Raw genomic sequence first — 225009 nt, 5'->3', positions numbered from 1 at the left:
GATGCGGCCCCCGCACGCCCGCCGTACGTTCGCCGTGTTCGAGTCCGATGAACGGGGGCCCATCATGGAGATCCGGAAGCACATCGCCGTCGCCGCACTCGCCGCGGGCGCGATCGGCGTGCTCGGCGGTTGCGCGGCACAGGGAACGGCGTTCGACGACACGGCGCGGGCGGCATCGGCCGAGCAGCGCGCCGCCGCCGCAGACGTCCGCGACGCGGCATCCGCCCAGGGCGATCGACTGGCCGCCTACGCCGACGCGTCCGCCGTCGCGAGCGATGGCACCGGTGCGAGCGCCGCCCAGGGCGAGCGGCTCTCGGCGTTCGCGGCCGCGCTCGGCGGGTCGACGAGCTCATCGCACCAGCAGGGAGAACGGCTCGCACGCCTCGCCGAGGCGATGGCGGCGAGCGGCACGACGGACGGGCGCTGACCGCTCGAACCACGGCCCCAGGCCGCGCCCGCCGACGGCGGGCGGTCGCGGAACGTCCGCGACCGCCCGTTCGGCGGCAGGTCGGGGCCGTCGGCCGGGCGCGCGGTGCCGGCGTGATCCGTCCGACACGATGGAGTCGCGTGACCTTCGGTCCGCCGAGGGGCGCGGCGGCCACGCCAAGATACGAGCATGGCCACTCCGCGCTCGCGACCCGACCGCACGCTCATCGTCATCCTCGCCGTGCTCGCGGTACTCGTGATCGTCGCGCTCGTGGCGGTGTTCACGCAGGGCGAGCCCGAGCCGCTCGACGAGGGCACACCCGAGGGGGTCGTGCAGCAGTACTCGGCGGCCGTCATCGACGGAGACGAGGCGGCGGCGATGGAGTACCTCGTGCCCGAACTCGCCGAGGACTGCGTCCGTCTCACCCTCGGGGATCCCGCGGGCATGCGGGTCAGCCTCATCGACACGACCGAGCGCGACGACACGGCGGACGTCGAGGTGCTCATCGTCACCACCTACGGGGACGGGCCGTTCGGTTCGTCCGAGTACGAGGAACGCGGGGTGTTCGACCTCGTGCTCGTCGACGGCGAGTGGCGCATCGAGACCGCACCCTGGCCGCTCGCGATCTGCGATCCGACGGCGGTGACGAAGTGAGCGGCGCGTCGTCGGACGCGCGACCGGGCGGTTCGGCGCAGGGCACGGTGCGCCGGCTCATCGTCTTCATCCTGCTGTTCGTGCTCGTCACGGTCACCGCGAGCGGCGTCAGCGGGCTCCTCGAGCGTGCGATCGACGTCGAGCGGACGCTCGCGACCGCGGGCACCGACGACCTGGCGCTCCAGCTCGCGTTCGCGCTCATCGGCGGTCCACTCGCGGCACTGCTCTGGTGGGCGGCGTGGCGGCGCCTCGGGGAGCGGGCCGAGCGCGGCTCCGTTGCGTGGGGGCTGTACCTGGCCGCCATGCTCACGGTGGCGCTGGTCGTCGCGACGGCCTCGCTCGCCGGCAGCCTCGCGGCGCTCATCGACGGATGGTGGCAGCCCGGCGGATTCGCCGGCGCCGTGGTGTGGGCGCTCGTCTGGCTCTGGCATCGGTGGATGCTGCGCAGTCCGTCGAAGGGACCCACTCGCCTGGCGACGGTGCCGCTGGTGATCGGTGCCGCGTACGGGCTCATCCTCGCGGCCGGGGGAGCGATCACGGCGCTGTCCGCGGTGTTCGACGCCGCGATCCGCGGGGCCGCGGATTCGGTCCTGGCCGGCCGGGCCTCGTGGGGCCGGGCCGCGCTCGAGGCGCTCGTGTGGGCGGCCCTCGGCGCCGCCGTGTGGTGGTGGCACTGGATGCGCGACGACGTGCGGCGGATCCCGACCGGGTTCTCGGCGGTCGTGCTGGTGGTCGTGGGCGTCCTCGGCGGCGGTGCGGCGATGCTCGGCGGCATCGGCACGGCGCTCTTCGTCGGGCTCCGTCTCGTGTTCGACCCGAGCGAGCCGCCGAGTGCGATCCTCGTGCCGCTCGGCACGGCGGTCGCCGCCGCCGGAGTCGGCGCGGTCGTGTGGCTCGTGCACGCCCGCCTTGCGGCCGTGCACTCCGACGGAACGCGCCGCGCGGCGGTGCTCGTGATGTCCGGGCTCGGGCTCGTCGCCGCGGCGTCGGGCATCGGAGTGGTCGTGAACGCGCTGCTCGCCGAACTCGCCACTCCGATCGCGTCGTCGGGCAACCGTGCGCTGCTCCTCGGCGGCATCGCCGCGATCGTGGTCGGCGGGCCGACCTGGTGGCTGAACTGGCGGCCGCTGCGCCGACCGGAGCCCGCCGATGCCGCCGACGTCGGCCGCCGCGTCTACCTGATCGCCGTCTTCGGCGCCAGCGCGGTCGTCGCGGTCATCACGCTCCTCGTGATCGGCTACCGCGTCTTCGAGTTCGTGCTCGACCCGCCGAGCGTCGCCGCGCTCGTCGACCGGGTCCGCGCGCCGCTCGGCCTCCTCGTCGCGACGGCGCTGGTGTCGGCCTACCACTTCGCCGTCTGGCGCCGCGACCGCGCCTCGATCGCGGAATCCGGGGTGGTGCCGGAGCGCCGCATCGGGCGCGTCGTGCTCGTCGCCGCCGGCGAGACGCGCGAGCTCGAGCACGCGATCGCGAAGGCGACCGGCGCGGGCGTGGTCGTGTGGCAGCCCGCGGTCGAGCCTGTGGCCGGGGTGCCGATCGAGCCCGCGGTCGAGCCCGCGGCCGAGGCGCCGATGCCGTCAGCGGATGCCGCGGCCGTCGTCGCCGCACTCGACGGCGTCGTGGCGCCTCGGGTGCTCGTACTCGTCGGCCCGGGCGACCGCGTCGAGGCGGTTCCCCTCGTGGACTGAGACCGGGGCCCGGGCCGCGACCTCCGTCGGCTCGACCCGCCGGCTCACGCCCAGCGGCGAACCGCCCAGCGCTCGAGCAGCCCGACGAGCGCGTCGCTCAGCTTGCCGAGCACCGCGAGCAGGATGATCGCGAGGAAGATCCGGTCGATGCGGCCCGTGTTCCCCGAGTCGCTGAGCAGGAAGCCGAGGCCCATCGACGACGCGATGAGCTCGGCGGCCACGAGGAAGAGCCACGCCTGCGCGAGCGCGAGCCGGAGCGCCGCGATGACCGACGGCACGACGGCGGGCAGCTGCACGGTCGCGAAGAGCGTCGGGCCCCGCAGTCCGAAGGCGCGACCGGCCTCGAGGAGGCGCCGGTCGACGTGTCGGAGGGACGCGGCGACGATCGTGTACACGGGGAAGAACGCCCCGATGGCGATGAGGATGACCTTGGAGTCCTCGCCGATGCCGAACCAGAGGATCAGCAGCGGCACCCACGCGAGCGACGGCACCGCGCGCACCGCGCCGAGCGTCGGCGAGAGGAGCACGTCGCCGAGACGGGAGAGGCCCACGACCGCACCCGCGAGCAGCCCGAACAGGGCACCGAACGCGAAGCCGATGAACACGCGCTGCGTCGAGATCGCGACGTAGAGCCCGAGCAGCCCGCGCTCGGCGAGGTCGACCGCGGCGAGCCACACCATCTCGGGGCTCGGCAGCTGCGAGACCGGCACCGCGCCCGAGGTCGAGACGAGCTGCCAGGCGGCGAGCAGGGCGAGGGGGATGAGTGCGCCCCCGACGATGCGGACCCAGCGGCGCGAGGTCAGCGGTCGCCGGTCGCGACCCGTGGCGGGCCGTGCTGCGACGGATGCCGCGGCGCTCGCGCGCCCCCGACGTGCGATCGTGCTGCTCGCGGCATCCGTCGTCATGGTCTGCTCCCTGGGTGCGTGGCGGTTACTTCGCGAACCGCTCGGGGTCCGCCTGCGTGACGTACGAGTCGTCGATGAGGGTCTCGAGTGCGTCGTCGACCTGGTCCTGCGAGGCGACGTCGCCGAGCTCGACGAACACCGGCCCGATCTTCTCGAGGAGTGCGACCTGCGCGTCGCCGGGGACCGGGTCGACGTCGAGGTTCGAGCGCTCGAGGATCACCTTCGAGGCGATGGACTCGTCGAGCCCGGCGACCTCGGCGAGGATCGCGGCGGTCTCCTCGGGGTTCTCGGCCGCCCAGGCGCGAGCGCGCTCGTACGCGTCGATGACGAGCTGCGCGAGCGCGGGCTTCTCCTCGAGGAACGACTCGGTCGCGTTCAGGAAGCCGTAGCTGTTGAAGTCGACGTTGCGGTAGATGAGCGTCGCGCCCGACTCCTCGGCGCCGGCCATGATCGGGTCGAGGCCCGCCCAGGCGTCGACGGCGCCGTTCTGCAGTGCGGCCCATCCGTCGGCGTGCTGCAGGTTCTCGACCGTGATGTCGTCGGGCGTCAGGCCCTCGGCCTCGAGCGTCTGCAGCAGGAAGAAGTAGGGGTCGGTGCCCTTGGTCGCCGCGACGGTCTTGCCCTTCAGGTCGGCGACCTCGTCGATCTCGCTGCCGGGGCCGGCGACGATCGCCGACCACTCGGGCTGCGAGTAGATGTCGATCGTCTTGATGGGCGAGCCGTTGGCACGCGCGAGGAGCGCCGCCGAACCGGCGGTCGAGCCGACGTCGATCGCGCCCGCGCGGAGCGCCTCGTTGGCCTTGTTCGACCCGGCCGACTGGACCCAGGTGACCTCGAGGCCCTCGTCCTCGAGCCAGCCCTGGTCCTTGATGATGAGGCTCAGCGGGTTGTAGGTGGCGAAGTCGACGTTGAGCGCCTGACCCTCGAGCGAGTCGCCCTCGGCGACGGCCTCGGCGGGCTGGTTCTCGCCGGCGACGCAGCCGGAGAGCAGCAGTGCGGTCGCGGCGGCGCCCGCGACGAGCGCGGTGCGGAAGACGGTGGTGCGGGACACGGGTGGCTCCTTCTCGGTGGGTGGTGCGACGTCGACGGCGTGCTGTGGTCGGGCCGTCGAGGCCGGTCAGTACGGGTAGTGCGGGATGGTCGTGGTGGCCTGGATGCCGCGTGCGGCACCGTGCCGGTCGATGCCGAGGCCGTCGAGCAGGCGGCCGCGCAGTTCGGCGAGCTCGGCCGACCCGCGGTCGCGCGGGCGGTGGCCGGGCACGACGACGGTCTGGCGGATGTCGGCTCCCGGCTCGTCGCCGTCGGTGCCGAGCAGCACGATCCGGTCGGCCAGCTGCAGCGCCTCGTCGACGTCGTGCGTGACGAGCAGGACGGTCGTCGGTTCGGCCGCGTGGACGTCGAGCAGGAGATCCTGCATCTTCAGGCGAGTGAGCGCGTCGAGCGCGCCGAACGGCTCGTCGAGCAGCAGCACCTCGGGGTTGCGGGCGAGCGCTCGCGCGAGCGACGCGCGCTGCGCCATGCCGCCGGAGACCTCGTGCGGGCGGTGCCCGGCGAACTCGGCGAGTCCGACGAGCTCGAGCAGGCGTGCCACCTGCCCCCGCCCGTCGCGGCGGGCGGTGCCGCGCGGCAGGCCGAGCGCGACGTTCTTCTCGATGCTGCGCCACGGGAGCAGTCGCGGTTCCTGGAAGCCGACCGCGCAGCGCACGTCGTACGGGCGGACGGGCGCCTCGTCGATCGCGACCTCGCCGGAGGTCGGGTGGTCGAGGCCGGCGACGATCCGCAGCAGGGTCGACTTGCCGCAGCCGCTCGGCCCGAGGATCGCGACGATCTCACCGGCGGTCACGTCGAGGTCGACGCCGCGCAACACGGCGCGCGTGCCGCCGTCGGGCGCGGTGAACGCGCGGCCGACGCCGCGCAGCGCGACCGGTGCCGCGGGCGCGGCGGTCGCGTCACCGGCTGCGGCGGCGCCGGCGGGTGCGGCGGGTGCGGTCGTCATGTCGTGCTCCGGATCGTGGCGGGCGGATGCTCGACGCTAACCGGAACGCGCTCTCCGCCGCGGTGCCGGCGAAGCACGGCGTAACACCCGCACGACACGTGGCGTCACACGCAGTGCGCCCGGCACCGGGTCGGGGCTCGGATCGTTCAGAGCGGCTTGACCATGTGCAGCGAGGCGATGCCGTAGCCGAGCCCGCGATACAGCGCGATCGCGCCGTCGTTGGAGCCGAAGACGTTCAGCATGAGTCGCGACGCCCCGTGCTCCCGCGCGATCTCCTCACCGGCCAGCATGGCCGCACGGGCGACGCCCCGCCGTCGGAACGCGGGGTGCACCTCGAGATCCCAGATCCACCAGAGGTCGCCGTGCTCGTCCCACGGCCCGAGCCACAGCCACCCGGCGTCCTCCGCTCCGATCCGGATCGCGTGCAGGAGTTGGCCCTCGACGAGGCGCCCGTCGGGGAAGAAACGCTCCTCCGAGGCGCGGCGGCCCGCCGCCGCCTGCTCCGGCGTGTCGCCGGCGTCGAGTCGCGCCTGTTCGTAGAGCCCCATCGCGAGGGGCAGCCATGCGGCGACCTCGGTGTCGGTCATCCGGACGAGTCGCACCGCGGAGTCGTTCATACGGGGGATTCTGCCGCGCCCACCGGCTGCGCGGCGCGCGGCGCAGGGCGGGGTTGCGAGAATGTTCCCCATGGCGAGAACCGTTCGGGGCGCGAACCTCCTGATCACCGGTGCAGCGGGCGGCATGGGACGCATGTACGCGGAGCGGGCCGTCGTCGAGGGTGCGGCATCCGTCGTCCTCTGGGACCGCGCCGCGTCGGCCCTCGCGCGCACCGCCGACGAGCTCGGTCGGCAGGCGCAGGGACGCACGCGGGTGCGCTCCTACGTGGTCGACGTCGCCGAGCCGGGCGCGATCGCGAAGGCGGCGCACAAGGTCCGTCGGGAGCTCGGAACCCCGGACATCCTCGTGAACAACGCCGGTATCGTGCGCGGCAACGCCTACTTCTGGGAGACCGACAGCGGCGAGGACCTGCGGCCGACGATGCTCGTCAACGCGCTCGCGCCGATGTACGTCACGCGCGAGTTCCTGCCCGCGATGATCGCGCGCGGCCGACCCGCCCGGATCGTCAACATCGGCAGCGCGGCGGGCACGCTCGCGAACCCGCGCATGGCCGTCTACGCCGCATCCAAGGCGGCGCTGAACGGCTGGAGCGACTCCGTGCGCCTCGAGCTCGAGCAGGCCGGTCACCGACACGTGACCGTCACCACCGTCACGCCCTCGTACATCTCGACGGGCATGTTCCGCGGCGCGCGCGGCCCGGTCCTCGCGCCGGTCCTCGATCCCGAGTTCGTCGTCGACCGCGTCTGGCGCGCGATGCTCGCCGGACGGCCGCTCGTCGAACTGCCCGCCAGCGTGCGGCTGTCGCGTGCGTTGCGCGGCCTGCTCCCGACGCGCGTGTTCGACCGCGTGATCGGAGACGGGTTCGGCATCTACCGCTCGATGGAGCGGTTCACCGGCCGGGGCTGATCCGGGTCAGTCGTCGCCGCCCTTGTCGCGGCCCTTCCCCTTGCCGGGCTTGTCGTCGGCGTTGCCGGGGCCGCTGTTGTCGGCGTCGTCCTTCCCGTCGCCGTCATCGCCGCCGCCGCCATTCGCCGCCTCGGTCGGGGTGGGGCTCGGGCTCGGCGTGGCGGCGGCGATCGCCGCCTCGAGGTCGGCGCGGACGAGCGCGATGGCCTCCGTGATGCTCGCCGCACGGTCGGCCTCGAGGCTGCCGGCAGCTGCGGCCGCATCGACCTCCGCCTGAAGGCGGTCGAGTCGCGTGAGGGCGTCGCCGAAGTCGCCGGCCGCCGACGACTCGGCGACCGAGACGACCTGGGCGCGGAACCCCATCGCGTCGGTGGCAGGGTCCTCCGCGGCCGCGCAGCCGACCAGACCGGCCGCGATGGCGAGGGTGACGGATGCCGCGGCCATCGCGCGGCGCAGACGCACGGTCATGGCGACACCGCCTCCTCCAGCTGGTCGAGGTGCGTCCCGAGGTCGCCCCCCACGCTCGGCATCGGCGCCTCCGACGGTGCGGGCTCGGCCGGGGCACCGGCATTCGCGAACGCGCCGACCGCGACGGGAACGATCACGATGGCCCCGATGAGCACCAGGGCCGCCGAGAGCGTGATGACGACGCGCCGCGGCAACCGCCGGCCGTCCGTGCGGTGGTCGGCCTCGGCGCCGGCGGAGGGGGCGGCCGGGGCGACGCCGGTCAGGATGCGGGTCGCGGCCGTCGCGTCGTCGACGGATGCCGGCGAGGCCGCGGGTGCCGTGGGTGCCGCGGTCTCCGCGGCGACGACGGCGGTGGCGGGGAGGATCCGCGTGTCGCCCTCGTCGGTCGCTGGGGAGGTGAAGAGGGCGGTCCCCGCGGCGGTCTCGCCGCTGCCGTCGGTCGCGAGGGACTCCGTCGCGAGCGCCACGTCGAGCGCCGTCGGACGCTCCGCGGGATCGCGGGCGGTCATGGCCGCCAGGAGGTCGCGCCAGTCGGCCGGGAGTTCCGACGGGATGTCGGGATCACGCACGAGCCGCGCGCTCGCCGACTCCAGGGCCGGTCCCGGGTACGGCTGGACGCCGGTGACGGCCTCGAGCAGGAGCAGGCCGAGGGCGTACACGTCGGCGCTGCTGCCCACCGCCTCGCCGCGCACCTGCTCTGGGCTGAGGTAGCCGGGCGTGCCGATGATCCGGCCGGTCGCGGTCAGCCGCGACTCGTCGAGCAACCTCGCGATGCCGAAGTCGGCGAGCTTCGCGTTCCATCGGCGCGTCGGCAGGTGCGCCGGCGCGAGGAGCACGTTGGCCGGCTTCACGTCTCGGTGCACGATGCCGCGCGAGTGGATGACGTGGAGGCCCTCGGCGAGGTCGGCGAGCACGCGCGCGGCGTCGCGGAGGGGGATCGGACCGCGTTCGAGCACGCGACGGAGGTCTTCGCCGTCCACGAGCTCCATGACGAGGAACTCGCGGCGGCTCGCCGGGTCCTTCGCGGCGTCGTAGAGCGTGACGAGGGCGGGGTGGGTGAGGCTCGCGAGGAGCGCCGTCTCGGAGCGGCGCCGGTCGGCGTCGTCGATGCCCTCGGTCGAGGCCGTGAAGACCTTGACGGCCACCCGGCGGCCGAGCGCCAGGTCGTCGGCCCGGTACACCGCGGCCATGCCGCCGCGCCCGATGAGGCCGTCGACGCGGTACCGGTCGGCGAGGATCGAGCCGAGGACCGGGTCGGTCGCCGAGTTCGCGACCTGTTCCGTGGGGGAGTCCATCCCACGAAGGGTAATCCCTCGCGCTGGACGTCCGATCGGGGTTGCGGACGGGCGGCCAGACGGTGCAGCCGCACCGGTGGCCGGCGACGCGGCCGGGTCAGCCGAAGATCATCGGCAGGTCATCGTCGTCGCCCGCCTCGTCGAGCGCCAGCTCCACGAGCACGGGCACGTGGTCGCTCGGTGCGTCGCCCTTGCGCTCGTTGCGATGGATCGAGGCATCCGACACCCGGTCGGCGAACGCCGCCGACCCGAGCACGAAGTCGATGCGGAGGCCCTCGTTGCGCGGGAAGCGGAGCTGCTTGTAGTCCCAGTAGGTGTAGCCCGTGGGCACGATGGGGCGGACGACGTCGGTCATCCCCGCCTCCTCGAGAGCACGGAACGCGGCGCGCTCGGGCGCCGAGACGTGCGTCGTGACGCCCTCGATGACGGTCGGGTCGCCGTTGTCCTCGTCGAGCGGGGCGATGTTGAAGTCGCCCATGAGCGCGAACGGGCGGTCGGGGTGCGTGGTCGTCTCGGCGCGGGCGAGGTCGGCGAGCGCCGCGAGCCAGTCGAGCTTGTACGTGTAGTGCGGGTCGCCGAGCGAGCGGCCGTTCGGCACGTACAGGCTCCACAGTCGGATGCCCTCGACCGTTGCGCCGATCGCGCGCGCCTCCTTCGGCAGGTCGGGACCCTCGTGGCCCTTCAGGAAGCCGGGCATGCCGGGGAACTCGATCTCGACGTCGGCGATGGGGAGGCGGCTCGCGATCGCGACGCCGTTCCACTGGTTCAGCCCGTGCAGCGCGAGGTCGTAGCCCGCCTGCTCGAACGCCTCGTGCGGGAACTGCTCGGGCTTGCACTTGATCTCCTGCATCGCGAGCACGTCGACGTCTTCGCGCACCATCCAGTCGACGACGCGGCCGTAGCGGGTGCGGATCGAGTTGACGTTCCAGGTGGCGATGCGCATGGATTCCAGCCTAGGGTCGCCCGCCGACGGCGCCGTACGCGCTGGTCAGCGTCGGCGCGGCTCGCGCTCGCCGATGCGGGGCACCACCGTCCAGAACGCGAGCAGGAGCAGCAGGGCCACTCCGCCGGCGACGTAGCCGGCCTCGCGGTTCATGGTGACGTCGAAGATGAGCATGGCGACGCCCGCGGCCACGAGCGAGACGACGACGAGGAGGATGAGCAGCAGCGTGTTCGCGATGCGCACGACGCGATCCTTCTGCTTCTTGCCGCTCAGCTGCCGGTGCAGGATCACGGGCGCGAGGCCGAGCATGGTCGCGGTCGTCGCGAGCACGACGAGCACGAGGTAGAGCGTGACCTCCTGCGCCTCGAGCTCGGCGAACTTCGGCTGGAACGCGACCGCGAGCAGGAATCCGGTGATGAGCTGCGTTCCGGTCATGACGACCCGCAGCTCCTGCAGGATGTCGTTGAACTTCCGGTCCTGCCGCTCCGCCTCGGTCTCATGCCGTTCCTCGGCCGCTCGCGAGCGTGCCGATCCCGAGTGGTCCAACGAGTCTGAGGTCATGGCCGGATGCTACGCCGGTTGCACGCCCGAGGCCGTGACGGCCGCGCCGAGTGCGAACGCGCCGACCATGAGCACCATGCCGACGATCGGGATCCAGAATGCGATGCGCTTGAGGACGAGCACGACGACCGAGGCGATGAGCGCGAGCGCGGCGACGACGATCGGCAGGATCATCGCGAGCAGCATCCCGGTGCCGATGCGGTCGTAGTCGCACGTCGACGAGGCCCCGCACGAGTCGCCGGCGAACGCGAGGAAGAACGAGAAGAACAGCAGCACGAACGCCAGGCCCGCCATGAGCACGAGCAGCACGATGGTGAGCACCAGGTCCCACACGATGACGGGCCGCTTCGCGGGTGCGGCGACGACCTCGGACATCCGACCCTCCCCCGGCGCGCCCCCGCACGCCCTGACCGAAGTCTGACAGCGGCCCGGGCCTGCTGCCAAGATGTGAGGAGGGCCGAGCGGGAGGGTGGGCACGTGAGGTACAGCATCGAGGGTGTCGGCGGTCTCCCCGAGATCGGCGTGGGGGCCGACCTGGCCGCGCTCATCGTCGGGGCGATAGACGAACCGCTCGCCGACGGCGACATCCTCGTCGTCACGTCGAAGATCGTGTCGAAGGCCGAGGGCCGGATCGTGCGGGCCGACGACCGCGAGCAGGCGATCACCGACGAGACCGTGCGCGTCGTCGCGACGCGCCGGACCGGCGAGTTCACGACCCGCATCGTCGAGAACCGGCTCGGCATCATCGGCGCCGCGGCCGGGGTCGACGCGTCGAACGCTCCGGAGGGGACGGTCCTGCTCCTTCCCGTCGATCCCGACGCCTCCGCGCGGGCGCTGGCCACCGGCATCCGTTCGCTCACCGGATCGCGCGTCGGCGTGCTGCTCTCGGACACGCTGGGCCGCCCGTGGCGGGAGGGCCAGACCGACATCGCGATCGGCGCGGCCGGCGTGCACGTCTTCGACGACCTGCGGGGCCGGGCGGATGCCTCGGGCAAGCCCCTCGCCGTGACGATGCCGTGCGTGGCCGATGAGCTCGCCGGCGCGGCGGAGCTCGTGAAGGGCAAGTCCGCCGGGGTGCCGGTGGCGGTCGTCCGCGGGCTCGGTCGCCTCGTCGGCGACCTCGACCTGCCGGGTGCGCGCACGATCGTGCGGCCCGCCGATCGAGACCTCTTCCGCCAGGGCGCCGAGGAGGCGTACGACGACGGCTACCGCGCGGGCTTCGACGAGGCGCAGGCCGAGGGGCCGCTGCGCACGGAGTGACGGGAACGCCCCGGGTGGGCGTCGAAGGCGATTTCTGGATCCAAGATGCAGACTTCGCCGTGATCTTTCCGATACATTCGGGATCCATGACGGCAGGCGAGCGCGACGGCGCGGACGAGTCCATCGAGGTCGGGGCGCCGAGCGATCCGGAGGGCGCGCTCGCGCGACTCGCGGGGCGCCACGCCACCGGGTACCGGTCGGTGGGCGTCATGGCGTACGACATCATCCGCGAGGCGATTCTCGACGGAACGCTCCCGCCCGGCCACAAGCTGCGGCAGGAAACGCTGGCCGAGCTGATCGGCGTGTCGCGGCTCCCGGTGCGCTCGGCCCTGATCCAGCTCGAATCCGACGGCCTCGTGGAGTTCCACGATCGGCGCGGTGCCGTCGTCAAGTCGCTCTCGGTCGAACAGGCGCGCGAGGTCTACCAGCTGCGCATCCTGCTCGAGACCGAGGCGCTCCGGCAGTCGATGGCCGACATGACCGACCAGCGCCTGGCCCGCCTCCGCGAACTCGGCCGGACCGCGGACGCGAAGCAGGAGGGCGGCGACTTCGTCGATGCGCGGACCGCGTTCTACGCGGAGCTCTACGACGCCGCCCGCCGGCCGATCCAGTGGGAGCTCATCGAGCAGCTGCGCCTGAAGGTCGGCCGCTACATGCTCGGGTGGCGCCTCGTCGGCGACGACACGCACCACCACTCGCACGACGAACTGACGGATGCCGTGGCGGCGGGCGAGGTCGAACCCGCCGTGCAGTTGCTGCAGCATCACCTCGAGGGCGTGCGCGACGGCGTGCTCGAGATGCTCGAGGCGGAGACGCTCGCGCAGGCGGCCCCGGCCCGTCGTCGACGTTCGCGAGGCTGAGCCTCGCAGGTCGAGGTCTCGACGGATGTGATAGTTGCATTCTGGATCCAGTATCCGAAATAATGGGCTCGCGGGAGGTGGACCCGCCGTTCGGGCCGACCGGCCCCGAATGACACCACTGCGACGACGCGTCAGGATGGAGGGGTGTCAATGCACATCGGCTACGCCGCGATGCTCGAGCAGTTCCCTCCATCCGACGCGGTCGCGTATGCGGAACTGGCCGAGCGGCACGGGTTCTCCGGGACCATGGCGACCGACCACTTCCAGCCGTGGCTGCCGCAGCAGGGCCAGGCGGCGCACGTCTGGAGCGTGCTCGGGGCCATCGGCGCGCGCACCCGCGGCGACTTCGGCCCGGGGGTCACGACCCCGACCTTCCGCACGCACCCCGCGGTGGTCGCGCAGGCCAGTGCGACGCTCGCCTCGATGTACCCGGGCCGCCACTGGCTGGGCATCGGCTCCGGCGAGGCGCTCAACGAGCACGTCGTCGGCGAGTACTGGCCCGAGGCGCACGAGCGCATCGCGCGCATGTTCGAGGCCGTCGAGGTCGTCCGCAAGCTCTTCGCCGCCTCGATCGCCGGCCGCGAGGTGCGCCACCACGGACCGCACTTCCGCATGGAGACCACGCGGCTGTGGACCATGCCGCCCGTCGCACCCCAGGTGCTCGTCGCGACCAACGGCCCGGTCACCGCGCGTCGCGCCGGCAAGGTCGCCGATGGGTTGATCACCACCGGCGGGCCGTACGAGCGGCTCGCGGCGCTCGTGGCGCGCTTCGCCGAGGGTGCCCGCGAGTCGGGTCGCGACGCGAGCGCGATGCCGCGAGTGCTGCAGCTCCACGTGTCGTGGGCGGAGACCGACGCCGAGGCGATGCGGAACGCCCTGACCGAGTGGCCGATCGGCGGCATGCGGTTCTCGCGCAGCGACATCCGCTCGCCGTTCGAGTTCGAGCAGCTGGCGCGCACGGTGCGACCGGAGGACTTCGAGGGCCGGATGCTCGTGTCGTCCGACCCCGACGTCCACCGAGCGCACCTCCAGCGCCACCTCGATCTGGGCTTCGATCGGATCTACCTCCACAACGTCGGCCGCAACCAGCAGGCCTTCCTCGAGCGGTTCGGCCGCGACGTGCTGCCGGGGCTGCGCGCATGAGCCCGGCGGCTCGGGCGTTCGCCGTGCGCGTGCTCGACGGGATCGGCGAGATCCGCCCCGGCGACGACCTCGTCGAGGTCATCGCGACGGCGGCCGGCGACACGCTCGTCGACGGCGACATCCTCGTCGTGACCTCGAAGATCGCGTCGAAGGCCGAGGGCAGGATCGTGCGCGCGGCCGACCGCGAGCAGGCGATCACCGACGAGACGGTGCGCGTCGTCGCGACCCGAGCCCACGAGGGCGGCCTCACGCGGATCGTGGAGAACCGGCTCGGGATCGTGGCGGCGGCCGCCGGCGTCGACGCGAGCAACACCGACGACGGCACCGTGCTGCTCCTGCCGGTGGACCCCGACGCGTCCGCCCGCCGGATCGCCGAAGGCCTGCGGGAGCGCACCGGCCGCCGGGTCGGCGTCATCCTCAGCGACACCCTCGGCCGCCCGTGGCGGGAGGGGCAGACCGACGTCGCGATCGGCGCCGCCGGAGTGCGCGTGCTCGACGACCTGCGAGGCACCACGGATGCCACGGGCACGCCGCTCTCGGTCACCATGCCCTGCGTCGCCGACGAACTCGCCGCCGCGGGCGACCTGGTCAAGGGCAAGGCGAGCGGATGCCCCGTGGCCGTCGTCTCGGGCCTCGGACACCTCGTCGGATCGCTCGACCAGCCCGGAGCCAGGGCGATCGTCCGGCCCGCCGAGCGCGACCTGTTCCGGCTCGGCGCCGACGAGGCGATGGCGCAGGGCATGACGGCGGGCCGCACCGCCGGGTACTCGGCCGGTCGTTCGATCGGGTTCGCCGAGGGCTTCGCCGCCGCGCTCGCGGCCGCCGAGCGGGAACGTGTGCCCCGATGAGCGCGCGACCCGACCTGCCCGGCTGGATCGTCGTCGTCCCCGTGAAGTCGCTCACTGGCGCGAAGACCAGGCTCGCGCCCGAACTCGGGCCCGCGGAGCGGGCCGCGCTCGCGCGGGCGTTCGCGCTCGACACGATCGACGCCGCGCGAGCTGCACGTGCCGTGCGGCGCGTGCTCGTCGTGTCCGACGAGCCGGTCGTCGAGCGAGGGCTTCGGGGCGCAGCCGGGGTCGACGTCGTGCCCGAGTTCGGTCCGCGCGGCCTCGCCGCCGCCATCGCGCACGGCATCGCGGTCGCCCGCGCCGACCCGGGTCGTGCGGTCGCGGTGCTGCTCGGCGACCTGCCGGCCATGCGGCCCGACGACCTCGACGCCGCGCTCGATGCCGCCGCGCGGCATCCGCTCGCCTTCGTCGCCGATGCGGAGGGCACCGGCACGACGCTCGCGACCGCGCTCGACGAGGTGCCGTTCGCCGCGCACTTCGGGCCGGACTCGGCCGCGCGTCACCGCGCAACGGGCTTCGCCGACCTCGTCGCCCTCGACCCTCCGGCGATCGCACCGGGGCTCCGCCGCGACGTCGACACCGCGGGCGAGCTGCGCGAGGCGATCGCGCTCGGCGTGCACGCCCGGACCGCCGAGGTGGTTCGCGGTCTCGGCGACCGGCTCGACCTCGCCGACGGCGTCGCACCGCGGCATCCGCTCGACCCATCGACCGCGCCCACGGGCGCCGCAACCGCGCCGCACGGCGCAGACAGGAAGGCAGCATCGTGACCCTGACCCTCGGATACAAGGCCAGCGCCGAGCAGTTCGACCCGCGCGAACTCGTCGAGATCGCCGTCGCGGCCGAGGCGCACGGCATGGAGTCGGTGTGGACGAGCGACCACTTCCAGCCGTGGCGCCACACCGGCGGGCACGCGCCGTTCTCGCTCACCTGGATGGCCGCGGTCGGCGAGCGCACCTCGACCGTGAAGATCGGCACGAGCGTGATGACGCCGACGTTCCGGTACAACCCCGCCGTGCTCGCCCAGGCGTTCGCATCGCTCGGCGTCATGTACCCGGACCGGGTCATCGCGGGGTTCGGCACGGGCGAGGCGCTGAACGAGATCGCGACCGGATTCCAGGGTGCGGGCGAGCAGGAGTGGCCCGAGTTCCGCGAGCGCTACGCGCGGCTGCGCGAGTCGGTGCGGCTCATGCGCGCGCTGTGGAACGGGGAGCGTGTGAACTTCGAGGGCGAGTACTACTCGACCCACGACGCGTCGATCTACGACCGACCGGATGGCGGCGTGCCGATCTACATCGCCGCCGGCGGGCCGCAGGTCGCGAAGTACGCCGGCCGGGCGGGCGACGGGTTCATCTGCACCTCGGGCAAGGGCGCCGGGCTGTACGTCGACCAGTTGATGCCGGCCGTGAAGGAGGGCCTCGAGGCCCGGAACGACGGTCTCGCGTTCGAGGGGTACGACCGCATGATCGAGATCAAGCTGTCGTACGAGGAGGACGAGGACGACGCACTCGACAACTGCCGGTTCTGGTCGCCGCTGTCGCTGTCGAAGCAGCAGAAGCACGACATCACCGACCCGGTCGAGATGGAGCAGGCCGCCGACGCGCTGCCCATCGAGGAGATCGCGGGGCGCTGGATCGTCGGCACCGACCCCGACGAGGTCGTCGCCGAGATCGGGCGGTACGTGGACTGGGGCTTCAACCACCTCGTGTTCCACGCGCCGGGCCACGACCAGCTGCGCTTCCTCGAGCTCTTCGAGCGCGACCTCGCCCCGCGGCTGCGCGCCCTCGGGTAGCCGGTGGCGCCGGTGGTCGAGCAGGACGCGAGGCGCCCGTATCGAGACCCGTGACGTGTCAGGTCTCGATACGCCGCTGCGCGGCGACTCGACCACCGGATACCTCAGCCGGTCGGCTCGAGCACGAGGCCCGTGCCGCCGCCGCGGCGCTCGGGTTCGGCCGCGGCCGTCATGAGCCCGTCGGCATCCACCTCGATCGTCGCGGCCGCACCGATCTCGCCGGTCGGGTTGATCACGTGACCGTAGGGCGCGAGGTCGTCGGCGTACTCCGCGATGAAGTCGGCCTCGGCCAGGACCGCGGCGGTGTTGCGCTGCGTCGCGCGCGGCGCGGCGACCGCCTCGGGCATCGACATGCCGAGGTCGATGCGGTTCAGCAGAATCTGCACGACCGTCGTGATGATGGTCGACCCGCCGGGCGAGCCGACCACGTACCGCACGTCGCCGTCGTCGAGGACGATCGTCGGCGACATCGACGAGCGCGGACGCTTGCCGGGCTCGACGATGTTCGGGTCGTCCGGGTTGGGCACGAAGCTGAAGTCGGTCAGCTCGTTGTTCAGGAGGAACCCGCGGCCCGGCACGGTCATGCCCGATCCGCCCGTCTGCTCGATCGTGAGCGTGTAGGCGACGGCGTTGCCCCAGCGGTCGACGACCGAGAGGTGCGTCGTCGAGACGCCGTGGTCGACGGATGCCGCGGCCGCCGCGACCTCGCACCCGGTCGCGCTGAGGTCGCCGGGGGCGACGGGCTTGACCGACGCCTGCTCCGGGTCGATCTCGCACGCTCGCGAGTCGGCGAAGCCCTGGCTGAGCAGCGTCTCGGTCGGGACGTCGACGAACGCCGGGTCGCCGACGTACGCGTTGCGATCGGCGAACGCGTGCGCGGTCGACTCGAGGTAGAGGTGCAGCGCCTGCCCCGGGTCATCCGCCCCCGGCTCGAAGTTCTCGAGGATGTTCAGCGACTCGCCCACGGTGGTGCCGCCCGACGACGACGGCGCCATGCCGTACACGTCGAGGCCGCGGTACTCGACGTGGGTCGGGTCCTGCAGCAGCGTCTCGTAGTCGGCGAGGTCGTCGGCGGTCATGAAGCCCGGGTAGGCGGGCAGCGCGGCGCCGTCGGTCGTGATCGGGTCCTGCACGAGGTCGGCGATCTCGTCGGCGATGGCGCCCTCGTAGAACGCGTCCGTGCCGCGCAGGGCGATCTCGCGGAGCGTCTTCGCGAGGTCGGGGTTGCGGAACGTCGAGCCGACCACGGGCAGTTCGCCGTCGGGCAGGAAGAGCTCGGCGGTGGCTGGGAACTGCGCGAAGCGCGCCTGGTTCGCCTCGGTCTGCGCACGGAACGTCTCGTCGACCTCGAACCCGCGCGTCGCGAGCAGGATCGACGGCTTCAGCATCTCCTTCAGCGATTCGGTGCCGAATTCGTCGAGCGCGGCCTCCCACGTCGCGAGCGTGCCGGGCACGCCGACCGACAGGCCGGACGACACGGCGGTCGAGAACGAGTAGGGCGTCCCGGTCGCGGGGTCGATGAACGCGTCGCTCTCCATCCCCGCGGGCGCCGTCTCGCGCCCGTCGATCGTCGTCACCTCACCCGTCGCGGCGTCGAAGTACACGAAGTACCCGCCGCCGCCGATGCCGGCGCTGTACGGTTCCGTGACGCCGAGCGCGGCGGCGGTCGCGACCGCGGCGTCGGCTGCGTTGCCGCCCTTCCGCAGCACCTCGAGCCCGATGCGGCTGGCCTCGGCGTCGACGGATGACACGGCGCCGCCGTATCCCGTCGAGGTCGCCGGCGACGGTGGCGCCGGCCTGCCGGCTGCAACGCCCGCGCCGGGTGGCGCGGCGGACGGCAGGGCGACCGCCGGAGCGGCGGCGACGAGCCCTCCGGCCGCGAGTGCCGCGGCGGTGAGGACGCCCGCGCGCCGGAGCGCGGAGCGGGAGCGGACTTCGGTGTCGACCATGGGATACCCCCCGAACTGGTTACAAGCGAATGCTGCCCACCGTAGACCCGGACGGCGACACCGGGCAATGGGGTTGCGTGCGCGGCATCCTGTCAGTTCGCTCCGCAGCGGGCCTCGGCCGAGGAGACGGGCGTAGCCTGAGGGCATGAGCCCACGCCGCACCGGGCCGTCGCGTTCCAGAGCCCGCACCGTCGTCCCCGCCGTCGGGGTACCGGTCGCGATCGCGGTCGCGGTGCTGGTGCCGATGCAGGCGAACGCCACGGTCGACCTGCCCGACCTCACGGCGGAGGAGCTCGTCGCGTTCGCGAAGGCGAGCGAGGTCGACGCGCTGTCGGGCACGATCGAGCAGCGCTCCGAACTCGGCCTGCCCGACCTCGGCGCGCTCATGGGCGGTGGCCCGGGCTCGGGCTCCCGCGGCGCCGAGGGCGGTGGGGACTCCGCGGCATCCGACACCCTCTCTGACCTCCTGACGCTCGCGACGGGCAGCTTCGACGCGAACGTGTACCTCGACGGCGAGCACGCCAGGCTCCAGGTGCTCGACCGGATGGCCGAGCGCAACCTCTACCTCGGCCCCGGCGAGGCGTGGTTCGTCGATTCCGAGTCGCAGACCGCCACGCGCCTCAGCGTGGCCGACGACGCCGACGTCGAAGCGCTCGAGGCCGAGCTCGAGCGTCTCGCCGACGAGGCGAAGGCCGAGGCCGACGCGGAACGTCCCGACGGCGAGCAGCTGCCGACCCCCCAGCAGCTGCTCGACCGCGCGCTCGATCGGCTCGACGAGACCACGGCGGTCTCCGTCGGGACCGACGGGCGCGTCGCCGGCCGCGACGCGTACGAGCTCGTGCTCGAGCCGCGAACCGATGAGACGCTCGTCGGCGAGATCCGCGTCGCGGTCGACGGTGAGAACGGGGCGGCGTTGGCGGCATCCGTCACCGCGCGAGGTGCGGATACGCCGGCGTTCGAGGTCGGTTTCACCGACGTCTCGTTCGCCGCGCCGGATGCGTCGGTGTTCGCGTTCGAGCCGAGTGCGTCGTACGCGGTCGAGGAGGAGGAGCTCCCCCTGCCGACCGTCGAGGAGCTCCGGCAGTGGGTCGCCGAGGCGCAGGCGGGCGAACATGCGGAACCGGGTGCCGCCGCCGAGGTGCCGCCTCCGGTCGTGCACGGCGAGGGCTGGGCGACAGTGGTGGAACTCGATGCCGCGACGGCTGCCGAGATCATGGCCGAGCGCCGTGCTCAGGCCGGCTCCGACGGGGGCGATGGGGTCGCGCCCGCCACCGAGCCGCCGTTCACCGAGGGCGAGGCGCTCGACCTGCTCGACACGCTCACGACCCCCGTCGACGGCGGACGCGCGCTGCAGACCTCGCTGCTGTCGGTGCTGTTCACCGACGACGGTCGCGTGCTCGCTGGCTCGGTCCCGGTCGACACGCTCGTCGGCTACGCCGAGTCGGGTCGCTGACGGGCCGCCGGTGAGCGACCTCGCGATCCAGACGAACGGGCTCACCAAGCGCTTCCGCGCGCAGACGGCGGTCGACGGCATCGACCTCGCCGTGCCGCGCGGCTCGGTGTTCGGATTCCTCGGGCCGAACGGCTCGGGCAAGACCACGACGATCCGCATGCTGCTCGGGCTCGTCGGCGCGACCTCCGGCACCGCCAGCGTGCTCGGCACCGAGATGCCGACCGGGCTCGACGCCGTGCTGCCGCGCGTCGGCGCGCTCGTCGAGGGGCCGGCGTTCGCGCCCTTCCTCTCGGGCGCCGCGAACCTCGCGCGCTTCGATGCCGCCGACCGGCATGCGCCGCCGTCGACCCGGGCCGCACGCGTGGCCGCTGCGCTCGACCGGGTCGGCCTCTCGCACGCGGCGCGCAAGAAGGCCGGCGCCTACTCGCTCGGCATGAAGCAGCGACTCGGACTCGCGAACGCCCTGCTCATGCCGCGCGACCTGCTCGTGCTCGACGAGCCGACGAACGGGCTCGATCCGCAGGGCACGCGCGAGGTCCGGTCGCTGATCCGCTCGTTCGCGGCCGACGGCACGACGGTGTTCGTCTCGAGCCACCTGCTCGCCGAGGTGGAGCAGCTGTGCACGCACGTCGGCGTGATGAGCGCCGGGCGGCTCGTGGCGCAGGGCACGCTCGACGAGTTCCGGCGCACGGGCGCCTCGCGGGTCGAGGTCGTCACGCCCGATCCCGGGGAGGCACGGGCCGTCCTGGCCGGGTTGGGCCTGGCGACGGATGCCGCGGCGGCGGTCTCGTCGGAGCCCGGCGGGTCGCACGCGGGCGACAAGCCCGAGCCATCCGTCGCCGCCCCCGACCCCGACGCCGTCGTGACCGCCGAGCTCGGCGAGCACCCGCCCGACGCCGAGGCGATCGTCGCGGCGCTCGTCCGCGACGGCGTGCGCGTGCGCGGATTCGCGGTGCGGCGCACGAGCCTCGAACAACGCTTCGTCGAGCTCACCGGGGAGGGGTTCGATGTCGTCGCCTGAAGCCGCGACGGCCACGACCGTCGTCGGCGCCGCGGCGGCCGGCGGGGACCCGACGCGCCGGGGCGGCGGCCTCCCGTCCCTCCTCGCCTCCGAGACCGCGACGCTCTTCCGTCGCTGGCGGACCTGGGCGATGCTCGCGGCGCTCGCGCTCATCCCGATCCTCATCGCCGTCGCGATCCGCATCGCTGCTCCCTCGGGGCCGGGGCGCGGACCGGCCTTCCTCGACCAGGTCGCCGGCAACGGACTGTTCGTCGGCGTGACCGCGCTCGTCGTCGCGACGCCGTTGTTCCTGCCGCTCACCGTCGCGGTCGTCTCGGGTGACACGATCGCGGGCGAGGCGAGCCTCGGCACGCTGCGCTACCTGCTCATCGCGCCCGCCGGGCGCCTGCGGCTGCTCGCCGTGAAGTACGCGGTCGCGGCGGTCTTCTGCGTCGTCGCCGCGTTGACGGTCGTCGTCGTCGGCACGCTCGTCGGCTGGGCGCTCTTCCCGATCGGCCCCGTCACGCTGCTCTCCGGCGGCGAGATCCCGGTCGGCGAGGGGCTCGCGCGGCTGCTCGCGATCGGCGCGTACGTCGCCGTCTCGATGCTCGGGCTCTCGGCGATCGGCCTCTTCGCCTCGACGCTCACGGTCGTGCCGGTCGGGGCGATGGCCGCGACCGCGATCCTGGCGGTGGTCGCGCAGATCGTCGGTGCGATCCCGCAGCTCGAATGGGCGCACCCGTTCCTGTTCTCGGACCGCTGGTTCGACTTCGCCGACCTGCTGCGATCGCCCCCGTCGTGGGCGTCGTTCGCCGACAACGCGCTGCTGCAGGCCGCGTGGATCGCCGTATTCGGCGGCCTCGCCGCGTGGCGCTTCGCGACCCGCGACATCCTGTCGTAACGGGGTCGGCCCCCGCGCACGCGGATGGCGCCGCCTCGCCTACCCGTAGATGCGCTCGGCGTACGACGGGCCGTAGTACTCGTCGAGCTCGGCGACATCCGCCTCGGGCCGTTCGAGGCTCTTGGCGATGAGCGCACGCCGGCGGACGGCGTCCGGCGCCCAGGTCTCGGGCTTCCACGCCTGCGAGCGCAGGAACGCCTTCGAGCAGTGGAAGAACACCTCGTCGATGTCGACGACGAGCGCGAGCGCCGGGCGGTGCCCCTTCACGACCAGGTCGTCGAAGAACAGTGCGTCGCGCACGATCGTCGCGCGACCGTTGATGCGGAGCGTGTCGCCGCGTCCCGGAACGACGAAGATGAGGCCGACATGCGGGTTCCGCAGCACGTTGTGGAAGCCGTCGGCCCGTCGGTTGCCCGGTCGCTCGGGGATCGCGATGGTCGCGTCGTCGAGCACGTGCACGAACCCCGCGGGGTCGCCCTTGGGCGAGACGTCGAGGTCGCCGTGCTCGTCGCTCGTCGCGACGAAGGCGAGGGATGCCGCGGCCAGCCACTCGCGATCGATCTCGCCGAGCCGATGCCGCGTCTTCTCCGCCGCGGCCCGGGTCGGCTCGCCGATGATCGCCTCGAGCTCGTCGGCCGTGGTCACGGCGATGCCGCGGGCGCTCATGCCCGGGCCTCCGGCGATGCCGCGGGCGCTCATGCCCGGGCCTCCGGCGCGGCGGCCCGGCGCTCGCCGATGCTCGGCGGGAGCTTGCAGAGGTCGTAGAAGTAGCGGGTGGGCGCCGACTCGTCGGTGAGGTCGACGATCACGTTCGTGCCGGAGTGGGGGAGTTCGTCGCCCGCGAGCGTCCACACGGTGAAGTGCCAGATGCCGCGAACGGCGTCGTTGAGGAGGCGTCGGCCGTCGACGACGAGCACGGCGTCGTCGCCCTCGGCGCCCGGCAACGTGCCGGCGCGGAACGGTTCGACGGTCTCGGCGCGGAGCGCCGCCTCGTCGACGTCGCCGACCGAGACGCGTGCGACCTGCTGTCCGCGGTCGGCGAGGACGCCCGCGAGGTCGTCGGCGAAGCGCGCGGCGGGCGCGCCGGACTCCCCCTCGACGGCGACGAGCCGGCGGGCGCGCCACGAGTTGTGCAGGAACTCCTCTGCGACGGACTCGAGCAGGGCTCGGCGGTCCTCGGTCACCTGTGCCATGACGGCCACGCTACGCCGGTGGCCGCTCCGCGGCATCCGCTCGACGTGTGCGGCGGGTCGTGCGGGTCGTGCGGGTCGTGCTGCGGTCGCCGGAGGTTCGCAGGAGAACCGACGATCTGCAGGAGGCCGAGCGCGGATCGGTCCTGTACATCGCCGGAACTCCTGTGAACCGGGGTTGCCGGCTGCGGCCACGGGCGTGCGGCGTCGCCTACTCCGCCGCGGGCACGGGAAGCACGGCATCCGCGGGGGTGAACGCGAGCAGCGGCCGACCCGTCGACGGATGACGCAGCACGCTCGCCTCGACGCCCCAGACGGCGCGGATGAGCGGCGGGGTGAGCACGTCGGCCGGATCGCCGGCCGCGACGACGACGCCGTTGGCGAGGACGACGACGTGGTCGGCGTACGACGCGGCGAGCGAGAGGTCGTGGAGCGCGGCGAGCACGCTGAGGCCGTCGTCGGCGAGGCGGCGGAGCAACCCGAGCGTCGCGAGCTGGGCGCGGATGTCGAGGTGGTTCGTCGGCTCGTCGAGGAGCAGCAGCTCGGGCTGCTGCGCGAGCGCGCGGGCGAGGTTCACGCGCTGGCGCTCGCCGCCGGACAGCTCGTCGTAGCGACGGCCGGCGAACGCCGTCGCGTCGGCCGCGTCGAGCGCGCGGGCGACGATCTCGCGGTCGCGGGTCGAGTCGCCGCCCCACGCCGACTGGTGGGGGATTCGTCCGAGGCCGACGACGTGATCGACGCCGAGGCCGTCGGGTGCCTGCGCGTCCTGCTCGACGAGCGCGATGCGCCGGGCGCGTTCGCGTCGCCGCAGCGACACCAGGTCGTCGCCGTCGAGCGTGAGCGCGGCGACCTCTGGGCGCTCCACGCCGGCGAGGAGGTGCAGGAGGGTGGACTTGCCTGCGCCGTTCGGGCCGAGGAGCGCCCCGACGGCGCCGCGCGGCACCGTGATGTCGACGCCGTCGACGACGAGCTGCGAGCCGCGAGCGAACGAGACGCGCGAGCCCTCGAGGCCGGTGCCGGGCCCGCCGCTCACGACGTCCTCCGAGCGCGCAGCAGCAGCGCCGCGAAGACCGGCCCGCCGACGAGCGCGGTCAGGATGCCGACCGGCAGCTCGCGCGGGTCGAACAGCGTGCGGGCACCGGTGTCGACCCAGACCAGGAAGACCGCCCCCGCGAGCGCTGACAGCGGCAGCAGCGCGCGGTGCCGCGAGCCGACCACGAGCCGCACCGCGTGCGGCAGGATCAGCCCGACGAACCCGATCGCCCCGCTGACCGCGACGAGCGCGCCGGTGAGCAGCGCGGTCGCGACGAGCAGCAGCGCGCGCGTGCGCGGCACGTGCACCCCGAGGGCGGATGCCGCGGTGTCGCCGAACGCGAACGCGTCGAGCGTGCGCCCGGTCGCGAGCAGGGGCAGGCCGACGATCGCGATCGCGGCGCCCGCGAGGGCCGCGGCCGGCCAGCCCGCGCCGGCGAGCGAGCCGAGCAGCCAGTTGAGGATCTCGCGGTAGCTGTCGGTCGTGGCGCTCCAGAAGATGACGAGGCTCGTCACGGCGCCGAACACGGCAGACACCGCGAGGCCGGCCAGCACGGTGGTGGTCGGGCTGAGTCCACCGGCCGCGCGCGCCAGCCCGAGCGTCGCGGCGAGTGCCGCGAGGGCGCCCGCGAATGCCGCGACCGGCAGGGCGACGGCCATCCCCAGCACGAGCACGATCACCGCGCCGACCGACGCGCCCGACGAGAGGCCGAGCAGGTACGGGTCGGCGAGCGGGTTGCGCGTGAGCGCCTGCATGACGACGCCGCAGATGGCGAGCCCGGCGCCGACCGCGGCCGCCGTGAGCACGCGCGGCATGCGCAGCTCCCAGACGATGGCGTCGCGGAGCGGCGACAGCGTCGGTTCGCCGAGTCCGAGGTGCGCGGCGATCGACGCGAGCACGTCGCCGGGGGCGAGCCCGGCCGGCCCGATCGTCACGGCGAGCACGACGGATGCCGCGAGCAGCGCGACGAGTGCGCCGCCGACGCCGACCGCGGTCGCCGTGCCCGCGCGCCGCGCGCTCCGGTCCGGGGCACGGCGGGCAGGCTCGACGGGCCGCCCCGCGGCATCCGTCGCCCTGCCCGCCTGCATCGTCATCAGCGCGCCCCGAGCTGCTCCACGATCGAGGCGACCGCATCGACATTGCGGACGCCGGCCTCGGTCGACGGGAAGTCGACGACGACGTAGCGACCCTGCTGCACCGCGGGCATCGCGGCCGTCGCGGGGTTCGCCTCGAGGCGCTCGATCTTCGCCTCGGCGGTGTTCCAGGCGGCGTCGACGAGCACGATCACGTCGGGGTTCGCGTCGACGACCGCCTCCCACGAGAGCGAGGTCCAGGTGTCGTGCACGTCGGCCGCGACGTTCGTCAGGCCGGCGGCCTCCATGATCATCTGGGGTGCGCCGATGCCGGCGCCGACGAACGGCTGATCGTCGCCCGAGGAGTACCACAGGGCGGAGAGCCCGTCGTCGTTCGGCTCGATCGCGTCGAGCTCGGCCCGTTGCTCCGCGACGAGGTCGGCCGCGGCATCCGTCGCGCCGAAGATCTCGCCCGCCTCCTCGAAGCCGGCGAACACGGCGTCGAAGGTGAGCGGGTCGGGCATGTAGCCCTCGGCCTTGCAGGCGGCGGGCGCGACGTAGGTGTGCACGCCGAGCTGTTCGAGCGTCGCGCGGTCGCCCGCGCCCTCGGCGCTGAGGTTCGACTCCCACCCGGCGAAGACGAGGTCGGGCTCGGCGGCGAGGGTCGCCTCCTGCGAGGGCACCTTGTCGGAGAGGCTCTCGATGCCGGCCGCGGCGTCGGCGAACTCGTCGGGCACGGGGCCGTCGGTGAACGCGGCGCCGACGATGCGGTCCTCGAGGCCGAGCGCGAGCATCAGCTCGAGCGTCGACGACTTGATCGTGACGACGCGCTGGGGCGCGGTGTCGAAGGTGACCTCGGTACCGCAGTTGTCGACCGTGACGGGGAAGCCGGACGCGGCGGCACCCTGGTCGTCGCTCGCGTCGGCGCCACCGGCATTCGCGGTCGACGCGCAGGCGGCGAGCAGGGCGACGGATGCCGCGGCGGCGAGGGGCGCGACGACGCGCGCGGCACGGGAGCGGGGGTTCGTGAACCTGGACATGGGGCCTCCGGGACGGTGTGCGTGCGTGATCCGACGAACGTCGGCGACTCGCGGCCCAATCCCGGGCCGGCCCGACCGGTCAATCCGAACCGGCGGTCACTCGTCATCATTCCACGCGGTGGAAATGGATTCAATACTGGATTCTGGATCCAAAATGGTGCATGATCCAAATCACGGGTGCAGGAATCCACCCGAACCACGCGTCGCAGCGTTCAACGGAAGGACGTCGCATCCATGCAGACGACACCGGTCGAGTTCTACAGCGAGGGAGACCGCCTCGCGGGACTCTGGCGCACCCCCGATGAGCCGGGCCCGTACCGGGCCATCGTCCAGGGCCCCGGATGGCTCGGTCTCAAGGACGCCAAGCTCTACGTCCGCTATCACGAGGCCCTCGTCGCCGCCGGCTTCGCCGTGCTCGTCTTCGACTACCGCGGTTTCGGCGACTCGGGCGGCGACCGCGGCATCCTCTCCCCCGCCCGGCAGCTGCAGGACCTCGTCAACGCGGTCAGCTACCTGACCACGCGCGACGACGTCGACGCCGACGCCATCGGCGTCTTCGGCACGGGCGGCACGGGCGGCGGCAACGCGGTGCTCCTCGCCGACGCCGACCCGCGCGTCAAGGCGGCCGTGAGCCAGGTGCCCGTCGCCGACGGCACCGACTGGCTGCACCGCATGCGGCAGGAGCACGAGTGGCTCGCGTTCCTCGCCGGACTCGAGGCCGACCGCCGGCAGCGCGTCACGACCGGCGAGGGCCGGCTCGTGCACCCGCGCGAGGAGATCATGGTCCCGACGCCCGAGCGGCGCGCGACGACGATCAAGGCCGATGTCGACGACCGCATCCCGAGTGCCATCCCGCTCTCGTGCGCCGAGGAGATCCTCGGCTACCGGCCGATCGACGCCGCGGCCCGGCTCACCACGCCCCTCCTCGTCATCGGCGTCGAGGGCGACGCGACCACGCCGACCGACCACGCGGAGCGGCTGTACGCCGCGGCCCGCGGCCCCAAGCAGCTCCTCATGCAGCGGCACACCACCCACTACGCCGCGTACGACCGCTACTGGGAGCAGACCACCCCGCTGATCGTCGACTGGCTCGACCGCTACGTGCGTCCGAGCCACGTCGACGTCCGCACCACCCGCTCGCCCGGCCAGGGCGAGTCGATCGACCGCATGGAGGCACCGCAGTGACCATCGACCTGAGAATCGCCGGCGGCGTCGTCGTGACGCCGTCCGGCCCCACCACCGCGGACCTGCTGGTCGACGACGGCCGGATCGCCGGCCTCGTCGCGCCCGGCGTCGCGGTCGACGCCACCCGCACGATCGACGCGACCGGGCGGCTCGTGCTGCCCGGCATGGTCGACGTCCACGTGCACACCCGCGAGCCCGGCTACGAGCACAAGGACGACATCCTCACGACCACGCGGCAGGCCGCCGCCGGCGGCGTGACGACCATCTTCGGCATGCCGAACCTCAACCCGCCGACCGTCGACGTCGAGACGCTCACCGACGTGTTCGAGCGGTACGCGTCGACCTCGATCGTCGACTGGAACCACAACCCGGCGCCGACGAAGTTCGACGACATCGTGCCCATGGCCGAGATGGGCATCAACGCCTACAAGATCTACATGGTCGTCGACACCGGTCGCACCTACCCGCACCCGGCAGGCACCGGCATCCACGACCACGGCCACCTGCTGCAGATCATGGACCGCATCGCCGGCACCGGCAAGCGGTTCATCGTGCACCCGCACGACCAGGCGCTCATGGACTACATCGAGGGCGAGGTCCTGGCGCGAGGCGAGAACACGCCGCAGGGCTACGCGTCGGCGTACGCCGCCCGCGAGGGCGTCATCTGGGACACCGCGATCGACGTGATCCTGCGCCTCGCCGAGGCATCCGGATGTCCCGTGCACATCGCCCACATCCAGACGCGCCGCTCGATCGAGGCGGTCCGCCGCGCGAAGGCCGCCGGCATCGACGTCACGTGCGAGGTCAACCACTGGGCGCCGTTCCTCTCGACGTGGAAGGACGTCGAGACCCTCGGCCCGTACGCGCTGTCGTACTGGGTGCCCGACGACAACCGCACCGCGATCTGGGAGGGCATGCGCGACGGCACGATCGACATCGCGAGCTCCGACCACGCGCCGCACACGCGCGAGGAGAAGGAGATCGGCTGGACCGAGATGTGGAGCGCCCACACCGGCACGCCGGGCATCCAGTACTACTACGAGCTCATGCTCGACGCCGTGAACCGCGGCGAGCTCGCGCTCGGACGCGCGGTCGACATGGTCGCGCGCATCCCGGCCGAGAAGTTCGGCCTCGCCGGCGTGAAGGGCGCGATCGAGGTCGGCGCCGACGCCGACATCGTGATCGCCGACATGCAGCACGAGTGGACGATCACGAACGACGACGTGTTGTCGAAGATCGGCTGGACGCCGTACGACGGCCGCACCATCAGCACCCGGATCGAGCGCACCCTCGTGCGCGGCCGGGACGTCTACGCCGACGGCGCCGTCGTCGGCGAACCCGGATACGGGAAGCTCGCGGCCGCGCCGGCCGACATCCCGGCCGAGACGGCCGGAACGGAAGGGAACTGACATGGCGATGAAATTCGGACTGCTGCTGCCGCACTTCGGCGAGGAGGCGAGCCGCGAGAAGCTGCTCGAGGGCTCGCAGCTCGCGGAGAAGATGGGCTTCGACTCGGTGTGGGTGCGCGACCACCTCGTGTTCGAGCCGCACGGCGAGATGGAGAAGCCCAACCGCACGTTCTACGACGCGCTCACGACGCTCACCGCGATCGGGGCGGTCACCGAGAAGCTCGAGCTCGGCACCGGCTCGCTCATCCCGTTCCGGCACCCGCTCGTGACCGCGCTCATGGCCGGCACGATCACGCAGCTCGTCGGGCCGCGGCTCATCCTGGGCTTCGGCGCCGGCACGTTCGACCACGAGTTCGAGGCGATCGGCTGGGGCGACCTCGACCGCGTCGAGGCGGTGCGCTCCAACGCCGAGATCCTGAAGCGCGTCTTCACCGAGAACGACGTGACCTACGACGACGGCATCTTCTCGTTCGAGAACGTCACCATCGAGCCGAAGCCCGTCGGCGGGCGCGTGCCGTTCTGGTACTGCGGCGCCACGCCGCGCTCGGCGCGCCTCGCCGCCGAGTACGCCGACGGTTGGATGCCCGGTCGCATCTCGCTCGCGACCATGGAGAAGCGCATCGCCAACATGCGCGAGCTGACGGATGCCTCGGGCCGCCCGATGCCGACCGTGTCGGTGATCCCGCCGACCTCCATCGAGGAGACCCGCGAGGAGGCGTTGAAGCACGTGAACATCCCGGGCCTGCTCGCGTGGGCGAACAAGGCCAAGTTCGCGGTCAAGCCGCCCTCGGGTACGTTCGAGACCGTCGAGGACCTCGAGGGCCAGCTCATCGTCGGCGACCCCGATGAAGCGGTCGAGGAGCTCAGGAAGTTCGAGGCGATCGGCACCGAGCACCTGGTGTTCGACTTCCGGTTCAAGTTCGACCGCTTCTTCGAGCAGATCGAGCTGCTCGGCACCGAGGTGCTGCCGAAGATGCGCGAACGTGCCGCCGAGCCGGCGCTGACCTGATCGAGGGTGCCCCGTGGACATGGGAGAGGGGACTGCGATGACGACCACCATCGAGCCGGCCGAGGGGGCCGACGGCGAGGCATCCGTCGCCCCGCTGATCTCGGTGCGCGACCTGGGCGTCAGCTACGACGTCGCCCGGACCGGGAAGAAGCTCGTCGCGATCGAGGGCGTCGACCTCGACGTCCGCGAGGGCGAGTTCGTGACCGTGCTCGGCCCGTCGGGCTGCGGCAAGACGACCTTCATGAACGTGATCGCGGGGCTCGTGAAGCCCAGTGCGGGGCGGGTGCTCGTGGCCGGGGAACCGGTCACGGGCCCCGGCCCCGACCGGGCGGTCGTGTTCCAGGACTACGCGCTGCTGCCGTGGCGCACGGTCTTCGACAACGTGAGGTTCGGGCTCGAGATGCAGAAGAGCCTGAAGGGCAGCGGATGGCGCGACCGCGTGCAGGAGGCCATCGAACTCGTCGGGCTCAGCGGCTTCGAGCAGTCGTACCCGCGCGAACTCTCGGGCGGCATGCAGCAGCGAGTCGGCCTCGCCCGCGCGATCGTCGCGGAGCCGCGGATCCTGCTGATGGACGAGCCGCTCGGCGCGGTCGACGCGCTCACGCGCGAGGTCATGCGCGCCGAGATCGAGAAGCTGATCGCCGCGACCGGCAAGACGGTGCTGTTCATCACGCACTCGATCGAGGAGGCGATCCTGCTCGGCGACCGGATCGTGGTGTTCAAGAGCCATCCGGGCGCGATCAAGGAGGTCATCGACACCGGCCTCGCGCGTCCGCGGTCGGAGCGCAGCATCCAGAGCGACCCGCGCTTCCTCGAACTCCGCGACCACCTGTGGGACGCGCTGCAGGGTGAGGCGACCGCGGCGGCGGTGTCGAAGTGAGCACGTTCCTCGCTTCGGGGCCGAATCTCGGCCGCGGTGGCATCGGGGCGTGGCTCGCGGGTCTGAGCACGCGCGGCAAGGCGCTCGTGCTCGCCGCCGAGGTCGTCGTGATGCTCGTGCTCTGGCAGCTCGTCGTCGGCGTGCTGGGTTGGATCAACCCGGTCTTCTTCCCGCCGCCGTCGGCCATCTGGCAGGGCTTCCTCGAGCTGTGGTCGAGCGGGGTGCTTGCGACGAACGCGCTCGTGTCGCTGAAGGCGTGGCTCACGGGCTTCGCGATCGCGGTCGCGATCGGGATCCCGCTGGGCCTGCTGATGGGCACGTCGCTCCCGGTCGACCGGGTCGTCGGGCCGATCGCGTGGACGATCTACGCGACGCCGACGATCGCCTACCAGCCGCTCGCGAAGGCGTGGTTCGGGTTCGGCATCGGCCCCGTGATCTTCCTCGTCGCGATCAGCGCGGTCTTCCCGATCCTGCTGAACGTCGCGGCGGGCATGCGCACGACCAACCCGTCGGTCGTGCGCGCCGGCGCGGTGTTCGGCGCGAGCCGGTTCCAGCTGTATCGGTCGGTGTACCTGCCGTCGACCGTGCCGTTCCTCTTCGCCGGGCTCCGGCAGGCGGTCGTGCTCGCCACGATCGGCATGGTCGTCGCCGAGCTCACGGGTTCGGCGCAGGGCATGGGCGCGGTCATCATCCGCGCCGCCAACACGTACCAGACCGACCAGGCGTTCGCGGCGATCGCGCTCGTGGTGGTGTGGAGCGTCGGCATGACGCAGGTGGTGACCCTCGTGGAGCGATGGGTCGCGCCGTGGACGAGGAAGGGCAGCCGATGAGCGTCACCTCAGCGACCGGGACGAACCGGATCGTCCGTCCGCGTCGGGTCATCCGCTCGGGCGAGGGCCGGTGGGCGTGGCTGCTCGTCGGCGTCGTCGCCGCCATCCTGCTCGTCTGGGAGGCCGCGGTGAGCTGGCTCCAGCTCGTGCCCGCCGCCTTCCTGCCGCCGCCGACGGAGATCATCGCGGCGTTCGTGCGGCTGCTCGGCGAACCGGAGTTCTGGGAGGCGTTCGTGTACAGCATGGGGAACCTGCTGATCGGCCTCGCGCTCGCGATCGTCGTCGGCGTGGTCGTCGGCCTCGCGGTCGGCTGGTCGCCCGTGCTGCGCTTCACCGTGGCGCCGTTCCTCTGGCTGCTGTACTCGACGCCGAAGGTCGCGCTCGCGCCGCTGTTCATCCTCGTGCTCGGGCTCGGGAACGAGTCGAAGATCGCGCTGGTGTTCCTGCTCGCGGTGTTCCCGATCATCCTGAACACGATGGAGGGGGCCGTCACGGTGAGCCCGTCGCTCGTGAGCGCCGGCCGCGTGTTCGGCGTGAACGGCGTCTCCCTCGGCTGGAAGGTGATCTTCCCCGCGACGCTGCCGTACAGCCTGTCGGGCATCCAGCGCGGCGCGGCGCTCGGGTTCACGGGCGAGGTGCTCGGCGAGTTCCTCGGCGGCACGGGCGGCCTCGGCCACCTGCTCGAGTTCGCCGCGTACCAGTTCATGATGGCCGAGGCGATCGCCATGGTCATCGTGATGGTGATCATCGCGAACCTGACGCTGTGGCTGATCTCGACGCTCAGGCGTCGGCTCGCACCCTGGTACGACGATCGCAAGATCGTCGGGGCGTCGTAGGGACTCGCGCATGCAGAAGCAGATCGTGGAACCCGTGGGCGTCTACCCGCCGACGGCGGACTTCAGCCAGGCCATCAGGGTCTCGGGCGGCGACCTCGTGTTCGTGAGCGGCATCATCGGCATGCGAGCGGATGGCACGATGCCGGCCGACACCCGCGAGCAGGTCGAGCTCGCCTTCGCGAACCTCGCCGCCGTGCTGGATGCCGCGGGCGCGACTCCCGCCGACGTCGTGAAGGTCAACGTGTTCGTGCGCGACGATTTCCGGCTCGTGCGCGACGACGTGCGCGAGATCCGCGCGCGCTACTTCACGCACGACTTCCCCGTCTCGACGCTCGTGCAGGTCGCCGGCTTCGCCGGCCCCGAGTACCGCTTCGAGATCGAGGCGATCGCTGCCGTGCCGACCCGCGCGGATGCCGCGGCTCCCGCCTCCCCGCCCGAACCCGCCGCTCCGCGGAGCGGCTGAGACGTCCGCTCGCCTGCCCCCAGACCGCCGGCCCCCGTCTCATGCGCGATGACGGGGGCCGGCTCTCTGCGCCGGAGCCTCGGGTCGCGGCCAGGTCTGCGTCAGATGGGGTGCCCTCACTGAGACCGGAATCGGGCGGGTCGTACGGGACTGCGCTCGCGCAGAGCCCTTCGCGGCGAAGAACCTCGGCCGCCCACTCATCGACCGGTTCTCGGGCGGCGGGCACATCTCCGTGCATGGGAATCCGGCGGAGGCCGCGTTCACGGCGCACATCACCCCGATTCTCATCCGCTGGCCGACCGTCTTCTGGGCGCCGCCGCACGTGGCCCGGATGTGGTCGTCGTCAGGATTGGCGGGTGCAGCGTCGTCCGCACCCGCCAATCCTGACGACAACCGCGTGGCGGGCTCGCCTCTGAGGGATCGGCGGTGCGCTGCCTCGAGTACCAACAGCACCGACCTGCCGAAGTCGAACGCGGCCGGTCTGACGCGGAGGCGCAGAGCGATTGCGTCTGCGGGTGGTCATTCGGCGATCAGCGTCTCCGCGGGCGGCATCGCCGACCCGCGCGCGAAGATTCGACCGGCGAGGGTGGCAACCCAGGGCCGGAAGCGGGTGTTCTGGAACGCGCTCACCTGCCAGCCGTTCGGTCCGCGATGGAGATGCGTTGTCGCGGTTGACAGTCGCTTCCGTGCGGGCATCTCTGCACCGCGTTGCCAACGCATCACGATTCCGGCGCGCTGCACGACGACAGCCGTGTCGGCGGTGACGAGCTTGACCAGTCGATCTACTGTGACGAGTCGCGAGCCGCGCATGATGCCTTCGAACAGGGGACGGTGACCGTCGGCGATGGCTTGTCTTCCCATCATCACGGTGCCGTCGTATGCGACGTAGGTGGCGTCATCGGCGTGTACGGCGGCATATGCGGCCCAGTCTCCGGAGGCCCACGCGGCTTCGAGGGAATCAAGAACGGCGGTGATCTGCTCGGTCGGACCTGCGTGGGTGGCGGGCATCATGGCGCTCCTGATTTACTTAGATTGCTCGAAACATATTAGTTCGATCAATCTAAGTAAAGTGGAAGTTGATGTCAACCCGAGACGGATCAGGCGTCGCCGGCAACGACCTCGGCGGCAGGCTGAGCACGGCGATCGTGCTCTTCCATCAGGCTGTCGCCGACACCGTCGGCCTCTCCGCGGCCGACCTCAAGACACTCGACCTCATCAGGCGCGACGGGCCGTTCAGTGCCACCGACCTCGCAGAACGGACCGGACTGACCGGCGCCGCGGTCACCGCACTCATCGGCCGCCTCTCCGCCGACGGTCACATCTCCCGGGAAGTCGACCCGGCCGATCGCCGTCGCGCGATCGTGCGAGCCTCCGAACCGGCGCACCCGACCCTTGACGCCGCCTACCGCAGTCTCGGCGCGGCGCTCGGACACCTCATCAGCGAATACACGCCAGCCGAGCAGGCCGCCATCGCCGCCTACCTCGACCGCATGGTGGCAGCGCTCGAGAGCGAAACTCGGTCGCTGCGCGACGGCAACACGTAATCCGGAATGCTCGCGGGCCGCGCCCGCCCACCCGATCGCCGCCGAACGCGTCCGGCATCGAACGGACCTGCAATCCCGGCGCGAGCCATTGCCTCGAGCGGAGGTGGAAAGGTGAACCGCGCATACCTTTCCACCCGACCTGAGAGATCACATCAGAGCCCGATCCGGGGCGCGACCTGTGACCGCCGCCGGGCATGCGACGGGCCCCCGCCGTCATGCGCTGCGGCGAGGGCCCGTCGTGGTGCCGACCCAGGGCACCGGTGGAACGGGTCAGGGGTAGGGGAGCTCCTCCGGGCCGGCGTTGTCGAGGCCGAGGAGTTCCTGCGCCTTCTCGAGGTAGACCAGCTGCGACTCGTCGAACTCGATCGGCTCGAGGCTCTGCGTCTCGACCGTGGTGTCCCAGGCCTCGGTGTCGAAGTAGAGGTTCTGGCACGCCAGGTGGCCGTCGAGCACCCACGGGCTGTCGGAGCCGCGGAGCGCCTCGACGTCGAAGTCGTTCGCCTCGTAGATGTCGAGCACCTCGCTGACGTTGTCGGGGAACTCGCCCGGCGCCGGAGCCGTCATGAAGTCGACGGCCTTCAGCGTCGCCCGCAGGAATCGCACGAGCGTGTTCGGGTTCTCCTGCACGTAGCCGCTGCCCGCGACCATGACGTCGTTCGCCCAGTTGCGGAGCGCCTCCACCGGGAACTTCGCGCCGGCCTCCTCGAGCGCGGGGCGGTCGTCGCCGTAGAACGGCTGCAGCGTGATGCGGTCGTTCACGAAGAACTCCGTCCACGACTCCGAGCCCGGGCCGGGATAGACGACCTCGACGTTCACGCCCTCGAGGTCCCAGCCCTCCTCGGCGAGTACGCGGGCCCGCTGGAACTCGGCCGGGTCGCCGGGCGTGCCGGCGAGGACGATCGAAGTTCCCTCGAGGTCCTCGACCGAGTCGATGTCGGGTTGCACCGCGAAGTCGAAGTTCTGCCGGCAGTAGTGGCCCGAGACGAGGTCGACCTCCACGCCGCCCCGGATCGCCTCGATGACGGTGCCGGTCGATTCGACGCCGATGTCGGCGCTGCCGGAAGCCACGGCCGCGGTGACGTTGTCGGCCGTGATGACCTCGACCGTGAGGCCCTCCTCCTCGTAGTAGCCGAGGTCGGTCGCGAGCACGTACATCGAGTACATGGTGACGTCGGGGAAGGGGATGGCCACCGTGAGGTCAGTGTCCTCCGCCTCGCCGGGTTCGCCGTCGGCGAGCTCGGCGGGGTCGCTGTCGTTTCCTGCTGCGGGGTCGCTCGCGGCGCAGCCGGTGAGCAGTGCGAACACTGCCAGGCCGGCGGCCACGGCGAGGCCGGAGCGAGGGATGGATCTGCGCATGACTCTCCATTCTTGGCGGGTTGACTCGCGGTCGGCGTCCCGCGGAGAGCGGAGCCTCTCGCGAATTGGTGGATACCGTATCCAAAATGAGCACAGCTGTCCACGGTTTCCTGACGAACGTCTTCGGGGGACGATGGGTTCCATCTCGGTCTGGACGAACTGGTGCATTTTTGGATACGGTATCCAAAGCGGCAGCGATGCCGCGACGATCGGAAACGAGGCGAACCGTGCGCGCAGCCCTCCTCCAGGCCCATGGCCTCGACGGACTCGACGTCGCGCACGTCGACGTTCCCGAGCCGGGCGCGGGCGAGGTGCTGATCCGCGTCGAGACCGTGGGCGTGAACCAGCTCGATCTCAACGTCATCGCCGGGCACGGCCCGGGCGCCGCCGCCAAGCTCCCCCGCATCCTCGGCATCGACCCCGCCGGCGTGATCGTCGCCGTCGGCGACGGCGTCGACGCGCGTCGCGTCGGCGAGCACGTCGTCATCAAGCCGAACATCCCCTGCGGTCGCTGCGCCGCCTGCGCCGAGGGTCGCGAGTCGACCTGCCCCGCGCAGCGGGTGGTGGGCGTGCACCGCGACGGCGGCGCGGCCGAGTTCGTCGTCGTCCCCGCCGTGGTCGCCTTCGACCGCGAGGGGCTGCCGGCCGAGGTCGCCACGGCGACCGTGCACAGCCTCCCCATCGTCGTCAACGCGTTCGACGCCGCCGGCGTCCGCGCCGGTGATCGCCTCCTGGTCACCGGCGCGGGCGGCGTGCTGGGCCGCGCGGCCCTCGAGTACGCCGTGCACCACGGCGCCGACGTGACCGCGGCCACGCGGCATCCGCTCGACGACGCACCCGACGGGGTGCGGGTGCTCGTCACCGGACCAGCCGCCGACCTCGCCGGCGCGCTCGCGCCCGACGACCGCTTCGACGCCGTCGTCGACGTGAGCGGCAGCGCCGCGCTGCTCGGGCAGGCGATCGCCGCGCTCGGGTGGGGCGGACGCGCGGCGTTCTGCGCGGCATCCGTCGACACCCGGCTCTCGATCGACGCACGCGAGTTCTACCTCGCTCGCAAGCGGCTCGTCGGCGTCGCGAGCGCCGACCTCGACCAGGTGCGCCGTGCACTCGACCTCGTGCGAGCGGGCGCAGTGAGCCCGCGCATCGGCGCGCGCTACCCGCTCGGCGACGTGCGGCGCGCGTACCGCGAGTTCCCCACCACGACCTCCGGCAAGGTGATCATCGATGTCAGCTGACCTCATCGACCGGCCCCGCCTGCGCGCCTCGCTGCAGCGCATCGCCGAACGGACCCGCGCCGACGCGGCATCCGCCCGCATGCGCCCCTGGGTCGCCGCGCGCCTCGAGGGCGACGTCGCATCGATCTCGGAGTTCGAGCAGTACGGCACCCGCTACGCGTTCCGGTCCGACGAGTCCGCCGAGCGCGGCGGCCACGACTCCGCGCCGAGCCCGATGCGGTACCTGCTCAGCTCGCTCGCGTTCTGCATGCTCGGTTGGGCGGCGAAGACCTGGGCGGCGGCGGATGTCGCGGTGCGCTCGCTCGAGGCCGAGGTCCGCACGTGTCTCGACCTGCGCGGCGAGCACCTCGTCGAGGGTGCGCCGGCGCATCCGCTCTGGTTCGTGGTCGAGCTCCGCATCGACGACGACGCGGCGCCCGAGCAGGCCGTGGCGCTGCTTCGCGAGGCTGCGCGGCGATGCCCGACGACCTCGCTCGTGTCGAAGGCCGTGCCGCTGCACCTCGTCCTCGTGCAGCGCGGATGGACCGTCCTCGACACCCGCCCCGACGACCTCAGGAACGAGCACCGAGAGGAGCAGACCCGATGAATGCCGACGAGGGCATGCACGACCCGGCCGGCGCCAGCGCGGCCGATCCGGCCCGGCCGGCGGGCCCGCTCGCGGGCATCCGCGTGATCGAGCTCGGCCAGTACATCTCCGGCCCGTACGCGGCGAAGCTGCTCGCCGACCTCGGCGCCGACGTGGTCAAGGTCGAGTCGCCCGACGGCGACCCGATGCGGCGCTGGGAGGGCCACGGTGCGATGAGCCCGCAGTTCGCGGCGTACAACCGCGGCAAGCGCGCGGTGACGCTCGACCTGAAGAGCGACAACGGGCTCGCCGCACTGCGTGCACTTGCCAGCGACGCCGACGTGCTCATCGAGAACTTCCGCCCCGGCGTGGCCGAACGGCTCGGCTTCGGCCCCGACGCGCTGCACGAGCTGAACCCGCGGCTCGTCACCTGCTCGATCACCGGGTTCGGCACCGACGGCCCGTACTCGGCCCGGCCCGCCTACGACACCGTCATCTCGGCGGTCGGCGCGATGTACAGCCAGGTCGTGCCGGCCGACACGCTCCGGCCGCTCGGCCCGGCGTTCTCCGACCTGCTCTCGGGCCTCTCCGCCTCGCAGGCGATCCTCGCGGCGCTGCACGCGCGCAGCGCGCGCCCTGGCGGCCGGGGCGAGCACGTCGAGGTCTCGATGGTCGGCTCGCTCATCGACTTCCTCACCGAGGCCGCGGCCACCTACCTCGAGACCGGGCAGGTCGCCGGGCCCGACTCGCGCCCGCGGCGCGCGCAGGCGTACGCGTGCGTCGGCTCCGACGGGAAGGCGTTCGTCATCCACATGTCGGTGCCCGAGAAGTTCTGGACGGGCCTGCTCGACGTGCTCGAGCGACCCGACCTCGCGGACGACCCGCGCTTCGCGACCCGTGAGGCCCGCGTCCGCAACTACGACGAGCTCGACGCCGAGCTGAAGGCGATCACCGAGCGGATGCCGCGGCAGCACTGGCTCGACCGGCTCGTCGCGCACGACATCCCGCACGGTCCGCTGAACACCGTCGCCGACCTGTTCGACGACCCGCAGGTCGGCTCGATGGGGCTCGTCGAAGAGATCGAGGGGCCGGATGGCGCGCCGCTGCGCGTGCCCGCTCCGAGCACCGTGTTCCACGCCAGCGGGCGACCGGCGCTGCGGGCGGCGCCGCGGCTCGGGGAGGGCAACGCCGACGTGCTCGGCCGCGCCGCGGCATCCGTCATCGAAGCAGAAGGGACTCGCGCATGACCCGCCCCGACGACCTCGTCGCGATCGACGTGCACACGCATCCGCAGACCGAGGAGTTCCTCGCCGCCATGGGCGCGCGCCACCAGCAGATGGCGAAGCACTTCGGCCGCGAGCGCCCCGTCGTCTCGTTCGCCGAGCAGGCCGACCAGTACCGCGACCGGCGCATGATGGCCGTCATCGTGAACTCGGACTCCGAGACGACGTCGGGCATCAAGGGCGCGCCGAACGACCTGCTCGGCAAGGCGCAGGCCGACCACCCCGACGTGTTCCTCGCGTTCGCGGGCATCGACCCGTGGAAGGGCGAGGCCGCGATCGCCGAGATCCGGCGCATGCACGACGAGTACGGCATCAGGGGCGTCGGCGAGCTCAACCCGTCGCGGCAGAAGTTCCTCGCCAACGACTCGCGGTTCTTCCCGATCTGGGAGACCTGCGCCGAGCTCGGGCTCGTCGTGATGTTCCACTCGGGCTTCCCCGGTGCGGGCGCCGGCACGCCGGGCGGCGGCGGGTACCGGCTCGAGAACGCCCGGCCCGTGCCCTACATCGATGACGTCGCCGCGGAGTTCCCCGAGCTGAAGATCATCAGCGCGCACCCCGCCTGGCCCTGGCACCTCGAGAACCTCGCAATGGTGTGGCACAAGTCCAACGTCTACCTCGACCTGTCGGGGTGGGCGCCGAAGTACCTGCCGCCCGAGGTCGTGCGCTACGCCGACTCGCTCATCACCGACCGCGTGCTCTTCGGGTCGGACTGGCCCGTGATGACCGCCGACCGGTGGATGCACGAGTTCGCCGAGCTGCCGTTCAAGGAGGAGTCCCGACGGAAGATCCTGCTGGAGAACGCCCGCGGACTGTTCGGGATCTGAACCGCCCGAGAACTCGATCCGACCCCGACGACGTAGGAAGGGAACCCGATGGCCGAGCTCGTGCTCGCAGCGGTCACGCCGCACAACCCGCTGCTCTGGCGGACCTTGGCGGCCGACCCCGTGCCCGACGACCTGACACCGATCGCGGCGAACTTCGCCCGCATCAGGGAGGCGGTCGCGTCGCACGAGGTCGACGTGCTCGTCGTGATCGGCACCGACCACCTCCGGCAGTTCTTCTACGACAATTCGCCCGCCTTCGCGATCGGCAAGGCCGACGCGTACCACGGCACCTGGGAGAACGAGGTGCGCACGTTCGGCATGGAGTACGCCGAGGTGATCGGCCACCGCGAGCTCGCCGACGTCATCGTCGGTCGCAGCGTGCAACCCGATGCGATCGACTTCTCGGTGAGCCTCGAGTGGCGCCTCGACCACGCGTTCGTGATCCCGCTCCAGTACGTGCGGCCCGAGCTCGACCTCCCGGTCGTGCCGATCCACGCGAACGCGTCGATGCCGCCAGTGCCGTCGGTGCGCCGGTTCGTCGCGCTGGGGGAGCACCTGCGCCGCTCGATCGAGGCCTGGGAGTCGGACGCGCGCGTCGCGATCCTCACCTCCGGGCACATGGCGAACGACGTGGGCGGCCCGCGCACGTTCGCGGGTTCGCCGGACCCCGAGTTCGACGCCCTGGCCGCCGGATGGATGCGCGACGGCGATCTCGACGGCGCGATCCGGGTCTGCAGTGACGTCGACCGCCTGACGGCGGCGGGCAGCATGACCTCGCAGTTCCTGAACGCGGTCGCGGCGCTCGCGGCGATGGGCGGCCGCGCCGCCGACTTCGTCGACGTGCCCGAGTCGCGCTTCTCCACGAGTCCGTTCTTCCTCTGGAGCACCCGCTGATGAGTGCGTACATGGTCGACAAGTTCATCCGGGCGGTCGAGCTCGGCGACGCCACGGTCGCGGAGTACGTCGCCGATCCGCCCGCGTTCGTCAAGCGGTGGCTCGCGGGCGGCGGCTCGGCTGCCGGTGCGACCGACGACCGCGTGCTCACCGAGGTCGAGCGCGCCGCGTTCGCCGCACGCGACTTCGGCGCGCTGTACGCGCTCGGCGCGCACCCGTACCTGCTGTGGCACTTCACCGAGGCCGTGTACGAGCACGAGTACACGGAAGGCTTCGGATGGCGCGAGCTCGTCGAGCGGTACCGCGCCGCCGTCGCCCCGCAGGGGCTCGTCGACTACATCCCCTGAGGTGCTCCCGCCGTAATCCCCGCGTAAGCGGACGGTAAGCGCACCGTCAGCGCTGCCCCGTCGCCGCGCGCGCGGCTCCGGCCTTGACTGCTGGAGGGCCGTCGTACGGCGGTCCGAACGGAAGGGGAACCTCATGCACACCACCCGAATCCGCACCGTCGCCGGAACGGTCGTCGCTGCCGCGCTCGCCGTCGGCGGGGTGCTCGTCGCAGCGCCGGCTGCGAACGCCGCCGACGTCACCGGGCCGGCGTTCTGGGCCGACGGCGAGCTGTACCGCACGGTCGGCACGCCGACCGACTTCTCTGGGACGGGTGCGCCCGCGTCGTCGTTCCAGCCGCTCTACGCCTTCCCGGCCGACACCCAGGCGAACGTCACGCCGTCGGCACCCGGCGACCCCGGGTTCCGCGGCGGACGCTGGGCGATCACGGAGGTGCTCCTGCCGAACGGCTACGGTGCCGCGCTCGCCTCGGGCGACCTCGATGACGACGGCGTACTCGACTCCGCCGACGAGCTATGGGCGGCGGCCGACGCGGGCGACCTCGTCGTCGGCGAGATCACGCGCTACTTCGAGTGCCCGGTGATCCCCGTGCCGCGCGGAGGCCGCTGAGTCAGGTGCGTCGTGCAGGCGCGGACGCGGGGCCGGCCGCGGCATCCGCCGCGAGATCGAGCGCCGCGCCCGCGAGCGCGGCCGACGTGTCGAGGTCGTGCATCCAGAGCGGGGCGGATGCCGCGGCGAACCCGTCGCCGACGAGACCCGGCACGGTCGCGGCATCCGTCTCGTCGACGAGCCAGGCGTCGAGCACGCCGCCCGTCGCTCGGGTGCCGTAGTGCCGGGCGACGGCCGCGGCATCCGTTCGCACCCCGATCGCGGAGAGGCACGCATCGGCCATGCCGCGGACGACGCGCCCGCCGATGATCGGGGAGACGCCGACGACGGGCGCCGTGGTCGCGGCGAGCGCGGCGCGGATGCCGGGGACCGCGAGGATCGTGCCGATCGAGACCACGGGGTTCGAGGGCGCGAGGAGCACGACGTCGGCATCGGCGATCGCGGCATCGACACCGGGTGCGGGCCGGGCGTCGGCGAGGTTCCGCTGCTCGAAGCCGAGCGCCGGGATCGACGCGCGGTAGCGGGTCCACCACTCCTGGAAGTGCAGCTCGTCGCGGCCCGCGGCGTCGGGGTGCGCCGGGTCGACGCGCACGTGCGTGTCGACCTCGGAGTCGGTCGCGGGGACGAGGTGCACGCCGAGACGCCAGCGCCGCTGGAGCCGCTCGGCGACCTGCGACGGCGTGAGGCCGTCGCGGAGCCACGACGTGCGCGCGAGGTGCGTGCCGAGGTCGAGGTCGCCGAGCGTGAACCACGGCCAGCCGACGCCCCACTCGCGGAGCTCGGCCGCGACGCGCTCGGACTCGCCCGCGCGACCCCAGCCGCGTTCGGTGTCGTTCACTCCCGCGAGGGCATACAGCAGCGAGTCGAAGTCGGGCATGAGCCGTACGCCCGAGAGCCAGAGGTCGTCGCCGGTGTTCACGACGACGGTGATCTCGGCCGACGTCGGTGCTGTGCCGTCGGCGGCGGGTTCCGCGCCCGGTGCGCCCGGCCAACGCCGCGCTGCCTCCTCGCGCACGCCACGCGCGAACCGCGCGCCACCGACCCCGCCTGCGAGCACCGTGATCTTCACCGTTCCACGCTAGCGCCGCGGCGTGTCTCGCCCGGCCGCGCACCGAGCGCCTCAGGTGTCGCGCACGAGCACGAGCGAGCCCGACGCGCGACCGGCGCGCAGGTCGTCGGCCGCGGCATCCGCTCGTTCGAAGGCGTACGCCGTTGCCGTCGGCGCGATGCCGAGACGGAGCGCGAGCCGGAGGAACTCGTCGCCGTCGGCCCGCGTGTTCGCCGTGACGGTCCGCAGGTCGCGTTCGAGGAAGAGGTGGTCGGCGTACGACATCGCGGGGACGTCGGTCATGTGGATGCCCGCGAGCACCACCGTGCCCCCGCGGGTCATCGCCTCGAGCGCGACCGGTACGAGCTCGCCCGCCGGAGCGAACACGATCGCCGCGTCGAGCGGTTCGGGCGGCGCATCGCGCTCGTCGCCGACGAAGTCGAGGCCGAGCTCCCGGGCGAGGTGCCGGTTCGCCTCGCCGCGCGTCATCGCGACGACGCTCGCGCCGGCCGCCATCGCGAGCCGCGCGGTCAGGTGCGCGCTCGACCCGAAGCCGTACAGGCCGAGCCGGCCGCCGGGGGGCAGGTTCGCGCGGCGGAGCGCGCGGTACCCGATGATGCCCGCGCAGAGCAGCGGGGCGACGGTGACCGGGTCGGCGTCCGGCGGCAGCGCGTAGGCGAACGCCTCGGGCACGCTCGCGAAGCGCGCGTACCCGCCGTCGGCGTCCCAGCCGGTGAACCGCGCGTCGGGGCAGAGGTTCTCGCGCCCCGACCGGCACCAGCGGCACGCGCCGCACGTCGAGCGCAGCCAGGCGATGCCGACGAGGTCGCCGACGTTCGTGCGGCGCACCGCCGAACCCGTCGCGACGACTCGACCGACGACCTGGTGGCCCGGCACGACCGGGATCCGATGCGGCGCGAGCTCGCCGTCGATGACGTGCAGGTCGGTGCGGCACACCCCGCACGCGGCGACCTCGACGACGAGCTCGTCGGCGGCGGGCTCGGGCTCGGGCAGCGTCGTCGCGGTCAGGCGGCCGTCGCCGCGGGTGGTCCAGGCTTCCATGCGGCCAGCATGACACCCGACGAACCGGTGTCGCGGGGACCAACGGCCTCGCGGGGTCACGCTCGCGCGCGCATGCTGGAGACATGTTCCGTGACCGCGCCGATGCGGCGGGCGCCCTGCTCGAGCGGCTCGAGGCGTACCGCGACGAGGACGTCGTCGTGCTCGGGCTCCCGCGCGGCGGCGTGCCGATCGCGGCGGTCGTGGCCGAGGGCCTGGGCGCCCCGCTGGACGTGATCGTCGTGCGCAAGCTCGGCATCCCCGGGCAGTCCGAGGTCGCGATGGGCGCCATCGGCGAGGGGGGCGTGCGCGTCGTCGACGACGCCATCGTGCGGCGCGCGCACGTCTCGGAGCGTCGGTTCGCCGACGTCGAGCGGCAGGAGCAGCAGACCCTCGACCGGCGGGTCGCGCAGCTGCGCGGCGGCCGCGCGCCCGAGCCGCTCACCGGCCGCACTGCGCTCGTGGTCGACGACGGCCTCGCGACGGGTGCGACCGCCGAGGCCGCGTGCGAGGTGGCCCGGGCCCGCGGGGCCCGACTCGTGGTGCTCGCGGTGCCGGTGGCGCCGAAGGATGCCGCGTCCCGAGTGCCGTCGGCCGACGCCGTCGTGGCGGCCGAGGTGCCGGACTGGTTCATGGCGGTCGGCCAGGCGTATGCCGACTTCCGCCAGACGACCGACGAGGAGGTGCTCGCCCTGCTCGAGGCGGCACGGGCGAGGAGGTCGGGTCTCGCGTAGCGTGGCCGCATGCCCGACTACGGCCGCCCCATCGAGTTCGGAACGTTCATCACGCCGTCGGCGCTCGACCCCGAGCACACCGTCGAGCTCGCGCTCGCGAGCGAACGCGCGGGCCTCGAACTCGTCACGTTCCAGGACCATCCGTACCAGCCGCGGTTCCTCGACACGTGGACGCTCATGAGCTGGGTCGGTGCGCGCACGAGCCGCATCCGCATCTCGGCGAACGTGCACAACCTGCTGCTGCGTCCGCCGGCCGTCCTCGCGCGCGCCGCGGCCTCCCTCGACCTGCTCACGGGTGGCCGCATCGCGCTCGGCATCGGCGCCGGCGGGTTCGCGCCCGCCGCGGTTGCGATGGGCGCCCCGAGTCGCACGCCCGCCGAGCAGGTGGGTGCGCTCGGCGAGGCGATCACCGTCATCCGCGAGCTGCAGGACACGGACGCCTCGGGAGGCGTGTTCCTGCACCACGAGCACTATCCGATCCGCGGCGCGAAGCGCGGGCCGGCGCCCGTGCAACGGCCGATGCCGATCTGGCTCGGCGTGCTGAAGCCCCGGGGCCTGCGGTTGATCGGGAGCGCCGCCGACGGCTGGCTCCCCTCGTTCGGTCGACTCGAGCACGGCACGGACTCGCTCGACGCCGGGCACGCGATCATCGACGCCGCCGCCGTGGCCGCCGGGCGCGACCCACGCGGCATCCGTCGCCTGCTCAACGTCGGGCCGCGCGACGCCGACCCGGAGGTCCTCGCCGACCTGGCCACCCGGCACGGTGTCGACACGTTCATCGTCGTCGGCGACGACGAGGCGCTGATCGAGGAGCTGGGGGCGCGGATCGCGCCGGCGACGCGAGCACTCGTGGCCGAGCGGCGGGCCGCGGCACCTCCGGTGGTCGAGTAGCAGCCGAAGGCCGCGTATCGAGACCGGAACCCCCGAACCCCTTCCCCTCGCGGCCTTCGCGCGCGACGATGGACGCACGGAACCGCACCGGCGCGGGAGGCCCCATGAACTCGGCATCGCCCCAGACCCACCGGACCATCGCCCTCGTGGGCGCTTCGGGTTCGGGCAAGACCACACTCGCGGAGGCGCTCCTGCATCGCGCCGGCGCGATCCCGCGAGCGGGATCCGTCGAGCAGGGCAACACCGTCTGCGACCACGAGCCCGAGGAGATCGCCCGGCACACGAGCCTCGGGCTCTCGCTGGCCCATCTCGACTGGACCGGGCCCGACGGAACGCCGTATACGGTGACGCTGGCCGACACCCCGGGCCATCCGGACTTCGTCGGCGCCGTCGACGCGGCACTGTCGGTGGCGGATGTCGCGCTCATCACGGTGAGCGCGGTGGACGGCGTCGTCGCCGGGACCCGCTCGGCATGGGATGCGGCCGCCGCCGCGGGCGTGCCGCGCGTCGTGGTGGTCACGCAGGAGGACAAGGCGCGGGCCGACTTCCGACGAGTCCTCGCCGAGCTGCGCGCCGAGTTCGGCGAGCACCTGTGGGCGCTCGAACTGCCGATCGGCGAGGAAGCGGCGTTCCGTGCGATCGCGGACGTGCTGAGCGAGGAGGCGCACGTCTACGACGGCGACGGCACGCACCACGATGAGCCGCTCCCGCCGGAGGCGGAGGCCGAGGAGCACGCGATGCACGTCGAGGTGACGGAGGACATCGTGTCGCACGACGACGCGCAGCTCGAGGCGTACCTCGACGGCGACGAGCCGTCGGCCGAGGAACTCGAGCGGACGTTCGCACGCGAGGTCGCCGCGGGGGAGGCCGTGCCGGTGCTGGTGTGCTCGGGGGTGAACGCCACGGGCGTCGACCGGGTCGCGGACCTCGTCTGCGAACTCACGCCCGCCGCGACCGAACGCGACGGGCGCATCCTCGTCGGCGAGGGGTCCGGGGGCTCGGAGCTGAAGGTCGCGCCGAACGAGGCCGGCGACACGCTCGTGCACGTCTTCCGAACGGTCGCCGACCCGTTCGTCGGCCAGGTGTCGATGCTCAAGGTGCTGTCGGGCACGCTGCGGACCGGTGACAAGCTGCGGAACGCGACGACCGGCGCGGACGAGCGGATCCACGGGCTGTTCCGGTTGCGCGGTGCCGAGCACGTGACCGCGGGGACGCTCGCCGCCGGCGATGTCGGCGCGGTTGCGAAGCTCACCGGGTCGCCGTCCGGGTCGCTGCTGTGGTCGCGACCGACCGGCACCGCCCGACCCGCGCCGACCCCGCCGCGCCCACCCGTGTACGCGGTCGCGCTCGAACCGGCGTCGCAGTCGGATGACGAGAAGCTGCCCGTCGCCCTCGCGCGACTCACTGCCGAGGACCCGACGCTCGTGGTCGACCGGGCGGGGGAGCACACGGTGCTCCGCGGGCTCGGCGACACGCACGTCGCGGTCGCGGTCGAGCGCCTCGCGCGCATCTTCGGCGTGAAGGTCGCGACGAGCCCCGCGCCGGTCGCCTACCGCGAGACGATCGCGGGCTCGGCGTCGGTCGAGGGCAAGCTCAAGAAGCAGTCGGGCGGGCACGGCCAGTTCGCGGTCGTGCAGCTCACGGTCTCGCCGCTCCCGCCCGGGAGCGACTTCGAGTTCGTCGACTCGGTCACCGGCGGTGCGGTGCCGCGCCAGTACATCACGGCGGTCGAGAAGGGCGCCCGGGATGCGCTCGCCTCGGGCGGGCCGCAGGGCCACCCCGTCGTCGACGTGCGCGTGGAGCTCACCGACGGCAAGACGCACTCGGTCGACTCGTCGGACATGGCGTTCCGCACGGCCGCCTCGATCGGCGTGAAGGCGGCGCTCGCCGAGGCCGGCACGGTGCTGCTCGAGCCCGTGTCGAGCGTGACCGTCACGGTGCCGAACGACCTTCAGGGCGCGGTGCTCACCGACCTGTCGGGGCGTCGAGGTCGCGTCAGCGCCACCGAGGCGGCGCCCGACGGCCGGGCGCGGGTCGTCGCACACGTGCCCGAGTCGGAGCTCACGCGGTACGTGCTCGACCTGCGTTCGATCACCGCCGGGCAGGCGGAGCTCACGATCACGCCCGATCACTACGCGAAGGCGCCGAGCGCGGCGCGGGCGTGAGTTCGGGCGCGTTGGAGTGCGCTTTCTGCGGTGGAGCGCGCTTCCGAACCGCGCTCCACCGCAGAGATCGCACTCCGATGGCGGGCACGCGCCGCGGCGCCCCGGTCAGTAGCCGCCGGCGGCGAGGTGCCGGGCCGCACGCGCGAGCACGTCGGCGACGGATGCCGGGTCCTCGCGCACCGCGCCCACGGTGACCCGCACGAAGTCGCCCTGGGGGCCGCGGGATGCGCCGGCGACCGACGACCCGTTCGCCGCCGCGAGGAACGGCGTCCCGCCCGCCACCCGGATCCCGGCCGCGGCGAGCTGCACGAGCGTCGACCGCTCCGACACCACCGGCATCCAGAGGTTGATCCCGTCCGCGTGCATCACCGGCACGCCCCGCTCGCGCAGCGCGTCCCCGAGCGCACGCTGGCGCGTGTAGTACGCGCGGCGCGCCTCGGCGACGGCGTCGATGGCCGCGCCATCCGTCAGCAGGTCGAGCAGGATCGACTGCAGCATGCGCGACGTCCAGCCCGGGCCGAGCATGCGTCGCGCCATGATCCGGCCGACGAGGTCGCGCGGTCCGCCGACGGCGGCGATGCGCAGGTCGGGGCCGTGCGACTTCGAGAAGCTCCGCACGTGCACGACGCGGTCGGGCAGGTGCGTGCCGAGCGTGACGTCGCCCTCGGTCGAGATGAGGCCCGAGTGGTCGTCCTCGACGACGACGAGGTCGAGCCCGTGCTCGTCGACGGCCGAGCGGATGGCGCCAGCCAGCGCCGCAGCGCGTGACGGCGTCATGGACGCCCCCGTCGGGTTCTGGGCCCGAGGCTGCAGCAGGATGGCGCTGGGTCGGCGCCGGAGCGCCGCGGCGAGCGCGTCGGGCGACATCCCCTGTTCGTCGATCGCGACCGGTACGGCCTCGGCGCCGAGCAGGTCGAGGAGGTCGAGGAACGGCGGGAAGCCGGGGTGCTCGACGATCACGCGGTCGCCGAACTTCACCACCTGCTCCAGCGTGCGCGAGATCGCATCGAGTGCGCCGTCGACGACGACGATCGACTCGGCCTCGCTCGGCCACGAGTCGCGCAGCACCGCGGCGAGCGCAGGCAGCACCGGCTCGGCCTGGTAGCTGCCGACATCGGCCCGCGCCGACACGCGCGAGAGCGCGGGCCCGAGCGGCGGCAGCAGCAGCGGATCGGGCGTTCCTCGCGAGAGGTCCAGCCGGACCGGGTCGTCGGGCGCCGCCATCCCCCGCATCCGCACGGCGGGGCCGGCCGCGGCATCCCGTCGCACGAAGCTGCCGGCGCGACCGCGCGACTCGATGAGCCCGGCACGGGCCAGCGCCTGCCAGGCCTGGCTGATGGTCGCGGGGCTCACGCCGAGCGTCGCCGCGAGCTCGCGCACCGTGGGCAGGCGCACGCCCGCCTCGAGATCGCCGCTGTTCACCAGTCGCGCCAGGTCGGCCGCGATGCCCCGCGGAGTCGTGTCGGCGAACGGCGCCAACGCGGTCAGCTCGGAGACATCCACTCGAATACCTGATCGCACCATTGCCTCCTCACGAAGCAAGGGACAGGATGTTTAACCACCACGTCACAGAGTGAAACACAAGGGAAATGTTCAAGCCGAAGAATAACAGAACGGGTCGGAGGCCCGATCTGGCAAGCCCCGCCGGCCCCCAGCCGGCGTCGATTCTCGGCACCACTGCTCGGCGTCCCCGCGCGCACGGCAGGCACTAGCGAACCAGCACCGGCTCGCGCACCGCGCCTGTCCTGTCGCCGGCAACGACGCCGACCGACACAGGAGGCACCATGACGATCGTTCGAGCGGCCATCACCCAGACCAAGTGGACGGGTGACAAGGAGTCGATGCTCGACAAGCACGAGCAGTTCGCGCGCGACGCCAAGGAGCAGGGCGCCCAGGTGATCTGCTTCCAGGAGCTGTTCTACGGCCCGTACTTCGGTATCACGGAGGACGTCAAGTACTACGACTTCGCCGAACCGGCCGACGGCCCAATCGTGCAGCGCTTCGCGGCGCTCGCGAAGGAACTCGAGATGGTCATGGTCCTGCCGATCTACGAGGAGGAGCAGCCCGGCGTCTACTACAACACCGCGGTCGTCGTCGACGCCGACGGCACGATCCTCGGCTCGTACCGCAAGCACCACATCCCGAACCTCGACAAGTTCTGGGAGAAGTTCTACTTCCGCCCCGGCAACCTCGGGTATCCGGTGTTCAACACCGCGGTCGGCCCGATCGGCGTGTACATCTGCTACGACCGGCACTTCCCCGAGGGATGGCGCGAGCTCGGCCTGAACGGCGCCCAGATCGTGTTCAACCCCAACGCGACCAAGCCCGGCCTCTCCAACCGGCTCTGGGAGATCGAGCAGCCCGCCGCGGCGGCGGCGAACGGCTACTTCATCGGCGCCGCGAACCGCGTGGGCCTCGAGGACAACGAATACGGCGACCTCGCCGTGAACTTCTACGGCAAGAGCCAGTTCGTCGACCCGCAGGGCAACATCGTCGGCGACTACGGCTCGGAGACCGACGAAGAGGTCGTCGTCCGCGACCTCGACATGGACATGATCCGCAATGTCCGCAACGCGTGGCAGTTCTACCGCGACCGCCGGCCCGACTCGTACACGTCCATCCCCAAGCCGTAACCCGACCGGTGGTCGAGTAGCGCGAAGCGCGTATCGAGACCGAGGGAGATCTCGATACGGGCCTTCGGTCCTACTCGATCAGCGAAGGAAGGAGTTCCCACATGGCCACCACCCTCATCTCCGGCGGCACCGTCGTCAGCGCCACCGGCCGCGCCGCGGCCGACGTGCTCGTCGACGGCGAGAAGATCGTCGCCGTCCTGCAGCCCGGCAGCGAACTGCTGGGCACGGATGTCGCGGCATCCGTCGACCGCGTCGTCGACGCCACCGGCAAGTACGTCATCCCCGGCGGCATCGACGCCCACACCCACATGCAGTTGCCGTTCGGCGGCACCGAGGCGTCCGACACCTTCGAGTCGGGAACGATCGCGGCCGCGCACGGCGGCACGACCTCGATCATCGACTTCGCCGTGCAGACCTACGGGCAGCGCATCGAAGACGGATTGGCCGCCTGGCACGAGAAGGCCGGCGGCAACTGCGCGATCGACTACGGCTTCCACCAGATCGTCGGCGACGTCAACGAGGCCTCCCTCGAGGCCATGAAGAAGCTGCCCGACGAGGGCATCACGAGCTTCAAGATGTTCATGGCCTACCCGGGCGTCTTCTACTCCGACGACGCGCAGATCCTGAAGGCCATGCAGGTCTCGCGCGACACCGGCATGCTCACGATGATGCACGCCGAGAACGGGCCGGCGATCGACGTGCTCGCGCAGCAGCTCGTCGACCAGGGGAAGACCGACCCGTACTACCACGGCATCGCCCGGGCCTGGGAGATGGAGGAGGAGGCGACGCACCGCGCGATCATGCTCGCGAAGCTCACGGGCGCGGCGCTCTACGTCGTGCACGTGTCGGCGAAGCAGGCGGTCGAGCAGCTCGCGTGGGCGCGCGACAAGGGCCAGAACGTCTACGGCGAGACCTGTCCGCAGTACCTGTACCTGTCGCTCGAGGACCAGCTCGGCGCGAAGAGCGACGAGTGGGGCGCGTTCGAGGGCGCGAAGTGGGTGTGCTCGACGCCGCTCCGCAGTCGCGCCGAGGGCCACCAGGACTCGATGTGGCAGGCGCTCCGCACGAACGACCTGCAGATGGTCTCGACCGACCACTGCCCGTTCTGCATGAAGGACCAGAAGGAGCTCGGCCTCGGCGACTTCCGGAAGATCCCGAACGGCATCGGCTCGATCGAGCACCGCATGGACCTCATGTACCAGGGCGTCGTGACCGGCGAGATCACGCTCGAGCGGTGGGTCGAGCTCACGTCGACCACGCCGGCGCGCATGTTCGGGCTGTACGGCACCAAGGGCGTCATCCAGCCCGGCGCCGACGCCGACCTCGTCGTCTACGACCCGAACGGGCACACCTCGATCGGCCTCGACAAGGTGCACCACATGAACATGGACTACTCGGCGTGGGAGGGCTACGAGATCGACGGCAAGGTCGACACGGTCATGAGTCGCGGCAAAGTCGTCGTCGAGGGCGACGCCTACGTCGGCGCCAAGGGCGACGGTCGCTACCTCAAGCGCGGCCTGAGCCAGTACCTGATCTGACCTGGTCTCGATACGCGCTTCGCGCTACTCGACCACCGAAAGGAAGAGCATGGAATTCGGAGCGGTCCTCCAGACCAACCCCCCGGCGTCGCGGACCATCCAGCTCGCGAAGCTCGCCGAGGTGCACGGCTTCAGCCACGTGTGGACGTTCGACTCGCACATCCTGTGGCAGGAGCCCTACGTCATCTACAGCCAGATCCTCGCGCAGACCCAGCGCATCAAGGTCGGCCCGTTCGTGACGAATCCCGCGACGCGCGACTGGACGGTCACGGCCTCCGTCTTCGCGACGCTCAACGAGATGTTCGGCAACCGCACGGTGTGCGGCATCGGCCGCGGCGACTCGGCGGTGCGCGTCACGAACGGCAAGCCGACGACCATGACCGAGCTCCGCGAGTCGATCCACGTGATCCGCGAGCTCGGCAACTCGCGCTCGGTCGAGTACCACGGCTCCGAGATCCGGTTCCCCTGGAGCCGGGGATCGGAGCTCGAGGTCTGGGTCGCCGCCTACGGCCCCATGGCGCTCCGCGTCGCGGGCGAGGTGGGCGACGGGTTCATCCTGCAGCTCGCCGACCTCGACATCGCCGAGTGGATGATCACGACCGTCCGGAACGCCGCCGAGAAGGTCGGCCGCGACCCGGCCTCGGTGAAGTTCTGCGTCGCCGCGCCCATGTACATCGGCGACGACCGGGCGCACATGCGCGACCAGTGCCGCTGGTTCGGCGGGATGGTGGGCAACCACGTCGCCGACATCGTCGCGAAGTACGGCGAGCACGGCACGGTGCCCGACGCGCTCACCGACTACATCCGCGGTCGTGAGGGCTACGACTACAACGAGCACGGGCGCGCGGGGAACACCCACACGGAGTTCGTGCCCGACGAGATCGTCGAGCGGTTCTGCGTGCTCGGCTCGGCCGACGAGCACATCGAGAAGCTGAAGGCGCTCGCCGAGCTCGGCGTCGACCAGTTCGCGGGCTACCTCCAGCACGACAACAAGGAGGAGACGCTGCGGGTCTACGGCGAGACGGTGATCCCGGCGCTCACCGAGCACCTCACGGCGAAGCGATGACGGGTTCCGCTGATCGAGTAGCGTCCGCCGCAGGCGGACGCGTATCGAGATCCCCACGTGGGGGTCTCGGTACGCGCGACGCTTCGCGCCGGGCCACTCGACCGACGGGGAATCGGTGGCGCGCCGTGGTCTGGGGCGTGGTCGGCGTCCTCGCGCTCGCCGCACTCTGGGAGCTGTACAAGCTCGTCGGCCCCGCCGACGGCTGGCTGGTCGGCGCGCAGGAGGGCGTCACCGGCAGCGGCATCCGCCTGCTCCCGCGCACGAGCGACCAGGCGATGCCGCACACCTGGGACATGGTCGCGCGGGTCATCGAACCCGTGACCCGCGCACAGGGCGCCCTGCCGCTCGGCGTCGTCGTGCTGCTCGCCGCGCTCACGAGCCTGGGGGTCGCGGCACTCGGATGGCTCGTGGGCGTCGTCGTCGGGTTCGCGCTCGCGCTCCTCATGCTCGGCTTCCGGATCGCCGAGCGCGCCGTGCTCCCGTTCGTGATCCTCAGCCAGACGGTGCCGCTCATCGCGCTCGCCCCGCTCATCCGCAACTGGGGCTCGCGCCTGGAGTTCGGCACGTTCTCGTGGGAGAGCTGGATGTCGGTCGTGATCATCGCGAGCTACCTCGCGTTCTTCCCGGTCGCCGTCGGCGCCCTGCGGGGCGTGCAATCGCCGGATGCCGCGCACCTCGACCTCATGCGGAGCTACGCGGCCGGATGGTGGACGACGCTGTTCCGCCTGCGGCTGCCCGCGAGCGTGCCCTTCCTCATCCCCGCACTGCGCCTCGCCGCCGCGAACGCCGTCGTCGGCACCGTGGTGGCCGAGATCTCGGTGGGCTTCACGGGCGGCATCGGCCGACTCATCCTCGAGACCGCGGTCGCCGCCTCGAGCGATCCCTCGAAGCCCTGGGCGCCGATCCTCGGCGCAGTGCTGCTCGGCCTCGTCGCCGCCGGCTTCGTGGCCCTCCTCGCCGCCTTCCTCAGCCCGTTCCGCCGACAGGAGACCGTCGCATGAGCAGCCCCTCCCCGAGCCTGTCCGCCCCCGAGCCGACGCCCGCGGCCGAGTCGACCCGCGCGGCGACCGCCGTCGCCGACACGACCACCGAGGCCGTCGTCGCCCGCGGCGTCGAGCGCGTCTTCGCCGGGGCGAAGGGCGCGGAGGTCACCGCACTCACGGGCATCCAGCTCACGGTGCACGCCGGCGAGTTCGTCTCGCTCATCGGCCCGTCGGGCTGCGGCAAGTCGACGCTGCTCCGCCTCATCGCCGACCTCGACGAGCCCACCGCGGGCGAGATCCGGGTCTTCGGCAAGACCGCGAAGCAGGCCCGCATCGACCAGTCGTACGGCATCGCCTTCCAGCAGGCCGGACTCCTGCCCTGGCGCACGGTCGCCGCGAACATCGAGCTGCCGCTGCAACTGCACGGGGCGGATGCCGCGACGCGCCGCGCACGCGTCGCCGAGCTGCTCGACCTCGTCGGCCTCGCCGACTTCGCGAAGCACTACCCCGACCAGCTCTCGGGCGGCATGCAGCAGCGTGTCGCGATCGCCCGGTCCCTGGCCGAGCAACCGCGACTGCTGCTCATGGACGAGCCGTTCGGCGCGCTCGACGAGATGACGCGTGAGCGCATGCAGACGGAACTCCTCCGCATCCGCGCCGAGACCGGCGCCGCGGTCGTGTTCGTGACGCACTCCATCCCCGAGGCCGTCTACCTCTCCGACCGGGTCGTCGTGATGTCGCCGCGGCCCGGCCGGATCACCGACGAGATCGACGTGCGCCTCGGCGACGCCGCCGACCGCGGCGAGGACCTCCGCGAGGACGCCGCGTTCTTCGCCGGCGTGACCGCGGTGCGCGAGGCGCTCCACGGGTCGGAGGCCGCGCCCGCCGCAGGCGCGGCGAGGGGGGTGGACGTGCGATGACGAGCGCAGCGCCCGAGCGCGTCGAAACCCCGCCGACGCCCGCGGCGGACCCCTCGATCGCGATGCCCGGGCTCGCGGCATCCGCTGCCCCGCGCCGCCGTCGCGCGGCCGGCGACGGCCCGCTCGCCCGCTTCGCCAAGCTCGTCCTGCCGCCGCTCGCGCTGTTCGTCGTGCTCCTGCTGCTCGCCGAGATCGTCGTGGTCGCCGCCGGCATCCCGCCGTTCGTGCTCGCGAGTCCCTCCGCGATCTTCGACCAGCTCGTGCAGTACGCCCCGCAGGTGCTCGCCGCAACCCTCGCGACCGGGCTGAACGCGCTCATCGGCCTCGTGATCGGCGCGGTCATCGGCGTGCTGCTCGCGGTCGCGGCATCCGTGGCCCGACCCGTCGACGGCATGCTGGCGCCCGTGGTCGCCGCGGTCGCCGTCGTGCCCATCGTCGCCCTCGCGCCCGTGTTCTACACGATGTTCGGCTCGACGTCCGAGGTCGCGCGGATCCTCATCGCCTCGATCGCCGCGTTCGTACCGATCTTCCTCAACACGCTCCGCGGCCTCCGGCAGGTGCGGCCCGTGCACCGCGACCTGATGCGCTCGTACGCCGCGACGCCGTCGCAGCTGACGCGGCTCGTCACGATCCCGTCGGCGCTGCCCCACTTCTTCACGGGCCTGCGCATCGCCTCGTCGCTCGCCGTGATCTCGGCGCTCGTCGCCGAGTACTTCGGCGGCCCGCGCCAGGGGCTCGGCTCGGCCATCACGACCGCCGCCGCGTCGAGCGCGTACGCGCGCGCGTGGGCGTTCGTGATCGGCGCGATCCTGCTCGGGCTCGCCTTCTTCGTCCTCACCAGCCTGATCGAGAGGATCGCCTCCCGCCACCAATGACCCGCCCCCGGCCCGAACCCGGGACCCGTCCAGACCCGCCGGCCGACGCCGTCCGGCCCCAGCCACCGGCACCGCCGGTCGGATCCCGCACCACGAGCACCACCACCACGAGAGGAATGCACATGAAGCGCAACCGGATCCTCGCGGGCGCGGCGGCAGCAGCCGCGACCGCGCTCGTGCTCGCCGGCTGCTCCGCAGGGGGCAGCGACTCCGGCGACGACGGCGGCGACACCGCCGACGGAGAGCTCACGCCGGTGACCCTGCAGCTGCAGTGGCTCACGCAGGCCCAGTTCGGCGGCTACTACCTGGCCGAGGCGAACGGGTACTGGGAGGAGCTCGGCCTCGACGTCGAGATCATCCCGGGCGCGGTCGACATCGTCCCGCAGGACGTGCTGGCCGCCGGCGACGTCGACTTCGCGATCGCGTGGGTGCCGAAGGCGCTCGCGTCGATCGAGGCCGGAGCGAACATCACGAACATCGCGCAGATCTTCGAACGCAGCGGCACGCTGCAGGTCGCGTGGGCCGACAGCGGCATCGAGGGGCCGGAGGACCTCTCGGACAAGCAGATCGGCAGCTGGGGCTTCGGCAACGAGTGGGAGCTCTTCGCCGGCCTCACCGAGGTCGACGCGTCGGGCTACACGATCGTGCAGCAGAACTTCGACATGAACGCGCTGCTCAACAAGGAGATCGACGCCGCCCAGGCGATGACCTACAACGAGTACGCGCAGCTGCTCGAGGCCGTGAACCCCGAGACGGGCGAGCTCTACCAGCCGGAGGACTTCTCGGTCATCGACTGGAACGAGGTCGGCACGGCCATGCTCCAGGACGCGATCTGGGCGAACTCCGACCGCCTCGCGGACGACCCCGAGTACGCCGAGACCGCGGTCAAGCTCATCCAGGGCGCCATCCTCGGCTGGATCGACCAGCGCGACGACCCGCAGGCGGCGGCCGACGCGGTCACCGCCGCCGGGTCGACGCTCGGCACGAGCCACCAGCTCTGGATGGCGAACGAGATCAACAAGCTGATCTGGCCGTCGACGAACGGGATCGGCCACATCAACGAGGACCAGTGGGACGCCACCGTCGAGATGGCCCTCATGACCAAGAACCAGGACGGCGCGCAGGTCATCACGACCGACCCGCCGGAGGGTTCGTACACCAACGAGTACGTCGACGAGGCCATCGCGAACCTCGAGGCCGACGGCGTCGACGTGCTGGGCGAGTCGTACGAGCCCATCGAGGTCACCCTCACCGAGGGCGGCAACTAGTGACACCCCCGGTGGTCGAGTAGGCGCGCAGCGCCGTATCGAGACCCGCGTCTCGGTACGGGCCTGACGGTCCTACTCGACCACCGGAATCAAGAAAGGCGACGACGCTGATGACCGAGAACCTCACCGCCGACCTCGACGCGCTCGCGCGCGAGCTCGACGCCGAACACGTCTTCCACTCCTGGTCGGCGCAGGGCAGCCCGCCGCAGCTCGTCGTCGCGAGCGGACGCGGCACGAAGGTCTGGGACCACTCCGGGCGCGAGTACCTCGACTTCTCCAGCCAGCTCGTCAACGTCAACATCGGCCACCAGCACCCCGCGGTCGTCTCCGCGATCCGCGAGCAGGCCGAGCTCCTGGCCACGATCGGCCCGCCGACCGTCAACCTCGCTCGCGGCGAGGCCGCGAAGCGCATCACCGACCGCGCGCCCGACGGCATGAACAAGGTGTTCTTCACCAACGGCGGCGCCGACGCGAACGAGAACGCGATCCGGATGGCCCGGCTCCACACCGGTCGAGACAAGGTGCTGTCGACGTACCGGTCGTACCACGGCAACACGGGCGCCGCGATCGTGTCGACGGGGGACTGGCGTCGCATCCCGAACGAGTTCGCGCGCGGACACGTCCACTTCTTCGGGCCCTTCCTCTACCGCTCCGAGTTCTGGGCGACGACGCCCGAGGAGGAGTCGGAGCGGGCCCTGCGGCACCTGCGCCGCGTGATCGAGGCCGAGGGCCCGGCGTCCATCGCCGCGGTGCTGCTCGAGACCGTGCCCGGCACCGCCGGCGTCCTCGTGCCGCCGCCCGGCTACCTCGCCGGCGTCCGCGAGCTCTGCGATCGGCACGGCATCCTGCTGATCCTCGACGAGGTCATGTGCGGCTTCGGCCGCACCGGTCGCTGGTTCGCGTTCGACGGCTACGACGTGAAGCCCGACCTCATCAGCTTCGCGAAGGGCGTGAACTCGGGCTACGTGCCCGTGGGCGGCGTCGTCATCTCCGACGAGATCGCCGCCGACTTCGACGAGCAGGTCTTCCCCGGTGGGCTCACCTACTCGGGTCACCCGCTCGCGATGGCCTCGATCGTCGGCGCGCTCGACGCCATGGAGTCCGAGGGCATCGTCGACCACGCGCGCCGTGTCGGCGCCGAGGCGATCGCGCCCGCGCTCACCGAGCTGGCCGAGAAGCACGCCGTGATCGGCGAGGTGCGCGGCGAGGGCGTGTTCTGGGCGCTCGACCTCGTCGCCGACGCCGAGACGCGCGAGCCGCTGCCCGCGGCCGAGGTCGGCCGCATCAAGGGCGCGCTCATCGAGCGCGGCCTGCTCCCGTTCACGGCGGAGAACCGCATCCACGTCGTGCCCCCGTGCGTCGTCACGGCCGAGGAGGTCGAGCAGGCCACCGCGATCTACGACGAGGTGCTCGGCACCGTCGCCGTGTGAGACGGATGCCGCGGCGTCCGTCCGGGGCGACGCGGCATCCACCACCCTACGAACCACCCGGACACCTCGATTCGGAAGGAACGAGACCATGACCGACACCCAGACCGCCCCCAGCGCCGAGGGCACCGCGACCGCCGAGATGGTGGAGCACTGGATCGACGGCGCGCCCGCGTCGGGCGTCTCCGAGCGCAGCGGGCCCGTCTACAACCCTGCGCACGGCGTCGAGCAGCGCCGCGTGCGCTTCGCCTCGACCGAGGACGTGGATGTCGCGGTCGAGGCCGCCGCCCGCGCGTTCCCAGCATGGCGCGACGCCTCGATCGCGAAGCGGCAGCAGATCATGTTCCGCTTCCGCGAACTGCTCGCGTCGCGGACCGACGAGCTCGCCGCGATCCTCACGAGCGAGCACGGCAAGGTGACCGCCGACGCGCTCGGCGAGATCGCCCGCGGCCTCGAGGTCGTCGAGCTCGCGTGCGCGATGCCCGGGTACACGAAGGGCGAGTACTCCGAGAACGTCTCGACCGGCATCGACGTCTACTCGCTGCGCCAGCCGCTCGGCGTCGTGGGCATCATCAGCCCGTTCAACTTCCCGGCGATGGTGCCGCTGTGGTTCTTCCCGCTCGCGATCGCGACGGGCAACACGGTCGTCTTGAAGCCGTCGGAGAAGGACCCGTCGGCCTCGGTGTGGCTCGCGCGCCTCTTCCAGGAGGCGGGGCTGCCCGACGGCGTCTTCAACGTCGTGCACGGCGACAAGGTCGCGGTCGACGCGCTGCTCGAGCACCCGACCGTCCGCTCGATCTCCTTCGTCGGCTCGACGCCGATCGCGCGGTACATCTACGCGACGGCGACGGCGAACGGCAAGCGCGTGCAGGCGCTCGGCGGCGCGAAGAACCACATGCTGGTGCTGCCCGACGCCGACCTCGACCTCGCGGCCGACGCCGCCGTGAACGCCGGCTTCGGCTCGGCCGGCGAGCGCTGCATGGCGATCTCCGCCGTCGTCGCGGTCGACTCGATCGCCGACGAGCTGGTCGCGAAGATCAGCGAGCGGATGTCGCGGCTCGTCACCGGCGACGGCACCCGCGGGTGCGACATGGGACCGCTCATCACGCGCGAGCACCGCGACAAGGTCGCCGGGTACCTCGACGTGGCCGGTGAGGACGGGGCATCCGTCGTCGTCGACGGTCGCGACCCCGACGTGAACGGCGAACCCGACGGCTTCTGGATGGGGCCGACGCTCATCGACCACGTGCCGACGTCGTCGGCCGTGTACCGTGACGAGATCTTCGGCCCGGTGCTCTCGGTCGTGCGCGTCGACGGTTACGAGGACGGCGTCGAGCTGATCAACTCCTCGCGGTACGGCAACGGCACGGCGATCTTCACGAACGACGGCGGCGCCGCGCGGCGCTTCCAGCGCGAGGTGACGGTCGGGATGATCGGCATCAACGTGCCGATCCCCGTGCCCGTCGCGTACCACTCGTTCGGCGGCTGGAAGGAGTCGCTCTTCGGCGACGCGAAGGCCTACGGCCCGCGCGGCTTCGACTTCTTCACGCAGGAGAAGGCGATCACCAGCCGATGGCTCGATCCGAGTCACGGCGGGCTGAACCTGGGCTTCCCGCAGCACGACTGAGCGCGGGGGCCGCCCTCCGGGAGCGGCGTTCTATTCGAGTCCCGTTTCTGCGGTGGAGACCCGTTGGCCCGGGTACTCCACCGCAGAAACCGCACTCGATTGCGCGGGTACGCGCGCGCCGCTCAGCGGCGGCCGAAGCGGGCGATACGGGCCTGCGCATCGGGCGTCGCGAAGGCGGCGCCGATCGTGGATGCCTCGTCGTCGAGCGACGCCTGGAACGACCGGCCCCGGCCCGCGTGCACGAGCCGCTTCGCCTCGCCGAACGCGTGCGTCGCGCCGGTGAGCCATCCGTTCGCGATCTCGCGGGCCCGCGCGTCCAGTGCATCAGGGGCGACGACCTCGGCGACGAGGCCCCAGTCGAGGGCCTCTGCGGCCGACAGCGTGCGCGAGGTCAGCGTCAGCTCGAGCGCGCGACGCGTGCCGACGGCCTCCGGGAGCAGCGTGCTGACGCCGCAGTCCGGCGTGAGGCCGACGTCGCTGTAGCGACTCGCGAACGTCGCGCGCTCCGACGCCACGATCACGTCGGCCACGAGCATGAACCCGAGGCCGCCGCCGGCGACCGGGCCCTGCACGGCGGCGACGATCGGCTTCGTGCTCTCGCGGAGGACCCGGTGACCCTCGTGGATCCGGTCGGCGAGCTCGCGGATGAGCGCGGCGGGACCGCCCGCGGCGGACGGCTCGCTCGTCGCGGCGAGCCCCGACATGGCGACCACGTCGCCGCCGGCGCAGAACGCCCGCCCGGCCGCATCGAAAAGCACGGCGCCGATGTCGTCGCGCTCGGCGATCTCGTGCGCCAGGTGCTGCCACCGGGCGATGGCCTCGGGATCGACCGCGTTCAGTCGAGCCGGTCGGTTCAGCGTCAGGTGTGCGAGGCCGTCGCGCACGTCGAACAGGATCACGTCGTCGGGCATGCTCGGATGCTACCCCGGCGCCGGACGCGACCGGCGCGCGATCCGGGCGCCGCCTCCGGACCCGGTCAGTCGGTCGACGAGGCGGATGCCTCCGCCGGGGCGCCGGCGCCGCGCGACGGATGGTGGTACGACTGCTCGAGCCGTGCGGCCCGGTCGACGAGGACTTCGAGCACCGTCCGCACGGCGAGCCGCTCCGAGACATCCGGTCGCACCAGGGCGAAGATCTGGCGGACCGACGCGACGCCGCGGAGCGGCTTCAGCACGATCCCCTCGGGTACGGCGCCGGAGGTGTACCGCGGCACGAAGGCGATGCCGAGACCGGCCGCGATGAACGCCTCGACGATGCGCATGTCGCTGAAGCGCTGGCTCACCTCGACGCGTCGTCCCCCGGCCTGCTCGATCGCGTGCAGGATCCGCTCGAACGGGAAGCCCGGCGGGACGCCGAGCCAGGTCTCCTCGACGAGATCGGCCGGCGTGACGTGCGCGCGGCCGGCGAGCCGATGGTCGGCCGGCAGGCCGATGTCGAGCGGCTCGGTGAGGAGCGGGAGCGCGCGGAGGCCGCGGCCGCCCCACGGCAGCTCGCCGGGCATCGTGTGGGCGAGCACGATGTCGTACTCGTTGGTCAGGTCGGGGAACTCGGCGAGCTCGGGGTCGAGATCGGTCGCCCGCACGACGAGACCCGCGACCGACCTGAGGTCGGCGAGCACCTGGGGCAGGAGCGTCGCGCCGACCGTGGGGAAGGTGAGCAGGGTGACCTCGCCGCTCGGGTGATTGCGGAACTGGTCCCAGAGCGCGGAGGCGCGCTCGAGCGCGACCGCAACCTCGGTCGCGCTCCGGGCGAGCGCGTGTCCGGCGCTCGTCAGCACGACTCCCCGACCGCTGCGCTCGGTGAGGGGCATGCCGGCCTCGCGCTCGAGCACCTTGAGCTGCTGGGAGACCGCGGAGGGCGTGCGGCCGGTCGCCTCGGCGACGGCGGTCACGCTGCCGCGTTCGGCGAGTTCGCGAAGCAGGTCGAGGCGGCGTACGTCCATGTAGTGATGCTACATCATCAGTGTAGTTCTGTGAGATTGTGCTGAACGGTTCGAAGGTGCACAATAGTTCATGTCGGACACGTGCAAGGGCGCACCGAGTCGCCCGACATTCCAACGAACTCTCGAAAGGAACCGCCGTGTTCACCGTCTTCGCCATGCTCGCCGCCGCTTCGATCGCCGGCATCGTCAGCTCCTTCGTCGTCACCGCGCGCGACGGATACCGTCGCCAGCCGCGCGAGACCTTCGCGCGCACCGTCTAGGTCGCGCGTCGCGGAGCCGTCGCTGCTCCGAGCAGGGCCGCCGTGCGGGGGAGGGACACCCCGCAGGGCGGCCCTTCGCATGCCCCGCGACCGAGGGAGTGCGCCGGCGGCGCCGAGCCGTACGCCATCCGCGCCTCGTTCGCCGACCCCTCGACATCGCCTCGGCCCCGGCGATACCGTGACCGCACCGCCGGCACCCGGGCAGCGGCCCGCTGCGCCCCGGTGGCGAACCCGAGGAGCGAGCGGATGGCGACCACCCCGACACCGCCGGAAGCCGGCGAACCGACCCGGCCCGCCGACCCGGCCCTGCTCAGGACGTTCCTGCTCGGCCTCGCGGAGGGCCTGACCGCCTCGGACGAGACCACCGACCGCACCCGCGCCGAGGTGATCGCCATCGCGCACGCCTACGGCGAGGAGGACGTCGACGTCATCGTGCTGCCGACCATGGCGTTCGTGCAGACCGGGCGGGGCGAGACGGGTCGGATCTCGCTCACGTCGGTGCGGGCGACGTTCCGCTTCGACCAGATCGCGGCGATGGCCGCGCTCGTGCGCTCGGCACGGGAGGCCGAGATCGCGGCCGAGGACGGCATCCGCCGCCTGAACGAGATCGGGGCGATGCCGCCGTCGCGGCACTGGTTCATGCGGACGCTCGGCCATGCCCTCCTCGTCGCCGGCCTCGCGCTCCTCCTCGCCCCGAGCTGGCAGGCGGCCCTCGTCGGCTTCGGGCTCGGCGCGATCGTCGGCGTCGCGAAGCTCACCCGATCCCGGACCCTCGGGCAGATCCTGCCGGTCGCCGCGGCATTCGTCTGCGGACTGATCGTCTTCCTGCTCGCGCCGGTCGTCGCGATCGGCGACCCGCTCCGTGTGCTCATCGCCCCGCTCGCGACCTTCCTCCCGGGAGCGATGCTCACGACGGGGGTCCGAGAGCTGGCCGCCGGGCAGATGGTCGCCGGCACGTCGCGGCTCGGCGCCGGAATCGTCCAGCTGTCGCTGCTCGCCCTCGGGATCCTGGCGGCGGGCACCGTCGCCGGGATCGGCGCGGACGAGTACGTCCCGCGCGAGGTGCAGCAGACGCTGCCGTGGTGGGTCGCGGGGGTCGGGCTCGTGCTCTACGGGTTCGGCGTGTACCTCCACTTCGCGTCGCCCGGCAGGACCTACGGGTGGGTGCTCCTGGCGCTCGTCGTGGCGTACGCCGCCCAGCAGCTCGGCGCCCTCCTGCTGGGACCGTCGATCAGCGGGTTCGTCGGGGCGATCGCGGTCACGCCGCTCGTGCTCTGGATCGAGGACCTCGGCCGAGGCGCCGTGCCGTCGCAGCTCACGTTCATGCCCGCCTTCTGGGTGCTCGTGCCCGGCGCCGCCAGCCTCGTCGGCGTGACCGAGGGTGCCGTCGAGGAGTCCGCGGGCGTCGACGACGTCTCGGCGGCCTTCGTCGCGGTGATGTCGATCGCGCTCGGCGTGTTCATCGGATCCGCCCTCTACCGGTTCCTCCGGCGGAGTGCCACCGAGCTCGCCGACTTCCACGTCGACCTGCCCGCGGTGCTCGGCGCGCCGGAGGGCTCCGTGATCTCGCGCCTCGCGGACGTGTCGCCGACGACCCGTCGCCGGCGCGAGGCGGCGCGCCGGCGCGGCGCGGAGGACACCGGCGAGCCGGACGACTGACGGCGGGATCGGCGCGCGCATCGCACCCGATCGCGCGTCGCGGCCGCCGACGGCCGACGCCGCGTCGTACCGTGAGCCCAGGGTCGCGCGCGATGCGAGGGGGACGGATGCCGGACATCGACGATCGCGCCGTCCTGCGCCGGTTCCTGCTGGGCCTCGCCGAGGGCATGAACGCCGCGGGCGAGGCGGTCGACCGCATCGGCGAGACGATGGACGCCGTCGCCCGCGCCTACGGGCGCGACGACACCGACTTCATCGTGCTGCCGACCGTGATCCTCGTGCAGGTCGGGGGCGCGGAGGAGAGCCGGGTCGCGATCCGCTCGGTGCGTGCCAACTTCCGCTTCGACCAGATCGCGGCCCTGTACCGACTCGTCGAGGAGGCCCGTCGGGGCTCGATCGCGCCGGCCGACGGCATCCGTCGCCTGAACGAGATCGGCGCCATGCACCCGAGGCACGGATGGCTCGTCCGCACGCTCGGGCACGCGATCCTGACGACGGGGCTCGCCCTCCTGCTCGCACCCACCCTCGAGGGCGCCATCGTCGCCTTCGGGCTCGGAGCGCTCATCGGGCTCGCCAAGCTCGTCAGGTCGCCGACCCTGCAACTCGTGTTCCCCGTGTTCGCGGCGTTCGCGTGCGCCCTCGTCGTGTTCCTCCTCGCGCCGCACGTCGAGATCGGCGATCCCGTCCGGCTGCTCATCGCGCCGCTGGCCACCTTCCTCCCGGGCGGGGCGCTCACCACCGGCACCATGGAACTCGCTGCGGGGCAGATGATCGCGGGCGCCACCCGACTGGTGTTCGGCATGGTCCAACTTGCCCTGCTCTCCTTCGGGATCCTCGCCGCGGGCACCGTGGTCGGAGTCTCCGACGCGACCTACGAGCCGCTCGACCCGTCATCGCCGCCGGCCTGGTGGGTCGCGCCGCTCGGGGTGCTGCTCTTCGCGATCGGCAACTACGTGCACTTCTCCGCTCCACCGTCGACGTTCGGCTGGGTGCTCCTCGCTATCGCCGTCGCCTACGGCGGGCAGGTCGCCGGCGCGGCACTCGTCGGGGCCACCGTGAGCGGGTTCATCGGCGCGGTCGCGATGACCCCGGTGGTGCTGTGGATCGCGAGCCTGCGGCGGGGCGCCCCCTCGCAGCTGACGTTCCTCCCGGCCTTCTGGATCCTGGTGCCGGGCGCGGCGGGGCTCGCCGGCCTCACCGAGGCGGTCGGCACCGCAGCCGGGCTCGAGGACTTCGCGACGGCCCTCACCGCGGTCATGTCCATCGCGCTCGGCGTCCTCATCGGAACGGCGTTCTACCGGGTCGTCCATCACGGGGCCGAGGAGCTCGCGCAGTTCCACGTCGACATGCCCGCCGCCCTGCAGGAGGAGGACGCACCCCTCTGGGCTCGCCTGGTGCCGGGCACGCCGCGCTCGTTCTGGGGCGGCCGGCGGCGTCGCGGCGCGGCATCCGTCGAGGGTGCAGGGGGCGAACCCGGAACATCCGCACGTTCCTCTCAGGCGGTGGAGACTTAGAGTATTCGGGTGACTTCCCGGAATCCCCAGTCCGCCGAGGCCCGCCGACAGCTCATCGAGCACATCTCGAACGAGGCGGTGTTCCACGGCGACTTCACGCTGACGAGCGGCAAGAAGGCGTCGTACTACGTCGACCTCCGCAAGGTGAGCCTCGACCATCGCGTCGCGCCGCTCATCGGCCAGGTCATGCTCGACCTCATCGCCGACGTCCCGGACGTCGTCGCCGTCGGCGGCATGACGATGGGCGCCGACCCCATCGCGACCGCGGTGCTGCACCAGGGCGCCGCGCGCGGGCTCGCCTACGACGCCTTCGTCGTGCGCAAGGAGCCGAAGGACCACGGCCGCGGCAAGCAGGTCGAGGGGCCGGATGTCACGGGCAAGCGCGTCATCGTGCTCGAGGACACCTCGACGACGGGCGGATCGCCGCTGAAGGCGATCGAGGCGCTCCGGGCGGTCGGTGCCGAGATCGCGGCGGTCGCAGTGGTCGTCGACCGCGACACCGGCGCGCGCGAGGTCATCGAAGCCGCGGGGGTCCCCTACCTCGCGGCCATCGGCTTGAAGGATCTGGGATTGTCATGAACGAACGCGACGGGCGCTACGACGCGAACGGATTCGACGACGACACCGACTGGCTCATGAGCCAGCTCGGCAGCGGCCGTCGACCCGATCTCGAGGGCCGTCAGGCCCCGCAGCCGCCCGTCGCCCCCGCGGCCGAGGCGCCGCGCGCGGAGCCGGCGCCGCCGACGCGGCCCCGCCGTCGCAGCGAGGAGTCGCTCGACTGGTTCTCGGTCGCGGAACCCGCCGCGTCCGATGACGCGGCGACGCGGGCGCTCCCCGTGGTGGGAGAGCCGATCGAACCGACCGCGTCGGGGAGGGTGGACGCGCCGCCCGTCTGGAACGAGCCGGCCTCGAACCCGCCGGCGTGGAACCAGCCCGCGTGGAACCCTCCGGCGTGGACCGACCCGGTCGCGGAGCGGCCGCACATCGTCGAACCGCCGGTCGACGACCGGTTGACGTCGGTCGAGCCGCCGGTCGGCGGCATCGTTCCGCCCGCGTTCGCGCGGCAGCCCGAGCCGCCGCAGGCTCCGCCCGGGCCGGTCACCCCGCCCGCGAACTTCGCGCTGACCTGGGGTGAGGCGCCGGAGCGTCAGTCGCTCGACACCGAGGAGGGGCTGCGGGCCGCCTTCCGGCAACTCGCGGACCCGTCGAACACTCCGCCCCGCAGCCACGAACCCGAGGTCCGGCCGGCGCCGGAAGCGGCGCAGGCCGAGGTCGGATCGCCGTTCGAGGGATTCACTCCGCCGGCGGTCGCCCGCCGATCGTTCACCCCGGTGACGCCGACGCCGGGCTCGCACGACGACTTCGCGGACGAGCTGTGGTCGGCGCTGCACGAGGACGAGCCGCCGGCCGGGGCCGAGCAGGGTCCCGACGGGTACGACCGGGGTGCGTACGGCGCCCGGCCGGCGTTCGACGAACCCGATGCGTTCGATGACCGCGGCGCGTACGCCGAGCAGCGCGCGTACGCCGAGCAGGGCGCATACGACCGTTCGGCCGCGCACGACGAGTCGCGCTACGACCAGTCGGGCTACGACCGGACCGGCTACGACCAGTCGGCCTACGACCAGCCGGGCTACGACCAGTCGGGTTACGACCGGTCGGGTTACGACCAGTCGGGTCACGAGCGGCCGGTGCACGATCAGGGTTGGGTGGATGGCGCCGGCCACGGCGACCTCGTCGGTCCGCCTGTGGGGACGGGCCTGGGCGACCACGGGCCCGACGGCGACGTCCGAGACTTCTCCGCGCGCGGCGGCTCGTACGACGGCGACGACGCCCGACGCGGCGACGGCGGGGGATACGGCGACGGACTCGATGCGCAGGGCTATGACTGGGAGGGCTACGACCAGGACGGCTACGACCGCGACGGGTACGACCGGCAGGGGTACACGCGGCCCGAAGGCTTCGGCCCCGACGCCTACGCCGACACCGGCGACTACAGCGCCGACCGGTTCGGCACGCACGACGAGGCGGCGGCGCACGGCGACGGCTACGACCTGCGCGAGCTGTGGCGTGAGAACGACGACGACGGGCAGGCGAACGGCGCCTGGTCCGACGAGTCGAACGACTGGCGGGCGGAGGTCGGGCAGTCGACGGCCGATGCGTCGGACGACGTCCGCTGGTACGCCGACGATCTCGCAGACCGGCGTCGCACCCCCGAATCCGACCGCCCGACCGGCGAGGAGCGGCCGGAGCCCGACCCGTGGAGCGCCGACGACTCGCCGCGGGCGCGGGAGTTCGCTCAGGCGGGCTACCTCTGGAACCTCACCCCGGATCCCGAGGGCCGCGACCCGAAGGTCCCCGTCGAGGAGACGGGCGAGGAGCCGACGCCCGGTCCGCGCCGCGGAGCCGGAACCCCCGCAGTGGCCGACGCGCAGGACGACGACCCGTTCGGCCTCGGCGCCGCCGGCGATCGGGTCGACGACCGGGGGGAGTACGACGAACCCCCCGCGTTCGACGACCGCCCGGCCGATGTCGACCCCCCCGCATTCGATGACCCCTGGGCCACCGACCGCGTGGACGAGCGCACGACCGCGCGCCCCGAGCGCGGCCGCCCCGAGTCGGACGGTGCCGGCGACGACGGTCTCGCCGCGCTGTTCGGCGGTGCCGGGTTCGGCGCGACCGGCCCGATGTCGGTGGTCGACGCCGCCGAGCAGTTCCCGCCGGGCCGCCCGCCGGTGCGCGGGGCCGGCCAGGGGTACGAGTCTCCCGCAGCCGACCCGTTCGGCACCGCCGGTCCCGGCGGGTGGGACGACGCGCACGGTGCCGCCCGGGCGACGGCGTCGCGACCCGGCGGCGACGATCGGGGCGGAACCCGCACGACGTCGGTCACGCGAACCGACGACGATGGGAACGGCCGATCGCCGGTCACGATCCTGACGTGGGTGGCCGGGGGCCTCGCGCTCGTGGTGCTCATCGTCGCCGTCGTGGCCTTCGGCACACGGTTCCTCGCTCCGAGCGACGCCGGCACGGCCGCACCCGTCGCGACGGAGGAGCCCGTCGAGGCCCCGACCGCGCCCCAACCCGCGGGCGTGCATTCGTGGCAGGCGCTGTTCGGCACCGAGTGCCTCGAACCGTTCGAGTCCGCCTGGGCCGACGAGTTCACGGTGGTCGACTGCGCGAGCCCGCACACGGCGCAGCTCGCGTACCGCGGCACGTTCGCGGGCGACGAGGCCGCCGAGTTCCCGGGCGAGGAGGCGCTCGCCGCGCAGTCGCAGGAGCTCTGCGCCGCCGAGGGCGTCATCGATCCGGCCGCGGCCGGAGGCGTCGGCGAACTGCAGATGCTGACGGCGTTCCCGGTGACCGCCGAACAGTGGGCGGCAGGGCAGCGCAGCTACTACTGCTTCGTCGAGCATGTGAGCGGCGAGCCGCTGACGGCGAGCCTCGCCGGTCCCGGACCCGCCGCCCCGTGAGCCGCCTCGTCGTCCTCGGGTCGGTGAACGTCGACGCGACGAGCTACGTCGACGAGTTCCCCGCACCCGGAGAGACGATCCACTCGCACGACTATCGGGTCTCGCTCGGCGGCAAGGGCTCGAACCAGGCGATCGCCGCCCATCTGAGCGGGGCCGACGTGACGTTCGTCGCGCGGCTCGGCGACGACCCCGCGGCCGAGGTCGCGCGCGCCGCGTTCGCTCGCTTCGCGCTTCCGGCCGACGGGATCGCGACCGTCTCGGGCACCCCGACCGGCGTCGCGCAGATCACCGTGGCCGCGACGGGCGAGAACACCATCGTCGTCACGGCCGGCGCGAACGCCTCGGTCGGGCCGGAGGTCGTCGCCGCGGAAGCCCAGCGCATCGAGGCCGCCGACGTCGTGCTCACGCAGGGCGAACTCCCCGTGGCCACCATCGACGCGCTCGCCCGCGCGTGCAACGCGGCCGCCACGCGATTCGTGCTGAACCTCGCGCCCCCGGTCGGCGTGTCCGCGCACGCGATGGCGGTCGCGGACCCGCTCGTGGTCAACGTCCACGAGGCGCGTGCGGTCGCCATCGGCGCCTCGCTGACCGACGACGCCGAGGTCGACGCATGGCGGGACGCCGCGGCATCCGTCGTGCTCGGCGGCCTCGCCCGCTCGGTGGTCGTGACGCTCGGCGCGCGCGGTGCGGTCGCCGCGGACGCCGCCGGCGCATGGGCCGTCCCGGCGCCCGAGGTCGACCCGGTCGACACGACGGGCGCGGGGGATGCCGCGACCGGCACCCTGGCCGCGATGCTCGCCGAGGGTCGCACCCTCTCCGACGCGGTTCGCGCCGCGGTGGCCGCGGGCGCGATCGCGGTGGGCTCGCGCGGCACCGTGGACTCGTACGCCGGGCGTGCCGAGGTGCTCGCGCTCGCCGACCGGATGGACCACCGATGACCGTTCCCGTGATCGTCGACTGCGACCCCGGGCACGACGACGTCTTCGCCCTCTGGTTCGCCGCGGGCCATCCGTCGCTCGAGCTGCTCGCCGTGACCACGGTCGGCGGCAACGTCCCGCTCGAGCACACCAGCCGGAACGCGCGCGTCGCCCTCGCGGTCGCCGGCGTCGTCGACGTCCCGGTCGCGGCCGGCGCTCGCGGCCCGCTCGCCCGCGAACTCTCGACGGCCGAGTGGATCCACGGTGAGAACGGCCTCGGCGGCCCCGAGCTGCCCGATCCCGACGTCGGACCAGTGCCCGTGCCGCTCGACCCCCGCAGCGCGACCGAGCTCATCGCCGACACGCTCGTCGCGGCATCCGAACCGGTCGCGATCATCGCGACCGGACCCATCACGAACGTCGCCGTCCTCCTCCGCGACCGCCCCGACCTCGCGCCGCTGGTCAGGGAGGTCGTCTGGATGGGCGGCTCGACCGAGCGCGGCAACGCGACGCCGTATGCCGAGTTCAACGCCTGGGTCGACCCGGAGGCGCTCGACCTCGTGCTGCAGAGCGGCATCCGCTTCACCATGGTCGGACTGAACGTCACGCATCGCGCCCTCGTGACCGGTCGCGTGCGCCGGCGCCTCGCCGCGATCGGCACCCGCACCGCGGCCTTCGGCGACGAACTGCTCGAGTTCTTCTGCAGGACCAACGACGAGGTGTTCGGCATGCCCGACGGGCCGCTGCACGACCCGGTCGCGGTCGCCGTGCTCGCCGACCCCGGCTCGGTCGAGGTCGTGCGCACGCGGCTCGACGTCGAACTGACCGGGTCGGAGACCGTCGGGGCGACGAGCGTCGACCTCGACGGCATGCTCGCCCGCGAGCCGAACGCGTTCGTCGCGGTCGGGCTCGACGTCGAGCGGTTCTGGGCGGATGTCGAGGCCGCCGTGGCACGGTTGGCCTGAGGGGGCGCGGATGGACTGGACGTTCTGGGTCGCCGGCATCGTGATCGTCGGTCTCGTGATCGTGACGCAGGTCTTCTTCCACGAGAGCCGGTGGTCGCGCCGGCCGCGCGAGGAGGAGCCGATCGACGCCGATCCGACCGGCGAGGACGCCCCCGACGGCGCCTCGGGTGCTCCGTCGGGCGAGGAGGGCGAGGACGATCGCTCCCGCTGACCGTGACCCGGCGGACTACGCTCGACGGGTGAACTCCCGCGACGACGCGACCCGATCCGCCCGAGCGCAGCTCGCCGCGCTCGCCGCGGACGAGGGGCTGCGCGACCTGTGGCGCGCGGCGCGTCCGCCGGTCGATCCCGAGGCCGCCCGTGCCGCTGCCGTGCTCATCCTGTTCGGCGTCCTCGACGGCCTGCCGAGCGATCACGAGGCTCAGGCCGGGGCCGTCTCGCGAGACCTCGACGTGCTGCTGCTCGCGCGCGCCGACACGCTGCGCTCGCACGCCGGCCAGGTCGCGTTCCCGGGCGGTCGCGTCGAACCCGGCGACGCCGACCTCGTCTCGGCCGCACTCCGCGAGGCGCGGGAGGAGACCGGGCTCGACCCCGCGGGCGTCGACGTGCTCGGCGAGCTCGACCCCATTCCGCTCGCGTACTCCCGCCACCTCGTGACGCCGGTGCTCGGCTGGTGGTCGCAGCCGTCGCCGGTGCGCGCGGTCGACGTGGCCGAATCGTCGGCCGTGTTCCGGACCCCGGTGGCCGACCTCCTCGACCCCGCGAATCGGCGGACGACCGTGCTGCGCCGCGACGGCGACGAGTGGCGCGGACCGGGGTTCCTCGTCACGTCGGGCGGAGCCGACCGCCTGGTCTGGGGGTTCACGGCGATGGTGCTCGACGCGATGTTCGAGGCGCTCGCCTGGACCGAGCCGTGGGATCGGACGCGCGAGATCGACGTCGACTGAGCGGCGGCGGGCCGACGGCGGCCGGACTCCGGCCGCTCCGTCGCCGTGGGCTTACAGGTCGCTCTCGACGGGCTCGCGCTCGACGAGCTCGAACACGCCGTCGAGGATCTCGTCGGGCCGGAACGGGTACTTCTCGATCTCGCGCTGGTCGCTGATCCCCGTGAGCACGAGCACCGTGTGCAGGCCGGCCTCGATGCCGGCCACGATGTCGGTGTCCATGCGGTCGCCGATCATCGCGGTGTGCTCCGAGTGCGCGCCGATCGTGTTCAGCGCCGACCGGAACATCATCGGGTTCGGCTTGCCGACGACGTACGGCTCCTTGCCGGTCGCCTTCGTGATGAGGGCGGCGATCGCCCCGGTCGCGGGCAACGGCCCGTCGGCGCTCGGCCCCGTGGCATCCGGGTTGGTCACGATGAACCGGGCGCCCGCGCCGATCAGCCGGATCGCCTTCGTGATCGCGTCGAACGAGTAGTTGCGCGTCTCGCCGACCACCACGAAGTCGGGATCGGTCTCGGTCATGATGAAGCCGGCCTCGTGCAGCGCGGTCAGGATGCCGGCCTCGCCGATCACGAACGCCGACCCGCCGGGCACCTGCTGCCTGAGGAAGTCGGCGGTCGCGAGCGCCGAGGTCCAGATGCGCTCCTCGGGCACGTTCAGGCCCGACGAGCGGAGCCTCGCCGACAGGTCGCGGGCCGTGAAGATCGAGTTGTTGGTGAGCACGAGGTAGGGCGTGCCCGCATCCTCCCACTGCTGCAGCAGGTCGGCCGCCCCGGGCAGGGCGTGGTTCTCGTGCACGAGCACGCCGTCCATGTCGGTGAGCCAGGCCTCGACCTCTTCGCGCTTCGCCATGGGCCAAGCCTAGGCGGCGCGCATCACAGCGCGATGAACAGCGGATGCCGCGCGCGCGACGCGGACGGCAGCGCATGATGCTCCCACTGCCCCGGCGGCTGCCGCCGCCCGGGTCACGGGTGCAGCAGTTCCTCCCAGTTCTCCGGGACGTTGCCGTTCGGACCCGGGCACGACTGGTCCTCCGGGCGCCAGCGCGGGGGAGCGAGCGGCACGTGCTTCGCGCCGTGCTCCGCGGCGTAGTCCCAGAACCACTCCTCGCCGGGTTCGAACGAGGCCGCGATCGTGTGCCCGGACTCCTCGGCGTGACGGCGCGCGTGCTGTCCGGGTGAGGCGTCGCAGCATCCGATGTGCCCGCACTCGACGCAGCGGCGCAGGTGCCACCACCACCCGCCGAGGTCGAGGCACTCGGCGCAGCCGGTGCCGGATGGCGGCGGGGCGGGCGTCGGTTCCGGGGAGCCGGTCACCCCCGGCTCGGTCGCGTCGGACTCAGGGCTCACGCGTACACCTCCATCGCTGCGAGCGCCCGATGCACCGAGGCGACCGCACTCGAACCTTCGCCGACCGCTGCGGCGACACGTTTCATCGAACCGCGTCGCACGTCGCCCGCGGCGAAGACACGCGGCACCGAGGTCTCGAAGGGCAGCGGCATCCGCCCGGCCGAGCGCCAGGCATCGCCGAGCGCGAGCACGTCGGCGCCCGTGTGGACGAACCCGTCTCCGTCGCGCTCGAGGTCGGCGAGCCAGTCGGTCGCGGGCACCGCCCCGATGAAGCAGAACAGCGCCCGGCACTCGACGGTCTCGTCGACGGCGCCCGAGAGCGTCACACCCGAGAGGGTGTCGTCGCCGTGCAGGACCGAGACCTGCGTTCCGGTGTGCACCTCGATCCGCGGGTCCTCGCGGATCCGGTCGACGAGGTAGCTCGACATGCGCTCGGCGAGGTCGCCCGAACGCACCACGAGCCGCACGCGGCATCCGCCCTGCGCCAGCGCGAGGGCCGCCTGCCCGGCCGAGTTCGCGCCGCCGACGACCACGACATCCGAGCCGGACGCCTGCCGCACCTCGAGCGCGGTCGCGGCGTGGTGGATGCCGGCGCCCTCGAAGTCGTCCCACCGTGCGATCGGCAACCCGCGGTAGGCGACGCCGGTCGTCACCACCACGGCCCGAGCCCGGACGATCGCGCCGTCGGCGAGCAGCAGCCGGTGCACTCCGCCGTCGGCATCGAGCTTCACGACCGGGCACGGCGAGGCGATGCGCACGCCGAACTTGAACGCCTGGAGCGAGGCCTGCGAGGTGAGTGCGTCGCCGCTCACGCCGAAGGGGAAGCCGAGGTAGTTCTCGATGCGCGACGTGGTCGCCGACTGGCCGCCCGGCGCGACCGCATCGAGCAGCACGGTCCGCAGGCCCTCGGAGGCGCCGTAGATCGCCGCGGCGAGGCCTGCGGGCCCCGCGCCGACGACGGCGAGGTCGAACTCGGTGTCGTCCTCGGACGTGTACGCCAGTCCGAGCATCTCCGCGATCCGTCCGGGCGTGGCGTTGCGGATGATCTCGCCCTGCACGATGGCGACCGGCAGGTCGTCGCGCGTGTAGCCGTGCGACCAGATGTCGTGGTCGAGGTCCGGGTCGTCGACGTCGATCCAGGTGTGCACGAGCTCGAGTCGGTCGGCGTAGCGTCGCAGCGCCTGCGACTCCGGCGACTGCGACCCGACGAGCTTCAGGGTCCACGCGGCGGGGCCGTGCCTTAGCATCTCGCGGCGCGCCCAGAGCGTCCGCAGCATGAGGTCGCAGAGCTCGTCGTCCTCGGCCATCATCCGCTGCAGCGCGTCGTGGTCGATCCGGAGCACCCGCCCCGGCGCGGTGACGCGAGCGGTGAGGAACGCGCGCTGGCCGTTGAGCAGGCCGAGTTCGCCGACGAACGTGCGCGGGCCGAGGCGGGCCAACTGCGTCTCCTCGGTCCACCACAGCGCCTCGCGCACCACCTCGACCTCGCCGGTCTCGACGAGGATGAGGTCGTACGAGCGATCGCCCGCCTTGAACAGGACGTCGCCCTCGGCGACGTCCTGCGGCACGCCGTAGCGTCGGAGTCGCGCCCACTGCGCGTCACTGAGTTCCGGGGTGATCTTCTCGACGGCACCGCCCATCACCCCATCCTCGCGGACGTGACGCGGTTCCGGGAGGGGGTTCAGCGTCTGCTCAGGCCGTGATCCAGATTCCGGCTGCGGCGGCGCGCGGGATCGCGTGGTCGGCCCCGTCGAGCGCGACGCCGACGCCGGCGGGAGCCGCGGCATCCGTCACCCGCAGTTCGCTGCCCGGACCGACCCCGGCCGTCTCGAGTTCGCGCAGCACCGCGGGGTCGCGGTCGCTGATGCGGATGACGCGGCCGACGTGCCCCGTCGGCGCCTCGTCGAGCCGCACCGCCGGTTCGCTCACGAGGGTGCCGTCGGCACGCGGGATCGCGTCGCCGTGCGGGTCGCGCTCGGGTCGGCCGAGTCGGTCGTCGATCGCCTCGAGCAGCCGGTCGGAGAGCGCATGCTCGAGCACCTCGGCCTCGTCGTGCACCTCGTCCCACGCGTAGCCCATCTCGCGGACGAGCCAGGTCTCGATGAGCCGGTGGCGCCGCACGACCGCGAGGGCGCGGGCCCGGCCGTCGTCGGTGAGGCGGATGGCGCCGTAGGGCACGTGCTGCACGAGTCCCTGTGCGGCCATCTTCTTGACCATCTCGGTGACCGACGAGGGAGCGACGCCGAGTGCGGTCGCGAGCCCGGACGGCGTGATCGCTTCGGGCTGCCACTCGGTGTGGCCGTAGATCGTCTTGAGGTAGTCCTCGACGGCGGGGCTGCTGGTCGTCGGCATCGGGCCCACCCTACCCGCGTCCCTTCCGGCGGATATACGATCCGGCACGCGGGGGATCCCCGGCGCTCCGCGGGGCGGCGGATCGTATATCCGTCAGGAGGGGCGGCCCGGGCGGCCCGGGCGCGCCCGGGCGGGCGGGCGGGCGAGTGGCCGAGCGGATGGCACGGGGCTTGACCCGGCCCCCGTCCGGGGGTAGCGTCGCTCGGGCACGGAAAGCGCTATCCCAATCGGGATGGCTCAATCCCACGACGGGCCCTACGCCCAGCAAAGGATTCGACGATGAATCTCGGACCCCATCCGTTCCGCGCAGCCCTGGCGGTCGCCGCCGCCGGATGCCTGATCGCCGGCGCCGCGCAGACCGCGAACGCGGCCCCGCCCGACGCCGGCCCGCCGGCCGGCGCACCCCAGCTCGAGGCGCTCGACCGCGGCCTCGTGGCCGTCGCGACCGACGAGGGCGTGTTCCTCTCCTGGCGCCTGCTCGGCTCCGAGGCCACCGGTGCCACCGACACCGGCATGGCCGGGCCCGACTTCGCCGTCTACCGCGACGGCGAGCGGATCGCGACCGTCGCCGACAGCACCAACCTCCTCGACGACGGCGGGTCGGCCACGGCCGAGTACGCCGTCGCGCCGATCGTGAACGGTGTCGAACTCGAGGCCGGCCCCGCGACATCCGCCTGGGCCGACGGCCACTACGACCTGCCGCTCCAGAAGCCCGCCGACGGCGTGACGCCGGTGGGCGAGGCGTTCACCTACTCGGCGAACGACGCCACGGTCGCCGACGTCGACGGCGACGGCGCGTACGAGTTCCAGGTCAAGTGGGACCCGTCGAACTCGAAGGACGTCTCGCAGAAGGGCTACACCGGCACCGTCTACCTCGACACCTACGAGCTCGACGGCACGCTGCTGAACCGCATCGACCTCGGTGTGAACATCCGCGCCGGCGCGCACTACACGCAGTTCATGACCTACGACTTCGACGGCGACGGCCGGGCCGAGACGATGCTGAAGACCGCGCCGGGCACCAAGTCGATCACCTATGCGGCCGACGGGTCGGTGGCCGACGAGTCGTTCATCACGATGCCCGAGGCGGATGTCGCGGCCGGCTACTCGCACGACGACGACTACCGGATGAGCGCGGCCGACTACCGCGAGCACCTCATCGAGATGTTCGAGGGCTGGAGCGAGCACCCCGAGGTGGTCGCGGGCAACTGGCCCGCGACCCTCGAGGAGGCGTTCGGCATCCCGGTCGCGCACGAGTACCCGCTGAGTCGGCAGAGCACCGAGGAGCTCGTCGACCACTTCATCGACGTGTACGCGCCGAGCCGCAGCAGCCGGAACGACCTCACGACCTTCGAGGGCTTCATCGTCGACGGCCCCGAGTACCTCACGGTCTTCGACGGCGAGACCGGGGCCGAACTCCAGACCATCGCCTACAAGCCGGGGCGCGGCGACGACGGCCTCATGTGGGGCGACTACGCGATGAGCCGCATCGAGCCGGGCAACCGCGTCGACCGCTTCCTCGCGGGCGTCGCCTACCTCGACGGCGAGCACCGGTCGGCCGTGTTCGCCCGCGGCTACTACACGCGCACCACGATGGTCGCCTACGACTGGGACGGCGAGGCGCTCAGCGAGCGGTTCTTCGTCGACTCGGGCCACGCGCCCATGTCGAACCCGTTCAACGACTCGCCGCACGGCGTGGACGGCACCGACCCCGAGTACGGCGGCATCACCACGCAGGGCTTCCACTCGCTGAGTGCGGCCGACGTCGACGGCGACGGGAAGCACGAGATCGTCTACGGCGCTGCGACCATCGACGATGACGGCAGCGTGCTCTACAGCTCGTACGACGTGCTGCCCGAGGGCAGCGCCGCGCCCGGCACGCTCGCGCGCCTCGGCCACGGCGATGCGATGCACGTGACCGACATCGACCCGAACCGGCCGGGGCTCGAGATCTGGACCGTGCACGAGGGCGGCGCGTGGGCGCCGTACGGCTCGGTCATGCGCGACGCCGCCACCGGCGAGATCCTGTTCGGCGCCTACTCGGGTCGCGACACGGGTCGCGGCATGATCGGCGACGTGCGGGCGGATGTCGCGGGCACCGAGGTGTGGGCGAGCATGCCCGGCGGCACCGACGCGAGCGGGCTGCTCTCGACCGAGGGCGACATCCTGTCGGCGGCGACGCCCGGCACGAACATGTCGATCCGGTGGGCGGCCGACCTCACGACGCAGATCGTGAACGGCAGCGGGAACGCCACCCCGACGATCGACGACTGGACGCGCGGCACGCTGCTCAACGCCGAGGGCACGCGCACGAACAACGGCACGAAGGGCAACCCGTCGCTCGTCGCCGACGTGCTCGGCGACTGGCGCGAGGAGCTCCTCGTCCGCACGGTCGACTCGAGCGCGCTGCGGATCTTCACGAGCACCGAGGTCACCGAGCACAAGCTCACGACGCTCATGCACGACGCGCAGTACCGCGCCGAGGTGGCCCGCCAGAACACCACGTACAACCAGCCGTCGTACACGTCGTACCGCCTCGCGAGCGACATGGACTTCGCGAACGCGCCGGTGCTCACGGCCCCCTCGACGCCGGTCGGCCCGAAGTTCAAGGACCGGCCCGGCACCGACCACGACGAGGTGCAGATCCCGCACGACCCGGCGTTCGCCTACTACGTCGACGGCGAGCTCACCGAGAAGGGCAAGTTCGACGCGGAGGGCGAGGTCACGGTCGTGGCCGTGCCGAAGCCCTGGGTGTCGATCGCGGACGGCGCCGACGCCGAGTGGACGGTCGCCTTCGACGACTGACCCCGCGACGCGGTGACGGATGCCGCGTGCCGCGCGCCGCGGCATCCGTCACCGCCCCTCGACCCCGCCCCGGGGGCGCGATCCGTGCCGCGCCCCCGGGGCGGTCGCCCGTTTCGGGCCTCGGGCGCCGGCGGCGGATCGGGCTCAGGCGCCCGTGAAGACCAGCCAGAGCAGCACGCCGTTCAGCGTGATGAGGAACGCGGATGCCGCGATGCCGGCGATCGTCGTCGCCCAGCGGTTGCGCCAGCGCCCGAGCACCGACGACCTTGCCGTGAGTGCGACGAGCGGCACGAGCGCGAACGGGATGCCGAACGAGAGCACGACCTGACTGAGCACGAGCGAGAGCGTCGGGTCGAAGCCGAGCCAGAGGATGGCGAGCGCGGGTACGAGCGTGATGAGCCGACGCAGCAGCAGCGGGATGCGCACGTGGAGCAGGCCCTGCATGATCTCGGCGCCCGCGTACGCGCCGACGGAGGTCGAGGCGAGGCCGGAGGCGAGCAGCCCGACCGCGAAGAGCGTTGCGATGACCGGGCCGAGCGACGCGTCGAGCGCCGCGTACGCGCCCTCGAGGCTGTCGGTGCCCTCCACGCCGGCGAGGTTCACGGCCGCGAGCAGCAGGATGCAGAGATTCACCGTGCCCGCGATGGCCATCGCGATCGTCACGTCCCAGCGGGTCGCGCGCACCAGCCGGTCGACCGGCAGCACCGTCGCGGTGCCGGGTTCGCCCCCGCGCACGCGGTCGAGGTCGCCGGTTCCCTCGCGCACGACGAGGCGCGCAGCGAGCCGGCGGAGCGGCCTGCCCGTGGCCGCCGCGTTCGCGGCGGCGCCCGTGGTCGTCGGGCCGGCACCCTGCCGCATGACGAACCGGTCGCGGCTGAGTGCCGAGTGCGCGTAGATGGCGTGGGGCATGATCGTCGCGCCGAGGATCGACGCCGCGAGCAGCACCGAGTTCGCGTCCTCGAAGCGCGGCACGAGGCCTGCTGCGAGGCCGGCCGGGTCGGGCGGCGCGATGAACACGCCCACCGAGAACCCGAGCGCGATGATGACGAGCAGCCCCATGATCACGAACTCGAACGTGCGCGGGCCGCGACGCGACTGCAGCATGAGCAGGACGATCGACACGGTGCCGGTGATCAGCCCGCCCCAGACGAGCGGGACCCCGAAGAGCAGGTTCAGCGCGACGGCGCCGCCGATCACCTCGGCGAGGTCGGTGGCCATGGCGACGAGCTCGGCCTGGAGCCAGTACGCGCGGCGCCCCCAGCGGTTGCGCATGCGCCGGCCGAGGACCTCGGGCAGGCTCTCGCCGGTGACGATGCCGAGCTTGGCCGACAGGTACTGGATGAGCCACGCCATGACATTGCCGAGCACGACGACCCAGACGAGCAGGTAGCCGTACTGCGCACCCGCCGTCATGTTGCTCGCGACGTTGCCGGGGTCGAGGTAGGCGACGCCCGCGACGAGCGCGGGCCCGATCAGCCAGGCCAGGCGCGCGACGGACGCGGGCTTGGTGGCGACGGGCCGGGCGGAGGTGGACGTCGCGCCGTCCGTCCGGCCCGCGAGGGGCGAGTCGACGTCGCTGTCGATGGGCGTTTTCGGCATGCCGAAATCATAGCCGGATTTCGGCTCACCGAAAGGAGCGCGGTCGGCGACGCGACCCCGGGGCGGTGCGCACACCGCGGCCGGTCCCCACCAGCGGCGCGGGGGACTAGCGTTGCAGGGTGGTCGACGAGCGAACGGATGCCGCGGGCGGCGCGATCCCCGGCGAGGGCGACGGCGAGGGCGAGGGCGACGCCCACGCCGAGCCGCAGCTGCCGCTGCACGGCGTCGGCCCCTGGCCGGGCGGGCGCGACGCGTGGCCGGACGACCCGCGCTACGACCCCGACCTCCTCGAGCACGGCGATCGCCGGAACGTCGTCGACCGCTACCGCTACTGGCGGCTCGAGGCGATCGTGGCCGACCTCGACACCCGGCGGCATCCGTTCCACGTCGCGATCGAGAACTGGCAGCACGACCTCAACATCGGCTCGATCGTGCGCACCGCGAACGCCTTCGCGGCCGAGACCGTGCACATCATCGGTCGCCGCCGGTGGAACCGCCGCGGGGCCATGGTCACCGACCGATACCAGCACCTGATGCACTATCCGGATGTCGCGGACTTCACCGAGTGGGCGGCGGGCGAGGGGTTGCCGATCGTCGCGGTCGACAACGTCGACGGCTCGGAGCCGGTCGACCTCGTCGACCTGCCCGAGCGGTGCGTGCTGCTCTTCGGGCAGGAGGGGCCGGGACTCAGTCCCGAGGCGCTCGACGCCGCCGACCGCGTCGTCGAGATCACGCAGTACGGGTCGACCCGTTCGATCAACGCGAGTGCGGCGGCCGCGATCGTCATGCACGAGTGGGTGCGGCGGCACGCGCGGCACTGACGCGCACGCCGGGGGCGGGCGCGGTTGGCCACGCGGACAAGAGCGCCCTACGATCGGAGCATGGCCACCCGACTGGACCCCGCCGAGCGCCGCGAGCAGATCATCGCCGCGACCCTGCGCCTCGTCGCCCGCGACGGGTTCGCGCGCGTCACGCTCCGCGACGTCGCCGCCGAGGTGGGCGTCGTCCACGGCCTGATCCGACACTACTTCGCCACCCGTGAGCAGCTCGTCGCGGCCGCGTTCGACGCCGCGGTGCTCGCGGAGGCCGCGGAGGACGAGGAACTCGCGACGCGGCTCGAGCCCATCCCCGCACTCGCCGACTGGCTCTCGACCACGCCGCGCGACCACTACTTCGTCTGGATCGACGCGTGGAGCGAGGCGCCCCGCAACCCGGAGCTGCACGCGTCGCTCACGCGCCACCACCGCGACTCCGACGCACGCCTCGCCGGCATCATCCGCCGCATCGTCGCAGCGGGCGACGGCACGAGCGCCGACCCCGACGCCGACGCACGCACGCTCACCGCCCTCATCGACGGCGTCGCCGTGCAGCACCACGCCCTCGGACTCATCGACGAGGAGGAGGCCGACCGGATCGCCTTCCGCACGGCCGAGGCGCGACTCGGGCTCGAACCCGGCGTGCTCGTGCGATCGCGCGCGACGCCCGAGGCCAGCCGCTGGGCCGTCACGCACTGACGAGGGCGGTCGAGCGCAGGGCTGGCCGTGCGCGCGGCGCACGCGCATCGACGGTGCGGGTGCCGGGCGTGCGTGTCGCCGCGGCACGGCACGGGAACGGGATGACACTGGTCCCGTGCCGATCATCGACAACGCCGTGTACCGCGACGGCCGCCGTGTCGCGACGCCGGCGTCGCTCGAGGAGACCTTCGAGACCCGCGAGCGCCACGGCGGCGGATTCGCCTGGATCGGCCTCTACCGGCCGACCGACGCCGAGCTCGACGCCGTGGCCGCCGAGTTCGGGCTGCACCACCTGGCCGTCGAGGACGCCCGGAAAGGGCACCAGCGCCCGAAGCTCGAGCGCTACGGGCAGACGCTCTTCGCCGTGCTCAAGCCCGCCCGATACCTCGACGACGCCGAGCAGGTCGAGTTCGGCGAGCTCCACGTCTTCGTCGGACCCGGCTTCGCGATCACCATCCGGCACGCGGAGTCCCCGGACCTGGCGCGCGTGCGGAGCCGCCTCGAGGGCACGCCCGAACTCCTCGCTCGTGGCCCGGAGGCCGTGCTCTACGCGGTGATCGACGAGGTCGTCGACGAGTACGCACCGGTCGTCTCCGGCCTCGAGAACGACATCGACGAGATCGAGCAGCAGCTCTTCGACGGCGACCCCGCCGTCACGCGCCGCATCTACGACCTCGCCTCCGAGGTCATGGACTTCCAGCGCGCGACGAAGCCCATCGTCGGGATCCTCGAAGCACTCGAGCGAGGTTTCGAGAAGTACGGCGTCGACCTCGAGCTGCAGCGCTACCTGCGCGACGCCGACGACCACGTGCTCCGGATCGTCGACCGCGGCGAATCCTTCCGCCAGCTCCTCCAGAACGCGCTCGCGGTGCACTCGACGCTCGTCACCCAACGCCAGAACGACGAGATGCAGCGGCTGACCGAGACGAGCCTCCGGCAGAGCGAGGAGGTGAAGAAGATCTCGAGCTGGGCGGCGATCATCTTCGCCCCGACGCTCATCGCGTCGATCTACGGGATGAACTTCCGGTATATGCCCGAACTGCGCGAACCCCTCGGCTACCCGCTGACGCTGCTCGCCATGGTCGCGTTCGCGGTGGCGCTCTACGTGATCTTCAAGCGCCGCAACTGGATGTAGGCGTAGCGTGGCTGCATGACCGAGATCACCGACGATCTGCCCGCCCGCCTCCTGCACGAGGAGCACGCCGGATGGCGCGCCATCCTCGACGGCCACGGCGGCGAGCACTACGCCCGCGCGATGACCCGCGACGCCGTCATGATCGTCGAGGGCGCCGTGCTCGGCCGCGACGACGTGATCGCCGCGTTCCGCAGCACCCCGCCGTGGGAGGCGTACGAGATCCACGAGCCGGCGATCGTGCGACTCGGCGACCGGGCCGGGATCCTCGCCTACCGCGCGGTCGCCCGTCGCGGCGACGACGTCGCCGACCTCAGGATGTCGACGACCTACCTGTATCACGACGGCGCCTGGCACGTGGCCGCGCACCAGCAGACCCCGGCGTAGCGGCGAGCTCAGCCGATCAGGCTCGGCTGGAGGTCGCGCAGGGTGCGGAAGTGCGTCATCCGCGTCACACCGATCGCCGCGACGGCGAGTGCGCCGACCAACCAGCAGGCGAGCACGAGCGAGTCGGTTCCGGCCCTCCCGATATCGCCGCCGTACATGACCTGCCGCATCGCATCGACGACGTAGCCCATGGGCAGCACGTGGTGCAGGGCGGCGAGCGGCGCCGGCAGCGTCTGCCAGGGGAACGTGCCGCCCGCGGTCACGAGCTGGAGCACCATGAGCACCAGCCCGAGGAACTGCCCGACCGACCCGAGCCAGACGTTCAGAACGAGGATGATCGCGGCGTACGTCGCCGACGCGAGGAGCATGACGCCGAGCGTGCCGAGCGGATCGTGCATCGGGAACCCGAGCGTGAACGCGAGCACGAGGTACAGCGCCGCCATCTGCACGGCGCCGAGGAGGCCCGGCGTGAGCCAGCCGGCGAGCGTGATCCGGAACGGCGAGTGCAAGGCCGTCACCGCCCTGCGCGAGATCGGCTTGACGATGAGGAACAGCGCGTAGATCCCGATCCAGCCCGCGAGCGCGGCGAAGAACGGCGCGAGGCCGGCGCCGTAGTTCTCGGCGTGGGTCACCTCGTCGGTGTCGAGCGCGATCGGGTCGGCGATGGTCGCCGCCTGTGCGTCGCGCGTGGCCGCATCGGGGTCGGGGATCTCGGCCGCGCCGTCGGCGAGCCCGTCGTGCAGCGCGCCGGCTCCGTCGTCGAGCTGGGCGAGGCCGTCCGCGAGGGTACCGATGCCGTCGGCGAGCGCCGTCGAGCCCGAGGCCAGTTGCGCGGTGCCGTCGGCGAGCCGATCCGCACCGGATGCCGCGTCCGCGGCGCCGGAGGCGAGCTGGGCGCTGCCGTCGGCGACCTGCCGACTGCCCTCGGCGAGCCGGTCGATGTCGCCGACGACGGCCTGCACCCGGTCGTTCCCGGCCTCGATGCGCTCGCCGAGCGGGTCGAGGCGGGCGAGCGCGGCGTCGATGGTCGCCTGGTCGACGCCGCGCGCGGCGAGCTCGTCCGCGATCGCCTGCCGCGCCGCGGGGACGCCCGACGCGGCATCGCCGACGGCGGCACCGACGCGATCGGCGGATGCCGCGAGCTCGGCGTTGCCCGCGGCGACCTGCGCCGCACCATCCGCGAGTTCCGCCGATCCGGCGGCCAGTTGCGCGGTGCCGTCGGCCAGCGCCGCCGACCCGTCGGCTGCCTGGGCGGCGCCGTCGGCGAGCTGCGCGGCGCCGTCGCCGAGGCGCTGCGATCCGGCGAGGGCGGCGTCCGCGCCATCCGTCAGCCGCGCGGCGCCGTCGGCGGCGTCGACGATGCCGCCGCGGATCTCGGAGATCGAGTCGAGCAGGAGCGAGGCGGCCTCGCGGCCGACCTGTTCGGCGACGCTCGCGCGGATCCGCTCCACGGCCTGCGCGCCGATCGTGCTCGCGAGCGCGCTGTTGGCGTCGTTGGTCGCCAGCACGATCTCGGCACGATGCGGCTCGTCGGTGCCGAGCGAGGCGAGCGCGTCCGAGAAGTCGGCGGGCAGCGTGATCGCGAAGTCGTACGTGGAGTCGTCGAGACCCCGCGCCGCCTGCGCGGCGTCGACGCGATGCCAGTCGAAGGCGCCGTCGGCGATGAGCTCGTCGGCGACGTCGTCGCCCACGTTGCGCGCCGGTCCGGCGGCCGTCGCAGGGGTCCCCTCGTCCTCGACGACGAGCGCGACGGGCACGTCGGGGAAGTTCGCGTACGGGTCCTGGTTCGCCCAGAGGTAGAGGCCGCCGTACAGCACCGGCACCGCGACCAGCGCGAGGAGCGCGAGCACCGACGTCCGCGTCGAGGTGAGCCGCCGCAGCTCGGCGGCGATCATGTTCGGCACCTTCATGCCGTGCCACCCCCGGCGACGACGACGCGATCAGCGAGAGGTTCGACGAGCTCTGCGGCGGCGATGGATGCCGCAGAAGCCTCGCCCGCGATCACGAGCACGGCGAACCCGCGGTCCGCGAACCGGCGGGCGAGCTCCCACCACTCGCCGGGGTCGCCGCCGTGGCGGTCGGGCGCGACGAGCACGATCCCCTCAACGCCCTCGCGGAGGATCGCGAGCTCGGCGAGCAGTCGGAGCCGGTCACGTGGTGCGACGTTCGCGATGGGCGTGCGACCGAGCCGCTCGAGCCCGAGGTCGTCGAGCCATCGCGCGACCGAGACGGGGTTCGAGGGAACCCCGGCGAACATGAGCTCCTCGGCGGCGACGCCCGCGACGGTCACGTCCGGCGCGGGATCGGAGACACCGGGAGCATCGACGAGGGCGATGCGGCGGCGGATGGCTGCGGCATCCACCCTGCCGTCGATCGTGACGGTGCCCGCGTCGGGCCGCATGCGACCCGACGCGAGGAGCCCGAGCACGGTGGGCCGCTGCTCGGTCTCGGCGTGCGCGAGGGTCGCGCGGCCGGATTCGAAGCCGATGGTGGTGGCGGGCAGGGCCCGGCCGTGGCGTCCCTTGGCGACGCCGTGGAGGTCGATCCTCATGAGTCCTCGGTGTGCGGATGCGTGGTGGCGAGTTCGGGGGTGGCGGCGACGAGTGCGCCCGCCTCGCGCCAGGAGAGGCCGGCCGTGCCGAGCACGGCGAGCATGACGAGTCGCCGGCCCTCGGCGTCGGGCAGGTCGTGGCGCGAGGCCTCGGCGAGCACGGCGATGGCCGACTCCTCGACGAGGCGGGCGAGCACGTCGGGGCGGATGTCCTCGCGGACCGTGCCGTCGGCGACGCCGCGGCGGATGAAGGCGGCGAGCTGTTCGCGCACCGGAGCGAGGGCGTCGGCGGCTCGCTCGACGTAGGGCGCGCGGAGGGCGACCCCGGCGAGCAGCCGCACGTGTTCGACCGCGTCCCACAGTCGGGCGCCCAGCAGCGCGATCGCGACGCGCGCGTCGTCGGCGTCGGTGGCGGATGCTGCGGCGACGAGCCGTTCGGCGCCGCGCTCGATCAGCGCGGCGATGAGTTCGTCGCGATTGGCGAAGTGACCGTAGAGCGCGCGACGGCTGAGGCCGGCGGCGGCGGCGATCGCCTCGAGGGAGGCGTCGGGCGAGGCGGACAGCACGGCCACGGCGGCGACGAGGAGGGATTCGCGGTTCTCCGCCGCGTCCCGACGTGGGGTACGGCGGCCCGCGTCGGTGACGGACGGCATGCGATCAGCATACGCCTAAGCTGCACATCGGTGTGCAAGTTATCGCCGATGCGAAGCGAATGCCCAGACTCCGGCGATCGGCAGGACTACTGCAGGGCCGAGGTGAGCCGCGCGATGCCGTCGAGGAACGTGCGCGACGCCGGCTCCCGGTTCCACTCCTCCAGCGTGAGCTCGCGCCCGAGGTCGCGGTACCGCTGCTCGACCTCGCGCATGCCGGCGACGAAGGACGCGCCGCGCACGAGCATGGTCACCTCGAAGTTCAGGGCGAACGAGCGGATGTCCATGTTGCTCGAGCCGATGACGGCGACGTCGTCGTCGATCGACACGTGCTTGGCGTGCAGGATGTACGGCCCCGGGTAGAGGAAGATCCGCACCCCCGCCGTGAGCAGTGCGCGGTAGTAGGAACGTTGCGCGTGCCATACCCCGCCCTGGTCGCCGATCTCCGACACGAAGAGCTGGACCTCGAGCCCGCGCAGCTTCGCCGACGTGATCGCGTAGACCATCGCCTCGTCCGGGACGAAGTACGGGCTCGTGATGATCACGCGCTCCTGCGCCGCGTTCACGAGCGTGAGGAACTGCCGCAGGTTGTTCTCGCTCTCGAACGCCGGACCGCTCGGCACGACCTGGCAGTCGAGCGCCTCGGCCGAGGTGTCGATCGGCAGGTCGATCGCACGGACGTTGTCCTCCTCGCCCAGCACTTCACCGGTCTCGGCGAACCAGTCGGAGCGGAACACCGCATTGAGTTCGGCGACGACCGGGCCGGTGACCCTGGTGACGAGCTCCTGCCACATGAGGCCCCGCTTGCGGTTCTTCTCCGAGTCGTAGTCGCGTGAGATGAGGTTCTGCGAGCCCATGTGACCGATCGCGCCGTCGACGACGACGATCTTGCGGTGGTTGCGGAGATCGGGACGCTGCCACTCGCCCTTCAACGGGCGGACGGGAAGCAGGTAGTGCCACTCGACCCCGATGCGATCGAGCTCCTCGACGGTGGCCTTGTGCAACGGCACCTTCGACGAGGCGATGTGGTCCATCAGCAGCCGCACCCGGACGCCGCGGCGCACCGCGTCCTCCATCGCGGCGAAGAAACCGCGGGTCGTGTCGTCGAGCGCGACGATGAAGAACTCGACGTGGACGAACCGCGTCGCGGCCGCGACATCCGCCGCCATCGCGTCGATCGAGCCCTGGTAGTCGTCGATCAGGGTCGCGCGGTTCCCCGACGTCGCCGGCAGGCCCGTGAGCCTCGTGTTCTGCGCCACTGCCCGGTCGAACCACGTCGGCCACGACGCATGGTCGGCCACGAGATCGACTCCGGCGGTGCGCTCGGCGATCATCCGGTCGGCCTCGTCCTGTCGTGCCATCCGCTGCTTGGGCAGCCGGATGTTGCCGATCAGCAGGTAGAGCAGGATCCCGACGAACGGGATGAGGAAGATGGCGAGCAACCACGCCATCGCGGCGGTCGGTTTGCGGTCGCGCGGGATGATGATGAGCGCCGTGATACGGATCGCCAGGTCGACGAGGATCACGAGGGCGCCGACGACCGCCGCCCACTCGCCGCCGCTCACTGCGTCGCCTCGACAGCACCCATACGATCGCCCCCAGTCCGCGAGTCCTGAAGGCGATCGTATTGGTGCGAGGGCCTCTCGCGTCAGTCCGATTCCTGTCCGACGCGGGCCCCGCCCGACGTCAGTCGGTGCCGAGGTCGAACGCGGCGGCCTCGTTCGCGGCATCCGTCGCGGCGTCGAGGTCGGTCTCGGCCTCGCCTGCCAGGATCTCGGCCGCGCGGCCCGACGCGATCTCGCCCACGAGTTGCGCGGTCGCGCCGCCCACGATGCCGAGCGACGCGTACTGCTCGAGGCGCGCACGCGAGTCGGCGATGTCGAGGTTGCGCATCGTCAGCTGGCCGATGCGGTCCTCGGGGCCGAACGCCTGGTCGCCCACGCGCTCCATCGAGAGCTTGTCGGGGTGGTAGCTGAGCGCGGGACCCTCGGTGTTCAGGATCGTGTAGTCGTCGCCGCGACGCAGGCGCAGCGTCACCTCGCCGGTCACCGCGGACGCGACCCACTTCACGATCGACTCGCGGAGCATGAGGGACTGCGGGTCGAGCCAGCGGCCCTCGTACATCAGGCGCCCGAGGCGGCGACCTTCGTTGTGGTAGTTCGCCACGGTGTCCTCGTTGTGCACCGCGTTGAGCAGCCGCTCGTACGTGACGTGCAGCAGCGCCATCCCCGGCGCCTCGTAGATGCCGCGCGACTTCGCCTCGATGATGCGGTTCTCGATCTGGTCGCTCATGCCGAGGCCGTGGCGCCCGCCGATGCGGTTGGCCTCGAGCACCAGCTCGACCGGGTCGTCGAACTCGACGCCGTTGAGGGCGACCGGACGACCCTGGTCGTACCGGACGGTGACGTCCTCCGCCGCGATCGCGACCGACTCGTCCCAGAAGCGGACGCCCATGATGGGCTCCACGATGGTGACGCCGGCGTCGAGGTCCTCGAGCTTCTTCGCCTCGTGCGTCGCGCCCCAGATGTTCGCGTCGGTCGAGTACGCCTTCTCGACGCTCGCACGGTAGGGCAGGTCGCGCGCCTGCATCCACTCGCTCATCTCGGTACGACCGCCGAGCTCGGTGACGAAGGCGCTGTCGAGCCACGGCTTGTAGATGCGGAGGCGCGGGTTGGCCATGAGCCCGTAGCGGTAGAACCGCTCGATGTCGTTGCCCTTGTAGGTCGAGCCGTCGCCCCAGATGTCGACGCCGTCCTCCATCATCGCGCGCACGAGCATGGTGCCCGTGACCGCGCGGCCGAGCGGCGTGGTGTTGAAGTACGTCTTCCCGCCCGAGCGGATGTGGAACGCGCCGCACTGCAGCGCGACGAGGCCCTCCTCGACGAGCGCCGTCTTCACGTCGACCAGCCGGCTGATCTCGGCACCGTACTCGAGCGCGCGACCCGGTACGGCATCGACGTCGGGCTCGTCGGGCTGGCCGAGATCGGCGGTGTACGTGCAGGGCACTGCGCCCTTCTCGCGCATCCAGGCGACCGCGACGGAGGTGTCGAGACCCCCGGAGAAGGCGATGCCGACGCGCTCGCCGACGGGAAGGCTCGAGAGGACTTTCGACATGCCGACCAGCCTACTTGCGCGCGTGCGCGCGAGACGACGCGCGGACGGACGCCCGACTGATCGGTCGGACGGGATTTCCGGGAGAGGCTATCCCCCGGTCGGGGGTCGTGGATAGGCTCGCCGCATCCGGCCACGCGGCACCACCGTCGTCGCGTCGCGTCGCAACCACTGGACCGGCCGTACCGCCCGACGACTCGTCCGGCGGGACCCTCCACGCACATGAAAACGGAGACACGATGAGGAACCACAAGGTGATCGGCGCGGCATCCGCCGTCGCCCTGGCCGTGGGCCTGGTCGGGACGGCAGCCGCCGTTCCCGCCGCCGCGGTCGGCCCGGAGAGCACCTACCTCGTGCTCGCGCCGCAGGGCGCGAACACGAAGGCTGCGGCCAAGCGCGTCGCGGCGGCCGGCGGCACAGTCGTCGCCAGCTACGACCAGATCGGCGTGCTCGTGGCGTCGTCGACGAACACGGCGTTCGAGACCGCGGTCACGGGCTCGGGCGTCCAGTCGGTCGCGTCGACCGACGGGCTCGGAACGGAGCTGATCGACGACGAGACGGTCGCCGAGCTCGACGAGTCCGCCGTCGAGGCGCCCGGCGACCCCACCGGCGAGCCGCTGTGGGGCCTGCAGTGGGACATGGAGCAGATCGACGTGCCTGAGGCGCACGCGGTCACCACGGGTGACTCGTCGGTCGTCGTCGGCGTCCTCGACTCGGGCATCTCGTCGAGCCACCCCGACCTGGCGTCGCAGATCGCGTTCGACCAGAGCGCCTCGTGCATCGGCGGCGTCGTCGACACCGACGAGGCGGCGTGGAACCCGACGACCTCCGACCACGGCACGCACGTCGCCGGCACGATCGCCGCGGCGATCAACGGCGTCGGCATCGCGGGCGTCGCGCCCGGCGTGAAGGTCGCCTCGGTGAAGGTCGTGAACGACGACGGCTACATCTTCCCCGAGGCCGCGATCTGCGGCTACCTCTGGGCGGCCGACCACGGCATGCCGGTCACGAACAACAGCTATTACATCGACCCGTGGGAGTTCAACTGCGTGAACGACCCGCGCCAGCGTCCCGTCTGGCAGGCTGTGCAGCGCGCACTGAGCTACTCGCAGTCGAAGGGCACGCTCACCGTGGCGTCGGCCGGCAACAGCAACGTCGACCTGCAGCACAAGTTCGTCGACTCGTCGAGCCCGAACGACGGCAGCTACCCCGTCGAGGACCGCACCATCACGGGCGCGTGCCGCGACCTGCCCGCTGAGGCTCCCGGCGTGGTGACCGTCTCGGCCGTCGGCCCGACCGAGCAGAAGAGCTACTACTCGTCCTACGGCCAGGGCGTGGTCGACGTCACCGCTCCCGGCGGCGACACCCGCTTCCGCACCGGAGGCGCCTCCTCCACCATCGCCGACGCCGTGCTCTCCACCACCTGGAGCCCCGTCGCCGGCAACGGCTGGGGATACAAGCAGGGCACGTCGATGGCCGGCCCGCACGCGGCCGGCGTCGCGGCGCTCGCCATCTCGGCGCACCCCGACATGAAGGTCGGCCAGCTCGCCTCGTTCCTCGAGCGCACGGCGACCGCGCTGGAGTGCCCGGAGGGCGTCTACGAGCCGCGCCCCGGCTACCCGGCGACCTGCACGGGCGGCGAGCGCAACGGCTTCTACGGAGCCGGCAACGTCAACGCGTTCAACGTCGTCCAGTGACGCGCTGAGCGATCGATCGTGAGGGGTCGGGCCTCCGGGCCCGGCCCCTCACGCGTGTCCCGGGCGGACCGGATGACACGGCGTAGGCTCGGATCCATGGCCGACGTCGACCGGGCCGCTGCACCGTCGCCGCGCGACGGCTACACGGCCGAACAGGTCCGCGCCGCGGAGCGCCCGCTGCTCGCGGCGGGCGAGCCGCTCATGCAGCGCGCAGCGCTGGCGCTCACGGACGAGGTCGGGCGTCTCGTCGCGTCCGCTGGGGGGTCGTTTCACGACAGCACGACGGCTGCAAGCCCGTCGGCGCGTCGCGAAACGACCCCCACGGGCGGCGGTGGGGCGACGGATGCCGCGCTGCGGCCGCTCGTGGTCGTCCTCGTGGGGTCCGGCGACAACGGGGGCGACGCGCTCTTCGCGGGCGCCCATCTCGCCGCGCGCGGCGCCGATGTGCGGATCGTCGCGGTGGGCTCGCGCCTCCACGAGGGCGGTGCGGCAGCGGCTCACGCCGCCGGAGCGACCGATCTCGACCCGGGCGACGCCGAGACGTTCGACCGCGTCGTCGCCTCCGCCGACGTCCTGATCGACGGGATCCTCGGCATCGGGGCGGCCGCGAGCCCCGCGCTGCGGGGGACGGCGCGCGAGGTCGTGGCGCGCGTGCGCGCGGTGCTCGGGCCCGAGTGGGTCGCTCGTGCGGGGCACGGCACGCGGCATCCGCTCGTCGTCGCCGTCGACCTGCCGAGCGGGATCTCGCCGGACGACGGACGTGTGCCCGACCCCACCGTGCTCCCCGCCGACGTGACCGTGACGATGGGCGCGGTGAAGGGCGGGCTCCTGTTCGGCCCCGCGGTCGAGTTCGTCGGACGCATCGTGCTCGTCGACCTCGGGCTCGGCGCGGCGCTCGCCGGGGTGCAGCCGGTCGTGACGAGCGGATGGCGGCACGAGCTGCCCTGACGCCCGCGGCGCCCTCCCGGGCCGCCGGAACCCCATGCGTTACGGTTGAGTGTGACTCAGGAACAGACCACACCGGAGGCCGAGGCGGTGCTCGCCGACGAACCCGAGGTCAAGCGGGCGCTGAGCGAAGCCGACCGTGCGTCGGTCGCCGGGGTCGTCGCCGACCACCCCTCATCGCCCCTCGCCTGGGCCGAACTCGCCGACCTCGCCGACTCCGAGGGGCGTGCGCTCGACGCGTTCGCGTACGCCGTCGTCGCCGTCGACCTCGCGCGCGGTTCGCTCGAGGCATCCGGATGGCGCGCCGGCGAGCCCGTGCCCTGGTCGGAGGAGCCGAACCGCGCCTACCTGCGCGCGCTCGACGCCGAACGTCGTGCCGCGGCGCGGCTCGGGCTCGCCGAGCGCGCAGCGCGCGCGGCATCCGATCTCGAGGCCGCCGACGCGGAAGCGCCCGCCCGCATCGCCTCGGAGTTCACGCCCACGCAGGTCATCAGCGTCATCACGGATCCCCTGCCGCCCCTGCCGTCGCCCGAGGCGACGGACGGCGACCCGTCCGACGAATCCGCCGCGCCGGGTGCGGCACGAGAGGACTGACATGCCCGCGGTCGTGCTGATCGGAGCGCAGTGGGGCGATGAGGGCAAGGGCAAGGCGACCGACCTGCTCTCCTCGCGCCTCGACTACGTCGTCAAGTTCAACGGCGGCAACAACGCGGGGCACACCGTCGTCGTCGGCGACGAGAAGTACGCCCTGCACCTGCTGCCGTCGGGCATCCTGACGCCCGGCGTCACCCCGGTCATCGCCAACGGCGTCGTCGTCGACATCGAGGTGCTCTTCGAGGAGATCGAGGGGCTCGAGTCGCGAGGTGTCGACACCTCGCAGCTGAAGATCTCGGCGAACGCGCATGTCATCACGCAGTACCACCGCACGCTCGACAAGGTCACCGAGCGCTTCCTCGGCAAGCGCCAGATCGGGACGACCGGCCGCGGCATCGGCCCGAGCTATGCCGACAAGATCAACCGCGTCGGCATCCGCATGCAGGACCTCTTCGACGAGAACATCCTTCGGCAGAAGGTCGAGGGCGCCCTCGACCAGAAGAACCACCTGCTGCTGAAGGTCTACAACCGTCGCGCGATCGGCGTCGACGAGGTCGTCGACGAGCTGCTCGGCTACGTCGATCGGCTCCGCCCCATGGTCACCGACACGTCGCTCCTGCTGCACCGGGCGCTCGAGGCGGGCGAGACCGTGCTCTTCGAGGGCGGCCAGGCGACGATGCTCGACGTCGACCACGGAACCTACCCGTTCGTCACGTCGTCGAACGCGACGTCGGGCGGCGCCGTCACCGGGTCGGGCGTCGCGCCGAACCGCATCGACCGCGTCATCGGCATCGTGAAGGCCTACACGACGCGCGTCGGCTCGGGGCCGTTCCCGACCGAGCTCTTCGACGAGTGGGGCGAGTTCCTCGCCGACAAGGGGCACGAGTTCGGCACCACCACGGGCCGTCGTCGCCGAACCGGATGGTACGACGCGCCGATCGCCCGCTACACCGCGCGCATCAACGGCGTCACCGACTTCGTGCTCACCAAGCTCGACGTGCTCACCGGCATCGACCGCATCCCGGTCGCGGTGGCCTACGACGTCGACGGCGTGATCATGGAGGAAGTCCCGGTCTCGCAGTCCGACTTCCACCACGCCAAGCCCGTCTACGAGGAGTTCCCGGGCTGGACCGAGGACATCTCGGGTGCACGCTCCTTCGAGGACCTGCCGCCGAACGCGCAGAGCTACGTCCGCGAGCTCGAGGCGATGTCGGGCGCGCGCTTCTCGGCGATCGGCGTCGGCCCGGGCCGCGACGAGATCGTCCAGCTGCACGACCTGCTCGACTGACGGCGGCGCGCCCGCAGCGCGACGGCGACGGCACGACGAGGGGCGGATGCCACGTGGCATCCGCCCCTCGTGCGCGTCGCTCGCGCGTCGCGAGACGGGCGACCGCGGGCATCGGCTCGAGTTCGCAGGATGAGCGGGCCCAGAGGTCGTGTGGGGTGGGGATGGCGCGTCTCATCCTGCGAACTTCGGCGCGGGAGACGCCTGGGCGGGCGAACCACGGCCGGCGTGCCAGACTGGGCCGGTGCCCGCCGCTCGCCCGCTCGTCCACACCCTCGAGGGCCGCCATGTCGTCCTCGCCCCCCTCGCCGAGCAGGACTTCGGGGCCCTCCGCGAGGCCATCGGGCGACCCGAGGTGTTCGCGGGCGGATTCGCCGGTGGCCCTTCCGGCCTGCCGGCCGACGACGCGGCGTTCGAGGCGTTCGCGCGCGCCTCGTACACGCCGGCGTCCGATGCGATCCCGTTCGCGGTGCGGCTGCGCGGCGGCCCCGACGACGGCGCACTCGTCGGCGCGACGAAGCTCGGCGACCTCGACCTGCCGAACGAGTCGGCCCACATCGGCTGGACGGGGTTCGACCCGCGCGTGTGGGGCACGGCCGTGAACCCCGAGGTCAAGCTCCTCATGCTCGGCCTCGCATTCGACCACGGCTTCGGCCGGGTCAAGCTGCAGGCGGATGCCCTCAACGCGCGCTCGCGCGCGGCGATCGTGAAACTCGGGGCGAGCTTCGAGGGCATCAACCGCCGCGCGATGCGGCGCCCTGACGGTTCGTGGCGCGACACCGCGGTGTACGCGATCCTCGTGGACGAGTGGCCCGCGGTACGGGCCGGGCTCGAGTCGAGGCTCGCGGCGTGGGGCGACCGGCCGGTGACGCTCGCGGGGCCGCCGCGGGAGCGGTAGCCGGCCGACACGAAGATCCGTTGCGCAGGTGCTGCCTGCTCCTCCCGAGCACGCGAGGACCCGTGACGAACACCGCATCCCTCCGAGGGATCCGTCGCGTGCATCGGGGAGAACGGTGGTCCCGTTCTCCTTTTCTCCCGAACCGCGAGGCGCGATCGTCGTGCGTCGCCGCCGCGCTCAGCCGAGATCGCGTTCCGGCAGGTGCAACCGCGCGAGGAACGCGTCGGTGCCCCGCGGCATCCGTCGCCGGTCGGCCCGCGAGACGAGCACCGTCACGAGCACCGCGATCGGCACCGTCCAGGCGGCCGGCTGTTCGACGAGGGGGCGGATGGCGGGCGCCGCCGCCGCGAGGAGGGCGCCGCCGAGGATCGCCGCCCCCGAGAGCGTCGCTCCGGTGGCCATGCCGGCGATGGCCCCGCGAGCGGTGAGGCCGCGCCACCAGATCCCGAGGATCAGCACGGGGCAGAGCGTCGACGCCGTGAACGCGAACACCAGGCCGACGCTGCCCGCGAGCCCGGCGGGCTCGGTCGCGAAGGCGACGACGAGCGGCACGGCCGTCGAGGCGAACGCCGCGATGCGGAAACCGCGCACGCTGCCGCCGAGGAGGTCCTGCGAGATGACGCCGGCGACCGAGACCACGAGGCCCGACGACGTCGACAGGAACGCGGCGAACGCGCCGCCGATGACGAGCGCCGTGAGCAGGTCGCCCCAGACGCCGGGCAGCAGGCGGTCGGGCAGCACCAGGACGAGCGCGTCGGCGTCGCCCGGCGTCGCGAGGTCGGGAGCGAAGGCCCGGCCGAGCAGGCCGAACAGGGTCGGGAACGCGTAGAACACCGACAGCAGCACGAGCACGATGACGGTCGTGCGGCGCGCCGCCGGCCCGTCGGGGTTCGTGTAGAAGCGCACGAGCACGTGCGGCAGGCCGAGCGTGCCGAGGAGCAGCGCGACCATGAGCGAGACCGTCCGGTAGATGTCGAGCGACCCGGGGCCGTCGGCGGCCGGGAACGCCTCGGCGGGCGGCAGCGCGGGCTCGACGGCGCCGGTCACGAGGAGGAGCGCGACGACGGGCACGGCGATCGCCGCGAGCTTCAGCCAGAACTGGAACGCCTGCACGAACGTGATCGAGCGCATGCCGCCCGACGCGACGACGATCGCGACGAGCGCGGCGACCGCGACCGACCCGACCCAGCTCGGCAGGCCCGTCGTGATCCGCACCGTGAGCGCGGCGCCCTGCAGCTGCGGCACGATGTAGAGCCATCCGATCACCACGACGAGCACGCTCGTGACTCGTCGGACCGCGAGCGACTCGAGCCGCGCCTCGGTGAAGTCGGGGATCGTGTACGCGCCCGACCGGCGGAGCGGCGCCGCGACGAAGAGCAGCAGCATGAGGTACCCCGCCGTGTACCCGATCGGGAACCACATGCCGCCCGACCCGGTGAGCAGGATCAGCCCGGCGATGCCGAGGAAGGATGCCGCCGAGAGGTACTCGCCGCCGATCGCCGACGCGTTCCACCAGGGGCGCACGGTGCGGCTCGCGACGTAGAAGTCGCTCGTGGTGCGCGAGATCCGCAGGCCGTAGAAGCCGATCAGCACCGACGCGAGCGCGACCGCGACGATCGCGGTGTAGCCCACGGCGGGATTCACGCGTCCTCCACGAGCGACCGGTAGCGGGCCTCGTTGCGGGTCGCGGCGCGCACGTACAGCGCGGCGACGCTGATCGCGAGCGGGTACACGCCGAAGCCGAGGAGCAGCCACGACACCGGCACGCCCGCGACGAACGCGCCGTCGAGCGCCGGCGCGAACGCGATCACGCCGACGAACACGAGAGTCGCGAGCACGAACCCGGCGGCGCAGATCAGCGCGAGGCGGAGCTGCGACCGGATGAGCGAGCGAACGTAGACCGACTGGATGTCGGTGGGTCCGGTGTCGGTGCCCGGTCCGCGCGTGCGCGCGGCGGGTCGGCGGTCGGATGCCGCGGGGCCGGCCGTGCCGCGAGCGGTGACGCGCACGCGGGGCGGGGTCGAGACGGCGGTGTCGTCGTGGGGTGGTCTCGGTACGGGCGCTTCGCGTCCTACTCGACCACCGGAGTCGGCTTCGCGTCCTACTCGACCACCGGGGTCGGCTTCGCGTCCGACTCGACCACCGGGGTCGGCTTCGCGTCCGAGTCGACCACCGGGGTCGGGGGCGCCGGGGGGCTCGGTGCTCACGGTCGCGCCCGCGGCGTCGCCGCCTCGAGTCGTTCGCGGAGCCCGGGCAGGAGCCGCCGACTGACGGGCAGCTCGGCCTGCCCGACCACGATGGTGGGCCGGTCGCCGCCGAGCCGGACCCGCGTCACGTGCGGCAGCGCGACCAGGTACGACCGGTGCACGCGCACGAAGCCGGCGTCCGCCCACTGCCGCTCGAGATCGGACATCGGCACGCGCACCAGGTAGCTCGCCTCGTCGGTGTGCAGCCGGGCGTAGTCGCCCTGCGCCTGCACGTACCGGACGTCGTCACGGCGGATCATGCGCGTCGTGCCACCCAGTGTGACGGCGATCATCTCGGGGCGCGCGGGCGCGGCATCCGTCGCCTGGCCCTGGCCCATCGACTCGACGACGCGCGTGACCGAGCGGTGCAGGCGGTCGGTGCGGACGGGCTTCAGCAGGTAGTCGACCGCCGCGAGGTCGAATGCCTCGAGCGCGCCCTCCTCGTCGGCCGTGACGAACACGAACGCCGGCCGGTGCTCGAAGCGCTGCAGGGCCCGGGCGAGGTCGAAGCCCGACAGGCCCGGCATGTGGATGTCGAGGAACGCCGCGTCGACCGGCTCGCGCGTCAGGATCCGGATGGCCTCGGCGCCCGAGGTCGCGCGGTGGATGACGCCGATCCGCGGGTCCTGTCCGAGCAGGAACGCGAGCTCGTCCACGGCGGGCTGCTCGTCGTCGGCGATGAGGACCGAGATCACGGCACCAGTCTCCCATCCGGTTCGGCGGGGCGGCCGGGCCGGGCGTCGACGGATGCCGCGGAACGGCCGGGCTGGGACTTCGGCACGCTCATGCGGACCAGCGTGCCCGCACCGACGTTCGTCTCCACGACGAGCCCGTGCTCGTCGCCGTACACCTGCCGGAGGCGCGCGTCGACGTTCCGGAGGCCCACGTGCTCGCCCGGCGTACCGCCCGCGAGCACCTCCGCCGCGACCTCGGGGTCGATGCCGACCCCGTCGTCCTCCACCGTGATCTCGGCGAACGCGCCGCGGTCCTCGGCGGTGATCGTGATGCGTCCGCCGCCCTCCTTCGCCTCGAGGCCGTGGCGCACGGCGTTCTCGACGAGCGGCTGGATCGACAGGAACGGGATGACGGTCGAGAGCACCTCGGGCGCGACCTGCAGCGTCACCCGCAGGCGATCGCCGAACCGCGCCCGCTCGAGCTTCAGGTACGAGTCGATCGAGCGGAGCTCCTCGGCGACGGTCGTGAAGTCGCCGTGGCGGCGGAAGGAGTATCGAGTGAAGTCGGCGAACTCGAGCACGAGTTCGCGGGCCTTCGCCGGGTCGGTGTTGATGAACGACGCGATCGCGTTCAGCGAGTTGTAGATGAAGTGCGGGCTGATCTGGGCGCGGAGCGCGCGCACCTCGAGCTCGGCGAGCGCCGCCCGCGACGCGTCGAGCTCGCCGAGCTCGACCTGCGCCGCGACCCACTCGGCGACCTCGCCCGTCGCGCGCACGAGCCCGGCACGCACCCGCCCCGCGAACGCGACGACCGCGCCGACCGCGACGCCGTCCGCGAGGATCGGCGCGGCCGCGGCATCCGTCTCACCCGACGGCGTCGGCACGCGCCGCTCGACCTGCGGCCGTCCGCTTCCGACCGCCTCGTCGGCGAGCCGCTCCGCGGCGGCGATGAGCGTCTCGTCGCCGTCGACCGCGACGGGTCCGGCCGTCATCACGAGCGCGAGCGTGTCCGCGCCGAGGAGGGCCCGCAGGTGGCGCGCCGCGCGCGCGGCATCCGCCTCGGTCATGTCGCCCCGCAGGTGCTTGGCCGCGCGCGACGCGAGGTGCAGCGTCTCGTAGGTCGCCCGTTCGGCGTCGGTGCCGAGGTCCTTCGACTGCACCGCGAGGCGGCGGAGCAGCACCACGACGCCCACCGCGAGCGCGCCCGCCACGACGCCGGCAGCGGCGGCGAGCAGCATCGACTCGGGCATGCACGTCACTGTAGCCGTCGTTCGTCGTCGCCCCGCGCCGTTCGTCGCACGGTCGGCGCCGCTCACCGACGACGAGCGGTCGAGGCCCCCGGCGGGTGATCGTCGCGGTCACCATGGACGCATTGCGACCGCAGCGGAGCGGGCCGAGCCCGTGCCGCATCCCCTCGAAGGAGAGACGCCATGGGCAACGACGCCCTGAGTGCGGAAGTCGACCTGAGTCACGTCGACTACCCCGCCGTGCAGCAATCCCCGGAGTTCCAGGAGCTCCGCAAGACCCACCGCAGTTTCGTCTTCCCCGTCCTCACGGCGTGCCTCGTCTGGTACTTCGCCTACGTGCTGCTGGCCGTGTACGCGGTCGACTTCATGTCGACCCGCGTGTTCGGCAGCGTGAACGTGGCGATGGTGCTCGGCCTCGCGCAGGTGGTCACCACCTTCGCCGTGACCATGTGGTACGTCCACTACGCCAACAAGCAGCTCGACCCGCGGTCGGAGAAGATCCGCACCGAGATCGAGTCCGGCGACTTCGAGGCCCGGGAGGTCGCGCGCTGATGTTCCACCTCGAAGCGGCGACCAGCTCGCCCGGCAACCCCTGGCTCAACATCGGCATCTTCGGTGCGTTCGTCGCGGTGACCATGGTCATCGTGTTCCGGGCCAGCCGGAACAACAAGACCGCGGCCGACTACTACGCGGCGGGCCGCTCGTTCACGGGAGGCCAGAACGGCTCGGCGATCGCGGGCGACTACCTGTCGGCGGCGTCGTTCCTCGGCATCGTCGGCGCGATCGCGCTGAACGGCTACGACGGGTTCCTGTACTCCATCGGCTTCCTCGTCGCCTGGCTCGTGGCGCTCCTGCTCGTCGCCGAACTGCTCCGCAACACGGGCAAGTTCACGATGGCCGACGTGCTGTCGTTCCGCCTCAAGCAGCGCCCGGTGCGCATCGCGGCGGCGACGACGACCCTCGTGGTGTGCTTCTTCTACCTGCTCGCGCAGATGGCTGGAGCCGGTGGCCTCGTGTCGCTGCTGCTCGGCGTCGGCGACCAGGTCGGACAGGCCGTCGTCATCACCGTCGTCGGCGCGCTCATGATCCTCTACGTGCTCGTCGGCGGCATGAAGGGCACCACCTGGGTGCAGATCATCAAGGCCGTGCTGCTCATCGCCGGTGCCGGCGTGATGACGATCTGGGTGCTCGCGCTCAACGGCTTCGACTTCTCGGCGCTGCTCGACAAGGCGGTCGCGGTTGCGGAGAACCCGGCGATCCTCGACCCGGGCCTGAAGTACGGCGTCTCGGAGATCAGCAAGATCGACTTCGTCTCGCTGGGCCTGGCGCTCGTGCTCGGCACCGCGGCCCTGCCGCACGTGCTCATGCGCTTCTACACGGTCCCGACCGCCAAGGAGGCCCGCAAGTCGGTCGTGTGGGCGATCTGGCTGATCGGCATCTTCTACGTGTTCACGCTCGTGCTCGGCTACGGCGCGGCGGCATTGGTCGGCCCCGCCGTCATCGCCGCCGCACCGGGCGGACCGAACTCGGCGGCGCCGCTGCTGGCGTTCGCGCTCGGGGGCCCCGTGCTCCTCGGCCTGATCTCGGCCATCGCGTTCGCGACGATCCTCGCGGTCGTCGCCGGCCTCACGATCACCGCGGCCGCCTCGTTCGCGCACGACATCTACGCCTCGGTCGTGAAGAAGGGCAAGCCCGAGCCGGGCGCCGAGGTCAAGGTCGCCCGCCGCACGGTCGTCATCATCGGCGTCGTCGCGATCATCGGCGGCATCGGCGCGAACGGGCAGAACGTCGCGTTCCTGGTGGCGCTCGCGTTCGCGGTCGCCGCCTCGGCGAACCTGCCGACGATCGTCTACTCGCTGTTCTGGAAGGGCTTCACCACCAAGGGCGCCCTCTGGAGCATGTACGGCGGCCTGATCTCGGCGATCGTGCTCATCGTGTTCTCGCCGGTCGTCTCGGGCTCCGAGACCTCGATGCTGAAGACCGACGCGATCGACTTCGCGATCTTCCCGCTGTCGAACCCGGGCATCGTCTCGATCCCGCTGGCCTTCCTCCTCGGATGGATCGTGAGCAAGCTCGACAAGACGGTCGAGAGCCCCGAGAAGCAGGCCGAGATGGAGGTCCGCTCGCTCACCGGCCTCGGCGCCGAGAAGGCGGTGAGCCACTAGGAGAGACTCCGGCGGCCGCTCCGGGATGGGGTAGCGGGCGGCCGCCGGACACGACTGCGACGGGGTGGGACCGCCTGCCCACGACCTCGTCGCCGGCACGACGGGGGCGGATGCCTCGGGCCTCGGGCCCGGCATCCGCCCCCGTTGCGCTGCGCCCGGGACACCCGACGGCGCCGCGTCCTACATGTTGATCATGTGCCCCACGAGGCCGTGGAACGCCTCCTGCAGGCCCTCGGAGAGCGTCGGGTGCGTGTGCACGTTGCGGGCGAGTTCGAGCGCGCCGAGGTCCCACTTCTGCGCGAGGGTGAGCTCCGGTAGCAGCTCCGAGGCGTCCGGGCCGATGATGTGGCCGCCGAGCAGCTCGTAGTGGGCCTTGTCGGCGACGAGCTTGACGAACCCGACCGGGTCGCCGAGGCCGTTCGCCTTGCCGTTCGCGGTGAACGGGAACTTCGCCACGATGACGTCGTGGCCCTCGTCGCGGGCCTGCTGCTCGGTGAGGCCGAACGACGCGACCTGCGGCGAGCAGAAGGTGGCTCGAGGCATCATCCGGTAGTCGCCCAGTTCCATCGTCTCGGCGTCGGCGATGGTCTCGGCCGCGACGACGCCCTGCGCCTCGGCGACGTGCGCGAGCATGAGCTTCGCGGTGGCGTCGCCGATCGCGTAGATGTGCGGCACGTTGGTGCGCATGCGCTCGTCGATCGCGATGGCGCCGCGCTCGGTGAGCTGCACGCCGGTCGCGTCGAGGCCGAAGCCCTCGACGTTCGGCGCGAAGCCGACGGCCATGAGCACCTTGTCGACGACGAGCGAGCCGGGCTGGCCGTCGGAGCCCGTGTAGGTCACGGTGACCTGCGAGCCCTGGTCGGTGACCGTCTCGACCTTCGTCGAGGTGAGGATCGGCACGCCGAGGTTGCGGTACTGGCGCGTGATCTCCTTCGAGACCTCGGCGTCCTCGTTGGGCAGGGCGCGGTCGAGGAACTCGATCACGGTGACCTCGACGCCGTAGTTGCGCATCACGTACGCGAACTCCATGCCGATGGCGCCCGCGCCGACGATCGCGATCGAGCGCGGCAGCTCGCGCGTCAGGATCTGCGACTCGTACGTGACGACGTTCTCGGAGAGCTCGACGCCCGGCAGCAGGCGCACCTTCGAGCCGGTCGCGATGATGGCGTTGTCGAAGGTCAGGCTCTCGACCGTGCCGTCGGCCTTCGCGACGTCGATGCCGTTCGGGCCGGTGAACGAGCCGCGGCCGTCGAACTCGGTGATGCCGTTCTTCTTCATCAGGAAGTGGACGCCCTTGACGTGCTTCTCCGAGACCTGGCGGCTGCGATCGTACGCGGCGCCGAAGTCGAAGTGCACGTCGCCGGAGATCCCGAAGGTCTGGCCCTGGGCCTGGAAGATGTGCGCGAGCTCGGCGTTGCGCAGCAGCGCCTTCGAGGGGATGCAGCCGACGTTGAGGCACACGCCGCCCCAGTACCTCTCTTCGATCACGGCGACCTTGCGGCCGAGCTGGGCGGCGCGGATGGCGGCCACGTAGCCGCCGGGACCCGCACCGAGGACGATGACGTCGAAGTGGGTGGTCATGGCGCCCAGCCTAGGCTGGGCGCCCCGGGATCGGCACGGGTGGCGTCCGCCTGCCAACGTTCGGCGGGTTCCGGACATCGCGTTCCGGAGCCCTCGTCGCGGCGCCGGCGGCGACGTACCGTGATCCGGTGACCACTGGTTCCACCACCACGACCGCCGCCACGACGATGACCTCGGGCGGTGCGCCGCGACGCCGCGGCATCCGCACCTGGGTGCAGTTCCTCGCGGCCGGCCTCGTCTGGGGCGCGAGCTTCCTGTTCATGGCGGTCGCGCTCACGGGCATCTCGTTCACGCAGGTCGCCTGGACCCGCGCCGTGCTCGGCGGACTCACGCTGGGCCTCGTGGTCCTCGTCGCGCGCCCGCGCGTCGGCGGAGGCCCGGTGCTGCCGCGGCAGCCCGTCGTCTGGCTCCACTTCCTCGTCATCGGCGTGCTCGGCTGCGCCATCCCGTTCCTGCTCTTCTCGTGGGCGCAGCAGTCGGTGACCTCGAGCCTCGCGTCGATCCTCAACGCGACGACGCCGATCATGACCGCGCTCGCCGCGACCCTCGCGTTCCGAGTCGAGCGGCTCGACGCGTCGCGCTGGCTCGGAGTGCTCGTCGGCATCGCCGGGGTCGTCGTGATCATCGCGCCGTGGGTGACCGAGCTCGGCGGCAGCCTCGCGGGCCAGCTCGCGTGCCTCGGTGCGACCGCGTGCTACGGGATCATGTTCGGCTACACCCGCCGGTTCCTGAGCGGCCGGCCGATCGCGCAGACGACCTTCGCGTTCCTCCAGGTCGGCATGGGCGCCGTGGTCATGCTGCTCCTCACCCCGATCCTCGCCGTCGGACCGGTCGCGCTCGACCTGCCGATCGTCGCGAGTCTCGCCGTGCTGGGCATCTTCGGCACCGGCCTCGCGTACGTCTGGAACATCGGCGTGATCCGCGACTGGGGGCCGACGAACGCCTCGACGGTCACCTATGTCACGCCCGTGGTGGGTGTCGCGCTCGGCGTGCTCGTGCTCGGCGAGCCGTTGTCGTGGAACGAGCCGCTCGGCGCGCTCGTCGTCATGCTCGGGATCCTGCTGGCGCAGGGCAGGGTCCGGATGCCGCTCGCGCGCCGTTCGGCGACGGCCGCCTGACGCGCGCTCGGGGGCCGGACCGGGCCGGCCCTGTGCAGTCGCCACGCGATGTGGTGAGGTGAGCAGGTGACGACCGTCGATGCGACCTCCTCCGCAGCCGGACTCGCCGCCGCGTTCCGAGCGGGTGCGACCACGCCCGATGACGTCGCCGAGGACGCGCTGGCCCGCATCGCACGACTCGAGCCGGTCGTGAACGCGTTCGCCGATCACGATCCCGATGCGGTGCGAGCGGATGCCGCGGCGAGCGCCGAGCGCTTCCGCCGCGGTGCCCCGCTCGGCGTGCTCGACGGTGTGCCGGTCACGGTGAAGGAGAACATGCTGCGCGCGGGCGTACCCGCCCGGTCGGGCTCCGCGGCATCCGCCCCGGTCGTGCCCGACGCCGACTCGCCGATCGTGGCGAGGCTGCGCGAGGCGGGCGCCGTCGTCCTCGGTTCGACGACGATGCCCGACTGGGGGATGCTCTCGTCGGGGGTCTCGAGCCTGCACGGCATCACCAGGAGCCCGCTCGACCCGGCGCTCACCGTGGGCGGGTCGAGCGCGGGCGCCGGCGCGGCCGCCGCTGCGGGCCTCGGGCCGATCCACATGGGCACCGACATCGGCGGCTCGATCCGCTTCCCCGCGGCGTGGCTCGGTCTCGTCGGCCTGAAGCCGAGCGCCGGGCGCGTGCCGATCGATCCGCCGTACCTCGGCCGGGCGGGCGGCCCGATCGGTCGTCGCGTGGCCGATCTCGCCGCGGCCATGGCGGTCGTGACCGGGCCCGACGTGCGCGACCACACATCGTTGCCGTACGAGCAGCTCGACTGGGCCGATCCGGGGCTCGACGTCCGCGGGCTCAGGATCGCGGTGCACACCGACGCGGGCGCCGGCCTGCCCGTCGATCCCGAGGTCGCCGCCGCCGTGCGCGCGGCCGCCGACCGGTTCGCCGCGGCCGGCGCCGAGGTCGTCGAACTCGGGCCGTTCGTGGACGACGGGCTGCTCGGCCAGGCCGACCGGTTCTGGCGCGTGCGGTTCCGGCGCCTCTACGACGATCTCGCGCCGGAGGCGCGGGCGCGCGTGCTGCCCTACATCGCGCGATGGGTCGCGCCCGGCGCCGACGTCTCGGGCATCGCCGCGCTCGCCGCGTACGACGACCTCGGTGAGCTCCGGCATCGCACGGTCCTCGCGACGGCGCCGTTCGACTCCGTGCTCTCGCCGGTCGCGCCGATGGCCGCGTTCCCGGCCGAGCGGCCGATGCCGTGGGGCGAGGAGGATCTCGGGATGGCGCACATCGCGTTCACGCTCCCGTTCAACCTGTCGGGCCAGCCGGCCGTGAGCATCAACGCCGGTACGACCGCCGACGGTCGAGCGATCGCACTCCAGATCGCGGGCCCGCGCTTCGCGGATCTCCGGGTCCTCGCGTTGTCCGCGTGGTGGGAGCGCGAGCGACCGGCGGATGCCGCGGTACCGGAGGTGCCCGGTCGGTCTTGACATCCGCTCGCGAAGATGGTTGGTTACTTACTGAAGTAACTAACCAATGAACCGAAGCGAGGCTCCGTGGACGAATCCCGGCCGATCTTCCTGCAGGTCGCGGAGCAGATCGAGAACGACATCGTCGACGGCCACGTCGCCGAGGATGCCGCGATCCCGTCGATCAACGAGCTCGCCGCGTTCCACCGCATCAACCCCGCCACCGCGCTGAAGGGCGTGAATCGACTCGTCGAGCAGGGGCTCGTGGCCAAGCGCCGCGGGGTCGGCATGTTCGTCGTCCCGGGCGCACGCGAACGACTGATCGAGCGTCGCCGCTCCGAGTTCGCGGCCGAGTACCTCCGACCGCTCATCGTCGAGGCCGCGAAGCTCGGCATCGGCGTCGACGAACTCGCGGCCATGGTCCGCGAGGAAAGGATCCTGACATGACCACCACCGTCGTCCGTGCGCGCGGACTCACCAAGCGCTACGGGTCGTTCACCGCGATCGACGGCATCGACCTCTCGCTCGAGGAGGGCCGCATCTACGGCCTGCTCGGTCGCAACGGCGCCGGCAAGACGACCGTGATGCAACTGCTCACCGGGCAGATCTTCGCGAACGGCGGCGAGCTCGAGGTCTTCGGCCGTCAGCCGGCCGAGCACGCCGACGTCCTGCGTCGGATGTGCTTCATCGCGGAGGCGCAGCGCTACCCCGAGGACTTCACACCCGCGCACGTCTTCCGTTCCGCACCGTGGTTCTTCGAGCACTGGGATGCGGAGTTCGCCGAGCGGCTCATCGCGGACTTCCGGCTGCCGCTGAAGCGCCGCATCAAGAAGCTCTCGCGAGGCCAGCTCAGCGCGGTCGGCGTCATCGTCGGCCTCGCGTCGCGCGCGCCGCTGACGTTCTTCGACGAGCCGTACCTCGGCCTCGACGCCGTCGCCCGGCACATCTTCTACGATCGGCTGCTCGAGGACTACGCGGCCCACCCGCGCACGGTGGTGCTCTCGACGCACCTGATCGACGAGGTCGCGAACCTGCTCGAGCACGTCATCCTCATCGACCAGGGACGCATCCTGCTCGATCGCGACGCCGACGAGGTGCGCGGCAGCGCGACGACGGTGGCCGGCGCCCGGACCGCCGTGGAGCAGTTCGTCGCCGACCGACCGGTGATCGGCCGCGAGGGCATCGGCGGCCTGGCATCCGTCACGATCGACGGCCGCCTCGACCACGACGAACGCGTCCGTGCTGCCGAACTCGGCCTCGAGCTCGCGCCCGTCTCGCTCCAGCAGCTCATCGTCCACCTGACCGGCGCCGAACTCGTCGGATCGACCGAACCCGAGGGGAAGGCCGCCGCATGACCGCCGTCACCACCGCATCCGTGCCCGTCACCGGGTCGCAGGGCCGCGTCCGGCCGAACGAGATCCTGCGCATCGTCCGGCTGCACACCGTCAATCCGTCGATCTTCTTCGTCGTCCCGGCGATGATCCTGGGCGGTGCGTGGGCCGTGACCATGGTGATCGCGCTCATCCTCGTCGGCGCCGGCGTACCGCAGGAGGAACTGGCCTTCCAATACAGCTGGGCCGTGCTCTCGCCGCAGTGGTACCTGATCGTGGTCGGCGTCCAGGCCGTCTCGTACACCTTCCCGTTCGCCCTCGGCTTCGGTGCGACCCGGCGCGACTACTGGATCGGCACCGGCATCATGTTCGTGCTCGCCTCGTTCCTGTTCGCCGTCGTGATCGCGACGCTGATGCTCGTCGAGCGGGCGACCGGCGGGTGGGGCGTCGGCGCCGGCATGTTCGACGCGCTCTGGTACTTCGGGGCGGATTGGATCACGGCCTTCTACACCACCTTCGCCCTGCAACTGCTCGTGCTCTTCATCGGCGCCGGAGTGACGACGGTCTTCATGCGCTGGCGCATGAAGGGGATGATGATCCTGCTCTTCGGCGGCGTCGCAGTGATCCTCGCCCTCATCGCGCTGCTCACGTTCACCGAGTCATGGGAGTCGCTCGGTGCGTGGCTCTCGTCGATCGGGGTGATCGGGGTGTTCACGGTGGTGCTCGCGACGGCGCTGGCCTGGGCCGTGGCCGGGTTCCTCGTGATCCGACGGGCGACGCCGCGATAGGGCCGGGCGTCGCGGCAGGCGTCGCGACGCGTCCGGGTGGGGCGCGGCATCCGTTCGGGGGAGCGGATGCCGCGCCCTCGTCGTGTCTCTCCGGCATGTTCGCCACGGTGGTTGCGGAATACCCCATGGGGGTATAACGTTCCTTCTTGGAGACAGGTACCCCGGTGGGGTACCCTCGAACACGATCCCGATCCAGAACGAGGAGAACACCATGACCGAGCGCGAGTACCAGGTGACGGGCATGACGTGCGGGCACTGCGAGATGTCGGTGCGCGAAGAGGTCGAGCAGTTGGTCGGCGTGACCGGCATCACGGTCTCGGCGGCGTCCGGCAGCCTGACCCTCTCGGCTCCGACCGACCTCGACGACGCCGGCGTGATCGCCGCCGTCGAGGAGGCCGGCTACTCCGCCGTGCGCGTCTGACCCGGCGGTCGCACGTGAACACGGCAGCCCGAGTGGGGCTGTTCACGGCGGGCGCGGCGGCGGTCTTCACCGTCGCGCTCGTCGCGGCCCCCCTCGTCATCCCGGCCGACGCCTCGGCCGCATGGACCTCGAACGAGGACGATCACATGAACTCCACCGAATCCGGCCACGGCGGCCACGCCGCGGCATCCGGTTCCTCCGACGACGTGCGCGGCGTCACCGTCTCGCACTCCGGCTACACCCTGACCGACCTGACCGCGCCGGCGACCGCCGGCGACGACGGCTCGATCGACTTCCGCCTGACGGATGCCGCGGGGCGGCCCGTCACCGACTACGAGATCTCGCACGAGAAGGCGCTCCACCTCATCGTGGTGCGCACCGACGGAGCGCAGTTCCGCCACGTGCACCCCCGGGCCGACGGCGAGGGCGGATGGAGCGTCCCGTTCGCCTTCGACACTGCCGGCACCTACCGGGTGTTCGCCGACTTCGTGCCGAGCGGGCACGGCGAGACGGTGACGCTCACGAGCACGGTCGACGTCCGAGGCGAGTTCGCCCCCGAGGCGCGCGCCGCCGACATCACGACGTCCACCGTCGACGACCTCACCGTCGAACTCGACGGCGCACTGGTCGCCGGCGGCGAGAGCGACCTCACCTTCACGGTCACGCGCGACGGCGAGCCCGTCACGACGCTCGAGCCGTACCTCGGCGCGTACGGGCACCTCGTGGCCCTGCGCCAGGGCGATCTCGCCTACCTGCACGTGCATCCGATGGGTGAGCCGGGCGACGGCGTCACCGAGCCCGGTCCCGAGATCTCGTTCATGGCGACCGCACCCACGGCCGGCCGCTACCTGCTCTACCTCGATCTGCAGCTCGACGGGGTCGTCCGTTCGGTCCCGTTCGTGCTCACCGCCACGGCCGGGTCGACGGATGCCGCGGGCGACGGCTCGCACGGCGACGAGGGCGACGCGCACGGGGAGGGTCACTGATGACGGATGTCACCACCTCGCCCGAGCGCGTCGTCGAGCTCGAGATCGGCGGCATGACCTGCGCCTCGTGCGCGATGCGCATCGAGAAGAAGCTCAACAAGCTCGAGGGCGTCAACGCCACCGTGAACTACGCGACCGAGAAGGCGCGCGTCGCCGCGCCCGCGGGCGTCGACCAGGCCGAGCTCATCGCGGCGGTCGAGGCGGCCGGGTACCGCGCGACGGTGCCCGCCCCGCCGGCGCCCGCCGGCGCATCGGGTGCCGGCGACGGCGGCACGCCCGCCGAGTCGCGGGCCGACGTCGAGCTGCGCTCCGTGCGCACCCGGCTGATCGCGTCGCTCGTGCTCTCGGTGCCGGTGATCCTCATGTCGATGATCCCGGCCCTGCAGTTCACCTACTGGCAGTGGGCGTCGCTGGCGCTCGCCGCGCCCGTGGTGACGTGGGCGGCCTGGCCGTTCCACCGCGCCGCCCTCGTGAACCTCCGGCACGGCGCCGCGACCATGGACACGCTCGTCTCCCTCGGCGTGACGTCGGCGTTCCTGTGGTCGCTCTTCGCCCTGTTCCTCGGCACGGCCGGCGAGCCCGGCATGGTGCACGCCTTCGAGCTGACCGTCGCCCCGAGCGACGGCGCGGCGAACCTCTACCTCGAGGTCGCGGCGGGCGTGACGATGTTCATCCTCCTCGGCCGGTACCTCGAGAAGCGTTCCAAGCGCGCCGCCGGTGCGGCGCTCCGAGCCCTGTTCGAGCTCGGCGCGAAGGACGTCGCGGTGCTCCGGGACGGCGTCGAGACCCGCATCCCGGTGGAGCAGCTCGCCGTGGGTGACGAGTTCGTCGTGCGCCCGGGCGAGAAGATCGCGACCGACGGCGTCGTCGTCGAGGGCCGCAGCGCCGTCGACGCCTCGCTCGTCACGGGAGAGTCGGTGCCCGTCGAGGTCGAGACCGGCGACCCGGTCGTCGGCGCGACCGTCAACGCGGGCGGCCGACTGGTCGTCCGTGCCACGCGCGTCGGCGCCGACACCCAGCTCGCGCAGATGGCGCGGCTCGTCGAGGACGCCCAGACCGGCAAGGCCGAGGTGCAGCGCCTCGCCGACCGGGTCGCCGGCGTGTTCGTCCCGATCGTGATCCTCATCGCGGTCGGCACGCTCGGCGCGTGGATCGGGGGCGGGTTCCCGGTCGCGGCGGCCTTCACGGCCGCCGTCGCGGTCCTCATCATCGCCTGCCCGTGCGCGCTCGGGCTCGCGACGCCCACGGCGCTGCTCGTCGGCACCGGTCGGGGCGCGCAGCTCGGCGTGCTCATCACGGGCCCGGAGGTCCTCGAGTCCACCCGTCGCGTCGACACGATCGTGCTCGACAAGACCGGCACCGTGACCAGCGGTCGGATGTCGCTCGCCGGGGTCCACACCGCCGAGGGCGTCGACGAGGCCGAGCTGCTCCGCCTCGCGGGTGCACTCGAGCACGCCTCGGAGCACCCGATCGCCACGGCGATCGCCGACGGCGCGGCCGCGCGCGTCGGCACCCTCCCGTCGCCGGAATCGTTCGACAACCGGCCCGGGCTCGGGGTGCACGGCGTGGTCGACGGCCACCTCGTGCTCGTCGGTCGCCCGGCGATGCTCGCCGAGTGGTCGATCGAACCCGACGCGCGAGTCGCGGCATCCGTCGCCGCCGCCGAGGCCGACGGCCGCACCGCGGTCGTCGTCGCGTGGGACGGCGTCGTGCGCGGCGCCCTCAGCGTCGCCGACGCGATCAAGCCGACGAGCGCCGACGCGGTCGAACGCCTGCGAGGACTCGGCCTCGAGCCGATCCTGCTCACCGGTGACAACGAGACCGTCGCACGGCAGGTCGCCGCCGAGGTCGGCATCGACCGCGTCATCGCGGAGGTGCTTCCGGCGGACAAGGTGGCCGTGGTCTCCCGGCTGCAGGGCGAGGGGCGGACGGTCGCGATGGTCGGCGACGGCGTCAACGACGCCGCGGCGCTCGCGCAGGCCGACCTGGGCATCGCGATGGGCACCGGCAGCGATGTCGCCATCGAGGCGGCCGACCTGACGCTCGTGCGCGGCGACCTGCTCGCCGCGGTCGACGCCATCCGGCTCTCGCGGCGGACGCTCCGCGTCATCAGGGGCAACCTGTTCTGGGCGTTCGCGTACAACGTCGCGGCGATCCCGCTCGCGGCGCTCGGCCTGCTGAACCCGATGCTCGCCGGGGCCGCCATGGCGTTCTCGAGCGTGTTCGTCGTCGCCAACAGTCTGCGTCTGCGCGCGTTCCGTTCGGCGGTCGCGACCGCCTAGGGTCGAAGCATGACCGGTGAGACCCCCGACCGCGCCGCCGACCCCACCCCGCCCGCGGGCGGCGGCGCGGTCGACGAACGCGACGCCGCGATCACGACCCTCCTCGGCATCCGCTCGAGCATCGACAACATCGACGCGGCGCTCATCCACCTGCTCGCCGAACGGTTCAAGTTCACGCAGCAGGTCGGCCGATTGAAGGCCGAGCACGGCCTGCCGCCGAGCGATCCCGATCGCGAGAAGCGCCAGATCGAGCGGCTCCGCTCGCTCGCGGAGGACGCGCACCTCGACCCCGCCTTCGCCGAGAAGTGGTTCAACTTCGTGGTGGCCGAGGTGATCCGCCACCACGAGGAGATCGCCGACGGCTCCGGGTCGGACCGCACGTGAACTGGTACCCGACGCCGGTGCCGCCGCAGGCGGGGCGCCAGGTGCTCGTCACGGGTGCGAACGCCGGGCTCGGGTTCTTCACGTCCGCTCGCCTCGCGCGCGCGGGCGCGCACGTCACGCTGTCGGGCCGCAACCCCGAGCGGCTCGCCGCGGCCGTCGCCGCGATCCGCACACGGATGCCGCGCGCCTCCGTCGACACGCTCGTGATCGACACCGCCTCGCTCGAGTCGGTGCGCGCCGGCGCCGACCGACTGCTCGACCGCGCGCCGCTCGACGCGGTCTTGCTGAACGCCGGCATGGTGCACACCCCGAGCGAGCGGCGCGAGTCCGTCGACGGGCACGAGCTCGTGCTCGCCACCAACGTGCTCGGGCACTTCGCCCTGCTCGCCGACATCGTGCCGCACCTCGCGCGGGGCGCTCGGGTCGTCTCGGTCGGCTCGCTCTCGACGAGGCTGTCGACGTTCCGGGTCGACGACCTCCAGCTCACCCGGTCGTACGACTCGTGGCGCGCCTACGCGCAGTCGAAGATCGCCGCCACGTCGCTGGCGTTCGAGCTCGACCGGCGGCTGCGCCGTGCGGCGACGGAGGCCGCGGAGGCCGTGGGCGCGGCATCCGTCACACCTCGCGTGCACAGCGTCGTCGCCCACCCGGGCTACGCGATCTCGGGCCGCACGCCGCGCGTGCCCGGCGTGAACCAGCCGCCCACCGCCGACCGGTTCGCCGACGCGCTGCAGGCCGCATGGGCGCAGGGCAAGCACCGGGGCGCGGAGGTGATCGTCCACGCCGTGACCGCCGACGACGTCGAGGGCGGCCAGTTCTGGGGCCCGCAGTGGATGGTCAAGGGCGCGCCGCGACTGGCGACGCCCACGCGCACGAGCCGCGACGCGCGCATCGGAGCGCGGGTGTGGGCGTTCGCCGAGGAGGCCGTCGGCCGCGGCGTCGACGTCGGGGGCCGAACGTGATCCGGGGGATGGTCTCGCGCTGGTGGTCGCAGCCCGGCGTCCGGATGCGGATCGCTCGCGTGGTCGTCGTCATCGGCGTCGTGCTCGGCGTCTTCGGGGTGTTCAGCGCGCGCTACGGCTTCCTGTTCGCCGGGATCATCGTCGTCGGGCTCGGCGCGGGGCTCGGGCCGGCGCGCATCCGCAAGCGACGCGAGTAGGCCCGCGCGACCCCGAACGCGTAGCGTGTCGGCATGATCAGCCGCGACCTCGCCCTGCAGCTGCGCGACGCCGGCCTGGCGTGGCATCCGGACTCGGGCGACCGGTTCCAGCTCGACCTGCCGAGCGACGTCGAGGCCGAGGTGGAGGCCGACACCTTCACGGTGAGCGAGATGACGATCGAGACCCGCCGCTACCCCACGGGCACGATCCTCGCGTTCAACGGCACGACCGAGTGGGCACTCGACTCCGTCGCGCTCGCCGACGCGGTCTGGCTGCCGCGCGAGGACCAGCTGCGCGAGCTGCTTCGCGCGACGTTCCGCTCCCTTCGGCGGCTACCGGACGCGTACGAGGTGACGATCGAGGTCGCGGGCGAGGCGCTCGCGTTCGAGCACCCCGACGCCGCCGAGGCCTACGGGATGGCGCTGCTCGCCCTCGTCGACCGCACGCGGTGATCGGGCCGCCCGCTCGGGTCCGTCGTCTGCGCGGCGTCGGGAGCAGTGCGAATAGGCTCGGGCCGTGGGTCGAACGGATGCCGCGGGGGCGGTCGCACGGGCGCATGAGGCGCTGGACCGGGCCGTGCGCGTCCTGGCCGAGGCATCCGCCCGTACGGAGACGCTCGCCGAGTTCGACCCCGGCCGCAGGGTTCTGGGGATCCCGCGGGCGCCGCGCATGCGCGTCATCGCGCCGGTCTGGCGGCTCGGCGTGCTGCTCCTCGACGCCGACGGACGGCTGTACTCGACCGGGCGCGTGGTGCGGGCGGAGCGCGCCGTACGGAGGAGCGTGCTCGCCGAATCGGTGGCCGAGCATCGTGCGTACCGGGCGGCCGCCGTGAAGGGCGGCATCGCCGAGGGTGAGACGGTCGTGTTCGACGCGGTGCCGCTCGCACTCGACCCCGAGGAACTCGCCGCCGGCGGCGGGCCGCTCGTGCTGACGGACGGCGCGGTCGTCGGCGTGCGATGGAACCCGTCGTTCCCGGATGGCGCGGTGCCGATCGAGTCCTACCTCGCCGAGCGCGTCGACCTGCTCGTGCACCCGCCACAGGGCGCGTGAGCCGGACTGCCGCACCGCCTCCGGGTTCAGCCGGCTTGCGCCGCCGAGGAGCGTCTCGAGCGCCGCACGGCCGCTGCGACGGTCAGCCGCGCGCGTCCCGAGGAGTCGACTCGCCGTCCCCGTCCGTGCGGCTCGGCCGCTGCTCCTGCTCGGCGATCGACTCGATCACCGAGTCCTGCAGTCCGCGCTGCCCGGTGTGCAGTTCCTGGTAGGTCTCACCCGCACTCATCAGCGGGCCGAACGCCGCCCGCGCACGCTGCCCGCGCGGCGCGCGGATGGCGCGGACGGTCATCCCGATCACGAGGGCGGCGACGAACGCCGCCGCGAGCACTCCGATGACGGTCTCCACGACCGGCCTCAGAAGCCGAACGCCGTGACGGCCGGAAGGCCGCCGTCGCGCCAGCCCTCCAGCGCGACGCGCTCGTGGTGCACGAGCCGCTCGGGCAACTCGTCGAGCGCGAACCACTCGAGCGCGCTCGCCCTGTCGGGCTCCTGCAGCGACGGGATGCCGCGCCAGGTCCGCGCCACGAAGAAGACGTCGAGCCGCTGATCGATCGGCAGCCCGGTGGGCGCCGTACGGTGCATCGCCGTGATCGGCTCGAGATCGGCCTCGTCGACCTCGACCCCGATCTCCTCCGACGTCTCGCGCGCGGCACCGGCCATGACCGTCTCGCCCGGGTCGACGTGACCGGCCGCCGACGCGGCCCACCACCCGTCGTAGTAGCCGGTGCCGGCTCGCATCTGCAGGAGCACGCGGCCGCGGTCGACGAGGAACACGTACGCCGCGGGGATCAGCGCGAACGTGCCGTGCTCGGCGGCGTAGGCCGCCGGATACGTCTGCCGCGGCTCGTCTGACATCGGGCCGTCGATCCGCCCGATCAGTACCCGACGACCGGGCCGAACGCGTCGGCGAGGGGCGCACGGTTCACACCGCGGAGCTCCTCGACCGACACCGTGAACGCGCCCTGGACCTCGAGCGAGCCGGACGCGGCATCCGTCACGCCGATACGGCGCACCGGGTAGCCGCGGCCCTCGCAGAGACCCCGGAACTTCACGTCGTCCTCCCGCGGCACGGTCACGATCACGCGGCCGGTCGACTCGGAGAAGAGCGCGGTCGCGAGGTCGATGCCCGCATCCTCGGTGACCTCGCCCAGGAACACGCGCGCGCCGACGCCGAAGCGGTTCACGCCCTCGGCCAGCGCGACCGCGAGCCCGCCGTCGGAGAGGTCGTGCGCGGAGTCGATGAGGCCCTCGAGCGCCGCGGCGCGCAGCAGCTCGGCGAGGCGCTTCTCGCGGTCGAGGTCGACGAACGGCGGGACGCCGCCGAGGTGGTCGTGCACGACGCCCGCCCAGGCGGAGCCGTCGAGCTCGGCGTACGTCTCGCCGAGCAGGTAGATGTTGTGGCCCTCGTCCTGCCAGCCCGACGGGATGCGGCGCGCGACGTCGTCGATCACGCCGAGCACCGCGACGACCGGAGTCGGGTGGATCGGCACGTCGCCGGTCTGGTTGTAGAAGCTGACGTTGCCGCCCGTGACGGGGATGCCGAGCTCGAGGCATCCGTCGGCGAGGCCGGTGACCGCCTCGGCGAACTGCCACATGACCTCGGGGTTCTCGGGGCTGCCGAAGTTCAGGCAGTCGGAGATGCCCATCGGGGTCGCACCGGTCACGGCGACGTTGCGGTACGCCTCGGCGAGCGCGAGCTGCGCGCCGCGGCGCGGGTCGAGCTGGCAGTAGCGGCCGTTCGCGTCGGTCGCGACGGCGACGCCGAGGCCCGACTCCTCGTCGACGCGGATCATGCCCGCGTCATCCGGTGCCGCGAGCGCGGTGTTGCCGAGGACGTAGTGGTCGTACTGGTTCGTGATCCACGCGGCATCCGCCTGGTTGGCCGACCCGACGAGCTGCAGGAACTGGTCGCGGAGGCCGTCGCCGTCGTCGTCGGCCGGGCGCTCGAGCGCGGCCGACGTGTCGGCCTGCAGCGCGTCGAGGTAGGACGGGTAGGTCATCGGGCGCTCGTAGACCGGGCCGTCGACCGCGACCGTGCGCGGGTCGACGTTCACGATCTCCTGGCCGCGCCACGTGATCGAGAGACGCCCGGTGTCGGTGACCTCGCCGAGCACGCTCGTCTCGACATCCCACTTGTCGACGACCTCCATGAAGCCGGCGAGCTTCTCGGGGCGCACGATCGCCATCATGCGCTCCTGGCTCTCCGACATGAGGATCTCCTCCGGCGTGAGCGACGGGTCGCGCAGCAGCACGTCGTCGAGGACGATCGCCATGCCGCCGTCGCCGTTGGCCGCGAGCTCGCTGGTCGCGCACGAGATCCCGGCCGCGCCGAGGTCCTGGATGCCCTCGACGAGGTCGCCCTTGAAGAGCTCGAGGCAGCACTCGATGAGCACCTTCTCGGCGAACGGATCGCCGACCTGCACCGCCGGGCGCTTGGTCGGGCCGCCCTCGGCGAACGTGTCGGACGCGAGGATCGACGTGCCGCCGATGCCGTCGCCGCCCGTACGGGCCCCGAAGAGCACGACCTTGTTGCCGACGCCCTTCGCGTTCGCGAGGTGGAGGTCCTCGTGCCGGAGCACGCCCACCGCGAGCGCGTTCACGAGCGGGTTCTTCTGGTAAGTCGGGTCGAACCAGGTCTCGCCGCCGATGTTCGGCAGGCCGAGGCAGTTGCCGTAGAAGCTGATGCCGGCGACCACGCCGTGCACGACGCGTGCGGTGTCGGGGTCGTCGATCGCGCCGAACCGCAGCGCGTCCATGACGGCGACCGGGCGGGCGCCCATCGAGATGATGTCGCGGACGATGCCGCCGACGCCCGTCGCGGCGCCCTGGAACGGCTCGATGAAGCTCGGGTGGTTGTGCGACTCGATCTTGAACGTGACGGCCCAGCCCTCGCCGATGTCGAGCACGCCGGCGTTCTCGCCGATGCCCACCATGAGGTGCTGCTTCATCGCGGGCGTGACCTTCTTGCCGAACTGGCGCAGGTGCACCTTGCTCGACTTGTACGACGCGTGCTCGCTCCACATGACGGAGTACATGGCGAGCTCGGCGCTCGTGGGCCGCCGGCCGAGGATGTTGCGGATCCGCTCGTACTCGTCGGGCTTCACGCCGAGCGCCGCGTAGGGCTGCTCCTTCTCGGGGGTCGCCTTCGCGACCTCGACGGTGTCGAGCACCGGCGTCGTGGGGGCTGCGGCCTCGTCGGGGGCAGCGGTCGTGGCGGGTGCGTCAGTCACGGTGTGGCGAGCTCCTGGAAACGGCGGCGAGACGGATGCCGCGGGCGGATGCCGGTCGCACCGAGTCTACCCGGCGTGCTCAGGCGAGCATCGCCCGCTCGCGCTGCCCGCTGGAGTGCCGTTTCTGCGGTGGAGCGCGGGCTCATCCGGCCCTCCACCGCAGAAACGGGACTCCGGCGGGCGCGCGGCGAGGAGCGCAGTCACCCGGCCCGCGAGAACGCGGCGGCGCGCTCGACCTGGTCGCGCGTGAGGGCGACGCCCGTGTAGCGCTCGAACTGCCGGGCGGCCTGCAGGGCGACGACCTCCGCGCCGGTGATGACGGGCGTACCCGCGGAGCGGGCGGCCGCGATGAGTGGAGTCTCGGCGGGGAACGCCACCACGTCGAAGACCGTCGAGGCGCGCCGGATGAACCGCTCGTCGAAGGCGAGCGCAGCGGCATCCGCCCCCTGCATGCCGAGCGGCGTGACGTTCACGATGACGTCGAAGTCGGCCGCCGGGTCGGACGCCGTCCAGGCGTAGCCGTACCTCTCGGCGAGGGCGGGCCCCGCCTCCACGTTGCGGGCGAGCACGGTGAGATCGTCGAAGCCGGCACCCCGGAATGCGGCGACCACCGCCTTCGCCATGCCGCCCGACCCGCGCACGACGACCCGCGCGGCGGGGTCGAGCCCGTGCTCGGCGATGAGCTGCGCCACCGCCTCGTAGTCGGTGTTGGATGCCGTGAGGCGACCGCCGTCGTTCACGATCGTGTTCACGGACTCGATCGCGGCGGCCGAGTCGTCCATGACGTCGACGAGCGGGATCACCGCCTCCTTGAACGGCATCGACACCGAGCAGCCGCGGAACCCGAGGGCGCGCATGCCGCGGATCGCGCCCTCGAGGTCGTCGGTCGTGAACGCCTTGTAGAGGAAGTTCAGCCCGAGCTCGTCGTAGAGGAAGTTGTGGAACCTCGTGCCGAGGTTCGACGGGCGGCCGGACAGCGAGATGCAGACCTGCATGTCCTTGTTGAGGATCGGCATGCCGCCATTCTCGCCGTCGTGCGCGTCGTTCGGACGCGAGCTGGCGGTGGGTGGGTCGGGCCGGCGCCGATTCCCGTCCGATCGACGAAGGAGGGCGCACACCCGGACCGGCAGCGACGGGGATATGTTGTGAGAGCGCTCTCTTCGAGACGGGCTTCGGTGAGCGGTTTCCCGCGCTTCGCGCGGACGAAACGACTGCCGGGCCATCGATCCCAGTACTGACAAGGGGCTTGCGGGAATCGCCGGGGCCTGCCTACCCTGTCCGGGACCACCTCGGTCGATCCCTTCACCTATTGCAATGGAGCACGAATGGATTCGAAGAAGAGAGCGCTCTCACGCCGAACGGCAGCGACCCTGGCGGCTGCGGCCGTGGTCGCGGCGCCGCTCGCCGCAGCAGCCCCGGCCTCCGCGGCCGGCAGCATCTCCGTCCTGGCCGACTTCGAGGGCGGCGCGCCGGACGGGTTCTTCTCGTACGGTGCCGCGGGCTTCGGCATCGTCGACGTCGCCGCCGGCTCCGCCGACGCCAAGCCCGGCCAGACCGACCCGACGAAGGTCGTCTCCTACGGATGGGACGTCACCGCGCCGGGATCATTCGGCGGCGTCGGCCAGACGTTCGCCGGCGCACGCGACGTCAGCGCGTTCGACGGCGTGACCCTCATGGTCGACGGCTCCGGCAACGGGGCCTCCTACCAGGTCGAGCTCTTCGACGGCGGGCCGAACGCCGACGCCTCCGAGCGCTTCGACGTCGACCTCGTCGACGACACCGACGGATGGAAGGAGGTGCGACTGCCCTGGTCGGCCTTCACCCGCGCGACCGACTTCCAGCCGGGCGGGGCGCCCGACGACGGGCTCGGGCTCACGACGCTCTGGGGGTACGCGATCCCGGCGGTGAACGGCGCCGACACGATTCGCGTCGACGACATCGCCGTCTACTCCGACTCCGACCTCACTCCGTCGGTCTCCTTCTCGGCCGCGACCGCAACCGCGATCGAGGGCGATGCGATCGACGTCGAGGTCCGACTCGACCTCGCGTCGGCCGCGCCTGTGACGGTCGAGCTCGGCGCCGTCGACGGCACCGCCACGATCGCCGACGGCGACTACGCCGACCCCGCCACGACGGTGGAGTTCGCGGCGGGCGAGACGCTCAAGACGGTTCAGGTCGCGACGACCGGCGACGACGTCGAGGAGGCCGACGAGACCTTCACGCTCGAGCTCGCCGCACCGTCGGGCGCGCAGCTCGGCTCGGTCACGGCGCTCGAGGTCACGATCCTCGACGACGACGGCGAAGTCGTCGGGCCGCCGTCCGGTCGCACGACGATCGTCGACGACCACGAGTCGCCGCTCGTCCGCGGGGACGCCGGCGGCATCCCCGTCGGCTGGTTCGAGGCGCAGGACCCGAGCAGCACGGTCGCATTCGAGCGCACCGACGCTCCGCCGGCCCCGGTGCCCGGCGCCCCCGACGGCAACGACGTGCTGCGGGCCGACTTCGAGGTCACGAGCTTCGGCGTCGTCGTGCGCAACTTCACGAACGACGCCGCCGACGCCTGGACGACCGAGGACTGGTCGACCTACGAGGGCATCGGATTCTGGATGTACGGCAACGGCTCGGGCACCGACCTGTTCCTCGACCTGCTCGACAACCGCAACCCCGGTTCGACGACCGACGACGCCGAGCGCTTCGTCGTCTCGTTCTCCGACGACTGGCGCGGGTGGAAGTTCCTCACGTTCGACTTCGACGAGTTCCAGCGCAAGAACATCGGCAACGGCGCGCCGAACGACGGTCTGACGCTCACCGACATGCACGGGTACGCCTTCGGCTCGCTCCGCACGACGACGCCGCAGACCTTCCTGTACGACGACGTCCTGGTGTACGGCGAGGCCGAGCCGCCCGCGCTCGCGGTCGGGTTCGACCGGTCGGGCTACGAGGTCGACGAGGGCGACACGGTCACCGGCGTCATCCGCCTGAACCGCGTGGCCGAGACGGAGGTCACGGTCGACTGGTCTGCGGAGTCGACCGAGGCGCGGACGGCGACCGAGGACCTCTCGGCGACCGCCGACCGCGACTTCACGCCCGCGAGCGGGTCGGTCACGATCCCGGCCGGCGAGCGTGAGGCGACGATCGAGCTGCCGACCATCGAGGACGGCAAGCACGAGGTCGACGAGACGTTCGTCGTCCGGCTCTCCGACCCCGTGGGCGCCGAGTTCGGCTTCGTGCGCACCGCCACGGTGAGCATCCAGGATGACGACCCGATCGACGCCTCGCTCGTCGAGGACTTCGAGTCGGCGCCGTGGCTCTACGACGTGACCGGCAACGCCGAGCTCACGACGCGCGAGATCGCGGCCGGTGACGACGACGCCTACGAGGGTCAGGGCGCCTACGAGGGCGTGGCCGATTTCACCCACCGCGGGACGGCGAGCATGACGCGCGAGTTCGCGGGCGGCCAGGACTGGTCGGATGCCGACGGCATCAGCTTCATGGTGAACGGCACCGGCAAGCCCACGCGCATCACGGTCGGCATCCAGGACGACCCGGCGCCCGACGCCGGCCCCGACACCTGGGAGCTCGCGTGGAGCGACGAGTTCGACGGCCCGGCGGGCGCGCCCGCGAACCCCGAGAACTGGACCTACGAGACCGGCGGCTGGGGCTGGGGCAACGACGAGCGCCAGTACTACACCGACAGCACCGAGAATGCGGCGCTCGACGGTGACGGCAACCTCGTCATCACCGCGCGCGAGGTCGACCCCGCGACGACCGACCTCGAGTGCTGGTACGGCCCGTGCGAGGTCACGTCGGCTCGCCTCATCACCGAGCAGAAGCAGGAGTTCGAGTACGGGCGCATCGAGTCGCGCGTGCAGTTGCCCGAGGGCACCGGCATCTGGCCGGCGGTGTGGTCGCTCGGCACCGACTTCCGCGAGGTCGGCTGGCCGCAGACCGGTGAGATCGACATCATGGAGTACGTCGGACGCCTGCCGAACGAGATCTTCGGCACCATCCACGGCCCCGGCTACTCGGGAGGCCAGTCCTACGGCGGCATCTACGACTTCGGTCAGCCGGTGCCCGACGGCTGGCACGAGTTCGCGGTCGAGTGGACGCCCGACGAGATCACCTGGGAGGTCGACGGCATCGTCTACCACCAGGCCGACCCCGCGGATGTCGCGCCGAACGAGTGGGTGTTCGACCACCCGTTCTCGCTCATCACCAACATCGCGGTGGGCGGCAACTTCGGTGGCACGCCCGGCGACGACCTCGTGTTCCCGCAATCGCTGACGGTCGATTACGTGCGGGTCTACCAGGCGCCCGACACGGCCGAGCGGTTCGTCGCGAGCGTCGTCGACCGCACGGCCGGCTGGCACGAGGTGACCATCCCGTTCGACGCCCTCAAGCGCGCCGACGAGCAGCCGGCCGGCGCGCCCGACGACGGGCTCACGCTCACCGACGTGCAGGGCTACTCCCTCACGTTCGCGGGCAAGGGCACGCACTCGATCGACCGTGTGACGGTCGAGTGACCGGGTTCCCGTAGCCCGTCGACGAGGGCGGGGCGGATGCCGCGGCATCCGCCCCGCCCTTCGTCTCGGAACCTCGGAGGAACGTGGCGATCGGTCAGTCGCGGCCGCCGGGCGGGCCGATGAAGAGGAGCAGCGCGAACACGGCCGCGATGCCGAGCACGGCGGCCACGGTGAGCAGCAGCGGGCGTGCGAGGAACCAGCGCAGCATCCGGTTGATGACGTTCGAATCGGCGGGGTGGTCGGTCGCCTCGCGCCGCCACGGCCCGTCGAGCCGTCCGCGACGAAGGAGCCAGAGCTCGAACGGCACCGTGGCGTACGGCACGACGGCGAACACGACGCCCAGCACGATGAGTCCGAACGGCCAGCGCTGGTTGACGCCGACGAGCGCGGCGGTGAACGCGTACGCGAGGAACACGAAGCCGTGGACCGATCCGCCGACGAGCACGGCCCAGTCGAGGCCGAGCGTCGCGCGCATGATGAGCGCGGTGATGAGGATCGTCCAGGTGATCGCCTCGGCGATCGCGAGCAGTCGGAAGAGCCGCTTCGGCGTCAGGCCCGGCGCGACCGAGGTCACCGGCGTCGTCACCGGTGGGATGTGGAGGGTGTCGGAGATCGTGGCGGGTGTCGGGTTCGCGTCGGGGGAGCTCACCCGGACATCTTCGCAAACGGGGCCGTCCGTGCGCATCGAACGAACGATGGAGCGGCCGCCGCAGTAGGGTGAACCGGTGAACGACGCGCAGGCCCGCGAGCTCGTCGAGTCGAAGCTCGCGACGATCCCGGACTTCCCCGAACCCGGCGTGGTCTTCCGCGACCTGACGCCGGTCTTCGCGGACGGGCCCGCGTTCCACGCGCTGTCCGAGGCGCTCACCGCGCCCTTCGCCGGCCGGTTCGACCACCTCGCCGGCCTCGAGGCGCGCGGGTTCCTCCTCGCCGGCGCCGCGTCGGCGCTCTGCGGCGCGGGCGTGCTCCCCGTCCGGAAGGCCGGCAAGCTGCCGCGAGCGGTGCTGCGCGAGGAGTACGACCTCGAGTACGGCACGGCCGCATTCGAGGTGCACGAGGGCGAGCTGCCGCCCGGCTCACGCGTGCTCATCATCGACGACGTGCTCGCGACGGGCGGCACGGTCGAGGCCGCCGCGGCGTTGATCGAGCGGGCCGGATGGCTCGTCGCCGGCGTCTCGGTCGCGATCGAGCTCCGCGGGCTCGGCGCGCGCGAGCGGCTCGGCGATCGGTTCGAGGTCCGCAGCCTGCTGCAGTACTGATCCGGCGGCGGGCAGTCCGCGGCGGCCCGACGGCCTCCGCGTTCGCGTAGGCGAGTTCCACGCGTCCGGCAACCCCGTGGCATCCGCTCGCTTCGGGCGTAGGTTCGGACCATGGCAGCAGCACCGGACTTCAGCGACCTCAGCGCGGTGTACGTCAACTGCACGCTCAAACGCTCGCCCGAGGTGAGCAACACGCAGGGCCTGATGGATGCGAGCATCGCCCTGATGCGGCAGCACGGTGTCACCGTGGAGACGTTCCGCCTCGTCGACCACGACGTCGCGACCGGCGTCTACCCCGACATGCGCGAGCACGGGTGGGCGACGGACGCCTGGCCCGACGAGATCTGGCCGAGCATCCGCGACGCCGACATCCTCGTCATCGGTGGCCCGATCTGGCTCGGCGACAATTCGTCGATCACGAAGCGGCTCATCGAGCGGCTCTACGCGATGTCGGGCGAGACGAACGACACGGGGCAGTACGTCTTCTACGGGAAGGTCGGCGGCGCCATCATCACGGGCAACGAGGATGGCCTGAAGCACTGCGCGATGGACGTGCTGTTCTCGCTCCAGCACATCGGCTGCACGATCCCGCCGGCCGCCGATGCCGGCTGGATCGGCGAGGCCGGGCCCGGGCCGAGCTACCTCGACGAGGGTTCCGGTGGACCCGAGAACGACTTCACCAACCGCAACACGACGTTCATGACGTACAACCTGATGCACGTCGCCAAGCTGCTGAAGGACGCCGGCGGCATCCCGGCGATCGGCAACGTGCGCGACGAGTGGGACTCCGGCGAGCGGTGGGGCTACCGGCCGACGCCGGACGACCCGAACCCCGAGTACCGCTGAGCGCGAGGCGCCCGGTCAGCCCACGACGTCCGCCGCGCAGCGGAACCCGAGGTGCGTCGTCGACGAGTCCTCGGCCTGCGACGATCGCGCCGCCGGCCGGTACCGCCGGCAGTACTCCGGTGCGCAGAGGTGCGACCCGCCCTTCGTGACGTGCAGCGCGCGCGAGGGCGCGACCCCGGCGAGCAGGTCGGCGCGCCGGCCGCGGTCGACGGATGTCGCTCCGGGCGGCACGTGCCGCGGCGTGAACGGGTCGGAGGTCCACTCCCACACGTTGCCGATGACGTCGACGAGGCCGAAGCCGTTCGCGCCGTACGACCCGACGGGCGATGTGCCGCCCCAGCCGGAGTTGCGGTACGGGAAGTCGCCCTGCCAGGTGTTCGCCATGACGACCCCGTCGGGCAGCCGCTCGTCGCCCCAGGCGAACTCGGCGCCGTCCAGGCCGCCGCGCGCGGCGTACTCCCACTCGGTCTCGGTCGGCAGGCGGCGTCCGGCCCACTCGGCGTAGGCCGTGGCATCCGCGTAGGCGACGTGCACGACCGGATGGTCGGCCCGTCCGTCGAGGTTCGAGTCGGGCCCGAACGGATGGCGCCAGTCGGCGCCCGGCACCCATCGCCACCACTGCCGCCAGTCCCGCAGGTCGACGGGTCCGTCGGTCGGCGTGAACACGAGCGATCCCGGCGCGCGATCGGCCTCGGGGACGTCGGCGAACTCGTCGGCGTCGAGCGGTCGCTCGGCGGTGGTCGTGTACCCGGTCGACTCGACGAACTCGGCGAACTGCGCGTTCGTGACCGGGTGGCGTTCGATCGCGAAGGCGGCGACGCTCCGCTCGTGCTGCGGCGCCTCCTCGGGGTAGTGGACGTCGCTGCCCATGCGGAACGTTCCGCCGGGCAGGGTGACGAGCTCGGTGAGGGCCATCCGTTCAGGCTACCCGCGCCCTCGCGCGGCGAGGTTCGCCGACGCCGTCGATCCACTGGACGGCGCGGCGTCCGGCGCGCCTCGGCATTCGCACGGCATCCGCTGGGCAGACGCCGAGAGCGCACGCCACGATTTGCGGGCCCCGTGGGGGCCCCGCCTACGCTGGGGAACCCCGACCGGAGGAGTCCCATGCCCGACGCATCCGCCTGGGAGACCACGCTCGTCTTCGCGATCGCGCTCGTCATCGCGGTCGTCGCGACCTTCGTCGTCTCCGCCATCGCCTCGATCATCGTCCGCGCCGTCGCGCGTCGCCGTGACTGGGCGGGCATCCTCATCCGCCGCGCCCGATGGCCGTTCCGCAGCGTGCTCCTCACGGCCGGCGCGTGGATCTCGATCGCGCTCGCGTTCCCCGACGCCGCCTGGCGCCCGGCGGCCGATCACGCGTTCCTCATCGCGCTGATCGCGGCGGGTGCGTGGCTCGTCGCGCAGCTCTTCCTGTTCCTCGCGGACGTGGGCGTCAGCCGGTACCGGATGGATGTCGCCGACAACCGCGTCGCTCGCCGCGTGCACACGCAGTTCCAGATCGTGCGCCGTCTCGTGGTGGTCGTCATCGTGATCATCGCGGTGGGCGCCATCCTGCTCACCTTCCCCGGCGTGCGCGCCGTCGGCGCGAGCGTGCTCGCTTCGGCCGGTATCGCGTCGATCGTCGCCGGTCTCGCGGCGCAGACCGTGCTCGCGAACATGTTCGCGGGCATCCAGATCGCGTTCAGCGAGGCCATCCGCGTCGACGACGTCGTGGTCGTCGAGGGCGAGTGGGGCCGGATCCGGGAGATCACGCTCACCTACGTCGTGGTCGTCACGTGGGACGAGCGCACCGTGGTGCTGCCCTGCACGTACTTCACGACGAAGCCGTTCCAGAACTGGACGAAGTACGGCAGCGCGCTGATCGGTTCCGTCGAGCTCGACGTCGATTGGCGGATCTCGACGGACGCGATGCGCGAGGAGCTCGATCGGATCCTCGACGGCGAGGAGCTCTTCGACGGCCGCACGAAGGTGCTGCAGGTGACCGAGGCGACGGGCGGCCTCGTGCGCGTCAGGGTCCTCGTGAGCGCGGCCGACTCGGCGGCGCTGTGGGACCTCCGCTGCCTCGTGCGCGAGGACCTCGTCGAGTGGATGCGGGAGCACGACGCCGGGGCGCTGCCGCAGCAGCGCGTGCTGGTCGGCGCGGAGCCGGCCGCGATCGCCGAGCGGTCGTCGACCGCCGACCGAGGCGAGGTCGACGGCAGTGCGGCGGATGCCGCGGCCGAGCGCTCATCGGAACCGAGGCCGGTCACGGGCTCGACGCCCCGCGCGGGCCTGTTCTCGGGCACGGCCGACGGCGAGCAGCGCGCGTCGGAGTTCACGCAGGCGATCCCGGTGCAACGGGAGGGCGACGGAGGCGACCGCGTCGACGTATCCGATGGCGGGGACGATCGGCGCGGGTCGAGCGATGAATCGGGGACGCGCGTCCCTTGAGGAGCGGAGGCGGTTCTCCGTAGGCTCGCAGCACGCTCGCGGGAAAGCCCATTCCGGGTATCTTCCCGGGAGTTCGTGCCGCCTTCACCGGCACGTCGAACTCACAGGGGAGAACTCGATGTCCACAGGCCCGACGCCGACGCACCACCGATCCCGAACCGCGACCCTCGCCGCGGCTGCCGCACTCGCGGTCGCTGCCCCACTCGCCGCCGCCGGCCCCGCCGTCGCCGACCCGAACTTCCCCTCCACCGAGGGGAACACCAACACGTCGAGCATCGCGACCTACGACGACCTCGTCACCGAACTCCAGAAGCTCGAGGACACCGCTCGCTTCGGCGTCGACGTCCGGACGCTGGCGGAGGTCGGCACCGCGGTCTCGACCTCCGAGTCGGGCCGCGACCTGTACGTGGCCACCGTCGGAGACGGCCCCGAGGCCGTGTGGCTCCAGGGCCGCATCCACGGCAACGAGCCGTACGGCACCGAGTCGCTCCTCGCGGTCCTCAAGGAGCTCGGCACCAACGGCTCGCCCGACTGGACGCTGCTCCGCGACACCTACACGTTCCACGTGATCCCGATGTACAACCCCGACGGGTCGGAGCTCAACATCCGCCACACGATCCTGCAGGACGGCTCGGACGCCCGGATCGACCTGAACCGCGACTGGGGCGAGGGCAAGTTCGCGGCCGCCGAGTCGGAGGCGTTCTACGAGTACTGGACGATGGTCGACCCGGCATTCGCGGTGGACATCCATCACCAGGGGCTGAAGCGCGAGTACGGCACGGGCGACGACGTGACGCTGTCGCTCGGCATCTCGCTCGCTCCGGGCGGTCCGACCCTCCCGGGCGTCGAGGGCGGCGCCTACGACGTGCTCACGCGTCAGATGCACGTGCACGTCTACGACGAGCTCGCCAAGTACGGGTACGTGAACATGGACCGCTACCAGGTCGGCGGCAGCCTCGAGATCGACATCAAGGGCGGCGTCGTCTCGGCGATGATGCTCGGCCTCGACCACGAGGGGCTGAACCCCGAGGGCCACAGCAACCCGGCGATCTTCTTCGAGACCAGCGGCAACACGAGCGACGGCAGCCTGGGCCAGAAGGCGCGCGGCAAGTCGATCAAGCAGAACGTCGTCGCGCTGAGCGAGCTGCTCGTCGGCATGGCGACCGGCGAGGTCCAGCAGGAGGACCCGGCGCGCTGGGACGAGATCCCGCACGCGCCGGTCACCGGCTACCAGACGGACACCGGGGTGATCCCGCTCCCGTAGGACGCACGGACGAGGGTCGGATCGCCGTCGGCGGTCCGGCCCTCGCCGTGTGCGGGCGCGAGTCAGAAGGACTGGGCCGTGCCCGCGTCGTCGTCGCCGTCCTCGTCCCCGAACCCGGGGCGCTCGCCGGGTTCGCCGAAGCCGGGGCGACCGCCGCCCGGGGCGAAGCCGTCGCCGTCGCGGTCGCCCCCGAAGCCGGGGCCAGAGGGGACGCCGGCCTGGCCGCCGACCACGCCGTTGACGAGCGCGGCCACGTTGCCGGCGACGAAGCCGGCGCCGAAGAAGACGAGCGCCGCAACGAGGGCGCCGAGCGCGATCACCCACGCGCGGCGGTACCACGGCGCGGGTTCCGCGGCCGCGGTCGATCCGCCCCGGGCGGGCGGCGCGGCCGCCGCGGGTTCCGCCGGCGACGCCGGATGGAACGGGGGAGGCGTCCGGGGTGCGGGTGCCGTCTGCGCCGCCGGCGGCAGTGCTTCCGTCGGGGCGGTGGCGGGAGCCCCCGACGGCGTCGTCGGGTCCGCCGCTTCCGTGGTCGTGGTCTGGGAGGTCATCATCGGTCCTTCGAGCGTGTCCGGCTCGGTGCGGTCGCACCGCTCCTGCCCTGATGCTCGGCCGCGAGGCTATGCGCTGGCTTTGGCGCAGCCCGGCGCGCGCCGGGAGACACGAGCTCGTGGCGCAGTTGTTTTGAGCTACTCAAAACAACTGCTACAGTGGGGCCATGGACACCGAGCCGCACCGCGACGACGCTGCTGCGCGTCTCCGCGACGCGGGCCTCAAGGTGACCGCCCCGCGCCTCGCGGTGCTCGACGCCGTCGTCGGCCACGGTCACCTCGACGCCGAGGCCGTCCACGCACGCGTCACCGACACGCTCCCCGGCACCTCGCTGCAGTCGATCTACAACGTGCTCGGCGCGCTGACCGAGGCCGGCCTGCTGCGGCGCATCGAGCCGGCGGAGTCTCCCGCGCTCTACGAGAGCCGCACGGGCGACAACCACCACCACGTCGTCTGCACGAGATGTCGCGCCGTCGCCGACGTCGACTGCGTCGTCGGCCACGCCCCGTGCCTCGCGCCGAGCGACACGAACGGCTTCACCATCCAGACCGCCGAGGTGACCTTCTGGGGCCTCTGCGCCGACTGCCGGCGGGAGGTCGCCGGCTAGCCGGCGGCATCCGCTCGCCCCGGCGCGCTCGCGCGCCGACCGCCCGACCGTGGCGGTGTTCGTCGTGCCCGCACGCCGAGCATCGCGCGGCCGCGGCATCCACCCATCGAGAAGAGAAGGACGACATGTCGAACCCTACGACCCCGCCCGTGACGACGACCCAGACCGGTACGCCGGTCGCCAGCGACGCGCACTCGCTCACGGCCGGCGCCGACGGCGCCACGGTGCTCCACGACCGGTACCTCGTCGAGAAGCTCGCCCAGTTCAACCGCGAGCGCATCCCGGAGCGCATCGTCCACGCCAAGGGCGGCGGCGCGTTCGGCCGCTTCGAGGTGACGGCGGATGTCTCGGCGTACACCCGCGCGGCGGTCTTCCAGCCCGGCGCCGAGTCCGAGACGCTCCTGCGCTTCTCGTCGGTCGCCGGCGAGCAGGGCTCGCCCGACACGTGGCGCGACGTGCGCGGCTTCTCGCTGAAGTTCTACACCACGGAGGGCAACTACGACATCGTCGGCAACAACACGCCGGTGTTCTTCATCCGCGACGGCGCGAAGTTCCCCGACTTCATCCACTCGCAGAAGCGACTGCCGGGCTCGGGCCTGCGCGACGCCGACATGCAGTGGGACTTCTGGACCCTCTCGCCCGAGTCGGCCCACCAGGTGACCTACCTCATGGGCGACCGCGGCCTGCCGAAGTCGTGGCGCGAGATGCAGGGCTACGGCTCGCACACGTACCAGTGGATCAACGCCGAGGGCGAGCGGTTCTGGGTCAAGTACCACTTCCGCTCGCAGCAGGGAGACCTGCACCTGGATGCCGCCACCGCCGAGGCGATCGCGGGCGCCGACGCCGACTTCTACCGCCGCGACCTCTACGAGGCGATCGAGCGCGGCGACCACCCGAAGTGGGACCTCCACGTGCAGGTCATGCCCTACGAGGACGCGAAGACCTACCGCTTCAACCCGTTCGACCTCACCAAGGTGTGGCCCCACGCCGACTACCCGCTGATCCCGGTCGGCACGCTGACGCTCGACCGGAACCCGCAGAACTTCTTCGCCGAGATCGAGCAGGCCGCGTTCTCACCGGCGAACACGGTGCCCGGCATCGCGATCAGCCCCGACAAGATGCTCATGGCGCGCGTGTTCAGCTACCCCGACGCGCAGCGCTACCGCGTCGGCACGAACTACAACCAGCTCCCGGTGAACGCGCCGCACGCGGCATCCGTGCACAACTACTCGCAGGACGGCGCCGCGCGGTACCACTTCAACGCGCCAACCGCGCCGGTCTACGCGCCGAACTCGGTCGGCGGCCCGGTGGCGTCCGCGGATGCCGCGGGTGAGGGCGGCTGGGAGGCCGACGGGTCGCTCGTGCGCACGGCCTACACGCTGCGCGCCGACGACTCCGACTTCGGCCAGGCCGGCACGCTCTACCGCGACGTCTACACGGCCGAGGCCAAGGCGCGCTTCCTCGAGACGCTCGCGGGCCAGGCGAACGCGATCACGGTCGACGAGATCCGCGAGCGGTTCTTCCAGTACTGGACGAACGTCGACGGCGACCTCGGCGCGGCACTCCGCGCGGCGTACGCCGCGGGCGTGAACGCGGGCGCGCCGCAGCAGCCCGAGGCCGAGGACGACGAGGTCGCGGCCTAGTCGGCCGGCCGACCCGGTCGCGCGACCCGCGCGACCGCAGAAGCGCACCCGGCTCGTACACCGGCGCTCCGGTCGGCGAACCCGGTCGCTACACCGACGTCGAGTCCGCCTGAGCGAGCACGCGGCGAGCGCGATCCGCGAGCCGCGCGAACTCGGCGCGTTCGTGCGGGTCGTAGTCCGCGGCGGCGACGCTCGCCACGAGGCGATCGAGCTGCCCCGCGAGCACCCGTCGGTGCTCCGGCCGCGTCGCGTGCCGCCCGACATCGTCGATGAGCTCGAACAGGCGCGCCGCGACGTCGGGGTCGGATGCGCCGTAGCGTCGGACCTGCTGTACGCCGACCTCGACCAGTTCCGCGAACTCGTGGCGCACCGGGATGACCCGTGCCGCACCGTCCTCGTCCGCGTACGCCGACGGGGCCTCGGGCAGGTCGGCGAGGTCGCTCAGGACGGCCGCGATGTGACTCAGGGCGTGCACGGCCGTCGTCGGATCGTTGACCCCGGGCGAGAGCGCCTTGGCTGCGATGTCGGCGAGCTGTCGCAGCCCGAAGCCGATGTCCTGCGGTGAGGTCCGTTCGTAGCCCACGCGGTACGCCTCGACGACGGCGGCCTCGAGTGCGGCGCGATCGGCGCGCGTGCCGTGCTCGGCGGCGGCATCCGGCCCGGCCCCTGCGTCCCGTTCCGGCCACCACTCCGCGACCGGCGTGCCCTCGATCACGCTCGCGCCGATCTGCCGGAGTTCGCGCACGACGGCCCCATGATCGCGGGCCGCCTCGATCAGCGCGTCGCGATCGATCCCCGTCACGAACCCCGAGCGTCGCGCGAGGACCGTCCGCGCGTTCTCGGGCCGCTCGGGCACGGGCGCCGTCGGACGGTCGTCGGCCCCGATGAGGGCGATCGTCCGCGTGGTCTCGCGGTGCACGTCGCGCAGCATCGTCTCGACGCGCAGTCGGCTCGCGAGGTGGGCGAGGAAGAGGACGAGCATGAGCACGCTGGCGAGGGTCAGTGCGAAGGCGACCGTGACCGCGATCCGTGGAACGGACCCGCCGGTGTCCGACACCGTGCGGAGGACGGTCAGCGCGTAGGCGAACGTGCCGAGGAACACGGCGAGCGTCACGTGCACCATCCGGTCGGACGCGAAGGTGCGCAGCAGGCGAGGCGAGGCCTGGTTGCTGGCGAGCTGCAGGGCGACGACGGTGAGCGAGAAGGTCAGCGACGTCGCGGTGATCAGCGAGCCCGCGATGGTCGTGAGCACGGCTCGCGCGGCGTCGGTGCCTCCGCTGAAGAGGATCGCCTCGAGCCACGCTGGGAGGTGCTCGTCGACGGCGGAGTCGAGGATCGGCAGGAGGATGCCGGCGAGCACGGCGGCGATGATCGCCGCGACCGGGAGCGGCCAGATCCGTGACGAGATCGACTCGGAGAGCGTGGCCCACCAGCGGCGGGTTCCGTCGGACGTCGGCATCGGCACCTCCCGCGCGTCAGCCTACGTGAGGTGCGCCGGCGTTCGAGGCCTCCGCGTGGGTGCGGCGGATGACGGGTCGCCGGTACGCGGCGGCCCTGCCGATTCGGCTGGATCACCGTCCGCCGCGCGCTCGCGCGAGGCGGGTCGTCGAGTTCGCAGGATGAGCGGGCGCAGGGTGGCCGTCAGCGCACCGAGGGGCGCCTGGTCCTGCGAATTCGTCCCGGAAGGCGCCGGCGGCGCCCTACGCCTCGACGAGGGTGCGGCGGATGACGCTCGTGAAGAAGCCCAGCCCGTCGACGCCCGACCGCATCGCGGCCGCGGTGTCGGGGCCGAAGCCCGGCTCGACCGCGTGCTCGGGGTGCGGCATGAGACCGACCACGTTGCCGGCCGCGTTCGTGATGCCCGCGATGTCGCGCAGCGACCCGTTGGGGTTCACCCCGACGTAGCGGAACGCCACGCGACCCTCGCCCTCGAGGCGGTCGAGGGTCTCCTCCGACGCGATGAACCCGCCCTCGCCGTTCTTCAGCGGGATGACGATCTCCTGCCCCGCCTCGAACTCGGAGGTCCAGGCCGTCGAGGTGTTCTCGACGCGGAGGACCTGGTCGCGGCAGATGAACGAACCGTGGTCGTTGCGGATCAGGCCGCCCTCGAGCAGGTGCGCCTCCGCGAGCATCTGGAAGCCGTTGCAGATGCCGAGGACCGGCAGGCCACGGTTCGCCGCGTCGACGACCTCGGTCATGATCGGGCTGAGCGAGGCGATCGCGCCGCACCGCAGGTAGTCGCCGTAGCTGAAGCCGCCGGGCAGGATCAGGGCATCGACGCCCTCGAGATCGTGCGAGCCGTGCCAGAGCGCGACGGGCTCGCCGCCGGCGAGGCGCACCGCGCGCTGCGCGTCGCGGTCGTCGAGCGAGCCGGGGAAGGTGATGACGCCGATGCGCATGCTGGAGCCCCCGGGTCTCAGTGGGTCTCGCCCGCGGGCGCGTCGTAGCCGTCGTGGTGGTCGGCGGCCTCGCCGGCCAGCTCGATGTTGGACTGCTCGTAGTGGATGCCCACGACGTCCTCGATGACGGAGTTGGAGAGCACGTGCTCCGCGAGCGCGGCGACCTCGGCCCGGACGGCGTCGTCGATCGGGCCGTCGACGGTGAGCTCGAAGCGCTTGCCGACCCGGACCCCGCTGATCGACTCGTGCCCGGTGCGGGAGAGCGCGCCGGCGACGGCCTTCCCCTGCGGGTCGAGCAGTTCGGCCTTGGGCATCACTTCGACGACGATGGTGGGCACCGCGGTTCTCCGTTCGGTGTCGAGGGGGTGGATGCCCACGATTGTATCCGTCGCGGGGGCGCGGATCGTCGTCCGCCGTAGACTGCCGCCGTGGCGCGAGCAGCACGACCGCGCGAGCGGCTGACGGCGGCCGACGCGTCGAACATCGTGATCGATGCACCCGACCAGGTGAACGTGTTCCTGATGGCGGGCGTGCTCGGCCCGGGCGGACCGGTCGCGCCCGACGGCGCCGTCGACCTCGTGGCCGTGCGCCGGGCGATCGCGGCGATCGTCCCGGCGATGCCCCGACTCTCGCAACGGGTCGTGCCGGAGGGCCGCCGGTTCGCCTGGGACACCGTGCCGCTCGACCTCGAGCAGCACGTGCGGCTGGTCGAGCCGGTCGCCGGGCGAGCAGGCTTCGAGGCGCTGTGCGCCCGCCTCATGGTGACGCCGCTCCCGCTCGATCTCCCGCTCTGGGAGCTGCTGCTCGTGCCGGGCGTCGCTCCGGCGCGCGTCGGCATGGTGCTGCGCATCCAGCACGCGATGGCCGACGGGCTCGCCGCCGTGCGCCTGGTCGAGCGCCTGTTGCGACCCGACGGCATGGCGGATGCCGCGGTGCCCACGGATGGCGCGGTGCCGACGGATGGCGCGATGCCGACGGATGGCGTCCCGCCGACGAGCGCCGCTGCGCCGGCGGATGCCGCCCGGCCCCCGCCCGCCGCGTCCCGCCGCACGCTCCGCGCCCGGCTGCGCACGCTCGCCTCGGGTTGGGAGCGCACGGTCGCGATCCTCCGGCCGGTGGTTCCGCGCACCGTGCTGCTCGGACCGATCGGTCCGCAGCGCGGGGTCGCCTTCGTCGACGCGCCGCTCGAGTCGCTCGCCGCAGGAGCGGCCACCGCCGGCGCGACGGTGAACGACGCGCTGCTCTCGGCGATGGCCGCCGCCGCCGAGGCCGCACTCCGCGACCGCGGCGAACCGGTTCCGCCCGTCCTGCCGGTGAGCGTGCCCGTCGCCCTCGGGGAACGCGGCCGCTCGGGCAACGCCGTCGGCGTCATGCTCGTACCGCTGCCCACCGGCGAACCCGACGCGGCGCGCCGCCTGCGGCTCGTCGCCGAGTCGACCCGGGAACGCAAGGCCGACGCGAGGGCGCGGGGCTCCTTCGAGCTCACGCGCACCCGCGTCGGCACTCGCGTGTTCGCGAGGTTCGTGCGGTACCAGCGGTTGATCGTCATGTTCGCGACCAACGTGCCCGGTCCGCGGCATCCGCTCGCGCTCGCCGGTGCGCCGCTCGAACGCGCCTGGCCGCTCGCGGCGATCCAGGGGAACGTGCGGCTCGGCGTCGCGGCGCTCTCGTACGCGGGCGTGCTCGGCTGCGCGGTCCACTGCGACGCGGACGCGCTCTCGGCGGACGTCGTGGCGGCCGCGCTGGCCGACGAGTTCGCCCGGATCGCCGCGCTGGCGTGAGCCGGGGGTGCTCCGACGCGGGTCGTGTCAGTCGCGCGTGATCGCCCGGACGATCGCGCCGACGCCCACGAGCAGCACCGCGCCGACCGCGGCCGCGACGCCCAGCACGAGCGCGGGGTTCTCGCGGTACTTGTCCTGGATCCAGTCCGTCGCGTCGTCGATGAACTCGCCCGCGTCGTCGACCGCGTCGGCGGCGAGCGCCTTCGCCTGGCTCGCGGCGTCGGCGGCCGCCGCGGTCGCCTTGCTCGCGGCCTCCGACGCCGCGGTCGTGGCCTTTCCGATCGCCTCGCTCGCGGCGTCCGCGAGGTCGTCGATCCGGTCGCCCGCGTCATCGGCCGCCGCCTCCGCGGACGCCATCGCGTGCTCCACGGCCTCCTCGACGCGGTCGTCGAGGTCGGCGGTCTTCTTGTCGGTCGCATCCGTCATGGAACATCCCTTCCATCGGTGTCGCGTGTGATGGGCCATGCTACGCGCGCCGTGTTCCGGTCGCGTGAACGGGCCCGAGGGATTGCCGAGGTGTGCGTCGCGTGCTAGCCGCGCGGCGTGCCCGTCCCGAGCCCCGCCCGCTCTGCGAGCACCTCGCGGAGCACCTCGCGCGTGGCGTCGAGCCCGCGGTGGACCTCCTCGAAGCTCGTCGACAGCGGCGCGAGGCCGACCCGGAGCCCGCCGACGTCGCGGTAGTCGGGGATCACGTCGCGCTGCCAGAGCCGGGCGGTGACCTCGCGCATGGCGTCGTGCTGGAGGATCACGTGGCCGCCGCGTTCCTCGGCGTCGCGTGGCGATCCGACGGTCACGCCGAGCGGTGCGAGCCATTCGTCGGCGAGTTCGATGGCGTAGGCGGTCAGCGCGATCGACTTCGCCCGGATGGCCGCCATGCCGACGTCCTCGATCATGGCGAGGGTCTCCTGCATCGCGATCATGGCGGTGATCGGCGAGGTGCCGCTCACGAAGCGGCGGATGCCGGGCGCGGGCACGTACTCCGGCCCCATGGCGAACAGGTCGGCGGTGCCGAACCAACCCTGGATGGGCTGCCGGAGCGCCTGGTGCAGGTCGTCGCGCACGTACGCGAACGCGGGGGAGCCGGGCCCGCCGTTGAGGTACTTGTAGGTGCAGCCCACGGCGAGGTCGAACTCCCACCGGTCGGCGTGCACGGGCACCGACCCCGCCGAGTGGCACAGGTCCCACAGGATCAGCGCTCCGGCATCGTGCGCGATGCGCGTGAGTTCGGGTGCATCGGCGAGGTAGGCCGACCGGTACGACACGTGGTTGACGACGACGAGTGCCGTCTGCGGTCCGGCGGCCACGGCGAGCTGCTCCGGGGTGACGCCTCGGTCGAGGTCGACGTCGATCCACCGCAGGCGGCAGCCGGTCTCAGCGGCGATGCCCTCGAGCACGTAGCGGTCGGTGGGGAAGTTGTCGCGGTCGACGACGATCTCGCGTCGTTGCGGGTCGCGCGCGATCTGCGCGTCGACGGCTGCGCGGGCGAGCTTGTAGAGCAGCACGGTGGTCGAGTCGCCGATGACCGTCTGCCCGGCCTTCGCCTCGATCACGGCGCGACCGATGCGGTCGCCGATCTCGTACGGCAGCTGCAGCCACGACTCATCCCACCCGCGGATGAGCCGGCCGCCCCACTCCTCCCGCATGAACCGCTCGACGCGCTCGATCGCGGCGACCGGCGGTCGCCCGAGCGAGTTGCCGTCGAAGTAGACGAGGTCGGTGTCGGCGCCGACGAAGCGCTTGCGGAGGTGGGCGAGGCCGTCGGCGCGGTCCTGGCGTCGGGCGTAGGCGAGCAGCGAGTCCATGGTCAGCAGGGCTCCAGTTCCTCCGTGGGCACGAGTCGCGCGGTGGCGAGCCATCGTGCGACGGCGTCGGGGTCGACGAGGTCCTCGTCGGCCGGTGCGGGATCGGGGACGAAGGTCGCGACGCCGGCGTCCGCCCACGTCGGGGAGGCGTCGGGCCAGGGGTCGGCGAGCGCCGCGATGACGGCGGATGCCGCGAGCCCGGCGCGCACGAGCGCGGCGACCTCGACGGGGTTCACGCCCGGCTCGAGTTCGCCGTTGCCGGCGTCGGTGCCGTAGAGCACGCGCCCGCCGGCGGCGTGGAAGCGGCGCAGGTTGTCGATCGCGGTCTCGGCGACGGATGCGTCGTCGCGCACGTGGATCGCGAGCGTCGAGATCCACGCCTGACCGGCCGCAACCGCGCGTGCGATCGCGTCGTCGTCGAGCCGCTCGGTGAAGGGCGCGTGCACGAGGACGTCGGCGCCCGCGTCGATCGCGAGCTCCGCCATCCGTGCGCCTTCGGCGTGCACCGCGACGGGGAGCGACACCGCATGCGCGGCCGCGACCACCGCGTCGAGCGTCGCGCGGTCGAAGACCGGCCCGGCGGCGGCGTGCAGTGCGACCTTGACGACGGATGCCCCGAACCGGCGCTGTTCGTCGACCGCCGCCTCGACGGGGCCGCTCAGCGCGTGGTGCCGCCGCTCGCGCACCTCGTCGGCCTCGCCGGAGACCGGGGCGAGTTCGCGCACGCTTCCGTCGGGTGCCCACGGACGCCCCGACGGGTAGCCGCCGCTCGCGGTGAGGAATGCGCCCGCGTACCGGACGTGCGGCAGCCCGTCGGCGCGCGCGATCGCCGCGATCGCGCCGGGATCGGCGCCGAGATCGACGACCGCGGCGATCCCGCGCGCGACGGCGGGCGCGGGATCCGCCAGTTGCAGGTGCACGTGGTGGTCGATGAACGGCGGCAGCATGGTGCCGGTCTCGCCGGGATGGTCGCCGTTCAGCGAGCGCCGGACGCGTCGTGCGTGCGGTCCGAGCGACGCGGCTCGGGCGTCGGGCTTCCCGTGCAGGGGGTCACTTCGCGACATCCGCACCGCCCCCGTCGCCTCGTCGTGTCGTGGAACGACCCCCTCGCACGCCACTCACCCCGGGATCTCGGTGCGGACCGCGTACAGCTCGGGGAAGAACGTGAGCTCGAGCGCCCGCTTGAGGAACGGCGCACCGCTCGACCCGCCGGTGCCCGTCTTCGACCCGATGATGCGCTCCACGGTCTTCAGGTGCCGGAACCGCCAGAGCTGGAAGTTGTCCTCGAGGTCGACGAGCTCCTCGCAGGTCTCGTACGCGGCCCAGTTGTGCTCGGGGTCGGCGTAGATCGCCGCGAACACGGGCACGAGCTCCTCGTGGAACGTCCACGCCGTCGTGACGTCGCGCTCGAGCACCTCGGCGGGGATGTCGTACCCGGCGCGGGCGAGCAGGCGCAGGAACTCGTCGTAGAGGCTCGGCGCCTCGAGGGCACGTCGCACGATCGCGCTCGCCGCGGCATCCGCTTCGAAGACCTGCAGCATCTTCGCGTTCTTGTTGCCGAGCGTGAATTCGACCGCGCGGTACTGGTACGACTGGAAGCCCGATGCGTTGCCGAGCACGCCGCGGAACTGGGCGTACTCGCTCGGGGTGAGCGTGGCGAGCACCGACCACTGCTCGGTGAGCGTCTTCTGGATGTGCTTCACGCGCGCGATGCACTTCAGCGCGGGAGCGAGGTCGTCGGCGCGCATGAGCTCGCACGCGGTCGCGAGCTCGTGCAGGACGAGCTTCAGCCACAGCTCGGTGGTCTGGTGCTGGATGATGAACAGCAGTTCGTCGTGGTGCTCGGGCCGCGAGATCGGCCGCTGCGCGGCGAGCAGGGTGTCGAGGTCGAGGTAGCCCCCGTAGCTCATGCGGTCGCTGAAGTCGGTGACGACGGATGCCTCGATGCGCCGGGTGTTCGCCTCGACGCCGAGTTCGTCCGCCGCGACCGCTCGGTCGTCGTTCGGTGCTGCCACGCGGCCAGCCTAGCCATCCGGACATCGTCCCGCGTCGGGGGGCGGGCGTAGGGTCGTCCCATGCCCGAGGAGTACCGGTTCACGGCGGTCGTGTACCGCTGGGAGGAGCGCGCGGCCGACTCGTGGTTCTTCGTCGACGTCCCCGAGGAACTGTCCGACGAGATCAGGGATCGTCCGCGGATGCCGCGCGGCTTCGGGTCGGTCCGGGTGTCGGCGACCATCGGTGCGACCACCTGGCGCACCTCGATCTTCCCCGGCGCACGGCGATACGCGCTGCCGCTCAAGCGCGCGGTACGCGACGCCGAGGGCATCGAGCCGGGCGAGCCCGTCGACGTGCACCTCGAGACGCTCGAGTAGCCGGCGGGCGGCGGAAGGTGGGTGCGGCGGGCATCCCCCAGAGCAGGGAACCCACCCCGTGCCCGCCGCACGCCGACGCCCCTCCCCCGAGTGGGCGCGCGTCTCCCGCCCAGAGAAGCGGAGTCGACACTCCGTATCGTATCCGATCCGGACGACCCCCGGCGTCACGGGGGCGTAGGTCCCGGCCTCCGTCGATCGCGCGGGCGTACGCTGGAGTCGTGACCACGACCGTGTCGTCCCGGCGGGACGCCCGCCGCAACCATGAGCGCCTGCTCGTCGAGGCTCGGCGCCTCTTCGCCGAGCGTGGGATCGAGGCTCCGCTCGACGAGCTCGCCACGCGAGCCGAGGTCGGCGCGGGGACCGTGTACCGGCATTTCCCGACACGCGACGCGTTGATCCGCGAGCTCTACGACACCGGCGTCGACGACCTGCGCGCCTTCACGGCCGAGGTCGTCCAGGCCGAGAGCGGATGGCGCGCGATCGAGATCTGGCTCGAGGCGCTCTCGTCGTGGCTCATCGAGCGCCCGTACCTGCCCGCCGTCATGCGACGAGTCGCCGAGCTCGACCCCGACCATCGCCCGGGCGCGGAGCTGCAGGCCGTCGCCGACGGCATCGTCGCGCGGGCCCAGGCCGAGGGTGCGCTCCGCCCCGACGTGACCGCGGTCGACATCAGCGTCCTCGTCGACATGCTCGGGTCGCTCGGACAGTACGGGGGCACCTACCTGCCGTTCTGGCGCCGGCAGCTGGCCATCGTGCTCGACGGGCTGCGTGCGCAGCCCGGAGCGGCCGAACTGCCCGGCGCCGCGCTCGACTTCGGCGAGTTCCACGACATGTCGCACCGCAAGCGCCCCGAGGACTGAGCGCGAGCGAGGCGCGCCGCGCTACTCCGCCGAGCGCACCTCGACGACGTTGGCCCACGGGTCGTCGAACGCGAGCGTGCGACCGTCGTCGCGCGACGCGACCCGGAAGTGCGCCATCCGCTCACCCAGCTCGCCGAGGTCGTCGGCCGTCGGCACCAGGATCTCGACCGTGCCGAGGCCGAGCGCGAGCTGCCGGCGCCCGGCACCGCGGCTCTTCCACGTGTTCATGGCCATGTGATGGTGGTAGCCGCCCGCGCTGACGAACAGCGCCTGGTCGCCGTAGGTCGCGGTCTGGTCGAACCCGAGGCGGTTCACGTAGAACTCGCGCGCGCTCGCGACGTCGCCCACCGACAGGTGGACGTGGCCGACGCCGGCGCTGCCGAGCCCGGTACCCGCGGCCGCGGCATCCGCCCCTCGTTCGGTGAGGTGCTCGCGGAGGTAGCCGTTGGGGTCGAGGAAGATCGTGGCCATCTCGACCGAGCCGTGCGTCCAGCTCCAGGTCGAGCGGTCGCGGTCGAAGTACAGCTCGACGCCGTTGCCCTCGGGGTCGTCGAAGTAGAACGCCTCGCTGACGAGGTGGTCGGCGCTACCCGTGAAGGTGCCGGGGTGCTTCGACGCGACGGAGAGCAGGGCGGTCGCGAGCGCTTCGCGCGTGTCGAAGAGGATCGCGGTGTGGAAGAGGCCCGCACTGCGGGGCGAGGCGTGCTTCAGCTCGGGCGCGTGCTCGAGGATCACGGCGGGGGTGGTGCCGCGACCGAGCACGGCCACCGGGCCGTCGTGGCTGAGCAGTTCGAGGGTGACGCCGTCGCGGTAGTAGCGGATCATGGCGTCGAGGTCGGCGACGCGGAGCGTCACCGGGCCCATCGCGGTGTCGGCGGCGAGGCGGTCGGGTGCGGCGCCGGCGTCGGCGGCCGAATCGGTTGTAGGCACAACTATTGCAACCACGTCCTCTCGGCGGCTATTCCCGCGCGCGGAACGCGCTCGCGACCGCCTACAGCCCGAGCGTGAGTCGCTCCACCAGTGCCCGGTAGCGCTCGGCCGTCTGCTCGACGATCTCCGACGGGAGCGTGGGCGGTGCCACCTGCGCGGATCGGTCCCAGTTCGCCGCGAGCCAGTCTCGGACGATCTGCTTGTCGAAGCTCGCCATGCGGACCTCGGGCGTCGCACCCGTGAGGTACGCCTCGAGGTCCCAGTACCGGCTGGAGTCGCTCGTCAGCACCTCGTCGGCGAGCGTCACGATGCCGAGCTCGCGGTCGGCGCCGAACTCGAACTTCGTATCGGCGAGGATCAGGCCCCGCTCCTCGGCGACGTCGGACGCGTGCTCGAAGACCGCGAGCGAGATCGCGCGAAGCTGCTCGGCGACGGTCTCGCCGACGAGCTCGACCGTGCGCTCGTACGAGATGTTCTCGTCGTGCTGGCCCAGGGGCGCCTTCCATGCCGGCGTGTAGACGGGCTCGGGAAGCCGATCGCCGTCCTCCAGCCCCTCGGGCAGCGGCAGCCCGCCGATCGCGCCGGTCGCGACGTACTCGGCGTAGCCGCTGCCGGTGAGGTAGCCGCGCACGACGCACTCGATGGGGAACATGTCGAGGGTCCGGCAGAGCATCGCACGGTCGGCGACCGAGGTCGAGATCTCCGGCAGGTCGTGGTAGCGGTCGTCCTCGGCGTAGGCGAGGTGGTTCGGCACCTCGGGCAGGCGATCGAACCACCAGCGCGTGAGGGAGGTGAGCAGTGCGCCCTTGCCCGGGATCTCGGGCTCGAGGACCTCGTCGAACGCGCTCACGCGATCGCTCGCGACGACGAGGACGACGGGTGAGAGCGCCATCGGATCGCCGGTCCAGGTGTCGTCGTCGGTCATCAGGTCGGTGGGCACGTACAGGTCGCGCACCTTGCCCGAGTAGACGAGGGTCCAGCCGGTGAGGTCGTTCACGTGCGTCATGTCCGTCTCCTTCGCGTCACGGATGCGGTCGCCCCGGGGGCTCGCCTGGTCAGTCCGCCACGCGCGCGGCGATGTCGGTGCGGTACTGCCCGCCGTCGAGGCGGAGCTGCCCGATCGCCTCGTACGCGCGGCGGCGCGCCTCGGCGAAGTCGTCGCCCAGCGCGACCACGTTGAGCACGCGGCCGCCCGTGGCGATGAGATGCGGCTCCGCGTCGTCGCCGGTCGAGCCGACCGCGGTCGCCGCGTGGGCGAGGTGCACGCCCGGCACGGATGCCGCGGCGTCCAGTCCGTCGAGGCGGCGCCCGGTCTCGGGCGACTCGGGATAGCCCTCGCTCGCGAGCACGACGGTCACCGCCGCATCGGGGCGGAACTCGGGGCGCGGCAGCTCGCCGAGCCTGCCCGTCGAGGCGGCGTAGAGCAGGCCCGAGAGGGGCGTCGCGAGGCGCGGCAGCACGGCCTGCGTCTCGGGGTCGCCGAAGCGCGCGTTGAACTCGATGACGCGGATGCCGCGGCTGGTCAGGATGAGCCCCGCGTAGAGCAGGCCGATGAACGGCGTCTGCTCCTCGGCGAGCTGCGTCACGGTCGGCTGGGCGATCGTCTCGATGACCTCGTCGACGAAGGCCTCTTCGCTGCCGAACCGCTCGTCGAGCCACGGCAGCGGCGAATAGGCGCCCATGCCGCCGGTGTTGGGGCCCTCGTCGCCGTCGCGGAGCCGCTTGTAGTCCTGCGCGGGCGAGAGCGGCAGCACGTTCGTGCCGTCGGACAGGAGGAAGAGCGAGACCTCCTGGCCGTCGAGAAACTCCTCGACGAGCACGGGGCCCTGCTGCAGGTAGTGCGCGGCGTGCGCGAGCGCCGCCTCGCGGTCCTCCGTGACGAGGACGCCCTTGCCGGCGGCGAGGCCGTCGGCCTTCACGACGTAGGGGGCGCCGAACTCGTCGAGCACCTCGGTCACCTTCGGCAGCGAGTCGACGAGGCTCGCGCGGCCCGTCGGCACGCCCGCCGACTCCATGATGCGCTTGGCGAAGGTCTTCGAGCCCTCGAGCGCGGCGGCCGCCTTGCCCGGTCCGAACACGGCGATGCCGCGCGTGCGCAGCGCGTCGGCGACACCCGCGACGAGCGGTGCCTCGGGGCCCACGACGACGAGCTCGATGTCGTTGTCCATCGCGTAGTCGGCGACGATCACGGGGTCGGTCGGGTCGAGCGCGATGGTGTCGACGCTGCCGCGCGCCGACGACGTGGGGGATGCCGCGATGCCCGCGTTCCCGGGCGCCGCCACGATCTCGTGGCCGGCCTCCTCGTCGAGCAGGGCGAGGATGATGGCGTGCTCGCGCGCGCCCGAACCGAGGACGAGGATTCTCACCCGCTCAGGCTACCGGACCCCCTCGATTCGGATCGGGCCCGTGACGGCCGCCGATGCTCCGCCGCATCGCGCCGTGCTGGGGGAGGATGGGGGGATGGTGCGCAGGATCGGGGACGTCGAGGGTCGTGACGCGGTCGCCGCGTTCGTCCGAGCGGAGGACGCGGCATCCGTCGACCGGACCACGCTCGCGTTCGCCGTGCGCTACACGCTGCAGCTGCTCGCGGAGCGCGCACCCGGCGGCACGGTCGAGGTGCGGGTGCCGCCGTTCGGGGCGGTCCAGTGCATCGAGGGCCCGCGTCACACGCGGGGCACGCCGCCGAACGTCGTCGAGACGGATGCCGCGACCTGGCTCGGCCTCGCCACGGGCTCGCTCGCGTGGGTCGACGCGCGTGCATCCGGTCGGGTGCACGCCTCGGGGCAGCGCGCCGACCTCGACGGCGTCGTGCCCGTGATCGACGCCGCTCGGCTCGCCTGACGCGCGGGCCGGGAGATCGCCCCTGCGGGTGGGGGAGAATGGGCGGGTGAGCGATGCCGACCGTCCCGATCCCGCCGAGTCCGACCCGAACGCCGGGGGCGCCGACGCGGGCGCGGTGTCGCCCGTCGACCCGGAGGCATCCGTCGGGGACGGCGCCGCACGCAAGGTCGAGCGCATGGACCTCGATCCCGAGACGGCCGAGCACCTCGAGACCGAGGTGACGAGCGACGCCGTGACGGTGCGGCGGTCGCCGCGCTACGGCAGCTTCCTGCTGCTCGGCGCTGCGCTCGGCGTGCTGGTCGCGCTGATCCTCACGTTCGCGTTCCCCGAGAACGACCAGTTCGACCGCGGCCAGGTGTTCGGATTCCTGCTGCTGTGGTGCGGTGCCGGCGGACTCGCCCTCGGGGGCGTCGCCGCGCTGGTCATCGACCGCGTGCTCTCGAGGCGCCGTGGCACGGCCGTCGCCGAGCACGAGTCGACGCACTACGTCGACGAGGACCCGGCGAGCTGACGCCGCGTCAGCTCAACTGCGTGCGCTCGACCCAGTCGAGGTACTCGGGCGTGACCGTGCCGGTCACGTACTCGCCGGTGAAGCACGACAGGTCGAGCTGCCCGATCGAGGTGCCCTCGGTGATCGCGGCCTGGAGGTCGGCGACCTCCTGGTAGATCATGTGGTCGGCGCCGAGTTCGCGGGCGATCTCGGGGATCTTCCGGTCGTGCGCGACGAGCTCGGCCCGGCTCGGCATGTTGATGCCGTACACGTGCGGGAAGCGCACGGGCGGTGCGGCCGAGGTGAACGTCACCTTGTTCGCGCCCGCGGCCCGGGCCATCTCGACGATCTGCTTCGAGGTCGTGCCGCGCACGATCGAGTCGTCGACGATGAGCACGTTCTTGCCCTTGAACTCCGTGCCCATGGCGTTCAGCTTCTGCCGCACCGAGCGCTTGCGCGCCGCCTGCCCGGGCATGATGAACGTGCGGCCGACGTAGCGGTTCTTGTAGAAGCCCTCGCGGTACTCGATGCCGAGCTTCTGCGCGACCTGCATCGCGGCGGGGCGCGAGGAGTCGGGGATCGGCATGACCACGTCGATGTCGCCCTGGTCCATGTGCGTCGCGATCGTGGTCGCGAGCCGGTCGCCCATGCGCAGGCGCGCCTCGTAGACCGAGATGCCGTTCATGACCGAGTCGGGGCGGGCGAGGTAGACGTACTCGAACGAGCAGGGCACGAGGCGCGGGTTCGCCGCGCACTGGCGCGAGATCATCTGCCCGTCGAGCGTGATGAAGATCGCCTCGCCGGGCTCGACGTCGCGCACGATCTCGTAGTCGCCGTTCTCGAGCACGAGCGACTCGGAGGCGACGATCCACTCGTCCTTGCCGGCATCCGTCGTTCGCTTGCCGAGGATGAGGGGCCGGATGCCGAACGGGTCGCGGAACGCGAGCAGGCCGTAGCCGGCGATCATCGCGATGACGGCGTACGAGCCCTCGACGCGCTCGTGCACGTGCGTCACGGCCTGGAAGACCTGGTCGGGGTCGAGGTCGAGGCCCGTGATCTGGCCCTGCAGCTCGGTCGCGAGCACGTTGAGCAGCATCTCGGTGTCGCTCGTCGAGTTCACGTGGCGGCGGTCGATGCGGAAGAGGTCCTCGGACAGCTCGCGGGTGTTCGTGAGGTTTCCGTTGTGGACGAGGATGATGCCGTACGGCGCATTCACGTAGAAGGGCTGGGCCTCCTCCTCGCGCTCGGCGGCGCCCTTCGTCGTGTAGCGCACGTGGCCGAGGCCCATCGAGCCGAGGAGCGAGCGCATGTCGCGCGTGCGGAAGGCCTCGCGCACCTGGCCGCGCGCCTTGTGGATGTGGAACACGGGGCCGTCGGCCGTCGCGATGCCCGTCGAGTCCTGCCCACGGTGCTGCAGGAGGAGGAGGCTGTCGTAGATCTGCTGGTTGACGGGCTCGGTGGAGACGATGCCGACGATGCCGCACATGCGAGCTAGGGCTCCTCGGGAGGTGGGTGAAGCGTCCGAGCTGGACGATACATCCTCGCATACGCGCGCGTGTGAGCCGGCTGAACGGATGCCGCTGCTCACGTGAGCGGGAGGCGGCTCGCGAGCGGGGCGCAGCACCCCGGACCGGCCCCGCGGCCGCGTCGCGGCCAAACGAGAAACCTATCCCGTCGTCGCCCTCCGCGAGCAGAATCTTCGGTTCCCTCTCGGCGCTTCTCGATTTCCCCGAAGGATGCCGCGGACCCTCCCCCCGAACGGGGGCCGTGTGCCACGCTTCCCGGCATTCGATATCTGCGGCGCGGCGACCTTTGGGGGGACCGCCGCCGCCTGCTCAGAAAGGGCTCACTCCATGAAGCTCACCTCAGTGCGCGCCGCGCTCGCCGGCGCCGCCCTCGTCGCCTGCGGGCTCCTCGCCGCGCCGACCGCCGCGTCGGCCGCGCCGCCCGCCGTGCCGCCGGGCGTCGACCAGCGCGCCGTTCCCGCGGCCGAACGTGCGGCGGCCGCCGGCTACTGGACGGCCGAGCGCATGCGCGCCGCCACGCCAGGCGACGTGCTCCTCGCCGGCAGATCGGCCTCGACGCCCGCCGCCGACGTCGCCGCCGGTGCGCCCGTCACGTACGGCAAGCCCGCCCCGACGCCCGAGGTCACGCCGATGGCGGCGAACGAGTCGCCCGTGCCGAACATCGGCAAGGTGTTCTTCACGCTGAACGGCCGCAACTACGTGTGCTCGGGCAACTCGGTGAGCTCGGCGAACGGCAGCGTCGTCGCGACGGCCGCGCACTGCGTGCACGGCGGAAAGGGCAAGTACGCGACGAACTGGACCTTCGTGCCGGCCTACGAGAACGGCTCGGCGCCCTACGGGCAGTGGGTGGCGACGAAGCTCGCCGCGCCGCAGCAGTGGACCAAGCGCGGCGACATCACCTACGACACGGCGTTCGCCACGGTCGGTTCGCTCGCGGGCAAGACCCTGCAGGCGACGGTCGGCGGCACCGCGATCTCGTTCAACCAGGCCCGGGGCCTCTCGTACGAGGCGTTCGGCTACCCGGCCGCCGCGCCCTTCAACGGCCAGACGCTGAAGTCGTGCGCCGGCACCGCGACCCCCGACCCGTACGGCCAGACGCAGTCGCAGGGCATCCCGTGCGACATGACCGGCGGCTCGTCGGGCGGTCCCTGGTTCCTCGGGAACGGCTCGCAGAACTCGGTGAACAGCTTCGGCTACAACAACATCCCGAACGTGATGTTCGGGCCGTACTACGGCTCGGTCGCGCAGTCGACGTACGCCACGGCGGCGGCGTCCTGATCGCCCGTCGAGGCCGCTGAGCGCGGCACCTGATCGCGAAGCGCCTCGCACCGAGGGACCGGTGCGAGGCGCTTCGTCGTGTGCGGATTCGGACGAAGGTCTTGCTTCTGGACTTTGTTTAGTACTAAATTAACGTTTTGACCCCGCAGGACGACCTGCCCCACGGACACAGAGGCATCGATGGCGATCCACTCCACCAACCGAACCGACGTCAACCGCTCGGCGATCCTCGCCCGGCTCGGCGCCGACGGCCCCGCCTCGCGTGCCGAGCTCGCCCGCGCCCTGGGTCTGTCGCCGGCCCTCATCACCCAGCTCGTGAAGGAGCTGCTCGCCGACGGCCTGCTCGTCGAGCTCGAGCAGGCACCCTCGAACGGCGGCAGGCCCGCGCGCATGCTCGGACTCGCGACGTCGGCCGGGCACGCCATCGGCGTCAAGGTGGTGGCCGACCACGTCGCGTTCGTCGAGGTCGGCGTCGACGGGCGCGTGGTGCGCTCGGCGAGCGAGCCGTTCGACGCGACGGCGAGCACGTTCATCGCCGAGCTCGTCCAGCGGATCCGGGGGTTCATCGCCGCAGGCGACGGGACCACGGTCCTCGGCCTCGGCGTCGGCGTGCCGGGCAGCGTGGACCGCGTCGGAAGCGGCGTCGTCGACTCGGCGCAGCTCGGCTGGACCGGGGTCGAGCTCGGCGACGCGCTGCGACGCGCCACCGGGCTCCCGGTCGTCGTCGAGAACAACGTCAACGCCCTCGCGGTCGCCGAGCGACTGTTCGGCCTCGGGCGATCGCACGACAACTTCCTCGTCGTCACGATCGGAACGGGCGTCGGCGCCGGCATCGTCGTCGACGGCAACGTGCTCCGCGGCGCCTCCGGGGGCGCGGGCGAGATCGGCCACACCCCGATCGCGGACGACGGCCCCCGATGCAGCTGCGGGAACGACGGATGCCTCGAGGCCTGCATCGGCGAAGGCGCGCTGGTTCGCGAGGCCCGTGAACACGGCGTGATCGCGCCGGACGGCGGCATCGACGACCTGCTCGCCGCCGCAGATGCGGGCGAGCCCGGGGCGATCGCGATCTACCGGCAGGCCGGCGGGCTGCTCGGCCGGACCCTCGCCGGGGTCGTGCACGCCGTCGACCCGGCCTTCGTCGTGGTCCTCGGCGAGGGCACCGCCGGCTGGCACCACTGGGCGCCCGGCTTCGAACCCGCGTTCCGCTCGCACCTCCTGCGCCACCGTCGCAGCCTGCCCGTCGAGATCGAGACCTGGCAGGACGAGAGCTGGGCGCAGGGCGCGGCCGCCCTCGTGCTCGCGATGCCGTTCGACGCGGCCGGGTCGGCGGGCGACCAGGGGCGCCTCATCCGCGAACGCCTCGTCGGACAGGCGGTTCGCCGATGACCGCGCTCATCGGCCGGGCCGCCGCCGAGGTCGGCGCCGAGGCTCGCCCGACGACCTCAGGCAGCCGGGCGCCGCGCCCGTCGGGCCGGCGCACGCGTCGCGCGAAGTACGCGCTCACCGTCCTCGCCTTCCTCCTGCCGAGCGCCGTGCCGCTCCTCCTCTTCGTCCTCGGCCCGATGGTCGCCGCCGCGTGGATCAGCCTCACCGAGTGGAACCTGCTCGCACCCGCGGAGTGGGTCGGCTTCGAGAACTACGCGAACCTGCTCTCCGACCCCGAGACCGCCGACGTGTTCCTGCACACGCTGTACTACATCGTCGGCTACCTGCCGCTCGTGTACGTCGGCGGACTCGCGATCGCCCTGGCGCTGAACACCGCGCTGCGCGGGCGCACGGTCCTCCGCGGCGTGTACTTCCTCCCCGTCATCACGAGCTGGATCGTCGTGGCGCTCGTCTGGCGGTGGCTGCTCAACCCGTCGAACGGCGTCGTGAACACCGTGCTCGCCTGGTTCGGCATCGACGGTCCGGGCTGGTGGACCGATCCCGCGTGGGCGATGCCCTCGATCATCCTCGCCTCCGCGTGGAAGGACCTCGGATTCGTCATGGTGATCCTCCTCGCGGGACTCCAGGCGATCGACCCCGAACTGCTCGATGCGGCACGCGTCGACGGCGCCGGATGGTGGCGTCGCCTGTTCTCGGCCACGCTCCCGCTGCTCTCGCCCGCCACGTTCTTCGTGATCGTCATCTCGCTCATCAACGGCTTCCAGGTCTTCGACCAGGTGTACGCGATGACCGGCGGCGGGCCGGGCGGCGCGACGCAGGTGGTCGTGCAGCAGATCTACGACCTGACGTTCCGGTACGGGAAGGCGGGCGAGGCGTCCGCGCTCTCCTGGCTCCTGTTCGTCGTGATCCTCGCCGTGACGGTCATCCAGATCCGCGGCCAGCGCAAGTGGGTGAACTATGGCTGAGACGATGCTCGCACCGACGACGGCTCGGGCCGGAGGCATCCGTCGCCGTACCGACGCCGCGCGCGCGGCGCTCACCAGGAGCGTGCTGCTGCACGTCGTGATGGTCCTCGGCGCGCTGGCGATGTTCTTCCCCTTCTACTGGACGGTCATCACCTCGCTGACGCCCGGCAGCGGGCTGAGCTCGACGCCGTCGCTGATCCCGGCCGACGCGAGCCTCGAGGCGTACCAGCGGCTCTTCGCCGACCTGCCGTTCGCCCGGGTCGTCGGCAACAGCCTGCTGCTCGCGACGATCACGACGCTCGCGCAGCTCTTCACGAGCGCCACGGCGGCGTACGCGTTCAGCCGCCTGCCGTTCCGCGGTCGCACGGTCGTGTTCGGCATCTACCTCGCGACGATGATGATCCCGTTGCAGGTGCTCGTCGTGCCGCTCTTCGCCGAGCTGCGCGCCTGGGGCCTCGTCGACACGTACCTCGGCGCACTGCTGCCGACGCTCGCCGCCGCCTTCGGGGTGTTCCTCCTCCGCCAAGCCATGAACCAGGTGCCGTTCGAGCTCGACGAGGCGGCGGCACTGGACGGCGCCGGTCACTTCCGGATCTTCTGGACCGTGATCCTGCCGAACATCCGCCCGGCGCTCGCGACCCTCGCGGTGTTCGCCTTCATGGGCAGCTGGAACAGCTTCCTCTGGCCGCTCGTCGTGCTGCGCTCGCCCGAGCTGCAGACGCTGCCCGTCGCCCTCGCCGGCCTCCAGGGCCAGTACACGACGCAGTGGGACATCGTCATGGCCGGCTCGGTCGTGAGCATCCTCCCGATGCTCGCCATCTACCTGTTCGCCCAGAAGTACGTCATCCAGGGGGTCGCGAACACCGGCCTCAAGTGAGGCCCGCGACAGCCCGTCACCACCACCCACCCACGCCTCACCCCTATCGAAGGAGATACGCACCATGAGGACCACAGCACTGGCCGGAGTCGGCATCGTCGCCGCCACCGCACTCGCCCTGACCGGCTGCTCGGCCGGAGACTCCGCCGGCGATGCCGACGGCCCCGTCACCATCACCTACACGAACTTCATCTCGAACGGCGGCAACGAGGAGAACCTCCAGGCCATCGTCGACGCGTTCGAGGAGGAGAACCCCGACGTCACGGTCGAGGTCACCACCCTGCCCTACGCCGACTACGGCACGGCGCTGCAGACCGACCTCGCCGCGGGCACCGTGTCCGACGTGTTCGACATCGAGTACGCGAACTTCGCGCAGTACCAGGCGAACGGCGTGCTCGCCGAGCTCGACCCCGAGGACCCGTCGGCCTACCGCGAGAGCGTGCTCGAGGCCTACCAGGCGGATGGCGCGCAGTACGCGCTGCCGAGCTCGTTCTCGACCGTCGTGCTCTTCTACAACGCCGACCTCTTCGAGGCCGCGGGCGTCGAGACGCCGACCGCCGACTGGACCTGGGCCGACGAGCAGGCCGCGGCCGAGGAGCTGACCGACGCGGGGGCCGGCGTGTGGGGCGACCACCAGCCCGTCAGCTTCTACGAGTACTACAAGGTGCTCGCGCAGAACGGCGGCGAGTTCCTGAACGAGGACGGTACCGCGGTCGCCTTCAACACGCCCGAGGGCGTCGAGGCCGCCGAGTGGCTCGTCGGCAAGAGCGGCACCGTGATGCCGACCATCGAGGACGGCCAGGGCACACCCGACTTCGACACCAACCTCTTCCTCGACGGCAAGCTCGCGATGCTGCACACCGGCATCTGGATGTTCGGCGCCTTCGCCGACGTGCCGTTCGGCTGGGACATCGCGGTCGAACCGGGCAACACCCAGCAGGCGAGCGCGCTCTTCTCGAACGCGGTCGGCGTCTCCGCCGGCTCGGAGCACCAGGAGGCCGCAGCAGCCTTCGCCGAGTACCTCACCTCGAGCGACGTCATGGTCCAGACCCGCCTCGACGCGGGCTGGGAGCTGCCGGCGACCTCCGATGAGGCCGCACTCGACAGCTACCTGACCCTCGGGAACCCCGAGAACCGCCAGGCGGTGTTCGACTCGCTCGAGAACGTCGCACTCCCGCCCGTCGTCGCCGAGGGGCAGCAGGAGATGCAGGACATCATGACCGAGGAGCTCGTCGAGGCGCAGGCCGGTCGCAAGAGCGTGCAGGACGCGCTCGACTCGGCCGAGGAGCGCATCAACGCCGCCATCGGCGGCTGACCGCTCGCACCGCACCCGGGGCCGGGCGTTCGAGCGCCCGGCCCCGCCCACCCACCACGCACGAAGGCAGCACCACGATGATCCTTCCCACGACCGACCGCACGGCCGAGCACGCCGACCTCGCCGCGCTCGTCGCCTCGAGCGCCGAGCTGATCGGCTCGCTCCAGGATGCCGACGGCGCCTACCCCGCGAGCCCCACGTTCTCGGCGTACGCCGGCTACAGCTGGTTCCGCGACGGCGCGTTCATCGCCGACGCGATGTCGGCGTACGGCCGAGCCGAGTCGGCTGAGCGGTTCTTCGACTGGTGCGCGCGGGTCCTCGAGTCGCGTCGCGACGAGATCGGCGCGATCGCGACCGCCGCCTCAGCAGGCCGACCGGTCGCGGACGCGGCGATGCTGCCCACGCGCTTCACGTTCGACGGTCGCGCCGGCGACGACGAGTGGTGGGACTTCCAGCTCGACGGCTACGGCACGTGGGTCTGGGCCGTCGCCGAGCATGTCCGCCGGCACGGCACGGATGCCGCGCGCTGGGCGCCGGCGATCGCGCTCACGGTCGACTACCTCGCGAGCTCGTGGCAGCGTCCCTGCTTCGACTGGTGGGAGGAGCACGCCGAGCACGTCCACGTCTCGACGCTCGGCTGCATCGCGGCGGGACTGCGCGCAGCGGCGTCGCTGGGCGTGCTCGACGTCGAGCGGGCCGCGCTCGCCGCGTCGGCCGCCCGAGACGTCGGGGCGTTCATCGAGGCGCGCGGCGTCGCCGACGGCCACCTCTCGAAGTGGATCGGGTCGACGGCCGTGGACGCGAGCCTCGCCGCGGTCGTCGGGGTCATGGAGGTCGTGCCCGCGGCATCCGCGCTCGGCACCGGCACGATCGCCGCGATCGAGCGGGACCTCGCCGTCGACGGCGGCGTGCACCGCTTCGTCGACGACACGTACTACGGCGGCGGCCAGTGGCCCCTGCTCTCGTGCTTCCTCGGCCTCGCGCACGCGCGGGCCGGCGACATCGACCGGGCGCGCGCGCTCCTCGCGTGGGCGGCGAGCACGGCCGGCCCCGGCGGCTCGATGCCCGAGCAGGTCGAACGCCACCTCCTCGCCCCGACGCGCGTCGAGGAGTGGATCGAGCGCTGGGGCACGTCGGCCGACCCGCTGCTGTGGAGCCACGCCATGCTCATCCGACTCGCCGTCGCACTCGACGGCGCGCCCCGCTCCGCATCCTTCCCCGTGTCCGCATCCGCCCCGCAGGAGTCCCCCGCATGATCCGCCATCGCCCGCTGGGCTCCGGCCACCCGTACTCGATCGACACCGAGCAGCGCTGGCCGCTCGATCCGGTGGCCGGCGAGCCCCTGCGGCTCGGAGTCCGTGCGACGTCCGACGTCGAGTCCGTCGAGGCCGAGATCGAGATCACGGATGCCGCGGGCGGGCGGCGCATCGAGCGACTTCCGCTCGCGCGCGTCGCACGCACCTCGCGCGGCCAGACGATCGACGGCGGGCACCTCGCCTCCGCGCAGGCGCGGCTCGCCCGCAGCGCGGGCGGCTGGGCGGTCGAGTTCCCCGCGCCCGAGGCGGGCAGCGCCATCCGGTACCGGTTCGTCGGCCGCACGGCCGACGGTGACGAGCGGCGAACGAGGCGCTTCGAGACCGTCGTCTCAGGTTGGACGGATGCGCCCGAGGACGTCGTCGCGACCGCCGGCGCGAACCGCGTCATCCCGGGCACCGTGCAGGTGCTGACCGACGGCGCGCGCGTGCGTCGCATCCGCTTCGCCCTGCCGCTCGCCGACGGCGAGCACGTCACGGGCTTCGGCGAACGGTTCGACGCGCTCGACCACCGCGGCGCCGAGCTCGACTCGGTCGTGTTCGAGCAGTACAAGAGCCAGGGCGCCGAGCGGAAGACGTACCTGCCCATGCCGTTCGCGCACGTCGTCGGCGGCGAGGGCTGGGGCTTCCATGTGCGCACGTCGCGCCGCGCGTGGTTCGACGTGGGCGCGAGCGAGCCCGACCGTCTGGTCGTCGAGGTCGAGACGGACGCGGCGGCCGGCGAGCCCGCGGTGACCGTCGCCGTCTACGACGGCGACCCGACCGCCGTGCTCGACGCGTTCCTCGCCGAGGTCGGCCGCCCCGAGGAACTGCCCGACTGGGTGTTCCGGCTCTGGGCGAGCGGCAACGAGTGGAACACGCAGGCCGAGGTCGTGCGCCAGATGGACCTGCATCGCGAGCACGACGTGCCCGTCGGATCGGTGGTCATCGAGGCGTGGAGCGACGAGCGCACCTTCACGGCCTTCCGCGATGCCCGCTACGACGTGTCCGAGGACGGCTCGCCGCATCGGCTCGCCGACTTCGAGTTCCCGGCGGATGGCGCGTGGCCCGACCCGAAGGGCATGGTCGACGACCTGCACGCGCGCGACATCCGGGTGCACCTCTGGCAGATCCCGCTGCTCAAGGCCCGCCCGCACCCGACCGGGCAGGCGCGCGCCGACGCGCGCGCCGCCGAGCGCGAGGGCGTGCTGATCCGCGAGCCGAACGCGCGCGGCGAGCTGCGTCCGTACCGGAACCGCGGCTGGTGGTTCCCGCTCTCGACGATGCCCGACCTCACCGACGAGCGAGCAGCGCGGTGGTGGACCGAGAAGCGCCGGTACCTCGTCGAGGAGGTCGGCATCGACGGCTTCAAGACCGACGGCGGCGAACATGCATGGGGTCGCGAGCTCGCCTACCTCGACGGCACGCGCGGCGACGAGGGGAACAACGTGTTCCCGGTCGCCTACGCGAAGGCCTACGGCGACCTGCTGCGGTCGGCCGGCAAGGCCCCGGTGACGTTCAGCCGCGCCGGCTTCACGGGGTCGCAGGCGCACGGCGCGTTCTGGGCCGGCGACGAGAACTCGACGTGGGAGGCTTTCCGCTGGTCGATGTTCGCCGGGCTCTCGGCGGCGGCCAGCGGCATCCTCTACTGGGGCTGGGACCTGGCGGGGTTCTCGGGCGAACTGCCGAGCGCCGAGCTGTACCTGCGGGCGACCGCGGCGTCGACCTTCGTGCCGATCATGCAGTACCACTCGGAGTTCAACCACCACCGCACGCCCTCGCGCGACCGCACGCCGTGGAACCTCGCGGAGCAGACGGACGACGACCGGGTGCTCCCCGTCTTCCGCGCGTTCGCGCACCTGCGTGAGCGCCTCGTGCCGTACCTCGCCGGCGAGGCCGCCGAGAGCGTCCGCACGTCGGCGCCGCTCATGCGCCCGGTGTACTTCGACCACCCGGGGTGGCATGGTGCGTGGACCCACCCGCTGCAGTGGTTCCTCGGTCGCGACCTCTTCGTCTCGCCCGTGCTGACCGAGGGAGAGACGGTGCACGAGGTCGCGTTGCCGCCGGGGGAGTGGGTCGACGTGTGGACGGGCGAGCCGGTGACGGGCGACGCCATCGTCCGGGTCGACGTGCCGCTCGACCGGATCCCGGTGTTCGTACGGGCCTCGGCCCGGCCGGCATTGCGGGAGGTGTTCGCACCGCGCGCGTAGCGCGGCACTACCGCGCGTGCAGCTCCACGAACGTCCGCAGCATCCGGCTCGGCTCCGAGACGACCGCACGCGCGGCCGCGGCGAGCGTGAGCTCGAGCTCGCCGTCGGCGAAGTACCCGTAGCTCGCGTACGCGCGGATGCGCACCTCGATGCCCGCGAGGTCGAGCTCGGGATGGAACTGCGTGGCATACACGTTCGTGCCGACGCGGAACGCCTGCACCGGGCAGGTCGGCGACGAGCCGAGCAGCGTCGCCGACGGAGGCAGCGCGCGGATCGCCTCCTTGTGCCCGACGAACGCGTTGAACGTCTCCGGCAGCCCGGCGAGCAGCGGGTCCGCGGCCCCGGCCTCCGTGAGGGTGACCGGAACCACCCCGATCTTCTCGGCGAAGTGGTCGTCGATCACGGCGCCCTGGTGCGCGCCGAGCGTGCCGACACCGTAGCAGGCGCCGAGGAACGGGAAGTCGCGCGCGACGACCTCGTCGAGCAGGGTCGCGAACTCGGCCTCGACCCGATGCTGCACGGCCGACTTCCGCTCGGGCGGGTCGGAGGCGTTGAACGGCCCGCCGCCGACGAAGATGCCCGACAGTGCGTCGAGGTCGAGCCGCGGCATCCGCTCGGCCTCGAGGCGGACGCGGATGAGGTCGCGCTCGTCGAGCCCGGTGCCGCGCAGGAAGAGGGCGTACTCCTCGTCGGCGGGCTTGTCCTCCGCACGGGTGGCGAGGAGCACGAACGGCTTCACGGCCCCACGATACGCGCGGCGCTCGCCCCGTGTCAGTACTGCGAGGGCGTGGGCAGCACGGCCATGGTGCAGCGCGACACGCAGACGAGCCGGCCCTGCTCGTCGGTGATGCGGATGTCCCAGACCTGCGTCGTGCGGCCGCGCGTGATCGGGCTCGCCTCGGCGTACACCCACCCCTCGGACACCGGGCGGACGTGGTTCGCGTTGATCTCCATGCCGACGCAGTAGTACTGCGCAGGGTCGACCGTGAACGACGCGCCCCAGCTCGCGAGCGTCTCGGCGAGGGCGACGGACGCGCCGCCGTGCAGCACGCCGGCCGGTTGGCGCGTGCGGTGGTCCACCGGCATCCGCCCCTTCAACGACCCCTCGGTGACCTCGGTCATCTCGATGCCGAGGGCGCGGATCAGGGCGTGCTCGCCGCGCGAGTTCGCCCACTCCAGTGAGGGCTCGCCGAACCAGATGCTCATGGGGTCGAGTCTGCCACGCGGCGTCAGGCGAGCTCGGCGATGATGGGATGGATCGCGTCGTCGAAGGCCGCGGCATCGGACCGCAGCGTGTCGGTGACGGCGACGGTCTTCTCGCCGATCCACCAGATTCCGGATGCCGCGAGCGGCAGCACCTCGACGTTCAGCTCGAACGAGTGCGCGCGCCGGCCGACCTCGCGCTCGTGCTCGGCGATCGATCCCGCGTAGGCGCGGTACGTGTCGCCCGAACGGGCGGCGGACGCCGTACGGTAGCGCTCGTGCGCCCACTCGGCCCAGGCGAGCCCGGCCTCGGCGTGCGGGCGGATGGCGGCGGCCAGCGCCTCGGCGCCCGAGACGGGCAGTGCGACGGCGGTGCCGAATTCCTCGACGAGCTCGAGCGGCACGGGCGAGGGATGCGCCTCGGGTTCGACGGTCATCGACCACCACTCGCGCCACTGCTTCTCGAGCGCGTCGTGCGCATCGACGTCGCGCGCCCCCTCGGGGCCGATCCGCCCCACGTCGCGCAGGCGTGGAAGCTCGGCGGGCGACGCGACGCCGAGCACCTCTCGCAGATAGAGGGCGAGGAGTGCTCCGGTGCTCGCATTCTCGCGAATCACCCACGATGGAGTGGCACCCGCGTGCATGCACGGATTCTACCGCCGGCCTCCGACAGCGGACCCGAGCGCCGCGCGCCGCGCGGGTACCCTTGACGGGTGAGCGCGAACTCGTCCTATGCCGCTGCCGGAGTCGACACCGCCGCCGGCGACCTCGCCGTCGAGTTGATGAAGGAGGCGGTCGCGAAGACCCATGGGCCGAACGTCCTCGGCGGCGTCGGCGGCTTCGCCGGCCTCTACGACCTCTCGTTCGCGAAGGACTACACGCGCCCCCTGCTCGCGACCTCGACCGACGGCGTCGGCACCAAGATCGCGATCGCGCAGGCGCTCGACCTCCACGACACGATCGGGCAGGACCTGGTGGGCATGGTCGTCGACGACATCGTCGTGGTCGGCGCGACCCCGCTCTTCATGACGGACTACATCGCGTGCGGCCGGGTCGTTCCGGACCGCATCGCGTCGATCGTCACGGGCATCGCCCGTGCGTGCGCCGAGACCGGCACCGCGCTCGTCGGCGGCGAGACCGCCGAGCACCCCGGCCTCATGGGCGTCGACGACTACGACGTGGCGGGCGCGGCGGTGGGCGTCGTCGAGGCCGACCGAGCGCTCGGCGCCGAGCGCGTGGAAGACGGCGACGTCGTGATCGCGATCGAGTCGAGCGGACTCCACTCCAACGGCTATTCGCTCGTGCGGCACATCCTCTCGAACGCGGGGCTGGGGTACACGGGCGCCTCGGCCGACCTCGGCACGACCTGGGGGGAGGCACTCCTCGAGCCCACACGGCTCTACTCGGGCCCGCTCGTGAAGCTCCTCGCGCACGAGCGACTCGGCACGGCCGTGCACGCGCTCTCGCACGTCACGGGCGGCGGCATCGCCGCGAACCTCGCACGAGTGCTGCCGCGCGGCTCGTGGGTCGAGGTCGATCGGTCGACCTGGTCGCCGCAGCCCGTGTTCCGCGTGCTGAACGACCTCGCGGGCACGACCCTCGAGTCGACCGAGGGCACCTGGAACCTGGGCGTCGGCTTCTTCGCGGTCGTGGCAGCGGATGCCGCGGACCCCGTCATCGCGGAGCTCGGCGCCCTCGGCCTGCCCGCCTGGCAGGTGGGCACGGTGTCGACCGCGGAGCGCGACGCCGCGGCATCCGGGTGGGAACAGGGCGCCAAGGGCGTGGACGGCGGCGCCGTCCGCCTCGTCGGAACCTACGCGGACTGAACGCGTGCGCGCCGCGATCTCGATCGGGCTCCCGGGCACCACGCCGCCCGAGACGCTCCGCGCGCTCGCCCCGCGACTCGAGCGCCTCGGCTTCGAGACGCTCTGGCTGAACGACGTTCCCGGGGGCGACTCGCTCGCCGGGCTCCGCGCGGTCGCCGAGTCGACGGAATCCCTCCGCCTCGCGACGGGCGTGATCCCGATCGATCGGCGGCCCGTTGCGAGCCTCGACCTCGCGGGCATCCCCGCAGGTCGCACGACGTTCGGCATCGGGTCCGGCGGCGCGCGGCATCCCGTCCGCGCCGTCGCCGAGGCCGTCGCGGCGCTGCGTGCGCGCACCGACGCCCGGATCGCGGTCGGCGCGCTCGGCCCGCGGATGCGACGGCTCGCCGCCGAGGCCGCGGACGACATCGTGCTGAACTGGCTCACCCCCGCCGCCGCGGCCGAGGCGATGTCCGACCTGCGCCGCGACGCGGGCGACCGGATCGGTCGGGTGCGCGGCGTGCTCTACGTCCGCACGATCTCCGACGGCGCCGCGCGCGCGGCGCTGCAGAAGGAGGCCGACCGCTACGGCTCGTACGCGTCGTACGCGGCGAACTTCGCGCGGCTCGGGATCAGCCCGATCGACGCGACGATCAACCGGGAATCCGCCCTGCACGCGTACGACGGCGTCGTCGACGAGGTGGTGCTCCGCGCCATCACCGCGGGCGGCAGCCTCGAGGAGCTCGAACGGTTCGCGGACGCCACGGCGGAATGGCGCGCAGCGCAGCCGGAGGTCTGAGTCGCCCGGAGGCATGGACGCATCCGCCGTGCGCGCCGACGCACTCGCGGTCGCACCGCGGGCACGCGGCATCGACGTGCGGGCGCGCACGAGACCCGGACGCGGCGACCCATCCGGGTGCGCCGCTCAGCCGGGGATGATCAGGAGCGGTGGGATCCGTCGTCGGGGACGTAGGAGTCGTCGTCGGCGTACTCCGCCCACTTCGCCAACTCCTCGTCGGTGTGGTCGTGATGCGAGCCCGTGAGTTCGCGTTCGAGCGCACTGTAATCGGTGGCCGGGCTGAAGTACTTCAGCTCCCGAGCGACCTTGGTGTGCTTGGCTTTCTGACGGCCGCGCCCCATGCGTGACCCCCTTACGACGTCTGGCCGGATGGGATGGACGTCACCCGGCTCTTTGATATGAACAATCCCGGCTGGTAGTTTACCACCGCCTCGGGGGCCGATCGGATGCCACGGCGGCGCTGTGGAGCGGCTGTGGAGGCCGCGAAGTGGCCCGGAGCACCCCTCCGGACATGGTGGGATGGTGGGGTGGATGCGATCCCCGACCGCGTGAAGGTCGCGGTGATCGGTGCCGGACAGGCGGGGCTGTCTGTCGCCTTTTACCTGCGACGCTTCGAACTCGTCGCCGACGAGGACTTCGTCATGCTCGATCGCGCCCCCGGACCGGGTGGCGCGTGGCAGCACCGTTGGTCGTCCCTGCGCCTGGGCACGGCGCACCGGGTGAACGACCTGCCGGGCATGGGGGAGCTCGGCATCAGCTTCGAGACCGCCGACCGCACGCTCCCGGCCAAGGAGGTCGTCGCGGACTACTACGGCAGGTTCGAGGAGCACTACCGGCTGAACGTGCATCGCCCGGTCGACGTCAGGCGCATCACCAACGACGGCGTCGACCTGCGCATCGAGTACGAGGACCTCAGCCCGCAACCCGTCGAGGAGCTGAAGAGCCGCGGATTCTTCGGCCGTCGGCGCAAGACCTTCGAGGCGGCCGCGCCGCCGCCCGCTCCGCGCGGCGAGCTGCGAGCCCAGTTCCTGGTGAACGCCACGGGCACGTGGGGCTCGCCGTTCGTGCCCTACTACCCGGGCATGGGCGACTTCCGCGGCCGCCACCTGCACACGTCCGACTTCACGTCGGCCGAGGACTTCCGCGACGAGAACGTCGTCGTCGTCGGCGGCGGGACCTCGGCCATCGGCTTCATGCTCGAGCTCGAGGGCGTGGCATCCGGCCTCACGTGGGTGTCGCGCCGACCGATCGACTGGCTCGACCGGCAGGAGCTCGATCTCGAAGGCGCGTCGGCCGCGGTGTCGAGGCAGGACGAAGCGGCCCGCGCCGGGCGCGCACTCCCGTCGATCGTCAGCGGCACGGGAGTTCCGAAGAACCGCCGCATCGCGGCCGGCATCGACCGGGGCCTCCTCGTCGCCAAGCCGATGTTCGACCGCATCGAGGCCGACCGCGTGGTCTGGTCGGACGGCAGCGAGGCGAAGGCCGATGCCATCATCTGGGCCACGGGCTTCCGCCCGGAGTTGCGGCACCTCTCCCCGCTGAAGCTCCGCGAGAAGGCCGGCGGCGTCACCGTCGGGCAGGGAGCCGCCTGGCAGGATCCGCGTGTCTTCCTCGCCGGTTACGGACCGCAGGCCTCGACGATCGGTGCGAGCCGCGCCGGTCGGATGATCGCGCGCCAGATCATGGCGATGATCTAGCGGACCCGGCGCGCGTTCAGCGCACGAGCAGGTAGAGCCCGAGCGCCGCGCCGATGCCGAGGGCGAGCGTGACGAGCACGTTGAGGATCGCGGCGCGCCAGCGACCGCCGTCGGCGAGTTCGATCGTCTCGACGCACCACGTGCTGAAGGTCGTGAGCCCCCCGCAGAAGCCGGTGACGAGCACGAGCCGGAGGTCGTCGGAGACGGCGGCGCGCTCGGCGAGCCCGATGACCGCGCCGGCGACGCCGGACCCCACGACGTTGACGACGAGGATGCCGCCCGGCAGGTGCCCCGGACGGACCGGATACGCCTTCGAGAGGAGGTACCGGACGACCGCGCCGACGGCACCCGCGACGAGCACCGCCGCGACGACGAGCGCGCTCACAGCGTCGCCCCGTCGTCGGTGACCTCGGTCGGCATGGGGCGGTGCGCGAGCGACGAGCCGAGCTTCAGCCCGGCCGCCGCGAGTGCGAGCCCGGCGACGAGCGAGACGCCGAGATAGAGCGCGGCGAGTCCGGTCGCATCCTCATGGTCGAGGATCGCGACCGCACCCATCACCGCCGAGAGCGTCGTGAACGATCCGATGACGCCGGAGCCGACGCCCGCCTTGAGCCAGCCGGGCGTCGACGGGCGGGTCCAGAGCCCTCCGGCGAGCCACCCGAGTACGAACGTGCCGACCAGGTTCGCGATGAACGTCGACCAGGGGAAGCCGTCGTCGGCGTGCGGCAACACGGTGTCGAGTGCGAGGCGGAGGCCCGTGCCGACGAGGCCGCCGAGGAAGACCGCGAGGGAGGGAGGCACCCGTCGAGGCTACGCCGTGGCGGGCGCAGCGGGCGGCAGCACCCACACGTTCGACTGGAGCCAGGTGCCCGCGGGGTACTCGAACTCCTCGACGCCCTCGAGCACGAACCCGGCGCGGCGGCACAGCGCGTTCGACGCGTCGTTGTCGAGGCGCGGATACGCGGCGATCGGACGGCTCGCGTCGACGGCGTGCGCCGCCTCGATCAGCGACTCGAGCGCCGCGCGCGCGACACCCCGACCCTGGTGGGCGGCCTGCACGGTCCAGCCGACCTCGAACATCCGTCGGTCGCCGTCGTCGTCGTGCGGCCAGAAGCCGATCGCGCCGATGCCCTCGGGATGTTCCGGCGTCACGATCGCGTACATCTGCGACGAGCCGTCGCGCCATCCGCGAAGGTATCGCGCATGGCGTGCGACGAGCTTCTCGTCGCTCTCGGGGCCGCCGAGGTGCTCCATGAGCTCGGGTGCGTTGTTGCGCACGAGCAGGTCGAGGTCGCCCTCGGACCAGGGGCGCAGCGCGACATCCGTCATGCGTTCATGCAAGCGGATGCCGCCGACATCCGCGTGCCCGTCACCGCTGCGCGAGCTCCTGCAGGACCTCGGCGCGCACGTCGGCGAGCCGGGTGCGCAGCAGCGACACCGTGTCGGCGTTCACGCGGCCTCGGTTCGCCTGATTGCGCAGCTCGACCCGGATCTGCTGGCGGAACTCGGTGATGGCGAGGTCGGCCTCGTGCATGGCGCGCGACGACTCGGCGGTCGGCTGCGGGGTGGCCGGTTCGGTGGAGGCGGCCTTGCGCGCCTCGCGCGCGGCGCTCGCCAGCTCGGCCCGGAGCGTCCGCATGGCCGAGTCGACCTCGGCGCGCACGCCGTCGGCGAGGCGACGGATCGAGTCGGTCATGTCGTCCTCGATGGCGTCGAGCTCGTGTCGACGCGACTCGAGTTCGGCGCGGCCTGCGTCGGTGATCTCGTACACCGACTTGCGGCCGTCGGTGCGCTTGGTCACGAGCCCCTCCTCCTCGAGCTTGGCGAGGCGCGGGTAGATCGTGCCGGCGCTCGGCGAGTACGTGCCGCCGAACCGCTCGGACAGGGCCTGGATCAGCTCGTACCCGTGACGTGGCTGCTCCTCGAGCAGGGCGAGCAGGTAGAGGCGCAGGTTGCCGTGCGCGAACACCGGCGGGTTCATGCCGAGGCCTCGCCGGAATCGGCGGGAGCCGTCGCCGGCTGGCGCCGGATCACCGAGATGCTGCCCGACACGCTGTTCGCGCCGAGGTCGAGCCACGTGCCCTCGAGTTCGCCCGTGACGCGCTCGAAGCCCTTGCCCAGCGTGCCCTTGATCTGCGTGTCGTCCAGCAGCAGCTTGCCGCTCACCGTGTTCACGCGGTAGCGGGCGCCGCTGCCGGGATCGAAGCGCAGCGTGAGGTCGCCCGACACGGTGTTCGTGTCGACCCGGCTCGGCGTGCCCTTCGCGTCGAGCACCATGTCGCCCGAGACCGTGTCGACGTTGAACGAGCCGACCTCGCCGGTGACGGTCACGTCACCTGAGACGGTGTGCGCCGTGACCCTGCCGGTGTGGTCGCCGACCGAGATCTCGCCCGAGACGCTCGAGCACTCGACGTCGCCCGCATGGTTGTCGATGACGAGGTCGCCCGAGACCGAGCTGAACTTGCCGTCGTTGTCGAAGCCCGACACGAGGGCGTCGCCCGAGACCACGCCGAGCTTCATGGCGACGTGCCGCGGTGCGAGGATCGACACCTCGGCCTTGGCGCTGCCGGTGAAGCCCTTGAACACCTCGAGGAAGTTGTCCCACCGCAGCTGGGGGTGGTCGATCTCGAGCGAGTCGCCGTCGATCCGGATCATCAGGTCCTTGCCGGTGACGTTCGACACCTCGACGCGCGCGCCGGGTTCGTCGTGCGCGATGACGTCGACCTTGCCGCCGATGAGGCTCACCTTGAGCTTGCGGACGAGTTCGAGGTCGATGACCCGGCTCTCACCGGGGTTCACGACCCACTTCTCGATGGCCATGTGCGTGCTCCTTCTGCTGGGTGTGAAACTCACGATATATCGCGTTGACTGTCAAGTCAAGATATATCGCGTTTCGACACGCGGCGAGCGCAGAGCGAACGCGGGCGGAGGTCGCGCCCGCGACATCCGCTTGACCTTGACGCTACGTCAAGTTCTACCGTGGAGTCCGCACGCAGGACACGAGAGTGGAGTCCGCACGCAGGACACGAGAGAGGAGGCACTGATGGACCGGAGGACCCGCGACTGGTCGATCCAGGAGATCGCGAAGCTCGCCGGCACGACGAGCCGCACGCTCCGCCACTACGACGACATCGGACTCCTGCCGCCGAGCCGCATCGGGGGCAACGGCTACCGGTACTACGACCGGTCCGCACTCGTCCGGCTGCAACGGATCATGCTGCTGCGCGACCTCGGCCTCGGTCTGCCGGCCATCTCCGACGTGCTCGCCGGCCAGACCGGCGAGGCGCGGGCGCTCGAGGGCCACCTCGCGTGGCTGCGGCACGAGCAGGACCGGCTGGCGCGCCAGGTCGCGTCGGTCGAACGGACCATCGAGGCACTGGAGGGAGGTGAGGAGATCATGGCGAAGGACATGCTGGACGGCTTCGACCACACGCAGTACCGCGAGGAGGTCGAGGAGCGCTGGGGTCGCGATGCATACGCCACGGGCGACCGCTGGTGGCGCGGCATGCGCGACGAGGAGCGCGCCGCGTGGAAGGAGCGCAGCGCCGCGCTCGGCCGCGACTGGAGCGCGGCCGCCGAGTCGGGCGTCGCGCCGGACTCCGCGGAGGCGCAGGCCCTCGCGAAGCGCCACGTCGAGTGGCTCACGGGCATCCCCGGCACGCCGGCGGGCACCCCCGGCGGCGACGTGAAGGGGTACGTGATCGGGCTCGGCGAGATGTACGTCGCCGACCCGCGATTCGCGGCCAACTACGGCGGCGAGCAGGGAGCGACGTTCGTGCGCGATGCGCTGCGGGTCTACGCGGAGGCGAACCTGTAGGGCGCGTGCGGTCGGGCCGGTCGGCGAGGCCGCAGACAACGACGGATGCCGCGGGGCACGCGCCCCGCGGCATCCGCTCGCCTGTCGGCCGCGAGCCGTCAGGGAATGCGCGTCAACCGACGTCGCAGCGGGAGGCCAGGCCGGCGATCGCCGGTCCGAAGCCGGTGCCCGCGAAGCCGCGGATCTCGGCGATCCGCATCGCGATCGCGCCCGGGTCGCCGGTGGCCTGGGGCACGAAGATCTGCCCGACGCAGGAGGCGTTCGGGCTGGGCCCCGACTCGGCCGCCATGGCCGGAGCGGCGAGCCCGATCGAGCCGATCACGGCCAGGCCGGCCGCCGAGAGGGCGATGGATCGTGTGCGCATGTGTTCCCCCTTCTGCTTCGTCGCGAGGGGTGGCACGCGGATCGGAGCGACCCCCATCCGCGACGGCTGGCGCGCACGCTAGCAGTCCGGAGCGTGCTCTCCGCATCCCCCGAATCGGGGCTTGTGCGGCGCCTTCGAGCGTTGACGCGGCGTCGCCGCTCGCGGCCTGCGATCGAGATGCCGGCTGCGGCGGGGTTCGCGGCGGCGAACACGCCCGAAGTGGCATCTCGACGGCGCGAGGCGGGTGGGGCTGCGAGTGAAGGCGGTCGGGTCACGCCTGGGCGGGCGTGGCGCCCGTGGCGGGGCGCGGGATGTCCCGGTCCCGCGCCCCGCGCCGGACACCCCGGGCGACGGGGCCCCGGCGCACCGCGAACAGCGGGATCGTCCATCCGCAGAGCGGGCCGATGAGCAGCGCGAACGCGAGCGTGCCGATGCCGACGTTGCCGCCGAGGAGGAATCCGGTGACGAGCACCGTCAGCTCGATGCCCGTGCGCACGATCCAGATCTTCCAGCCGGTGCGGCGGTGCAGGCCCGTCATCAGCCCGTCGCGCGGGCCGGGACCGAAGTGTGCGCCGATGTAGAGGCCGGTCGCGACGGCCAGCACGAGGATGCCGCCGAAGAGCATGACGATCCTGAGCCAGAGGTCGAGCCCGGTGGGGATCATCCAGAGCGACAGGTCGGCGAAGGGCCCGACGAGCAGGGCGTTCATGAGCGTGCCGAAGCCGGGCCTCTGCCGGATCGGGATCCAGAGCAGGAGCACGATGCCGCTCGTGATGACCGTGATGAGCCCGAAACCGAGCCCGGTCTGCTTCGCGATGCCCTGCGTGAGCACGTCCCACGGGGCGACGCCGAGTTCGCCGCGCACGATGAGCGCGATGCCGAGCCCGTAGAGGTACAGCCCGACGAAGAGCTGCACGAGACGGCGCCCGAACACGGGCGCGGAATCGGTGGTGCGAGGGAGTCGGAACCGCATGATGGCAATCCAATCCTTCGATTGGCCTTCCGGCAAGAAGCCAATTCGCCTAAAGTGGCTCGCATCATGGACGCCACTCTCAGCGCCCGAGCCCTCGACACCCTCCTCGGCGCCTGGCGCGGTGACGGCGGCAGCGCGTACGGCGCGCTCGCCGACCGCATCCGACTGCTCATCCTCGACGGGCGGATCCCCGTCGGTACCCGCGTGCCCGCGGAACGCGACCTCGCGGAACGGCTCGGTCTCAGCCGCACGACCGTGACCGCCGCCTACCGCGAGCTCCGCGACCAGCGACTGCTCCGCAGCGTCCGAGGATCGGGCAGCGTCGCCCGCCTCCCCGGTGCGCCCGCCGTCCTCCCCGTCCCACCTGCGGCGGACTACATCGACTTCTCCAAGGCCGCGCTGCCAGCGCTGCCGTGGCTCCCGGATGTCGCGCGCGACGCGGTCGAGGCCCTGCCCGGGCACCTCGGCGATTCGGGCTTCGACCCCATCGGCATCCCGGAACTGCGCGCGGCGATCGCCGACCGGTACACGGCGCGCGGACTGCCGACCGATCCCGAGCAGGTCATGGTCACGCTCGGCGCGCAGCACGCCATCGCACTGCTCTCGCGCGCACTCGTCGGCCGCGGCGACCGCGCGCTCATCGAGGCGCCCACCTACCCGCACGCCTACGAGGCGCTTCGCGCCGCCGGCGCGCGGCTCGTGACCGTCGCCGCCGCACCGCAGGATGCCGGGCCCGACGGCTTCGGCGCCGCCGACGAAGCGGGCGACCTCGTGCGTGCGATGGGTCACGCGAACCCCGTCGCGGCCTACCTCATGCCCGACTTCCACAATCCGACCGGGCGTTCGCTCGGCGTCGAGGCCCGTGAGCGGGTACTCGACGCGGCCGCGCGCCAGGGCACGGTGGTCATCGCCGACGAGACGACGGCCGAGCTCGACATCGACCGCGGGCTCGACCTGAAGCCGCTGGCGGCGTATGGTCCGGCGGTCATGGTCGGCTCGGTCGGCAAGACCGTCTGGGGCGGCATCCGCGTCGGCTGGATCCGCGCCGATCGCCCCCTCGTCCGCCGGCTCCTGGCGGTCCGGTCGCCGGGCGACCTCGGCACGCCGATCCTCGAGCAGCTCATCGTCGCCCGGCTGCTCGACCGGATGGACGACATCCTCGCGTTGCGTCGCGAGCAGCTCCGCGCCGGGCGCGACCACCTCGAGCGACGGCTCGCCGACGCCTTCCCCGGCTGGCACGTGCCCCTCGTCGACGGCGGCATCGCGACCTGGGTCGGCCTCGGCGCGCCGGTCAGCTCGCAGCTCGCGCTCGCCGCGCGCACGCAGGGCCTCATCGTCGCCGCCGGCCCGCGCTTCGGCATCGACGGCGCCTTCGAGCGCTTCCTGCGCCTGCCGATCTGCTACGACGCAGCGTCGACGGATGCCGCGGTGCAGGCGCTCGCCCGCGCGTGGGGGTCGCTCGCCCGCACGCCCGTGCCGGACCAGAGCGTGCTCGCCGCGGTCGTCTGACCCGGCGCGGGGCGCGAGGGGCGACCGTTCACCCGCCGGTCATCCGCGGTTCGCGCGGCCGGACGAGAGTGATCGGCGTCCCGTGTCCCCAGACCGAAGGTGATCAATGCTCTCCACCCGTCCCCGCATCCGCCGTGCCGCCGTGCCGCTCCTCGTGGGTGCGATCGCCGCCGGCTGCCTCGCCGCAGCCCCGGCCTCCGCACTCCCGATCCGCGCCGCGATCGTCGACGCACCCCTCGAGGTCGTCGCCGACGGTGCCGCACTGACCCTGTCCGCCGTCGGCACGTATGAGACCGGTGCGTTCGACGAGTCGGCGGCCGAGATCGTCGCCGCCCACGACGGCCGGCTCTACGTCGTCAACGCCCAGGCCGGGCTGGTCGAGGTACTCGACGTGAAGAAGCCCTCCAAGCCGAGGAAGGTCGGCGAGGTGCGGGGCGACGGCATCGCCAACTCGGTCGCGGTCCGCGCCGACGGCCTCGGCGTCGTCGCGATCGAGGACGCGGACGACAAGACCGCGACCGGTCGCATCCTCTTCTTCGACGCCACGAAGAAGAAGCCCCGCGTGCTCGGCTCGGTGGCAGTCGGTTCGCTGCCCGACATGATCGCGATCTCCTCGGACGGCACGCGCGCGGTCGTCGCGAACGAGGGCGAACCGGCCGACGACTTCTCGAGCGACCCCGAGGGCTCGGTCGCGGTGGTCGACCTGCCCGCGACGGTGTCGGCCGCGACCCAGGGCGACGTCCGCATCGCCGACTTCCACGAGTTCGAGGATGGCGGCTCGAAGACGCTGTCCGACGGCGTGCGCGTGTTCGGCCCGGCGCCCGAGGACGACCTCCCCGTCTCGCGCAACCTCGAGCCGGAGTACGTGGCGATCGACGGCGACACCGCGTACGTCGCTCTGCAGGAGGCGAACGCGTTCGCCGTCGTCGACCTCGCCACGGCGACGGTCGAGGAGATCCTGCCGCTCGGGTTCGTCGACCACTCCGCGGCCGGCCACGGCATCGATGCGTCGGATCGCGACCCGAAGGATGCGCCGACGTTCGGCATCCGCACCTTCGAGGGACTGAAGGGCATGTACCTGCCGGATGGGCTCGTCGCCTACGAGGCGGCCGGTGAGACCTACCTCGTGTCGGCGAACGAGGGCGACGCGCGCGAGTGGGGCGACTACGTCGAGCCCGCCCGCGTCAAGGACCTCGGCGACGACGGTCTCGCTCCGATCTGCGAGACGAGCCCGGCGGCCGCGCTCACGGGCGACGCCGACCTGGGCCGGCTCAACGTCTCGACCGCGATGGGCCTCCGCGACGACGGCACCTGCTACGAGGAGCTCTACGCGTTCGGGTCCCGGTCGTTCTCGATCTGGACGACCGACGGCGAGCTCGTCTTCGACTCGGGCGAGGACTTCGAGCGGATCACGCACGAGGCCGCTCCCGGGTTCTTCAACTCCAACCACAGCGAGTCGAACCTCGAGGGCCGGAGCGACGACAAGGGCCCGGAGCCCGAGAGCCTCGCGGTCGGTGAGGTCGACGGCCGGACCTACGCCTTCATCGGCTTCGAGCGCGTCGGCGGCGTGATCGTCTACGACATCACCGACCCCGCGGCATCCGCGTTCGTCACCTACCTGAACAACCGCGACTTCTCGGTCTCGGTCGAGGACGACGGCGTCGAGACGCTCTCGGCGGCGGGCGACCTCGGTCCGGAGGGGCTGACGTTCATCCCGGCCGCGGCGAGCCCGACCGGTGCGCCGATGCTCGCCGTGGCGAACGAGGTGTCGGGGACCACGACGCTGTTCGCGATCGACGCGAACTCGTAGGCGCACGCGGCGGGGGACCCGGCGCCGGTAGGGCGGCGCCGGGCCCTCACCGCATCAGCGGCGGAGTGCGAACCGCCGCACGCCGACGAGCAGGCCGCCCGTCAGCAGCAGGAACAGCGCGAGCCGCTCCCAGAACCCGGCATCGAGACCGGTCGATGCGAGCGCGCCCGCACCGATCGCGAGCGGCGCGGAGCCGAACCCGGCCACCGAGGTGCCCGAGTCGTCCGAGCCGGTGCTGCCCGAGTCGCCGCCGTCACCGGGCGTCGTCGGGTCCGTCGGGTCCGTCGGGTCGACCGGGTCGGTGGGGTCCGTCGGGTCCGTCGGATCCGTCGGGTCCACCGGGTCCGTCGGGTCGGTCGGGTCCGTCGGGTCGACCGGCGTGACGACCGTGGTCGAGCCGTCGGTCGTGGAGTCGCCGATCACCGAGACGGCGTTGCCGCCGATCGTGATCGGCAGCGACAGGTCGGGCAGGATCTGGGTGCCGCCGAGGATCGAGTCCTCGCCGTCGGTCCAGGCGTCCGTTCCGCTGCCGCCGCCGGTGGTGACGACGGTGGTGGCGCCATCGGAGTGCGAGTCCCCGATCACGGAGACGGCGTTGCCGCCGATCGTGATGGGGGCGTCGAGCCCGATGAGGGCCTGCGTGCCGCCGAGGATGGAGTCCTCGCCCGAGGTCGAGGCGCTGCCCGCGCCGTCCGAGTCGGAACCGGTCGTCACCTCGGTGGTGGCGCCATCGGAGTGCGAGTCCCCGATCACGGAGACGGCGTTGCCGCCGATCGTGATGGGGGCGTCGAGCCCGATGAGGGCCTGCGTGCCGCCGAGGATGGAGTCCTCGCCCGAGGTCGAGGCGCTGCCCGCGCCGTCCGAGTCGGAACCGGTCGTCACCTCGGTGGTGGCGCCATCGGAGTGCGAGTCCCCGATCACGGAGACGGCGTTGCCGCCGATGGTGACCGGTGCCGACACGTCGACGATGGCCTGGCTCCCCGAGCCGATGCCGTCCTCGCCCGAGGTGACGGCCACGGGCTCCGAGGAGGCCGCGTCATCCGTCACGACCTCGGTCGTGGCATCCGTCGACTCGGCGTCGCCGATGACCGACAGCGCGTTGCCGCTGATGGTCACGGGCAGGTCGACCGAGATCCCGAGCTGGGTGCCCGAGAGGAGCCCGTCCTCGCCCGTCGTATCGGCGGCGTGCGCCACGCCGGCGCCGAGGAGCATGAGCCCCCCGGTGAAGAGGGTCGCGTACAGCGCCCTCGAGACGTACTTCTTCATGGTTGTACTCCTGACTGGTTGGGTGTGAGTCCGCTCCCGGGCAGGGAGCGGCGACCGTGTCCGCCTGCGAGCAGGCGGGACGGCACCCGTCAGTCAGGTGTGGTGTCGGTCTCGTACACCGGCGACGACGGCAGGTCGTCGTCGACCGAGGCGAGCGCGAGCGACGCGAGGGCGTCGAGCTGGAGTGCGGCGAACCCCGCGTCGGAACCGGATGTCGCGCCGGCGCCGCCGCCGGACGCGCTGCTGCCGCCCGCGGGCGCACCGGAGGGACCGCTCGGCGTGGCCGGCGCCGGAACGCCGGGGTCGAGCGGTGCGACGGCGGGCACGGACGTGGTCGATGAGGTCGCGACCGCGGCGGAATCGAAGAGCGAGGCGTCGGATGTCGCGGGTTCGGCCGTCGCCGCGCCGGGCGGGCCGCCCGGCGGTGCTGCGGTGCCGATCGGCGTCTCGTCCGGCGCGCCGGGAAGGCCCGTCGGAGGCTCGTTCCCGGGGTCTGCGGGGCCGGGCTCGAGGCCCGGCAGCGACGGCAGCAGGCCGTCGTCGGGGAACGGCCCGAGTTCGCCGACCACGACGTCGAGCGTGTCGTCGACCGCGCCGAGGACCGGACCGAGGAGCCCGCCGATCATGTCGTCGCCGAGCACCGGACCGACGATCGGCAGTGCGCCGACCACGCCGTCGACCGTGTCGACGAGCGGCGTCGTGATCGCGCCGACCGGGCCGGTAGCGATGAGGTCGGAGACGAGTCCACCCGTCTCGGCCACGGTGTCGGTGACCACGGCGTCGACGGCCTCGACGGTGCCGGCCGCGGCATCCGTCGTCGTCTCGACCACGACGGGAACGGTCACGTCCATCGCCCCGGTGACCGGCTGGACCACGGGATCGAGCGGCGCGGGCACCACCTCGTCGACCGTGTCGACCACCGTCGAGGTCGTGGGCGTGACGGTCGACGCCACGGGCTCGAGCACCGGCTCGACCACCTGGTCGACCACGCCGTCGAGCGTGTCGTCGACGACTCCCACGACGGATCCGACCGTGCCGAGCAGGCCGAGGCCGTCGGGCCGCTCGTCGGCCGAGGCGCTCGACGGCGAGGCGACGAGGCTCACGACGACCCAGGCGGCGGCGAGGCCGGTGCCGAGCAGCAGGGCGCGCACGAGCGGAGCCGTGCGGTCCACCGCGGCCGTTCGCATCCGCACCCCCAGGCGTCTCGGACAAGCGTCGTGGTTCGGACCATACCCCGGATGGGGGTCATGGGTCCACCCTCGTCACCGGTGCTTCACAGCTTCCCGTTATCCGGACGGACGCGTCCGCTGCGAGAATCGACCCCATGTCCCTCCTCGCGAAGCTCAGCATGCGCAACCGCGCGCTCATCGCGCTCGTCACGGTCGTCGTCGCCATCTTCGGCGGCATCGCGCTGAACGGGCTCAAGCAGGAGTTGGCCCCGTCGATCCAGCTGCCGCAGCTGTCGATCATCACGGCGTACCCGGGCGCGTCGCCCGACGTCGTCAATGCGGATGTCTCGACGCCGATCGAGACCGCCATCCAGGGCATCACCGGGCTCGAGTCCACGTCGACCACGAGCTCCACCGGCGTGTCGCGCGTGGTCGCGAGCTTCACGTTCGGCACCGACCTCGCCTTCGCCGAGCAGAAACTGCTGTCGTCGGTGAACCGCATCGCGCCGACCCTGCCCGACGACGTCGATCCCCAGGTCGTCGCGTTCAGCTTCGACGACCTGCCCGTGATGGCGGTCGCCGTGACGGGCGCCGAGGACGTGTCGACGCTCTCCGACGAGATCCGACGTACGACGCTCCCCGAGATCCGCGACATCGACGGCGTCAGCGACGCCGCCCTCGTGGGCGATCGCGGCCAGCGCGTCGTGATCACCCCCGACGTCGCCGAGCTCGCGAACTACGGGCTCACGACGCAGGCGATCCGCGACGCGCTGCAGCAGAACGGCGTGCTCCTGCCTGCGGGGCAGGTCACGGAGGGCGACTCCACGTTCGCGGTGCAGGCAGGAACCCGTCTCGGCAGCGTCGAGGACCTCAGCGCGCTCCCGCTCATCGGTGCGACCGAGCAGCAGGCCGTACCCGACGGGACGCTCCCCGACGGGACGCTGCCCGACGGGACACTCCCAGACGGCACGCTGCCCGACGGCACCGGCACGGACACGGGGGTCGACGACGGCACCGGCGCCGACGGCACGTTCCCGGGAACCGACGGCACGAACGCGACGATCACCGTGCCCGTCGCGCTCACGATCGGCGACGTGGCATCCGTCGAGCTCGCGCAGAACCCCGAGACGAGCATCTCGCGCGTGAACGGCGAGCCCGCCCTCGCGATCTCCATCACGAAGCTGCCGTCGGCGAACACCGTCGAGGTCTCCAACGCCGTGGCCGCCGCCCTGCCCGACCTGCAGGCCTCGCTCGACACGACCAACCCGGGCACCGAGTTCACCGTGGTCTTCGACCAGGCCCCCTACATCGAGCAGTCGATCGAGTCGCTCGCCGTCGAGGGCATGCTCGGCCTCGTCTTCGCCGTGCTCGTCATCCTCGTCTTCCTGATGTCGGTCCGCGCGACGCTCGTGACGGCGATCTCGATCCCCACCTCGGTGCTCATCACGTTCATCGGCCTGCAGGTCGCCGACTACACCCTCAACATCCTCACGCTGGGTGCGCTCACCATCTCGATCGGACGCGTCGTCGACGACTCGATCGTCGTCATCGAGAACATCAAGCGGCACCTCGTCGCGGGCGTCGACAAGGCCTCGACGATCGTGCACGCCGTGCGCGAGGTCGCGGGCGCCATCACGGCGTCGACCATCACGACGGTCGCGGTGTTCCTGCCGATCGCGCTCGTCGAGGGCGTCACGGGCGAGCTGTTCCGGCCGTTCTCGCTGACGGTCGCGATCGCGCTGCTCGCGTCGTTGCTCGTCTCGCTGACGATCGTGCCCGTGCTCGCCTACTGGTTCCTGAAGCCGGCGAAGCCGCGCAAGGGCCAGAGCGAAGCGGATGCCGCGGCGGAGGCCGCATTCGTCGACGAGGTGCGGGTCGCACCCGAGCCGGCGACCGTCGCCGCCGCGCCCGCCGCGTCGTCCGCACTGTCGAGCGACGACGTGTGGCTCGCCCCCGAGCTGCGCGACGTCGACGGGTCGACGGAACCCGGATCGAAGACCGCCGCGACCGCCACGTCCGTCGTCGCGACGGCGCCGTCCGACGCGCCCGCGGGCGCCAGGCCGCCGCAGGACGAGCTCGAGCACCCCTCACGGCTGCAGAAGGGCTTCCTGCCGATCCTCTCGTGGACGCTGAAGCATTCCGCGGTGACGATCATCGTCGCCGTGCTCATCCTGGGCGGCACCGTCGCGCTCGCGCCGTTCATGAAGACGAACTTCCTCGGCGACAGCGGGCAGAACACGTTCCGCGTCACGCAGGAGCTTCCGGTGGGTTCGAGCCTCGAGTACATGGCCGCGGCGTCCGAGCCCGTCGAGGAGACGATCCGCAGCGTCGAGGGCGTCGAGACGGTGCAGACCTCGATCGGCAACTCGACGGGCGGCGGCGCGCTCGCCGCGTTCGGCGGCGGCGGCAACACCGTCGCCTACAACGTCACGACCGATGAGGACGCCGACCAGGTCGCCCTGCAGGAGGAGGTCCGGGCGGAGCTCGCCGACCTCGAGGACGTCGGCGAGATCACGCTCGCCGCGCAGAGCGGCTTCGGCGCATCCAGCGACATCGAGGTCGACATCACGGCCGCGAACGAGACCGACCTCCGCTCGGCGACCGACGCCGTCGTCGACGAGCTCTCGGGGCTCGACTCGCTGACGCAGGTCACCTCGAACCTCGAGGCGTCGCAGCCGTACGTCGCGATCGAGGTCGACCGCGCCGCCGCCGCCGAGGCCGGCTACTCCGAGGTCGCGCTGGGCTCCGTCGTGTCGGCGGCCATGCAGCCGCAATCGACGGGATCGATCGTGATCGACGAGCAGACCCTGACGATCTACCTCGCCTCCGCCGAGCCGCCCACGTCGCTCGACGGGCTGCGGGCGCTCGAGGTGCCCACGCCGACCGGTCCCGTGCGCCTCGATGCGCTCGCCTCGGTCGAGGAGGTCGAGGGCCCGTCATCCGTCACGACCGTGAAGGGCTTGCGCAGCGCGACCGTCGCCGCGACGCCCGCCGGGGACGACCTCGGCACGGCGAGCGCCGAGGTGCAGTCCGCGGTCGCGGCGGTCGACCTGCCCGAGGGCACGTCGGCCTCGCTCGGCGGTGTCACCGCCGACCAGCAGGAGTCGTTCTCGCAGCTCGGGCTGGCGCTCCTCGCCGCCATCCTCATCGTCTACGTGGTCATGGTGGCGACGTTCCGCTCGCTGCTGCAGCCCCTGCTGCTGCTCGTGTCCGTGCCGTTCGCGGCGACGGGCGCCATCCTGCTCCAGGTGATCACCGGCATCCCGCTCGGCGTCGCCTCGCTCGTCGGCGTGCTCATGCTCGTCGGCATCGTCGTGACCAACGCGATCGTCCTCATCGACCTCGTGAACCAGTACCGCGACCGCGGCATGACCGTGCGCGATGCGCTGCTTCACGGTGCCTCCCGCCGTCTCCGGCCGATCCTCATGACGGCGCTCGCGACGATCTTCGCGCTGCTGCCGCTCGCGCTCGGCATCACCGGCAGCGGGGGATTCATCTCGCAGCCGCTCGCGCTCGTCGTGATCGGCGGGCTCCTGTCGTCGACCGTGCTGACGCTGCTCGTGCTGCCCTCCCTCTACGACCTCGTCGAGGGCGGGCGCGAGCGCCGACGGGAGAAGCGCTCGGCGAAGCGGGCGGCGGAGCGGCCCGAGCTCGTGCCCGCGACGGCGGGAACGGCGCCGGCGGTCGTCGTGGAGCGTCCGGAGCGCGACGCAGACTCCACCCCGGATGCCGCCCCGATCGCCGACGCCGAAACCGACACCGACGCTGAAGGCGAGGCCGATGCCGATGCGGCCCCGGACTCCCCGGACTCGGACTCGGTCCAGGATTCGGATTCGGATTCGGATTCGGACGGAGACGACCCCGACGCCGACTCGAAGCCGGTCAGCTGACGGATGCCACCGGCTCGAGCCGGACGATGACCGCCTTCGACACGGGGGTGTTGCTCTCCTCGGCCGCGCTCGCGAGCGGCACGAGCACGTTCGCCTCCGGGTAGTACGCGGCCGCGCAGCCGCGCGCCGTCGGATACGCGACGACGCGCTGGTTCGGCATCCGCCGGTCGGGCTCGCCCGGCCACTCGCTCACGACGTCGACGCGCTCGCCGTCGGCGAGTCCGAGTCCTGCGAGGTCGTCGGGGTGCACGAACACCACGTCCCGACCCTTGCGGATGCCGCGGTACCGGTCGTTCAGGCTGTAGATGGTCGTGTTGAACTGGTCGTGCGAACGCAGGGTCTGCAGGATCAGCCGTCCCTCCGGCCGCTCGAGGTGCTCGAGCTCGTTGACGGTGATCATCGCCCGACCGGTCGGCGTGTCGAAGCGGCGTTCGTCGCGGGGGCCGTTCGGCAGGACGAATCCGCCCTTCCGCCGGACGTCGTCGTTGAACGACTCGAACCCCGGGACGACGCGCGCGATGCGCTCGCGGATCAGGTCGTAGTCGCGCTCGAACGCGCGCCACGGTATCCCGTGGCGGTCGCCGAGCGTCGCCTCGGCGAGCCGGCAGACGATCGCGACTTCCGAGCGCAGCCCGTCGGCGACGGGCGGGATGGCGCCGTGGCTCGCGTGCACGGCGCACACGCTGTCCTCGACCGACACGAACTGGGGGCGGCCGTCCTGGAGGTCGATCTCCGTCCGGCCGAGCGCCGGCAGGATGATCGCCTCCTCGCCCGTCACGACGTGCGACCGGTTGAGCTTGGTCGAGACCTGCACGGTGAGCTTCGCGCCGCGCATGGCCCGCTCCGCGGCATCCGTGTCGGAGATCGCGCCGACGAAGTTGCCGCCCATCGCGACGAACACGTCGATGTCGCCCCGCTGGAGGCCCTGCACGGTCTGCAGCGAGTCGGCGCCGTGCGCGCGCGGCACGGGGAAGCCGAACTCGGTCTCGAGTGCCGCGAGGAACCGTTCGGGCATCTTCTCCCAGATGCCCATGGTCCGGTCGCCCTGCACATTGCTGTGGCCGCGGATGGGCGACGCGCCGGCGCCCGGCCTGCCGATGTTGCCGCGCAGCAGCAGCAGGTTCACGATCTCGCGGATGGTCGCGACGGCCTTCCGCTGCTGGGTGAGGCCCATGGCCCAGGTGATGATGACGCGGTCGGCGGCGAGGTAGTCGGCCGCGAGCGCGTCGATCTCGGCGGGGTCGAGCCCGGTCGCCGCGAGCACGGCGGCCTCGTCGAGGCCCGCGAGGTGCGACCGGAACGCCTCGAGTCCGATCGTGTGCCGCTCGAGGAAGTCGTGGTCGAGGACGGTGCCCGGCGCCGCGTCCTCGGCGTCGAGCACGCGCCGGGAGACGGCCTGCAGGAGGGCCATGTCGCCGCCGGAGCGGATCTGCAGGAAGCGGTCGGCGATGGCCGTGCCCTTCCCGAGGATGCCGCGCACCTTCTGCGGGTTCCGGTAGCGGATGAGTCCCGCTTCGGGCAGTACGTTGACGCTCACGACGCGCCCGCCGGCCCGCTTCGTCTCCTCGAGCGCGGTGAGCATGCGCGGATGGTTCGTGCCGGGGTTCTGCCCCATGACGATCACGAGGTCGGCCTTCGCGAAGTCGTCGTAGTGCACGGTCGACTTGCCGATGCCGATCGTGGAGATGAGGGCCGTGCCCGTCGACTCGTGGCACATGTTCGAGCAGTCGGGGAGGTTGTTGGTGCCGAAGGCGCGCACGAACAGCTGGTACAGGAAGGCGGTCTCGTTGGCCGTGCGGCCGCTCGTGTAGAACGCGGCGCGATCGGGGGAGTCGAGCGCGTTCAGGCGGTCGGCGATGATCCGGAACGCGTCGTCCCATGGGATCGGCTCGTAGTGATCGGCGCCCGCGGGCTTGTGCACGGGCTCGGTGAGTCGGCCCTGCTGTCCGAGCCAGTACTCGTCGCGGCCGGCGAGGCTGGTGAGCGAGTGCTCGCGCCAGAACTCGCGGGGCACGGTGACCGGCGTCGCCTCCCAGGTCGTCGCCTTCATGCCGTTCTCGCAGAACTCGAGCACGTTGCGGTGGCTCGGGTCGGGCCACGCGCAGCTCATGCAGTCGAAGCCGTCCTTCTGGTTGATGGCGAGGGCGAGCCGGGCGGTGCGGGAGAGACCCATGCGGGCGAGCGCGGGCTCCATGGAGTGCAGGATGCCGGGCACGCCGACGGCCCAGTCCTTCGGGTGCCCCACCTCGAGGTCGGGGTACGGCTCGGTCGTGCCCCCGTCGGTGCCGTCCTCCATCAGCTCGCCTCCGCCTGCAGTGCCGCGGCCGAGTAGGCCTCCGCATCGGATGGCGCCGGGAGGCGCTGGGCGCCCGCATAGACGACCATGGAGTCGCCACGCAGGAACCCGACGAGGGTGAGGCCGGATGCCGCGGCGTGCTCGACCGCGAGCGACGACGGTGCCGACACGGCCGCGAGCACCGGGATGCCGGCCATCGTCGCCTTCTGCGCGAGCTCGAAGCTCGCCCGGCCCGACACCTGGAGGACGGTTCCGCCGAGCGGCAGTCGACCCTCGCGCGCCGCCCATCCGACGACCTTGTCGACGGCGTTGTGGCGCCCGACGTCCTCGCGGAGCACCAGCAGCTCGCCCGTGCGGCCGTCGAAGAGCGCGGCCGCGTGCAGGCCACCGGTGCGTTCGAAGATCGCCTGCCCGGCGCGGAGCCGGTCGGGGAAGCCCGCGAGCCGGGCCGGGTCGAGCCGCAGGTCGTCGCCGGCGACGTCGTACCCCGACCGCGTCCGGACGGCGTCGATGCTGGCCTTGCCGCAGACGCCGCACGAACTCGTCACCGTGAAGTTGCGTTCGGCCGAGGCATCCGGTGCCGGCACACCCGGTGCGAGGCCGACGTCGAGCACGTTGTAGGTGTTCTCGCCCGGCGTTCCGCAGTGGATCGCGGCGGCGACCTGGTCGCCCCGCGACACGATGCCCTCGGAGACGAGGAAGCCCGTCGCGAGGTCGACGTCGTGCCCGGGCGTGCGCATCGTGACCGCGAGCCGTCGCCCGCCGACCCGGATCTCCAGCGGCTCCTCGACCGCGAGGTGGTCCTCGCGGCGGGAGGCCGCGCCGCCGACGGTGATGCGTGTGACCCGCGTCCTCGCGGTGATCCTGCCCATGCTCCCTGCCTATCACGAGCCGCGCGGGGTCGCGCGATCTACAGTGAACCCGTGGGCGTGGTCGATGCGGTGATCCTCATGGGCGGTCGCGCCGAGCGGCTCGGCGGCATCGCCAAGGGCGACCTGCGCGTCGACGGTGCGACGCTGCTCGAGCGCGTCGTGGCCGCCGCCGGGAGGTCGCGCCATCGCGTGGTCGTCGGCGACGCCGGTGCCTCCGTGCTGCCCGACGACGTGGTCGTGGTGCGCGAGGACCCGCCCTTCTCGGGGCCGGCGGCCGCGGTCGCGGCGGGCGTGGCCGCGCTGCCGCGGCGGGCGGACGCTGCCGGGGAGGAGCGCGCGGCTGCTGAGGACGTCGCGGCCGACGCCGTGCTGCTGCTCGCAGGCGACCTCCCGTTCGCGGCCGAGGCGATCGCGCCGCTCCTCGCGGCGTTCGCGGGGGCGGATGCCGACAAGGCCGACGGTGCGATGGGCGTCGACGAGACCGGGCGCGCGCAGTACCTGCTCTCCGTCGTCCGACGTGCAGCGCTGGACGAGGCGATCGCCGTGGCGGGCCGGCTCGAGGGCGCGTCGATGCGCCGATTGGTCGCCGCGTTGCGTCTCGTCGACGTCGCGCTGCCCGGACGCGCGACGATGGACGTGGACACGTGGGCCGACGCGCGCCGCGCCGGCGCAACGGCAGGCGAGGTCGGCGGCACGGATGACGGGTCGCGTCGCGCGATCGGCACCGCGCCGGGCCCGACGACGGAAGGAGCATCGACATGAGCGACCGGGACGACCTGCACCGGGTGCTGGCAGAGTGGGCCGACCGCGTGCGCGCCGAGCTCGACATCGCCGGCGCTCCGCTCGACCTCGACCTCGTGCTCGGCGTCGCCGGGGTGGCCGCGCACGCGGTGGTGCGGCCCGCCGCGCCCGTGACGACGTATCTCGCGGGCTACGCCGCCGGCCTCGCTGCGGCCGCGGGTGCCGATCCGGACGCCGCCGCGAACGACGCGCTGGAGCGGGCTCGCCGGCTCGCCGGCTCGTGAGCGGGCCGGTCGAGTGGAGCGAGGCGCGCGCGCTCGCGCGCACGGCCGCGCCAGCGCCCACGACCGAGCGCGTCGCGCTCGCGGAGGCGCTCGGTCGCGTGCTCGCAGAGCCGCTCGTGACCGCCATCCCCCTCCCGCACTTCGCGTCCGCCGCGATGGACGGCTGGGCCGTGCGCGGCGGGCCGCCGTGGCGGCTGCGAGCGGACGCTGCTGCCGATGTCGTCGGTCGGCGATCCGCCGACGGTGTGCCGGCCGACGGGTCGCCGGCGCCGATCGGGGCCGGGCCGATCGGGGCCGGCGAGGCCGTCGCGATCGTGACGGGCGGGCCGGTCCCGGCCGGCACCGAGGCCGTGCTCCGCGTGGAGGCCGGGCGGGTGGACGGCGGCATCCTCGAACCCGTCGGCGAGACCGGACGGAACGACGTCGAGGGTCGGCGGCACATCCGGCCGGCCGGCGCCGAGGCGGCGGTCGGCGATCGCCTGCTCGACGGGGGCGTCGTCCTCACGCCGCCGCGCATCGCGCTCGCCGCGGCGACCGGCGCCGACGAGCTCGTCGTGCGCCGCCGGCCGCGCGCGGCCGTGCTCCTCACGGGCGACGAGGTCGTCGAGTCCGGGGTGCCCGGGTCCGGGCGGGTGCGCGACAGCTTCCGTGTCGCCCTCCCGGCCGCGCTGCGCGCGCTCGGCGCCGAGGTCGTCGCGGTCCGGCGCGTCGGCGATGATGAGCCGGCGACCCGGGTCGCCCTCGCGTCGGGCGACGTCGACCTCGTCGTGACCACCGGCGGCACGGGCCGCTCGAGCGCCGATCACGTCCGCACCGCGCTCGCCGCGGAGGGCGCCGACCTCCTGGTGCCCGGACTGGCGACGCGGCCTGGCGGGCCGACGCTCCTCGCCCGCCTCCCGGGCGCCCGTGGCCGTCTCGTGCTCGGGCTGCCGGGCAATCCGCTCGCCGCGATGCTCGGCCTCGTCGCGCTCGGCGCCCCGCTCCTCGCCGCGTGGACCGGGACGGACGCCGCCGCTCGCACGGTCGTCGCGACCCGCGCCCTGCCCGGGCGCGCGCAGTCCACCGGCCTCGTGCCAGCGACGGTCGTCGGCGCGGAGGCGACCCCGGTCGCCCACCTCGGTTCGGGAATGCTCCGGGGCCTGGCCGCTGCCGACGTCGTGCTCGTGGTCCCCTCGGGGGGCGTCGCGGCGGGCGCGTCCGTCGAGGCGCTGCCCCTGCCCTGGGCGGGGTGAGGCATGGAACGAACGGGCCGTGACGTCGACGACTACCTCGCCGAGCTCGACGGCGAGCGGGCCGACGCGATGCGATCACTCGACCGCCTCATCTCGGCCGAGTTCGCCGGGCTCGAGCGCGTGCTGTGGCAGGGCGTGTTCTGGGGCGGCACCGAGCAGTCCATCGTCGGCTACGGCGCGATCACCCAGCCGCGTCCGAGGGGCGGAGCGGTCGACTGGTTCCTCGTCGGGCTCGCCGACCAGGCGAAGCACCTGAGCGTCTACGTGAACGCCGCCGAGGAGGGCGCCTACCTCGTCCAGCGGCACGCGTCCGAACTCGGACGAGTGAAGGTCGGATCCGCCGCGATCGCGGTGCCGAGCCTCGATCGACTCGACCTCGACGCGTTCCGCCGAGTGCTCCGGAGGGCGAGGGAGTTGACGCCCGACGTGCGCTGAGGCGCGGCGCGATTCGCGAGCGTGGGCCGTCGACGGAGCGGTTCGTCCGCGGTTCACCGAACCTTCACCGACCCGTCGCACGGTGCCCACCCCGCGGCATCCGCCCACTCCGTACGGTCGTTGCATGTCCACCGAGGTGCCGCTCCACGAGCGGGTGCACGACACCCTGCGCGAGCGCATCGGACGCGGCGACTGGTCCGCGGGCATGCGGCTGCCGAGCGAGGCGGCGCTGTGCCGCGAGTTCGGGACGAGCCGCGGACCGGTGCGCCGGGCGCTCGCGGTGCTGCGCGAGGAGGGGTACGTCGTCGGCGGCCGCGGGCGACCCCCGCTCGTCGGCCGCGTCGTGCCGACGCAGCCGTTCTCGACGTTCACGTCGTTCACCGAGTGGGCCCGGGCGATCGGCCGCGAGCCGGGACAGCGCACGCTCGAGGCCGGCGCGCGCCCGGCGCCGTCGACCGTGGCGGGCTTCCTCGGTCTCGACGAGGGCGCGACGGTGACGCAGGTCGTACGCGTGCGCCTCCTCGACGGCGTGCCGACCATGGTCGAGCGCAGCTCGTTCCCGCCGGAGATCGGCGCGCTGCTCGACGACCTCGACGGTGACCGCGGGTCGCTGCACGCGCACCTCGTCTCCCGCGGCGTCGACCTGCGTCGGGCGCGGCACACGATCGACGCGGTCGCCGCCAACCCGCTCGATTCCGAGCTGCTCGCGGTCGACGCGGGCAGTCCGCTCCTCCGCGAGCGCCGGATCACGTTCGATTCCGGTCGCCGCCCGCTGGCCTATGCCGACGACCGGTACCGCCCCGAGCTCGCGACCTTCACGATCGAGAACGAGGTCGATCGCCGCACGCCGCTCACCCGTTCGCACCCGGCCGAGGCGTCGCGATGAGCGCCGGGCCCGGCCGCGCCGGTGTTCGCGTGCTCGGCGCGGCGACATCGGAGGAGGCCCGGTGATCACCCTGGCCGTGCTGGCGTTCGAGGGCGCGGTGGTCCGACGGCCGACGGATGCCGCGGCGCCGCCGCTCCTCGTCCGCGGCGTCGAGGCGACGCTCGCCGAACTGCGTCGCCGCGGCGTGCGCGTCGTGCTCGTGTGCGAGGGTTCCCACGACGTCGCGACCCGCCTGCTCGGCCGACTCGACTGGTCGGAGTCCGACGACCTCCGCGCGCCGCGCGCCGTCGATGCCGTCGTGGCCGTCGACGACGTGGCATCCGCCCCGCCCGCGCCCTTCGCGGTGCACCATGCCATGGAGCTCACCGGGACGCTCGATGTGCGCCAGGTCCTCGTGGCCGGCGACTCGATCGCGATGCTCGAGGCGGGCCGGGCCGCGGGCGCCGGATGGATCGTGGGCGTCCTGAGCGGATCGGCGCGCCGACCCGAGCTCGAGTCGGTGCATCACGACGCGATCCTCACCGACCTCAACGACCTCGTCGCGCTCGCGGTGCCCGCCGCGCCCGCGCGCTGAGCCTGAGGGCGTCGGCGTCAGCCGACGCGCGGGCCGAGCGGCGTTCCCTGGTGGAACAGCATGCGCGGCCGGTCGCCGGTGATGCGCCACAGCGAGCTGCGCCGGCTGCGCATGCCGTCGGCGTCGAGCGTGTAGGTCAGCAGGGCGAGGTCGGATGCCACGAGCTCGACGTGCTCGCCCGTGACGACGGCCGTCTGCAGGTCGACCGCGTCCGGCCCGGTCATCACGTCGATGAGCTCGTCCCGCGTCCACAGGCGGCCGCTGCGGCCGATCTCGCGGAACGACTCGTCGAGCAGGTCTTCGAGGGCGGTCGGGTCGCGTCGGGTCTCGGGCTCGAGCAGTCGGCGTTCCGCCCCGGTCACGAGCACGGCGATGGACTCGTCTTCCATGTCCGCGAGCCTACGCCGTCGACCGGTCGAGGGGCCGTTCGACCGTTGCGCCCCGCCCGGGCGCGTGCGCACGATGGACCCATGGCGACCCCCCGCGACTTCGATCCGGCCCGCGAGGATCCGGTCGAGGTCGCCGGGCGGCTCGGCGTCGACCCCGAGGTCGGGCTCGACGCGGCCGAGGCCGACGAGCGGCTCCGCACCCACGGGCCGAACGAGCTCCGGCCCGCACGGCGGACCCCGCTCTGGCGACGCGTCATCGCCCAGCTGGCGGACCCGCTCATCCTGCTCCTCCTCGCCGCGGTGGTCGTCTCGGTGGTCGCCTGGATCGTCGAGGGGGCACACGGCTGGCCCATCGACGCGCTCGTGATCCTCGCGATCATCGTGCTGAACGCCGTCCTCGGGCTCGTGCAGGAGTCGCGTGCCGAGCAGGCGGTCGCGGCGCTCGCCGTGATGACGCGCGCCCACTCGACGGTGCTGCGCGGCGGCGAGCTCCGCACCGTCGCGAGCGACGCGCTCGTGCCCGGCGACGTGCTCGCGCTCGCCGAGGGCGACCGGGTCGGTGCCGACGCGCGGCTCGTCAGGGCGAACGCGCTGCGCGTCGCCGAGGCATCCCTCACCGGCGAGAGCGAACCGGTCGAGAAGGACCCGGCGACGCTCGATCAGCGCGTCCCGCTCGGCGACCGGCGCGACATGGTGTTCGCCGGCACCGCGGTCAGCCGCGGCACCGGGCGCGCGATCGTGACCGGGACCGGCATGGCGACCGAGATGGGCGCGATCGCGACCATGCTCGACGAGACGGTCGAGGAGCCTACGCCGTTGCAGGTCGAGGTCGCGCACCTGGGCCGCATGCTCGGGCGCATCGTCGTCGCGATCGCGATCGTCGTGATGCTGACGGTGACGATCGTGCAGGGCGTCGACACACCCGCCGGGTTCGTGACCGTCCTGCTCCTCGGCGTCTCGCTCGCAGTGGCCGCGGTGCCCGAGGGCCTGCCCGCGATCATGTCGCTGGTGCTCGCACTCGGCGTGCAGCGGATGGCGCGCCGCAACGCCGTCGTGAAGCAGCTCTCGAGCGTGGAGACGCTCGGGTCGGCATCCGTCATCTGCACCGACAAGACGGGCACGCTGACGACGAACCAGATGACGATCCAGCGCGTCGTGACGGCCTCGGGCGTCGTCGACCTCGGCGGCGTCGGCTACGCGCCGGTGGGCGCCGCGAGCTCGAAGGGACGCGAGCTCACGGACGGTCCGCTCCGCACCGAGGCGCAGCTCGTGCTCGCCGCGGGATCGCTCGTCAACGACGCCCAGCTCGCCGAGCACGACGGGGTGTGGGAGATCGAGGGCGACCCGACCGAGGCGGCGTTCCTCGTCGCGGCGCGGAAGATCGAGGGGACGACCGAGGAGGCCTCCCGGTACGGGCGAGTGGGCGAGGTGCCGTTCAGTTCGGAGCGCAAGATGATGTCGACCGCCCACCGGCACGAGGGCGGCGACGTGGTGGTGCTGAGCAAGGGCGCGCCCGACGTGCTGCTCGAGCACTGCACGCGACTGCAGGTCGGCGACGAGACCGTGCCGCTCGACCCGGTGCGGCGCGCCCGCGCGCTCGCGGAGATCGAGACGCTCTCGGACGAGGCCTTCCGGACGCTCGCGGTCGCCTATCGCGCGGCGCCCGAACTGGCGGGCGAGCAGGGGCGGGCGGATGCCGCGGGGCCCGACGAGATCGCCGAGGAGGACCTCGTCTACGCGGGCGTCGTGGGCATCATCGACCCGCCGCGCCCCGAGGTGCGACCCGCGATCGCGGAGGCGCGCGCCGCCGGCATCCGCGTCGTCATGATCACCGGCGACCACCCGGCGACCGCTGCACGGATCGCGCGCGACCTCGGGATCATCGACGAGGACGGCATCGCGCTCCCGGGCGCGCGCCTCGACGGCATGGACGAGCGGCAGCTGCGCGACGCGGTGCGGACCGTGTCGGTCTTCGCGCGCGTCGCGCCCGAGCACAAGCTCCGCATCGTCGACGCGCTGCAGGCCGAGGGGCTCATCGTCGCGATGACGGGCGACGGCGTGAACGACGCGCCGGCCCTGAAGTCGGCCGACATCGGCATCGCGATGGGCATCACCGGCACCGAGGTCACGAAGGAGGCGGCGGACATGGTGCTCGCCGACGACGACTTCGCGACGATCGTGCACGCGGTCCGCGAGGGCCGGGTGATCTTCGACAACATCCGGAAGTTCCTGCGGTACCTGCTCTACTCGAACATGGGCGAGGTGCTCACGGTGTTCCTCGGCGTCGTGTTCGCCGGCGCGCTCGGCTTCGCCGGCGCCTCAGACGAGGCCGTCGTGCTGCCGCTGCTCGCGACCCAGATCCTCTGGATCAACCTCGTCACCGATTCGGGGCCCGCACTCGCGATGGGCGTCGACCCCGAGGTCGACGACGTGATGGCGCGGCCGCCGCGCGGCCTGCACGACCGCGCGATCGACCTCGGCATGTGGATCGGCATCGCGACGACGGGCGTCGTGATCGCGGTCGCGACCCTGCTCACCATGGACGCCTTCCTGCCCGGCGGGCTGATCCCCGGCGGCACCGACACGTTCGAGACCGCGCGCACGGCCGGGTTCACGACGCTCGTGTTCGCCGGCCTGTTCACGGCGTTCAACGCGAGGTCGGCGAGTTCGAGCGCGTTCCGGTCGCTGTTCGCCAATCGCTGGCTGTGGGGTGCGGTCGCGCTCGCCGTGGTGCTGCAGGTCGCGGTCGTGTCGTGGGCTCCCCTGCAGGTCGCGTTCGGCACGGCGCCGCTCGATGCCGCGCACTGGGCGGTGTGCGTCGCGATGGCGTCGTCGGTGCTGTGGGTCGAGGAGCTGCGCAAGCTCGGCATCCGCGCCGTCGCGCGCCGTCGTGCGGCGGGGGCGGCCGTCGCCACGGGCGTCGTCGCCGCCGGAGCCCGGACGTCCGGGATCGCAGACACGCGCCGACGCTGAAGCGTGGGCCCGCGGCATCCGTCGTCGCTATCGTCGGCAGCATGACCGAGGCACCCGCACTGTCGCACGATCCGCTCTGGCCGCGAGCCGGCGACTGGCCGGCCTTCGATGCGATGACGGATGGCGCGCGCGCCGCCCTCGCGATCATCGGCGTTCCCGCGTGGCGCACGTCGCTCTCGCCCACCGCGGCGCACGCCACGCCCGCCGCGATCCGCTCCGCCCTGCGCCGCTGCAGCCCGGCGCTCGTGCCGGATCGCTCCCGCGACCCGCTGAACTCGCCGCTCGCCGACGGGATGGATCTCGGCGAGCTGACGCTCGTCGACGCCGGCGACCTCGAGGAGCCCGACGGCGAGGCCGGCGAGGCGCGCACGCGAGCGCGCGTCCGCGACGTGCTGGCCCGGTCCGAGGCGCTCGTCGCGCTCGGGGGCGACAACTCCGTCACGTTCGCGACGGCGCTCGGCGCCTGGGGCTCGGACCTCGCGACGGCCGGCCTCGTGACGATCGACGCGCACTACGACCTGCGCGACGGCGTCTCCAACGGCTCGCCGGTTCGCCGCCTCATCGAGGCCGGGCTCGACCCGAGTCGCATCGTGCAGATCGGCATCCAGGACTTCGCGAACTCGGCCGCGTACGCACGTCGCGCGGCCGATCTCGGCATCACCGTCATCCACCGGAACGAGCTGCACCACCGGCTCCCGCACCTCGCGATGGCCGAGGCGCTCGAGATCGCCGGCGCCGCCGGCGGACCGGTCCACCTCGACGTCGACGTCGACGCCTGCGACCGCTCCGTCGTGCCCGCGTGTCCCGCGTCGGTGCCCGGGGGCCTCGCCGCATGGGAGCTCCGCGCGCTGGTCCGCGCCGCGGCATCCGACCCCCGCGTTCGCAGTGCCGACCTCGTCGAGATCGACGCGACCGCCGACGCCGCCGACGGGCGGACCGTGCGCCTCGCCGCGCTCTGCGTGCTCGAGTTCGCCGCGGGCGTGGCGACGCGACTCCTGCCCGGCCCCGTGGAGCCGGTGGCGGACCCTCGGTAGCGCTCGCCGCTCGCCGCTCGCGGTCCGCCGGGCCCCGTGCGCCCCTCGCCGCGACCCGTTCGCGGTGGCAGACTCGCCCCATGAAGACCCTCGTGCTCGTGCGCCACGCGAAGTCCGCGTGGGGCGATCCGACGCTCGCCGACCACGACCGACCGCTGAACGACCGCGGCCGGCGCGACGCCCCGGAGATGGCGAGACGGCTTCGCGAGCGCGGAGTCCTGCCCGACGTCGTCCGGGCCAGTACGGCCGTCCGGGCCCGGACGACGGCCGAGGCCATGGCGGCCGAACTCGACCTGCCCGCGGATGCCCTCCGGCTCGACGAGCGGCTCTACGGCGCCGGACCCGACACGATCCTCGACGTCGTCGCCGAACTCGCCGACGAGACCGGCACCGTCATGATCGTCGCGCACGATCCCGGCCTGTCCGACCTCGCGTATCGGCTGTCGGGCGAGATCGAGCACCTGCCGACGTGCGGCGTCGCCGAGTTCCGGTTCGCGGTCTGGTCCTGGGCGGAGGTCGCCGAGGCGGACGCCGTCGAGGTCCATCTCGACACGCCGCGCTGAGCGGCGGTGCCAGCGGCGCGGGCTGCGCCGGACCGCGGGCCGCTGGCTCAGTCCACGTCGGCGGGGGTCGCGAGCATCCGCCGCACGTACGCCGTCGCGGGCGCCGCCGCGAGCTCGTCGAGCGTGCCCCGCTGCGTCACCCGACCGTCCTCGAGCACGAGTACGTGGTCGGCGAGTGTCGCGGCATCCGCCCTGCTGTGGGTGACCACGACGGTCGCGCCGCCGAACTCGCGCACGTGGCGGGCGAGCTCGGCGCGCGTCTCGTGCCGGAGCTCGACGTCGAGCGCCGACATCGGTTCGTCGAGCAGGAGCACCTCGGGCTCGGCGGCGAGCGCCCGGGCGAGCGCGACGCGCTGCGCCTGCCCTCCCGAGAGCTCGGCGGGCAGCCGGTCGGCGAGCGGTGCGAGGCCGTAGCGCTCGAGCCAGGGTTCGGCGGCCGCGCGGGCCGCGTGCCGCGACCCGCGCATGCGTGCGGCGAACGCGACGTTGTCGCGGACCGTGAGGTGCGGGAAGAGCACGTAGTCCTGGAACAGCACGCCGACGCGACGCCGCTCGGGCGGGAGTCGGTCGACGTCGCGGTCGCCGATGCGCACGGAACCCGAGTCGATCGGTGCGAGCCCGGCGATCGCGGCGAGCAGCGTCGACTTGCCGGCGCCGTTCGGCCCGATGACGGCGAGCGGATGTCCCGGCACCGCGTCGAGGGTCGCGTCGACCCGATGCGTGCCGCGCGTGACCGTCACGTCGGCATGCAGCGCGGGCCGTTCGGGCGTGGGGCCGAACCGTCGGGGATCCGGCGGCGGCACGGGCCCCTGCGAGGACGCCGGGCCAGGAGTCATCCGCGCACCCCCGGCAGCCACCGATCACGCAGGAGCATCAGCACGCCCACCGACACCGCGAGCAGCAGCAGCGCGAGCGCGATCGCCTCGTCGGGGTCGGTCTGCATCGCGAGGTAGCTCGCGATCGGCAGGGTCCGCGTGACGCCCGGAAGCGAGCCGGCGAAGGTGATGGTCGCGCCGAACTCGCCGAGCGCGCGCGTGAAGCAGAGCACGGCGCCGGCCGCGACGCCGGGCGCGACGAGCGGGAGCGTGACGTGTCGGAACACCTGCCAGCGCGATGCGCCGAGGGTCGCGGCCGCGAGTTCGGTGCGGCGGTCGGTCGAGCGCAACGCGCCCTCGACCGCGAAGACGAGGAACGGCAGCGCGACGAACACCTGCGCGATGACGACGGCACCGGTGGTGAACGGCACGGTGACGCCGAACAGGTCCTCGAGCAGCCCGCCGAGCAGCCCGCGCCGGCCGAGGAGGAGCAGCAGCGCGATCCCGCCGACGACGGGCGGCAACACGAGCGGCACGGTCACGGCCGCCCGGAGCAGACGCCGGGCGGGCGTCGGCCATTCAGCCGCTCGCGCGAGGAGCGCGGCGAGCGGCACGCCGAGCACGAGGCACGCACCCGTCGCGACGATCGCGGTGCCGAGGGAGAGCACCAGCGCCTCGTGCACGGACCGCCGGGTCAGCAGGTCGCCGAGCTCGCCCCACGGCGCGCGGACGACGAGCGCGACGAGCGGGAGCACGAGCACCGCGAGTCCGAGGCCGGCGAGCACGGCCACCGGCCATGCGAGTCCGCCGTGCGGACGCCGAGTTCCTCGCCGGGATGGCGCGCTCGGTGACGCCGGTCGCGCGGTCACGGCGCGCCGAACCCGAACTCGTCGAGCACGTCGCGCCCCTCCGGACCCGTGACGAACGCCGCGAACGCGGCGGCCGCGTTCGGACGCGGCGAGTCCGCGAGTGCGGCGATCGGGTAGCGGTTCACGACGGATGCCGCGGCGGGCACCTCGATGCCCTCGATCGCGTCGCCGGCCGATCGCACGTCGGTCCGGTAGACGAGCCCCGCGTCGACCTCGTCGATCACGACCTTCGTGAGGACGGCCTTCACGTCGGGTTCGAGCGTGTCGGGAGCAGCGTCGATCCCCTCCTCGTCGAGCAGCCTCGCAGCGGCGGCACCGCAGGGCACGCTCGGGTCGCACAGTGCGATCCGGAGCTCGGGGCGCGCGAGATCGCCGAGTCCGGTGATCGCGCCCGAGTTGCCGGCGGGTACGACGAGCTCGAGGGTGTTCGTCGCGAAGACCGTCGCGTCGCGGGCGAGGCCGGCGTCGACGACGGTCGCCATGGGTGCCTCGGCGGCGGCGGCGAACACGTCGGCCGGGGCGCCCGCGACGACCTGCTCGGCGAGTGCGGCACTGCCGCCGAGGTTGAGCACGATGTCGACGTCTGGATGTCGTGCCTCGAATCGGTCGGCGAGTTCCTCGAACGCGTCGGTGAGCGACGCGGCGGCGAACACCGTGATCGTGCCCGTCTCGATCGCGTCGGCGGATGGCGCTGCCACGCGGTCGCCACCTCCCGCGGTGTCGCCCGGGCCGGTCGCGCAGCCCGCGAGCAGGCCGACTCCTGCGAGGGCGACCGCGACGCGTGCGAGGTCCCCGGCCGGTGCGATGCGGAGCCGGAGCATCCGACGCGCGAGCCCGTGCGCGGCTCGACTCACGCGTCGCCGCCGCTCGGCAGCTCGACGGAGACGACGGTCGCCTTGGCGCTCGCGGCGGCGAGCACGCCGGGCTCGAGCCCGAGTTCGTCCGCGGCCTCGCGGCTCATGAGCGACACGATGCGGAACGGGCCTGCCCGCAACTCGACCTGGGCCATCACGCCGTCGCGTTCGACGGCGGTGACGAGGCCGACGAAGCGGTTGCGGGTCGACGCCCGTGCCAGGGGGAACGCCTGGGCGAGCGCGCCGTCGTCGGAGTCCTCGCCGAGCAGCCGGACGAGTTCGGTGCCGGCGACCATGCGCATGCCGTTCGCTCCGCGGTCGAGCCGGAGGCGGCCGGCGTCGGCCCACCGCCTCACCGTGTCGTCGCTGACGCCGAGCAGGGCGGCCGCCTCGCTGATGCGGAACGAGTTCATGATCTCACCCGTGAATGCGTCGCCATACCGCGAGATTACCCGCGGATGCGGCTCGTGGCCAGCGATGTCGAGGCGAGGGCGGTCGCGCCGCGCCGCGACCGGTTCAGCGGCCGTGCAGCGCCCGGTACCGTTCCGCGTCGATCACCATGATGCGAGTGGTGCCGTCGTTGCGCGCCTCCTCGAAGCCCAGCCGCTCCGCGAGCGCCTTCGACGCCGTGTTGCCCATGGTCATGTGGGCCTCCGCCAGCGACCCCTGCAGGTCCTCGAAGGCCAATCCGAGCATCGCCAGGCCCGCCTCGGCGGCATAGCCCCGGCCCTGCCAGCGCGGGCCGATCACCCAGCCGACCTCGAGCCTGCGGGCTCCCGGCTCGAGTGTGCGCAGGTGCAGCGACGCGTCGCCGATCAGGCGGTCGTCCAACACGACGGCCAGGGCGAGGAAGTCGTCGCGCTGCTCCAACCGGGTGTGGTGCGTGCGATGGAAGAGATGGACGAACGACTCGGCTCGGGTGCGCAGCGGCCACGAGAGATGCTCGACGACGGCCGGGTCGGACTGCAACTCGTACCACGCCTCGGCGTCGGACAGCCGATGCGGGCGCAGGCGCAGGCGTTCGGTGACGATCACGGGCGACCGCACACCGTCGGGAATTCGAGGTCCGCGCAGGAACCGCGGCCGCTGCGGGACGAGGTCGCGGATGAGGCGCAGCACGTCCGTCGACCCGTCTCGCCCGGCGCCGGGCGGTGCTCCTGTCATACGGCTCATCGAGGCCCCCTCATCACGCTCCCGCATTTGCTCCTCCCCGCGCAAGAGCCGGATGTACTCGTTCACCGACGGAGGGACCGCGGCACCCCGCCGGCCCGGTCTGCATTCGACGGTAGGCGGCGATCCTGTGAAGACGACAGGGATTGCCTGGGGCGTCCGCATGGCCTATCGCGGCTGCGAGAATCGAGCCATGCCCATCGATCCCGATTCGCCGCGATTCGCACGACAGCGCGTGCTCCCCGGAATGGGCGCGGCCGGCCAGGCGCGACTCGCCCGGTCGCACGTGGTCGTGCTCGGCGCGGGCGGGCTCGGCAGTGCCGTGATCCCGGCGCTCGCCGCTGCGGGCGTCGGGCGGCTCACGATCGTCGACGACGACGTGGTCGAACCCACGAACCTGCACCGTCAGACGCTGCACCGCGACACCGACGTCGGCCGGGCGAAGGTCGATTCGGCGACGGATGCCGCGGCGCTCCTCGCACCCGACGCGACGCTGCGCGGGGTCCGTGCTCGGTTCGACGCGGGCAACGCCGACGACCTGCTCGCCGACGCCGACCTCGTCGTCGACGGCACCGACGACCTGCTCACCCGGTACGTCGCCGACGATGCGGCCGCGCGCGCCGGGATCCCGCTCGTCTGGGGCTCGGCGGCCAGGTTCTCCGGCCAGGTCGGGGTCTCGTGGGAGGCGCGCGGCGTGTCCTACCGCGACCTCTTCCCCGAGCCGCCGGCCGACGCGGGTCTCAGCTGCGAGATCGACGGCATCCTGCCCACCGTGTGCACCGTGACGGGCGGACTCATGGCCGGCGAGGCCCTGAAGCTGCTCGCCGGCATCGGCGACCCGATGCTCGGCCGCGCGGCGGTGTACGACGCGCTCACCGGGCGCACGCGCGAGATCGTCTACGCGCGGGCCGAGGACGCGCCCGCCCGCGCCGAGCCGCGGAGGGCCACCGCACCGGCAGTCGAGCGGCGCCCGGCCCCGGACCATCACGCGAGCCCCGCCGTCGTCGGCGAGGTCGACGCCGTCGCGCTCGCGGCGGAGCTCGCCTCCCAGCGTCCGCCGCTGCTGCTCGACGTGCGCGAACCGTGGGAGGCCGATCTCGTCGGCATCGCGGGTTCGAGGCTGATCCCCCTGCACGAGCTCGGCGCACGCACGGGCGAGCTCGACCCCGCGGCATCCGTCGTCGTGTACTGCCACCTCGGCGTGCGGTCGCGACTGGCGGCCGAGCACCTCGCGGCGGCCGGGTTCGCCGACGTGCGCAACCTCATCGGCGGCATCGACGCGTGGGCGGTCGCCGTCGACCCCGACCTGGCGAGGTACTGATGACGAGGATCCCGTTCGACGAGCACGCCCGGTTCGTGCGATCCCTGCTCGCCCCGCTGGGCGCCAGACCGACCGAGCGGGTCGCGGTGGCCGATGCGCTCGACCGCATCACGGCCTCGCCCGTCGAGTCGCCGATCGCCCTGCCGCCGTTCCGGAACGCGCAGATGGACGGCCTGGCGGTGCGGGCGGCGGATGTCGCGGGCGCTCCGGTGGAGGTGCCCGTCGTCGGCGAGTCCGCCGCGGCGCCGGGCACACCGGCGTCGCTTGCGCCGGGCACGGCGATGCGCATCATGACGGGCGCGCCGGTTCCCGCCGGCGCCGACGCGGTGGTGCCGGTCGAGGACACGGAAGCGGTCGACGGCTCGGGGTCGGTCGACGGCTCGGGTCCGGTTCGGATCCTCCGCGCGCGGGCGGCCGGCGAGTACGTGCGGGAGGCGGGGTCCGACCTCGCGCCCGGCGCCGACGTGCTGCCCGCCGGCGTCCGCCTCGCCCCGCGCCACCTGGCCGCGGCGGCGGCCTCGGGCCTCACCGAACTGCTCGTGCGCGAGCGGGTTCGCGTCGCGGTGGTGAGCACGGGCAGCGAACTCGTCGAACCGGGCACGCCCCTCGGGCCGGGCGAGCTTCCCGATGCGAACGGTGTCGCGCTCCGTGCCGGCGTCGACGCGTGCGGTGCGGTCGTCGTGCACACCGGACGCGTCCGCGACGACGTGGCGGCGCTCCGCGCCGAACTCGACGCCGCCGTCGACGCGGGCGCCGAACTCATCCTCACGAGCGGCGGCATCTCGAAGGGCGCCTACGAGGTCGTGCGCGAGCTGATCGAGCCGCTCGGCGCATGGGTCGGTTCGGTGGCGATGCAGCCCGGGGGCCCGCAGGCGACGGGCGTCTACCGCGGCGTCCCGCTCATCGGATTCCCCGGGAACCCGGTCAGCGCACAGCTCTCGTTCGCGCTGTTCGTCGCGCCGTCGCTCCGCGCGATCGCCGGTCTGCCGCCGGCGCGAACCGAGCGGATGCCGCTGGCCGAGGGCGTCGCGTCCGTTGCGGGCAAGCGGCAGTTCCTCCGAGGCCGGCCGGCCGACGACGGACGGGCGCTGCCCGTCGGGGGCCCCGGGTCGCACCTGGTCGCCGCGCTCGCGGCATCCGAGCTGCTGATCGTGATCCCGGATGACGTCGTCGCCCTGGCGGCCGGCGACGAGGTCGATACCGTGTACCTATGAGCGAGCTCACGCACCTCGACGACGACGGCCGCGCGCGCATGGTCGACGTCGGCGGCAAGCCCGTGACGCGTCGCGTCGCGATCGCCGAGGGGCGCCTCGAGACGACCGCCGAGGTGGTCGGGCTCGTCCGGTCCGACGGGCTGAAGAAGGCCGACGTGCTGCCGACCGCGCGCATCGCCGGGATCTCGGCGGCCAAGCGCACGAGCGAACTCATCCCCTTGGCGCACATCGTCCCGCTCGATGCCGTCTCGATCGACTTCGGCTTCGACGGGGCCGCGGTCACGGTCCGCGCGACCGCGTCGACCACGGGGCGCACCGGCGTCGAGATGGAGGCCCTCACCGCCGTCGCCGTCGCGGGCCTGGCACTGCACGACATGGTCAAGGCCGTCGACCCCGCTGCCGTCCTCGGAGGCATCCGCCTCGTCGAGAAGCGGGGCGGCAAGCGCGGAGTCTGGCGGGCGGATGGCGCGGCCACGACCGACGCGGCCGCCCCGGGCCTCGAGACCACGACGTCGGCGACGGATGCCGCGGGCGCGTCCCGTGCGATCGTGCTCGTCGCCTCGACCCGCGCCGCCGCCGGCACCGCCGACGACACGACCGGCCCGGTGATCGCCGGATGGCTCGGCTCGCGCGGATTCGAGGCGACCGCACCACGCGTGGTCGCCGATGCCGACATCGCGGAGGCGCTTCGCGCCGCCGTCGACGAGCGGCCGGCCGTGATCCTCACCACCGGGGGCACGGGCGTGAGCCCGACCGACCGCACACCGGAGGCCACGCTCGCGGTCCTCGACCGCGAGCTGCCCGGCGTCGCCGAGGCGATCCGCACGGCCGGGCGGGCGGCGACCCCGACGGCGGCGCTCAGCCGGGCGCTCGCCGGTGTTGCGGGCCGGACCGTCGTGGTCAACCTGCCCGGTTCGCGAGGTGGCGTCGCCGACGGGCTCGCGGTGCTCGACGAACTGCTGCCGCACCTCGTCGACCAGGTCGCCGGCGGCGACCACACGGGGCGCCCGATCGCCGGCGCCGTCGGCGACGAGCCCGTGGGCGAGTCGGAGCGGATGGAACACGGGGGAGCACCGCATGCCTGAGCCGGGCCGCACGGCCGCCGGTTCCGATCCGGAGGTCCTCGCCCTCGTCACCGACGCGCCCATCGATCGTGCTGCGGTCGAGGCCTTCGTGCTCTCACGGCGCGACGGCGCCCTCGTGACGTTCGAGGGCGTGATCCGCGACCACGACCACGGTGAGGCCGTGTCGGCCCTCGACTACTCGGCCCACCCCGACGCGGAGCGATTCCTGCGCGAGACATGCATCGAGGTCGCGCGCGAGACCGGACTCGCCGTCGCGGCCGCGCACCGCGTCGGCGCCCTTGCGATCGGCGACGTCGCCCTCGTGGCATCCGTCGCCGCCCCGCACCGTGCCGAAGCGTTCGCCGCGTGCGCGCTGCTCGTCGACCGCATCAAGGAGCGCACCCCGATCTGGAAGCGGCAGCACCTCGCCGAGGGCACGAGCGAGTGGGTGAACCTCTGACGCCTCGCGTGGGCTGACGGCCGCGGCTCAGCCGCCGGCGAACGGGGGGAGCACGTCGACCTGCGCGCCGACGCGCGTCTCGGGGTCGCGACGCACGACGCCGTTGATGAGGAACGAGCCGCTCGCGACCACGCGGGCCATCGGGGGGCCGTACCGGTCGACGAGCAGGTTGCGGAGCGCACCGAGCGTCGCCGCGTCGGCCGCGAGCTCCAGCCGCTCCTCTTCCACACCGGCAGCCTCGGCGGCCGCGGCGAAGTAGCGCACGAGCACCGTCGTCGTCCCCGTCGTCGCCGTCTCAGCCACCGATGCCTCCCATCGTCCGGACCGGGCGGACGAAATCGACGTCGTCGATCCCGTGGCCGGCCTTCTTCGCCCACATCGCCGCCCGCCACACGTCGGCGATCTCGTCGTCTCCCGCGCCTCCGCGGAGCAGCCCGCGCAGGTCGGTCTCGTCGTCGCCGAAGAGGCACGATCGCACCGATCCCTCCGCGGTGAGCCGCGTCCGGTCGCACGCCCCGCAGAACGGTCGCGTCACCGACGCGATGATCCCGACCGTCGCCGGGCCGCCGTCGACGAGCCACTCCTCGGCCGGTGCGGCCGGATCCTCGCGTCCGACCGGGGTCAGCGCGAAGCGCGTGCCGAGCACGGCGAGCAGTTCGTCGGCGTCGACCATGTTCTCGCGCCGCCACGCCTCGTCGGCGTCGAGCGGCATCTGCTCGATGAATCGGAGCCGGCACCCGTGCTCGATCGCCCAGGCGAGCAGCGCGGGCGCATCGTGCAGCGTCTGCCGCATGAGCACGGCGTTGACCTTCAGCGGCCCGAGGCCGGCACGGTGCGCGCCCGCGATCCCGGCGAGCACGGCGGGCAGGCGGTCGCGCCGCGTCAACCGGGCGAAGTGCTCGCGGTCGAGCGTGTCGAGCGAGACGTTCACACGTGTGAGCCCCGCGTCGCGGAGCGCCTCGGCCCGTTTGTCGAGCCCGATGCCGTTGGTGGTGAGCGCGAGCGGGGTGCCGGGTGCCGCCTCGGCGCTGCGGCGGATGATCTCGACGAGGTCGCCACGGGTGAGCGGCTCGCCGCCGGTGAAGCGCACCTCGCGGACGCCGAGGTCGCGCACGGCGATGCCGACGAGCCGACCGATCTCATCGGCGGAGAGCAGCTCGTCGCGCGGGATCACGGGAAGACCTTCGGCCGGCATGCAGTAGGTGCAGCGCAGCGAGCACGCCGACGTGATGGAGATGCGCAGGTCGTGCGCCACGCGGCCGTAGCGGTCGACGAGCCCTGCGACATCCGGTCGGCCCTCGATCGACGGCACGTCGGCGCGATCCCGGCGGACGGCCGGGATGCCGAGCGCGATGGCAGCCATGGATCAACCCTACGCATCGGATCGGCGGGCGGGGCCGGTGGGACGTTTCGTGAAGATGACGAAGCGGTGCGGGCGGTGACATCCGCCCCGGCCGTCACTATCGTGAGACCGTCGGGAGGGGGCGCCATGTCGTTCATCACCAGGGGATTCACGGGCCGGAGTCGCGACCGCGACGACCGATTGCCACCGGGCCAGACGCTCGTCGGCGATTTCCCGGTGCTGTCGGCGGGGCCGACGCCCGACGTCGACACCGCTGATTGGGAGTTCACGATCCGCACCGAGTCGGGCGCGCAGCACTCGTGGAACTGGGACCAGTTGATGGCACTGCCGATCGAGGACGTCACGACCGACATCCACTGCGTGACGCACTGGTCGAAGCTCGGTACCGGATGGCGCGGGGTCGCCCTCGACACGCTGTTCGAGGGTGTCGACACCGACTACGCGTACACGATGGCGCACAGCTATGGCGGGTACACGACGAACGTGCCGCTCGACGACCTGCTCGACGGCAAGGCGTGGATCGCGTTCGAGTTCGACGGCGAACCGCTCGACCCCGAGCACGGGGGCCCGGCGCGGCTGCTCGTGCCGCACCTGTACTTCTGGAAGAGCGCGAAGTGGGTGCGCGGCCTCGTCATGATGGAGGACGACGAGCCCGGGTTCTGGGAGCAGAACGGGTACCACCTGCGGGGCGACCCGTGGAAGGAGGAGCGGTACTGGTGAGCGATTCGCCCACCGTGCCGGCGGCGCGGACCGTGCCGCGCGCGGGCTGGCATGTCGCGACGGTCGCGCGCACGACGCGCGAGACGCCGAGCGCCGCCCGTCTCGAACTCGAGGTCGACGGATGGCCCGGCAACGCCGCCGGGCAGCACCTCGACGTGCGCCTGACCGCCGAGGACGGCTACACGGCGACGCGGTCGTACTCGATCGCGTCGTCGGGTGACGGCTCGCGGGTCGTGCTCGCGGTGGATGAGTTGCCTGACGGCGAGGTCTCGCCGTTCCTCGTGGAGGGCGTGCGTACGGGCGACATGCTCGAGGTGCACGGGCCGTTGGGGGCGTTCTTCGTCTGGCGGCCGCTGGTGGGGGGCGACCCTGTTCGTCCGGTGCAGCTCATCGCGGGCGGGTCGGGCGTCGTGCCGCTGTACGCGATGGCGCAGGCGCATGCCGATGCCGACGATCCGACGCCGTTCCGGTTGCTGTACGCGGTGCGCACGCCCGACGACGTGTACTTCGCCGACGAACTGGCGACGCTTTCGGCCGCGCGTTCGCCGTTCCGGCTCGACCTGGTGTACTCGCGGCGCGCGCCGCACGACTGGCCGACGCCGCCCGGACGGATCACGCGCGAGCAGCTCGCGGCGGCGGTGATCCCGGCCGCCGACCGCCCCGTCGTGTACGTGTGCGGATCGACGGGGTTCGTCGAGCGCGTCGCCTCATGGCTGATCGAGCTCGGGCACGACCCCCGGGACATCCGCACCGAGCGTTTCGGAGGCACATGATGACGGGCCATGTCGACGGCAACGCGATCGCCGGACCGCTCGCCGACTTCTTCTCCTTCGACATCACGACTGCGACCGGGCGCTGTCGCGCATGCGGCACGGTCGCCGAACTCGCCCGGGCGATGGTCTACGTGAGCGGCGCGGGAACGGTCGTGCGGTGTTCGACGTGCGACCACGTGCTCGCGGTGCTGGTCGACACCGGCGAGCGCGCGTGGATCGACTTCGGCGGCGTGACCGCGATCGAGGTTCGCCGGTAGCTTCGCCGCTGGGTCTTCGCGGTGGTGTCGCTTGCCGCCGATTCGGTCGGAAAGCTGGACCGGCTCGCTCGGTCGCTCCGCGACGCACGAGACATCGTCGATGAACTCACCGCGAAGAACGTCAAGCTCAACGTCGGAGGGTCCCTCCACGACCCGAACGACCCCGTCGGACGACTGCTGTTCAACGTCCTCGCAGTGGTCGCCGAATTCGAGTCCGATCTCATCCGCGCTCGCACGCGCGAAGGGATGCAGATCGCTCGCGCCAAGGGTCGGCTGCGTGGGCGGGAGCCGAAGCTCTCTTCGGCGCAGCAGTCGCTGCTGGTCCAGGTGCACCGCGGTGGCACTCACACCATCGTCGAGCTCAGCCGAATCTTCAAGGTGTCGCGCTCCACCGTGTACCGCATGATTCATCGGAACGGCACCTGATCGGGCCGCGATCGGGCGTCGATGTCTCTCCGCAGGTCGGGTGGAAAGGTATTCGCGGTTCACCTTTCCACCTCGACGGACATCGGAGGGGTGCCGGCGGTTCCATCGCTCGAGGCCGTGGCCCTCGCCGTATTCAGCGACCATTCCATGCCGGTGAGGAATCGTTCAACGCGATCAGGGAGAAAAGGAGAACCAGGCCACCTTTCTCCCCCTTCCAAGAAGCGATCCCTCAGAGGCGAGCCCGCGACGACCACATCCGGGCCACGTGCGGAGGCGCCCGAAGGTCGGTCGTTGAGTGAACCGAAGGTCAGCGCCCGCTGAGCGCGCCCGGCCGCGGGCCGGGTTCGCAGATGACGTGCCCGAGAACGCCGGCCGGTAGGGGCCCGTCACATGACGCGCGCGAACGACGGCATCGGCACACCGATGGGCGGGCGCGCGCGTGTCACACTGGCCCCGTGTGGATCGCATGGATCGAGTTCGACCTCCTCCTCGGCGACGTGCATTCGCTCAAGCAGAAGCGGAGCGTGCTCCGCCCGGTCATGGCCGAGCTGCGGCGCGCGACCGAGGCATCCGTCGCCGAAGTCGGCGAGCACGACCTGCACCGTCGCGGCGTGATCGGGCTCGGCGTGGCCGCCGGCGACGCCGGCCATGCGAACGATGTACTCGACCGCGCCGAGCGGCTCGTCGCAGCGCACCCGGAGTTCACGCTGCTGTCGGCACGACGCGGACTGCGCCGCAGCGACGACGACTGACCCGGCGGCGCCCAACGCCGCCTCACCTGACCGTCGACGCGACGGCCAGCCACCAGACCGGGAACGCCAGCCACGCCAGGCCGCCGACGACTCCGGCGCCGACGTAGAGCGTCGCCTGCACGCCCGACCCGGCGCCGGCTGCGAACCCGACCACGCCGAGGATCCCGGCAGCCACGAGTGCGATGACCATCGCGACGGCGAACGTTGCGATCCAGCCCGGAACGAGCCCCGCATCGCGCGCGAGCCCCCCGGCGAACGCCGCCCAGCCGAACGCCACGACCGTCGCGCCGACCGACACGATCGCCTGCGACTGCAGGCCGGCGGCCCCGGCCAGCATGCACACCGTGACGATCGCGATCGCGGCGGCGCCGACGCACGCGACCACGGTGAGCGCCCACATCCACGGGCCGGCCGCGACGTACCTGGCGAGCAGCACCATCGCGACGATCCAGGGCACGGCACCGATGACGGCCAGCCAGTCGTTCACCGGGCCGAGCCACGACCACCGCGACTCCGGCGTCGAGAACGGCGTCGCGAGCAGGAAGAACAGCGCGAGCGCGATCAACGCCGCGAGGCTGACGAACCCCTGCAGGCCGGCCCAGATCCGCACCTGCTCCGCGTCCACGGCCCGCTCGATGGCGACATCCACGATTCCCACCTCCGGTGAGACCCACCCGCGTCCATGCTCCTCCTGGAGCAGGCGGATGTCACGCCGCAGGCGGCATCGGCCATGAGCGGATGGCGCGCCTCACGCCACGCGCACGCCGTCCTTCCACGTCTCCGCGACGAGCGGCACACCCGGACGGTAGGCGAGATGCACGTGGCTCGGGGCATCGAGCACGGCGAGGTCGGCGCGCGACCCGGGGCGCAGGGTACCGACATCCGTCCGCCGCAACGCGACCGCGCCACCAGCCGTCGACGCCCACACCGCCTCGGCGGGCGTCATGCCCATGTCGCGCACCGCGACGGCGATGCAGAAGGGCATCGAGCTCGTGAAGCTCGAGCCGGGGTTGCAGTCGCTCGCCAGCGCGACGGTCGCGCCCGCGTCGATGAGCCGACGCGCATCGGGGTAGGGCTGCCGGGTCGAGAACTCGACGCCCGGCAGGAGCGTCGCGACGGTGGACGAGCCGGCGAGGGCTGCGACATCCTCGTCGGTGAGGTACGTGCAGTGATCGACGGATGCCGCGTCGAGCTCGACCGCGAGGCGGACGCCCGGCCCCTCGCCGAGCTGGTTGCCGTGCACGCGCACGCCGAGCCCGGCCGCACGGCCGGCCTCGAGCACGCGCCGCGACTGCGCCTCCGTGAACGCGCCGCGCTCGCAGAACGCGTCGACCCAGCGCGCGTGCGGCGCGCACGCCTCGAGCATCTCGCCGACGACCACATCGACGTACGCGTCGGCGCCCGGTCCGTCGGGCTCGCGGAACTCGAACGGCACCACATGCGCGCCGAGGAATGTGACCTCATCGGTGACCTCGGCCGCGAGCCGCGCCAGCCGTGCCTCGTCGGCGACGCTGAGCCCGTAGCCGGTCTTGATCTCGAACGTCGTCGTTCCCTGTCGCCGCAGTTCCGCGACGAAGCCCGCGAGTCGGGCGCGCAGCTCGTCGTCGGTCGCGGCACGGGTGGCCGCGACGGTCGAGCGGATCCCGCCGGCCTCGTATGCGCGTCCGGCCATACGTGCCGCGAACTCCTCGGCACGGTCGCCGCCGAAGACGAGGTGCGTGTGGCTGTCGACGAACCCGGGGATGACCGCCCGGCCGCCGAGGTCGACGACCTCGACATCGGAATCCCACGCGGCGCGATGCTCGTCGCCGGCGCGGCGATCCTCCCGCTCGTGCCGGACCGCGTCGAGCTGCGACGGTGCGTGCGCGGCGGGACCGACCCACACGATGCGGCCCTCCTCCACGAGGACGGCCGCATCGCGGACGATGCCGAGCGGTCCACCGTCGCGCCCGTCGGCGGGGTCGTTGGTGACGAGCTCGCCGACGTTCGTCAGCAGCATCCGCCGCACCGCACCGCCGTCCGTCATGCGTCCAGCATGGGCACGTTCAGGCCGCGCTCGCGCGCAACCTCGATGGCACGGTCGTAGCCCGCGTCGACGTGGCGCATGACGCCGGTGCCGGGGTCGTTGACCAGCACGCGCGCGATCTTCTCGGCCGCGAGGTCGGTGCCGTCGGCGACCACGACCTGGCCGGCGTGGATGGAGCGGCCGATGCCGACGCCGCCGCCGTGGTGGATGGAGACCCAGGTCGCGCCCGAGGCGGTGTTCAGCAGGGCGTTCAGGAGCGGCCAGTCGGCGATCGCGTCGGAGCCGTCGGCCATCGCCTCGGTCTCGCGGTACGGCGAGGCGACCGACCCGGAGTCGAGGTGGTCGCGACCGATCACGATCGGCGCCGTGAGCTCGCCCGAGGCGACCATCTCGTTGAACTTCAGGCCCGCGAGGTGCCGCTCCTTGTAGCCGAGCCAGCAGATCCGGGCGGGCAGGCCCTCGAAGTGGACCTTCTCGCCGGCCTGCTCGATCCAGCGGCGCAGGTGCGCGTCCTCGGGGAAGAGCTCGAGGATGGCGCGGTCGGTCGCCGCGATGTCGGCCGGGTCGCCCGAGAGCGCGGCCCAGCGGAACGGGCCCTTGCCCTCGGCGAAGAGGGGGCGGATGTAGGCGGGCACGAAGCCGGGGAAGTCGAACGCGTGCGCATACCCGCCGAGCTCGGCCTCGCGCCGGATCGAGTTGCCGTAGTCGAACACCTCGGCACCCCGCGCCTGGAAGCCGACCATGGCCTCGACGTGCTTCGCCATCGACGTGCGCGCCAGCTCGGTGAACTCGGCGGGGTCGGATGCCGCGAGCGCATGCCACTCGCCGACGGAGACGCCTTCGGGCAGGTACGAGAGCGGGTCGTGCGCGCTCGTCTGGTCGGTGACGATGTCGATCGCGACGCCGCGCTCGAGCAGCTCGGGGAAGACCGATGCCGCATTCCCGACGACGCCGACGCTGAGCGCGCGACCTTCGGCCTTCGCGGCGAGCACGCGCTCGACCGCGGCATCCAGCGACGGCGCGACCTCGTCGAGGTAGCCGTGCTCGACCCGGCGGGTCAGGCGCGTCTCGTCGACGTCGACGATGAGCACCGCGCCGCCGTTCAGCGTGACGGCGAGCGGCTGCGCGCCGCCCATGCCGCCGCAGCCGGCGGTGAGCGTCAGGGTGCCGGCGAGCGATGCGGCGGCCACCTCGTCGGCCGAGGCGCCGCGCTTCTCGGCGAGCGACCGCGCGACGGCGCCGAAGGTCTCGTACGTGCCCTGCAGGATCCCCTGGGTGCCGATGTAGATCCACGAGCCGGCGGTCATCTGGCCGTACATCGTGAGGCCGAGCTGCTCGAGCCGGCGGAACTCCGGCCACGTCGCCCAGTCGCCGACGAGGTTCGAGTTCGCGATGAGCACGCGGGGCGCCCACTCGTGCGTGCGGAAGACGCCGACGGGCTTGCCCGACTGCACGAGCAGCGTCTCGTCGGGCTCGAGCTCGCGGAGGGTGCGCGTGATCGCGTCGAACGCCTCCCAGCTGCGGGCGGCCTTGCCGGTGCCGCCGTAGACGATGAGGTCCTCCGGACGTTCGGCGACCTCGGGGTCGAGGTTGTTCATGAGCATGCGCAGCGGCGCCTCGGTCTGCCAGCTCTTCGCCGAGAGCTCGGTGCCGTGGGCGGCGCGGACGGTGCGGGGGCCGGCGACGGCGTCGGCCTCGGTGGGTGCGGCGGTGGTCATGTTCCGATCCCACACCCTCGCGGGGGTGCCGACAACGGATGCCGCGGGGCTGGCGTCCGGGATACCGGACTCGCCGCACGGTGCGCCCGATCCGCGGGGCACCGCTGCACCGGTTGCGGCTCAGCCGAGGCTGACGCCGCGCGCCACCATGAACGGGATCGCGTCGGTCGCGACGCCGTCGAGCCGCACCTCGAAGTGGAGGTGACAGCCGGTCGATGCGCCAGTGCTGCCGACCGCACCGATCAGTTCGCCCGCGGCGACGACCTGGCCCTCGCCGACGAGGACGCCTCCGTCGCGCAGGTGCGCGTAGCCGGTCGTGACGCCGTCGCCGTGGTCGATGAGGATCCAGTTCCCGTACGAGCCGTTCCGACCCGCCGTGACTACGACGCCACCGGTCGCGGCGAAGACCCCGGTTCCGCACTGCGCGGCGAGGTCCGTGCCTCGGTGGAACTCGTTCACGCCGGGAAGCGGCTTGTCCGGCCGCGGGCCGAATCCGTCGGTGATCGAGCCGAACACGGGCGACGCCCACCCCTGGTCGCTCAGCTGACCACCGTCGATCGGGATGTTCGCGAACGTCGAGATCACGTCGGACGCCGCGAGGCGTGTCTGCGCGCCGTTCAGCGCGGCCCGGGCGGCCGCCACGACGCCTTCGGCGACGACCACGTCGTTCTCGAACTCGTCGATCGGGATGGCGTCGACCGCCTCCCAGGCGGCGGCTGCGCGCTCCTCGGCGGCATCCGCGTCGGCGTCGCGACGCTCCGCGATCGCACGCAGGCGATCGGAGTCGCCGGCGAGGTTCTGCACTCGCTCCATGCCCGCGAGGCCCGCCAGCAGGTCCTTCCCGGACCCCATCGCGGCGGCCATCGACCGCATCGCCGCACCGTCGCCCTCGACCGCGTCGAGGTAGACGCTCGCAGCGGTCTCGGCCGTGTGCCGGGCATCGGCGGCCTGCTCGTCGAGGCGTTCGGCGACCGCGCGCGCGACGGCCTGGGTGCTGCGGGCGGAGGCGAGCGCCGCCTCAGCGCTCCGGAGCTCCGACATCGCCGCGGTGAGCTTGGTGCGGAGGCCGGCGAGCGCCGACGTCCGTGAGTCGGCGGTGCCGACGGTCGTGACCTGCACCATCTGCGCCACGGGGCCGTCGCCGACCAGCACGAACGGCGCCGAGACGCCGGGCCCGTACGGCGACGGGGTGGGAACCGGCGACGGGGTCGGCGTCGGGGTCGGCGTAGGGGTCGGAGTCGGCGTAGGGGTCGGAGTCGGCGTAGGCGTCGGCGTGGGGGTCGGAGTCGGCGTTGGAGTGGGGGTGGGCGTCGGATCAGGGGTCGGATCCGGGGTCGGCGTCGGCGTCGGCTCTGGGTCCGGTGTCGGCTCGGGGTCGGGCGTCGGCTCGGGATCGGGCGTCGGTTCGGGCGACGGTGCCGGTTCCTCGGTCGCCGGCGGATCGGTCGGCGTGGGGTCCGTCTCGTCGGCCGTCGATCCCGTGTCGGCGGCCTCGCTCGAGACGGACGTGGATTCGAGTTCCTCCGCGCCGGCCGGAGCGACCGCGGACAGGCCGAACAACAGCCCGCCGGCGATCACTGCGATCGCAGCGGTGCACCTCCGGGCGGGCCTCGCTCGGAACGGGTCTCGCTGATCGACGTCTCGGGTTTGGAACATAGGGCTTTCCCGGCCGGCAACTGCGCCGGCACCCCCCAAGTCTGCCCTGTTCCGGGAACGGCGCACAAGGACCGGATCTCTCGTGACGCTCCCCCGTTCGGGGCGCAGTATGCCCGCGCGTCAGGCGAGCGCGGCGACGGCGCCGGCGCGATCGAGCACCGCACCGGATCGGACCGCCTCGACGACGCGCTCGATCTCGGGCGACAGGAAGCGGTCCTCGCCCGGAACCGCACCGGTCGATGCGACGAGTTCGACGACCGCGCCGGTCGCTCGTCCGGGCTCCAGCGGCGCCCGGAGCGCGAGGCCGCGAGCGGCCGTCATGACCTCGATCGCGACGACTCGCGTGAGGCCGTCGATGGCGCGTCGGAGCTTGCGAGCGGCCGCCCAGCCCATCGAGACGTGGTCTTCCTGCATCGCCGATGACGGGATCGAGTCGACCGAGGCGGGCGCGGCCAGGCGCTTGAGCTCCGAGACGATCCCGGCGGCGGTGTACTGCGCGATCATGAGCCCGGAGTCCACGCCGACCTCGTGTGCGAGGAACGGCGGCAACCCGTGGTTGCGCGCCTTGTCGAGGAACCGGTCGGTGCGGCGCTCGCTCATCGACGCGACATCCGCCACGGCGATCGCGAGGAAGTCGAGCACGTACGCGACGGGCGCGCCGTGGAAGTTGCCGTTCGACTCGACGCGGCCGTCGGGTGTGAGCACGGGGTTGTCGACGGCGCTGGCGAGCTCGGCCTCGGCGACGGATGCCGCGTGGGCGAGCGTGTCGCGCGCGGCGCCGTGCACCTGGGGCGCGCAGCGGAGCGAGTACGCGTCCTGCACGCGCGTGCACTCGGGGCCCTTGTGGCTCGCGACGATGGGCGAGCCGGCGAGCACGCTCCGGATGTTGGCGGCCGAGACGGCTTGGCCGCGCTGCGGACGGAGCGCGTGCAGGTCGGCGGCGAACACCGCGTCGGTGCCCATGAGCCCTTCCACGCTCATCGCCGCGGCGACGTCGGCCGTGGCGAGCAGCATCCGCAGGTCGTGAATGGCGAGCGCGAGCATTCCGAGCATGCCGTCGGTACCGTTGATGAGGGCGAGGCCCTCCTTCTCGCCGAGGTGCAGCGGGGCGATACCGGCCGCGGCGAGGGCCGACGCGGCATCCGTCGGCGGGGTGTGCGCGCCGTCGGAGTCGGTGCCCCGCACGCGGACCTCGCCCTCGCCCATCGCGACCAGCGCGCAGTGCGCCAGCGGCGCGAGGTCGCCCGAGCAGCCGAGCGAACCGTACTCGCGCACGACCGGGGTGATCCCGGCGTTCAGGATCGCGGCGTACGTCTCGGCGGTTTCGCGGCGCACTCCCGTGCGGCCGGTCATGAGCGTCGAGAGCCGCAGCAGCATGAGCGCCCGCACGACCTCGCGCTCGACCTCGGGGCCGGAGCCCGCGGCGTGCGAGCGGACGAGGCTCGCCTGCAGCTGGGCGCGGCGGTCCTCGGGGATGAAGGTCGTCGCGAGCGCGCCGAAGCCCGTCGAGATGCCGTAGTGCGGCTGCGGGTCGGCCGCGAGGTCGTCGATGATCGCGCGGCTCGCGGCGACCGCGTCGAGCGAGGCCGGGTCGAGCTCGACGCGTGCGTCGTGGCGGGCCACGGCGACGACGTCGTCGATCGAGAGCGGGCCGGTGCCGACGGTGACGGATGCCGCGGTGCGGGCGGGTGCGGGCGCGATCGTGCTCATATGTCCGATTCCACACCGTTCCCGCGCGCGCCGGAACGCGGGGGAGTACGCTGCCGTCCGGGATACCGGACGAAAGGCGGCGGCATGTCGGACGCATCCAAGGTGCCCGCGGCCGACCAGGTGCTGCGGATCCTCAGCCATCTTGCGACCCAGCGCGGGCCGGTGCCGGCCGCCTCCATCGCGACCTCGCTCGGGCTGCCCCGCTCGACGACGTACCACCTGCTCGGCGTGCTCCAGGAGCGCGGATTCGTCGTCCACCTGCCCGAGGAACGTCGCTACGGCCTCGGCGTCGCCGCCTTCGAGCTCTCGAGCGGGTTCAGCCGCCAGCAGCCGCTCACGCGCCTCGGCCGCCCCCTCGTCGCAGCGCTCGTCGACCGACTCGGCGAGTCGGGTCACCTCGCCGTGCTGCACGGCCGCGACGTCCTCTACCTCGTCGAGGAGCGCGCACCTCGACGACCGTCGCTCGTCTCCGACGTGGGGGTGCGCCTCCCCGCGCACCTCACGGCATCGGGCCGCGCGATGCTGCAGGCGCTGCCGCCGGCCCAGCTGCGCGCGCTCTACCCCGACCGGGCGGCGTTCGCCGACCTGCCATCGACGACGGACGCCGCCCCCTGGAGCTACTCGCGGCTGAAGTCCGTACTCGCGGCGGCCCGCGCCGCGGGCGTCGCGGGCGAGCACGGCGAGGTCACGCGCGGGCTCGCCTCCGTCGGGGCGCCGGTGCTCGACCACCTCGGCTGGCCGGCGGCGGCGATCGCGGTCACGTTCGCGGAGGGCGCGTCGGACGAACTCGTGGACGCCGCGAGCGCAGCCGTGATCGACGCCGCCGCGACGCTCTCGCGCCGCATCGGCGCGCGCTGAGTCCGGGACCTCGACCGGGACCCGGGACCCGGGACCGGCCCGCGGCCGCTCACGCCGCCCTCGACGGCGCCAGCCACCCCCGCAGCATCCGCGTCACCCACGGCAGCACCCAGTACGTCATGATCGGCGTCAGGACCAGGGTCGTGACGAGCACCCGCAGCGCCAGCGGGACGTCCTCCCACCAGGGCGCGAGCGCGATGAGCAGCGAGAACGCCAGGTTCACCGGGAAGAACCCGAGCCAGATGCTGACGGCCTGCTTCCAGCGCGGCGGCGCGGGCGGCAGCGCGGGATCCTCCTGCCCCGCGGCATCCGTCACCGCCGGCACCGAGCCCGTCGCGGGGTCGTCGAACCAGCCCTCGATGCCCGTGCGGCGCTTCGCCTTCTCGGCGCGTACGAACCCCCGGCCCATCTCGAGCCACCACGAGCGCTCGGGCGATCGCTCCCACGCGTCGAGGGTCTCCTCGTTCGCGAAGCGGTACAGCATGTGCCACACGTCGGAGTCCTCGCCCGCGCGCACCCAGCCCGACCCGAGGAAGCCCGGATAGCGGTTGGCGAGGTTCACGCCGGTCTGCACCCAGACCGTCGCCTCCGCGATGCGGTCGGGGTCGACCTCGCGGCGGATCGACACGGTGATCGGTTCGCTGGCCATGCGTCCATCACAGCGTATGCGCGCGTCGGGCGCATCGCGGCGGCGGAACGCTGCGGCGGGCCGGGCCCGGGAGCCGGTGCTCGGCGGTCAGCCCAGGTGCGCGTGCAGGAACGCCGCGACCCGCTCGCGCAGCCCCTCGTCGAGGATGCCGATCGAGTGCGCCCCGCCCGGCACCACCGCGAGCTCGACCTCGACGGCCGAGGCGCTGAGCGTGTCGGCGAGGCGCTGCGACTGGGCGAGCGGGATGATCTCGGACTCGGCGTGCCCGATGAAGAACGGCGGATCGGTCGGATCGACGTGCGCCGTGGGGGAGGCATCGATCGCCTGCGGGCACGCTTCGTCGTCGGCACCCGATTCGCAGGCGAGGAACGCTCCGACGATGCCGCGCAGCCAGTCGGATGCGGCATCCGCATCGAGCTCGGGCAGGCCGAGCCCGACCGGGCCCGAGAGTTCGGCGACCGCGGCGACGCGTGATCCCGTGTCGAGCGGCCCCTCGCCCAGCGTGCCGAGCAGGGCCGCCAGGTGGCCGCCCGCCGAGCCGCCGAACGCGCCGATCCGTGCGGGATCGAGGTCGAACCGTTCGAGCTGCTCGGGTTCGCGGAGCCACGCGACCGCGGCGGCCACGTCGTCGATCTGGGCCGGATGGACTGCGTCGGGCACGAGCCGGTAGTTCACGGATGCCGCGACGAACCCCTCGCTCGCGAGCCACAGGCATACGTTCCGCCAGTCGGCGTTCGCCTTGTCTCCGCGCGCCCAGCTTCCGCCGTGCACCGACACGACGGCCGCATTCGCACCGGCGATGGCGGATGCCGCGGGGCGGCACACGTCGAGCGTCAGGATCGTGCCGTCGTCGGCGACGGCGTACTCGAGGTCGGCGTCGACGCGGAGGTCGGCCGGCGGTTCGAACGTGCGGATGCCGATGATCTCGTTGCCCGCGACCTCGCTCGACGCCTGCTTCGCGTTCGGGTCGAGCTCGCGCAGCGGCTGGTGGAACGCGGAGGCGACGGCGGCGACCGCGAGCGCTGCGCTCACGGCGAGGGCGATCCGCACGGGCCGGCGACGCCGGCCGTCGCGGACGCCGGAGAGTCGGGTCATGGGTGGGGGCTCCGGGTCCAGGGGTGAGGTGATGCTACCCCAGGATCGCGGATGGCCGACACCGGACCGGGTGGTGTCGTCGGGCTCACTCGGCCGGGCGACCCGTCTCCGGGTCGATGACGACCGAGGCGTTCTCGTACGGTGCGTCGAGCAGCACGAGGACTCGCACCGGACGCTCGCCCGAGTCATCCGCGACGGTCGACCGCTCGACGAGCACGATCACCGAATCCGGGTCGCGAATGCCTGCATCGGCCTGTGCCGAGTCGATGTACTCGGGGACGCGCGAGAAATCGACCGCGTCGACATCGAACAGGTCGGCGGCCGGGTCGTCGGGCTGGATCGGGTCCGGGCCGCCGTGCTCGGTGCGGTCGTAGCGGTACTCGTAGCCGTCGATCGTGAGCGCTCCGGGCGCGCTCGGTGCGGACGCGAGGGCGTAGTCGCCGTAGAAGCCGATCCGGATGAACACGGTTCCGCCGGTCTCGCGCGCGAGGGCCTCCACGATCTCCTCGTGGCGGTCCCCGAGGACGACGCCGGCCCGGGCCGGGTCGCCGGACGCGAGCGCGCGGGTGATCCGGCCGATCGAATCGAAGGCGGGCACGACCACGAGGACCGCCGTCACGACGACGACCGCCCAGAGGAGCGCAGTGCGCCAGGGGCGGGGCGCGGGCCGGCCGCGTCGCGCCTCGGGAGTCCGGGGCTCGCTCGTCCAACGCGGTGCCGCGGAGGCGAGCGGGACCGTGCGTTCCGCACCGCTGCGCAACTGCTCGGCGTCGCGACGGGCCGCCAGCTCGGCAGGAGGGTCGAGGTCGAGCACGACGTCGGCCGACGCGGAATCCGGTCGCCGCACCACGATGATCGATCCCGGCTGCAGCTCGTCGAGCGCTGCAGGGGCGACGAACGCGCGATGGGTCGTCGAGTAGGCCCCGCGGTCGCCGGGCGCCACCGTCAGCGTCAGATCGACCAGGGTGCGGTCGGTCCATGTGCGGGAGCCGCCCTCGCCACCGCTCGCCGGGCCGGCCGCCCGGTGCACGCGCTCGACGCGGGCGAGCGCGGCGTCGCCGACGACGGCCGGCGAGCCGACCTCGGCCGACGCGGCACGCACGGGATCGAACGCACCCGCGCTGCGGAGCCCGGCGAACACCGCCGCGACGATCGCCACCGGAAGGGCGAGGGACCAGAGGATGATGTACCGCGGATCACCGGTCGCGATCGCGCCGAGCACGCCACCGACCGTGACGCCCGCGGCGACGGCGGCGAGGAGCGCGAGCATGCGGGACCTCCGAGTACGTGGTCCGATCAGCATGCCCCGTCGGGGCGATGTCGCGCACCCACCCGATCGGAGGACAGGCGGCGCAGTGCAGCGCGCCGTCGGGCGTGGCTACTCGCCGACGGCCAGCGGGCGATCGTCGAGGGGCTCCGCCTCGAAACCGACCAGCGGCTCAGCGCCGAAGCCGACGAGCGACTTGGCCATGCAGATGCTCGCCGGCACACCCACGTAGCGACCGAACGGCTCCACACGGCGATACCCGTGCTTGGCGTAGAGCGCCTGGGCAGGATGGTGCTGCGTGCCGGTCTGCAGCACCAGTTCGCGGATCCCGCGCGCGCAGGCATCCGTCTCGACCCGGTGCAGCAGCAGGCCCGCGATGCCGGTGCCGCGCGCCGGCTCGTCGACGTACATGCGGACGATCTCCGCACGCCCCCGACCGTGCGCGCCGTCGTCGATGAGGGCGATCATGCCGACCGCGGTGCCGTCCTCGGTCCGGGCGACGTAGACGCTCGCGCCGGGGCGAGCGAGTTCCGCCGCCTCGAGCTGGACGCACCCGCCGCCGGCGGGGTAGAGCGCACGCGAGTACGCGGATCCGGCCTCGAGCAGGCGCGAGACCCCGGCCGCGTGCGGCGGCTCGACGGAGATCGACGGCGGTGTGGTCACGACGAGAGCGTACGTCAGTCGCGTTACCGCTCCGTTACGTTCCCGCGGCGGAATGCGACGTGGGGCGTATTCACAGGGGGGTGTCCGGTATCGTCGACGAGTCGGTTCCAGGCACCGTGCACGTCGCACGGATGGGTTTGTGAGTCTTGAGGGCCGGTTCCACGCGCAATCCGCGCGCGGATAGTCACCGTATGTGAACGGCCCCGGTCGACGATGCTCCCGGGTTCTCAGTCGTGCCGCGCGCTCGCGCGGCCGGTTGCCATGTACACGCAACCAACCCAGGAAAGCCCCGATGCCCAAGAACAAGAAGCCCGCCGGCGGTCGCCCCGCCAAGAACTTCGACCCGTCGTACGCGAAGAGCTCGCGCCGCACCGCCACGCGCGCCGGCGGCCCCAAGAAGCCCGGCTCGCGCAGCCCCGGCCACCGCGGCTACCGCCCCGAGGAGGCCGAGGCGTCCAAGGCGCGCTGGTCGCGCGAGGAGCGCGTGGCCAGCGGCCGCACGCCGCACCGCGCGGAGCGCGCCGGCCGCGACGAGCGGGCCGGCCGCGACGAGCGGGGAGCGCGGTCGTACGGCCGCGACGAGCGCGGGTCGCGCCGGTACGACCGTGACGAGCGTCCTGCGCGCTCGTTCGACCGTGACGACCGCGGGTCGCGCCGGTCCGACCGTGACGACCGCGGGTCGCGTCGCTTCGACCGTGACGAGCGTCCCGCGCGCTCGTTCGACCGCGACGACCGCGCCCCGCGCCGGTACGACCGCGCCGACCGCCCGGCGCGATCGTACGACCGCGACGACCGCGCCCCGCGCCGGAACGACCGCGCCGACCGCCCGGCGCGATCGTACGACCGCGACGACCGCGGAGCCCGCCGCAGCCGCGAGTTCGACCGTCCGGGTTTCCGTGACTCCGAGCGGCGTCCGTCGTCGTTCTACCCCGCGGACGACCGCAACGCCCGGAACGACCGCAACGCCCGCGGCGACCGCTTCGCGCCGGCCGAGGACGTCGTGCTCGAGCGCCTCGAGGCCGAGGCCATCGTGGCCGAGCAGGTCGACGGCATCCGCTTCGCCGACCTCGGCCTCGGCGGCAACATCGTCCGCGCGCTGGCCGACCTCGGCGCCGAGTCCCCGTTCCCGATCCAGGCCGCGACCATCCCGGTCGTGCTCGAGGGCCGCGACGTCCTCGGCCGCGGCCGCACCGGCTCGGGCAAGACCATCGCCTTCGGCGCGCCGACCGTCGAGCGTCTCATGCAGGAGTGGACGGCGTCGGGCAAGTCCGGCGGCAAGCGCCAGATGGGCCGCAAGCCCCGCGCACTGATCCTCGCCCCGACCCGCGAGCTCGCCCTCCAGATCGACCGCACCGTGCAGCCGATCGCGCAGAGCGTGGGCCTCTTCACCACCCAGATCTACGGCGGCGTCCCGCAGGGCCGCCAGGTCGGCGCGCTCCAGCGCGGCGTCGACATCGTGATCGGCACGCCGGGGCGCGTCGAGGACCTCATCGAGCAGGGCCGCCTCGACCTCTCCGAGATCATGGTCACCGTGCTCGACGAGGCCGACCACATGTGCGACCTCGGGTTCCTCGAGCCCGTGCAGCGCATCCTCCGCCGAACCCCCGAGGGCAGCCAGCGGCTGCTCTTCTCGGCGACGCTCGACACCGGCGTGGCCGCGCTCGTCGACGAGTTCCTCGTCGACCCGGCCGTGCACGAGGTCGCCGGCGAGGACCAGGCGTCGAGCACGATCGAACACCGCGTCTTCGTCATCGACAACCGTGACAAGCGCGACATCGTGGCGAGCCTCGCCGACCGCAACGGCAAGACGCTGATCTTCTCGCGCACCCGCGCGTTCGCCGAGGACCTCACCATGCACCTCGAGGACGCCGGCATCTTCGCCGTCGCCCTGCACGGCGACCTCAACCAGTCCAAGCGCACGCGCAACCTGCAGCAGCTGACGAGCGGCCGGGTCGACGTGCTCGTCGCGACGGATGTCGCGGCCCGAGGCATCCACGTCGACGACATCGACCTCGTCATCCAGGCCGACGCGCCCGACGAGTACAAGACGTACCTGCACCGCGCCGGCCGCACCGGCCGCGCCGGTCGCGAGGGTCGCGTCGTCACGCTGATCCCCCGGAACCGCCAGCGGCGCCTCGCCGACCTCCTCGGCCGCGCCGAGATCGAGGTCGACTTCGAGGACGTCCGCCTCGGCGACGAGCTCCTCGCCGACCTCGGCCCGATCCGGACGGCGGCCCCCGCCGCGTCCGCGTCGGCCGATGAGGATGCGCCGGTCGCGTAACTCGCGACCCGTCGCGGGCGTCGCCCCGCGGCATCCCCCTGCCCCCACCGCACGACGGCTCCGACCACCCGGTCGGGGCCGTCGTCGTCTCCGGGAGTGCTGTTCTCAGGACGACACGCCGCACGCCGCTGTGATCCTCGGCGTGTCTTCCTGAGAACGGGGCGGAATCGCGTCGAGGTTCCTGAGAACGGTTCAGAACGCGACGCGGGGAGGGGTGCGACTGGCGATCGGAGCATCGCTCGGGCATACTTACTGACTGAACGGTCGGTTGGAATACAGCCGGAACGGATGACGCGGACGCCGCCCGGCGGCGTGCGACGGTCCCGACAGTGCGGTCAGGAGTAAGAGCATGGCGGAGGCGTATCTCGTCGGCGGGGTGCGGACCCCGGTGGGTCGGTACGGAGGCGCGCTCGCGAGCGTGCGGCCCGACGACCTCGCGAGCCTCGTCGTCGGCGAGGCCGTCCGCCGCGCGGGGCTGGAGCTCGACGCGATCGAGGAGGGCGCGATCGACGAGGTCATCCTCGGCGCCGCCAACCAGGCCGGCGAGGACAACCGCAACGTCGCCCGCATGTCGGTGCTGCTCGCCGGACTCCCCGACTCGGTGCCGGGCATCACGGTCAACCGCCTCTGCGCGTCGGGCATGTCGGCCATCACCATGGCCGCGCAGGCGATCCGCGCGGGCGACGCCGACCTCATCGTCGCCGGCGGCGTCGAGTCGATGACCCGAGCGCCCTGGGTGCAGGCCAAGCCCGAGAAGCCGTGGGCGAAGCCCGGCGACGCCTACGACACGTCCATCGGCTGGCGCTTCCCCAACGCGAAGCTGCTCGCGCGCGACAAGGCGACGTTCTCCATGCCCGAGACCGCCGAGGAGGTCGCGCGCATCGACGGCATCACGCGGGAGGACGCCGACGCGTTCGCCCTGCGCAGCCAGCAGCGGGCCGCCGCCGCGATCGATGCCGGCCGGTTCGAGGCCGAGATCGTCGGCGTGCCGACCGCCCGCGGCGAGGTGCTCGTCGACGAGGGCCCGCGGCGCGACACCTCGCTCGAGGTCCTCGCCGGCCTCCGCCCCGTCGTGAAGGGCGGCACCGTGGTGACCGCCGGCAACTCGAGCTCGCTGAACGACGGCGCGTCGGCGATCGTCGTCGCCAGTGCCTCGGCCGTCGAGCGCTACGGCCTCACGCCTCGCGCCCGCGTCGTCGTCGGCGCATCCGCCGGGCTCGCGCCCGAGATCATGGGCCTCGGGCCCGTGCCCGCGACCGAGAAGGCGCTCGAGCGCTCGGGCGTCTCGCTCGACGACATCGGTTCGATCGAACTCAACGAGGCCTTCGCGACGCAGTCGCTCGCCTCGATGCGCCGCCTGGGTCTCGACCCCGAGCGCGTCAACGCCGACGGCGGGGCGATCGCCCTGGGCCATCCGCTCGGTTCGTCGGGCGCGCGCCTCGTCGTCACGCTCCTCGGCCGCATGGAGCGCGAGAACTCGCGGTACGGCCTCGCGACGATGTGCGTCGGCGTCGGCCAAGGCAGCGCCATGATCGTCGAGGGGGTGTCATGACCGACGTGCAGCAGTCGAACGACGAGCGAACGGATGCCGCGGCCGCACCGCTCCTCGTCGAGCGCCGCCCCGACCGCGTGGTCGCGACCCTGAACCGTCCCGATAAGCGCAACGCCATCGACCAGGCCACGATCGACGCGATCCACGCGCTCTGCGCGGAGCTGGAAGCCGAGCCGCGCCTGCTCATCATCACCGGCACCGACGGCGTCTTCGCCTCGGGCGCCGACATCGCGCAGATGCGCGAACGCACCGCCGCCGACGCGCGCGCGGGCATCAACGCGAACGCGTTCATCCGCATCAACGAGCTGCCGATGCCCGTCATCGCCGCCGTCGACGGCTGGGCGCTCGGCGGCGGCGCCGAGCTCGCGTTCGCGGCCGACATCCGCATCGCGACGCCCGACGCGAAGTTCGGCAACCCCGAGACCGGCCTCGGCATCATCCCCGCCGCGGGCGCCACCTGGCGGCTGAAGGAGATCGTCGGCGAGGCGCGCGCGGCCGAACTGCTCCTCACCGGGCGCGTCGTCGACGCCGCCGAGGCGCTGTCGATCGGGCTCATCACGGCCGTGGCCCCGGCCGGCGACCTCCTCGCCGAGGCGCACGCGATCGCCGACCGCATCGCGAGGAACGACCCGGCGGCGACCATGGCGACCAAGCGGGTGCTGCGTGCGCCGCGCGCCGACCACCCCCACGTCGACCTCGAGGAGCAGGCCGTGCTCTTCGAGAGCCCCGAGAAGCACCGCCGCATGACCGAGTTCCTCGAGCGGCGAGCGAAGAGGAGCGCGAAGTGATGCAGTCGCACGATTCGGATCTCGATACGCGCGCTGAGCGCGCTACTCGATCACCGGCAGGTGCACCCGAGCGGGTCGGCGTCCTCGGCGGCGGACGCATGGGCGCGGGCATCGCGCACGCGTTCCTGCTCGCCGGGTCGCGCGTCCTCGTCGTCGAGCGCGATGCGGATGCCGCGGCTGCGGCCCGCACGCGCGTGCTCGACTCCGTCGCGGCATCCGTCACCCGCGGCACGACCGACGAGACGGCCGACGCGCTCGGCGCCCGGTTCGCCGTCGCGACCGACGTCGCCGAGTTCGCCGACGCCGACCTCGTCGTCGAGGCCGTCCCCGAGGACCTCGACCTCAAGGTCGACGCGCTGACCCGCGTCGAGGCCGTACTTGGGGCGGATGCCGCGCTCGCATCGAACACGTCGTCGATCTCGATCGACGAGCTGGCCGGACGGCTCGATCGGCCCGAGCGGTTCCTCGGCCTGCACTTCTTCAACCCCGTGCCCGCGTCGGCGCTCGTCGAGATCGTGCGCGGCACCGCCACCGACGGGGCACTCGTCGAGGAGGCGCGCGCCTGGGTCGAGGCGATCGGCAAGGCGCCGATCGTCGTGCACGACGCCCCGGGCTTCGCGTCGAGCCGGCTCGGCGTCGCGCTGGGGCTCGAGGCGATCCGCATGCTCGAGGAGGGCGTCGCCTCGGCCGAGGACATCGACACCGCCATGGTGCTCGGCTACAAGCATCCGGTGGGTCCGCTGCGGCTCACCGACCTCGTCGGCCTCGACGTGCGACTCGGCATCGCCGAGTACCTCGCGGGCGAGCTCGGCGAACGATTCGAACCGCCCGCCCTGCTCCGCCGCATGGTCGCCGAGGGCAAGCTCGGCCGCAAGACCGGCGAGGGGTTCCACCTGTGGGACGCGCAGTAGTGCGGGTCTCGATACGCGCCGCCTCCGGCGGTGCGAGGTCTCGATACGCGCTTCGCGCTACTCGACCCACCGCTCGACCACCGAGGAGACATCAATGACCGAGATCCTGCCCAGCTACGTCCGCGACGCGTGGTGGACCCCCGGCGACGACGCCGCGGCATCCGCTGCCGAGGTGCGAGACGCGTCGACCGGCGAGGTCGTCGCGCGCGTCTCGACCGAGGGGCTCGACCTCGCCGGGGTGCTCGAGCACGCCCGCACGGTCGGGCAGCGCTCGCTCGGCGAGCTGACGTTCCACCAGCGTGCCGTGCTGCTCAAGCAGATGGCGCTCGCGCTCACCGAGCGCAAGGCCGAGCTCTACGAGATCTCGGCGCGCGCCGGCGCGACCAAGCGCGACTCGTGGGTCGACATCGACGGCGGCATCGGCGTGCTGTTCACGTACTCGTCGAAGGGTCGCCGCGAGCTCCCGAACGCGAAGGTCGTCGTCGACGGTCCGGTCGAGCCGCTCTCGAAGGACGGCTCGTTCATCGGCCGCCACATCTACACCAGCCTGCCGGGCGTCGCGGTGCAGATCAACGCGTTCAACTTCCCCGTTTGGGGGTCGCTCGAGAAGTTCGCGCCGGCGTTCCTCGCGGGCGTGCCGACGGTGGTGAAGCCCGCGACCCCGACCGGCTACCTCGCCGAGGCGTTCGTCCGCGTCCTCGTCGAGTCGGGCCTGCTGCCCGCGGGCTCGCTCCAGCTCGTCTCGGGCAGCGTGCCCGACCTCTTCGACCACCTCCGCGTCGGCGACCTCGTCGCGTTCACCGGTTCGGCGTCGACGGCCGAGCGCCTGCGCGCGCACGACTCGGTGCAGACCGGCGGCGTGCGATTCACGAGCGAGACCGACTCGATCAACGCCTCCGTGCTCGGCACCGACGCGGTGCCCGGCACGCCCGAGTTCGACGCGTACGTCTCGCAGCTCGTCGTCGAGTTGACCTCGAAGGCCGGGCAGAAGTGCACGGCCATCCGTCGCGCGATCGTGCCCGCGGCCTCCGTCGACGCGGTCGTCGATGCCGTGCGGGCGCGCCTCGCGGAGAAGGTCGTGGTCGGCGACCCGCGCACCGAGGGCGTCACCATGGGCCCGCTCGCGTCGCTCGGACAGCGCGACGAGGTGCTCCGCCAGGTGCGGAAGCTGCAGGACGCCGGCGGCGAACTCGTGATCGGGACGACCGAGGCACCGGAGGGCGTCGACGCCGACGGCGCGTTCGTCGCGCCAATGCTGCTGAAGTTCACGGATGCCACGGCCGACGCCGTGCACGAGGTCGAGGCCTTCGGCCCCGTGGCATCCGTCATCGCCTACGACTCCCTCGACCAGGCGGTCGATCTCGTCGCCCGCGGAGGCGGCTCGCTCGTGACGAGCGTCGCCACGCACGATCCGGATGTCGCGGTCGCACTCGCGTCCGGTATCGCTGCGATGAACGGCCGCCTCCTCTTCCTCGACCGCGACGACGCGCGCACGTCGACCGGCCACGGCTCGCCCGTGCCGCACCTCGTGCACGGCGGCCCCGGCCGCGCCGGCGGCGGCGAGGAGCTCGGCGGCATCCGCGCGGTCTTCCACCACATGCAGCGCACGGCCGTGCAGGGCTCGCCCGCGATGCTCACCGCCCTCACTGGCGTGTGGCACTCGGGCGCCGCGGCCCGACCGTACGCGGAGGCCGGCGAGGCGCACCCGTTCCGGAAGTCGCTCGCCGAGCTCCGCATCGGCGACCAGGTCGCGTCGCCGTCGCGCACCGTGACGCTCGAGGACATCGAGACGTTCGCGAACTTCACGGGTGACACGTTCTACGCGCACATGGACGAGGCGGCCGCGGCCGCGAACCCGTTCTTCCCGGGGCGCGTCGCGCACGGGTACCTGCTCGTGTCGTGGGCCGCGGGCCTGTTCGTCGACGCCGCGCCGGGCCCGGTGCTCGCGAACTCGGGCCTCGAGAACCTGCGCTTCATCACGCCCGTGTCGCCCGGCGACGAGATCCGCGTCGAGCTCACCGCGAAGCAGATCACGCCCCGCGAGACCGATGAGTACGGCGAGGTGCGCTGGGACGCTGTGCTGAAGAACCAGCACGACGAGCTCGTGGCGACGTACGACGTGCTCACGCTCGTGGCGAAGGAGCAGGTGCCGGTGCCCGTCGGGTAGCCGCCTGCTCGGTGGTCGAGTAGCAGCCGACGGCGGCGGCCCGCGTATCGAGACCGTGCGGGGTCTCGATACGCTCGCTGCGCTCGCTACTCGACCACCGGGTACGGGCTTCAGCCGCGGAGGGCGAGCGCGAACGGCAGCACGTCGGTCGCGCCCGCCTGCCGGAGGGTGCGCGCGGCGACGGTGAGGGTCCAGCGGCTGTCGGCGAGGTCGTCGACGAGCAGCACGCCGCCCGCCGGCACGTCGAGGCCGTCGGCGGAGAAGCGGTTCCAGACGCCGGCGAGGCGGAACGCGCTGTTGCCGCCGGGCCCGCCCGTCGGCCCGCCGTCGACGAGCGCGAGCGCGCCGAGATAGGGCAGTCGCCCCACGTCGGCGAGCCCGCGCGCGAGCGAGTCGACGAGCTGCGGGCGCGAGCGCGAGGGCACGGATGCCACGGCCACGGGCCGTTCCGTCCATCCCCACTCGGCGAGCACCCGGACGCATGCGTCGAGCACGCGCGGCGGCAGCGGCGCATCGGGTGCGTTCGGAGTGAAGAGCTCGCGGAGCGTCGACCCCCAGCCGAGGTCGGTGAGTCGCGCAAGCGCGCGGCCCTCGGCGGTCTGCTCGGCGGGCGCGATGCGGCCCTTCACGGGGACGCCGAGCCGGTCGGCGCCGGTCGGCCACGCGCGGCGCGGCTCGATCGGCACGCCCACCCGGTCGAGGGCGCTCGCGGCGGCGGCCGCGGCATCCGCATCGACCTCGCCCGGGTACCAGGCGCCCGCGCACCGGTCGCAGCGTCCGCACGGTGCGGCCGTGTCGTCGTCGAGGGAATGCTGGAGGAAGGCCATGCGGCACCCGTCGGTGGCCTCGTACTCGAGCATGTGGCGCTGTTCGGCCTGGCGTTCCTCGGCGATGCGGCGGTAGCGCTCGGCGTCGTAGCTCCACGGCGCACCGGTCGCGACCCAGCCGCCCTGCACGCGGCGCACGGCGCCGTCGACGTCGAGCACCTTGAGCAGCAGTTCGAGGGGCGTGCGCCGGAGGTCGACGCGCGCCTCGAGCGCCGGCGTCGAGAGCGGCACGTCGGAGAGTTCGTCGATGACGCGGCGCGCGCGATCTTCATCGGGCATCGAGGCCGTCGCGAAGTAGTGCCAGATCGCCGGGTCCTCGCGGCCGGGGAGGAGCAGCACGTCGGCGTTCTCGCTCGCGCGCCCCGCCCGGCCGACCTGCTGGTAATAGGCGACGGGCGAGGACGGCGCCCCGAGGTGCACGACGAAGCCGAGGTCTGGCTTGTCGAAGCCCATGCCGAGCGCGCTCGTCGCGATGAGCGCCTTGACCTCGTTGCGCTTCAGGAGTCCCTCGGACTCCTCGCGCTCGTCGGGGTCGGTCTGGCCCGTGTACGCCCGTACGTCATGGCCGCGCTCGCGCAGCACACGCGCCGTGTCGACGGCGGCCGAGACGGTCAGTGCGTAGACGATGCCGGAACCGGGCAGGTCGTCGAGGTGGTCGATGAGCCAGGCCAGCCGGCCGGTCGAGTCGGGCAGGCGCAGCACGCCGAGCCGCAGCGAGGAGCGGGCCAGCGGTCCGCGGATCGTCAGCACGTCGGTTCCGAGCTGCTCCGCGACATCCGCCACGACCCGGCTGTTCGCCGTGGCGGTCGTCGCGAGCACCGGCACGTCGGCCGGGATCTCGGCGATGAGGTCGCGCAGCCGCCGGTAGTCGGGCCGGAAGTCGTGCCCCCAGTCGCTGATGCAGTGCGCCTCGTCGACGACGAGCATGCCGAGCCGGCGCACGAGGGACGGCAGTTGCTGCTCGCGGAACGAGGGGTTGTTCAGGCGCTCAGGCGAGACGAGCAGCACGTCGACCTCGTCGGCGTCGAGGCGCGCGAGCACCTCCTGCCACTCGTGCGCGTTCGCCGAGTTGATCGAGACGGCACGCACGCCCGCCCGCTCGGCAGCCGCGACCTGGTCGCGCATGAGCGCGAGCAGCGGCGAGACGAGAACGGTCGGGCCGCCGCCCCGACGGCGCAGCAGCAGGGTCGCGACGAAGTACACGGCCGACTTGCCCCACCCCGTGCGCTGCACGACCAGCGCCCGCCGACGCCCGGCGACGAGCGCCTCGATCGCCTCGAACTGGCCGTCGTGGAACTCGGCGTCGTCGCGGCCGACGAGCTCGCGGAGCGCGGCGAGCGCCTCGGCGCGCAGGTCTGGAGCGGTGTCGGGGGAGGGCATGCATCCACTCTGGCGGAGGCGGCTGACATCCGGTGCCGTTCCGCGCACACCCCGCCGCAGCGCGGCACTCGACCGCAGGCCGCCCGAAACGGAGGGGACCATCTCACTTGTGGACCATCGGCCGATGCGCAACACTGTGCGGCGACACCGCGAGAGGCAGTGATTCGATGTCGAAGACGACAGCCCTTCTCATGATCTCGACGTTCGTGGCCGCCGTGGGCATGGCCGGCTCGGTCGTACCGGCGCAGGCGGCGACAGCCCACGGTGCCGCCACGATGGATCGCGGCGGCACCACGGGGAAGCCGCCCAGCCCACCCGCGGCCGGCCGGCTCACGACACCGGCGTATGCCCTGCCCGGATGGGGCGACGGGCAGTGGTCCGAACCGGCCGACTGGGGCACGATCCAGACCGCGGACCTCGACGGAGACGGGAGTGCCGAGCTGCTCGGCAGGTCCTCCGTCGGACTCGAGGCATGGGACTTCGACCTCGAGACCGGTCAGTGGCGACCGATGGTGGTCGCCGGTGGGCTCGGCTGGACCGATGAGAACGGCTGGGACCTCAGGCGCCACTACGAGACGATCGGCGCGGCCGACCTCGACCGTGACGGGCGCGATGAGGTGTACGCCCGGTCCGAGAGCGGCATCGTCGTCGCCGAGCTGGGCGGGAACGGCAGATCCTGGATCGGCGTGGATGCCGTCGACCAGCCCTTCGCGGACGACGACCCGCTCGACACGGCGGCGTACTACCCGGTGATCCAGTCCGGGGATCTCGACGGCGACGGGAGCGCTGAACTGATCGGATTCGGCCTGACGGGACTCGTGACCGCCTCCCTCGAGGGCGATGAGTGGCAGGTCGTCGAGACGGGCGCCTTCGCGGCCGATGAATGGCGCGAGCCCGAGCACTACCTCACGATCCACACGGGGGATCTCGACGACGACGGGCGTGACGAGGTGTTCGCTCGCGGGTCGAACGGCCTGGAGGTATGGGGGCTCGAGTCCGGCACCTGGATCCGCCAGGGCCGCGCCGGCCTGTTCGCGGGCGACCAGTGGTCGGAGCCGTCCCGATACCTGACCATCGGCACGGCCGACATCGACGGCGACGGTGATGTCGAGGTGTACGGGCGAGACAGCGGCGGCGTCCGGGTGCTCGACTTCACCGATCCCGGCGGAGCGGAGGACGCGGGCGAGTGGGCGGACATCGGCACGATCTCGGCGTTCTCCAACGCTGCGGGCTGGGATACCGCCTCCCGGTACGCCACGATCCATGCGGCCGATGTCGACGGTGACGGGCGCGACGAGTTCCTCGGCCGGGAGTCGACAGGGATGACGGTGTGGGGCACGACGACGTCGGCCTCGACGACGTGGGCCTCCGAGCAGCGGGTCGACGGTCCCGCATTCACGGACGCGCTCGGATGGCGCCATGCGCGGTACTACGGCACGATCCAGGCGGCCGACGTCGACGGGTTCACGCCGATCGGCTCACGGGGTTCCGCGAACGCGGGACGGGCCGAGTTGATCGGCCGGGGGCCGACCGGCATCCAGACGTACCGATTCGACGCGAAGGCTGGTGCGTGGGTGTCGCCGTCTGTGCAGTTCCCGGCCTTCACCGGCGGCGCGCTCAAGGCGTACAGCGCGATGAGCCGGACCATCACCTGCCCCGCGGCGGACTCGGCCTACTGCACCGACGACATCAGGTCGCGCTACGACGTCGACGTCTCCGACTACCTGGTGCCCTGGGCATCGGAACTCGAGAAGCTCGCGCCGGTCAAGGGAGTCTCGAAGAAGACCTGGGATGCCGTTCGGACCCAGGTCGGCACCGAACTCGGGTGGGCGATCTGGGTGAAGAACGCGATGAACGCGCAGTCGGCACTGGTCGAGGACATCGGGCAGGCGCGGAACGAGAACAGCACGTTCACGTACCTGCACTACGAGAAGCCCCACGACACGCCTCCGGACGTCATCGCGTCGGTCTTCTCCGCGCTGGTCGGCACCGTCGTGGCGGTGGCCAACGCGGCCGACCCCGAGTGGCAGGTCATCGCCGGCGGGATCGACGTGGCCGTGTCATTCGCTGGGAGCTTCGGATCCTCGACGAACGCCTCGGGCACGTACGACGAGATGTTCGGGCCGGGCACGCCGACGTACGTGTCGAACTGGACGCAGCAGGCTCAGGCCGGATTGGTATCCGGAGTGACGACGGTGGTCAACGACTACGGGCTGCTCGCAACGGTCGGCGGCCTGTACGCCGATGAGGAATGGGTCATCCTCGACAGTACCTCGCCGGCGTGGCACCAGGCCGTGGTCGCCGCCGACCGTGCGTACTCGGTCTTCCTCTGGCAGGCCCTCACGCCCACCCTGACCGTGGGATGCGAGACCCTGGAGGGTTGCACCGGCTGGGGCATCTACGGCCTCGAAGATGACAAGTCCGGAAATCCGTACACGATCGGGGGCTTCGCGTACCTGCCTTCCGTGCTTCCCCTGGGCGATTCGCTGGAATCGAAATGGAAGCAGTTGTTCAGGGACGTCAGCATCGACTGCACCCAGACGAGTTGGGATCCGACCACGTGCGGGTACGGCGTCGATCCCGACGACTTCTTCCTCGGACTGGGCGGGTGGGCCCTCCCGTGCGTGGACCTCGTGGCCGGAGCGTGCCTCGCGCTCGAGTCGGAGGCTCTGACCTACGGCACCCGTTCAATCGATGGGTTGGTGGCCGGCTGAAGCGCGAGTGGCGGGCGCTTCGGGCGTGACCTCCCCGCGCCCGGGGACGGACGGGCGGACCGCGGCGGGCGGGGCCTTGACGGTCAAAATGTGAGTAACTAACATTCTGTTGTGACCACCGATACCGGCCGCCGACCGTCCAAGCGCGAACGCACGCTCGCCGCGCTCGTCGAGCACGGGCTCGACCTCTTCGAACGGCAGGGCTACGACCAGACCACCGTCGCCCAGATCGCGCGCGCCGCGGGCGTCACCGAGATGACGTTCTTCCGGTACTTCCCCGCGAAGGAGCACCTGCTCCTCGACGACCCGTACGACCCGCAGCTCACCGCGGCGATCGCCGCGCAACCACGGGAGGTCCCGCCGCTCCTCCGAGCCGCCCGCGGCATCCGCGAGGCGTGGCGCGCGCTGCCCGAGCCCGAGACGCCGATCATCCGCCGTCGCGTTCGCATCGCCGCGACGACGCCGTCGCTCCGCGGCGCGATGTGGCGCAACACGGGCAACACCGAGCGCGCGATCGTCGAGCAGCTCGTCGCCGACGGCGCGGCCCCCGACGTGGCGCGCGTCGCCGCGGCATCCGTGCTCGCCGCCCTCGTCGCAGGGCTCTTCATGTGGGCCGAGGACGAGCGGACCACGCTCGCCGACGCGATCGAGCGAGCCCTCGATGTCCTCGAGGTCGGCTCATGAACGCCGCCGCCCGGTTCGAGGCGCGAGGCGTCACGCGGGCATTCCGCGGCGGCGCCGGCGTGCACGGCATCGACCTCGACGTGGCCGCCGGCGAGATCCACGCGCTCGTCGGCCTGAACGGTGCCGGCAAGACGACCCTCATGCTACTGCTCCTCGGCATGCTGCGGCCCGACTCGGGCACGGTGCGCGTTCGCGGCGTCGACCTGAGCCGGGCCGACGCCGCGACCTGGGCCGGCGTCGGCCACCTCGTCGAGCACCCGCTCGCCTACGCCGAGCTCACCGGGCGCGCCAACCTCGAGATCGCGGCGCGGCTGCACGGCGTCGAGCGCCGTCGCATCGCGGCGGCCGTCGACCGGGCGATCGACGAGTTCGACCTCGTCCGCTACGCGGGGGTCAGGGCGAGCCGCCTCTCGCTCGGAAATCGCCAGCGCGTGGGCATCGCCGGCGCGTTGCTGCACGAGCCCGAGGCCATCGTCCTCGACGAGCCGACGAACGGCCTCGACCCGGCGGGCGTCATCGTCCTGCGCGAGTCGCTGCTCCGTCGCGCGGCGGCGGGAGCGGGCATCCTCGTCTCGAGCCACCACCTCGACGAGGTCGCGCGCGTCGCCGACCGGATCACGGTCGTCAACGACGGGCGAATCATCGGGTCCCTCGACCCGGCGGGATTCGACCTGGAACGGGCGTTCTTCGCGCTCGTGCACGGCGACGACGAGCGCCGGAGGGCGGCGGCATGAGCGGCGCGCGGATCGAAGCGGCCCCGAGCACCGGCCGAGCCGCGGGCCTCCGGCGCGGTGCGCTCCGCGTGGCCGTCGCCGTCGAGGCGCGCAAGGCGATCGCGTCGCGCGTCATGGCCTCGACGACCGCCCTCCTGGTCATCGGCGTGGGCGTGCTCGCGCTCGGGATGCTACTCGCCGCGGCGTCCGGCGACGAACAGGTGCTCGCCAAGCTCGGCCCGCTCGCGGGCGTGCCCGGGTGGGCGGGCCTGGTGGGCGTCGTGCTGCAGATCACCGCGGCCGCCGGGGTGCTCGCCTTCGGCGTGGCCCTCAGCTGGATGTTCGGCCGCGAGTTCGCCGACGGCACCGTCGCGGCGCTGTTCGGCCTGCCGGTGTCGCGCCCGGCGATCGCACTCGGCAAGCTCGCCGTCTACGTCATCTGGTCGGTCGTCGTCGCGATCGCGCTCACGGTCGTCGTCGCGATCGTCGGGTTCGCGATGGGCTTCGGCGCGACGGATGCCGCGGGCGTCGGCGCGATCGTCCGGATCCCGGTGCTCGTCGTGCTCTCCGCACTCATCGCCGTGCCGGCCGGATGGGTCGCGACGATCGGGCGCGGCCTGCTGCCCGGCATCGCCGCGACCGTCGGCATCATCGTGGTCGCGCAGGTCTCGGCGATCGCCGACGTCGGCGCGTGGGTGCCGTTCGTCGCGCCCGCGCTCTGGGCGATCGCGCCCGACGAGGTGCCCGCAGCGGCCCTGCTCACCGTGCCGACGGTGCCGCTCGCGTTCGGAGCGCTGTGCGCGCTGGCCTGGTCGCGACTGCAGCTGGATCGCTAGGAGAGGGCCCGTCCGGCGTGCGTCGGCAGGCCCGCGCCAACCGCCGACTTGACCGCGCCCCCGCCGCCGGTCACGCTGGACCGCATGCCCCACCAGCACCCGCTCCACGCCGACGTCGACGTGCCGTGCCTCTGCTGCGGGAGCGTGCAGCGCTTCCGGTTCGCGTCGGCGTCCGATCAGGTGGTGTGCGGCCACTGCCGGTCGCACCTCGGGCCCGAGCGGGCGGAGCAGCGCGACCGCGAGCACATCGCGCTGTGGCGCGGCATCCTCGAGT

General features: G+C 72.6%; 216 protein-coding genes and 1 pseudogene (1 of these 217 cut by a window edge). 129 read left to right on the top strand and 88 right to left on the bottom strand.

What is annotated here, in order from left to right:
- Position 1: 1 nt before the first annotated feature.
- The 3 genes from ACIQH8_RS09280 to ACIQH8_RS09270 all read left to right on the top strand — a co-directional run bounded on the left by ACIQH8_RS09280 (position 2) and on the right by ACIQH8_RS09270 (position 2769).
- Positions 2–427 (top strand): hypothetical protein, encoded by a 426-nt coding sequence (locus ACIQH8_RS09280; protein ID WP_400997461.1) that lies wholly within the window; start codon positions 2–4, stop codon positions 425–427.
- 189 nt (positions 428–616) lie between these two features.
- The gene (locus ACIQH8_RS09275; protein ID WP_400997458.1) at positions 617–1081 is read left to right on the top strand and encodes a hypothetical protein; all 465 of its coding nucleotides are present in this window, start codon (positions 617–619) and stop codon (positions 1079–1081) included.
- Positions 1078–2769 carry a DUF5671 domain-containing protein gene (locus tag ACIQH8_RS09270; protein ID WP_400997455.1) on the top strand — a complete coding sequence of 564 codons (1692 nt, stop codon included), beginning with the start codon at positions 1078–1080 and terminating at the stop codon, positions 2767–2769. Before ACIQH8_RS09275 ends, ACIQH8_RS09270 begins: the two co-directional genes overlap by 4 nt.
- Positions 2770–2813: 44 nt before the next feature.
- On the opposite strand, the gene ACIQH8_RS09265 is transcribed toward ACIQH8_RS09270, so the two are convergent.
- The 4 genes from ACIQH8_RS09265 to ACIQH8_RS09250 form a co-directional block, all read right to left on the bottom strand.
- Complete coding sequence (locus ACIQH8_RS09265) at positions 2814–3674, bottom strand: ABC transporter permease (RefSeq protein ID WP_400997453.1); 861 nt, start codon at positions 3672–3674, stop codon at positions 2814–2816.
- A gap of 25 nt (positions 3675–3699) precedes the next feature.
- Complete coding sequence (locus ACIQH8_RS09260; RefSeq protein WP_400997450.1) at positions 3700–4725, bottom strand: aliphatic sulfonate ABC transporter substrate-binding protein; 1026 nt, start codon at positions 4723–4725, stop codon at positions 3700–3702.
- 66 nt (positions 4726–4791) lie between these two features.
- Entirely contained in the window at positions 4792–5670 is an 879-nt protein-coding gene (locus ACIQH8_RS09255) for an ABC transporter ATP-binding protein (protein WP_400997448.1), read from the bottom strand.
- 146 nt (positions 5671–5816) lie between these two features.
- A complete protein-coding gene (locus ACIQH8_RS09250; RefSeq protein WP_400997446.1) occupies positions 5817–6287 on the bottom strand; it encodes a GNAT family N-acetyltransferase in 471 nt (156 codons plus the stop codon).
- A gap of 70 nt (positions 6288–6357) precedes the next feature.
- On the opposite strand from ACIQH8_RS09250, the gene ACIQH8_RS09245 reads away from it, so the two are divergent.
- The gene (locus tag ACIQH8_RS09245) at positions 6358–7194 is read left to right on the top strand and encodes an SDR family NAD(P)-dependent oxidoreductase (RefSeq protein WP_400997444.1); all 837 of its coding nucleotides are present in this window, start codon (positions 6358–6360) and stop codon (positions 7192–7194) included.
- A 6-nt stretch (positions 7195–7200) separates the two neighbouring features.
- On the opposite strand, the gene ACIQH8_RS09240 is transcribed toward ACIQH8_RS09245, so the two are convergent.
- From ACIQH8_RS09240 to ACIQH8_RS09220, 5 genes are all read right to left on the bottom strand, one after another.
- The gene (locus ACIQH8_RS09240; protein WP_400997441.1) at positions 7201–7662 is read right to left on the bottom strand and encodes a hypothetical protein; all 462 of its coding nucleotides are present in this window, start codon (positions 7660–7662) and stop codon (positions 7201–7203) included.
- Positions 7659–8957 (bottom strand): serine/threonine-protein kinase, encoded by a 1299-nt coding sequence (locus ACIQH8_RS09235; RefSeq protein ID WP_400997438.1) that lies wholly within the window; start codon positions 8955–8957, stop codon positions 7659–7661. Before ACIQH8_RS09235 ends, ACIQH8_RS09240 begins: the two co-directional genes overlap by 4 nt.
- Before the next feature lie 97 nt (positions 8958–9054).
- Positions 9055–9900 (bottom strand): exodeoxyribonuclease III, encoded by an 846-nt coding sequence (locus tag ACIQH8_RS09230; protein ID WP_400997436.1) that lies wholly within the window; start codon positions 9898–9900, stop codon positions 9055–9057.
- Between the two features lie 45 nt (positions 9901–9945).
- Positions 9946–10461, bottom strand: a complete 516-nt coding sequence (locus ACIQH8_RS09225; RefSeq protein WP_400997435.1) for a DUF6328 family protein — start codon at positions 10459–10461, stop codon at positions 9946–9948.
- 9 nt (positions 10462–10470) lie between these two features.
- The gene (locus ACIQH8_RS09220) at positions 10471–10938 is read right to left on the bottom strand and encodes a hypothetical protein (protein WP_400997433.1); all 468 of its coding nucleotides are present in this window, start codon (positions 10936–10938) and stop codon (positions 10471–10473) included.
- Here ACIQH8_RS09220 and cofE point away from each other — a divergent pair, their 5' ends adjacent.
- The 6 genes from cofE (at position 10939) to fgd (ending at position 16361) form a co-directional block, all read left to right on the top strand.
- The gene (gene cofE / locus ACIQH8_RS09215) at positions 10939–11721 is read left to right on the top strand and encodes a coenzyme F420-0:L-glutamate ligase (RefSeq protein WP_400997431.1); all 783 of its coding nucleotides are present in this window, start codon (positions 10939–10941) and stop codon (positions 11719–11721) included.
- An 86-nt stretch (positions 11722–11807) separates the two neighbouring features.
- Entirely contained in the window at positions 11808–12581 is a 774-nt protein-coding gene (locus ACIQH8_RS09210) for a GntR family transcriptional regulator (protein WP_400997429.1), read from the top strand.
- 150 nt (positions 12582–12731) lie between these two features.
- Complete coding sequence (locus tag ACIQH8_RS09205; RefSeq protein WP_400997899.1) at positions 12732–13724, top strand: TIGR03557 family F420-dependent LLM class oxidoreductase; 993 nt, start codon at positions 12732–12734, stop codon at positions 13722–13724.
- Positions 13721–14572: a coenzyme F420-0:L-glutamate ligase gene (locus tag ACIQH8_RS09200; RefSeq protein WP_400997428.1), complete on the top strand. Its 852-nt coding sequence runs from the start codon at positions 13721–13723 to the stop codon at positions 14570–14572. Before ACIQH8_RS09205 ends, ACIQH8_RS09200 begins: the two co-directional genes overlap by 4 nt.
- Positions 14569–15339, top strand: coding sequence for a 2-phospho-L-lactate guanylyltransferase (gene cofC, locus ACIQH8_RS09195; protein ID WP_400997427.1), 771 nt, complete (start codon positions 14569–14571; stop codon positions 15337–15339). The genes ACIQH8_RS09200 and cofC overlap by 4 nt, the downstream gene beginning before the upstream one ends.
- Positions 15336–16361, top strand: coding sequence for a glucose-6-phosphate dehydrogenase (coenzyme-F420) (gene fgd, locus ACIQH8_RS09190; protein ID WP_400997425.1), 1026 nt, complete (start codon positions 15336–15338; stop codon positions 16359–16361). Before cofC ends, fgd begins: the two co-directional genes overlap by 4 nt.
- Positions 16362–16465: 104 nt before the next feature.
- On the opposite strand, the gene ggt is transcribed toward fgd, so the two are convergent.
- Positions 16466–18310 carry a gamma-glutamyltransferase gene (gene ggt, locus ACIQH8_RS09185; protein ID WP_400997422.1) on the bottom strand — a complete coding sequence of 615 codons (1845 nt, stop codon included), beginning with the start codon at positions 18308–18310 and terminating at the stop codon, positions 16466–16468.
- 145 nt (positions 18311–18455) lie between these two features.
- Here ggt and ACIQH8_RS09180 point away from each other — a divergent pair, with 145 nt between their 5' ends.
- The 3 genes from ACIQH8_RS09180 to ACIQH8_RS09170 are packed head-to-tail and all read left to right on the top strand — an operon-like array spanning position 18456 to position 21664.
- Positions 18456–19763: an outer membrane lipoprotein carrier protein LolA gene (locus ACIQH8_RS09180; RefSeq protein ID WP_400997420.1), complete on the top strand. Its 1308-nt coding sequence runs from the start codon at positions 18456–18458 to the stop codon at positions 19761–19763.
- A gap of 10 nt (positions 19764–19773) precedes the next feature.
- Entirely contained in the window at positions 19774–20784 is a 1011-nt protein-coding gene (locus ACIQH8_RS09175) for an ABC transporter ATP-binding protein (protein WP_400997418.1), read from the top strand.
- Positions 20771–21664: an ABC transporter permease gene (locus ACIQH8_RS09170; RefSeq protein WP_400997415.1), complete on the top strand. Its 894-nt coding sequence runs from the start codon at positions 20771–20773 to the stop codon at positions 21662–21664. The genes ACIQH8_RS09175 and ACIQH8_RS09170 overlap by 14 nt, the downstream gene beginning before the upstream one ends.
- A gap of 39 nt (positions 21665–21703) precedes the next feature.
- On the opposite strand, the gene ACIQH8_RS09165 is transcribed toward ACIQH8_RS09170, so the two are convergent.
- The 5 genes from ACIQH8_RS09165 to ACIQH8_RS09145 all read right to left on the bottom strand — a co-directional run bounded on the left by ACIQH8_RS09165 (position 21704) and on the right by ACIQH8_RS09145 (position 26000).
- A complete protein-coding gene (locus ACIQH8_RS09165; protein ID WP_400997413.1) occupies positions 21704–22363 on the bottom strand; it encodes a pyridoxamine 5'-phosphate oxidase family protein in 660 nt (219 codons plus the stop codon).
- Positions 22360–22857, bottom strand: a complete 498-nt coding sequence (locus ACIQH8_RS09160) for a hypothetical protein (RefSeq protein WP_400997411.1) — start codon at positions 22855–22857, stop codon at positions 22360–22362. The genes ACIQH8_RS09165 and ACIQH8_RS09160 overlap by 4 nt, the downstream gene beginning before the upstream one ends.
- A 208-nt stretch (positions 22858–23065) precedes the next feature.
- Positions 23066–23887, bottom strand: a complete 822-nt coding sequence (locus ACIQH8_RS09155) for an ATP-binding cassette domain-containing protein (RefSeq protein ID WP_400997409.1) — start codon at positions 23885–23887, stop codon at positions 23066–23068.
- The gene (locus ACIQH8_RS09150) at positions 23884–24981 is read right to left on the bottom strand and encodes a putative F420-0 ABC transporter permease subunit (RefSeq protein ID WP_400997407.1); all 1098 of its coding nucleotides are present in this window, start codon (positions 24979–24981) and stop codon (positions 23884–23886) included. Before ACIQH8_RS09150 ends, ACIQH8_RS09155 begins: the two co-directional genes overlap by 4 nt.
- Entirely contained in the window at positions 24981–26000 is a 1020-nt protein-coding gene (locus tag ACIQH8_RS09145; protein WP_400997405.1) for a putative F420-0 ABC transporter substrate-binding protein, read from the bottom strand. The genes ACIQH8_RS09150 and ACIQH8_RS09145 overlap by 1 nt, the downstream gene beginning before the upstream one ends.
- A gap of 234 nt (positions 26001–26234) precedes the next feature.
- Between ACIQH8_RS09145 and ACIQH8_RS09140 the strand changes: the two genes are divergently transcribed.
- Genes ACIQH8_RS09140 through ACIQH8_RS09110 form a run of 7 tightly spaced genes read left to right on the top strand, consistent with a single transcriptional unit; the run spans position 26235 to position 32612 of the window.
- Positions 26235–27185, top strand: a complete 951-nt coding sequence (locus ACIQH8_RS09140) for an alpha/beta hydrolase (RefSeq protein ID WP_400997403.1) — start codon at positions 26235–26237, stop codon at positions 27183–27185.
- Positions 27182–28594, top strand: coding sequence for a dihydroorotase family protein (locus ACIQH8_RS09135; protein ID WP_400997400.1), 1413 nt, complete (start codon positions 27182–27184; stop codon positions 28592–28594). Before ACIQH8_RS09140 ends, ACIQH8_RS09135 begins: the two co-directional genes overlap by 4 nt.
- Position 28595: 1 nt before the next feature.
- The gene (locus ACIQH8_RS09130; RefSeq protein WP_400997397.1) at positions 28596–29603 is read left to right on the top strand and encodes an LLM class flavin-dependent oxidoreductase; all 1008 of its coding nucleotides are present in this window, start codon (positions 28596–28598) and stop codon (positions 29601–29603) included.
- 37 nt (positions 29604–29640) lie between these two features.
- The gene (locus tag ACIQH8_RS09125; RefSeq protein ID WP_400997394.1) at positions 29641–30483 is read left to right on the top strand and encodes an ABC transporter ATP-binding protein; all 843 of its coding nucleotides are present in this window, start codon (positions 29641–29643) and stop codon (positions 30481–30483) included.
- Positions 30480–31313 carry an ABC transporter permease gene (locus ACIQH8_RS09120; RefSeq protein WP_400997392.1) on the top strand — a complete coding sequence of 278 codons (834 nt, stop codon included), beginning with the start codon at positions 30480–30482 and terminating at the stop codon, positions 31311–31313. The genes ACIQH8_RS09125 and ACIQH8_RS09120 overlap by 4 nt, the downstream gene beginning before the upstream one ends.
- On the top strand, positions 31310–32149 hold the full coding sequence (locus ACIQH8_RS09115) for an ABC transporter permease (protein ID WP_400997390.1): 840 nt from the start codon (positions 31310–31312) through the stop codon (positions 32147–32149). Before ACIQH8_RS09120 ends, ACIQH8_RS09115 begins: the two co-directional genes overlap by 4 nt.
- Before the next feature lie 10 nt (positions 32150–32159).
- Positions 32160–32612 (top strand): RidA family protein, encoded by a 453-nt coding sequence (locus ACIQH8_RS09110; RefSeq protein WP_400997388.1) that lies wholly within the window; start codon positions 32160–32162, stop codon positions 32610–32612.
- Between the two features lie 519 nt (positions 32613–33131).
- On the opposite strand, the gene ACIQH8_RS09105 is transcribed toward ACIQH8_RS09110, so the two are convergent.
- Positions 33132–33620, bottom strand: a complete 489-nt coding sequence (locus ACIQH8_RS09105; protein ID WP_400997386.1) for an SgcJ/EcaC family oxidoreductase — start codon at positions 33618–33620, stop codon at positions 33132–33134.
- Between the two features lie 71 nt (positions 33621–33691).
- On the opposite strand from ACIQH8_RS09105, the gene ACIQH8_RS09100 reads away from it, so the two are divergent.
- Complete coding sequence (locus ACIQH8_RS09100) at positions 33692–34156, top strand: MarR family winged helix-turn-helix transcriptional regulator (protein WP_400997384.1); 465 nt, start codon at positions 33692–33694, stop codon at positions 34154–34156.
- A gap of 270 nt (positions 34157–34426) precedes the next feature.
- Here the strand turns inward: ACIQH8_RS09100 and ACIQH8_RS09095 are convergent, their stop codons facing one another.
- Complete coding sequence (locus ACIQH8_RS09095) at positions 34427–35512, bottom strand: ABC transporter substrate-binding protein (RefSeq protein WP_400997381.1); 1086 nt, start codon at positions 35510–35512, stop codon at positions 34427–34429.
- Between the two features lie 227 nt (positions 35513–35739).
- Here ACIQH8_RS09095 and ACIQH8_RS09090 point away from each other — a divergent pair, with 227 nt between their 5' ends.
- From ACIQH8_RS09090 to ACIQH8_RS09060, 7 genes are all read left to right on the top strand, one after another.
- Positions 35740–36747: an alcohol dehydrogenase catalytic domain-containing protein gene (locus ACIQH8_RS09090; protein WP_400997379.1), complete on the top strand. Its 1008-nt coding sequence runs from the start codon at positions 35740–35742 to the stop codon at positions 36745–36747.
- Positions 36737–37333, top strand: coding sequence for an OsmC family protein (locus ACIQH8_RS09085; protein ID WP_400997376.1), 597 nt, complete (start codon positions 36737–36739; stop codon positions 37331–37333). Before ACIQH8_RS09090 ends, ACIQH8_RS09085 begins: the two co-directional genes overlap by 11 nt.
- Positions 37330–38559 (top strand): CaiB/BaiF CoA transferase family protein, encoded by a 1230-nt coding sequence (locus tag ACIQH8_RS09080; RefSeq protein ID WP_400997374.1) that lies wholly within the window; start codon positions 37330–37332, stop codon positions 38557–38559. Before ACIQH8_RS09085 ends, ACIQH8_RS09080 begins: the two co-directional genes overlap by 4 nt.
- Entirely contained in the window at positions 38556–39419 is an 864-nt protein-coding gene (locus tag ACIQH8_RS09075; RefSeq protein ID WP_400997372.1) for an amidohydrolase family protein, read from the top strand. The genes ACIQH8_RS09080 and ACIQH8_RS09075 overlap by 4 nt, the downstream gene beginning before the upstream one ends.
- 48 nt (positions 39420–39467) lie before the next feature.
- Positions 39468–40313, top strand: coding sequence for a hypothetical protein (locus tag ACIQH8_RS09070; protein WP_400997370.1), 846 nt, complete (start codon positions 39468–39470; stop codon positions 40311–40313).
- The gene (locus tag ACIQH8_RS09065) at positions 40313–40660 is read left to right on the top strand and encodes a hypothetical protein (RefSeq protein WP_400997367.1); all 348 of its coding nucleotides are present in this window, start codon (positions 40313–40315) and stop codon (positions 40658–40660) included. The genes ACIQH8_RS09070 and ACIQH8_RS09065 overlap by 1 nt, the downstream gene beginning before the upstream one ends.
- A gap of 133 nt (positions 40661–40793) precedes the next feature.
- Positions 40794–41267 (top strand): hypothetical protein, encoded by a 474-nt coding sequence (locus tag ACIQH8_RS09060; RefSeq protein ID WP_400997364.1) that lies wholly within the window; start codon positions 40794–40796, stop codon positions 41265–41267.
- A gap of 1 nt (position 41268) precedes the next feature.
- Here ACIQH8_RS09060 and cofD read toward each other — a convergent pair whose 3' ends face one another.
- Together cofD and ACIQH8_RS09050 are read right to left on the bottom strand one after the other, a co-directional pair.
- A complete protein-coding gene (gene cofD, locus ACIQH8_RS09055) occupies positions 41269–42336 on the bottom strand; it encodes a 2-phospho-L-lactate transferase (protein WP_400997362.1) in 1068 nt (355 codons plus the stop codon).
- A 51-nt stretch (positions 42337–42387) separates the two neighbouring features.
- On the bottom strand, positions 42388–43377 hold the full coding sequence (locus ACIQH8_RS09050; RefSeq protein ID WP_400997360.1) for a zinc-dependent alcohol dehydrogenase family protein: 990 nt from the start codon (positions 43375–43377) through the stop codon (positions 42388–42390).
- An 83-nt stretch (positions 43378–43460) separates the two neighbouring features.
- Between ACIQH8_RS09050 and ACIQH8_RS09045 the strand changes: the two genes are divergently transcribed.
- The 3 genes from ACIQH8_RS09045 (at position 43461) to ACIQH8_RS09035 (ending at position 47164) form a co-directional block, all read left to right on the top strand.
- Positions 43461–44108, top strand: coding sequence for a phosphoribosyltransferase (locus ACIQH8_RS09045; protein ID WP_400997358.1), 648 nt, complete (start codon positions 43461–43463; stop codon positions 44106–44108).
- A gap of 9 nt (positions 44109–44117) precedes the next feature.
- Positions 44118–44999, top strand: a complete 882-nt coding sequence (locus ACIQH8_RS09040; RefSeq protein WP_400997355.1) for an LLM class flavin-dependent oxidoreductase — start codon at positions 44118–44120, stop codon at positions 44997–44999.
- A gap of 104 nt (positions 45000–45103) precedes the next feature.
- Positions 45104–47164 carry an elongation factor G gene (locus ACIQH8_RS09035; RefSeq protein ID WP_400997353.1) on the top strand — a complete coding sequence of 687 codons (2061 nt, stop codon included), beginning with the start codon at positions 45104–45106 and terminating at the stop codon, positions 47162–47164.
- 105 nt (positions 47165–47269) lie between these two features.
- Here ACIQH8_RS09035 and ACIQH8_RS09030 read toward each other — a convergent pair whose 3' ends face one another.
- Positions 47270–48667 (bottom strand): PLP-dependent aminotransferase family protein, encoded by a 1398-nt coding sequence (locus ACIQH8_RS09030; protein WP_400997350.1) that lies wholly within the window; start codon positions 48665–48667, stop codon positions 47270–47272.
- 281 nt (positions 48668–48948) lie between these two features.
- Between ACIQH8_RS09030 and ACIQH8_RS09025 the strand changes: the two genes are divergently transcribed.
- The 9 genes from ACIQH8_RS09025 to ACIQH8_RS08985 all read left to right on the top strand — a co-directional run bounded on the left by ACIQH8_RS09025 (position 48949) and on the right by ACIQH8_RS08985 (position 59501).
- Positions 48949–49797, top strand: coding sequence for a nitrilase-related carbon-nitrogen hydrolase (locus ACIQH8_RS09025; RefSeq protein ID WP_400997348.1), 849 nt, complete (start codon positions 48949–48951; stop codon positions 49795–49797).
- A gap of 101 nt (positions 49798–49898) precedes the next feature.
- Positions 49899–51335 (top strand): dihydropyrimidinase, encoded by a 1437-nt coding sequence (gene hydA, locus ACIQH8_RS09020; protein WP_400997346.1) that lies wholly within the window; start codon positions 49899–49901, stop codon positions 51333–51335.
- Positions 51336–51384: 49 nt separating this feature from the next.
- Entirely contained in the window at positions 51385–52401 is a 1017-nt protein-coding gene (locus ACIQH8_RS09015; protein WP_400997344.1) for a TIGR03842 family LLM class F420-dependent oxidoreductase, read from the top strand.
- Between the two features lie 125 nt (positions 52402–52526).
- Entirely contained in the window at positions 52527–53402 is an 876-nt protein-coding gene (locus ACIQH8_RS09010) for an ABC transporter permease (protein ID WP_400997342.1), read from the top strand.
- Positions 53399–54304, top strand: a complete 906-nt coding sequence (locus ACIQH8_RS09005; RefSeq protein ID WP_400997339.1) for an ABC transporter ATP-binding protein — start codon at positions 53399–53401, stop codon at positions 54302–54304. Before ACIQH8_RS09010 ends, ACIQH8_RS09005 begins: the two co-directional genes overlap by 4 nt.
- Positions 54301–55179, top strand: coding sequence for an ABC transporter permease (locus tag ACIQH8_RS09000; protein ID WP_400997336.1), 879 nt, complete (start codon positions 54301–54303; stop codon positions 55177–55179). Before ACIQH8_RS09005 ends, ACIQH8_RS09000 begins: the two co-directional genes overlap by 4 nt.
- 122 nt (positions 55180–55301) lie before the next feature.
- Positions 55302–56447: an ABC transporter substrate-binding protein gene (locus ACIQH8_RS08995; RefSeq protein ID WP_400997334.1), complete on the top strand. Its 1146-nt coding sequence runs from the start codon at positions 55302–55304 to the stop codon at positions 56445–56447.
- 110 nt (positions 56448–56557) lie between these two features.
- A complete protein-coding gene (locus tag ACIQH8_RS08990) occupies positions 56558–57877 on the top strand; it encodes an aspartate aminotransferase family protein (protein ID WP_400997332.1) in 1320 nt (439 codons plus the stop codon).
- Between the two features lie 88 nt (positions 57878–57965).
- Positions 57966–59501, top strand: a complete 1536-nt coding sequence (locus ACIQH8_RS08985) for a CoA-acylating methylmalonate-semialdehyde dehydrogenase (protein ID WP_400997330.1) — start codon at positions 57966–57968, stop codon at positions 59499–59501.
- A 122-nt stretch (positions 59502–59623) separates the two neighbouring features.
- On the opposite strand, the gene ACIQH8_RS08980 is transcribed toward ACIQH8_RS08985, so the two are convergent.
- Together ACIQH8_RS08980 and ACIQH8_RS08975 are read right to left on the bottom strand one after the other, a co-directional pair.
- Positions 59624–60412 (bottom strand): enoyl-CoA hydratase/isomerase family protein, encoded by a 789-nt coding sequence (locus ACIQH8_RS08980; protein ID WP_400997328.1) that lies wholly within the window; start codon positions 60410–60412, stop codon positions 59624–59626.
- Between the two features lie 65 nt (positions 60413–60477).
- Positions 60478–61443, bottom strand: a complete 966-nt coding sequence (locus tag ACIQH8_RS08975; protein ID WP_400997325.1) for a LysR family transcriptional regulator — start codon at positions 61441–61443, stop codon at positions 60478–60480.
- A 137-nt stretch (positions 61444–61580) separates the two neighbouring features.
- Between ACIQH8_RS08975 and ACIQH8_RS08970 the strand changes: the two genes are divergently transcribed.
- From ACIQH8_RS08970 to ACIQH8_RS08930, 9 genes are all read left to right on the top strand, one after another.
- The gene (locus ACIQH8_RS08970; RefSeq protein ID WP_268865787.1) at positions 61581–61703 is read left to right on the top strand and encodes a hypothetical protein; all 123 of its coding nucleotides are present in this window, start codon (positions 61581–61583) and stop codon (positions 61701–61703) included.
- Between the two features lie 246 nt (positions 61704–61949).
- Complete coding sequence (locus ACIQH8_RS08965) at positions 61950–63362, top strand: threonine/serine exporter ThrE family protein (RefSeq protein ID WP_400997323.1); 1413 nt, start codon at positions 61950–61952, stop codon at positions 63360–63362.
- 107 nt (positions 63363–63469) lie between these two features.
- Complete coding sequence (locus ACIQH8_RS08960; RefSeq protein WP_400997321.1) at positions 63470–64876, top strand: threonine/serine exporter ThrE family protein; 1407 nt, start codon at positions 63470–63472, stop codon at positions 64874–64876.
- A 9-nt stretch (positions 64877–64885) separates the two neighbouring features.
- Positions 64886–65455 (top strand): orotate phosphoribosyltransferase, encoded by a 570-nt coding sequence (pyrE, locus tag ACIQH8_RS08955; protein ID WP_400997319.1) that lies wholly within the window; start codon positions 64886–64888, stop codon positions 65453–65455.
- On the top strand, positions 65452–68343 hold the full coding sequence (locus ACIQH8_RS08950) for a septum formation family protein (RefSeq protein WP_400997317.1): 2892 nt from the start codon (positions 65452–65454) through the stop codon (positions 68341–68343). Before pyrE ends, ACIQH8_RS08950 begins: the two co-directional genes overlap by 4 nt.
- Complete coding sequence (locus ACIQH8_RS08945) at positions 68340–69281, top strand: ribokinase (protein WP_400997315.1); 942 nt, start codon at positions 68340–68342, stop codon at positions 69279–69281. Before ACIQH8_RS08950 ends, ACIQH8_RS08945 begins: the two co-directional genes overlap by 4 nt.
- A complete protein-coding gene (locus ACIQH8_RS08940; RefSeq protein WP_400997313.1) occupies positions 69278–70225 on the top strand; it encodes a nucleoside hydrolase in 948 nt (315 codons plus the stop codon). The genes ACIQH8_RS08945 and ACIQH8_RS08940 overlap by 4 nt, the downstream gene beginning before the upstream one ends.
- 10 nt (positions 70226–70235) lie before the next feature.
- The gene (locus ACIQH8_RS08935; protein ID WP_400997311.1) at positions 70236–70436 is read left to right on the top strand and encodes a hypothetical protein; all 201 of its coding nucleotides are present in this window, start codon (positions 70236–70238) and stop codon (positions 70434–70436) included.
- Between the two features lie 28 nt (positions 70437–70464).
- On the top strand, positions 70465–71172 hold the full coding sequence (locus ACIQH8_RS08930; protein WP_400997308.1) for an NUDIX hydrolase: 708 nt from the start codon (positions 70465–70467) through the stop codon (positions 71170–71172).
- Between the two features lie 51 nt (positions 71173–71223).
- On the opposite strand, the gene ACIQH8_RS08925 is transcribed toward ACIQH8_RS08930, so the two are convergent.
- From ACIQH8_RS08925 to ACIQH8_RS08910, 4 genes are all read right to left on the bottom strand, one after another.
- Complete coding sequence (locus ACIQH8_RS08925; protein WP_400997306.1) at positions 71224–72021, bottom strand: HAD-IIA family hydrolase; 798 nt, start codon at positions 72019–72021, stop codon at positions 71224–71226.
- Positions 72022–72134: 113 nt separating this feature from the next.
- Positions 72135–72518 (bottom strand): UBP-type zinc finger domain-containing protein, encoded by a 384-nt coding sequence (locus ACIQH8_RS08920; protein ID WP_400997304.1) that lies wholly within the window; start codon positions 72516–72518, stop codon positions 72135–72137.
- A complete protein-coding gene (locus ACIQH8_RS08915) occupies positions 72515–74158 on the bottom strand; it encodes an FAD-dependent oxidoreductase (RefSeq protein WP_400997301.1) in 1644 nt (547 codons plus the stop codon). The genes ACIQH8_RS08920 and ACIQH8_RS08915 overlap by 4 nt, the downstream gene beginning before the upstream one ends.
- Before the next feature lie 52 nt (positions 74159–74210).
- A complete protein-coding gene (locus ACIQH8_RS08910) occupies positions 74211–74870 on the bottom strand; it encodes a metal-dependent transcriptional regulator (RefSeq protein ID WP_400997299.1) in 660 nt (219 codons plus the stop codon).
- Between the two features lie 279 nt (positions 74871–75149).
- Between ACIQH8_RS08910 and ACIQH8_RS08905 the strand changes: the two genes are divergently transcribed.
- The gene (locus ACIQH8_RS08905; protein ID WP_400997297.1) at positions 75150–77675 is read left to right on the top strand and encodes a rhamnogalacturonan lyase; all 2526 of its coding nucleotides are present in this window, start codon (positions 75150–75152) and stop codon (positions 77673–77675) included.
- A 144-nt stretch (positions 77676–77819) separates the two neighbouring features.
- On the opposite strand, the gene ACIQH8_RS08900 is transcribed toward ACIQH8_RS08905, so the two are convergent.
- Positions 77820–79274 (bottom strand): Nramp family divalent metal transporter, encoded by a 1455-nt coding sequence (locus ACIQH8_RS08900; RefSeq protein WP_400997295.1) that lies wholly within the window; start codon positions 79272–79274, stop codon positions 77820–77822.
- A 209-nt stretch (positions 79275–79483) separates the two neighbouring features.
- Here ACIQH8_RS08900 and ACIQH8_RS08895 point away from each other — a divergent pair, with 209 nt between their 5' ends.
- The 4 genes from ACIQH8_RS08895 to ACIQH8_RS08880 all read left to right on the top strand — a co-directional run bounded on the left by ACIQH8_RS08895 (position 79484) and on the right by ACIQH8_RS08880 (position 82307).
- A complete protein-coding gene (locus ACIQH8_RS08895) occupies positions 79484–80095 on the top strand; it encodes a TrmH family RNA methyltransferase (protein WP_400997897.1) in 612 nt (203 codons plus the stop codon).
- Positions 80096–80155: 60 nt separating this feature from the next.
- A complete protein-coding gene (locus tag ACIQH8_RS08890; RefSeq protein WP_400997293.1) occupies positions 80156–80788 on the top strand; it encodes a TetR/AcrR family transcriptional regulator in 633 nt (210 codons plus the stop codon).
- 115 nt (positions 80789–80903) lie between these two features.
- On the top strand, positions 80904–81923 hold the full coding sequence (locus ACIQH8_RS08885) for a magnesium and cobalt transport protein CorA (RefSeq protein ID WP_400997291.1): 1020 nt from the start codon (positions 80904–80906) through the stop codon (positions 81921–81923).
- Positions 81924–81938: 15 nt separating this feature from the next.
- A complete protein-coding gene (locus tag ACIQH8_RS08880) occupies positions 81939–82307 on the top strand; it encodes a nuclear transport factor 2 family protein (RefSeq protein WP_400997289.1) in 369 nt (122 codons plus the stop codon).
- Positions 82308–82315: 8 nt separating this feature from the next.
- Here ACIQH8_RS08880 and ACIQH8_RS08875 read toward each other — a convergent pair whose 3' ends face one another.
- The 5 genes from ACIQH8_RS08875 to argG form a co-directional block, all read right to left on the bottom strand.
- Complete coding sequence (locus tag ACIQH8_RS08875) at positions 82316–84217, bottom strand: YhgE/Pip family protein (RefSeq protein ID WP_400997287.1); 1902 nt, start codon at positions 84215–84217, stop codon at positions 82316–82318.
- The gene (locus tag ACIQH8_RS08870; RefSeq protein WP_400997285.1) at positions 84214–84858 is read right to left on the bottom strand and encodes a hypothetical protein; all 645 of its coding nucleotides are present in this window, start codon (positions 84856–84858) and stop codon (positions 84214–84216) included. The genes ACIQH8_RS08875 and ACIQH8_RS08870 overlap by 4 nt, the downstream gene beginning before the upstream one ends.
- Positions 84855–85511, bottom strand: coding sequence for a TetR/AcrR family transcriptional regulator (locus ACIQH8_RS08865; RefSeq protein ID WP_400997283.1), 657 nt, complete (start codon positions 85509–85511; stop codon positions 84855–84857). The genes ACIQH8_RS08870 and ACIQH8_RS08865 overlap by 4 nt, the downstream gene beginning before the upstream one ends.
- A gap of 86 nt (positions 85512–85597) precedes the next feature.
- Positions 85598–87073: a cardiolipin synthase gene (gene cls, locus ACIQH8_RS08860; protein WP_400997281.1), complete on the bottom strand. Its 1476-nt coding sequence runs from the start codon at positions 87071–87073 to the stop codon at positions 85598–85600.
- 121 nt (positions 87074–87194) lie between these two features.
- Positions 87195–88622, bottom strand: coding sequence for an argininosuccinate synthase (gene argG / locus ACIQH8_RS08855; RefSeq protein WP_400997278.1), 1428 nt, complete (start codon positions 88620–88622; stop codon positions 87195–87197).
- A 236-nt stretch (positions 88623–88858) separates the two neighbouring features.
- On the opposite strand from argG, the gene ACIQH8_RS08850 reads away from it, so the two are divergent.
- The 5 genes from ACIQH8_RS08850 (at position 88859) to ACIQH8_RS08830 (ending at position 94038) form a co-directional block, all read left to right on the top strand.
- A complete protein-coding gene (locus tag ACIQH8_RS08850; protein ID WP_400997275.1) occupies positions 88859–90316 on the top strand; it encodes a S8 family peptidase in 1458 nt (485 codons plus the stop codon).
- A 96-nt stretch (positions 90317–90412) separates the two neighbouring features.
- The gene (locus ACIQH8_RS08845) at positions 90413–91264 is read left to right on the top strand and encodes an NAD(P)H-hydrate epimerase (protein ID WP_400997273.1); all 852 of its coding nucleotides are present in this window, start codon (positions 90413–90415) and stop codon (positions 91262–91264) included.
- A 51-nt stretch (positions 91265–91315) separates the two neighbouring features.
- On the top strand, positions 91316–91855 hold the full coding sequence (locus ACIQH8_RS08840) for a DUF3151 family protein (protein WP_400997271.1): 540 nt from the start codon (positions 91316–91318) through the stop codon (positions 91853–91855).
- 1 nt (position 91856) lies between these two features.
- The gene (locus ACIQH8_RS08835; protein WP_400997268.1) at positions 91857–93143 is read left to right on the top strand and encodes an adenylosuccinate synthase; all 1287 of its coding nucleotides are present in this window, start codon (positions 91857–91859) and stop codon (positions 93141–93143) included.
- Positions 93144–93384: 241 nt separating this feature from the next.
- A complete protein-coding gene (locus tag ACIQH8_RS08830; protein WP_400997266.1) occupies positions 93385–94038 on the top strand; it encodes a GNAT family N-acetyltransferase in 654 nt (217 codons plus the stop codon).
- Between the two features lie 177 nt (positions 94039–94215).
- Here ACIQH8_RS08830 and ACIQH8_RS08825 read toward each other — a convergent pair whose 3' ends face one another.
- From ACIQH8_RS08825 to ACIQH8_RS08810, 4 genes are read right to left on the bottom strand one after another with little or no spacing between them, the layout of a single operon-like run.
- Positions 94216–95682, bottom strand: coding sequence for a cation acetate symporter (locus ACIQH8_RS08825; protein WP_400997263.1), 1467 nt, complete (start codon positions 95680–95682; stop codon positions 94216–94218).
- Positions 95679–96245 (bottom strand): DUF485 domain-containing protein, encoded by a 567-nt coding sequence (locus ACIQH8_RS08820; protein ID WP_400997261.1) that lies wholly within the window; start codon positions 96243–96245, stop codon positions 95679–95681. Before ACIQH8_RS08820 ends, ACIQH8_RS08825 begins: the two co-directional genes overlap by 4 nt.
- Entirely contained in the window at positions 96242–96979 is a 738-nt protein-coding gene (locus ACIQH8_RS08815; protein WP_400997259.1) for a LytR/AlgR family response regulator transcription factor, read from the bottom strand. Before ACIQH8_RS08815 ends, ACIQH8_RS08820 begins: the two co-directional genes overlap by 4 nt.
- Positions 96976–98208, bottom strand: a complete 1233-nt coding sequence (locus ACIQH8_RS08810; RefSeq protein ID WP_400997257.1) for a sensor histidine kinase — start codon at positions 98206–98208, stop codon at positions 96976–96978. The genes ACIQH8_RS08815 and ACIQH8_RS08810 overlap by 4 nt, the downstream gene beginning before the upstream one ends.
- Before the next feature lie 180 nt (positions 98209–98388).
- On the opposite strand from ACIQH8_RS08810, the gene ACIQH8_RS08805 reads away from it, so the two are divergent.
- Together ACIQH8_RS08805 and ACIQH8_RS08800 are read left to right on the top strand one after the other, a co-directional pair.
- Positions 98389–98757, top strand: coding sequence for a DUF485 domain-containing protein (locus tag ACIQH8_RS08805; RefSeq protein ID WP_400997255.1), 369 nt, complete (start codon positions 98389–98391; stop codon positions 98755–98757).
- Positions 98757–100370 (top strand): cation acetate symporter, encoded by a 1614-nt coding sequence (locus ACIQH8_RS08800; RefSeq protein WP_400997252.1) that lies wholly within the window; start codon positions 98757–98759, stop codon positions 100368–100370. The genes ACIQH8_RS08805 and ACIQH8_RS08800 overlap by 1 nt, the downstream gene beginning before the upstream one ends.
- 180 nt (positions 100371–100550) lie before the next feature.
- On the opposite strand, the gene lpdA is transcribed toward ACIQH8_RS08800, so the two are convergent.
- Positions 100551–101951, bottom strand: coding sequence for a dihydrolipoyl dehydrogenase (gene lpdA / locus ACIQH8_RS08795; RefSeq protein ID WP_400997250.1), 1401 nt, complete (start codon positions 101949–101951; stop codon positions 100551–100553).
- Between the two features lie 128 nt (positions 101952–102079).
- On the opposite strand from lpdA, the gene ACIQH8_RS08790 reads away from it, so the two are divergent.
- The 13 genes from ACIQH8_RS08790 (at position 102080) to ACIQH8_RS08730 (ending at position 112917) form a co-directional block, all read left to right on the top strand.
- Complete coding sequence (locus tag ACIQH8_RS08790) at positions 102080–103069, top strand: DMT family transporter (RefSeq protein WP_400997248.1); 990 nt, start codon at positions 102080–102082, stop codon at positions 103067–103069.
- A 66-nt stretch (positions 103070–103135) separates the two neighbouring features.
- Positions 103136–104536 carry an amidase gene (locus ACIQH8_RS08785; protein WP_400997246.1) on the top strand — a complete coding sequence of 467 codons (1401 nt, stop codon included), beginning with the start codon at positions 103136–103138 and terminating at the stop codon, positions 104534–104536.
- Positions 104537–104602: 66 nt separating this feature from the next.
- Positions 104603–104962, top strand: a complete 360-nt coding sequence (locus ACIQH8_RS08780) for a GntR family transcriptional regulator (RefSeq protein WP_400997243.1) — start codon at positions 104603–104605, stop codon at positions 104960–104962.
- Positions 104959–105870, top strand: coding sequence for an ABC transporter ATP-binding protein (locus ACIQH8_RS08775; RefSeq protein ID WP_400997241.1), 912 nt, complete (start codon positions 104959–104961; stop codon positions 105868–105870). The genes ACIQH8_RS08780 and ACIQH8_RS08775 overlap by 4 nt, the downstream gene beginning before the upstream one ends.
- Positions 105867–106634, top strand: coding sequence for a hypothetical protein (locus ACIQH8_RS08770; RefSeq protein ID WP_400997239.1), 768 nt, complete (start codon positions 105867–105869; stop codon positions 106632–106634). The genes ACIQH8_RS08775 and ACIQH8_RS08770 overlap by 4 nt, the downstream gene beginning before the upstream one ends.
- 211 nt (positions 106635–106845) lie before the next feature.
- Positions 106846–107055 carry a heavy-metal-associated domain-containing protein gene (locus ACIQH8_RS08765; RefSeq protein WP_400997237.1) on the top strand — a complete coding sequence of 70 codons (210 nt, stop codon included), beginning with the start codon at positions 106846–106848 and terminating at the stop codon, positions 107053–107055.
- A gap of 14 nt (positions 107056–107069) precedes the next feature.
- A complete protein-coding gene (locus tag ACIQH8_RS08760) occupies positions 107070–108041 on the top strand; it encodes a heavy-metal-associated domain-containing protein (protein ID WP_400997234.1) in 972 nt (323 codons plus the stop codon).
- Positions 108041–110323: a heavy metal translocating P-type ATPase gene (locus ACIQH8_RS08755; RefSeq protein ID WP_400997232.1), complete on the top strand. Its 2283-nt coding sequence runs from the start codon at positions 108041–108043 to the stop codon at positions 110321–110323. The genes ACIQH8_RS08760 and ACIQH8_RS08755 overlap by 1 nt, the downstream gene beginning before the upstream one ends.
- Positions 110324–110332: 9 nt before the next feature.
- Positions 110333–110707, top strand: coding sequence for a chorismate mutase (locus ACIQH8_RS08750; protein ID WP_400997229.1), 375 nt, complete (start codon positions 110333–110335; stop codon positions 110705–110707).
- On the top strand, positions 110704–111669 hold the full coding sequence (locus tag ACIQH8_RS08745; protein WP_400997227.1) for an SDR family NAD(P)-dependent oxidoreductase: 966 nt from the start codon (positions 110704–110706) through the stop codon (positions 111667–111669). Before ACIQH8_RS08750 ends, ACIQH8_RS08745 begins: the two co-directional genes overlap by 4 nt.
- Entirely contained in the window at positions 111666–111866 is a 201-nt protein-coding gene (locus tag ACIQH8_RS08740) for a hypothetical protein (RefSeq protein WP_400997224.1), read from the top strand. Before ACIQH8_RS08745 ends, ACIQH8_RS08740 begins: the two co-directional genes overlap by 4 nt.
- A gap of 33 nt (positions 111867–111899) precedes the next feature.
- Positions 111900–112319, top strand: a complete 420-nt coding sequence (locus tag ACIQH8_RS08735; RefSeq protein WP_400997221.1) for a pilus assembly protein CpaE — start codon at positions 111900–111902, stop codon at positions 112317–112319.
- 64 nt (positions 112320–112383) lie between these two features.
- Positions 112384–112917, top strand: coding sequence for a hypothetical protein (locus ACIQH8_RS08730; RefSeq protein ID WP_400997218.1), 534 nt, complete (start codon positions 112384–112386; stop codon positions 112915–112917).
- Between the two features lie 82 nt (positions 112918–112999).
- Here the strand turns inward: ACIQH8_RS08730 and ACIQH8_RS08725 are convergent, their stop codons facing one another.
- The 4 genes from ACIQH8_RS08725 to ACIQH8_RS08710 form a co-directional block, all read right to left on the bottom strand.
- Positions 113000–113266 (bottom strand): hypothetical protein, encoded by a 267-nt coding sequence (locus tag ACIQH8_RS08725; RefSeq protein WP_400997215.1) that lies wholly within the window; start codon positions 113264–113266, stop codon positions 113000–113002.
- An 8-nt stretch (positions 113267–113274) separates the two neighbouring features.
- A complete protein-coding gene (locus ACIQH8_RS08720) occupies positions 113275–113775 on the bottom strand; it encodes an NUDIX domain-containing protein (RefSeq protein ID WP_400997213.1) in 501 nt (166 codons plus the stop codon).
- A gap of 20 nt (positions 113776–113795) precedes the next feature.
- Positions 113796–116150, bottom strand: coding sequence for a phosphoribosylformylglycinamidine synthase subunit PurL (purL, locus tag ACIQH8_RS08715; protein WP_400997210.1), 2355 nt, complete (start codon positions 116148–116150; stop codon positions 113796–113798).
- A 200-nt stretch (positions 116151–116350) separates the two neighbouring features.
- Positions 116351–117166: a shikimate 5-dehydrogenase gene (locus tag ACIQH8_RS08710; RefSeq protein ID WP_400997207.1), complete on the bottom strand. Its 816-nt coding sequence runs from the start codon at positions 117164–117166 to the stop codon at positions 116351–116353.
- A gap of 309 nt (positions 117167–117475) precedes the next feature.
- Here ACIQH8_RS08710 and ACIQH8_RS08705 point away from each other — a divergent pair, with 309 nt between their 5' ends.
- Positions 117476–120673 (top strand): carbohydrate binding domain-containing protein, encoded by a 3198-nt coding sequence (locus ACIQH8_RS08705; protein ID WP_400997204.1) that lies wholly within the window; start codon positions 117476–117478, stop codon positions 120671–120673.
- A 94-nt stretch (positions 120674–120767) separates the two neighbouring features.
- Here ACIQH8_RS08705 and ACIQH8_RS08700 read toward each other — a convergent pair whose 3' ends face one another.
- A complete protein-coding gene (locus ACIQH8_RS08700) occupies positions 120768–121322 on the bottom strand; it encodes a DUF3817 domain-containing protein (RefSeq protein ID WP_400997201.1) in 555 nt (184 codons plus the stop codon).
- A gap of 76 nt (positions 121323–121398) precedes the next feature.
- On the opposite strand from ACIQH8_RS08700, the gene ACIQH8_RS08695 reads away from it, so the two are divergent.
- Positions 121399–121932 carry an adenine phosphoribosyltransferase gene (locus tag ACIQH8_RS08695; protein ID WP_400997198.1) on the top strand — a complete coding sequence of 178 codons (534 nt, stop codon included), beginning with the start codon at positions 121399–121401 and terminating at the stop codon, positions 121930–121932.
- A gap of 111 nt (positions 121933–122043) precedes the next feature.
- Positions 122044–122778, top strand: coding sequence for a flavodoxin family protein (locus ACIQH8_RS08690; protein WP_400997195.1), 735 nt, complete (start codon positions 122044–122046; stop codon positions 122776–122778).
- Between the two features lie 15 nt (positions 122779–122793).
- Here ACIQH8_RS08690 and ACIQH8_RS08685 read toward each other — a convergent pair whose 3' ends face one another.
- Positions 122794–123693 carry a formylglycine-generating enzyme family protein gene (locus ACIQH8_RS08685; RefSeq protein ID WP_400997193.1) on the bottom strand — a complete coding sequence of 300 codons (900 nt, stop codon included), beginning with the start codon at positions 123691–123693 and terminating at the stop codon, positions 122794–122796.
- A gap of 189 nt (positions 123694–123882) precedes the next feature.
- On the opposite strand from ACIQH8_RS08685, the gene ACIQH8_RS08680 reads away from it, so the two are divergent.
- Together ACIQH8_RS08680 and ACIQH8_RS08675 are read left to right on the top strand one after the other, a co-directional pair.
- Positions 123883–125208 (top strand): mechanosensitive ion channel family protein, encoded by a 1326-nt coding sequence (locus ACIQH8_RS08680; protein ID WP_400997190.1) that lies wholly within the window; start codon positions 123883–123885, stop codon positions 125206–125208.
- 118 nt (positions 125209–125326) lie between these two features.
- Positions 125327–126472: a M14 family zinc carboxypeptidase gene (locus ACIQH8_RS08675; RefSeq protein WP_400997188.1), complete on the top strand. Its 1146-nt coding sequence runs from the start codon at positions 125327–125329 to the stop codon at positions 126470–126472.
- A gap of 62 nt (positions 126473–126534) precedes the next feature.
- On the opposite strand, the gene ACIQH8_RS08670 is transcribed toward ACIQH8_RS08675, so the two are convergent.
- A complete protein-coding gene (locus tag ACIQH8_RS08670) occupies positions 126535–127023 on the bottom strand; it encodes a hypothetical protein (RefSeq protein ID WP_400997186.1) in 489 nt (162 codons plus the stop codon).
- Positions 127024–127190: 167 nt separating this feature from the next.
- Here ACIQH8_RS08670 and ACIQH8_RS08665 point away from each other — a divergent pair, with 167 nt between their 5' ends.
- On the top strand, positions 127191–127631 hold the full coding sequence (locus ACIQH8_RS08665) for a Fur family transcriptional regulator (RefSeq protein WP_400997184.1): 441 nt from the start codon (positions 127191–127193) through the stop codon (positions 127629–127631).
- A 125-nt stretch (positions 127632–127756) separates the two neighbouring features.
- Positions 127757–129274 (top strand): catalase, encoded by a 1518-nt coding sequence (locus tag ACIQH8_RS08660; RefSeq protein WP_400997181.1) that lies wholly within the window; start codon positions 127757–127759, stop codon positions 129272–129274.
- A gap of 88 nt (positions 129275–129362) precedes the next feature.
- Here the strand turns inward: ACIQH8_RS08660 and ACIQH8_RS08655 are convergent, their stop codons facing one another.
- From ACIQH8_RS08655 to purS, 3 genes are all read right to left on the bottom strand, one after another.
- Complete coding sequence (locus ACIQH8_RS08655; protein ID WP_400997178.1) at positions 129363–130733, bottom strand: DUF2254 domain-containing protein; 1371 nt, start codon at positions 130731–130733, stop codon at positions 129363–129365.
- 241 nt (positions 130734–130974) lie between these two features.
- Positions 130975–131673: a phosphoribosylformylglycinamidine synthase subunit PurQ gene (gene purQ / locus ACIQH8_RS08650; protein WP_400997176.1), complete on the bottom strand. Its 699-nt coding sequence runs from the start codon at positions 131671–131673 to the stop codon at positions 130975–130977.
- A gap of 17 nt (positions 131674–131690) precedes the next feature.
- The gene (gene purS, locus ACIQH8_RS08645) at positions 131691–132011 is read right to left on the bottom strand and encodes a phosphoribosylformylglycinamidine synthase subunit PurS (protein ID WP_400997895.1); all 321 of its coding nucleotides are present in this window, start codon (positions 132009–132011) and stop codon (positions 131691–131693) included.
- 90 nt (positions 132012–132101) lie between these two features.
- On the opposite strand from purS, the gene ACIQH8_RS08640 reads away from it, so the two are divergent.
- Positions 132102–133454: a wax ester/triacylglycerol synthase domain-containing protein gene (locus ACIQH8_RS08640; RefSeq protein WP_400997174.1), complete on the top strand. Its 1353-nt coding sequence runs from the start codon at positions 132102–132104 to the stop codon at positions 133452–133454.
- Between the two features lie 27 nt (positions 133455–133481).
- Here ACIQH8_RS08640 and ACIQH8_RS08635 read toward each other — a convergent pair whose 3' ends face one another.
- The 4 genes from ACIQH8_RS08635 to kynA all read right to left on the bottom strand — a co-directional run bounded on the left by ACIQH8_RS08635 (position 133482) and on the right by kynA (position 137271).
- On the bottom strand, positions 133482–133880 hold the full coding sequence (locus ACIQH8_RS08635) for a hypothetical protein (protein WP_400997172.1): 399 nt from the start codon (positions 133878–133880) through the stop codon (positions 133482–133484).
- Between the two features lie 104 nt (positions 133881–133984).
- Positions 133985–135256: a kynureninase gene (locus ACIQH8_RS08630; RefSeq protein WP_400997170.1), complete on the bottom strand. Its 1272-nt coding sequence runs from the start codon at positions 135254–135256 to the stop codon at positions 133985–133987.
- A gap of 2 nt (positions 135257–135258) precedes the next feature.
- The gene (locus tag ACIQH8_RS08625) at positions 135259–136320 is read right to left on the bottom strand and encodes an amidohydrolase family protein (protein ID WP_400997168.1); all 1062 of its coding nucleotides are present in this window, start codon (positions 136318–136320) and stop codon (positions 135259–135261) included.
- Between the two features lie 54 nt (positions 136321–136374).
- Positions 136375–137271, bottom strand: coding sequence for a tryptophan 2,3-dioxygenase (gene kynA / locus ACIQH8_RS08620; RefSeq protein WP_400997165.1), 897 nt, complete (start codon positions 137269–137271; stop codon positions 136375–136377).
- A 60-nt stretch (positions 137272–137331) separates the two neighbouring features.
- On the opposite strand from kynA, the gene ACIQH8_RS08615 reads away from it, so the two are divergent.
- Together ACIQH8_RS08615 and ACIQH8_RS08610 are read left to right on the top strand one after the other, a co-directional pair.
- Positions 137332–137628 carry a DUF1905 domain-containing protein gene (locus tag ACIQH8_RS08615; RefSeq protein WP_400997162.1) on the top strand — a complete coding sequence of 99 codons (297 nt, stop codon included), beginning with the start codon at positions 137332–137334 and terminating at the stop codon, positions 137626–137628.
- 218 nt (positions 137629–137846) lie between these two features.
- Complete coding sequence (locus tag ACIQH8_RS08610; protein WP_400997159.1) at positions 137847–138488, top strand: TetR/AcrR family transcriptional regulator; 642 nt, start codon at positions 137847–137849, stop codon at positions 138486–138488.
- 21 nt (positions 138489–138509) lie between these two features.
- Here the strand turns inward: ACIQH8_RS08610 and ACIQH8_RS08605 are convergent, their stop codons facing one another.
- The 3 genes from ACIQH8_RS08605 to purD form a co-directional block, all read right to left on the bottom strand.
- The gene (locus ACIQH8_RS08605) at positions 138510–139352 is read right to left on the bottom strand and encodes a VOC family protein (RefSeq protein ID WP_400997893.1); all 843 of its coding nucleotides are present in this window, start codon (positions 139350–139352) and stop codon (positions 138510–138512) included.
- Positions 139353–139479: 127 nt separating this feature from the next.
- A complete protein-coding gene (locus tag ACIQH8_RS08600; RefSeq protein ID WP_400997156.1) occupies positions 139480–140424 on the bottom strand; it encodes a phosphoribosylaminoimidazolesuccinocarboxamide synthase in 945 nt (314 codons plus the stop codon).
- Positions 140425–140473: 49 nt separating this feature from the next.
- The gene (gene purD / locus ACIQH8_RS08595; protein WP_400997153.1) at positions 140474–141784 is read right to left on the bottom strand and encodes a phosphoribosylamine--glycine ligase; all 1311 of its coding nucleotides are present in this window, start codon (positions 141782–141784) and stop codon (positions 140474–140476) included.
- 94 nt (positions 141785–141878) lie between these two features.
- Here purD and ACIQH8_RS08590 point away from each other — a divergent pair, with 94 nt between their 5' ends.
- Positions 141879–142259, top strand: coding sequence for a sterol carrier family protein (locus ACIQH8_RS08590; RefSeq protein ID WP_400997150.1), 381 nt, complete (start codon positions 141879–141881; stop codon positions 142257–142259).
- A 46-nt stretch (positions 142260–142305) separates the two neighbouring features.
- Positions 142306–142770 carry a hypothetical protein gene (locus tag ACIQH8_RS08585; RefSeq protein ID WP_400997147.1) on the top strand — a complete coding sequence of 155 codons (465 nt, stop codon included), beginning with the start codon at positions 142306–142308 and terminating at the stop codon, positions 142768–142770.
- Between the two features lie 7 nt (positions 142771–142777).
- Here ACIQH8_RS08585 and purF read toward each other — a convergent pair whose 3' ends face one another.
- Complete coding sequence (purF, locus tag ACIQH8_RS08580; protein WP_400997144.1) at positions 142778–144235, bottom strand: amidophosphoribosyltransferase; 1458 nt, start codon at positions 144233–144235, stop codon at positions 142778–142780.
- Positions 144236–144602: 367 nt separating this feature from the next.
- Between purF and ACIQH8_RS08575 the strand changes: the two genes are divergently transcribed.
- The 7 genes from ACIQH8_RS08575 to ACIQH8_RS08545 all read left to right on the top strand — a co-directional run bounded on the left by ACIQH8_RS08575 (position 144603) and on the right by ACIQH8_RS08545 (position 153601).
- Positions 144603–145553 carry a trypsin-like serine peptidase gene (locus ACIQH8_RS08575; RefSeq protein WP_400997141.1) on the top strand — a complete coding sequence of 317 codons (951 nt, stop codon included), beginning with the start codon at positions 144603–144605 and terminating at the stop codon, positions 145551–145553.
- Positions 145554–145733: 180 nt separating this feature from the next.
- Entirely contained in the window at positions 145734–146942 is a 1209-nt protein-coding gene (locus ACIQH8_RS08570) for an ROK family protein (RefSeq protein WP_400997138.1), read from the top strand.
- Positions 146939–147907, top strand: a complete 969-nt coding sequence (locus tag ACIQH8_RS08565; RefSeq protein ID WP_400997135.1) for a carbohydrate ABC transporter permease — start codon at positions 146939–146941, stop codon at positions 147905–147907. Before ACIQH8_RS08570 ends, ACIQH8_RS08565 begins: the two co-directional genes overlap by 4 nt.
- The gene (locus tag ACIQH8_RS08560) at positions 147900–148784 is read left to right on the top strand and encodes a carbohydrate ABC transporter permease (protein WP_400997133.1); all 885 of its coding nucleotides are present in this window, start codon (positions 147900–147902) and stop codon (positions 148782–148784) included. Before ACIQH8_RS08565 ends, ACIQH8_RS08560 begins: the two co-directional genes overlap by 8 nt.
- Before the next feature lie 64 nt (positions 148785–148848).
- Complete coding sequence (locus tag ACIQH8_RS08555; protein WP_400997131.1) at positions 148849–150099, top strand: ABC transporter substrate-binding protein; 1251 nt, start codon at positions 148849–148851, stop codon at positions 150097–150099.
- Between the two features lie 77 nt (positions 150100–150176).
- Positions 150177–151355, top strand: a complete 1179-nt coding sequence (locus ACIQH8_RS08550; protein ID WP_400997129.1) for a glycoside hydrolase family 15 protein — start codon at positions 150177–150179, stop codon at positions 151353–151355.
- Positions 151352–153601 (top strand): TIM-barrel domain-containing protein, encoded by a 2250-nt coding sequence (locus tag ACIQH8_RS08545; RefSeq protein WP_400997126.1) that lies wholly within the window; start codon positions 151352–151354, stop codon positions 153599–153601. Before ACIQH8_RS08550 ends, ACIQH8_RS08545 begins: the two co-directional genes overlap by 4 nt.
- 7 nt (positions 153602–153608) lie before the next feature.
- Here the strand turns inward: ACIQH8_RS08545 and ACIQH8_RS08540 are convergent, their stop codons facing one another.
- From ACIQH8_RS08540 to ACIQH8_RS08530, 3 genes are read right to left on the bottom strand one after another with little or no spacing between them, the layout of a single operon-like run.
- A complete protein-coding gene (locus ACIQH8_RS08540) occupies positions 153609–154340 on the bottom strand; it encodes a glutamine amidotransferase (protein WP_400997124.1) in 732 nt (243 codons plus the stop codon).
- Positions 154341–154372: 32 nt separating this feature from the next.
- Entirely contained in the window at positions 154373–154807 is a 435-nt protein-coding gene (locus ACIQH8_RS08535) for a hotdog fold thioesterase (protein WP_155050701.1), read from the bottom strand.
- 23 nt (positions 154808–154830) lie between these two features.
- Positions 154831–155448 carry a zinc-binding alcohol dehydrogenase gene (locus ACIQH8_RS08530; RefSeq protein ID WP_400997121.1) on the bottom strand — a complete coding sequence of 206 codons (618 nt, stop codon included), beginning with the start codon at positions 155446–155448 and terminating at the stop codon, positions 154831–154833.
- Positions 155449–155517: 69 nt separating this feature from the next.
- Here ACIQH8_RS08530 and purM point away from each other — a divergent pair, with 69 nt between their 5' ends.
- Both purM and ACIQH8_RS08520 read left to right on the top strand, forming a co-directional pair.
- On the top strand, positions 155518–156630 hold the full coding sequence (gene purM / locus ACIQH8_RS08525; RefSeq protein ID WP_400997118.1) for a phosphoribosylformylglycinamidine cyclo-ligase: 1113 nt from the start codon (positions 155518–155520) through the stop codon (positions 156628–156630).
- A gap of 4 nt (positions 156631–156634) precedes the next feature.
- Positions 156635–157408, top strand: coding sequence for an LLM class flavin-dependent oxidoreductase (locus ACIQH8_RS08520; RefSeq protein ID WP_400997115.1), 774 nt, complete (start codon positions 156635–156637; stop codon positions 157406–157408).
- Between the two features lie 140 nt (positions 157409–157548).
- Here the strand turns inward: ACIQH8_RS08520 and ACIQH8_RS08515 are convergent, their stop codons facing one another.
- Positions 157549–157749 carry a DUF3073 domain-containing protein gene (locus ACIQH8_RS08515; RefSeq protein ID WP_400997113.1) on the bottom strand — a complete coding sequence of 67 codons (201 nt, stop codon included), beginning with the start codon at positions 157747–157749 and terminating at the stop codon, positions 157549–157551.
- 186 nt (positions 157750–157935) lie between these two features.
- Here ACIQH8_RS08515 and ACIQH8_RS08510 point away from each other — a divergent pair, with 186 nt between their 5' ends.
- On the top strand, positions 157936–159105 hold the full coding sequence (locus tag ACIQH8_RS08510; RefSeq protein WP_400997111.1) for an NAD(P)-binding domain-containing protein: 1170 nt from the start codon (positions 157936–157938) through the stop codon (positions 159103–159105).
- Between the two features lie 16 nt (positions 159106–159121).
- On the opposite strand, the gene crcB is transcribed toward ACIQH8_RS08510, so the two are convergent.
- From crcB to ACIQH8_RS08485, 5 genes are read right to left on the bottom strand one after another with little or no spacing between them, the layout of a single operon-like run.
- Positions 159122–159490, bottom strand: a complete 369-nt coding sequence (gene crcB, locus ACIQH8_RS08505) for a fluoride efflux transporter CrcB (protein ID WP_400997108.1) — start codon at positions 159488–159490, stop codon at positions 159122–159124.
- Positions 159487–159906 carry a CrcB family protein gene (locus ACIQH8_RS08500; RefSeq protein WP_400997106.1) on the bottom strand — a complete coding sequence of 140 codons (420 nt, stop codon included), beginning with the start codon at positions 159904–159906 and terminating at the stop codon, positions 159487–159489. The genes crcB and ACIQH8_RS08500 overlap by 4 nt, the downstream gene beginning before the upstream one ends.
- 9 nt (positions 159907–159915) lie before the next feature.
- Complete coding sequence (locus ACIQH8_RS08495) at positions 159916–160434, bottom strand: GNAT family N-acetyltransferase (RefSeq protein ID WP_400997103.1); 519 nt, start codon at positions 160432–160434, stop codon at positions 159916–159918.
- A 40-nt stretch (positions 160435–160474) separates the two neighbouring features.
- Positions 160475–161086, bottom strand: a complete 612-nt coding sequence (locus ACIQH8_RS08490; protein WP_400997101.1) for a helix-turn-helix transcriptional regulator — start codon at positions 161084–161086, stop codon at positions 160475–160477.
- The gene (locus ACIQH8_RS08485; protein WP_400997099.1) at positions 161083–161925 is read right to left on the bottom strand and encodes a DUF4097 family beta strand repeat-containing protein; all 843 of its coding nucleotides are present in this window, start codon (positions 161923–161925) and stop codon (positions 161083–161085) included. Before ACIQH8_RS08485 ends, ACIQH8_RS08490 begins: the two co-directional genes overlap by 4 nt.
- A gap of 223 nt (positions 161926–162148) precedes the next feature.
- On the opposite strand from ACIQH8_RS08485, the gene ACIQH8_RS08480 reads away from it, so the two are divergent.
- On the top strand, positions 162149–162922 hold the full coding sequence (locus ACIQH8_RS08480) for a MerR family transcriptional regulator (RefSeq protein WP_400997096.1): 774 nt from the start codon (positions 162149–162151) through the stop codon (positions 162920–162922).
- A gap of 112 nt (positions 162923–163034) precedes the next feature.
- Here the strand turns inward: ACIQH8_RS08480 and ACIQH8_RS08475 are convergent, their stop codons facing one another.
- Together ACIQH8_RS08475 and ACIQH8_RS08470 are read right to left on the bottom strand one after the other, a co-directional pair.
- The gene (locus ACIQH8_RS08475; protein ID WP_400997094.1) at positions 163035–163286 is read right to left on the bottom strand and encodes a hypothetical protein; all 252 of its coding nucleotides are present in this window, start codon (positions 163284–163286) and stop codon (positions 163035–163037) included.
- Between the two features lie 271 nt (positions 163287–163557).
- Positions 163558–164259: a YitT family protein gene (locus ACIQH8_RS08470; RefSeq protein ID WP_400997091.1), complete on the bottom strand. Its 702-nt coding sequence runs from the start codon at positions 164257–164259 to the stop codon at positions 163558–163560.
- Between the two features lie 66 nt (positions 164260–164325).
- On the opposite strand from ACIQH8_RS08470, the gene ACIQH8_RS08465 reads away from it, so the two are divergent.
- Both ACIQH8_RS08465 and ACIQH8_RS08460 read left to right on the top strand, forming a co-directional pair.
- Complete coding sequence (locus tag ACIQH8_RS08465) at positions 164326–165768, top strand: PLP-dependent aminotransferase family protein (RefSeq protein ID WP_400997088.1); 1443 nt, start codon at positions 164326–164328, stop codon at positions 165766–165768.
- Between the two features lie 106 nt (positions 165769–165874).
- Positions 165875–167578, top strand: coding sequence for a choice-of-anchor I family protein (locus ACIQH8_RS08460; protein ID WP_400997086.1), 1704 nt, complete (start codon positions 165875–165877; stop codon positions 167576–167578).
- A 54-nt stretch (positions 167579–167632) separates the two neighbouring features.
- Here ACIQH8_RS08460 and ACIQH8_RS08455 read toward each other — a convergent pair whose 3' ends face one another.
- Positions 167633–168844, bottom strand: coding sequence for a chaplin family protein (locus ACIQH8_RS08455; RefSeq protein WP_400997084.1), 1212 nt, complete (start codon positions 168842–168844; stop codon positions 167633–167635).
- Between the two features lie 89 nt (positions 168845–168933).
- Entirely contained in the window at positions 168934–170037 is a 1104-nt protein-coding gene (locus ACIQH8_RS08450) for a hypothetical protein (RefSeq protein ID WP_400997082.1), read from the bottom strand.
- A gap of 131 nt (positions 170038–170168) precedes the next feature.
- Between ACIQH8_RS08450 and ACIQH8_RS08445 the strand changes: the two genes are divergently transcribed.
- Positions 170169–173903 (top strand): efflux RND transporter permease subunit, encoded by a 3735-nt coding sequence (locus ACIQH8_RS08445; protein ID WP_400997080.1) that lies wholly within the window; start codon positions 170169–170171, stop codon positions 173901–173903.
- Here the strand turns inward: ACIQH8_RS08445 and ACIQH8_RS08440 are convergent.
- Both ACIQH8_RS08440 and fdhD read right to left on the bottom strand, forming a co-directional pair.
- On the bottom strand, positions 173896–176199 hold the full coding sequence (locus ACIQH8_RS08440; protein WP_400997078.1) for an FdhF/YdeP family oxidoreductase: 2304 nt from the start codon (positions 176197–176199) through the stop codon (positions 173896–173898). The two genes, ACIQH8_RS08445 and ACIQH8_RS08440, sit on opposite strands and share 8 nt — an antisense overlap.
- Entirely contained in the window at positions 176199–177071 is an 873-nt protein-coding gene (gene fdhD / locus ACIQH8_RS08435; protein ID WP_400997076.1) for a formate dehydrogenase accessory sulfurtransferase FdhD, read from the bottom strand. The genes ACIQH8_RS08440 and fdhD overlap by 1 nt, the downstream gene beginning before the upstream one ends.
- Positions 177072–177122: 51 nt before the next feature.
- Between fdhD and ACIQH8_RS08430 the strand changes: the two genes are divergently transcribed.
- The 6 genes from ACIQH8_RS08430 to ACIQH8_RS08405 all read left to right on the top strand — a co-directional run bounded on the left by ACIQH8_RS08430 (position 177123) and on the right by ACIQH8_RS08405 (position 181223).
- Positions 177123–177833 carry a molybdenum cofactor guanylyltransferase gene (locus ACIQH8_RS08430; protein WP_400997074.1) on the top strand — a complete coding sequence of 237 codons (711 nt, stop codon included), beginning with the start codon at positions 177123–177125 and terminating at the stop codon, positions 177831–177833.
- Entirely contained in the window at positions 177830–178096 is a 267-nt protein-coding gene (locus ACIQH8_RS08425; protein ID WP_400997072.1) for a DUF6457 domain-containing protein, read from the top strand. Before ACIQH8_RS08430 ends, ACIQH8_RS08425 begins: the two co-directional genes overlap by 4 nt.
- The gene (locus ACIQH8_RS08420) at positions 178093–179328 is read left to right on the top strand and encodes a molybdopterin molybdotransferase MoeA (protein WP_400997070.1); all 1236 of its coding nucleotides are present in this window, start codon (positions 178093–178095) and stop codon (positions 179326–179328) included. The genes ACIQH8_RS08425 and ACIQH8_RS08420 overlap by 4 nt, the downstream gene beginning before the upstream one ends.
- A gap of 3 nt (positions 179329–179331) precedes the next feature.
- The gene (locus tag ACIQH8_RS08415) at positions 179332–179763 is read left to right on the top strand and encodes a hypothetical protein (RefSeq protein ID WP_400997068.1); all 432 of its coding nucleotides are present in this window, start codon (positions 179332–179334) and stop codon (positions 179761–179763) included.
- A gap of 124 nt (positions 179764–179887) precedes the next feature.
- On the top strand, positions 179888–180649 hold the full coding sequence (locus ACIQH8_RS08410) for a GntR family transcriptional regulator (RefSeq protein WP_400997066.1): 762 nt from the start codon (positions 179888–179890) through the stop codon (positions 180647–180649).
- 61 nt (positions 180650–180710) lie between these two features.
- Entirely contained in the window at positions 180711–181223 is a 513-nt protein-coding gene (locus tag ACIQH8_RS08405) for an HAD family hydrolase (protein WP_400997063.1), read from the top strand.
- A gap of 17 nt (positions 181224–181240) precedes the next feature.
- Here the strand turns inward: ACIQH8_RS08405 and ACIQH8_RS08400 are convergent, their stop codons facing one another.
- Positions 181241–181612 carry a DUF4440 domain-containing protein gene (locus ACIQH8_RS08400; protein ID WP_400997061.1) on the bottom strand — a complete coding sequence of 124 codons (372 nt, stop codon included), beginning with the start codon at positions 181610–181612 and terminating at the stop codon, positions 181241–181243.
- An 81-nt stretch (positions 181613–181693) separates the two neighbouring features.
- On the opposite strand from ACIQH8_RS08400, the gene ACIQH8_RS08395 reads away from it, so the two are divergent.
- The 3 genes from ACIQH8_RS08395 to ACIQH8_RS08385 all read left to right on the top strand — a co-directional run bounded on the left by ACIQH8_RS08395 (position 181694) and on the right by ACIQH8_RS08385 (position 186182).
- Entirely contained in the window at positions 181694–184585 is a 2892-nt protein-coding gene (locus ACIQH8_RS08395; RefSeq protein WP_400997059.1) for a cation-translocating P-type ATPase, read from the top strand.
- Positions 184586–184626: 41 nt separating this feature from the next.
- Positions 184627–185619: an arginase family protein gene (locus tag ACIQH8_RS08390; RefSeq protein WP_400997057.1), complete on the top strand. Its 993-nt coding sequence runs from the start codon at positions 184627–184629 to the stop codon at positions 185617–185619.
- A gap of 80 nt (positions 185620–185699) precedes the next feature.
- Positions 185700–186182, top strand: a complete 483-nt coding sequence (locus tag ACIQH8_RS08385; RefSeq protein ID WP_400997055.1) for a SixA phosphatase family protein — start codon at positions 185700–185702, stop codon at positions 186180–186182.
- A 47-nt stretch (positions 186183–186229) separates the two neighbouring features.
- Here ACIQH8_RS08385 and ACIQH8_RS08380 read toward each other — a convergent pair whose 3' ends face one another.
- The 5 genes from ACIQH8_RS08380 to ACIQH8_RS08360 form a co-directional block, all read right to left on the bottom strand.
- Positions 186230–186922 carry an ABC transporter ATP-binding protein gene (locus ACIQH8_RS08380; protein WP_400997053.1) on the bottom strand — a complete coding sequence of 231 codons (693 nt, stop codon included), beginning with the start codon at positions 186920–186922 and terminating at the stop codon, positions 186230–186232.
- A gap of 92 nt (positions 186923–187014) precedes the next feature.
- Positions 187015–187788, bottom strand: a complete 774-nt coding sequence (locus ACIQH8_RS08375) for an ABC transporter permease (protein WP_400997051.1) — start codon at positions 187786–187788, stop codon at positions 187015–187017.
- A gap of 74 nt (positions 187789–187862) precedes the next feature.
- Positions 187863–188720, bottom strand: coding sequence for a molybdate ABC transporter substrate-binding protein (gene modA, locus ACIQH8_RS08370; RefSeq protein WP_400997049.1), 858 nt, complete (start codon positions 188718–188720; stop codon positions 187863–187865).
- The gene (locus tag ACIQH8_RS08365) at positions 188717–189133 is read right to left on the bottom strand and encodes a molybdopterin-binding protein (RefSeq protein ID WP_400997047.1); all 417 of its coding nucleotides are present in this window, start codon (positions 189131–189133) and stop codon (positions 188717–188719) included. The genes modA and ACIQH8_RS08365 overlap by 4 nt, the downstream gene beginning before the upstream one ends.
- Before the next feature lie 103 nt (positions 189134–189236).
- On the bottom strand, positions 189237–189884 hold the full coding sequence (locus ACIQH8_RS08360; protein WP_400997045.1) for a GNAT family N-acetyltransferase: 648 nt from the start codon (positions 189882–189884) through the stop codon (positions 189237–189239).
- A gap of 199 nt (positions 189885–190083) precedes the next feature.
- Here ACIQH8_RS08360 and ACIQH8_RS08355 point away from each other — a divergent pair, with 199 nt between their 5' ends.
- The 4 genes from ACIQH8_RS08355 to ACIQH8_RS08340 are packed head-to-tail and all read left to right on the top strand — an operon-like array spanning position 190084 to position 193949.
- Complete coding sequence (locus ACIQH8_RS08355; protein ID WP_400997042.1) at positions 190084–191211, top strand: ThiF family adenylyltransferase; 1128 nt, start codon at positions 190084–190086, stop codon at positions 191209–191211.
- Positions 191211–192425: a gephyrin-like molybdotransferase Glp gene (gene glp / locus ACIQH8_RS08350; protein ID WP_400997039.1), complete on the top strand. Its 1215-nt coding sequence runs from the start codon at positions 191211–191213 to the stop codon at positions 192423–192425. Before ACIQH8_RS08355 ends, glp begins: the two co-directional genes overlap by 1 nt.
- Positions 192422–193510, top strand: coding sequence for a bifunctional molybdenum cofactor biosynthesis protein MoaC/MoaB (moaCB, locus tag ACIQH8_RS08345; RefSeq protein WP_400997036.1), 1089 nt, complete (start codon positions 192422–192424; stop codon positions 193508–193510). The genes glp and moaCB overlap by 4 nt, the downstream gene beginning before the upstream one ends.
- A complete protein-coding gene (locus tag ACIQH8_RS08340) occupies positions 193503–193949 on the top strand; it encodes a molybdenum cofactor biosynthesis protein MoaE (RefSeq protein ID WP_400997033.1) in 447 nt (148 codons plus the stop codon). Before moaCB ends, ACIQH8_RS08340 begins: the two co-directional genes overlap by 8 nt.
- Positions 193950–193976: 27 nt before the next feature.
- Here ACIQH8_RS08340 and ACIQH8_RS08335 read toward each other — a convergent pair whose 3' ends face one another.
- Positions 193977–194252, bottom strand: a complete 276-nt coding sequence (locus ACIQH8_RS08335) for a MoaD/ThiS family protein (protein WP_400997030.1) — start codon at positions 194250–194252, stop codon at positions 193977–193979.
- Entirely contained in the window at positions 194245–195312 is a 1068-nt protein-coding gene (moaA, locus tag ACIQH8_RS08330; RefSeq protein ID WP_400997027.1) for a GTP 3',8-cyclase MoaA, read from the bottom strand. The genes ACIQH8_RS08335 and moaA overlap by 8 nt, the downstream gene beginning before the upstream one ends.
- A 126-nt stretch (positions 195313–195438) precedes the next feature.
- On the opposite strand from moaA, the gene ACIQH8_RS08325 reads away from it, so the two are divergent.
- From ACIQH8_RS08325 to ACIQH8_RS08305, 5 genes and pseudogenes are all read left to right on the top strand, one after another.
- Positions 195439–196032 (top strand): sulfite oxidase-like oxidoreductase, encoded by a 594-nt coding sequence (locus ACIQH8_RS08325; RefSeq protein WP_400997024.1) that lies wholly within the window; start codon positions 195439–195441, stop codon positions 196030–196032.
- Complete coding sequence (locus ACIQH8_RS08320) at positions 196029–196805, top strand: ferredoxin reductase (RefSeq protein ID WP_400997022.1); 777 nt, start codon at positions 196029–196031, stop codon at positions 196803–196805. Before ACIQH8_RS08325 ends, ACIQH8_RS08320 begins: the two co-directional genes overlap by 4 nt.
- Entirely contained in the window at positions 196805–197062 is a 258-nt protein-coding gene (locus tag ACIQH8_RS08315) for a DUF6510 family protein (RefSeq protein ID WP_400997019.1), read from the top strand. The genes ACIQH8_RS08320 and ACIQH8_RS08315 overlap by 1 nt, the downstream gene beginning before the upstream one ends.
- A 45-nt stretch (positions 197063–197107) precedes the next feature.
- Positions 197108–197488 (top strand): annotated as a pseudogene (locus tag ACIQH8_RS08310) (recombinase family protein); the annotation flags it as partial.
- Between the two features lie 455 nt (positions 197489–197943).
- Positions 197944–198240 carry a DUF503 domain-containing protein gene (locus ACIQH8_RS08305; protein WP_400997017.1) on the top strand — a complete coding sequence of 99 codons (297 nt, stop codon included), beginning with the start codon at positions 197944–197946 and terminating at the stop codon, positions 198238–198240.
- Between the two features lie 22 nt (positions 198241–198262).
- Here ACIQH8_RS08305 and ACIQH8_RS08300 read toward each other — a convergent pair whose 3' ends face one another.
- From ACIQH8_RS08300 to hutH, 5 genes are all read right to left on the bottom strand, one after another.
- On the bottom strand, positions 198263–198889 hold the full coding sequence (locus ACIQH8_RS08300; RefSeq protein WP_400997015.1) for a hypothetical protein: 627 nt from the start codon (positions 198887–198889) through the stop codon (positions 198263–198265).
- A gap of 99 nt (positions 198890–198988) precedes the next feature.
- Positions 198989–200266 (bottom strand): imidazolonepropionase, encoded by a 1278-nt coding sequence (gene hutI, locus ACIQH8_RS08295; protein ID WP_400997013.1) that lies wholly within the window; start codon positions 200264–200266, stop codon positions 198989–198991.
- Complete coding sequence (gene hutU, locus ACIQH8_RS08290; RefSeq protein WP_400997011.1) at positions 200263–201984, bottom strand: urocanate hydratase; 1722 nt, start codon at positions 201982–201984, stop codon at positions 200263–200265. The genes hutI and hutU overlap by 4 nt, the downstream gene beginning before the upstream one ends.
- 120 nt (positions 201985–202104) lie before the next feature.
- On the bottom strand, positions 202105–203136 hold the full coding sequence (locus ACIQH8_RS08285) for a M23 family metallopeptidase (RefSeq protein WP_400997008.1): 1032 nt from the start codon (positions 203134–203136) through the stop codon (positions 202105–202107).
- Between the two features lie 624 nt (positions 203137–203760).
- Complete coding sequence (hutH, locus tag ACIQH8_RS08280; RefSeq protein WP_400997005.1) at positions 203761–205350, bottom strand: histidine ammonia-lyase; 1590 nt, start codon at positions 205348–205350, stop codon at positions 203761–203763.
- Positions 205351–205434: 84 nt separating this feature from the next.
- Between hutH and ACIQH8_RS08275 the strand changes: the two genes are divergently transcribed.
- Positions 205435–206208, top strand: a complete 774-nt coding sequence (locus tag ACIQH8_RS08275; RefSeq protein ID WP_400997003.1) for an IclR family transcriptional regulator — start codon at positions 205435–205437, stop codon at positions 206206–206208.
- A 49-nt stretch (positions 206209–206257) separates the two neighbouring features.
- Here ACIQH8_RS08275 and ACIQH8_RS08270 read toward each other — a convergent pair whose 3' ends face one another.
- From ACIQH8_RS08270 to ACIQH8_RS08255, 4 genes are all read right to left on the bottom strand, one after another.
- A complete protein-coding gene (locus ACIQH8_RS08270; protein ID WP_400997001.1) occupies positions 206258–206857 on the bottom strand; it encodes an antibiotic biosynthesis monooxygenase in 600 nt (199 codons plus the stop codon).
- Between the two features lie 87 nt (positions 206858–206944).
- Positions 206945–207952, bottom strand: a complete 1008-nt coding sequence (locus ACIQH8_RS08265) for an alpha/beta hydrolase fold domain-containing protein (protein ID WP_400996999.1) — start codon at positions 207950–207952, stop codon at positions 206945–206947.
- Between the two features lie 85 nt (positions 207953–208037).
- A complete protein-coding gene (locus tag ACIQH8_RS08260; protein ID WP_400996997.1) occupies positions 208038–209222 on the bottom strand; it encodes a hypothetical protein in 1185 nt (394 codons plus the stop codon).
- Positions 209223–209330: 108 nt separating this feature from the next.
- Positions 209331–209882: a GNAT family N-acetyltransferase gene (locus tag ACIQH8_RS08255; protein WP_400996995.1), complete on the bottom strand. Its 552-nt coding sequence runs from the start codon at positions 209880–209882 to the stop codon at positions 209331–209333.
- Positions 209883–210174: 292 nt separating this feature from the next.
- Here ACIQH8_RS08255 and ACIQH8_RS08250 point away from each other — a divergent pair, with 292 nt between their 5' ends.
- The 5 genes from ACIQH8_RS08250 to paaZ all read left to right on the top strand — a co-directional run bounded on the left by ACIQH8_RS08250 (position 210175) and on the right by paaZ (position 217581).
- Complete coding sequence (locus ACIQH8_RS08250) at positions 210175–212163, top strand: DEAD/DEAH box helicase (RefSeq protein WP_400996992.1); 1989 nt, start codon at positions 210175–210177, stop codon at positions 212161–212163.
- A 349-nt stretch (positions 212164–212512) separates the two neighbouring features.
- A complete protein-coding gene (locus tag ACIQH8_RS08245) occupies positions 212513–213715 on the top strand; it encodes a thiolase family protein (RefSeq protein WP_400996990.1) in 1203 nt (400 codons plus the stop codon).
- Complete coding sequence (locus tag ACIQH8_RS08240) at positions 213712–214503, top strand: enoyl-CoA hydratase/isomerase family protein (RefSeq protein WP_400996988.1); 792 nt, start codon at positions 213712–213714, stop codon at positions 214501–214503. The genes ACIQH8_RS08245 and ACIQH8_RS08240 overlap by 4 nt, the downstream gene beginning before the upstream one ends.
- Complete coding sequence (locus tag ACIQH8_RS08235; RefSeq protein ID WP_400996985.1) at positions 214503–215414, top strand: 3-hydroxyacyl-CoA dehydrogenase family protein; 912 nt, start codon at positions 214503–214505, stop codon at positions 215412–215414. The genes ACIQH8_RS08240 and ACIQH8_RS08235 overlap by 1 nt, the downstream gene beginning before the upstream one ends.
- Before the next feature lie 94 nt (positions 215415–215508).
- The gene (gene paaZ / locus ACIQH8_RS08230) at positions 215509–217581 is read left to right on the top strand and encodes a phenylacetic acid degradation bifunctional protein PaaZ (RefSeq protein WP_400996982.1); all 2073 of its coding nucleotides are present in this window, start codon (positions 215509–215511) and stop codon (positions 217579–217581) included.
- A gap of 110 nt (positions 217582–217691) precedes the next feature.
- Here paaZ and ACIQH8_RS08225 read toward each other — a convergent pair whose 3' ends face one another.
- The gene (locus ACIQH8_RS08225; protein WP_400996980.1) at positions 217692–219788 is read right to left on the bottom strand and encodes a RecQ family ATP-dependent DNA helicase; all 2097 of its coding nucleotides are present in this window, start codon (positions 219786–219788) and stop codon (positions 217692–217694) included.
- A 167-nt stretch (positions 219789–219955) separates the two neighbouring features.
- Here ACIQH8_RS08225 and ACIQH8_RS08220 point away from each other — a divergent pair, with 167 nt between their 5' ends.
- The 5 genes from ACIQH8_RS08220 to ACIQH8_RS08200 form a co-directional block, all read left to right on the top strand.
- Entirely contained in the window at positions 219956–222502 is a 2547-nt protein-coding gene (locus ACIQH8_RS08220; protein WP_400996978.1) for an FG-GAP repeat domain-containing protein, read from the top strand.
- Between the two features lie 111 nt (positions 222503–222613).
- Positions 222614–223186: a TetR family transcriptional regulator gene (locus ACIQH8_RS08215; protein ID WP_400996976.1), complete on the top strand. Its 573-nt coding sequence runs from the start codon at positions 222614–222616 to the stop codon at positions 223184–223186.
- Entirely contained in the window at positions 223183–223920 is a 738-nt protein-coding gene (locus ACIQH8_RS08210; RefSeq protein ID WP_400996975.1) for an ABC transporter ATP-binding protein, read from the top strand. The genes ACIQH8_RS08215 and ACIQH8_RS08210 overlap by 4 nt, the downstream gene beginning before the upstream one ends.
- The gene (locus ACIQH8_RS08205; RefSeq protein ID WP_400996974.1) at positions 223917–224735 is read left to right on the top strand and encodes an ABC transporter permease; all 819 of its coding nucleotides are present in this window, start codon (positions 223917–223919) and stop codon (positions 224733–224735) included. The genes ACIQH8_RS08210 and ACIQH8_RS08205 overlap by 4 nt, the downstream gene beginning before the upstream one ends.
- 84 nt (positions 224736–224819) lie before the next feature.
- Positions 224820–225009, top strand: the beginning of a protein-coding gene (locus ACIQH8_RS08200) for a hypothetical protein (protein ID WP_400996973.1). The gene runs 455 nt beyond the window's last position; 190 of the gene's 645 nt are visible here — the first part of the coding sequence; the start codon lies at positions 224820–224822; its stop codon lies beyond the right edge, outside the window.

It is taken from the genome of Agromyces sp. GXQ0307 (genome assembly GCF_044769845.1).
In the GTDB taxonomy this organism is placed as follows: domain Bacteria; phylum Actinomycetota; class Actinomycetes; order Actinomycetales; family Microbacteriaceae; genus Agromyces.
This window is presented reverse-complemented; position numbering and strand designations above follow the sequence as displayed.

Bases quoted from the DNA above. Each gene is read 5' to 3' on its own strand.
- ACIQH8_RS08875 (WP_400997287.1), bottom strand. From the start codon at position 84,217: ATGAAGGTGCCGAACATGATCGCCGCCGAGCTGCGGCGGCTCACCTCG.
- ACIQH8_RS08720 (WP_400997213.1), bottom strand. From the start codon at position 113,775: ATGTCAGACGAGCCGCGGCAGACGTATCCGGCGGCCTACGCCGCCGAG.
- ACIQH8_RS08680 (WP_400997190.1), top strand. From the start codon at position 123,883: ATGCCCGACGCATCCGCCTGGGAGACCACGCTCGTCTTCGCGATCGCG.
- purQ (WP_400997176.1), bottom strand. From the start codon at position 131,673: ATGCGCATCGGCGTCATCACCTTCCCCGGCTCGCTCGACGACCGCGAC.
- ACIQH8_RS09070 (WP_400997370.1), top strand. From the start codon at position 39,468: ATGGCCGAGCTCGTGCTCGCAGCGGTCACGCCGCACAACCCGCTGCTC.
- ACIQH8_RS08315 (WP_400997019.1), top strand. From the start codon at position 196,805: ATGACGGGCCATGTCGACGGCAACGCGATCGCCGGACCGCTCGCCGAC.
- ACIQH8_RS09150 (WP_400997407.1), bottom strand. From the start codon at position 24,981: ATGACGATGCAGGCGGGCAGGGCGACGGATGCCGCGGGGCGGCCCGTC.
- ACIQH8_RS08985 (WP_400997330.1), top strand. From the start codon at position 57,966: ATGACCGACACCCAGACCGCCCCCAGCGCCGAGGGCACCGCGACCGCC.
- ACIQH8_RS08565 (WP_400997135.1), top strand. From the start codon at position 146,939: ATGACCGCGCTCATCGGCCGGGCCGCCGCCGAGGTCGGCGCCGAGGCT.
- ACIQH8_RS08750 (WP_400997229.1), top strand. From the start codon at position 110,333: ATGACCGGTGAGACCCCCGACCGCGCCGCCGACCCCACCCCGCCCGCG.
- ACIQH8_RS08905 (WP_400997297.1), top strand. From the start codon at position 75,150: ATGAATCTCGGACCCCATCCGTTCCGCGCAGCCCTGGCGGTCGCCGCC.
- ACIQH8_RS08530 (WP_400997121.1), bottom strand. From the start codon at position 155,448: ATGCACGCGGGTGCCACTCCATCGTGGGTGATTCGCGAGAATGCGAGC.
- ACIQH8_RS09115 (WP_400997390.1), top strand. From the start codon at position 31,310: ATGAGCGTCACCTCAGCGACCGGGACGAACCGGATCGTCCGTCCGCGT.
- ACIQH8_RS08570 (WP_400997138.1), top strand. From the start codon at position 145,734: ATGGCGATCCACTCCACCAACCGAACCGACGTCAACCGCTCGGCGATC.
- ACIQH8_RS08940 (WP_400997313.1), top strand. From the start codon at position 69,278: ATGACCGTTCCCGTGATCGTCGACTGCGACCCCGGGCACGACGACGTC.
- ACIQH8_RS08810 (WP_400997257.1), bottom strand. From the start codon at position 98,208: ATGCCCGAGTCGATGCTGCTCGCCGCCGCTGCCGGCGTCGTGGCGGGC.
- ACIQH8_RS08245 (WP_400996990.1), top strand. From the start codon at position 212,513: ATGGCGGAGGCGTATCTCGTCGGCGGGGTGCGGACCCCGGTGGGTCGG.
- ACIQH8_RS09245 (WP_400997444.1), top strand. From the start codon at position 6,358: ATGGCGAGAACCGTTCGGGGCGCGAACCTCCTGATCACCGGTGCAGCG.
- ACIQH8_RS08490 (WP_400997101.1), bottom strand. From the start codon at position 161,086: ATGAACCCGCCGGTGTTCGCGCACGGCAACCTGCGCCTCTACCTGCTC.
- ACIQH8_RS08770 (WP_400997239.1), top strand. From the start codon at position 105,867: ATGACCGCCGTCACCACCGCATCCGTGCCCGTCACCGGGTCGCAGGGC.
- ACIQH8_RS09180 (WP_400997420.1), top strand. From the start codon at position 18,456: ATGAGCCCACGCCGCACCGGGCCGTCGCGTTCCAGAGCCCGCACCGTC.
- cofC (WP_400997427.1), top strand. From the start codon at position 14,569: ATGAGCGCGCGACCCGACCTGCCCGGCTGGATCGTCGTCGTCCCCGTG.
- ACIQH8_RS09105 (WP_400997386.1), bottom strand. From the start codon at position 33,620: ATGCCCGCCACCCACGCAGGTCCGACCGAGCAGATCACCGCCGTTCTT.
- ACIQH8_RS08365 (WP_400997047.1), bottom strand. From the start codon at position 189,133: ATGAACTCGTTCCGCATCAGCGAGGCGGCCGCCCTGCTCGGCGTCAGC.
- ACIQH8_RS08475 (WP_400997094.1), bottom strand. From the start codon at position 163,286: ATGCGCACACGATCCATCGCCCTCTCGGCGGCCGGCCTGGCCGTGATC.
- ACIQH8_RS08765 (WP_400997237.1), top strand. From the start codon at position 106,846: ATGACCGAGCGCGAGTACCAGGTGACGGGCATGACGTGCGGGCACTGC.
- ACIQH8_RS09075 (WP_400997372.1), top strand. From the start codon at position 38,556: ATGACCCGCCCCGACGACCTCGTCGCGATCGACGTGCACACGCATCCG.
- ACIQH8_RS09235 (WP_400997438.1), bottom strand. From the start codon at position 8,957: ATGGACTCCCCCACGGAACAGGTCGCGAACTCGGCGACCGACCCGGTC.
- ACIQH8_RS08935 (WP_400997311.1), top strand. From the start codon at position 70,236: ATGGACTGGACGTTCTGGGTCGCCGGCATCGTGATCGTCGGTCTCGTG.
- ACIQH8_RS08455 (WP_400997084.1), bottom strand. From the start codon at position 168,844: ATGAAGAAGTACGTCTCGAGGGCGCTGTACGCGACCCTCTTCACCGGG.
- hutH (WP_400997005.1), bottom strand. From the start codon at position 205,350: ATGAGCACGATCGCGCCCGCACCCGCCCGCACCGCGGCATCCGTCACC.
- ACIQH8_RS09170 (WP_400997415.1), top strand. From the start codon at position 20,771: ATGTCGTCGCCTGAAGCCGCGACGGCCACGACCGTCGTCGGCGCCGCG.
- ACIQH8_RS08665 (WP_400997184.1), top strand. From the start codon at position 127,191: ATGGACACCGAGCCGCACCGCGACGACGCTGCTGCGCGTCTCCGCGAC.
- ACIQH8_RS08675 (WP_400997188.1), top strand. From the start codon at position 125,327: ATGTCCACAGGCCCGACGCCGACGCACCACCGATCCCGAACCGCGACC.
- ACIQH8_RS08425 (WP_400997072.1), top strand. From the start codon at position 177,830: ATGAGCGACCGGGACGACCTGCACCGGGTGCTGGCAGAGTGGGCCGAC.
- ACIQH8_RS08655 (WP_400997178.1), bottom strand. From the start codon at position 130,733: ATGCCGACGTCCGACGGAACCCGCCGCTGGTGGGCCACGCTCTCCGAG.
- ACIQH8_RS08555 (WP_400997131.1), top strand. From the start codon at position 148,849: ATGAGGACCACAGCACTGGCCGGAGTCGGCATCGTCGCCGCCACCGCA.
- ACIQH8_RS09040 (WP_400997355.1), top strand. From the start codon at position 44,118: ATGCCCGACTACGGCCGCCCCATCGAGTTCGGAACGTTCATCACGCCG.
- hutU (WP_400997011.1), bottom strand. From the start codon at position 201,984: ATGACCACCGCCGCACCCACCGAGGCCGACGCCGTCGCCGGCCCCCGC.
- ggt (WP_400997422.1), bottom strand. From the start codon at position 18,310: ATGGTCGACACCGAAGTCCGCTCCCGCTCCGCGCTCCGGCGCGCGGGC.
- ACIQH8_RS09095 (WP_400997381.1), bottom strand. From the start codon at position 35,512: ATGCGCAGATCCATCCCTCGCTCCGGCCTCGCCGTGGCCGCCGGCCTG.
- paaZ (WP_400996982.1), top strand. From the start codon at position 215,509: ATGACCGAGATCCTGCCCAGCTACGTCCGCGACGCGTGGTGGACCCCC.
- ACIQH8_RS08865 (WP_400997283.1), bottom strand. From the start codon at position 85,511: ATGCCGTCCGTCACCGACGCGGGCCGCCGTACCCCACGTCGGGACGCG.
- ACIQH8_RS08395 (WP_400997059.1), top strand. From the start codon at position 181,694: ATGGCGACCCCCCGCGACTTCGATCCGGCCCGCGAGGATCCGGTCGAG.
- ACIQH8_RS08925 (WP_400997306.1), bottom strand. From the start codon at position 72,021: ATGGCGAAGCGCGAAGAGGTCGAGGCCTGGCTCACCGACATGGACGGC.
- ACIQH8_RS08755 (WP_400997232.1), top strand. From the start codon at position 108,041: ATGACGGATGTCACCACCTCGCCCGAGCGCGTCGTCGAGCTCGAGATC.
- ACIQH8_RS08590 (WP_400997150.1), top strand. From the start codon at position 141,879: ATGGTGCGCAGGATCGGGGACGTCGAGGGTCGTGACGCGGTCGCCGCG.
- ACIQH8_RS08205 (WP_400996974.1), top strand. From the start codon at position 223,917: ATGAGCGGCGCGCGGATCGAAGCGGCCCCGAGCACCGGCCGAGCCGCG.
- ACIQH8_RS09065 (WP_400997367.1), top strand. From the start codon at position 40,313: ATGAGTGCGTACATGGTCGACAAGTTCATCCGGGCGGTCGAGCTCGGC.
- ACIQH8_RS08235 (WP_400996985.1), top strand. From the start codon at position 214,503: ATGCAGTCGCACGATTCGGATCTCGATACGCGCGCTGAGCGCGCTACT.
- ACIQH8_RS08225 (WP_400996980.1), bottom strand. From the start codon at position 219,788: ATGCCCTCCCCCGACACCGCTCCAGACCTGCGCGCCGAGGCGCTCGCC.
- ACIQH8_RS08385 (WP_400997055.1), top strand. From the start codon at position 185,700: ATGAAGACCCTCGTGCTCGTGCGCCACGCGAAGTCCGCGTGGGGCGAT.
- ACIQH8_RS09100 (WP_400997384.1), top strand. From the start codon at position 33,692: ATGTCAACCCGAGACGGATCAGGCGTCGCCGGCAACGACCTCGGCGGC.
- ACIQH8_RS09205 (WP_400997899.1), top strand. From the start codon at position 12,732: ATGCACATCGGCTACGCCGCGATGCTCGAGCAGTTCCCTCCATCCGAC.
- ACIQH8_RS08980 (WP_400997328.1), bottom strand. From the start codon at position 60,412: ATGCCCGACGACGTGATCCTGTTCGACGTGCGCGACGGCCTCGCACAC.
- purF (WP_400997144.1), bottom strand. From the start codon at position 144,235: ATGTGCGGCATCGTCGGCATCGTCTCCACCGAGCCCGTCAACCAGCAG.
- ACIQH8_RS08900 (WP_400997295.1), bottom strand. From the start codon at position 79,274: ATGCCGAAAACGCCCATCGACAGCGACGTCGACTCGCCCCTCGCGGGC.
- ACIQH8_RS08910 (WP_400997299.1), bottom strand. From the start codon at position 74,870: ATGCCGACGACCAGCAGCCCCGCCGTCGAGGACTACCTCAAGACGATC.
- ACIQH8_RS08440 (WP_400997078.1), bottom strand. From the start codon at position 176,199: ATGGAGGACGGCACCGACGGGGGCACGACCGAGCCGTACCCCGACCTC.
- ACIQH8_RS08975 (WP_400997325.1), bottom strand. From the start codon at position 61,443: ATGGACGTACGCCGCCTCGACCTGCTTCGCGAACTCGCCGAACGCGGC.
- ACIQH8_RS09005 (WP_400997339.1), top strand. From the start codon at position 53,399: ATGAGCAGCCCCTCCCCGAGCCTGTCCGCCCCCGAGCCGACGCCCGCG.
- ACIQH8_RS09045 (WP_400997358.1), top strand. From the start codon at position 43,461: ATGTTCCGTGACCGCGCCGATGCGGCGGGCGCCCTGCTCGAGCGGCTC.
- ACIQH8_RS08325 (WP_400997024.1), top strand. From the start codon at position 195,439: ATGTCGTTCATCACCAGGGGATTCACGGGCCGGAGTCGCGACCGCGAC.
- ACIQH8_RS09200 (WP_400997428.1), top strand. From the start codon at position 13,721: ATGAGCCCGGCGGCTCGGGCGTTCGCCGTGCGCGTGCTCGACGGGATC.
- ACIQH8_RS08515 (WP_400997113.1), bottom strand. From the start codon at position 157,749: ATGGGGCGCGGCCGTCAGAAAGCCAAGCACACCAAGGTCGCTCGGGAG.
- ACIQH8_RS09280 (WP_400997461.1), top strand. From the start codon at position 2: ATGCGGCCCCCGCACGCCCGCCGTACGTTCGCCGTGTTCGAGTCCGAT.
- ACIQH8_RS09140 (WP_400997403.1), top strand. From the start codon at position 26,235: ATGCAGACGACACCGGTCGAGTTCTACAGCGAGGGAGACCGCCTCGCG.
- ACIQH8_RS09125 (WP_400997394.1), top strand. From the start codon at position 29,641: ATGACGACCACCATCGAGCCGGCCGAGGGGGCCGACGGCGAGGCATCC.
- ACIQH8_RS09000 (WP_400997336.1), top strand. From the start codon at position 54,301: ATGACGAGCGCAGCGCCCGAGCGCGTCGAAACCCCGCCGACGCCCGCG.
- ACIQH8_RS08870 (WP_400997285.1), bottom strand. From the start codon at position 84,858: ATGAGGATCGACCTCCACGGCGTCGCCAAGGGACGCCACGGCCGGGCC.
- ACIQH8_RS08660 (WP_400997181.1), top strand. From the start codon at position 127,757: ATGTCGAACCCTACGACCCCGCCCGTGACGACGACCCAGACCGGTACG.
- ACIQH8_RS08965 (WP_400997323.1), top strand. From the start codon at position 61,950: ATGGCGACCACCCCGACACCGCCGGAAGCCGGCGAACCGACCCGGCCC.
- ACIQH8_RS09025 (WP_400997348.1), top strand. From the start codon at position 48,949: ATGACGATCGTTCGAGCGGCCATCACCCAGACCAAGTGGACGGGTGAC.
- ACIQH8_RS08575 (WP_400997141.1), top strand. From the start codon at position 144,603: ATGAAGCTCACCTCAGTGCGCGCCGCGCTCGCCGGCGCCGCCCTCGTC.
- ACIQH8_RS08800 (WP_400997252.1), top strand. From the start codon at position 98,757: ATGTTCCACCTCGAAGCGGCGACCAGCTCGCCCGGCAACCCCTGGCTC.
- ACIQH8_RS08340 (WP_400997033.1), top strand. From the start codon at position 193,503: ATGCCTGAGCCGGGCCGCACGGCCGCCGGTTCCGATCCGGAGGTCCTC.
- hutI (WP_400997013.1), bottom strand. From the start codon at position 200,266: ATGACGGACGGCGGTGCGGTGCGGCGGATGCTGCTGACGAACGTCGGC.
- ACIQH8_RS08355 (WP_400997042.1), top strand. From the start codon at position 190,084: ATGCCCATCGATCCCGATTCGCCGCGATTCGCACGACAGCGCGTGCTC.
- ACIQH8_RS08685 (WP_400997193.1), bottom strand. From the start codon at position 123,693: ATGGCCCTCACCGAGCTCGTCACCCTGCCCGGCGGAACGTTCCGCATG.
- ACIQH8_RS08850 (WP_400997275.1), top strand. From the start codon at position 88,859: ATGAGGAACCACAAGGTGATCGGCGCGGCATCCGCCGTCGCCCTGGCC.
- ACIQH8_RS09015 (WP_400997344.1), top strand. From the start codon at position 51,385: ATGGAATTCGGAGCGGTCCTCCAGACCAACCCCCCGGCGTCGCGGACC.
- ACIQH8_RS08485 (WP_400997099.1), bottom strand. From the start codon at position 161,925: ATGGCCATCGAGAAGTGGGTCGTGAACCCCGGTGAGAGCCGGGTCATC.
- ACIQH8_RS08735 (WP_400997221.1), top strand. From the start codon at position 111,900: ATGATCAGCCGCGACCTCGCCCTGCAGCTGCGCGACGCCGGCCTGGCG.
- ACIQH8_RS09230 (WP_400997436.1), bottom strand. From the start codon at position 9,900: ATGCGCATCGCCACCTGGAACGTCAACTCGATCCGCACCCGCTACGGC.
- ACIQH8_RS08605 (WP_400997893.1), bottom strand. From the start codon at position 139,352: ATGGGCCCGGTGACGCTCCGCGTCGCCGACCTCGACGCCATGATCCGC.
- ACIQH8_RS09130 (WP_400997397.1), top strand. From the start codon at position 28,596: ATGGCGATGAAATTCGGACTGCTGCTGCCGCACTTCGGCGAGGAGGCG.
- ACIQH8_RS09225 (WP_400997435.1), bottom strand. From the start codon at position 10,461: ATGACCTCAGACTCGTTGGACCACTCGGGATCGGCACGCTCGCGAGCG.
- ACIQH8_RS08415 (WP_400997068.1), top strand. From the start codon at position 179,332: ATGGAACGAACGGGCCGTGACGTCGACGACTACCTCGCCGAGCTCGAC.
- ACIQH8_RS08960 (WP_400997321.1), top strand. From the start codon at position 63,470: ATGCCGGACATCGACGATCGCGCCGTCCTGCGCCGGTTCCTGCTGGGC.
- ACIQH8_RS09160 (WP_400997411.1), bottom strand. From the start codon at position 22,857: ATGGCACAGGTGACCGAGGACCGCCGAGCCCTGCTCGAGTCCGTCGCA.
- ACIQH8_RS08495 (WP_400997103.1), bottom strand. From the start codon at position 160,434: ATGACGGATGTCGCGCTGCGCCCCTGGTCCGAGGGCGACCTCGACCTG.
- argG (WP_400997278.1), bottom strand. From the start codon at position 88,622: ATGTCGAAAGTCCTCTCGAGCCTTCCCGTCGGCGAGCGCGTCGGCATC.
- ACIQH8_RS08250 (WP_400996992.1), top strand. From the start codon at position 210,175: ATGCCCAAGAACAAGAAGCCCGCCGGCGGTCGCCCCGCCAAGAACTTC.
- ACIQH8_RS08460 (WP_400997086.1), top strand. From the start codon at position 165,875: ATGCTCTCCACCCGTCCCCGCATCCGCCGTGCCGCCGTGCCGCTCCTC.
- ACIQH8_RS08995 (WP_400997334.1), top strand. From the start codon at position 55,302: ATGAAGCGCAACCGGATCCTCGCGGGCGCGGCGGCAGCAGCCGCGACC.
- ACIQH8_RS08445 (WP_400997080.1), top strand. From the start codon at position 170,169: ATGTCCCTCCTCGCGAAGCTCAGCATGCGCAACCGCGCGCTCATCGCG.
- ACIQH8_RS08360 (WP_400997045.1), bottom strand. From the start codon at position 189,884: ATGACAGGAGCACCGCCCGGCGCCGGGCGAGACGGGTCGACGGACGTG.
- ACIQH8_RS09145 (WP_400997405.1), bottom strand. From the start codon at position 26,000: ATGTCCAGGTTCACGAACCCCCGCTCCCGTGCCGCGCGCGTCGTCGCG.
- ACIQH8_RS09060 (WP_400997364.1), top strand. From the start codon at position 40,794: ATGCACACCACCCGAATCCGCACCGTCGCCGGAACGGTCGTCGCTGCC.
- ACIQH8_RS08265 (WP_400996999.1), bottom strand. From the start codon at position 207,952: ATGACCCGACTCTCCGGCGTCCGCGACGGCCGGCGTCGCCGGCCCGTG.
- ACIQH8_RS08775 (WP_400997241.1), top strand. From the start codon at position 104,959: ATGACCACCACCGTCGTCCGTGCGCGCGGACTCACCAAGCGCTACGGG.
- ACIQH8_RS09255 (WP_400997448.1), bottom strand. From the start codon at position 5,670: ATGACGACCGCACCCGCCGCACCCGCCGGCGCCGCCGCAGCCGGTGAC.
- ACIQH8_RS09035 (WP_400997353.1), top strand. From the start codon at position 45,104: ATGAACTCGGCATCGCCCCAGACCCACCGGACCATCGCCCTCGTGGGC.
- fdhD (WP_400997076.1), bottom strand. From the start codon at position 177,071: ATGGGCAGGATCACCGCGAGGACGCGGGTCACACGCATCACCGTCGGC.
- ACIQH8_RS08915 (WP_400997301.1), bottom strand. From the start codon at position 74,158: ATGGGCGGTGCCGTCGAGAAGATCACCCCGGAACTCAGTGACGCGCAG.
- ACIQH8_RS09165 (WP_400997413.1), bottom strand. From the start codon at position 22,363: ATGAGCGCCCGCGGCATCGCCGGAGGCCCGGGCATGAGCGCCCGCGGC.
- ACIQH8_RS08400 (WP_400997061.1), bottom strand. From the start codon at position 181,612: ATGGAAGACGAGTCCATCGCCGTGCTCGTGACCGGGGCGGAACGCCGA.
- ACIQH8_RS08470 (WP_400997091.1), bottom strand. From the start codon at position 164,259: ATGCGGTTCCGACTCCCTCGCACCACCGATTCCGCGCCCGTGTTCGGG.
- ACIQH8_RS09110 (WP_400997388.1), top strand. From the start codon at position 32,160: ATGCAGAAGCAGATCGTGGAACCCGTGGGCGTCTACCCGCCGACGGCG.
- ACIQH8_RS08390 (WP_400997057.1), top strand. From the start codon at position 184,627: ATGACCGAGGCACCCGCACTGTCGCACGATCCGCTCTGGCCGCGAGCC.
- ACIQH8_RS09050 (WP_400997360.1), bottom strand. From the start codon at position 43,377: ATGGAAGCCTGGACCACCCGCGGCGACGGCCGCCTGACCGCGACGACG.
- ACIQH8_RS08710 (WP_400997207.1), bottom strand. From the start codon at position 117,166: ATGCCGATCCTCAACAAGGACATGCAGGTCTGCATCTCGCTGTCCGGC.
- ACIQH8_RS09240 (WP_400997441.1), bottom strand. From the start codon at position 7,662: ATGACCGTGCGTCTGCGCCGCGCGATGGCCGCGGCATCCGTCACCCTC.
- ACIQH8_RS08560 (WP_400997133.1), top strand. From the start codon at position 147,900: ATGGCTGAGACGATGCTCGCACCGACGACGGCTCGGGCCGGAGGCATC.
- ACIQH8_RS09250 (WP_400997446.1), bottom strand. From the start codon at position 6,287: ATGAACGACTCCGCGGTGCGACTCGTCCGGATGACCGACACCGAGGTC.
- ACIQH8_RS08465 (WP_400997088.1), top strand. From the start codon at position 164,326: ATGGACGCCACTCTCAGCGCCCGAGCCCTCGACACCCTCCTCGGCGCC.
- ACIQH8_RS08630 (WP_400997170.1), bottom strand. From the start codon at position 135,256: ATGGACTCGCTGCTCGCCTACGCCCGACGCCAGGACCGCGCCGACGGC.
- ACIQH8_RS08270 (WP_400997001.1), bottom strand. From the start codon at position 206,857: ATGGCCAGCGAACCGATCACCGTGTCGATCCGCCGCGAGGTCGACCCC.
- lpdA (WP_400997250.1), bottom strand. From the start codon at position 101,951: ATGACCACCCACTTCGACGTCATCGTCCTCGGTGCGGGTCCCGGCGGC.
- ACIQH8_RS08845 (WP_400997273.1), top strand. From the start codon at position 90,413: ATGGCCGACGTCGACCGGGCCGCTGCACCGTCGCCGCGCGACGGCTAC.
- ACIQH8_RS08890 (WP_400997293.1), top strand. From the start codon at position 80,156: ATGGCCACCCGACTGGACCCCGCCGAGCGCCGCGAGCAGATCATCGCC.
- ACIQH8_RS08535 (WP_155050701.1), bottom strand. From the start codon at position 154,807: ATGAGCATCTGGTTCGGCGAGCCCTCACTGGAGTGGGCGAACTCGCGC.
- ACIQH8_RS08690 (WP_400997195.1), top strand. From the start codon at position 122,044: ATGGCAGCAGCACCGGACTTCAGCGACCTCAGCGCGGTGTACGTCAAC.
- ACIQH8_RS08600 (WP_400997156.1), bottom strand. From the start codon at position 140,424: ATGACGCACGTGAACGACCTCACCGGCTGGACCCTCGTCTACTCGGGC.
- ACIQH8_RS08545 (WP_400997126.1), top strand. From the start codon at position 151,352: ATGATCCGCCATCGCCCGCTGGGCTCCGGCCACCCGTACTCGATCGAC.
- ACIQH8_RS09275 (WP_400997458.1), top strand. From the start codon at position 617: ATGGCCACTCCGCGCTCGCGACCCGACCGCACGCTCATCGTCATCCTC.
- ACIQH8_RS08950 (WP_400997317.1), top strand. From the start codon at position 65,452: ATGAACGAACGCGACGGGCGCTACGACGCGAACGGATTCGACGACGAC.
- ACIQH8_RS08260 (WP_400996997.1), bottom strand. From the start codon at position 209,222: ATGCTCGCGCTCCTCGCCGCCGTCGCCGCGGGCGTCACGGTCGGTGGC.
- ACIQH8_RS09080 (WP_400997374.1), top strand. From the start codon at position 37,330: ATGAATGCCGACGAGGGCATGCACGACCCGGCCGGCGCCAGCGCGGCC.
- ACIQH8_RS08550 (WP_400997129.1), top strand. From the start codon at position 150,177: ATGATCCTTCCCACGACCGACCGCACGGCCGAGCACGCCGACCTCGCC.
- ACIQH8_RS09085 (WP_400997376.1), top strand. From the start codon at position 36,737: ATGTCAGCTGACCTCATCGACCGGCCCCGCCTGCGCGCCTCGCTGCAG.
- ACIQH8_RS08220 (WP_400996978.1), top strand. From the start codon at position 219,956: ATGTCGAAGACGACAGCCCTTCTCATGATCTCGACGTTCGTGGCCGCC.
- ACIQH8_RS08240 (WP_400996988.1), top strand. From the start codon at position 213,712: ATGACCGACGTGCAGCAGTCGAACGACGAGCGAACGGATGCCGCGGCC.
- ACIQH8_RS08835 (WP_400997268.1), top strand. From the start codon at position 91,857: ATGCCCGCGGTCGTGCTGATCGGAGCGCAGTGGGGCGATGAGGGCAAG.
- ACIQH8_RS08210 (WP_400996975.1), top strand. From the start codon at position 223,183: ATGAACGCCGCCGCCCGGTTCGAGGCGCGAGGCGTCACGCGGGCATTC.
- moaA (WP_400997027.1), bottom strand. From the start codon at position 195,312: ATGGCTGCCATCGCGCTCGGCATCCCGGCCGTCCGCCGGGATCGCGCC.
- ACIQH8_RS08275 (WP_400997003.1), top strand. From the start codon at position 205,435: ATGTCGGACGCATCCAAGGTGCCCGCGGCCGACCAGGTGCTGCGGATC.
- ACIQH8_RS08670 (WP_400997186.1), bottom strand. From the start codon at position 127,023: ATGACCTCCCAGACCACGACCACGGAAGCGGCGGACCCGACGACGCCG.
- glp (WP_400997039.1), top strand. From the start codon at position 191,211: ATGACGAGGATCCCGTTCGACGAGCACGCCCGGTTCGTGCGATCCCTG.
- hydA (WP_400997346.1), top strand. From the start codon at position 49,899: ATGGCCACCACCCTCATCTCCGGCGGCACCGTCGTCAGCGCCACCGGC.
- ACIQH8_RS08880 (WP_400997289.1), top strand. From the start codon at position 81,939: ATGACCGAGATCACCGACGATCTGCCCGCCCGCCTCCTGCACGAGGAG.
- moaCB (WP_400997036.1), top strand. From the start codon at position 192,422: ATGAGCGAGCTCACGCACCTCGACGACGACGGCCGCGCGCGCATGGTC.
- ACIQH8_RS09210 (WP_400997429.1), top strand. From the start codon at position 11,808: ATGACGGCAGGCGAGCGCGACGGCGCGGACGAGTCCATCGAGGTCGGG.
- ACIQH8_RS08990 (WP_400997332.1), top strand. From the start codon at position 56,558: ATGACCGAGAACCTCACCGCCGACCTCGACGCGCTCGCGCGCGAGCTC.
- ACIQH8_RS08805 (WP_400997255.1), top strand. From the start codon at position 98,389: ATGGGCAACGACGCCCTGAGTGCGGAAGTCGACCTGAGTCACGTCGAC.
- ACIQH8_RS09265 (WP_400997453.1), bottom strand. From the start codon at position 3,674: ATGACGACGGATGCCGCGAGCAGCACGATCGCACGTCGGGGGCGCGCG.
- ACIQH8_RS08635 (WP_400997172.1), bottom strand. From the start codon at position 133,880: ATGACGGATGCGACCGACAAGAAGACCGCCGACCTCGACGACCGCGTC.
- ACIQH8_RS08625 (WP_400997168.1), bottom strand. From the start codon at position 136,320: ATGTCGCGAAGTGACCCCCTGCACGGGAAGCCCGACGCCCGAGCCGCG.
- ACIQH8_RS08615 (WP_400997162.1), top strand. From the start codon at position 137,332: ATGCCCGAGGAGTACCGGTTCACGGCGGTCGTGTACCGCTGGGAGGAG.
- ACIQH8_RS08480 (WP_400997096.1), top strand. From the start codon at position 162,149: ATGGACCGGAGGACCCGCGACTGGTCGATCCAGGAGATCGCGAAGCTC.
- ACIQH8_RS08705 (WP_400997204.1), top strand. From the start codon at position 117,476: ATGGATTCGAAGAAGAGAGCGCTCTCACGCCGAACGGCAGCGACCCTG.
- ACIQH8_RS08410 (WP_400997066.1), top strand. From the start codon at position 179,888: ATGTCCACCGAGGTGCCGCTCCACGAGCGGGTGCACGACACCCTGCGC.